General features: G+C 53.3%; 188 protein-coding genes, 3 tRNA genes and 2 pseudogenes. 48 read left to right on the forward strand and 145 right to left on the reverse strand.

Annotated elements, in window-relative coordinates; genetic code table 11:
* From DFO56_RS10920 to DFO56_RS11130, 43 genes are all read right to left on the reverse strand, one after another.
* Window positions 1-985 (reverse strand): type VI secretion system Vgr family protein (locus DFO56_RS10920; protein ID WP_114413864.1); only part of this gene is annotated, 985 nt, incomplete at its 3' end.
* Between the two features lie 100 nt (window positions 986-1,085).
* A complete protein-coding gene (locus DFO56_RS10925; protein WP_016495682.1) occupies window positions 1,086-1,478 on the reverse strand; it encodes a DUF4150 domain-containing protein in 393 nt (130 codons plus the stop codon).
* Window positions 1,479-1,482: 4 nt separating this feature from the next.
* Window positions 1,483-2,088, reverse strand: coding sequence for a DUF3540 domain-containing protein (locus DFO56_RS10930; RefSeq protein WP_045509748.1), 606 nt, complete (start codon window positions 2,086-2,088; stop codon window positions 1,483-1,485).
* Window positions 2,085-3,170: a pentapeptide repeat-containing protein gene (locus DFO56_RS10935; RefSeq protein ID WP_045509751.1), complete on the reverse strand. Its 1,086-nt coding sequence runs from the start codon at window positions 3,168-3,170 to the stop codon at window positions 2,085-2,087. Before DFO56_RS10935 ends, DFO56_RS10930 begins: the two co-directional genes overlap by 4 nt.
* Complete coding sequence (locus DFO56_RS10940) at window positions 3,167-5,707, reverse strand: DUF2169 domain-containing protein (RefSeq protein ID WP_045509754.1); 2,541 nt, start codon at window positions 5,705-5,707, stop codon at window positions 3,167-3,169. Before DFO56_RS10940 ends, DFO56_RS10935 begins: the two co-directional genes overlap by 4 nt.
* An 85-nt stretch (window positions 5,708-5,792) precedes the next feature.
* Window positions 5,793-6,155, reverse strand: coding sequence for a hypothetical protein (locus DFO56_RS10945; protein WP_045509756.1), 363 nt, complete (start codon window positions 6,153-6,155; stop codon window positions 5,793-5,795).
* A 120-nt stretch (window positions 6,156-6,275) separates the two neighbouring features.
* On the reverse strand, window positions 6,276-6,551 hold the full coding sequence (locus tag DFO56_RS10950; protein ID WP_045509759.1) for a hypothetical protein: 276 nt from the start codon (window positions 6,549-6,551) through the stop codon (window positions 6,276-6,278).
* 346 nt (window positions 6,552-6,897) lie between these two features.
* Window positions 6,898-7,206, reverse strand: coding sequence for a hypothetical protein (locus tag DFO56_RS10955; protein ID WP_045509762.1), 309 nt, complete (start codon window positions 7,204-7,206; stop codon window positions 6,898-6,900).
* A gap of 132 nt (window positions 7,207-7,338) precedes the next feature.
* The gene (locus DFO56_RS10960; RefSeq protein ID WP_045509764.1) at window positions 7,339-7,698 is read right to left on the reverse strand and encodes a hypothetical protein; all 360 of its coding nucleotides are present in this window, start codon (window positions 7,696-7,698) and stop codon (window positions 7,339-7,341) included.
* A 149-nt stretch (window positions 7,699-7,847) separates the two neighbouring features.
* Window positions 7,848-8,228, reverse strand: a complete 381-nt coding sequence (locus tag DFO56_RS10965; RefSeq protein WP_045509912.1) for a hypothetical protein — start codon at window positions 8,226-8,228, stop codon at window positions 7,848-7,850.
* Between the two features lie 77 nt (window positions 8,229-8,305).
* Entirely contained in the window at window positions 8,306-8,680 is a 375-nt protein-coding gene (locus DFO56_RS10970) for a DUF3592 domain-containing protein (protein WP_045509767.1), read from the reverse strand.
* Between the two features lie 113 nt (window positions 8,681-8,793).
* On the reverse strand, window positions 8,794-9,165 hold the full coding sequence (locus tag DFO56_RS10975; protein WP_045509770.1) for a hypothetical protein: 372 nt from the start codon (window positions 9,163-9,165) through the stop codon (window positions 8,794-8,796).
* A gap of 237 nt (window positions 9,166-9,402) precedes the next feature.
* Window positions 9,403-9,708, reverse strand: coding sequence for a hypothetical protein (locus DFO56_RS10980; RefSeq protein WP_045509772.1), 306 nt, complete (start codon window positions 9,706-9,708; stop codon window positions 9,403-9,405).
* Window positions 9,709-9,800: 92 nt separating this feature from the next.
* The gene (locus DFO56_RS10985) at window positions 9,801-10,169 is read right to left on the reverse strand and encodes a DUF3592 domain-containing protein (RefSeq protein ID WP_147271672.1); all 369 of its coding nucleotides are present in this window, start codon (window positions 10,167-10,169) and stop codon (window positions 9,801-9,803) included.
* A gap of 107 nt (window positions 10,170-10,276) precedes the next feature.
* Window positions 10,277-10,636 (reverse strand): DUF3592 domain-containing protein, encoded by a 360-nt coding sequence (locus DFO56_RS10990; protein ID WP_072051633.1) that lies wholly within the window; start codon window positions 10,634-10,636, stop codon window positions 10,277-10,279.
* A 157-nt stretch (window positions 10,637-10,793) separates the two neighbouring features.
* Window positions 10,794-11,141, reverse strand: coding sequence for a DUF3592 domain-containing protein (locus DFO56_RS10995; RefSeq protein WP_082071775.1), 348 nt, complete (start codon window positions 11,139-11,141; stop codon window positions 10,794-10,796).
* A 164-nt stretch (window positions 11,142-11,305) separates the two neighbouring features.
* On the reverse strand, window positions 11,306-11,683 hold the full coding sequence (locus DFO56_RS11000; protein WP_045509781.1) for a hypothetical protein: 378 nt from the start codon (window positions 11,681-11,683) through the stop codon (window positions 11,306-11,308).
* Window positions 11,684-11,698: 15 nt separating this feature from the next.
* The gene (locus DFO56_RS11005; protein ID WP_045509784.1) at window positions 11,699-13,930 is read right to left on the reverse strand and encodes a type VI secretion system Vgr family protein; all 2,232 of its coding nucleotides are present in this window, start codon (window positions 13,928-13,930) and stop codon (window positions 11,699-11,701) included.
* Window positions 13,931-13,990: 60 nt separating this feature from the next.
* Window positions 13,991-14,368 (reverse strand): DcrB-related protein, encoded by a 378-nt coding sequence (locus tag DFO56_RS11010; protein ID WP_016495669.1) that lies wholly within the window; start codon window positions 14,366-14,368, stop codon window positions 13,991-13,993.
* Window positions 14,369-14,510: 142 nt separating this feature from the next.
* Entirely contained in the window at window positions 14,511-15,983 is a 1,473-nt protein-coding gene (locus DFO56_RS11015) for a serine/threonine-protein kinase (RefSeq protein ID WP_045509787.1), read from the reverse strand.
* A gap of 26 nt (window positions 15,984-16,009) precedes the next feature.
* Window positions 16,010-18,628 (reverse strand): type VI secretion system ATPase TssH, encoded by a 2,619-nt coding sequence (gene tssH, locus DFO56_RS11020; protein WP_045509918.1) that lies wholly within the window; start codon window positions 18,626-18,628, stop codon window positions 16,010-16,012.
* 113 nt (window positions 18,629-18,741) lie between these two features.
* Window positions 18,742-19,785 (reverse strand): type VI secretion system baseplate subunit TssG, encoded by a 1,044-nt coding sequence (gene tssG, locus DFO56_RS11025; protein WP_045509790.1) that lies wholly within the window; start codon window positions 19,783-19,785, stop codon window positions 18,742-18,744.
* Window positions 19,782-21,653: a type VI secretion system baseplate subunit TssF gene (gene tssF, locus DFO56_RS11030; RefSeq protein ID WP_045509793.1), complete on the reverse strand. Its 1,872-nt coding sequence runs from the start codon at window positions 21,651-21,653 to the stop codon at window positions 19,782-19,784. Before tssF ends, tssG begins: the two co-directional genes overlap by 4 nt.
* A 2-nt stretch (window positions 21,654-21,655) precedes the next feature.
* A complete protein-coding gene (gene tssE, locus DFO56_RS11035) occupies window positions 21,656-22,225 on the reverse strand; it encodes a type VI secretion system baseplate subunit TssE (protein ID WP_045509796.1) in 570 nt (189 codons plus the stop codon).
* Window positions 22,218-23,030: a type VI secretion system accessory protein TagJ gene (locus DFO56_RS11040; protein ID WP_016495663.1), complete on the reverse strand. Its 813-nt coding sequence runs from the start codon at window positions 23,028-23,030 to the stop codon at window positions 22,218-22,220. Before DFO56_RS11040 ends, tssE begins: the two co-directional genes overlap by 8 nt.
* Window positions 23,031-23,039: 9 nt before the next feature.
* Complete coding sequence (locus DFO56_RS11045; protein ID WP_045509799.1) at window positions 23,040-24,029, reverse strand: hypothetical protein; 990 nt, start codon at window positions 24,027-24,029, stop codon at window positions 23,040-23,042.
* A 20-nt stretch (window positions 24,030-24,049) separates the two neighbouring features.
* Complete coding sequence (locus DFO56_RS11050; protein ID WP_016495661.1) at window positions 24,050-24,844, reverse strand: PP2C family serine/threonine-protein phosphatase; 795 nt, start codon at window positions 24,842-24,844, stop codon at window positions 24,050-24,052.
* On the reverse strand, window positions 24,841-26,646 hold the full coding sequence (gene tagH / locus DFO56_RS11055) for a type VI secretion system-associated FHA domain protein TagH (protein WP_045509802.1): 1,806 nt from the start codon (window positions 26,644-26,646) through the stop codon (window positions 24,841-24,843). The genes DFO56_RS11050 and tagH overlap by 4 nt, the downstream gene beginning before the upstream one ends.
* 129 nt (window positions 26,647-26,775) lie before the next feature.
* Entirely contained in the window at window positions 26,776-27,612 is an 837-nt protein-coding gene (locus tag DFO56_RS11060; RefSeq protein ID WP_016495659.1) for a lysozyme inhibitor LprI family protein, read from the reverse strand.
* Between the two features lie 98 nt (window positions 27,613-27,710).
* Window positions 27,711-28,505, reverse strand: coding sequence for a lysozyme inhibitor LprI family protein (locus tag DFO56_RS11065; protein ID WP_045509804.1), 795 nt, complete (start codon window positions 28,503-28,505; stop codon window positions 27,711-27,713).
* A gap of 3 nt (window positions 28,506-28,508) precedes the next feature.
* Window positions 28,509-29,342, reverse strand: coding sequence for a peptidoglycan-binding protein (locus tag DFO56_RS11070; RefSeq protein ID WP_045509807.1), 834 nt, complete (start codon window positions 29,340-29,342; stop codon window positions 28,509-28,511).
* Window positions 29,343-29,545: 203 nt separating this feature from the next.
* Window positions 29,546-30,028 carry a type VI secretion system tube protein Hcp gene (locus DFO56_RS11075; RefSeq protein ID WP_016495656.1) on the reverse strand — a complete coding sequence of 161 codons (483 nt, stop codon included), beginning with the start codon at window positions 30,026-30,028 and terminating at the stop codon, window positions 29,546-29,548.
* Window positions 30,029-30,225: 197 nt separating this feature from the next.
* Entirely contained in the window at window positions 30,226-30,720 is a 495-nt protein-coding gene (locus tag DFO56_RS11080; protein WP_045509810.1) for a T6SS effector amidase Tae4 family protein, read from the reverse strand.
* Window positions 30,717-31,148: a Rap1a/Tai family immunity protein gene (locus DFO56_RS24735; protein WP_045509812.1), complete on the reverse strand. Its 432-nt coding sequence runs from the start codon at window positions 31,146-31,148 to the stop codon at window positions 30,717-30,719. Before DFO56_RS24735 ends, DFO56_RS11080 begins: the two co-directional genes overlap by 4 nt.
* Before the next feature lie 68 nt (window positions 31,149-31,216).
* Window positions 31,217-32,719: a type VI secretion system contractile sheath large subunit gene (tssC, locus tag DFO56_RS11090; RefSeq protein WP_016495654.1), complete on the reverse strand. Its 1,503-nt coding sequence runs from the start codon at window positions 32,717-32,719 to the stop codon at window positions 31,217-31,219.
* A 3-nt stretch (window positions 32,720-32,722) separates the two neighbouring features.
* Entirely contained in the window at window positions 32,723-33,247 is a 525-nt protein-coding gene (gene tssB / locus DFO56_RS11095) for a type VI secretion system contractile sheath small subunit (RefSeq protein WP_016495653.1), read from the reverse strand.
* A 74-nt stretch (window positions 33,248-33,321) separates the two neighbouring features.
* On the reverse strand, window positions 33,322-34,335 hold the full coding sequence (gene tssA / locus DFO56_RS11100; RefSeq protein ID WP_045509815.1) for a type VI secretion system protein TssA: 1,014 nt from the start codon (window positions 34,333-34,335) through the stop codon (window positions 33,322-33,324).
* An 11-nt stretch (window positions 34,336-34,346) separates the two neighbouring features.
* Entirely contained in the window at window positions 34,347-35,057 is a 711-nt protein-coding gene (tagF, locus tag DFO56_RS11105) for a type VI secretion system-associated protein TagF (protein ID WP_016495651.1), read from the reverse strand.
* Window positions 35,058-35,075: 18 nt separating this feature from the next.
* Window positions 35,076-38,687 carry a type VI secretion system membrane subunit TssM gene (gene tssM, locus DFO56_RS11110; protein ID WP_045509818.1) on the reverse strand — a complete coding sequence of 1,204 codons (3,612 nt, stop codon included), beginning with the start codon at window positions 38,685-38,687 and terminating at the stop codon, window positions 35,076-35,078.
* A gap of 3 nt (window positions 38,688-38,690) precedes the next feature.
* Window positions 38,691-39,929 (reverse strand): DotU family type VI secretion system protein, encoded by a 1,239-nt coding sequence (locus DFO56_RS11115; RefSeq protein WP_016495649.1) that lies wholly within the window; start codon window positions 39,927-39,929, stop codon window positions 38,691-38,693.
* 17 nt (window positions 39,930-39,946) lie between these two features.
* Complete coding sequence (gene tssK, locus DFO56_RS11120; protein ID WP_016495648.1) at window positions 39,947-41,290, reverse strand: type VI secretion system baseplate subunit TssK; 1,344 nt, start codon at window positions 41,288-41,290, stop codon at window positions 39,947-39,949.
* Window positions 41,291-41,314: 24 nt separating this feature from the next.
* Window positions 41,315-41,821, reverse strand: coding sequence for a type VI secretion system lipoprotein TssJ (gene tssJ, locus DFO56_RS11125; protein WP_045509821.1), 507 nt, complete (start codon window positions 41,819-41,821; stop codon window positions 41,315-41,317).
* A 23-nt stretch (window positions 41,822-41,844) separates the two neighbouring features.
* Window positions 41,845-42,336, reverse strand: a complete 492-nt coding sequence (locus DFO56_RS11130) for a hypothetical protein (RefSeq protein ID WP_016495646.1) — start codon at window positions 42,334-42,336, stop codon at window positions 41,845-41,847.
* 982 nt (window positions 42,337-43,318) lie between these two features.
* Between DFO56_RS11130 and DFO56_RS11135 the strand changes: the two genes are divergently transcribed.
* Window positions 43,319-45,040: an alpha,alpha-trehalase gene (locus tag DFO56_RS11135; protein WP_045509824.1), complete on the forward strand. Its 1,722-nt coding sequence runs from the start codon at window positions 43,319-43,321 to the stop codon at window positions 45,038-45,040.
* A gap of 69 nt (window positions 45,041-45,109) precedes the next feature.
* Here DFO56_RS11135 and DFO56_RS11140 read toward each other — a convergent pair whose 3' ends face one another.
* Window positions 45,110-45,364: a GlsB/YeaQ/YmgE family stress response membrane protein gene (locus DFO56_RS11140; RefSeq protein WP_045509827.1), complete on the reverse strand. Its 255-nt coding sequence runs from the start codon at window positions 45,362-45,364 to the stop codon at window positions 45,110-45,112.
* 210 nt (window positions 45,365-45,574) lie between these two features.
* Between DFO56_RS11140 and DFO56_RS11145 the strand changes: the two genes are divergently transcribed.
* Window positions 45,575-46,306 carry a flagellar brake protein gene (locus DFO56_RS11145; protein ID WP_016495643.1) on the forward strand — a complete coding sequence of 244 codons (732 nt, stop codon included), beginning with the start codon at window positions 45,575-45,577 and terminating at the stop codon, window positions 46,304-46,306.
* On the opposite strand, the gene emtA is transcribed toward DFO56_RS11145, so the two are convergent.
* On the reverse strand, window positions 46,307-46,918 hold the full coding sequence (emtA, locus tag DFO56_RS11150) for a membrane-bound lytic murein transglycosylase EmtA (protein WP_016495642.1): 612 nt from the start codon (window positions 46,916-46,918) through the stop codon (window positions 46,307-46,309).
* A 100-nt stretch (window positions 46,919-47,018) separates the two neighbouring features.
* Here emtA and ldcA point away from each other — a divergent pair, with 100 nt between their 5' ends.
* Complete coding sequence (gene ldcA / locus DFO56_RS11155) at window positions 47,019-47,930, forward strand: muramoyltetrapeptide carboxypeptidase (RefSeq protein ID WP_045509831.1); 912 nt, start codon at window positions 47,019-47,021, stop codon at window positions 47,928-47,930.
* A 123-nt stretch (window positions 47,931-48,053) separates the two neighbouring features.
* Window positions 48,054-49,787, forward strand: coding sequence for a potassium/proton antiporter (locus DFO56_RS11160; RefSeq protein WP_016495640.1), 1,734 nt, complete (start codon window positions 48,054-48,056; stop codon window positions 49,785-49,787).
* A 15-nt stretch (window positions 49,788-49,802) separates the two neighbouring features.
* On the opposite strand, the gene dadX is transcribed toward DFO56_RS11160, so the two are convergent.
* Entirely contained in the window at window positions 49,803-50,873 is a 1,071-nt protein-coding gene (dadX, locus tag DFO56_RS11165; protein ID WP_045509836.1) for a catabolic alanine racemase DadX, read from the reverse strand.
* An 18-nt stretch (window positions 50,874-50,891) separates the two neighbouring features.
* On the reverse strand, window positions 50,892-52,232 hold the full coding sequence (locus DFO56_RS11170; RefSeq protein WP_327062256.1) for a D-amino acid dehydrogenase: 1,341 nt from the start codon (window positions 52,230-52,232) through the stop codon (window positions 50,892-50,894).
* 277 nt (window positions 52,233-52,509) lie between these two features.
* On the opposite strand from DFO56_RS11170, the gene DFO56_RS11175 reads away from it, so the two are divergent.
* Entirely contained in the window at window positions 52,510-54,042 is a 1,533-nt protein-coding gene (locus tag DFO56_RS11175; RefSeq protein ID WP_016495637.1) for a SpoVR family protein, read from the forward strand.
* Between the two features lie 33 nt (window positions 54,043-54,075).
* On the opposite strand, the gene fadR is transcribed toward DFO56_RS11175, so the two are convergent.
* Window positions 54,076-54,795, reverse strand: coding sequence for a fatty acid metabolism transcriptional regulator FadR (gene fadR, locus DFO56_RS11180; RefSeq protein WP_016495636.1), 720 nt, complete (start codon window positions 54,793-54,795; stop codon window positions 54,076-54,078).
* A 332-nt stretch (window positions 54,796-55,127) separates the two neighbouring features.
* Between fadR and dsbB the strand changes: the two genes are divergently transcribed.
* Window positions 55,128-55,658, forward strand: a complete 531-nt coding sequence (gene dsbB, locus DFO56_RS11185; RefSeq protein ID WP_016495635.1) for a disulfide bond formation protein DsbB — start codon at window positions 55,128-55,130, stop codon at window positions 55,656-55,658.
* Window positions 55,659-56,024: 366 nt separating this feature from the next.
* On the opposite strand, the gene DFO56_RS11195 is transcribed toward dsbB, so the two are convergent.
* The 3 genes from DFO56_RS11195 to DFO56_RS11205 all read right to left on the reverse strand — a co-directional run bounded on the left by DFO56_RS11195 (window position 56,025) and on the right by DFO56_RS11205 (window position 57,645).
* A complete protein-coding gene (locus DFO56_RS11195; RefSeq protein WP_020454068.1) occupies window positions 56,025-56,471 on the reverse strand; it encodes a YcgN family cysteine cluster protein in 447 nt (148 codons plus the stop codon).
* Between the two features lie 92 nt (window positions 56,472-56,563).
* Window positions 56,564-57,223: a fumarylacetoacetate hydrolase family protein gene (locus DFO56_RS11200; RefSeq protein ID WP_045509843.1), complete on the reverse strand. Its 660-nt coding sequence runs from the start codon at window positions 57,221-57,223 to the stop codon at window positions 56,564-56,566.
* 146 nt (window positions 57,224-57,369) lie between these two features.
* Entirely contained in the window at window positions 57,370-57,645 is a 276-nt protein-coding gene (locus DFO56_RS11205) for a YcgL domain-containing protein (protein WP_045509846.1), read from the reverse strand.
* Between the two features lie 122 nt (window positions 57,646-57,767).
* Here DFO56_RS11205 and minC point away from each other — a divergent pair, with 122 nt between their 5' ends.
* From minC to minE, 3 genes are read left to right on the forward strand one after another with little or no spacing between them, the layout of a single operon-like run.
* Complete coding sequence (gene minC / locus DFO56_RS11210; RefSeq protein WP_020454071.1) at window positions 57,768-58,460, forward strand: septum site-determining protein MinC; 693 nt, start codon at window positions 57,768-57,770, stop codon at window positions 58,458-58,460.
* Window positions 58,461-58,482: 22 nt separating this feature from the next.
* Window positions 58,483-59,295, forward strand: a complete 813-nt coding sequence (minD, locus tag DFO56_RS11215) for a septum site-determining protein MinD (protein ID WP_017456991.1) — start codon at window positions 58,483-58,485, stop codon at window positions 59,293-59,295.
* Window positions 59,296-59,298: 3 nt separating this feature from the next.
* On the forward strand, window positions 59,299-59,565 hold the full coding sequence (gene minE / locus DFO56_RS11220) for a cell division topological specificity factor MinE (protein WP_017456990.1): 267 nt from the start codon (window positions 59,299-59,301) through the stop codon (window positions 59,563-59,565).
* 89 nt (window positions 59,566-59,654) lie between these two features.
* Here minE and rnd read toward each other — a convergent pair whose 3' ends face one another.
* From rnd to DFO56_RS11245, 5 genes are all read right to left on the reverse strand, one after another.
* Window positions 59,655-60,782 carry a ribonuclease D gene (gene rnd, locus DFO56_RS11225; protein WP_114413865.1) on the reverse strand — a complete coding sequence of 376 codons (1,128 nt, stop codon included), beginning with the start codon at window positions 60,780-60,782 and terminating at the stop codon, window positions 59,655-59,657.
* 69 nt (window positions 60,783-60,851) lie between these two features.
* A complete protein-coding gene (gene fadD, locus DFO56_RS11230; RefSeq protein WP_020454073.1) occupies window positions 60,852-62,537 on the reverse strand; it encodes a long-chain-fatty-acid--CoA ligase FadD in 1,686 nt (561 codons plus the stop codon).
* 206 nt (window positions 62,538-62,743) lie between these two features.
* Window positions 62,744-63,337 (reverse strand): Slp family lipoprotein, encoded by a 594-nt coding sequence (locus DFO56_RS11235; protein ID WP_045509863.1) that lies wholly within the window; start codon window positions 63,335-63,337, stop codon window positions 62,744-62,746.
* A 36-nt stretch (window positions 63,338-63,373) separates the two neighbouring features.
* Complete coding sequence (gene tsaB / locus DFO56_RS11240) at window positions 63,374-64,069, reverse strand: tRNA (adenosine(37)-N6)-threonylcarbamoyltransferase complex dimerization subunit type 1 TsaB (RefSeq protein ID WP_045509866.1); 696 nt, start codon at window positions 64,067-64,069, stop codon at window positions 63,374-63,376.
* 58 nt (window positions 64,070-64,127) lie between these two features.
* Window positions 64,128-66,038 carry an ATP-dependent DNA helicase gene (locus tag DFO56_RS11245; protein ID WP_045509869.1) on the reverse strand — a complete coding sequence of 637 codons (1,911 nt, stop codon included), beginning with the start codon at window positions 66,036-66,038 and terminating at the stop codon, window positions 64,128-64,130.
* Window positions 66,039-66,151: 113 nt separating this feature from the next.
* Between DFO56_RS11245 and DFO56_RS11250 the strand changes: the two genes are divergently transcribed.
* Window positions 66,152-66,496: a RidA family protein gene (locus DFO56_RS11250; RefSeq protein ID WP_020454077.1), complete on the forward strand. Its 345-nt coding sequence runs from the start codon at window positions 66,152-66,154 to the stop codon at window positions 66,494-66,496.
* On the opposite strand, the gene DFO56_RS11255 is transcribed toward DFO56_RS11250, so the two are convergent.
* Complete coding sequence (locus DFO56_RS11255; protein WP_017456983.1) at window positions 66,497-66,679, reverse strand: YoaH family protein; 183 nt, start codon at window positions 66,677-66,679, stop codon at window positions 66,497-66,499.
* 84 nt (window positions 66,680-66,763) lie between these two features.
* On the opposite strand from DFO56_RS11255, the gene pabB reads away from it, so the two are divergent.
* The 4 genes from pabB (at window position 66,764) to DFO56_RS11275 (ending at window position 71,994) form a co-directional block, all read left to right on the forward strand.
* Complete coding sequence (pabB, locus tag DFO56_RS11260) at window positions 66,764-68,116, forward strand: aminodeoxychorismate synthase component 1 (RefSeq protein WP_045509873.1); 1,353 nt, start codon at window positions 66,764-66,766, stop codon at window positions 68,114-68,116.
* A 3-nt stretch (window positions 68,117-68,119) separates the two neighbouring features.
* The gene (locus DFO56_RS11265) at window positions 68,120-68,698 is read left to right on the forward strand and encodes a CoA pyrophosphatase (RefSeq protein WP_020454079.1); all 579 of its coding nucleotides are present in this window, start codon (window positions 68,120-68,122) and stop codon (window positions 68,696-68,698) included.
* Window positions 68,699-68,872: 174 nt separating this feature from the next.
* Window positions 68,873-70,237, forward strand: a complete 1,365-nt coding sequence (sdaA, locus tag DFO56_RS11270; RefSeq protein ID WP_044489386.1) for an L-serine ammonia-lyase — start codon at window positions 68,873-68,875, stop codon at window positions 70,235-70,237.
* 158 nt (window positions 70,238-70,395) lie between these two features.
* The gene (locus DFO56_RS11275) at window positions 70,396-71,994 is read left to right on the forward strand and encodes an EAL domain-containing protein (RefSeq protein ID WP_045509876.1); all 1,599 of its coding nucleotides are present in this window, start codon (window positions 70,396-70,398) and stop codon (window positions 71,992-71,994) included.
* Window positions 71,995-71,997: 3 nt separating this feature from the next.
* Here DFO56_RS11275 and yoaE read toward each other — a convergent pair whose 3' ends face one another.
* Complete coding sequence (yoaE, locus tag DFO56_RS11280) at window positions 71,998-73,557, reverse strand: CNNM family cation transport protein YoaE (RefSeq protein ID WP_045509879.1); 1,560 nt, start codon at window positions 73,555-73,557, stop codon at window positions 71,998-72,000.
* Between the two features lie 457 nt (window positions 73,558-74,014).
* Here yoaE and manX point away from each other — a divergent pair, with 457 nt between their 5' ends.
* The 5 genes from manX (at window position 74,015) to mntP (ending at window position 78,161) form a co-directional block, all read left to right on the forward strand.
* Window positions 74,015-74,977, forward strand: coding sequence for a PTS mannose transporter subunit IIAB (manX, locus tag DFO56_RS11285; RefSeq protein WP_020454083.1), 963 nt, complete (start codon window positions 74,015-74,017; stop codon window positions 74,975-74,977).
* Window positions 74,978-75,040: 63 nt separating this feature from the next.
* Window positions 75,041-75,841 carry a PTS mannose/fructose/sorbose transporter subunit IIC gene (locus DFO56_RS11290; RefSeq protein ID WP_017456976.1) on the forward strand — a complete coding sequence of 267 codons (801 nt, stop codon included), beginning with the start codon at window positions 75,041-75,043 and terminating at the stop codon, window positions 75,839-75,841.
* Window positions 75,842-75,853: 12 nt separating this feature from the next.
* Window positions 75,854-76,705 carry a PTS mannose transporter subunit IID gene (locus DFO56_RS11295; protein WP_020454084.1) on the forward strand — a complete coding sequence of 284 codons (852 nt, stop codon included), beginning with the start codon at window positions 75,854-75,856 and terminating at the stop codon, window positions 76,703-76,705.
* A gap of 55 nt (window positions 76,706-76,760) precedes the next feature.
* Window positions 76,761-77,219: a DUF986 family protein gene (locus tag DFO56_RS11300; protein WP_045511392.1), complete on the forward strand. Its 459-nt coding sequence runs from the start codon at window positions 76,761-76,763 to the stop codon at window positions 77,217-77,219.
* A gap of 375 nt (window positions 77,220-77,594) precedes the next feature.
* The gene (gene mntP, locus DFO56_RS11305) at window positions 77,595-78,161 is read left to right on the forward strand and encodes a manganese efflux pump MntP (protein ID WP_045511389.1); all 567 of its coding nucleotides are present in this window, start codon (window positions 77,595-77,597) and stop codon (window positions 78,159-78,161) included.
* Here the strand turns inward: mntP and rlmA are convergent.
* From rlmA to mgrB, 6 genes and pseudogenes are all read right to left on the reverse strand, one after another.
* Window positions 78,158-78,973 (reverse strand): 23S rRNA (guanine(745)-N(1))-methyltransferase, encoded by an 816-nt coding sequence (gene rlmA, locus DFO56_RS11310; protein WP_045511386.1) that lies wholly within the window; start codon window positions 78,971-78,973, stop codon window positions 78,158-78,160. The genes mntP and rlmA overlap by 4 nt on opposite strands.
* A gap of 140 nt (window positions 78,974-79,113) precedes the next feature.
* Window positions 79,114-79,323: a transcription antiterminator/RNA stability regulator CspE gene (gene cspE / locus DFO56_RS11315; RefSeq protein WP_001062678.1), complete on the reverse strand. Its 210-nt coding sequence runs from the start codon at window positions 79,321-79,323 to the stop codon at window positions 79,114-79,116.
* A gap of 12 nt (window positions 79,324-79,335) precedes the next feature.
* Window positions 79,336-79,477 (reverse strand): annotated as a pseudogene (locus tag DFO56_RS11320) (DUF2627 domain-containing protein).
* Window positions 79,478-79,988: 511 nt separating this feature from the next.
* Window positions 79,989-80,978, reverse strand: coding sequence for an MBL fold metallo-hydrolase (locus tag DFO56_RS11325; protein ID WP_045511380.1), 990 nt, complete (start codon window positions 80,976-80,978; stop codon window positions 79,989-79,991).
* A gap of 18 nt (window positions 80,979-80,996) precedes the next feature.
* The gene (locus DFO56_RS11330) at window positions 80,997-81,284 is read right to left on the reverse strand and encodes a YebO family protein (protein ID WP_045511378.1); all 288 of its coding nucleotides are present in this window, start codon (window positions 81,282-81,284) and stop codon (window positions 80,997-80,999) included.
* A gap of 74 nt (window positions 81,285-81,358) precedes the next feature.
* Window positions 81,359-81,502, reverse strand: a complete 144-nt coding sequence (mgrB, locus tag DFO56_RS11335) for a PhoP/PhoQ regulator MgrB (RefSeq protein WP_017456969.1) — start codon at window positions 81,500-81,502, stop codon at window positions 81,359-81,361.
* A 161-nt stretch (window positions 81,503-81,663) separates the two neighbouring features.
* Between mgrB and DFO56_RS11340 the strand changes: the two genes are divergently transcribed.
* On the forward strand, window positions 81,664-81,903 hold the full coding sequence (locus DFO56_RS11340; RefSeq protein ID WP_020454091.1) for a YobH family protein: 240 nt from the start codon (window positions 81,664-81,666) through the stop codon (window positions 81,901-81,903).
* Between the two features lie 51 nt (window positions 81,904-81,954).
* On the opposite strand, the gene kdgR is transcribed toward DFO56_RS11340, so the two are convergent.
* The gene (kdgR, locus tag DFO56_RS11345) at window positions 81,955-82,746 is read right to left on the reverse strand and encodes a DNA-binding transcriptional regulator KdgR (protein WP_045511376.1); all 792 of its coding nucleotides are present in this window, start codon (window positions 82,744-82,746) and stop codon (window positions 81,955-81,957) included.
* 177 nt (window positions 82,747-82,923) lie between these two features.
* Between kdgR and DFO56_RS11350 the strand changes: the two genes are divergently transcribed.
* On the forward strand, window positions 82,924-84,297 hold the full coding sequence (locus DFO56_RS11350; RefSeq protein WP_045511374.1) for an MFS transporter: 1,374 nt from the start codon (window positions 82,924-82,926) through the stop codon (window positions 84,295-84,297).
* Between the two features lie 180 nt (window positions 84,298-84,477).
* Here the strand turns inward: DFO56_RS11350 and htpX are convergent, their stop codons facing one another.
* The 4 genes from htpX to DFO56_RS11370 form a co-directional block, all read right to left on the reverse strand.
* The gene (gene htpX / locus DFO56_RS11355; RefSeq protein ID WP_044489388.1) at window positions 84,478-85,359 is read right to left on the reverse strand and encodes a protease HtpX; all 882 of its coding nucleotides are present in this window, start codon (window positions 85,357-85,359) and stop codon (window positions 84,478-84,480) included.
* Between the two features lie 193 nt (window positions 85,360-85,552).
* Window positions 85,553-87,601: a carboxy terminal-processing peptidase gene (gene prc, locus DFO56_RS11360; RefSeq protein ID WP_045511371.1), complete on the reverse strand. Its 2,049-nt coding sequence runs from the start codon at window positions 87,599-87,601 to the stop codon at window positions 85,553-85,555.
* Between the two features lie 19 nt (window positions 87,602-87,620).
* Window positions 87,621-88,307, reverse strand: a complete 687-nt coding sequence (gene proQ / locus DFO56_RS11365; protein WP_020454095.1) for an RNA chaperone ProQ — start codon at window positions 88,305-88,307, stop codon at window positions 87,621-87,623.
* Window positions 88,308-88,403: 96 nt separating this feature from the next.
* Window positions 88,404-88,901 carry a GAF domain-containing protein gene (locus DFO56_RS11370; protein ID WP_045511368.1) on the reverse strand — a complete coding sequence of 166 codons (498 nt, stop codon included), beginning with the start codon at window positions 88,899-88,901 and terminating at the stop codon, window positions 88,404-88,406.
* A 132-nt stretch (window positions 88,902-89,033) separates the two neighbouring features.
* Here DFO56_RS11370 and yebS point away from each other — a divergent pair, with 132 nt between their 5' ends.
* The 5 genes from yebS to DFO56_RS11395 all read left to right on the forward strand — a co-directional run bounded on the left by yebS (window position 89,034) and on the right by DFO56_RS11395 (window position 95,090).
* A complete protein-coding gene (gene yebS, locus DFO56_RS11375; RefSeq protein ID WP_045511365.1) occupies window positions 89,034-90,317 on the forward strand; it encodes a membrane integrity lipid transport subunit YebS in 1,284 nt (427 codons plus the stop codon).
* Window positions 90,286-92,919, forward strand: a complete 2,634-nt coding sequence (locus DFO56_RS11380; RefSeq protein ID WP_045511362.1) for a PqiB family protein — start codon at window positions 90,286-90,288, stop codon at window positions 92,917-92,919. The genes yebS and DFO56_RS11380 overlap by 32 nt, the downstream gene beginning before the upstream one ends.
* A 78-nt stretch (window positions 92,920-92,997) precedes the next feature.
* Window positions 92,998-94,437 (forward strand): 16S rRNA (cytosine(1407)-C(5))-methyltransferase RsmF, encoded by a 1,440-nt coding sequence (gene rsmF / locus DFO56_RS11385; RefSeq protein WP_199496497.1) that lies wholly within the window; start codon window positions 92,998-93,000, stop codon window positions 94,435-94,437.
* A 116-nt stretch (window positions 94,438-94,553) separates the two neighbouring features.
* Window positions 94,554-94,793 carry a DUF1480 family protein gene (locus tag DFO56_RS11390; protein ID WP_045511358.1) on the forward strand — a complete coding sequence of 80 codons (240 nt, stop codon included), beginning with the start codon at window positions 94,554-94,556 and terminating at the stop codon, window positions 94,791-94,793.
* 105 nt (window positions 94,794-94,898) lie between these two features.
* Complete coding sequence (locus DFO56_RS11395; protein WP_017456957.1) at window positions 94,899-95,090, forward strand: YebW family protein; 192 nt, start codon at window positions 94,899-94,901, stop codon at window positions 95,088-95,090.
* On the opposite strand, the gene pphA is transcribed toward DFO56_RS11395, so the two are convergent.
* A complete protein-coding gene (pphA, locus tag DFO56_RS11400) occupies window positions 95,091-95,735 on the reverse strand; it encodes a protein-serine/threonine phosphatase (RefSeq protein WP_045511355.1) in 645 nt (214 codons plus the stop codon). It lies immediately after the preceding gene.
* Between the two features lie 174 nt (window positions 95,736-95,909).
* Between pphA and DFO56_RS11405 the strand changes: the two genes are divergently transcribed.
* Complete coding sequence (locus DFO56_RS11405) at window positions 95,910-96,857, forward strand: VirK/YbjX family protein (protein ID WP_045511352.1); 948 nt, start codon at window positions 95,910-95,912, stop codon at window positions 96,855-96,857.
* Between the two features lie 896 nt (window positions 96,858-97,753).
* Here DFO56_RS11405 and DFO56_RS11410 read toward each other — a convergent pair.
* From DFO56_RS11410 to yobA, 3 genes are read right to left on the reverse strand one after another with little or no spacing between them, the layout of a single operon-like run.
* On the reverse strand, window positions 97,754-98,092 hold the full coding sequence (locus tag DFO56_RS11410) for a YebY family protein (RefSeq protein WP_044489676.1): 339 nt from the start codon (window positions 98,090-98,092) through the stop codon (window positions 97,754-97,756).
* A gap of 18 nt (window positions 98,093-98,110) precedes the next feature.
* Window positions 98,111-98,983, reverse strand: a complete 873-nt coding sequence (gene copD / locus DFO56_RS11415; protein WP_045511349.1) for a copper homeostasis membrane protein CopD — start codon at window positions 98,981-98,983, stop codon at window positions 98,111-98,113.
* Window positions 98,984-99,358: a CopC domain-containing protein YobA gene (yobA, locus tag DFO56_RS11420; RefSeq protein ID WP_045511347.1), complete on the reverse strand. Its 375-nt coding sequence runs from the start codon at window positions 99,356-99,358 to the stop codon at window positions 98,984-98,986. It lies immediately after the preceding gene.
* 137 nt (window positions 99,359-99,495) lie between these two features.
* Between yobA and DFO56_RS11425 the strand changes: the two genes are divergently transcribed.
* Together DFO56_RS11425 and exoX are read left to right on the forward strand one after the other, a co-directional pair.
* Window positions 99,496-99,726: a DNA polymerase III subunit theta gene (locus DFO56_RS11425; protein ID WP_020454106.1), complete on the forward strand. Its 231-nt coding sequence runs from the start codon at window positions 99,496-99,498 to the stop codon at window positions 99,724-99,726.
* Window positions 99,727-99,737: 11 nt separating this feature from the next.
* Window positions 99,738-100,400: an exodeoxyribonuclease X gene (exoX, locus tag DFO56_RS11430; protein ID WP_020454107.1), complete on the forward strand. Its 663-nt coding sequence runs from the start codon at window positions 99,738-99,740 to the stop codon at window positions 100,398-100,400.
* On the opposite strand, the gene ptrB is transcribed toward exoX, so the two are convergent.
* The 4 genes from ptrB to DFO56_RS11450 form a co-directional block, all read right to left on the reverse strand.
* Window positions 100,382-102,457, reverse strand: coding sequence for an oligopeptidase B (gene ptrB / locus DFO56_RS11435; protein WP_045511344.1), 2,076 nt, complete (start codon window positions 102,455-102,457; stop codon window positions 100,382-100,384). The genes exoX and ptrB overlap by 19 nt on opposite strands.
* 78 nt (window positions 102,458-102,535) lie before the next feature.
* A complete protein-coding gene (locus tag DFO56_RS11440; RefSeq protein WP_045511340.1) occupies window positions 102,536-103,195 on the reverse strand; it encodes a tellurite resistance TerB family protein in 660 nt (219 codons plus the stop codon).
* Between the two features lie 94 nt (window positions 103,196-103,289).
* The gene (yebF, locus tag DFO56_RS11445; RefSeq protein WP_020454110.1) at window positions 103,290-103,640 is read right to left on the reverse strand and encodes a protein YebF; all 351 of its coding nucleotides are present in this window, start codon (window positions 103,638-103,640) and stop codon (window positions 103,290-103,292) included.
* Between the two features lie 58 nt (window positions 103,641-103,698).
* On the reverse strand, window positions 103,699-104,037 hold the full coding sequence (locus DFO56_RS11450) for a YebG family protein (RefSeq protein ID WP_020454111.1): 339 nt from the start codon (window positions 104,035-104,037) through the stop codon (window positions 103,699-103,701).
* Between the two features lie 131 nt (window positions 104,038-104,168).
* Here DFO56_RS11450 and purT point away from each other — a divergent pair, with 131 nt between their 5' ends.
* Window positions 104,169-105,347 (forward strand): formate-dependent phosphoribosylglycinamide formyltransferase, encoded by a 1,179-nt coding sequence (gene purT, locus DFO56_RS11455; RefSeq protein ID WP_045511336.1) that lies wholly within the window; start codon window positions 104,169-104,171, stop codon window positions 105,345-105,347.
* Between the two features lie 219 nt (window positions 105,348-105,566).
* Here purT and kdgA read toward each other — a convergent pair whose 3' ends face one another.
* The 3 genes from kdgA to zwf form a co-directional block, all read right to left on the reverse strand.
* Entirely contained in the window at window positions 105,567-106,208 is a 642-nt protein-coding gene (gene kdgA, locus DFO56_RS11460) for a bifunctional 4-hydroxy-2-oxoglutarate aldolase/2-dehydro-3-deoxy-phosphogluconate aldolase (RefSeq protein WP_020454113.1), read from the reverse strand.
* Between the two features lie 38 nt (window positions 106,209-106,246).
* Complete coding sequence (gene edd, locus DFO56_RS11465; RefSeq protein ID WP_020454114.1) at window positions 106,247-108,058, reverse strand: phosphogluconate dehydratase; 1,812 nt, start codon at window positions 108,056-108,058, stop codon at window positions 106,247-106,249.
* 234 nt (window positions 108,059-108,292) lie between these two features.
* A complete protein-coding gene (zwf, locus tag DFO56_RS11470; protein WP_020454115.1) occupies window positions 108,293-109,768 on the reverse strand; it encodes a glucose-6-phosphate dehydrogenase in 1,476 nt (491 codons plus the stop codon).
* A 342-nt stretch (window positions 109,769-110,110) separates the two neighbouring features.
* Between zwf and DFO56_RS11475 the strand changes: the two genes are divergently transcribed.
* Both DFO56_RS11475 and pyk read left to right on the forward strand, forming a co-directional pair.
* Window positions 110,111-110,980 (forward strand): MurR/RpiR family transcriptional regulator, encoded by an 870-nt coding sequence (locus DFO56_RS11475; protein ID WP_017456940.1) that lies wholly within the window; start codon window positions 110,111-110,113, stop codon window positions 110,978-110,980.
* Window positions 110,981-111,106: 126 nt separating this feature from the next.
* Window positions 111,107-112,549, forward strand: coding sequence for a pyruvate kinase (gene pyk, locus DFO56_RS11480; protein ID WP_017456939.1), 1,443 nt, complete (start codon window positions 111,107-111,109; stop codon window positions 112,547-112,549).
* A gap of 50 nt (window positions 112,550-112,599) precedes the next feature.
* On the opposite strand, the gene lpxM is transcribed toward pyk, so the two are convergent.
* The 3 genes from lpxM to znuA all read right to left on the reverse strand — a co-directional run bounded on the left by lpxM (window position 112,600) and on the right by znuA (window position 115,990).
* Complete coding sequence (gene lpxM / locus DFO56_RS11485; protein ID WP_045511332.1) at window positions 112,600-113,571, reverse strand: lauroyl-Kdo(2)-lipid IV(A) myristoyltransferase; 972 nt, start codon at window positions 113,569-113,571, stop codon at window positions 112,600-112,602.
* 130 nt (window positions 113,572-113,701) lie between these two features.
* Window positions 113,702-115,030, reverse strand: a complete 1,329-nt coding sequence (gene mepM / locus DFO56_RS11490; protein WP_044489393.1) for a murein DD-endopeptidase MepM — start codon at window positions 115,028-115,030, stop codon at window positions 113,702-113,704.
* Between the two features lie 15 nt (window positions 115,031-115,045).
* Complete coding sequence (gene znuA / locus DFO56_RS11495) at window positions 115,046-115,990, reverse strand: zinc ABC transporter substrate-binding protein ZnuA (protein ID WP_044489394.1); 945 nt, start codon at window positions 115,988-115,990, stop codon at window positions 115,046-115,048.
* Window positions 115,991-116,068: 78 nt separating this feature from the next.
* Here znuA and znuC point away from each other — a divergent pair, with 78 nt between their 5' ends.
* Both znuC and znuB read left to right on the forward strand, forming a co-directional pair.
* Window positions 116,069-116,824 (forward strand): zinc ABC transporter ATP-binding protein ZnuC, encoded by a 756-nt coding sequence (gene znuC / locus DFO56_RS11500; RefSeq protein ID WP_045511329.1) that lies wholly within the window; start codon window positions 116,069-116,071, stop codon window positions 116,822-116,824.
* Window positions 116,821-117,606 (forward strand): zinc ABC transporter permease subunit ZnuB, encoded by a 786-nt coding sequence (znuB, locus tag DFO56_RS11505; RefSeq protein ID WP_045511326.1) that lies wholly within the window; start codon window positions 116,821-116,823, stop codon window positions 117,604-117,606. The genes znuC and znuB overlap by 4 nt, the downstream gene beginning before the upstream one ends.
* 39 nt (window positions 117,607-117,645) lie before the next feature.
* On the opposite strand, the gene ruvB is transcribed toward znuB, so the two are convergent.
* The 3 genes from ruvB to DFO56_RS11520 all read right to left on the reverse strand — a co-directional run bounded on the left by ruvB (window position 117,646) and on the right by DFO56_RS11520 (window position 120,256).
* Entirely contained in the window at window positions 117,646-118,656 is a 1,011-nt protein-coding gene (gene ruvB, locus DFO56_RS11510) for a Holliday junction branch migration DNA helicase RuvB (protein WP_045511323.1), read from the reverse strand.
* A gap of 8 nt (window positions 118,657-118,664) precedes the next feature.
* Window positions 118,665-119,276 carry a Holliday junction branch migration protein RuvA gene (ruvA, locus tag DFO56_RS11515; protein WP_020454122.1) on the reverse strand — a complete coding sequence of 204 codons (612 nt, stop codon included), beginning with the start codon at window positions 119,274-119,276 and terminating at the stop codon, window positions 118,665-118,667.
* Between the two features lie 98 nt (window positions 119,277-119,374).
* On the reverse strand, window positions 119,375-120,256 hold the full coding sequence (locus DFO56_RS11520; RefSeq protein WP_045511320.1) for an SDR family oxidoreductase: 882 nt from the start codon (window positions 120,254-120,256) through the stop codon (window positions 119,375-119,377).
* Between the two features lie 95 nt (window positions 120,257-120,351).
* Between DFO56_RS11520 and DFO56_RS11525 the strand changes: the two genes are divergently transcribed.
* A complete protein-coding gene (locus DFO56_RS11525) occupies window positions 120,352-121,170 on the forward strand; it encodes a helix-turn-helix transcriptional regulator (RefSeq protein WP_045511317.1) in 819 nt (272 codons plus the stop codon).
* A 26-nt stretch (window positions 121,171-121,196) separates the two neighbouring features.
* Here the strand turns inward: DFO56_RS11525 and ruvC are convergent, their stop codons facing one another.
* The 4 genes from ruvC to aspS form a co-directional block, all read right to left on the reverse strand.
* Window positions 121,197-121,718: a crossover junction endodeoxyribonuclease RuvC gene (gene ruvC, locus DFO56_RS11530; RefSeq protein WP_020454125.1), complete on the reverse strand. Its 522-nt coding sequence runs from the start codon at window positions 121,716-121,718 to the stop codon at window positions 121,197-121,199.
* 37 nt (window positions 121,719-121,755) lie between these two features.
* Window positions 121,756-122,496, reverse strand: coding sequence for a YebC/PmpR family DNA-binding transcriptional regulator (locus tag DFO56_RS11535; RefSeq protein ID WP_045511314.1), 741 nt, complete (start codon window positions 122,494-122,496; stop codon window positions 121,756-121,758).
* 148 nt (window positions 122,497-122,644) lie between these two features.
* Window positions 122,645-123,088, reverse strand: a complete 444-nt coding sequence (nudB, locus tag DFO56_RS11540) for a dihydroneopterin triphosphate diphosphatase (RefSeq protein WP_020454127.1) — start codon at window positions 123,086-123,088, stop codon at window positions 122,645-122,647.
* A gap of 1 nt (window position 123,089) precedes the next feature.
* Window positions 123,090-124,868 (reverse strand): aspartate--tRNA ligase, encoded by a 1,779-nt coding sequence (gene aspS, locus DFO56_RS11545; RefSeq protein WP_045511311.1) that lies wholly within the window; start codon window positions 124,866-124,868, stop codon window positions 123,090-123,092.
* Window positions 124,869-125,134: 266 nt separating this feature from the next.
* On the opposite strand from aspS, the gene DFO56_RS11550 reads away from it, so the two are divergent.
* From DFO56_RS11550 to cmoB, 5 genes are read left to right on the forward strand one after another with little or no spacing between them, the layout of a single operon-like run.
* The gene (locus DFO56_RS11550; protein WP_020454129.1) at window positions 125,135-125,701 is read left to right on the forward strand and encodes a hydrolase; all 567 of its coding nucleotides are present in this window, start codon (window positions 125,135-125,137) and stop codon (window positions 125,699-125,701) included.
* Window positions 125,698-126,516, forward strand: a complete 819-nt coding sequence (locus DFO56_RS11555; protein ID WP_045511308.1) for a DUF72 domain-containing protein — start codon at window positions 125,698-125,700, stop codon at window positions 126,514-126,516. The genes DFO56_RS11550 and DFO56_RS11555 overlap by 4 nt, the downstream gene beginning before the upstream one ends.
* 52 nt (window positions 126,517-126,568) lie before the next feature.
* The gene (locus tag DFO56_RS11560; protein ID WP_017456923.1) at window positions 126,569-126,964 is read left to right on the forward strand and encodes an MAPEG family protein; all 396 of its coding nucleotides are present in this window, start codon (window positions 126,569-126,571) and stop codon (window positions 126,962-126,964) included.
* 39 nt (window positions 126,965-127,003) lie between these two features.
* Window positions 127,004-127,744: a carboxy-S-adenosyl-L-methionine synthase CmoA gene (cmoA, locus tag DFO56_RS11565; protein WP_045511305.1), complete on the forward strand. Its 741-nt coding sequence runs from the start codon at window positions 127,004-127,006 to the stop codon at window positions 127,742-127,744.
* Window positions 127,741-128,712, forward strand: a complete 972-nt coding sequence (gene cmoB, locus DFO56_RS11570; RefSeq protein ID WP_045511301.1) for a tRNA 5-methoxyuridine(34)/uridine 5-oxyacetic acid(34) synthase CmoB — start codon at window positions 127,741-127,743, stop codon at window positions 128,710-128,712. The genes cmoA and cmoB overlap by 4 nt, the downstream gene beginning before the upstream one ends.
* Window positions 128,713-128,794: 82 nt before the next feature.
* On the opposite strand, the gene cutC is transcribed toward cmoB, so the two are convergent.
* Together cutC and DFO56_RS11580 are read right to left on the reverse strand one after the other, a co-directional pair.
* On the reverse strand, window positions 128,795-129,538 hold the full coding sequence (gene cutC / locus DFO56_RS11575) for a copper homeostasis protein CutC (protein ID WP_045511298.1): 744 nt from the start codon (window positions 129,536-129,538) through the stop codon (window positions 128,795-128,797).
* 43 nt (window positions 129,539-129,581) lie between these two features.
* Entirely contained in the window at window positions 129,582-130,145 is a 564-nt protein-coding gene (locus DFO56_RS11580) for a VOC family protein (RefSeq protein WP_020454134.1), read from the reverse strand.
* A 146-nt stretch (window positions 130,146-130,291) separates the two neighbouring features.
* On the opposite strand from DFO56_RS11580, the gene argS reads away from it, so the two are divergent.
* Window positions 130,292-132,025, forward strand: a complete 1,734-nt coding sequence (gene argS, locus DFO56_RS11585) for an arginine--tRNA ligase (protein ID WP_045511294.1) — start codon at window positions 130,292-130,294, stop codon at window positions 132,023-132,025.
* 60 nt (window positions 132,026-132,085) lie between these two features.
* Here the strand turns inward: argS and DFO56_RS11590 are convergent, their stop codons facing one another.
* The 5 genes from DFO56_RS11590 to flhB form a co-directional block, all read right to left on the reverse strand.
* The gene (locus DFO56_RS11590) at window positions 132,086-133,225 is read right to left on the reverse strand and encodes a glycoside hydrolase family 105 protein (protein WP_045511292.1); all 1,140 of its coding nucleotides are present in this window, start codon (window positions 133,223-133,225) and stop codon (window positions 132,086-132,088) included.
* A 10-nt stretch (window positions 133,226-133,235) separates the two neighbouring features.
* A complete protein-coding gene (locus DFO56_RS11595; protein ID WP_020454137.1) occupies window positions 133,236-134,810 on the reverse strand; it encodes an MFS transporter in 1,575 nt (524 codons plus the stop codon).
* A gap of 292 nt (window positions 134,811-135,102) precedes the next feature.
* Entirely contained in the window at window positions 135,103-135,525 is a 423-nt protein-coding gene (locus tag DFO56_RS11600; RefSeq protein ID WP_020454138.1) for a flagellar protein FlhE, read from the reverse strand.
* On the reverse strand, window positions 135,525-137,603 hold the full coding sequence (gene flhA / locus DFO56_RS11605) for a flagellar biosynthesis protein FlhA (RefSeq protein ID WP_045511290.1): 2,079 nt from the start codon (window positions 137,601-137,603) through the stop codon (window positions 135,525-135,527). Before flhA ends, DFO56_RS11600 begins: the two co-directional genes overlap by 1 nt.
* Entirely contained in the window at window positions 137,596-138,747 is a 1,152-nt protein-coding gene (flhB, locus tag DFO56_RS11610; RefSeq protein ID WP_044489677.1) for a flagellar biosynthesis protein FlhB, read from the reverse strand. Before flhB ends, flhA begins: the two co-directional genes overlap by 8 nt.
* A 286-nt stretch (window positions 138,748-139,033) precedes the next feature.
* Between flhB and DFO56_RS11615 the strand changes: the two genes are divergently transcribed.
* Window positions 139,034-139,684 carry a CPBP family intramembrane glutamic endopeptidase gene (locus DFO56_RS11615; RefSeq protein ID WP_020454141.1) on the forward strand — a complete coding sequence of 217 codons (651 nt, stop codon included), beginning with the start codon at window positions 139,034-139,036 and terminating at the stop codon, window positions 139,682-139,684.
* 79 nt (window positions 139,685-139,763) lie between these two features.
* Here the strand turns inward: DFO56_RS11615 and cheZ are convergent, their stop codons facing one another.
* From cheZ to flhD, 17 genes are all read right to left on the reverse strand, one after another.
* A complete protein-coding gene (cheZ, locus tag DFO56_RS11620) occupies window positions 139,764-140,408 on the reverse strand; it encodes a protein phosphatase CheZ (RefSeq protein WP_020454142.1) in 645 nt (214 codons plus the stop codon).
* 10 nt (window positions 140,409-140,418) lie between these two features.
* A complete protein-coding gene (gene cheY, locus DFO56_RS11625; RefSeq protein ID WP_007371559.1) occupies window positions 140,419-140,808 on the reverse strand; it encodes a chemotaxis response regulator CheY in 390 nt (129 codons plus the stop codon).
* 17 nt (window positions 140,809-140,825) lie between these two features.
* Window positions 140,826-141,875: a chemotaxis response regulator protein-glutamate methylesterase gene (locus tag DFO56_RS11630; RefSeq protein ID WP_020454143.1), complete on the reverse strand. Its 1,050-nt coding sequence runs from the start codon at window positions 141,873-141,875 to the stop codon at window positions 140,826-140,828.
* Window positions 141,872-142,741, reverse strand: coding sequence for a protein-glutamate O-methyltransferase CheR (gene cheR, locus DFO56_RS11635; protein ID WP_017458307.1), 870 nt, complete (start codon window positions 142,739-142,741; stop codon window positions 141,872-141,874). The genes DFO56_RS11630 and cheR overlap by 4 nt, the downstream gene beginning before the upstream one ends.
* Window positions 142,742-142,760: 19 nt before the next feature.
* On the reverse strand, window positions 142,761-144,359 hold the full coding sequence (gene tap, locus DFO56_RS11640) for a methyl-accepting chemotaxis protein IV (protein WP_045511287.1): 1,599 nt from the start codon (window positions 144,357-144,359) through the stop codon (window positions 142,761-142,763).
* A 41-nt stretch (window positions 144,360-144,400) separates the two neighbouring features.
* Window positions 144,401-146,065 (reverse strand): methyl-accepting chemotaxis protein II, encoded by a 1,665-nt coding sequence (tar, locus tag DFO56_RS11645; RefSeq protein ID WP_045511285.1) that lies wholly within the window; start codon window positions 146,063-146,065, stop codon window positions 144,401-144,403.
* An 86-nt stretch (window positions 146,066-146,151) separates the two neighbouring features.
* Window positions 146,152-147,114, reverse strand: a complete 963-nt coding sequence (locus DFO56_RS11650; RefSeq protein ID WP_045511282.1) for a spore coat U domain-containing protein — start codon at window positions 147,112-147,114, stop codon at window positions 146,152-146,154.
* The gene (locus DFO56_RS11655) at window positions 147,114-149,507 is read right to left on the reverse strand and encodes a fimbria/pilus outer membrane usher protein (protein WP_045511279.1); all 2,394 of its coding nucleotides are present in this window, start codon (window positions 149,505-149,507) and stop codon (window positions 147,114-147,116) included. The genes DFO56_RS11650 and DFO56_RS11655 overlap by 1 nt, the downstream gene beginning before the upstream one ends.
* Complete coding sequence (locus tag DFO56_RS11660) at window positions 149,483-150,247, reverse strand: molecular chaperone (protein WP_045511276.1); 765 nt, start codon at window positions 150,245-150,247, stop codon at window positions 149,483-149,485. Before DFO56_RS11660 ends, DFO56_RS11655 begins: the two co-directional genes overlap by 25 nt.
* Window positions 150,248-150,261: 14 nt before the next feature.
* A complete protein-coding gene (locus tag DFO56_RS11665) occupies window positions 150,262-150,735 on the reverse strand; it encodes a spore coat U domain-containing protein (RefSeq protein WP_045511400.1) in 474 nt (157 codons plus the stop codon).
* Between the two features lie 91 nt (window positions 150,736-150,826).
* Complete coding sequence (locus tag DFO56_RS11670) at window positions 150,827-151,396, reverse strand: spore coat protein U domain-containing protein (protein WP_045511272.1); 570 nt, start codon at window positions 151,394-151,396, stop codon at window positions 150,827-150,829.
* A 420-nt stretch (window positions 151,397-151,816) separates the two neighbouring features.
* Window positions 151,817-152,320, reverse strand: coding sequence for a chemotaxis protein CheW (gene cheW / locus DFO56_RS11675; protein WP_007371553.1), 504 nt, complete (start codon window positions 152,318-152,320; stop codon window positions 151,817-151,819).
* Window positions 152,321-152,342: 22 nt separating this feature from the next.
* Complete coding sequence (gene cheA / locus DFO56_RS11680) at window positions 152,343-154,394, reverse strand: chemotaxis protein CheA (protein WP_020454152.1); 2,052 nt, start codon at window positions 154,392-154,394, stop codon at window positions 152,343-152,345.
* A 10-nt stretch (window positions 154,395-154,404) separates the two neighbouring features.
* Window positions 154,405-155,364 (reverse strand): flagellar motor protein MotB, encoded by a 960-nt coding sequence (gene motB, locus DFO56_RS11685; RefSeq protein WP_017458317.1) that lies wholly within the window; start codon window positions 155,362-155,364, stop codon window positions 154,405-154,407.
* Window positions 155,361-156,248 carry a flagellar motor stator protein MotA gene (gene motA / locus DFO56_RS11690; RefSeq protein ID WP_017458318.1) on the reverse strand — a complete coding sequence of 296 codons (888 nt, stop codon included), beginning with the start codon at window positions 156,246-156,248 and terminating at the stop codon, window positions 155,361-155,363. Before motA ends, motB begins: the two co-directional genes overlap by 4 nt.
* Window positions 156,249-156,374: 126 nt before the next feature.
* Window positions 156,375-156,953 carry a flagellar transcriptional regulator FlhC gene (flhC, locus tag DFO56_RS11695; RefSeq protein WP_017458319.1) on the reverse strand — a complete coding sequence of 193 codons (579 nt, stop codon included), beginning with the start codon at window positions 156,951-156,953 and terminating at the stop codon, window positions 156,375-156,377.
* 2 nt (window positions 156,954-156,955) lie between these two features.
* Window positions 156,956-157,306 (reverse strand): flagellar transcriptional regulator FlhD, encoded by a 351-nt coding sequence (gene flhD, locus DFO56_RS11700; RefSeq protein ID WP_017458320.1) that lies wholly within the window; start codon window positions 157,304-157,306, stop codon window positions 156,956-156,958.
* A 777-nt stretch (window positions 157,307-158,083) separates the two neighbouring features.
* Between flhD and uspC the strand changes: the two genes are divergently transcribed.
* Entirely contained in the window at window positions 158,084-158,509 is a 426-nt protein-coding gene (gene uspC / locus DFO56_RS11705) for a universal stress protein UspC (protein ID WP_045511268.1), read from the forward strand.
* A gap of 32 nt (window positions 158,510-158,541) precedes the next feature.
* Here the strand turns inward: uspC and otsA are convergent, their stop codons facing one another.
* From otsA to azuC, 8 genes are all read right to left on the reverse strand, one after another.
* Window positions 158,542-159,966, reverse strand: a complete 1,425-nt coding sequence (otsA, locus tag DFO56_RS11710) for an alpha,alpha-trehalose-phosphate synthase (RefSeq protein ID WP_020454154.1) — start codon at window positions 159,964-159,966, stop codon at window positions 158,542-158,544.
* Window positions 159,941-160,747, reverse strand: a complete 807-nt coding sequence (gene otsB, locus DFO56_RS11715) for a trehalose-phosphatase (protein ID WP_045511264.1) — start codon at window positions 160,745-160,747, stop codon at window positions 159,941-159,943. The genes otsA and otsB overlap by 26 nt, the downstream gene beginning before the upstream one ends.
* A gap of 186 nt (window positions 160,748-160,933) precedes the next feature.
* A complete protein-coding gene (gene araH / locus DFO56_RS11720; RefSeq protein ID WP_017458324.1) occupies window positions 160,934-161,914 on the reverse strand; it encodes an L-arabinose ABC transporter permease AraH in 981 nt (326 codons plus the stop codon).
* A 14-nt stretch (window positions 161,915-161,928) separates the two neighbouring features.
* Window positions 161,929-163,443, reverse strand: a complete 1,515-nt coding sequence (gene araG / locus DFO56_RS11725; RefSeq protein WP_020454157.1) for an L-arabinose ABC transporter ATP-binding protein AraG — start codon at window positions 163,441-163,443, stop codon at window positions 161,929-161,931.
* Between the two features lie 70 nt (window positions 163,444-163,513).
* Window positions 163,514-164,494, reverse strand: a complete 981-nt coding sequence (locus DFO56_RS11730) for an arabinose ABC transporter substrate-binding protein (protein WP_020454158.1) — start codon at window positions 164,492-164,494, stop codon at window positions 163,514-163,516.
* 317 nt (window positions 164,495-164,811) lie between these two features.
* Window positions 164,812-165,369 carry a DJ-1 family glyoxalase III gene (locus tag DFO56_RS11740; RefSeq protein ID WP_020454159.1) on the reverse strand — a complete coding sequence of 186 codons (558 nt, stop codon included), beginning with the start codon at window positions 165,367-165,369 and terminating at the stop codon, window positions 164,812-164,814.
* 117 nt (window positions 165,370-165,486) lie between these two features.
* A complete protein-coding gene (locus DFO56_RS11745) occupies window positions 165,487-165,738 on the reverse strand; it encodes a DUF2766 family protein (protein ID WP_020454160.1) in 252 nt (83 codons plus the stop codon).
* A 122-nt stretch (window positions 165,739-165,860) separates the two neighbouring features.
* Window positions 165,861-165,944, reverse strand: a complete 84-nt coding sequence (azuC, locus tag DFO56_RS11750; RefSeq protein ID WP_017458329.1) for a stress response protein AzuC — start codon at window positions 165,942-165,944, stop codon at window positions 165,861-165,863.
* Between the two features lie 213 nt (window positions 165,945-166,157).
* On the opposite strand from azuC, the gene DFO56_RS11755 reads away from it, so the two are divergent.
* Window positions 166,158-167,582, forward strand: coding sequence for an MFS transporter (locus DFO56_RS11755; RefSeq protein WP_045511261.1), 1,425 nt, complete (start codon window positions 166,158-166,160; stop codon window positions 167,580-167,582).
* 52 nt (window positions 167,583-167,634) lie between these two features.
* On the opposite strand, the gene DFO56_RS11760 is transcribed toward DFO56_RS11755, so the two are convergent.
* Entirely contained in the window at window positions 167,635-168,273 is a 639-nt protein-coding gene (locus tag DFO56_RS11760; protein WP_017458331.1) for an RpiB/LacA/LacB family sugar-phosphate isomerase, read from the reverse strand.
* A gap of 237 nt (window positions 168,274-168,510) precedes the next feature.
* On the opposite strand from DFO56_RS11760, the gene yecR reads away from it, so the two are divergent.
* Both yecR and ftnA read left to right on the forward strand, forming a co-directional pair.
* Window positions 168,511-168,843, forward strand: a complete 333-nt coding sequence (yecR, locus tag DFO56_RS11765) for a YecR family lipoprotein (protein WP_044489679.1) — start codon at window positions 168,511-168,513, stop codon at window positions 168,841-168,843.
* A 207-nt stretch (window positions 168,844-169,050) separates the two neighbouring features.
* Window positions 169,051-169,548, forward strand: coding sequence for a non-heme ferritin (gene ftnA / locus DFO56_RS11770; protein ID WP_020454164.1), 498 nt, complete (start codon window positions 169,051-169,053; stop codon window positions 169,546-169,548).
* A 40-nt stretch (window positions 169,549-169,588) separates the two neighbouring features.
* Here ftnA and DFO56_RS11775 read toward each other — a convergent pair whose 3' ends face one another.
* Window positions 169,589-169,828, reverse strand: a complete 240-nt coding sequence (locus DFO56_RS11775; RefSeq protein ID WP_045511257.1) for a YecH family metal-binding protein — start codon at window positions 169,826-169,828, stop codon at window positions 169,589-169,591.
* 66 nt (window positions 169,829-169,894) lie between these two features.
* A pseudogene (locus DFO56_RS11780) lies at window positions 169,895-170,228 on the reverse strand (hypothetical protein).
* A 239-nt stretch (window positions 170,229-170,467) separates the two neighbouring features.
* Between DFO56_RS11780 and tyrP the strand changes: the two are divergent.
* Complete coding sequence (gene tyrP, locus DFO56_RS11785; RefSeq protein ID WP_045511397.1) at window positions 170,468-171,679, forward strand: tyrosine transporter TyrP; 1,212 nt, start codon at window positions 170,468-170,470, stop codon at window positions 171,677-171,679.
* A gap of 393 nt (window positions 171,680-172,072) precedes the next feature.
* Here the strand turns inward: tyrP and DFO56_RS11790 are convergent.
* The 6 genes from DFO56_RS11790 to uvrY form a co-directional block, all read right to left on the reverse strand.
* Window positions 172,073-172,159: transfer RNA gene (locus tag DFO56_RS11790), tRNA-Leu, on the reverse strand.
* 13 nt (window positions 172,160-172,172) lie between these two features.
* Window positions 172,173-172,246, reverse strand: a tRNA-Cys gene (locus DFO56_RS11795).
* A 54-nt stretch (window positions 172,247-172,300) separates the two neighbouring features.
* Window positions 172,301-172,376 (reverse strand) — tRNA-Gly (locus DFO56_RS11800).
* Between the two features lie 149 nt (window positions 172,377-172,525).
* Window positions 172,526-173,074, reverse strand: a complete 549-nt coding sequence (pgsA, locus tag DFO56_RS11805; RefSeq protein ID WP_017458337.1) for a CDP-diacylglycerol--glycerol-3-phosphate 3-phosphatidyltransferase — start codon at window positions 173,072-173,074, stop codon at window positions 172,526-172,528.
* Between the two features lie 56 nt (window positions 173,075-173,130).
* Entirely contained in the window at window positions 173,131-174,963 is a 1,833-nt protein-coding gene (gene uvrC, locus DFO56_RS11810) for an excinuclease ABC subunit UvrC (protein WP_020454167.1), read from the reverse strand.
* Window positions 174,960-175,616: a UvrY/SirA/GacA family response regulator transcription factor gene (gene uvrY, locus DFO56_RS11815; RefSeq protein WP_020454168.1), complete on the reverse strand. Its 657-nt coding sequence runs from the start codon at window positions 175,614-175,616 to the stop codon at window positions 174,960-174,962. The genes uvrC and uvrY overlap by 4 nt, the downstream gene beginning before the upstream one ends.
* A 466-nt stretch (window positions 175,617-176,082) precedes the next feature.
* Between uvrY and DFO56_RS11820 the strand changes: the two genes are divergently transcribed.
* A complete protein-coding gene (locus DFO56_RS11820) occupies window positions 176,083-176,307 on the forward strand; it encodes a DUF2594 family protein (protein WP_045511254.1) in 225 nt (74 codons plus the stop codon).
* A gap of 67 nt (window positions 176,308-176,374) precedes the next feature.
* Here the strand turns inward: DFO56_RS11820 and sdiA are convergent, their stop codons facing one another.
* The 14 genes from sdiA to DFO56_RS11890 all read right to left on the reverse strand — a co-directional run bounded on the left by sdiA (window position 176,375) and on the right by DFO56_RS11890 (window position 195,295).
* Entirely contained in the window at window positions 176,375-177,097 is a 723-nt protein-coding gene (gene sdiA, locus DFO56_RS11825; protein WP_020454170.1) for a transcriptional regulator SdiA, read from the reverse strand.
* Between the two features lie 285 nt (window positions 177,098-177,382).
* A complete protein-coding gene (tcyN, locus tag DFO56_RS11830; RefSeq protein ID WP_020454171.1) occupies window positions 177,383-178,135 on the reverse strand; it encodes an L-cystine ABC transporter ATP-binding protein TcyN in 753 nt (250 codons plus the stop codon).
* Window positions 178,132-178,800, reverse strand: a complete 669-nt coding sequence (gene tcyL, locus DFO56_RS11835; protein WP_020454172.1) for a cystine ABC transporter permease — start codon at window positions 178,798-178,800, stop codon at window positions 178,132-178,134. Before tcyL ends, tcyN begins: the two co-directional genes overlap by 4 nt.
* A 21-nt stretch (window positions 178,801-178,821) precedes the next feature.
* Entirely contained in the window at window positions 178,822-179,808 is a 987-nt protein-coding gene (dcyD, locus tag DFO56_RS11840; RefSeq protein ID WP_045511251.1) for a D-cysteine desulfhydrase, read from the reverse strand.
* A 109-nt stretch (window positions 179,809-179,917) separates the two neighbouring features.
* Window positions 179,918-180,718 (reverse strand): cystine ABC transporter substrate-binding protein, encoded by an 801-nt coding sequence (gene tcyJ, locus DFO56_RS11845; RefSeq protein ID WP_017458346.1) that lies wholly within the window; start codon window positions 180,716-180,718, stop codon window positions 179,918-179,920.
* 83 nt (window positions 180,719-180,801) lie between these two features.
* Window positions 180,802-181,353 (reverse strand): flagella biosynthesis regulatory protein FliZ, encoded by a 552-nt coding sequence (gene fliZ, locus DFO56_RS11850; protein WP_017458347.1) that lies wholly within the window; start codon window positions 181,351-181,353, stop codon window positions 180,802-180,804.
* Window positions 181,354-181,415: 62 nt separating this feature from the next.
* Window positions 181,416-182,135, reverse strand: coding sequence for an RNA polymerase sigma factor FliA (locus DFO56_RS11855; RefSeq protein WP_007371523.1), 720 nt, complete (start codon window positions 182,133-182,135; stop codon window positions 181,416-181,418).
* 99 nt (window positions 182,136-182,234) lie between these two features.
* The gene (locus DFO56_RS11860; protein WP_045511247.1) at window positions 182,235-183,359 is read right to left on the reverse strand and encodes an FkbM family methyltransferase; all 1,125 of its coding nucleotides are present in this window, start codon (window positions 183,357-183,359) and stop codon (window positions 182,235-182,237) included.
* 40 nt (window positions 183,360-183,399) lie between these two features.
* Entirely contained in the window at window positions 183,400-184,509 is a 1,110-nt protein-coding gene (locus DFO56_RS11865; protein WP_045511244.1) for a Gfo/Idh/MocA family protein, read from the reverse strand.
* 10 nt (window positions 184,510-184,519) lie between these two features.
* Window positions 184,520-185,692, reverse strand: coding sequence for an acetyl-CoA carboxylase biotin carboxylase subunit family protein (locus DFO56_RS11870; RefSeq protein WP_045511241.1), 1,173 nt, complete (start codon window positions 185,690-185,692; stop codon window positions 184,520-184,522).
* The gene (locus DFO56_RS11875; RefSeq protein WP_045511238.1) at window positions 185,689-186,843 is read right to left on the reverse strand and encodes a DegT/DnrJ/EryC1/StrS aminotransferase family protein; all 1,155 of its coding nucleotides are present in this window, start codon (window positions 186,841-186,843) and stop codon (window positions 185,689-185,691) included. Before DFO56_RS11875 ends, DFO56_RS11870 begins: the two co-directional genes overlap by 4 nt.
* A gap of 223 nt (window positions 186,844-187,066) precedes the next feature.
* A complete protein-coding gene (locus DFO56_RS11880) occupies window positions 187,067-190,510 on the reverse strand; it encodes a hypothetical protein (RefSeq protein ID WP_045511235.1) in 3,444 nt (1,147 codons plus the stop codon).
* Between the two features lie 47 nt (window positions 190,511-190,557).
* Window positions 190,558-194,205, reverse strand: coding sequence for a glycosyltransferase (locus tag DFO56_RS11885; protein WP_045511232.1), 3,648 nt, complete (start codon window positions 194,203-194,205; stop codon window positions 190,558-190,560).
* A 184-nt stretch (window positions 194,206-194,389) separates the two neighbouring features.
* Complete coding sequence (locus DFO56_RS11890) at window positions 194,390-195,295, reverse strand: flagellin (protein WP_045511229.1); 906 nt, start codon at window positions 195,293-195,295, stop codon at window positions 194,390-194,392.
* Window positions 195,296-195,539 lie beyond the last annotated feature (244 nt).

Raw genomic sequence — 195,539 nt, forward strand, 5'->3', positions numbered from 1 at the left:
CATAGCGGTTTTCCTCGAAAAAGTAGTTCGCTTCGGTGGTCAGGTACTCGCCGTTATCGCTGAAAAACGGCGCGTTATACAGCGCAAAGGTGTTTCCCGGTGCGACACCAACCGCCGTGGCGGTGCCCTGAATCTGCTGGTGCTCCACCTGCCAGCGCTCCTGGCGGATACGCGCGTAATACTCCCCGTGACCGTGCTCGACAAAGCGCCCCGGCCAGTCGTACACGTCAATGCTGCCCGGCTGCGGTGACGCCGGGTTCTGCCGCGCCTGGAACAGCCACGCGTTTGGCTTGCGGAAGTCGTAATCGTCGAGGCTGTAAATGCCCGGCGTCACGCTGTCCTCCAGCGCCCACTGGCTGATACCCTCTTCATCCGTGCTGCCGCCGGACGGCGTCTGGTGATACGGAATGGTTTCGTAGCCGCTGAAGGGCTGATGTTCGGTCGCCGCGTCGGTCAGTACCAGTACATGGCGGTCGGCTTCGTGGCGGAAATGGTAGGCGATGCCCTCAAGCTCCATCAGACGGCTGATGAAATCGAGGCTCGATTCCTGGTACTGCACGCAGTAATCCCAGGTGCGGTAGCTGCCGGTCAGCTTATCTTCCACGTTCACCTGATATTCGCCGAGCAGAGTTTTCACAATCTGCGGCGCAGTCTGGCCCTGGAAGATACGCAGGTTGCGGTCGCGTTTCATCGGCCACAAATCCGGCTCCACGGTGAGCTGATACACCGCGTAACGCGTCCCTGAAAGTTCAACGGCGCTCACCGCCACGCGGGTGATTTTGCCGTTGATATAGCGCGTGCCCGTTCCCTGGGTGGGAATATTGATGGTTGCGGATTGCCCCAGCAGCTTGCTGCGGTCTGCCCGCGCATCGGTGCCCAGTACCGTCAGCGCCAGCGTAAATGACTCCGACAGCGCTTCGCGCCCGGAGAGTTTCCAGAAAAGTAAGTCCCCGACGGGTAACGTCGCCGTGATCCTGTTCGCCATAACCATGATTCCGTAAAAAATCAATCACCGGAAAGCGCACTTGCTGTTGCCTGTGCGTTCGTTTTTTTAGGTGGAAAATTACTGTGCGTTGCGTGTGCCGTTACGGTGCCAGCATTAATACTTTGAACTGGCTTGGCACAATGCGCATACCAATGGCATTCGTGGAGTTTTGCAGGCTGACGCTGGTTAAGCGCGTTGCCGGTGTACCTTTCAGCAACACGGTGAACGCGCCGGTCAGATGGCGCGACGGCCCCATCACCGTACCGGACGCCACCCCCGTTGCCACACCGGGGTTATCGCCATTGGTCAGCGGCGTAATGGTCGCCATATTGTGCGCGGGCATGCCCATAAACAGAATATTGAGCGCGTTCGGTATCGCGGTTGGCCCCAGCGCGATATCCGGGTACGGGATTGGCGTCGGAGCTGGCATCGGCGTCAGACAGACATCCGGAAACGCGAGATCAACGCCCATCAACTGGCAGTTTGCAAACATTGAATTACCCCATATGGATCTGTTCAGAATCGACTTTAGTGATCGCTTTCGAGGTGATCACCGTGTTTTGCGCGTGCATACGCAGATAATCTTCCGCTTTCATATCCAGTTGCCCGGCGCGCACATGCTCGGTCTGGCGGGTGGTGCGAAACAGGTGCTGGCTCATCTGCGTGACCGTCTGCCAGACGGATTCCGCGCGTTTGCCAACAATGCGCGAAAGCGTAACCCATGCGGAAATCTTGTCGCCGCTGTAGTTCATCTCACTGATATGGCAATCGCCTTTCGCCGCACTGACATTCAGCGCATCGCTGCTGAGGATTAACGCGCCCTGGCTTGTGATACGCAAGTCGCCCGGCACACTCAGCTCGGTGGCGTCCTCGTTACCGCGCTCCAGCACGGCGAGTAGCCACATCTGGTTATCGACCGCGCTTATCAGCACCGTATCGCCCGCCTGCGGTGCAATCACGCAACTTACTGCCCGGCGGCAGTGCCAGCCGCGCCCGTCGCATTCGACCATCAGGCTGCCATCGTCAAAACAGTGGGTGACGCGTGCGGAAAACTGGCCGCCGGGCAGCGTGGCGAGAGTCAAAGGTTGATTGAGGTTGTTCATTGCAGGTCTCCGTAAATTCGGCTGTGGCGTTCGGCGGTCCAGGCCTCCGCCGCCAGTAACTCTTCGTCGTACTCAAGAATGCCTTTGCGATCGGCAAACCGCGCGCCCTCTTGCCGCGCGCGATGAAAACGGCTGCGCGAGAAGATCGCGCCGCGAAAATCGGCTTCGCACACCTCCGCGCCGCTGAAATCGGCATAGGTAAAATCACACAGGGTGAAATCGACCTGCCGGGCCGCAACGTGTTGCAGGATGCTCTGGAAAAAACGGCTCTGCTTAAAACTGGCCTGCTGTAATGTCGCGCCGACAAAAATCGCCTGATCGAACAGGCTGCCGTGGGCGTGCGCGCCGCTCAAATCGGCCTGCATAAACAGCGCCTGCGTGGCATTAACGTTGTTCAGTCGCGCTTGTTTGAGCGATGCGCCTTTGAAATTGCACTGGGTGAGCTGCGCCCCGCTAAAATCAGCGCCATCAAGCTGGTTATCGGTAAACTGGCAGCCGGTGAACTGATGTTGCGCATAGTTTTTGCCGCGCTGGTCGCAGTTAAAAAACACCGCCCGTTCAAACTGGCTCCCGCTGAGATCCGTATCGCGCAGATCGATGCCGTAGTACGTGGTCAGCAGGTTATGGCAATGGTTGAGTTTCGCCCCATCAAGCGGGCACTCAAACAGTGTCGAACGTTCTAAACGCGCACCGGTAAAAAGGCTTTTATTCAGCGGGCTGCGCATAAACTGGGTGCTGTCAAAAGCCGACTGCGTGAAGTCGCAGCCGTTTAATGTGCATTCGTTGAATACGCAACGCAGCAGCGAGGTATTGCTGAAATTCGCCGCGGCTACATCACACTGGTTAAACACGGTCTCTTCGAGGTGTGCCGCTGTAAGCACGGCGCCTGCGAGCTGGCATTCGGTAAAAACGCTCTCCTGCAGATTGCAGCCCTGCAGACTGGCCCCTTCGAACGACACCTCCTGAAAAATCCCGCCGGATAAATCACATCCGCGCAGATCGCAGCCATCAAGGTTGAGTTCCATAATGGCCTCGCCGCTTTTCACTTTTTGCTGCAACTCTGCGGCACTTAACTGACTCATATCACCTCCCCGTCGCGCTTCGGCAGGGTTTTCACGCGTTTGTTATAGGCACCCTCAAATTTCGTGGTGCTGTCCGCTATCGACTGGGAAAGATCGGCGCGGAACAGATTGCTGAAACTGAGATCGGCACCTTCAAGACGGCTTTTTTGCATCATCGCGCCCATTAAATTGGCGTCGGTAAAACGCACACGCCGAAAATCAGTTCGCATAAACAGACTGCCGGTTAGCGTCGCGCCGCTAAAATCCGCCCCTTCACATTGCGCCTCGCTGAGATCGCTGTTATCGAGCTTCGCACGAACGAAACGGGCGTCAGTCAGTACCGCCTGGCGTAAATTGCTCTGTTTAAGTTGCGCGCCGCTGAAATCTGCACCGCACAGCGTGCCTCCGGATGCCACCGCACAGGTGATAAGCGTGGCGTCACGAAACAGGGCTCGCTCCAGGCGGCTCTCTACCCAGGAACAGCCTTCCAGATGTGCCCCGGCAAAAGAGGCACTTTGCAGATCACACTGGATAAAACTGCTTTTATTCATTGTTGCCGCGCTAAAGTCAGGTTGCGGCAGCGTAAGTTCCATAAACACACAATTATCCAGCGTCGCGTGACGGAATACGCACTGGCTAAAGCCAGTTTTACGCAGCAGTAGTTTTTCCAGCCGTGCATGGCTGAAATCACAGGCGTCAAACAGCGCATCGGTCATTTCCGATTCTGTAAACTGCGCACCGGTGAAATTGGTCTGGTGGCACTGCGCCAGCGCAAGACTTGCTTCGGTGAAGTTGCATTCGCAAAGCGAGGCACCCTGTAAATCCGTGCGCGCCAGCATCGCATTGCTGAAATCAGCGCCGTCAAGCTGGCACTGGCTGAGGTTGGCACACTCCAGCAGTGCATTGCGGAAATTGGCGCCACGCAGATCCATTCCGGAGAAATCCGCGCCGGTCAGATCCAGCCCGCTGAAATCCCCGCCCTGCGCCATCGTTCTTTCGGCACGCTGGCGAATAATCAGCGCGATATCGCCAGTCAGTTTGATGGCAGGTGGTTGTTCGGCGGCAGACATCAGATAGAGTTTGTGCAGCGCTTCCCGGCTCTGCTTTAGCTTTTTCTCACTCATGCTGTCGGCGTTGCGCTCCAGTAAATCCTGCATGCGCATCATCGATTCCGGCCCGCGCGGCTGGTTTTCCTGCGCATTCATCTGCGGGAAACGCGCCTCCATCTCTGCTTTGCGTGTTTCGGCCTGCGCCTGCATTTGCCGGGCTTTGCGCTCCATCTCTTCGATAAACTCAGGCAAATCCTCCAGCTTCGGAAGTGCGGGCTCCTCCATCTCCTGGAGCAGATCGGCGGTATCCGCGCCCTGTGCTTCCAGCCGCGCACGATGCTGCTCGCGCAGCTGCATGGCGCGGTTTTGCTGGTTATCGCGCATCGGGCTGTGGTTTTCCTGTACCTCGCTGTCGATCCACGGGCCGATAACTTCTTCAGGTATCAAATCTTTTTCACGGAAGGCAAACAACGCGCCTTTCTCTTTATCCAGACGCTGATGGAGCACTTTGCGATAGTGGTTGACCGAGCGGGGAGCACCGATTTTTTCCAGCGCAGGCATCAGTTGCAAAACGTCTGCCGCATCGTCTTCATTGATACGCTGATTGCCCTGCCAGATAAGCACCATCTGCTCAAGATGCGGGAAAAACCACACCGTAGTGGCGCGCAGCGCGATCTCTTCAAACAGGATCTCATCGCCGCGCTGGCGCTGCATAAAGCAGCGCGCCTGCCACGGCGGCAGCGTGCCTTCCTGCAAATGCTGCTCCGGGTGCATATTCCAGATGCGCCATGCGGCCTGCGGTGGTAGCGCATCCCGCTCTTCCCACCACTGATCGGGGCTGGCGGCGTTAAATACCCGCCAGTCAATATCGGGCGCAAAACCGGGGAAATCATGCTGCAACCAGCGGGCATCGTAGTTTTTACCCATCCGGCGAAAGCGGCGAGGCCAGAGAAGATCCAGCGGGCCGAAAGAGGCTGGTTCAGGTTTTGCGCGCGGAGACGTGACACGCTGATTTAAGAGTTCAATATTAGGCAGGCGACGAAATCGGGTGCCGTTGTGGTTTTCTTCCACGGCGCCGATACCGTGCGGGTTTTCCTCAAAACCTTCGCCCCCGAAAGCGCGGCTCCAGTCGAGACGCATCTGTTCAAAAGGTTTGGCGGCGGTCGGGCGCGAACCGGCCCAGTAGCGATCGCCGGTGACGGCCAGCGTTTTACTGAGTTCGCCGATTTCAATGCGCACCGCACACGCGGTTTTATCCTGATGATGGTGCGAATAAGCGAAGCCGATAGCGAGGAATTCGGCGCGCGCTTTCGGCATTGCCATATCCAGCACGCCGCCGCTGGTTTGCAACTCGCTGGCGGCCAACTGCCACAACTCGACTTCAGGACGTAATTTTGGTTGCGCGCTCATATCCAGCAGCGCGAGAACAGAAACACCCAGGTGATTTTGCCCCTGCAGGCGAAATGGGCGATTAAGCACACTCAGCCGCAGCGGTTTAATAATCTTCATATAACATCCTTTGGAAGATTAAGCGTATCGTTGGCGTTTTTTTAACGTCAGGAAAGAGCGCCTTACGATGAAATAATTTATGAATTTAAAATACGCGCGGAAGATTAACCTTATTGAGCGAAGGATCGCTGCGCAAATAAATGACCGGAACGGTTTCGCCCGCTTTATAGTTAAGCATCTCCATCGTTTTCACCACGGTAACCACATTTTGTTGTGTGAAAACCTTGCCGGTATGATCGTTAAATTCATAATCCAGTGTGACATTGACGATGCCATTTGGCGCGGGCGTTCCTGCCACGGCCTGAGTTATTCGCGCATTGACATGCACAGGATCGCTGGCGATGCGCTTTTTTATTCGGTTGTTTTTTATATCGCGAATCGCGATTTTAATAAAAACAACAATTACCAGCGAGGGAAAGAGATAAGCCAGATATTTAAAATAGTCCATTACGTTTCCTGAAATGATTCATCAAAAACAATATCGGCGACAGCGATTTTCTTTGTAAGCAACCCTTGATATTTAATGAGCAACTTAAGGCTCGACTTTAACCTTTCGATATCACTAGCATTAATTAAAGCCGCTGCTTTTTTTTTGCGTTTTCCGGTCAATCACAATGATGAAATGGAATAGAAAATATTCGCCTTTTGGCGTTGATTTTAAGGGTGCCCATGTTTCCAGCACGCCCTCTTTTTCAGAGCCATACCAGTCACGTAACGTTGCACGATACTGGATTAATTTCGCATCGTCGGTAGGCTCACGCAGACCTTTAATGAAAAGGTAAATAAAAATAGCCATTATAGACCATGAAAAGAGCGTGAGGTTTTTTGCAATCAGGTCCGTCATGAATGGCAATACCTTATCTTCGCTAAAACTCAATTTTAATGACCGCTAAGCGGCCTTCGCTTCCTTTCTTCACTCTGATTCGCAGTCCAGGCTGGATCAATGGCATCTGAGAAATGTTCACCAGGGTTTTAGCAGTGTAGAGTTGATTATCGCCCGGCAGGTGAAAGCGAATATTATAAAAGAAGTCATTATCCAGTAGTTAAAAACAGTGTCTCCCCCCTTTAATTTATTAGCACCCAAGCAATACTCTCAAACCATTTCGCAGCAAATGAGCTATTCGACCGTTCCTGAACACCATTACGACTAAACAATAGTGAGCATTAGTCTGTTTTTTATTATACATATTTTATTTTTCAAAAATGAAAACAAAATGTTTATCATCGACATACATGATTTTTATATGCATACCAGGTTGCATCTGTGGAGCGTAGAAGGTATCAATCTTTTCACGACCTTCAATTTTACGCCCTTCCACATTTAAAACATAAGATACAGTTGTATTCCCAGAGTCATCCGTGGAAACGGGCCTGATATTTTCAATCACGGCCATAATCGGGCGACCTTCACGAATTATTTTCTCCGTTTTATTAACAGAAATGAAACACATAATAACAACCACAGCAATTATGCCAATCGCTAATAAAATCCCCATCATATTGCTCATTCCTTTTTTCATAAATACATAGTCAATTGTGCAGACATATTCATCTACTGTGGCCGTGCGCTTCGCACGATAGTGGAATGAGATATCATCGGTGACATCATCGCGACCTAACCATAATTGTCATTACTTTATCCGGCTTTCTGATTCAAGTATTAGCCATATCTTTTTAGGATTTTCTTTCTTGTAGTAAATATCCACTTTGCGTTCTCGCTCGAGAGGCATCATATCTAACACAGTAACGACCTGTGTTTTTTCCAGACTTATATCGTGACCATCTTGGGTAGTAAAAGAAAGCGTAAAGACACATTTTGGCGAACCAGTACCTGAAGTGGATATTTGCTTGATATTATTTATCTTAGCAACTGTCCTTATACCGTTCTTTTTAAAATCATCATGAACCATCCCTGTATGGAATACCAAATAAATGAGGAAGCATGGTGCTACAATGCTTAATATCAGGCCAACATTATCGCCAGTGAACATTATAACCTCTTAAGATTTATATTTATCGATAAGATGGCTTTAAATGAATAACTTCAACTAGCTAAAATGTAATACCAAAGGAAATTATATGCATATGATACCAATTCAAAAGTATCTTTATTCATCTTTTGAAAAAAGCGGTATAGATTTTATTTATAATTGATAGCCATCACTGCTATACGTGGTGGATTATCAGCATTACATTTTATTATTAGAGTTAAACCTTTCTGAATCTTATGTATCTCATTAGGTCTAACCAGACCTTTTGCGACATATTTTTTCCTTGTGTCATTAATAGTAGCCGTAAAAGTAAAATCGTATAAAAAATCATTGCCGTACTTGGTATCTGTTTGATGCCACGATTCAAGTGACGTCTCAATAATTTGACCACTCCACTTTTCTCTGGATGACCAGTCACGCAGAGTGGTAACTTCATCTTTATTCGGCTTTAATGTTGAAAAGGCCAGTATAATCCCCAGGATAGATACGATAACGCCGATTATTAAGGGAGTTTCTGTAAAAACACTCATATTCACTGTTATGTAAATAAAAAATTGGACTAACAACAAAAATTTCGATTCGTGAATGGTATGGTGACAATAGAGATTCACCTGATCAACACACCATCTTTCCCTTCATTCAGAAAATGTTTTTCAGGATTAGTACGTAAATAGACAACCGGAACGGCACTACCGATCTGATATTCGACAAGGTTAATTGTTTTAATTATTGTCAGTACGTTCTTGCGCGAGTAGTTCGCTCCAGTTAAATCTTTAAATTCATAATCGATTGTTAAGTTAACCAATCCGTTTGATGACGGCGTTCCTGGCATAACGGCTGAGATAGTCGCATGGGTATAGACCGGATTTCTAAGAATGATTTTTTTCATCACCCCCCAAACTATGTCCCTGCAGATCAAATAAATAATAAGACCTGCTACCAGCCCAACCAAAATGATATGCAGGACCTTCAAATAATCCATGGAGAGATTTCCTTGATTAATATATATATATCGATCTGACGACACTGAAAACGAATAAACAGCCAAACCTGACTTAATACACCATCAAACACACTACCCTTTAAAGATTTTTGTTAATAGTTTTGATAATCTTCGTAATAAAACTGCTCAGGCATGTTACGATTGACTCTGATTTTGATAATTTGCCCAGGAATAATCTTTTCTTTTTCAGTAATCAAGAAAGAAAAGCCTCTTTTGGAAACAAAAATTTTATCACTGTAATTATATTTGACTGACGCTACCACCACAAAATAATTGTTTATCCTTTGAATCTTATCATAAACTACATCTGATATTTCAGCATCGAGGCTAACGCCATGCTCTTTAATATAAGCATCCTGAGCATCACGCTGCCTGTTCTTATAAACAACATACCCGACAAAAAGCAATATGCACAGTGGTATAAACCAGGCAAGCTTAGGCATAATATACGATAAATAACTCATTGTCCCTCGGTTATAAAAAATGTTGACGCCGTCATTAATTAATGGTTGCAGCCTACTACTCACTATTATTAGGTTTACACATCACCATCGCCACCGATAACAGAATAAGTATTTGTGCATATACCGTTTACCGATATTCAACTTCGACGAATAAAATCGATAACCACTACGACATACATATACAGGCCTGCAATCACCGAGTATTCGGTGCCTCACAGGCCTGGCATATGTTTTTAATTACTTTTTAAAAACAAACATATAATCTTCATCATTGATATACATAATTTTTATCTGCATCCCTGGCTGAAATTGTGGCGAAAAAAACGTGTCAATTTTTTCTTTCCCCTTAACATGCCGACCTTCTATATTGAGCGTATAAACAATTGTTGTATTACCAGCATCATCAGAACTGACGGGCGTGACATTTTCTATAGTCGCCATAACAGGTCGCCCGTCACGCATCAATCTGTCATGCCTGGCGGTACCTTTATAAATGATGATAAGAAATACAGCCGCCATCGCAATTAGCAGTAAGTAATCCATTAGACAGATACCCAAGTTTAGATAATTCAATGCAAGGTTTATTATTTAAAACTCAAGGATTATCAGAAATAGTATTCTTTATTCAAACAGCATTATTTATCCAGTGGAGACGGGATGTTAATCTTTATATTCTCAGGTTCTTTTTTTGAGTAAGTCACTGGCACCTTTACTCCCTTTTGATACTCAGGGATCTTAACTACATCAATAACCGCCTTCCCTTCAGTGTTGACGATTTTATGATCGGCGGTAATAAACCGTACCTGAATGATCACATTAATAAAAGCGGAATTCTCGCCACTTGAGCTACGGATATTAACAATCTCACCCTGCGCCTGTCCCGCATCAGTCGGGTCAATTTTAACCGCCCCTCTACCTGCCATGATGATGTTATAGACAAAGAAAACAAACATGCCAAAGAAGACAACTAGCAAGGGATAAGTAACAAAGTAAGAAATTGCCATTTGGACCTTTTTATTATGCCGTGTAGTTGTTATTAACGCTTTGATTTTTTTTTGAAATGCAACCCGATAGCATAACCAGTCACGCACCACTAAAAAAGCCAGTTAACTTATTTCATTTCGCCCGGCATAAGAAGCACTTGTTGAGGATCCTGAGGGAGATAGTAAAGCACAACAGTGTTGTTCCTCATGATTTTTATTAAATCCTCAGGCGTAAAGTATCTTTTAGTTGTAACGGTTACAGTTTCATTTTTAGTTGTAAACTCGACAACCATGCGAAATCGAGTATTTCCAGTGCCAGAGGCGCCAATTTTTTCTTTGCTTAAAACTTTCGCCTCTGTTCTAACTCCTTCTTTTTTAAATTTATCGTGAACAACACCTGTATAGTAACAGTATAAAAGGATGCCAATGCAAACAATAAAAATAAGTGAGATGATAAAAACAGGAGAGTCAAACACGATAGCCGCCATGGTTTAAATAATTAAAACAATATAATTTGTATTTTTCACAGTCAAAAATGGTTGACTTACTGAAAAACCGTTAGTTTTACAACCTCCAACCTTCAAAAAAAGACAACGAGGATTATCTTTGCAACTGGCCGATTCGAGTCACCATTCACAATGGTGGCTATTCCATATCTTGAGGGACCAAATAAATCTGTTGAGGATTTTCTGGCAGATAAAATAGTTGTACAGTATTTTTCCTCATTACCTTGATCAAGTCCTCAGGTGTAAAATATCTTTTAGCCTGTGCTCTGACGACACCATCTTTTGTTTCAAATTCTACTTTTACTTTAAATTTAACATTACCTGTGCCGGACACGCCGATATTTTTCTTATCAAGAATCTTAGCCTCTACTTTAATGCCCTTAGCTCTAAACCTGTCATCATCATAACCGGCCTTCATAATCCCATAAATAAGCCAAGCTATAATTAACACAACGATTACAATAGACCACATAGTTGAATCTGACATCTATCAACCTTAAACAAGAACTGTTAACTTATTGAATTTATATCTTAGGGCTGACATATTCACGTGTACAAAAAAATGATTGGCAAATATTATATATGGTTATTGATGTTGATTACTTACGCAATCAACATCATATGTTTGATAATTATCACACACTTCTATTCTTAATTATCTTCAAAATTCACTTCAACTACAGCCAGCCTATTTTTACTGCCTTTTTTTACTTTAATTTTCAATCCTTCTTTCATTAAGTGCATTTGGCTAGGACGGACAAGTGTTTGTGCAGTATATAATTTTTCATCATTAAGTCGAAAGCTTATATCGTAAAAAAAATCATTGCCATATCGCGCATTAGTTTGCTGCCAAGATTCAATGCGCGAATCTATAAATTCCCCTTGCCACTGGGAGCTACTTAAATAATTTTTCATACCCGCCACATCCGTTTTATCTCCCCGAAACATAAAATAAAAAACCACACTAAGCAGAAGAGAAAAAGCAATTCCACCATAAAGAAAATACTTTGAGTAATATTCAATTCCCATTTCAACACCTTTTCACTAAGTAAATATATAAAGAGCATTATTGGTGATGTTTAGCGTCCTGTTACTAATATTAGTTACTTCATAGTTTATAACAACACCATTCGCCTCTTTCTTAAACAGGGTCTTAGAAAGATCTTTCAGTTTAAAACCAATAGACATACCATTTGCTGATAAAGCAATCCCCGTTGCACTTGATGTCATTCCTGTTCCGGATGCGCTATGTCCTACAAAACTTTCACTAAATGCCGTCACGCTTAGAGTATGGAATTTAGGCTTAAACACTGCCTCTGGTGCATCCATGACAATTTGCTCTTTGCTGGAAATTCTTATCATGTTAGGGCTACTGATAGTTATCGTCCCACCATTGACATTTTGCGTCCAGTTACCGCTATTAACATCGACAGTCAGCCCCCCTTCAATAGTCGTCATCTGACCACTATCAAATTTCTCCGTCACCAGCCCCGTAACGTGATGTGACTCAGTACCTTCCACCTCAGTGATGCGCCCCTCTTTCACAGTCACAACATCACCGCCGCTGGTGATATTCAGCGTACGCCCATTCTTGATAGTTTCCGTCTGGCTGTTGTTGAAGGTGGTGGTTTCCGCTTCATCTACCGTGGTCGTGCGCTTCGCGCGATAGTAAAACGAGGCGTCGCCGGTGACATCGTCTTTCTGCTCTTTCAGAATGGTCGTCGTGCGATTACCGTCAATGTTGACCGTCTTGTCATTTTCCACCGAGACTTTCATATCTTTTTCGGAATGCAACTCAACAGCTTCACTCCCGGCGCGATCCTCAAAAAACAGGTAGCTGGCGTTGTCTTTGCTGCCGTCTTTACTGCGGGTCATAAAGCCCATGCGCGTTGAATCATCCGGCAGTGTCCACGGCGGCATGCTGGATTCATTATAGACACGCCCGGTAACGATCGGCCGGTCCGGGTCGCCGTTGATAAAGTCGATCACCACTTCGTCGCCCACGCGCGGGATTTGCACCCCGCCGAAGCCCTGCCCCGCCCAGGCACTCGACACACGCACCCAGCAGGAGCTGGTGTCATCGCCTTTTGCCAGACGATCCCAGTGGAATTTCACCTTCACCCGGCCATATTTATCCGTCCAGATGCTTTCGCCCTGCGGGCCGACCACTTTCGCCGTCTGCGGACCGTAGGTTTTCGGCCACGCCGTCACCGCCGCCGGGCGGAACACCACCGACGACGGAATGACGGTGAAATCAATGCGGTGCACCGTTTCGCCGTCGGAGCCGCTGGCGTAGCGGTTTTCCTCGAAAAAGTAGTTCGCTTCGGTGGTCAGGTACTCGCCGTTATCGCTGAAAAACGGCGCGTTATACAGCGCAAAGGTGTTTCCCGGTGCGACACCAACCGCCGTGGCGGTGCCCTGAATCTGCTGGTGCTCCACCTGCCAGCGCTCCTGGCGGATACGCGCGTAATACTCCCCGTGACCGTGCTCGACAAAACGCCCCGGCCAGTCATACACGTCAATGCTGCCCGGCTGCGGTGATGCCGGGTTCTGCCGCGCCTGGAACAGCCACGCGTTCGGCTTGCGGAAGTCGTAATCGTCGAGGCTGTAAATACCCGGCGTCACGCTGTCCTCCAGCGCCCACTGGCTGATACCCTCTTCATCCGTGCTGCCGCCGGACGGCGTCTGGTGATAGGGAATGGTTTCGTAGCCGCTGAAGGGTTGATGTTCGGTCGCCGCGTCGGTCAGCACCAGCACATGGCGGTCGGCTTCGTGGCGGAAATGGTAGGCGATGCCCTCAAGCTCCATCAGACGGCTGATGAAATCGAGGCTCGATTCCTGGTACTGCACGCAGTAATCCCAGGTGCGGTAACTGCCGGTCAGCTTATCTTCCACGTTCACCTGATATTCGCCGAGCAGCGTTTTCACAATCTGCGGCGCAGTCTGGCCCTGGAAGATACGCAGGTTGCGGTCGCGTTTCATCGGCCACAAATCCGGCTCCACGGTGAGCTGGTACACCGCGTAACGCGTCCCCGAAAGTTCAACGGCGCTCACCGCCACGCGGGTGATTTTGCCGTTGATATAGCGCGTACCCGTTCCCTGGGTGGGAATATTGATGGTTGCGGATTGCCCCAGCAGCTTGCTGCGGTCTGCCCGCGCATCGGTGCCCAGCACCGTCAGCGCCAGCGTAAATGACTCGGACAGCGCTTCGCGCCCGGCAAGTTTCCAGAAAAGTAAGCCCCCGACGGGTAACGTCGCCGTGATTCTGTTCTGCATAACGAGAGATCCCTACTCAATGTCTGTCAACGGCAATCAGCGCACGGTAAAACCTGCACGCTATTTTGCGCGATGAAATTTAATACTCTGGATGATTTGTTGATATTGCTTTTGATGTTCTTCGCTGAATTCGCCAGGGCAGGTGCCCACGTAGCTCACCATTTTTTTCCCGGCGGGATCGTCGAGCAAAATTAACGTCTGGCGCTGGAAGATAACGTGGTTGTCATTTTTAAACTGGTAGAAGAGCTCCACGGCGGGATAACCATCAACTTCCAGCATTTCCGACGATTCAAGATGAAAATCGATGAGCGTCATCTCCAGCTCACGCGTTTTTCGGGCAGCGAGGGCGTGAACTTTATCGTCAGCTTTTGCATTACTTCGCGATACGACAAACGTAAATTCACCGCCACCCTGATTGCTGTGTGTTAATAAATTCATAGTTCTGTCTTTTTAATATAACGAGCGAGACGAGCGTTGTTATTGCAACAAGAAGACATTGCATCAACATGCAATGTGAAAAGTGACGCGCGCGGGAATGGCTTCCCGCGCGCTGCCGGGCGCTAGCCCGGAGGAACCACCACTATTGTGCTTGCGGGTTGATAAGCCAGGTGCCTGGCTGCCCAATAGTAATGGTCTGGCTGCGGGTCTGACCGTTGCCCTGCAGTACCAGGTTGTAACGCCCCGGTTGCAGCTTCAACGAGGCAAAACCGTTGGTGGCCGGAGAAACAGACTGCGCTTCGCCGTTCAACGTCAGTTTTTCACCCTCGTTCATACGCACAAAAATCTGCGCTACCGGCTCCTGTACCGCAGGCGCAGTGGTCTGACTTTGTGCCTGCGTCTGCGTGGTTTGCGAAGGCGTTGCCGCAGGCGCAGTGGTTGTCTCCTGCTCGCTCTGGCGCGGCGGTTCAGCGGCCTGCTGCGTGGTCTGCTGCTGATCGCTGTTACTGGCGTTCTGCGTCGCCGCAGTGTCCGACGAGGAATTCCCGCCAAACAGCACCGCCCCTGCAATCACCCCAACGATCACGCCAGCGGCCACCAGCCCCGGCACTTTGTAACGCTTCACGCTACTCAGCGCATCGGTTTTTTCCGTCGTTTCTTCCACCGGCACCAGCATGGTACCCGGCTGTTTTACGCTCATGACGTCGTCGATCCCGGCGACCGGCATTTCAATCAGCGCGGCGAATTCATCCACCGTTTGCGGACGGTCTTCCATTTTCAGCGACAGCGCGCGATCCACCGCCTGCAACAGCGTATGCGAATACCCCGGCAAACCACGCTGCGTCAGCGGAACATAGGTGTCCTGAATGCTGCGCACCACGCTTACCGGCGGCGGTGAGCCAATAATCAGCGTGTGCAGTACCGCGCCAAGGGCGTAAATATCGGTCCACGGCCCCTGCTCGCTTTCATTGTCGTCGGTGTATTGCTCAATCGGCGCATAGCCCGGACGCAGCATGGTTTCGGTTTCATCGGATACCGAACCAATACTGCGACGCGCAGAGCCGAAATCGAGCAACACCGGCAGGCCGTTATCCTGAATCTGGATGTTATCCAGTGAGATATCGCGGTGCAGATAGCCTTCGTCATGAATGGTTTTGATAGCACCCAGCAGCATCGGCAGCATGCGGCGGATCCACGCTTCATTAATCAGCGTCGGGTTCTTTTCACGCAGGCGGGAAAGCGTGGTGCCGCTGTAAAACACCGTTCCCATGTAGGCGGTGTCGTTCTGCACCCAGAAGCGCAGCACATGCAGCAGATTCGGGTGGTTGAAGCGCGCCAGCAGACGCGCCTCCTGAATAAAACTGTTCAGCCCGGCGGTAAATGCTTTACTGAAGCGCTCGCTACGCAGCACCAGCGTCATGTCATCATTACGTACCGCCAGCGACGACGGCATAAACTCTTTAATCGCGATGGTTCGCTCAAGCTGGTGATCCTTGGCGCGATAGACGATGCCAAAACCACCGCCGCCGATCACTTCTAAAATTTCAAACTCGTTGAAGCGATATCCCGGTGGCAGTGCATTCGGTACACTCCGGTTGTTATCGTGATCCGTCATATTGGAAAACTCTCTTGATAATGGCTTTACGCCGCAAACTGACAGTGAAACTCACCCTGCTCAAACGTGACCCGTAAGCGCTTATATTGCTCGTCGCGCGCGCTGGCGTCGAGTAATAGCTGGCTCATCAGCGGCAGCAGTGTATTAGTAAGGATGGCGTCCACCATACGGCCGCCTGATTCGACTTCCGTGCAGCGGGCAACAATTTGTTCCACCACGCTGTCGTCCACTTCCGACACAATCCCGTGGTTGTCCGCCAGACGGCGCTGAATGCGTTTAAGCTGCAGGCGCACAATCATCGCCAGCATCTCGTCGCTGAGCGGGTAGTACGGCACCACCAGCAAACGGCCCAGCAGCGCGGGCGGGAAAACCTGCAACAGCGGCGGGCGCAGCGCGTCGCGCAGGGCGTCCGGTTCCGGCATCAGTTCCGGATCGGCGCACATGCCGGTAATCAGCTCAGTCCCGACGTTGGAGGTGAGAATAATAATGGTGTTACGGAAATCAATATGGCGGCCTTCGCCATCTTCCATCCAGCCTTTATCGAACACCTGGAAGAAGATTTCATGCACATCCGGGTGAGCTTTTTCGATCTCATCGAGCAGCACCACGCTGTAAGGACGGCGGCGCACCGCTTCGGTTAACACACCGCCTTCGCCGTAACCCACATAGCCCGGAGGCGCACCTTTCAGCGTGGAAACCGTATGTGCTTCCTGGAACTCACTCATGTTGATGGTGATAACGTTCTGCTCGCCGCCGTACAGCGACTCCGCCAGCGCCAGCGCGGTTTCGGTTTTACCGACACCGGACGGGCCGCACAGCATAAAGACGCCCACCGGTTTGTTCGGATCGTCCAGGCGCGCACGCGAGGTCTGTACCCGTTTGGCAATCAGTTCCAGGCCGTGGCGCTGTCCAATTACGCGTTCGTTCAGGGTATCGGCCAGTTTTAACACCGCGTCGATTTCGTTTTTCACCATCCGGCCCAGCGGGATGCCGGTCCAGTCGGAAACCACGGCGGCGACCACGTTGGCATCCACCGAGGTAAACAGCAGTGGCGCGTCGCCCTGTAGCGCACGCAGTTCGGCCTGCTGTTGCGTCAGCGTGGCGCGTATATCGGCCTGCGCCTCTTCCGGCGAAGTATGCAGCTGCGCGCGCAGCGCAATAATCGCGTCAACCAGCGCTTGCTCCTGCTCCCAGCGCGCCGTCAGTTCGTCGCGTTGTTGCGCCAGTTTTTCCAGCTCGACCTGCAATTTTTCCACGCGATCGCTTTCACCGGTCGCCATTTTCGCTTCACGGTTGGCTATCTCAACTTCCACGTCCAGCGCGGCGATGCGGTGCAGGCAATCTTCCAGCTGCGGCGGCGGAGAACTTTGGCTTACCGCGACGCGCGCACAGGCGGTATCGAGCAGCGCAACGGCTTTATCCGGTAACTGGCGCGCCGGAATGTAGCGGTGCGAGAGTTTCACCGCCGCGACAACCGCTTCATCGAGCAGCAGCACGCGGTGGTGTTTTTCCAGGGCGGAAACGGTGCTGCGCAGCATCAGAACGGCTTTTTCTTCGTCTGGTTCCGCGACTTGTACGGTCTGGAAACGGCGGGTCAGCGCCGGATCTTTCTCAATGTATTTTTTGTATTCCGCCCAGGTGGTCGCGCCGATGGTGCGAAGCTGACCACGCGCCAGCGCCGGTTTCAGCAGGTTGGCGGCATCGCCCGTGCCCTGCTGGCCGCCGGCGCCAATCAGCGTGTGAATTTCGTCGATAAACAGAATGATCGGCGTCGGGCTGGATTGCACTTCGTTAATCAGCGACTGTAAACGCGCTTCAAATTCGCCCTTCATTCCCGCGCCCGCCTGCAACATGCCAATATCCAGCAGCCACAGTTGCACATCCACCAGCGGTTCCGGCACATCACCTGCGGCAATGCGCAGCGCCAGTCCTTCAACCACCGCGGTTTTACCGACGCCCGCTTCACCGGTCAGCAACGGGTTGTTCTGGCGGCGACGCATCAGGATATCGACCATCTGGCGGATCTCTTCATCGCGCCCCACTACCGGGTCGATTTTGCCGTCGCGCGCCCGGGCGGTCAGATCCTGACCATACTGCGCCAGCGTGCCCTGCTGCTGCGGTACGCCCGCTCCTGCGTCATCGTTCAGCGCCACGGTGACCTGCTGGCTCTCTTTGCTGTTAGCGAAAATGGCGTCGAAGTTATCCAGCAACGCATCGGCGCTGATACGCTCAAACTGCGGCGAAATGCCTTTCAGCACGTTCGCCAGACTCCAGGTTTTCAGGATCCCGGCCAGCAGATGGCCGCCACGAATGCGCGTCACGCCATATTTTAACGAGCCATATACCCACGCGCGTTCAACGGCGGTATCAATGTGTTCTGACAAGTCGGAAACCGAACTTGCGCCGCGCGGCAGTTTGTCCAGCGCCGCGACGATATCGCGCGTCAGCGCCTCTTCATCCAGCGAAAAGTGGCGAATAACCTGTTGCAGATCGCCGTCCGTCTGTTGCATCAGTTGATGCAGCCAGTGAACCAGCTCCACATACGGGTTGCCACGCAGCTTGCAAAAGGCGGTGGCGCTTTCCAGCGAGGTAAATAACAGCGTATCGAGTTTGCCGAACAGAACGGCGCGGCTGATTTCTGACATGAGTTCATCCATTATTCATAATTAGTGTGCAGTCATCCTTACAAGCCAGCTCGTCGCGCGATACGACATGCAGGATGTGTGCGTACGTCAGACCAGGAAACTAACAACGGAGGTTACCCCTCCGGGCTGAAAACCAAATCTCCTCGCGCTTGTGGCCTGGGCTGTGTACCAAGCCAGGCGCTGTAACCCAGACGCCCGGCTCCACCAAGCGTGGCACCAGCGACATCTTCACTGCGCAAAATCACTTTCACCGCCCACTGGTACTCAATGCCCAGATACTGGCGCACCCAGTCGCGTAGCGCGGTAACCCACTTTTCACCCGGCATAAAGCGCCGGTAGGTATCGACGTTAAGCGGGCCAATTTCGATGCGAAACTTATGGCACACATCGCGTACAGCTTCGCCAAGAAACGCCGATTGCCCGAGGCGCGGCGCGTGTCGCCCGCCCTGTAAGCGCGCGCGTTCACGTTCACTGAGCGGCATCCACTGCGGCACGTTTTCGACAATGGTGACCGGCACGTTGAAATAGCTGCGCAGGATCTTCGCCAGCCCTTCCGGGTCGCGCCCGTTGCGGGTCAGATGCCCGGCAAGGGCAAAACGCGCGTGCGGGCTTAAGCTGCCTTTTTCCAGTTGTCCTGGCTGCCCCATGCCGATCAGCGAGGCGATGTACTGCTCAAAACGTTTGTTATCCTGGCGATCCAGCGAAACAGTCGGCTGCGCATCGGCCCAGGCGCGGTAAAACAGCAGCGCCAGGCGGTGATGAAAAAGATCGGCGAAGGCGCTCAGGCTGTCATCCTGGTGGTGCGCGATACGTTCGCTGGCGTATTCAGTCAGGTGAACCGGCAGCGGGCCGTTGGGGCCAAACAGGCCAAAACTGAGAATCGAGACGTCATACAGCGACGAGTTTTCGCGTTGGCGCACGCTTGACAGCGTCGACGGCGCAAAGCCAAGTGAGGGGGTTTGACCAATGCGCAACGGCTCAAAACGCGGCAGCGGCGCGCGACCCAGCGGGTAACGCTCACCGCCACGCGCATCGACGCGGCGCAGCAGCGTAAACAGATCGTAGCGCCACGGCGTCGCCATTACGTTTTGCCAGAATGCCTCCGGCAGCGCACTGGCGCGCGTAATGACCGGCGCGCTGCTCAACGTTTCGGTCATATCAGCGCCCTCTTGCCCATGCGCGGCGGCCAGTAACCCACTTCCCCGCGCTGCTGGCTCTTAAGCGTGAACTCGGTAAAGCTGTTCATGCCCACCAGACGGGCAAAAACGCGCTCCAGCACGCTGCCAAACAGGTACGGACTGAAGCCGGAGAACGCCTGCTCATCGACCGTCAGGGTAATGCCAATACCGCGCGCGAAAACAATCGGTCCCGGTTCCGGCACGCGGCGATGTACCGGTTCGAGCACGCAGTGACGTACGCCTTCAATCTGACGCGCGACCGGCGCTTCCGCCAGCCGGGTATAAAGCCCCAGCAACTGGCGCAGCGCCGCAGCGCCTTCGCCGTCTTCGCCATCCATCAGGCTTAAATAGTTCATCTGCAACTGGCTGATCAGCCGCCAGGTGCTCAACCCTTCTGCCAGCGCCGGACGCGGCGGTGTCGGGCCTTTGCGCAGTTGTAATGTTTTAACCGGCAGCGAATCCGGCAGCACAAACTGACCAATCTCCTGCTGCAACATCAGCGGCAGATCGCGGCTGGTGCACAGCACTTCGGCGGTGATGTAGCGTAACTCTTCCCGCCACGGCGCATGCTGTTCATCCACCAGCGAGGCGAACACTTCCGAACCGATGTAGCCGGTACGCGTGCCGTAACGCTGCGCATGTTCCGATAACGCACGCTGTTCGCGACGCAGCGAAAAGTAAGCGCCATAATTGCCCTCGTCCTGACTCCAACTGCTCCAGAACGGGCGAAAAGTTTCCTCATCACGCTGACCATCAATGCTGGCGTGAATTTTGGTAACGGCGTAAATCTCGTAATCCAGCGGACGAATGTTATCGACCACCAGATGGTACTCATGCAGGCTGTCGCTCAGCTTCTGACGTTCCGCCACTTTCGGGAACAGGTTAATCACCGGCGTGCAGTGCAGCGCGAGGTGGCTTTTATCCACCACCCGTTCAAGCTGCGCATCGGCTTTGTCGAGCAGAATGATGATATCGAAGGACTTCGCTTCGCCGCTTTGCGCCAGCATTGTGCGCAAGCCATGCAGGCTGATAAACAGGAAACGCGACGGAAAAGCAAAATACTCCTGTAACAGACGGTAGCCGTCAAAGTTGCGCAGATCGTCCGGCAGCAGAGCCTGGTCTGCGCTGAACCCTTCCTGGCGCAACGCATCGTCGGCCAGCACCAGCGGCGGGGTTTTCTGCCCGTTCGCCTGGCACAGAATACCGACCTGATGCTCCATCACCAGCTCGAGGAGCTTCAGCGCCTGCATATCCGGGCCGCTTAAGAAGAACTCCAGACGGTCGAAATCAAGATGGCTGAGGTTTACCGGGCCGTCGCAACTCAGGCGAATACGCAGTGCGCTTTGCGCCCCGCGCTGGCTTAAACCGACCTGCGCCAGCGGCAGATCGGCGGGCACACCGCCCAGTTCCACCTGGCTGATTTTCAGCGGCAGCAGCGTGACATCATGCGCGGTGGTGTAACTACAGGTGACGCCGTTCTTTTTCATCACCTGGCTGTCCATCATGGTGCCGCGCGGCACCACAAAACCGTTGCTCAAATCGCCTTTCGCGCTGTCCGGTTGCAGTTCGGCAATCGCCATGGACGGCGTGGGCGCAAGGTAATTCGGCGCGACCATTTCCAGCAAACGCTGGGAGAAACGCGGGAACTCGGCGTCCATTTTTAACTGCACGCGCGAGGTCAGAAAGGCAAAACCTTCCATCAGGCGTTCGACATACGGGTCAGAGACGTCCATGCCGCGCATACCCAGACGCCCAGCAACTTTCGGGTAGCGTGCGGCGAATTCCTGACCCATTTCGCGCAGCCAGGCCAGTTCGCGGTTGTAATATTCGAGTAATTTGCTGTCCATCGTTACCCCGCGTCTTTCAGCTCGAAATGCCCGTTTTCCAGATCCACATCGGTACGAAACAGGAACTCCAGCGGATAAGGCACGCACCACAGGCGGCCTTTGATCTCAATCGACAGGACGTTATGCAGATCCAGCGACTTAGTATCGGAGATGCAGCGCACCTGCAATCCTTGCGGAAGAATGCGCGGTTCAAAATGCAAAATCGCGTCGGTCAGTTTGCGCTGGATATCCTGCCATTCGATATCCGACATGCGCTTGCCCGCCAGCGGCGACACGCCAAAGTTCACCACCGAACGCCGCACCTGGTCAAAACCGGAGAGATCCTGTTGCGCTTCGTTATTAATGGTGTTGAACAGCCACTGCAAATCGCGCAGCACATGGCGGCGCAGCGCGGAGTGCGAAACCAGATTGTTGTTCACCGGCTCCTGCACTTTATCCGGCGCGTCATCCGTCAGGCGATCGAGCAGCGAAGGCTGCATTTTATCGCGCGCGCCAACGGTATCTTTCCCGCGCCGCGAGCGCCAGCCGCTACGCAGCAGGTCGCTCTCTTCATCATGCGCAGAGTTACTCATCTGCGGCTTCCACGTTAAAGCTGACGGTGGCGAGATCCAGCAGCGAATATTCGGCGCTGTCGTTAAGCCACACTTTTTGCCCCTGCCCGATATAGTGCGGCGCATCGCCTGGCAACGGCTGCCATTCGGTGACGCGACACAGCTTAAAGCGGTCATCGGCATTCGCATCCAGCGGGTAGCGCGCAGGGATCTGGCACACCTGTTCGCTGCCATCCTGCAAGCGCACCAGCGTGTGACGCCATACTAAATCGGTGACGCTGGCCGGGGGCTGGAACTGCATGGCGGAAATGGCGCTGAACGGCAGCCAGAAATAACGGCCATTGACGATAGCTTCGCAGACCGGGCCAAAGCGGCAATCGCCATCCATCAGCCAGTCAAAGTTCAGCGTTTGACCGTCCTGCGTCGTCAACTGCCCGGGGTTAGCGTCGGCCATTTCCAGCGCGGCTTCACGATCTGCGCTGGCATTCGCCGCTTCCGGCTCCAGCGCGCTGACCATTGATGCCAGCCACGGCCATTGTTGATCCGGCGTAACCGGACGCGCGCGACCGGCCATCACGTCCGCACGCTGGCGTTCGCCTTCAATGGCTTGTTCCAGCAGCGTAACGGTTGGCTGTGCCTGCGGTTTTAACGCCTGCCAGCTTTTTAACTGCGCCAGCGCGCGCGACCAGTTGCCATCAAGGCACAACAGTTGGGCGAACGCGGCGCGCAGATCGGCGTCGCCCGGCTGCGTGCGGATACGGCTTTCGAGCTGCGCCAGGCTTTCCCGCAACGATTCGCCCGCCAGTTGTTGAAACAACGTGTTCATCGCCGCTCCTTAATTAACCGTTTTATAGGTGCCAACCGCCGGGTTGCGCAGCTGCGGATGCAGCGAGTCAATCAGCAAAATATTCAGGTGCGTACCCGGTTCAAACCACGGCATCCACGCTTTGCGCACTTCTTCAATACGCGCCTGTAAACGCGCCGGATCATTTGCCACGTCGCGGGAGATTTCCACCGCCACGGTGCCATTCGCCTGCCAGCCATTCAGGCTGTCAATATACGGCAGGATCATCCAGCTCTGCGCCAGCGTACCTTCGCTGACCACCATACGTTCGTTGTTGACGGTGGTAATCAACAGGCGATCCGCATCCACACTGGCATTCAGGCCACTGACCGGGAAACCGTGTACGAAGGTCATGGTGATTTTCTTTTCCACGCCGTTGCTGAGTTGCGTCACCACGCTGCGACCGTTCAGCCAGCCGCCCTTCTCACACTTGCCATCTTCTTTGGCGGGAATAAACAGCGCAGGCGTACCGGCGCCGCCCTGCCAGAAGGTGCGCAGGTGGCAGCCATCCTGCAAGGTGAACTCCTGCCACGGCGCACGGCTGGCGGGTGGAGAGAGATCTTCGGCGCGTCCGGTAGGGGCAACCAGCCCGGCGCTCGGGGTTGCGGCAGGCGCGGTAGTCGCACCGGTTGAGGTGACTACCGGATCCCACTCTTTGGCTTTATCGGCGGTGCCTTCAGCCAGCGTCGTGCCTTGTGGGTCGGTCAGTTTCCAGCGCACCTGCGTCAGCGTGCCGCACTGGTTTTCCAGCAGCGCGCCAAGACGCGGTAAAAAGCTATTCAGTACCGAGGGTTTTTTATCGCCGCTGGCGACAATGCGCAGCGGCAGCGTCTTCGCACACCAGCTTTTTGGCGTGTTATCGGCGACGTTATCGATCCAGACATCCAGTTTTTGCGAAGGCGATTGCACGATGCGGTAGTTTTCTGCCTGCACGCTGCCACACACTGCCAGCAGGGCCAAACCCGGTAGCCAAAGTTTCATAAAAGTCCTTGTAAGCTGTATCAATCACGAAGAGGGAAAAACTGCGCGGCTTCAGAGAGCGTATGCAAAAGCGTCGTCTCCTGAGGCGTGCCCATCCACACCGCTACGGCGCTATAGTTGTCCTGCTGGGTCTGCGCCCCGACACCGTTTTTCAGCAGGATTTGATTCATCAACGTCAGCCACTCATCCGGCGTGTTTACCATGTGCAGCGACTGTTGCATCTGCTCCTCGGTGACGCCGTGCCAGAAACCATCCGTGCACAGCAAAAAAGCATCGCCATCTTCAATCGGCACCACATCACTGTAGCTCGGTTCACGCTCATCCTCGCCCAACCCCAGCGCGAAATAGAGCAAGTTACCGTTGATACCTTCGGTCTGGTGCCCGGCGTCTTTCATCTGCTGGACGAGGCTGTGATCGGTGGTGACGTGGTAAAGCCAGCCGCGACGAAACAGATATAACCGGCTGTCACCCGCGTGCGCCCAGTAGGCGAGCTGGTAATCGCGATCGATAAACAGGCTCACCATGGTGGTGCCCATGCGGTGATAATCCTGCACCGCTTTTTGCTCTTCGCGGATGGCGCGGTTCGCGCCATTCACGTACTGACGAATGTACTGGGCATTGAGGTGCTCGTCACCGTCGAACCGGGTGATAATGGCGTTTCGCGCCAGTTTCGCCGCCACGTCACCGCCGGGTAAACCGGCGATGCCGTCGCAGACCACAAAGCAGGCGGCGCGCTCGCCGATGGTTTCCCCGGTCTGATCCTGATTACTGGCACGTTCGCCCTGTCGCGAAATAGAGGCCGTGCTGATATTCATTCTTCCGATCCGCTTTGTGAGTCTTTGTACTGGTTGACTTCCATGTCGTAAGCGTGGAGGAACGCTTCGCCAAACAGAGTGTGGAAGTCATCGTCAATCTCACCGGCCGTCTGGGCGTAAGTACGAACGTAGTAATCCCATAACGCGGCTTTACGGTTGGAGAGCACGCCAAGCCGCGCGGTTGCGCCGTCGCGTTTGGCGTCATCTTCCAGTTGCTCCGGATTAAACTGCTGCAACATGGCGGCGATAATGGCGCGAATACCGGAGATCATCCCCAGCTGGTGCGCCTGTAAATCGATCAGTGCGTCACGCACCGATTTTTTCGGCGGCATAAAACCAGGCATACGCGTGCCGAACATCTGCATTAATACGGTTTTACCCGACGGCAGCAGTTTGAACGGGTTGTTGGCGTCATCCAGCACCATGGTCATGTCCGCTTTTACACCGCGTTTCAGAATAGAACGCGACGACAACAGCGCAACCGTGCCCTGCGAGAACATGCTCAGCATCTGACCGAACTGGCGCATGTTTTCTTTATCGAACTGCGGCACCGGCTGCATGTCGCTCAGTCCCATGCCTTCAAGCAGCGCATCAAGCAGCTCCCCCTTCAGCACATCACCGCTGTCGCCGGTGCTGACTGATGGCGTGCTCTTCGTGCCATTGCTCTGGACCGGATCGATACGCAGACGCCCTTTCGGCGTTTGCGCCGCGCTGCGCTGCACCGCCTGCGGTGTTGGCAGCGTGATACCAGCGTAATCCTGCTGCTCCTGCACCTCTTCCGGCGCGGAGAGCGGCGCGTCGTCGGCAAATAGCGGCGTCGAACTTAAATCTTCCGGGCGCAGCTCGGTAATAATCGGCTGAGCGGTTGGCGGCGGTTCCGGCGTGTTGAGATCGGTAATGATCGGCTGCGGTTCAGCCGGTTTCTGCGCCGCCAGTTCATCGGCATGCGCCAGCGGCACCGCGCCGCTCAGCAGGCCAAGCGGATCGTCGCTGCGGGTTTGCTTCGTGCTACCGCTACCGCCAAACAGCGCCAGCGGATCGAGCTCGTCGCTATCCGGCGCGTGCGATTTTTGTGTCGGTTCAACCGGCGGCACCAGCGCAGAAGGCGTGGAATCGTTGAAGATGCTGTCGTTTTTAAACAACTGTTCGTCATTAAACAGCTGATCCGAGGCCAGCGATTTCGGCGTCACCAGCGGTTCATTGTTATTGAGCAGCGACAGCGGATCTTCCGGGTTGCGCTCCGGCCCTTTCGGCGCGGCGAACGGGTTAAGATTTTGCGCTTCCTGCGGTTTCGCACGGCTGCTGGAGATGCTGTCGGAGATGGAAAACTCCTGCATCAGGCTGTCCCAGATTTCCGTCGGCACGGACGCCGGTGCGCCTTCTGGCGCGTTTTTCTGCGCCGGAGCAGGTGCCGGTTTCGCCACCTGCGGCTGCGCTGGCTTCGGATACATCTCTTCCGCCATACGGGTGACAGGACGGGTATCCTGGATCAGATCGGTGACTTCAATACGGTATTCATCGATGCCAAGAATATCGCCATCCTGCAGCTCAACCTGACGCCCACGTTCAAGGGGGATGTCATTCAGTACGACGCGGGTCACGTTGCCACGGTTGGTGACGCGGCACTCGCCATTGCCGGCGATATGGACAATCGCCTGCAAACGTGAAATGGAACGGTCGTTGTCCGGCAGCACCAGATTGTTGTCCGTGCCGCGGCCAATGGTGCCGCCCGGGGGATAAAAGTCGCAGCTACTTTGTGGCGGCTGATGACCGGGTTTACTGGTAATAATAGTGAATCGCATCGCGTATTCCTGCTGGAGTTATGTGCACTCAAACGGTGCCGCTTTAGCTAAAACGGCTGCGTTTGAAGACAAGCGAAAAGAAGGTCGACGTTCGCGAACCCGGCGCAGCCACCGGATAAGTCTCTTGTTTTACTGGATTTTACTGACCAATTCAAAGGTCCGTTCTTGCATCGATTTTGTTAAGCAGGCGGCGTCTGTCTGGCACTGGTTGCGTTTTTTAAGCCAGTCGCGCTGCGCCGCTTTCATGCCCGCCAACGTGGCTTTATCCGCCGGGTCAATTTCTTGCTGTTGCTGCAACTGAATAGTGTAGGCATCGGTCACGCTGCGATCCCAGGCCGCCAGTTCATTGTCACCACAAATCGCTTGCTCGGTGGCGCTTAGCTTAGCGTTACAGGAAAAACGGGGCGTAATTTTTTCATCAGCCGTCACGCGTTTCAGCACAAAATAGCTGTTGTCATTCCCGTACATCAGCAGCTTATCGGCAGATAACAACGCTACCCAGTTACCAATGGATTCGCCATCCGGCCCCAGGTGCCCTTGCTGGCATTGCAACACAATTGGGGTGATTTTCTGCATGCCTTGCCCGTTCAAACCGAAATCTTCTGCAACAGGAATTTTGGGCGGAAAACGGCGCTCGCCGGAGGTTTTTACTATCGCTTCATTAAGCGTCATCGGCGATTGCTGAAGGTATGCGGGTTGCTGGCAATCAATGTTCAGCGCCGCGTCGCCACTTACCGCGTGGTTATCAAAACGAACCACGCGGCCAACATAGCTGGGATCGTTGACTTTCGTATAGAAGGAGATGGTGGCTTGCGTATCCGTTGAATTGGCAATAATACGCCAGGGCCCCGAAATAGAGGCTGGCGCTTCTGCTGCGCTGGCAGCGCAGTGACTCAACGAAACCAGTGCGGCTAAGGCGACACACTTTACGCGCGCCGGGGTGAACCGAATGATGCTTCCTGTCATGTTTTTCCCTGCCATCTCATCCAGTGGCGTACATGCAATACCGACAACGTCTTACTGCTTAGCAGGGATGGCAGCCCGCCATCCCCTTATGACACGACTCAGACCCCATCCAGGCTGTGCGCCAGCGTTTCCAGACGATCGTTCATCGATTTTTTCAGGCATTGCACATCGCCATTGCAGCTATTGCGCTGGCTTAGCCAGGCTTTCTGTTGCGATTGCAGTTTGTTTTCCAGATCGTTATTGCCAAGCGAGGCGGCTTCTTTACGAAACGCTTTGTACGAACGGGCAACGCTGTTATCCAGTGCCGCCAGCTCGCGATCGCCGCAAATCGCTTTTTCCGGCGCGGAAGCGGCTTTTGCACAATCAAACGATGCCTGCGGTTTGCTGTTTTTATCCACCGGCTTGAGCAAAAGGATGGTGCCATCCGTCCAGTTCAGCAGTAAGCGCTGGTTGACGAACGCCAGGCTGGCATCGCTGCCCGCATCACCGTTGGCAAAGTGACCGGATGCGCAGGTAATGTTCTCGACCTGCGTTTTCGCGCTCCCGTCTAATCCCAGCTCATAGGTTTTCGCCGCGTCTTTCTCCGGGATGGACTGCGTGGCAGCAACCCAGGCATCCAGCGTGCTGCTGCTTTCTTTCATCGCGGGTGACTGGCAATTCGAGCCGCCCGGCAGCGTAGTGCTGATGCCTTGCGGTGTCACGCTCAGAAAGCGCCCGACAAGGCGATCATCATTGAACTGATAGTTCAGGGTGCGTTCTGTTTCGGTATTAATAAACGCTTTCTCAACCTGCCACTCGCCCTGTACCGGTGAATTGCCCGCCTGCACCGCCGAAGAGAACAACGCCAGGCAAGTCATGGTTGCCGCTACGATCTGTTTAGTGTGAGTCGTCATGGATCAATTTGTCCCGTAGTCGCCGTTTAAGAAAAGATTCACTTCAAAATTACGACGATTAATCAAACCCTTCATAACTTTGTGTTTACTGGTATTCGCGCGTTTAATTTCCGTCATCGCATCAGAGATCTGCCCGCGATTGATAAAACCAAACACGTTGTTCAGCCGCCCACCAGGGTTATACGCAAAGGAGACCAGCGCGTCGAATTCATACTGCTTCAGCGGCACAAAAATACCATTTCTCACCGCGTTAACGTACGGCGGAACGGTGGCACGCAGTAAATTTGTCTCCTGATCGGCGGTAAGACGCACCAGTTTCGCGTTATCGGCGACAAACTGGCTGGCCTGGTCATCATGCAATCTGGCGGCTTTACTGATTTTTTCCGCGGTTATCGCATCAATGCCGATTTCAATCATTTTCGCTTTGATAGATTGCTCTGAGCGCTCTTTCATGTCGTAGCCCGGCCCGAGCGTCACGCCGCTTGCGCCGCCTGGCCAGTGCAGGTAACAACTTTTGTTTGCCCAGGCTTCGCGATGAAAAATAAATGTCATGCCACTGGCGGAGATATCCATCGCACCGACAGCCTGTCGCCCGGCGCTGCCGGAAATCGGCGGCTGTGGCGCGCGGGTGGTGACCGGTTTTCCCAGTGCAGCAAGGGTGCGTCGCCCGACAATTCCATCGACGTGTAAATTCTGTTTCGCCTGGAATTGTTTGACAGCCATTTCGGTTTTTAAGCCGAAAATACCATCTTCACCGACTTTCGCTCCCGATTTATTCAGCAGCTGCTGTAGCTCTTTAACATTCGTACCACGATCACCCTTGCGCATAACACTCATTCGTTCATCCTCAAATCATTCTTTAATTTTTATACGCACTCAAAAGAAACAGCTTTCATAAAAGCGGCTGCGTTTGAGTAGCAAATTATTTTGTTGGGGATAACGCGACTAACCCGATATAAAAAAGAGAGAAAAAATTAATAATTAAATCGTCATTTGCCAGAAAAAAAACAAGGTGAGCCCTTGCGGGCTCACCACAGCGATTACGCTTCTTTGTTTTCTTTGATGTTCCAGCCAGCGGTGGTTTCAGCACCTTTACCGCCGGAGGAGGACTGCTCCCAGTACTGCTGTTTCACTTTCGCAGCCTGGAATGCATAGGTCACACCTACGGTGTCGCCGTTGTCAGCACCGGTGTACTGAACGGAAGTCACCAGCACATCTTCCAGCGTGATGCGCGCATACTCAACCTGCTGGCCGCCTGCTTTGCAGACAGACAGCTCAACTTTGGTCAAGTGTTTGCCGCTGGCGCAATGTTTCAGGATAGCCGTCGTGGATTTATCAATGAGTGCGTTAACATGCAGGTCATTAAAATTGACTTTACCGGCACCGCCGCCACCGCCAACGCTCATGTTCCCAGGTTGTGAAGCACCCCAGGAAAAAGATGTGATATCAGTCCAGCCGGTGTGGTTAGAGTCTTTAGATTCACCCGTAACTCCATCGACCTTCAGAAACATATCAATAGCCATAATATTTACTCTTCGTTAATGATAAATATTGCTTTCGAAAAAGCGCTTATATGGCAAACGGGTAAGCATGGGGCCGAATAAAACCGTCCATATTTTACCTCTGCCTCTTTACATCCTGGAAAGATATATTTCTTTCCAGAAGTTCCTTTTCTACCCAGGCGGGTAGAAATTAAATCATTTAATTAATTACGCATGGGCTACTTTAATTCCCAGAACCACACTTCTTTGGAGTCGGTATGGCATCCACTGTTGCACTGAAACATATTATTACTCAGTGGTTCAAGCAGGTCGATATGACCGCCTCCATAACCTGCGATTCTGTGAAAATAAACGACACCTTTACGGTTACGCAATTTTCTGCCCGCTTCGTGAATATCAGTGTAGACTTCAGCTTTTCCAAACACGCTGTCTTTATAAAGTTGATCGGCAAGAAGCTTCGCGCCTGGTTCTATCTTTTTACCTTTACAAGGGCCGTCTTTAATAATAAATCGGCCAGTAAAATCAATATTATTTTTAAGCAAGGCTAAACTCATTCGTACACCACAAGTATTCTCATAATTCGGATTACTTGCTTTAAGTGCCTGATAGTCATAGCCAATCTCTTTAAATAGTTCTTCCGGTGATAAAAAGCCAGGCTGATACTTCAGAGAGGAACGATGGTAACGTTTTAACTGCTCGTATAATGGCCTCATTTATTGTTCCCCTTTTTGCATGGCATCAACTCTGTCATCGCATCGCTTATTACTTTGGATGCACGCAGTTTTCCTTTTTCCGCCGTTAGATTTTCAAAGTAGGAATATAAATTTTCATGAATAGATGACGGCAGAAGACGGTTATAACCGCACCATGTTTTTCCTTCTGTCGTATCAAGTACGCCTAACAGATACATATCTGCTTTAATCCGCTCACGCTCATTCGTTTTAGAGAACCAGGCGTCAGCAAAACGTTGGGCGCTCATATTTACATCGAAGCCATTTAGCAAAGCAGGATCCCGCATAAGATTTAAAACAGAATCTTCGGGTAACGGAGACGCTTGTGGGTATGAATAGGTCTTCGTCTCCGCACTTATCATTGTGGAGAACATGACCAAAAAGCCCGCAAGTCCAATACGCATTTTCATCACATATCCTTCTGTTTGCGAAAATGTTTCCAGGGCCGCAAACCTCTAAAGCTTGCGGCCTGTCTGGCTTACGCCTCTTTGGTTTTCAGCGACGGCAGTTTGGATACCAGACGCAGAGAAACGGTCAGACCTTCCAGCTGGTAGTGCGGACGCAGGAAGAATTTCGCCGCGTAGTAACCAGGGTTATCTTCGATTTCCTGCACCTGCACTTCTGCCGCAGCCAGCGGTTTACGCGCTTTGGTTTCCTGCGAGGAGTTCGCCGGGTCGCCGTCGACGTAGTTCATCACCCAGTCGTTCAGCCAGCGTTCCATTTCGTCACGCTCGCGGAATGAGCCGATTTTGTCGCGCACAATGCACTTCAGGTAGTGCGCAAAACGGCAGCAGGCGAACAGATACGGCAGACGCGAGGCGAGACGTGCGTTAGCGGTCGCGTCGGCGTCGTGGTACTCCATCGGTTTTTGCAGCGACTGTGCGCCAATAAAGGCGGCGAAGTCGGAGTTTTTACGGTGGATAAGCGGCATAAAGCCGTTTTTCGCCAGTTCTGCTTCGCGACGGTCGCTGATGGCGATCTCGGTCGGGCACTTCATGTCCACGCCGCCGTCATCGCTCGGGAAGGTATGGCATGGCAGGTTTTCTACCGCACCACCGGATTCCACACCGCGAATCGAGGTACACCAGCCGTACTCTTTGAAGGAACGGTTGATGTTGGTCGCCATCGCGTAGGCCGCGTTCGCCCACGAATAGTTGTTGTGGTTCGCGCCATCGGTCTCTTCTTCGAAATCGAAGCTGTCAACCGGGTTGGTGCGGATACCGTACGGCAGACGCGACAGGAAGCGCGGCATGACCAGGCCAAGGTAACGGGCATCTTCAGATTCACGCAGTGAACGCCAGGCGGCATATTCGGTGTTCTGGAAGATTTTTGTCAGATCGCGCGGGTTCGCCAGCTCCTGCCAGGACTCCATCTGCATCACGCTTGGTGCAGTACCGGTAATGAACGGGCAGTGTGCCGCCGCGCCGATGCGCGCCATTTCGCCCAGCAGTTCGACATCCTGCGGGCTGTGGTCGAAGTAGTAGTCGCCAACCAGGCAGCCAAACGGTTCGCCGCCGAACTGGCCATACTCTTCTTCATAGATTTTTTTGAACAGCGGGCTCTGGTCCCAGCCCACGCCTTTGTAGCGTTTCAGGTTACGGCCCAGTTCCTGCTTGGAGATGCTCATAAAGCGAATTTTCAGCATCTCGTCGGTTTCGGTGTTGTTCACCAGATGGCTCAGACCGCGCCACGCGCTTTCCAGTTTCTGGAAATCTTCGTGGTGGATGATCTGGTTAATCTGCTGCGACAGCTTTTCATCAATCCCGGCAATCAGGTTCTGAATGGTGCGATAGGTATCGCTGGAGAAGGTGACGGTGTTTTCCAGCGCCTGTTGCGCCAGCGTTTTCACCGCGCTTTCTACCGCTGAACGCGCCTGATCCGTTTTCGGACGGAACTCTTTGCTGAGCAGCGCGCTGAATTCATCCTGGCTGAAGGCCTGTGCGCCCTGCTGCAGTTCTTGCTGTTGAGAAGGGTTGCTCATGGTTTACTCCTCTTTACCTTGCGCACTGTCTTCACTGTTCGGTAACTGGCTGAGCGATTTCAGCAGGGTTGGATCCTGCAACACTTTGGCAATCAACTCTTCCGCGCCGTTTTTGCCGTCCATGTAGGTCAGCAGGTTGGAGAGCTGAGTACGCGCTTCCAGCAGCTTGTTCAGCGGCTCAACTTTGCGCGCCACCGCGTCCGGCAGGAAGTCATCCATGCTGTCGAAAGTTAAATCGACGTTCAGACGGCCTTCGCCGGTCAGGGTGTTGTCGACGTTGAACGCCACGCGCGGTTTCAGCGCTTTCATGCGTTCGTCGAAGTTGTCGACGTCGATTTCGAGGAATTTACGATCCTCAATAGAAGGTAAGTTCTCCACCGGTTTCCCTACCAGATCCGCCATTACGCCCATCACAAACGGAAGCTGGATTTTGCGCTCCGCGCCGTACACTTCCACGTCGTACTCAATCTGAACGCGGGGGGCACGGTTGCGGGCGATAAATTTCTGACCACTGTTACTTATTGCCATGATGTTCTCCATCGAATATGCGCGGTGAAGGTTTGACGACCGGCAACGCGCCTGCCGTCATAACTCGGTACGCGTCAGTCCTGACGCCCAAAGATGTTTTGCAGTTGATTCACGCCATCGGGCGCCAGATCGCGAATAATCTCCATAAAGTCCAGTTCGATTAGCCGCTGTACGCGGTCAATCATCAACGGCGCGGGGTGGCTCGGCTCGTGCTGGGTGAAATACTGCTTCACTTTTTCCAGCATCAGTTGCGCATCGGCACGCGTGGTGACCTGTGCGGTTCGCCAGTCGGTATGCGCCGCAAGCGGTGTCGCGACAACCGGTTGCGGTGCGCTATCCGCAGGTGCCGTTTGTTCTGTCGCCTGTTGCTCTTCCGTGCGGTTAGCGCGGCTGACGCCGGCGATTAACCCGACCGTTTTGAGTAACTGTTCCATTTCCGGCACCCCGCTTTCGCCCAGTTGTTCGAGCAACCATGTACGGATCGTTTGCAGACGCCCTTCGATTTGGCAGATAGCCTCAATGCCAGGCTGACCGCCGCGCGTGAGTTCATCAATCAGACGCACCCGACCGCCAGGATAGCCTGCACATTCCGTTTTGCTGCCGTCAAGCAACGCCTGCGCGTCGCGCACGTTTAGCTCATCACCGTTGCTGCGCAGCAGCGTCGACTGGCGCAGCGTGGTGGTCAGCGAAGATTTATCGCTTAACCCCGCCAGCGCATTAATGCGATAAAACGGGTCGAATTCACCGCCGTCAGTCAGCGAAGGCCAGAGTTGATCCCAGTACAGCGCCAGCGCCTGACCTAACAGCATTAAACCATCAGCATAGCCTTCAAGCCCGCGACGTCGAGTCCACGCATGGGTTAACGCCATCATCACGCGGATATCTTTGGTGCGCGCCAGCAGCCCGGTGGCCAGTTTTTCCACCCGCGTCCAGTCTGCCGGTTCGGCGGGAATAATGGTGCTGCCAAACTGCTGCTCGGCTTTGCCGAGGCTCGCCTGCTCCATCGCCTGGAAATCGGCGTCGTACTCCAGATTCTCACCGCAAGGCTGCTCCGGGCTGACCGGAGCGAGTAACGATTCTATAGTCATCCGCAACCTGCTTATTCTTCAAACATCGGTGGGTAGAGGCCATGGCGACCGGGTCTTGCGCCACCCGCCGGCTCAAACAACAGCGTGAATAACTGGCCGGTAAAATTGCCGCTGTGCACATGGGTGTAGAGCGGGTAGCCATCGCTGCGGTTGGTCCACCAGAAACTGATCTGGCGCAGCGGATCAAAACATTCGGCGGCCTGTCGCCAGCCGATGGTGGATTCGCCGTCGCCGTCATAACCAATCACATCCAGAATTTCCGAGCGCGTTTCCGGCTCCACCAGTTGTACGGGTGGAATGGAGAGCAGCGCTTGGTCGAGCTGTTCGGGTGAAAACCCATTGCGCACGGCATGCAGCATGGTGCGCCCGAGTTGTTCATACCAGTCGCCCGCCTTCGCTAAATGGCGTGGCGACCACTCCAGCGGGTTGATCGCCATCAACGCACACAGTGGATACTGACGACCAACGCTGTCGCGCCCTGGCAGCAGACACCCCATTTGCACCTGCTGCCCGCCGAGCATCGGCGGCACAACAAAATTCCAGATCGGCGCATTGCTGAACTGCCGGTCGTTTGTACGCTGTTCTTCTTTCTGCCAGTTCATCAGCCCCACCTGAAACCAGTGGGACCACTGACGCTGAAGCGCATCAGGAAAGCGGCGTTGTAAAAAATCGCCCGCACTGGGCAGTTTGCCATACCAGCTAATTGCAGAAGTCGTAGTCATTAGGCGTTCCTTTGCAGTTCAAGGACATGCGAAACGTGGAAGCTGGAACGGGTTGCGGATGCTGTTCGGCGCGAATTCCAGCGTCACCTGATGTCCGTCAACCGTGAATGTCGCCTGGCGGCTCAGGCTACTGCTGCCGGGGCTGACGCGCGCTTTATCGAAAAAGCGGTTCAGCGCCCAGGCGCCGTTGGTCACCAGCGTAGCGGTTGTACCGTTGGCCAGCCCTAACTGCATCCGCACCTGGTTGGTGCCGCCGGAACCCGGCCAGCTAACGATTTGCACCGCCTGCGGGCCGTGGCTGTAGCGAAGGATTTGTCCGTCTACATCCAGCGTCATATTCAGGATGGTGTTATCCATGCGCACCGTACGCACCGTGGTGCGAAACGACGGTGTTGCGCTGCCGTTGGCAAAGAACGCGTCACGAATCGATTGCGCTTGCTGAAACGGCACCAGCACCCCTTCGCTGCCCGGCAGGGTTTTGCCATCGATGCCCGGCATAAAACGCCATGTCGCCTGAGTGGTATCGACTTTGTTGGTCAGGTTGTCGCGAAAAAAGACATCCATCAGGCCAGTACCAGGGGCAAACATGCGTGCCAGATCGTCGGGGGTAACTTCGCTGCTGGCGGAACGCACTAACGGGTAGCGTCCGGCAATCGCCTGGCGGCAAAAGCTGCCCACTTCCACGCTGATGCGCTTGCGCACGTTTTCCATATCCCGGCGCTGGGTATCACTGCTCGCGCCAACCGCCATGTTGCTGAACATGGTTTGCAGCCCGCCAGGTAAACGCCCGGCACTGGCCTGCAAACGGCTGATTGCTTCGCCGCCCGGCGGTGGCATACCGCTGTTGGCGGCATCCTGCACGGCAGTCAGGTAACGATATAGCTCATCAACCTGTTTGAGAAAATCATCAAACACAATGGTCTTGCCGCCCTTTTCCAGCGGCTGCGCCAGTTCGATGATCGGCGCGAAATGTTCGGTGACACGCTGTTCCGGCGTCTGGCTGGCGGCGGCGTTTGCCGTCGCTGACGCGCCGTCATGGTTGCTGAACAGCGTTTCGAGCATCTGCGTACCACGGTTGCTGCTCTCCGGCGCTTTCTCTTTACCATCCGCCACGTCATCACGGCTGAGTTTCAACTGCTGGCTGAGATTGATAACCAGCCGGCGCAGCGGTGAGTTGTTTCCGGAAAGCAGACGCGCGGTATTGATGCGCTGGTTCAGATCCGCGCTGTTATTAAGCTGAATGTCACTTAAGAAGTTATCCCAGATGGCGATAAAATCCCGTGCATACAACTGGCGCACCGCGTTATCGGTTTGCTGTTTGTCTTCCGCTTGCGTGGTGGAGCCAAGCACCCAGACATCATCTTCATGCAGCGAGGCGGTGACCGGCGCGATTTGCGCATTGAAACTGTTCCAGTACCCATCCGGGGTATACAACCCCGGCAGCCCTTCACCGACCGGCTTACCGCTTTTGCGGGAAAAAACCAGTTCACTCTGCGGGCCGCCAAGCGACGCCAGCGAAACCTGCTTCAGGTTTTCATCGCGCTCCAGCAGGCGTTTCAGCCGTCCGTAAACGCGGGTGGAGAGCGGTTGCTGGTTAATTAACGCCTGTTCGCGGCTAATCAGCGCCTCGTCTTTGGCATACGGCGACGACTGAATTTGCGGCTCCAGCAGTTGCGTCAGGTGCCACTCAAGCTGGCTTAACTGCGCTTTGGTAACGTTCTGCGGCAGGTTACGTTGCAGATTGAGCATCACCCACGAGTGCAGGAACTTACCGTCGTAATGCTTCGGCTGATACAGCATCTGATAGGCTTTCAGCGCTTCATAGCTGTATTCCACATCGCTGCCGTTGTCGTTACGCAACCAGGTAGTGATGCGCATCGCCACTTCCGGCAGCAGCATCTGTTGCAGCGCTTTCTGGTACAGGGTTTGCGAGGCGTCCGCCACATCGTTACCGCGATAGAGCCCCATACGGCGGGTGATCGGCGGGTTATTGACGTCAAACTTCTCGCTTTCCGGCAGCGCAGAGAGGCCATTAAGCAGCGGCAGCAAGGCAAAGAGATCGCCCTGCTGGCGGTTACGCAGCGCTTTGATCTGCTGGTCAAGGGCCGGTACTTTGGTCTGCACTTCATCCAGATAATCACGGTTGTTGCCGTAGCTGGTAAACCACAAGGCGCTGATAATAATCAGCAGCGCCAGCAGCGCCGCATAACCGGACCAGATCACCGCCCGGCTGCGCAGTTCCCACCAGCGGTTTTGCCCGGCGATACCGGCTTCCTGGAAGATCACGTTTTGCAGCAGATGCTTGATAAAGAAGCTCTGCCCTTTCCCGCCCGGCACCGGTTCCTCTTTGCTGACCGAATCCCAGTTATCGCCTGATTTGCCCTGCGGCAGCGACAGCGCGCGGTTCAGTTCACCCATCACGCGGTCAAACGGCAGGCCTTCCTGCGTACCGCTGGCAAAATAGATGCCGCGCGGGGAGAACTCGGTTTCAAAGTTAGAGCGGGCAAAAATGGTGTTCAGGTAATCTGCCAGCAGCGGACGCAGCGCGGCGAACTCCTGCGGGAACAGGAAACATTCCGCGCGGGCTTGCGCATCGCTTTCACGCAGTAGCGTATCCGGCAGGGCCGCGTCCAGACGCTGTTGCAGCAGCGCGAATTCCTGAATAAAACTGCCCTGCAGGTCGAAATCCGCCAGTTTGGCTTTTTCCCACGGGAAGGTGAAACCCCAGATTTGATCGCGCTGCGCTTTATCAAAGCCAGCAAAATACGCGCGAAAACCTTTCAGCAAGTCCGCTTTGGTCACCAGCACATACACCGGGAAACGGATCCCCAGTTGTTCATGCAACTCGGTCAAACGCTGGCGCAGGTTAAGCGCCTGTTCGCGCGATGCCTCGGCTGACTGGGTGAGCAGATCGGCAATGCTGACCGTCACAATCACGCCGTTGATCGGCTGACGGCGGCGATACTTTTGCAGCAGGCCAAGAAACTTCAGCCATTCGCTCGCATCCTGAACCTGCTCGCTCTCCTGCGTGGTATAACGCCCGGCGGTATCGAGCAGCACAGCCTCGTTGGTAAACCACCAGTCACAGTTACGCGTACCGCCAATACCGCGCAGCGCGGTTTTACCGAAGCGATCCGCCAGGGGGAATTGCAGGCCAGAGTTGACCAGCGCAGTGGTTTTACCGGAACCCGGCGCACCGATAATCACATACCATGGCAGTTGATACAGATACTGGGTGCTGAAGCGCTGCGCCCACTGTCCGCGCTGACCTGGCTGGTTGAAGTGCGCTTTTTTCAGTACCTGCGCGGCTTCTTCGAAACGCTCGTTCAGCACCTGATCTTCGTTATTGAGGCGTTTGCGCTCAACCGGATCTTTTGCCTCTTCGCTTTTCAGGTTGTCCATCAGCTTGCGGTTGAGCCAGGCGTTGTAAAGACGCGGCACAATGTGGCTGTGAACCCAAATCAGGTACATCACCGCAATGGTGATCATGCGGTTTTGCTCAGACTCAAGCGGGCGGGAATCCACGACGGAGAGCAGCGGGCCAATCATCCAGATAACCGCGGCCAGCCCCGTTACGCCAAGGAAACCCCACAAAATGCGGTTGGTCAGCAATGAAAGCAACATATTCATCCTTTAGTTTCCTTGCGGCAATCCGTTCAGCTCGGCGGCCGTATTTCCCGGCGACACCAGCAAAGTAATCTCTACGCGGCGGTTACGGGCGCGGTTTTCAGCCGAGTTGTTCGGCGCTATCGGGTTCATCTCCCCTCGCCCTTCCGCTTTCACACGCGCCGGTTGCGACAGGTGTTTTTGCAGCAGCGACTGCACAGAACGCGCGCGCTCAAGCGACAGCTCGTAGTTCGAGGCGAAACGCGCACTGCGGATCGGCACGTTGTCACTGAAACCCACCACCAGAATTTTGCCGCTGACGTTATTCATCGCCTGCGCAACACGATCGATAACCGGTTCATAGCTTTCGCGTGCCACCGTCGATCCCGAGGCAAACAGCCCATCGCCTTTGAGTGTTACCACGCTGCGATCGGCTTCATCGCGCACCGCCACCAGGCCTGCCTGAATTTCCGGGCGCAGAAACGCGCGCAGGTTAAGTACCGGCTGCACGTTTTGTACCGGCTGCTCAATGGCCGCTTCCGGCAACTGGGTTTGGTAAATTTTCGCCAGCACCGGGTTGGTGCTGTCACCCAGACGCCAGTTGAGCACGATATAGAACAGGCAGGCGAGAAATCCCGCCAGCCCGACACACGCCCACAGCGGAATAACCGGCCGCCACAATTTGCGCATGACCGGTTGATCTTCCGGGTGCGGCGACAGCGGCGGCGGATAGTTGCCACGCACACCGCGAATCATCTGCCACAAGCGCTGTTTGATGGTTTCCAGTTGCGTGCGGCCGTTGTCCATCACCCGGTAACGTCCTTCAAAACCGAGTAACAGGCAGAAGTTGATCAGTTCCAGCAGCGCGATATGTTCGCGCGGGTTTTGCGACAAGCGTGCCAGCAGCTGGAAGAATTTCTCCCCGCCCCAGGTTTCGTTGTGGAACGTCACCAGCAGACCGCTACCGGACCAGACGCCACGGCTTCCCCACGGCGTGAGCGCCGCCGCTTCATCCAGCGCGGTGCATAAACAGTAACGGGCGCCGACGATCACTTCGTAGGCCAGCCCGGATTGCTGGCAGCGCACTTCAAAACGGCGAATTTCATCAATCAGGTGCTGGCGCAGACCGCTTTGATCATCATGAGAAACGGAATAGCGGATCTGCGGTATCGCGTTAAGTAGCGGGTTGGCGGCCGCGACCAAAGGATTGTTGCCACTTGCTCCTGCCAGAGCGGCATCGCTGCCGGAGGCTTGTTGTTCCTGCATATTGTGCGCTCGCTGTATTATTCAGTCGGGCTACGGATGGCCCAAAACTCCATATCAAGACCCGGGAATTCACCTGCCAGATGCAGCGCGAAAGCCCCCGATTTTTCCATTTCGTTCCACAGCTCGCCGCCCTTTTCCAGTTCGAAATAGTTGTAACCGGCATGCCACGGAATTTGCGGCGGCGCGACCGGCATGGTGCGCAGCTTCATACCCGGCAGTTGCAACTGCACCAGGTCGCGGATTTTGGTGACCGGCGCGACTTTCATCTGGGCCGGGAAATGGGTTTGCAGGATTTCGCCAGGGACGCTGGCTTTCACTGCCAGCACGAAACCAAACTCGCGCGCCATGGTGGTGGTCGGCAAGGTGGCGATATTCAACCCGTGCGTGCGTTCGGTGAGCGGCAACTGGATGGCGTGCTCTTCCATCACCAGAGACAACCCATTGCGCAGCATCAGTTGTAACTTGCCAAAACACCCGGCCAGATCGTCATGGTCGTAAACCGGCAGCGTCTCTTCCGGCGAGCGTGACGCGGTCCAGGTGGTCAGCTCGGTGGCAAACGCCAGCCAGCTGCGCCACAACTCTTCCGGGTGGATCATCGGCAGCGTTTTCAGATGGGAAACCTGGCCGACATGGTGGTTAATCAAGGCCAGCAGCGTGAATTCCACCATTTCAGAGGTATTAAAACGCCCCGGCTGGCGCAGACGCTGGCCAATCTGCTGGCTACGCTGCATCAGCAAACTTTGCAGATCGTTGATAATGGCGTAAATCGCCGGGTTGTTAACCGCATTCAGCATCGGCGGAATATAACGGCTATCAATTCGAACGTGGTTATCGTTACGTTTTTCTACGACATGCGCGACACCGATCGCCGTCCACTCTGCCGAGAGATCTTTTTCCAGCATCAGTTTCAGACGCAGACGGCCAAACTGCACCGCCGCCGGCCCGACGGACATGGCGTTATCGTCATCGACTTCGCTTTCCCAGGTGACATAACGCGCCAGCGAATCTTTCTCTTCGCTAAAGATCACCTCATCACGCCCGCCGCGACGGGCAGGCAGCGCCAGCACCACGCGCTCATTGTTGATGTTGTCAGGGATAGCCAGCGGTGTGGGCGCCTGGCGAGCATCGTGGAATGAGAAGAACGTGCCATCCGGCAGTAAACCGCTGGCATAACTCAGGGCAATACAGCCCTGGCGCAGCATGGCATCGTCGAGCTCGATATCAAGGTAGCCCCAAAGATACGGGCGCTGCAGTGTCCCCCACTCGCGAATATGGTGTTGCAGATAGCTTTCCGCTCGCTGAAAGTGATGAGGGCGCAGAAACATACCTTCGGTCCACACGACCTTTTCTGCTTTGTTCATACGGTTTTCCTGTTAAGACTGGCGCTATTTGGAAACCACACGGATGCCATTGACGTCGAGGAAGATGTTGGCTTCCAGTTCGTCTGACGACGATTTCCAGAATTCGTAGAAGTGCGTCTCTCCCTGCACCGGGAGCGGTAAGGACATCCGCCATTTTTTGCCATCCAGCGCCTGATACTCCGCCATCACGCCGATGTAACGCGCGTCGGGCGCGCTTTTACCGCTCAGCGTTTTCGACAACTGGCCGGGCATCAGGAAAAATTCATCACTGTTCAGCAGGTTGGCGCCAAGTACGCTATCTGCGTTGTTTTGCAGCGACCAGAAATCGGCGGACATAAATGTCGCGTCCGATTTCAACAGCAACACCCTGACTTTAAGGGGAGCGGACTCATTGATTTGCGGATGAGCCCTGAACTGAAGGTTATAGCTGGTAGGTACGCTGTGTGAAGAGGAGCCACAACCGCTGGCCAGGGTGGCCAGCACAAAGAAAAACACCAGGCTAATCTGGCGTACAACCGAATTATTATTCATACCAGGTACTCGTCACGGCTGGATTAATTGATGATCCACGTTCCGGAGTTGGCGTTTTTGCAAGCCTTACCGCTGCCATCGACAGTCACGCAGGTCTGTTTTTTACGTTTCAGTTTGCGTGCGTCATCACGCAGGGTTTTTTCGTACAGCTCGCTTTTCACGACGGCACGCATCGGTACATAACCAATCAGCTCTTCCTGACCTTCATCGGCCAGCGCCATCCAGAAGTGTTCAACCTGCCCCAGAACCACATAGGTTTTACCGGCTTGCAGCTGGCGAATCACTTTGCCGCCGAAATCCGGTGTGCTCATCACCGACGCCGGGTAAAGCGCGCGATAGTCTTGTTTGATAGGCTGGAATTCCTTCGGCGGAATAACCGCGTAGCGGTGTGTCAGCGTGACACCGTTCACTTCGCTGGTGACGATGGTGTCATCGGTTGGGGCGGGTTTAGGTGGCGCTTTACAAGCCGAAACGCCAAAGACAAAAAGAAGAGCCAATACCATTCGCATGTTCATAACGTTTTTTTCCATTGCAAATATATTACTGTGTTGACCTGGAGCGTTTTGGAAAGGGTATTTAAATCGCTCTAAATGACGCAAATCCATGTCCAGTTAAACGCTCAGATAATGAATAAAAGGCATAGCTACCGCACGAGTCTGTCGCAGGGACAGGCCGCAATAATATTACTTTTCATTGACTATCGTGACACAATTTTACAGATCAGATTATTCAATTCAATATGATCTCCGACCTGTTGAAATACTATTATTTAATTTTTTTGCAAATTAGGACAATTCTCAAGAAAGAATTTCACTTTAGATGATAATCCGTAAAGATGCCAACCCACCCATTTTGTAACGGTGCGCAATCTTTGCATAAATCGCTGATTATTAATCAATATTAGTGACAACAAGGCAATAGCATATATTTTAAAATGCGAGATAGGATGAATCCTAAAAACTAATTTAATGTGATAAACCCTACAATATTTAGTAGTGAAATTACCTGAATAAAAGTGCGGATTAACGTACAAGATAAGCAACGGCGTTATTTTGGCTTTGATAGGCAAAATATATTGAACAAATAAACATTATTTCCACAGCACGATAGTCAAGTGTGTAACAGTCCCTGGCAGGAAACATTCTTTACTTTCATATGAAATTTCAACCCACCTTAAATTGTGTAGTCAGACTTAATTTTTGTGAATCGACAATAAACGAACCCATTCAGCAAAATTGATACAGCGCACTATTTACCCATTTCGGGCCCTGTCGCAAATAAATAAAAAGCCCCTGACGGACAGGTATGCAGCCGGTGCTGATTATTCGTGCAGCGAGAGCATAAAATCCGTCCCCTGCTCTACCAGCCAGACGGGGAAATTGTCTGGAATCGTGCAAAATGCCAAACGCGACACACGATTTGTTTCAGATTCGACTATGGTTTTGTGCAAGGTTGATTGCGGCAGCACCGCTGTGCACCCGCTAAGGAGAATAATCGATGACAAGACCTGTTCTACACCGACCGCGCGCTCTGCTGCTGGTCATGCAAATCGCGTTAGGCGGCGCGTTACTCGCCACAGCTACCCACTCTTTCGCCGCTGAGGCGCAAAATACGCCGCAGCCACCGGATGTTCTGCTCGGTCCGCTGTTCAGCGATGTGCAAACCGCTAAGCTCTTTCCCGATCAAAAAACCTTTGCCGATGCCGTGCCGAAAGGCGACCCGCTGATGATCCTCGCGGATTACCGCATGCAGCGCACGCAAACCAGTTTCGATTTACGCCACTTTGTCGATGTGAACTTTACGTTGCCCAAAGAGGGGGAAAAGTATGTTCCGCCTGAAGGACAAAACCTGCGTGAGCATATTGACGGGCTGTGGCCGGTGTTAACACGCACCACCGACAGCGCAGGGAAATGGGATTCGCTGCTGCCGCTGCCAAAACCTTATGTCGTGCCGGGTGGACGTTTTCGCGAAGTCTATTACTGGGATAGTTATTTCACGATGCTCGGCCTCGCCGAGAGCGGCCACTGGGACAAGATTGAAGACATGATCAGCAACTTTGGCCATGAAATCGATACGTGGGGCCATATTCCTAACGGCAACCGCAGCTACTACCTGAGCCGCTCGCAGCCGCCCTTCTTCTCATTGATGGTGGAATTGCTGGCCACGCACGACGGTGACGAAGCGCTGAAAACCTGGCTGCCGCAAATGGAAAAAGAGTACCAGTACTGGATGGAAGGTGCAGATACGCTGCAGCCAGGCCAGGCCAATAAGCGCGTGGTTAAGCTCAGCGATGGCAGCATCCTGAACCGCTACTGGGACGAGCGCGATACGCCGCGCCCGGAGTCGTGGCTGGATGATGTAACAACGGCCAAAAATAACCCCAATCGTCCGGCAACCGAGATTTACCGCGATTTGCGTTCTGCCGCCGCGTCGGGCTGGGATTTTAGCTCCCGCTGGATGGACGATCCCAATCAGCTTGGCACCATTCGTACCACCAGCATTGTGCCGGTTGATCTGAATGCGCTGATGTTCAAGATGGAAAAAATGCTCGCCCGTGGTTATCAGGCAGCTGGCGATAGCGCGAAAGCAAGTCAGTACGATGCGCTGGCGAACGCGCGTCAGAAAGGTATCGAGGCCAATCTGTGGAATGAAAAAGAGGGCTGGTACGCGGATTACGATCTGAAGACGAAGAAGGTGCGTAATCAGCTGACAGCCGCAGCGCTTTACCCGTTGTTTGTTAATGCCGCCGCCAAAGATCGCGCCGATAAAGTGGCCAGCGCGGCCAAAGAACGGTTGCTGAAGCCGGGGGGTATCGCTACCACTACGGTGAAGAGCGGTCAGCAATGGGATGCGCCGAACGGTTGGGCACCGCTGCAATGGGTGGCAACAGCGGGCCTGCAAAATTACGATCAGCAGAAACTGGCAATGGAAGTGAGCTGGCGTTTTCTGACTAATGTGCAGCACACTTACGATCGTGAGAAAAAACTGGTCGAGAAATATGATGTCAGTACCACCGGCACCGGTGGCGGCGGTGGCGAATATCCGCTGCAGGACGGTTTCGGCTGGACCAACGGTGTGACGCTGAAAATGCTCGATCTGATCTGCCCGAAAGAGAAACCGTGCGACAGCGTACCGCAAACGCAGCCCGCACAGCAGGCTGCCGCGAAGGTTGAACCAACGACTCAGCCACAAAAACAGCAGCAAGCCGTCGCGCAGTAACGCGCACAGTAAAAAGCCGCAACAATCATGTTGCGGCTTTTTTGTCTCAAAAAACGGATGAACTGGCGGTTAATTCCGTCTGAACAACCGGAAAATGGCCAGCACGACAATCGAACCCAGCACCGCGATCAGGAAACTGTGCCAGTTGAAGCCGGTAATATCTCCGCCATAACCAAATTGTGTCGCGAGCCAGCCGCCGACAACGGCCCCGACGATCCCAAGTATACAAGTCAGAATGAAACCGCCTCCATCCCGTCCTGGCATAATCAACTTAGCAATAACGCCAGCAATCAGGCCAAAAACGATCCACGCGAGAATGCCCATGTTTCTCTCTCCTTCTGTTAGTCTTGTTGACGCGCACATACCACTTCGGCGACGCGTTAGCTACAGTATAGATGTCGGTGATAAAACATTTTCATCTCACAGACTTAATTCAAACGGATTACGAAAATAATTACGTTATTTGTATTAAGTTCTTGCCGGGAATGCCGATAAAGCAACGAAGGTGTGTCAGCCATCAAGGAGCCATTCGGCGTGAGCAATTACAGTGAGCAGTTCCTGAAACAAAATCCTCTGGCCGTGCTGGGCGTTTTACGCGACCTGCAAAAGAACCAGGTGCCCGTTTGCATCACCTGGGGCAGCGGTCAGTTCATCAGCAAGATACTGGAAGTGAATCCAGAAGAGCTGGTCATGGATTTTGGCAGCCAGGAGTACGAGAACAACGCAGTACAGCGTGCGGGAAAGGTTACCGTGACCGCTGAAACACATGGCGCCAAAGTCGAATTCACACTGACAAAGCTTTCTGCAGGCGATTTTCAGGCTTTACCTGCTTTTATTACTCCGCTTCCGGAAACGCTGTGGTTTATTCAGCGCCGTGAATATTTTCGCATCAGCGCCCCGCTCCACCCGGCCTATTTTTGTAAGGCATTTATGCCGGATAAAAGCGAGATTCGCTTTCGTCTGTTCGACCTGTCATTAGGCGGCATGGGCGCGCTGCTGGATGGCGAAGCGCCTGCCGCGTTGCAACCGGGCATGCGTTTTTCCAAAGTGGAACTGGATATGGCGTCGTGGGGGCAGTTCTATTTTGACGCGCAGCTGATCGCGATTGGCGAGCGTAAAGTCGTTGATGGCAAGAATGAAACCATTGTCACGCCGCGTCTGAGTTTTCGCTTTTTGAATGTCAGCCCGGGCGTGGAACGCGAGCTCCAGCGCATTATTTTTGCCCTGGAGCGCGAGGCGCGCGAACGCGCCAGCCGGGTACGCTAATTACATCGCATCCATCGCTTTTTGCACTTTCCAGATATAGCGCGGCGCCTGCGGCGCGGGGTGGTTTTCCGCCACATGCTTCATAAACGCGTCTGCGCTTAACTCGTTTATCTCTTCAATGGCTTCGCTTCTGTCGGACGAGAAAGTCCGCAGTAGCGCGCCTGCGCCATTCACATACGAGACCACCAGCGCGTACTGCATCACTTTCGGATCGCGGATGCCTGCCAGCGCCCCGTGCTCAAGAATACTCAAATAAGCCGCCCCCATGGAGATGTTGCGCTCCGGGTTTTTGAGTTCGCTGGTGGACGGTTGCCCGCTCCAGCCCATATGACGGTAAACTTCGCGCCCGGCGGTGGAGGCTTTAAGCTGCATCAGGCCAACGGCGTTGGATTTGCTGACCAGATTCGGGTTACCGCCGGATTCCACGGCGATCATCGCGGTGATCAATTGCGGGCTGACGCCCCAGGCTGCACCGGCTTTTTCGGTGATGGGCATCCACTGCATTGCGCGTTTTACCGGCACTTCCGGGTTCCAGTCCGGGTTACGATAATCCTGTTTTGAACTACATCCGGCGAGCAGTACCACTAAAAAAGCAAACCATCTCAATTTCACGCAAGCTAATCCTTCTATAAGTGTCATCGGCTACGGATGACAACGACACAGGTTAGCGGCATGATAACTGTTTCCCTATAGATGTCAGCAAGGAATTGCCATGTCCACCTTCCATCTGATTGCCCCTTCCGGCTATTGCATTAACCAGCACGCCGCAGCGCTTGGCGTCGAACGTCTCACTTCGCAAGGCCATCAGGTTAACAATCAGCACGTCATCACCCGCCGTCATGAGCGTTTCGCAGGACATGACGAAGAGCGCCTGGCGGATATCAACGCACTGGCGCAATTGCCGGGCGACAACATTATCGTGATGCCGGTGCGCGGGGGGTACGGCGTCAGCCGTCTGCTCGCGGATATTGACTGGCAGGCGCTGGTGGCGCGCCAGCAGCATCAACCGTTGCTGATCTGCGGCCATAGCGATTTCACCGCCATTCAACTGGGGTTGCTGGCATACGGAAAAGTCATCACGTTTAGCGGGCCAATGCTGGCGGGTAATTTCGGTGCCGAAACGCTGGACACCTTTACGGCAGAGCACTTCTGGCGCGCCATCAGCAATGAAACCTTTACCATTGAGTGGGACGGTGAAGGCCCGCAATGTGACGTGGCAGGCACGGTGTGGGGTGGAAACCTGGCGATGTTAACCTCGCTGATTGGTACGCCCTGGCTGCCGTCCATACCCGGCGGCATTCTGGTGGTGGAAGACATTAATGAACATCCCTACCGCGTGGAACGCATGCTGTTGCAGCTGTTGCACTCAGGTATTCTGGCGCAGCAGCGGGCGCTGATCCTCGGCAGTTTCTCGCTGGCGCAACCCAACGACTACGATGCGGGCTACAATCTTAATAAGATGATCGACTATCTGCGCGCGCAATTGACGATCCCGGTGGTCAGCGGGCTGGCGTTTGGTCATGAACCGCAGACCGTCACACTGCCGCTCGGTGCGCATGCCCGGTTGCAACATGCTGAAAAGACGCAACTGACCTTAACGGGTCATCCCACGATCTTGAGGTAAAAAAAGCGCTTTATGCTCTTATTAAAGCCTTGTTTCTGCCGTTATTATATGACGCACTAATCAACCCGGCCGGTTACTGCCGCCCGGGATCCCCCACGGTGAGGATTAAGGAGAAGCACACCATTGGACGCTGAGGCGATAATCAGTCTGTTTATTCTGGGTTCAGTTCTTGTAACCTGCAGTATTTTATTAAGTTCTTTCTCCTCCCGCCTTGGTATTCCCATTCTGGTTATCTTTCTGGCAATCGGTATGTTGGCCGGTGTTGACGGTATCGGCGGTATTCCGTTCGATAACTACCCTTTTGCTTACATGGTCAGTAACCTCGCGCTGGCGATCATTTTACTCGATGGCGGCATGCGTACCCGCGCCAGCTCGTTTCGCGTCGCGCTTGGCCCCGCGCTTTCCCTGGCGACTATTGGTGTGCTGGTCACTTCCGGTTTAACCGGGATGATGGCCGCCTGGCTGTTCAAGCTCAACATTATGGAAGGCTTTTTGATCGGCGCGATTGTTGGCTCCACCGATGCCGCCGCGGTGTTCTCGCTGCTCGGCGGTAAAGGGCTGAACGAGCGTGTCGGTTCTACCCTTGAAATCGAATCCGGCAGCAACGATCCGATGGCGGTGTTTCTTACCATCACGCTGATTGAGATGATCCAGAAGCACACGGCCGACATCGACATCATGTTCCTCGTGCATATTGTGCGGGAGTTTGGCCTCGGTATTCTGCTCGGCGGCCTGGGCGGCTATCTGTTGCAGCAGATGATTAACCGCATCTCTCTGCCGCCGGGCCTTTATCCGCTGCTGGCACTGAGCGGCGGGATTCTGGTTTTCGCCTTAACCACAGCCCTGCACGGGAGCGGCATTCTGGCGGTCTATCTGTGTGGTTTTGTGCTGGGCAACCGCCCTATCCGCAACCGTTACGGTATCCTGCAAAATTTCGATGGCCTGGCCTGGCTGGCACAAATCGCCATGTTCCTAGTGCTGGGTCTGTTAGTCACACCGTCTGATCTGTTGCCGATTGCGGTTTCCGCACTCATCCTCTCGGCGTGGATGATTTTTGTTGCTCGTCCTCTGTCCGTGTTTGCCAGCCTGTTACCGTTTCGCGGTTTTAACCTGCGCGAACGCATTTTTATCAGTTGGGTGGGGTTGCGCGGCGCGGTGCCGATTATTCTCGCCACCTTCCCGATGATGGCCGGGCTTGATCACGCGCGCCTGTTCTTTAATGTCGCCTTCTTCGTGGTGTTAATCTCGCTGCTTTTTCAGGGAACGTCGCTCTCGTGGGCGGCGAAAAAAGCCAAAGTTGTCGTGCCACCGGTTGGCTGGCCGGTCTCCCGCGTCGGTCTGGATATTCACCCGGACAATCCGTTTGAGCAGTTTGTTTATCAACTCAGTGCGGATAAATGGTGCGTGGGGGCTGCGCTGCGTGATTTACACATGCCTGCGGATACGCGTATTGCCGCACTGTTTCGTGACAACAGCCTTCTGCACCCGACCGGCAGTACCCGGCTGCGTGAAGGCGATGTGTTATGCGTGATTGGTCGCGAAAGCGATCTCCCCGCGCTCGGGAAACTGTTTAGCCAGTCTCCGCCGGTGGCGCTGGATCAGCGCTTCTTCGGTGATTTTATTCTTGAAGCGGATGCTAAATTTGCCGATGTGGCGCTGATTTACGGTCTGGAAGAGGGGCTGGAGTATCGTGAAAGCCAGCAAACGCTGGGCGATATTGTGCAGCAACTGCTGGGTGCCGCGCCGGTCGTGGGGGATCAGGTAGAGTTCGCCGGGATGATCTGGACGGTGGCGGAAAAAGCCGATAATGCGGTACTGAAAGTCGGCGTTCGCGTGGCGGAAGACGAGGCGGAATAACCGCCTCGCGTTAAGTTACACCGTCACAACAGGCACGCGCGGCGCCAGGGCGCACATCAATTCGTACCCTACTGTTCCGGCCGCCGCCGCCACTTCATCGATTTTTATCTCGTTACCCCATAGCTCAACCGGCGTACCAATCCCGGCCTGCGGGCACGGGGTTAAATCCACCGTCAGCATATCCATTGAGATCGCGCCAACAATGCCGGTACGAATGCCATCCACCAGCACTGGCGTGCCGGAAGGCGCGATGCGCGGATAGCCGTCGGCATACCCGCAGGCGACAACACCGATACGCTGCTCGCTCTGCGCGCGGTAACGACAACCGTAGCCCACCGTTTCACCGGCTTTCAGCGTCTGCACGGCAATGATCTCACTGCTCAGCGTCATTACCGGGCGGATCCCGCTGTTGGCGACATCCTGCCACGCGCCCGATGGCGAAGCGCCATACAGCACCACGCCGGGGCGCACCCAGTCATAGTGCGTTTCCGGATGCCACAACGTGGCGGCGGAGTTAGCCAGTGAGCGCGGCGCGTTAATGCCTTCCGCCGCCTGCTCAATACGCGCCAGCGGCGCGGCGATACCGTCTGCCCGCTCCGCTTCAGCAAAATGGGACATCAGCGTCACGGTTGCCACATTGGTTAAGGCATTGAGTTGCTGGTACACGGTGTGCACGCGTTCAGGCATAAAGCCGAGACGATTCATCCCGCTGTTGATCTTCAGATAAACGTCGAGCGGCGCTTGCAGACGCGCGTCCTGCAAGGCTTTGATCTGCCAGTTGCTGTGCAGGCTGGTCGTCAGGCGATATTTATCAAACAGCGGCAGTTCGTCGGCATGGAAAAACCCTTCCAGCATCAGAATCGGCCCTTTCCAGCCGCGTTCGCGTAGCAAAATGGCTTCTTCAAGATTGAGCATCGCGAAGCCATCTGTGCTGTTGAGCGCGCGCCAGATGCGATCCAGACCGTGACCATAGGCGTTCGCCTTTACAACCGACCAGACTTTTGCGGCAGGTGCCGCGCGGCGCATAACCTGTAAATTATTGCTCAGCGCCGTTAAATCAAGCGTGGCGAGAACCGGACGAGACATTCCTATTCCTTCTTCGAATCAGTTATGAGCACCGTGTAAATGGTGCGCGCGCACAGGGGTAAAGCCAGGCGAATAACGCGCCACGCTTAAATCATCAGCAGCAATCGCAGGAGTACTGCCGGACATCAGGTCGCTTAACAGCTGGCCGGAACCGCAAGCCATCGTCCAGCCAAGGGTACCGTGCCCGGTGTTCAGCCACAGGTTTTTATACGGCGTGCGTCCGACAACGGGCGTACCGTCTGGTGTCATGGGGCGCAGGCCGGTCCAGAAAGTTGCTTGCTCGACAAATCCGCCACGCGGGAAGAGATCGCGCACCACCATCTCCAGCGTTTCGCGGCGTGGTTTCAGCAGTTCCGTATTAAAGCCAACGATTTCCGCCATGCCGCCGACGCGAATACGCTGATCAAAGCGGGTAATGGCAATTTTGTAGGTTTCATCCAGGATCGTTGAAACCGGTGCGCCGTCTTCTTCGGCAATCGGGATCGTTAATGAATAACCTTTCAGCGGGTATACCGGGATATCGACGATGTTTTTCAGTAAGCCGGTAGACCACGAGCCAAATGCCATCACGTACGCGTCGGCTTTGACCACCTCTTCTCCGCACTTCACACCGTAGATGTTTTCGCCTTCGTACAGCAGGCGATCCACCGGGGTGTTAAAACGAAACTCCACGCCCGCCTGCGCCGCCATTTGCGCCAGTTGCTGGGTGAAAAGCTGACAGTCGCCGGTTTCATCATTTGGCAGACGCAAACCGCCGGTCAGTTTGTGTGCAACTTCCGCCAGCGCGGGTTCGACTTCCGCCAGCCGCGCAGACTCCAGCAGCTGATAAGGCACGCCGGCATCCTGTAATACGGCAATATCACGCGTGGCGTTTTCGTACTGCTCGGCGGTGCGAAACAGCTGCAATGTACCGCCTTGCCGCCCTTCATACTGAATACCGGTAGTTTCGCGCAGCAGTTTCAGGCAATCACGGCTGTATTCCGCCAGACGCACCATGCGGCCTTTATTTTCCATATAGTGGCGCGTGTCGCAGTTGCGCAGCATCTGCCACATCCATTTCAGTTGCGATGAGGTGCCGTCGAGGCTGATTGCGAGCGGCGCATGGCGCTGGAACATCCATTTAATGGCTTTTAACGGCACACCTGGCGCCGCCCAGGGCGCAGCGTAGCCTGGTGAGATCTGCCCGGCGTTACCGGCGCTGGTTTCCTGCGCGGGACCCGGCTGGCGATCAATCACCGTGACGTCATGCCCGGCCTGGCGTAAATACCAGGCGCTGGTGACACCCACCACGCCACTTCCTAACACAACAACTCGCATATCCCTCTCCTGTGAGTAAAGCACGATCATCTGATTACAAATTGATAACCCAGATGAAAATATTATTCAACATATGGCTTTTTTATGGTGAGCTTCCTCACAGCTTCGCCGTATGACAAGGGTTTCTGTTATTTAGCATCTCCTGCTGCGCGACTTTTCGCCGCAGCATAATATTTCGAAACACTTGCTATTTACGCCGTTGATATGATGAAAAATCGCGAAGAAAAATTTATGGCTTAGGTACAGATTTAATTGCGTGTTCTATGCTTGAAATGAGACGCTCCATACAGAGAGTGTCGTTAACAACGAGGGCGCGCTAATGGCTACGATTGACTCAATGAATAAGGATTCTATTCGTCTGAGCGATGGACCCGACTGGACTTTCGAACTGCTGGATGATTACCTGGCGGAGATTGACCGGGTGGCGAAACTTTATCGGCTGGATACCTATCCGCACCAAATCGAAGTGATCACCTCAGAGCAGATGATGGACGCTTACTCCAGCGTCGGCATGCCGATCAATTACCCTCACTGGTCGTTCGGGAAGAAATTTATCGAAACCGAGCGGCTTTATAAGCATGGGCAACAAGGGCTGGCCTACGAGATAGTCATCAACTCTAACCCCTGCATCGCTTATCTGATGGAAGAGAACACCATTACCATGCAGGCGCTGGTGATGGCGCACGCCTGCTATGGACATAACTCTTTCTTTAAAAACAATTATTTATTCAAAAGCTGGACCGATGCCAGCTCAATCGTCGACTACCTGATTTTCGCGCGTAAATACATCACCGATTGCGAAGAACGCTACGGTGTGGACGAAGTGGAAAAGTTACTCGACTCGTGCCACGCGCTGATGAACTACGGCGTCGATCGCTACAAACGTCCGCAGAAAATCTCGTTGCAGGAGGAGAAAGCACGGCAGAAAAGCCGTGAAGAGTATCTGCAAAGCCAGGTGAATATGCTGTGGCGTACGCTGCCCAAACGCGAAGAAGAAATAACCATCGCGCAGGCGCGTCGCTACCCGGCGGAGCCGCAGGAAAACTTGCTCTACTTTATGGAAAAAAATGCGCCGTTACTGGAGTCGTGGCAACGCGAGATCCTGCGCATCGTGCGTAAAGTGAGCCAGTACTTCTATCCGCAAAAACAGACGCAGGTGATGAACGAAGGATGGGCGACGTTCTGGCACTACACCATCCTTAACCACCTGTATGACGAGGGCAAAGTGACCGACCGCTTTATGCTGGAATTTTTGCACAGCCACACCAACGTGGTGTTCCAGCCGCCCTATAACAGCCCGTGGTACAGCGGCATTAACCCGTATGCGCTGGGCTTTGCGATGTTCCAGGATATTAAGCGTATTTGCCAGTCGCCAACGGATGAAGACCGTTACTGGTTCCCGGATATTGCCGGTTCGGACTGGCTGGAAACGCTGCATTTCGCGATGCGCGATTTCAAAGATGAGAGTTTTATCAGCCAGTTTATGTCGCCGAAGATCATGCGTGATTTCCGCTTCTTTACCGTGCTGGATGATGACCGTAACAATTATCTTGAGATTGCCGCTATCCATAATGAAGAGGGTTACCGGGAGATCCGCTCGAAACTCTCCTCGCAATACAATCTCAGCAACCTTGAGCCAAACATCCAGGTGTGGAATGTGGATCTGCGCGGCGACCGTTCACTGACGCTGCGCTATATTCCGCACAACCGTGCGCCGCTGGATAAGGGGCGCCGCGAAGTGCTGAAACATGTGCATCGTTTATGGGGTTTTGATGTGTTGCTGGAACAGCAAAACGAAGATGGCAGTGTGGAGTTACTGGAGCGTTGTCCGCCGCGCGCCAACAGCCTGTAATGAAAAACCCCTCTGCTGAGGGGTTTTCTTTGCTTATCGGCTTTGTAAGGCTAAATCACCCGGCATCGTTTTCTGCATCCGATGCCAGATCTCACCACTATCATGACCATAGCGGCGCACAACTTCGTAGACTTTGTCATGCTGCGCCTGTTCGCACACTTGCGCCAGCTGGTGGTAGAAACCGAGCGCCAGGCTGCGGGCTTCCGGGCTTGAGAAATAGTGGCGACCAATTCGCGTATACAACCCTTTCATGCCGTTAAGGATCAAACCATAAATTGGGTTACCGGACGCAAATGCCAGACCGCGGAAAATGTTGTAATCGAGGTCAGCGAAGGCATCAGCATGATCTTCAACTTCACGCGCGCTGGCCAGTACTTTCAGCGCGTCTTCCGGATGCTGACGAAACGCGGTGCGAATAAAAATCGTGGAAATGTTGGTACGCACTGAAAGCAGATTATCGATCAGTTGCGGAACACTCTCGTGATCCAGACGCGCCAGCGTTTCCAGAATATTCAGCCCGGAGGTTTCCCAGAAGTTGTTCACTTTCGTCGGCTTGCCGTGCTGAATTGTCAGCCAGCCATCACGGGCGAGGCGCTGTAAAACTTCACGCAATGTGGTACGAGTGACGCCAATCAGTTCAGAGAGTTCGCGTTCAGCCGGAAGAATCGACCCCGGAGGGAAGCGACTATTCCAGATACTTTCAATGATGTACTCTTCCGCGAAACCCGCCGGGCTCTGCGCCTTAATGACCATAGAGAGATTTCCATTACACAGCTAAGCAAAGGACATTCATCATACCAGACCGCACCCGGTGCAGGTAGCGTACCTCATGAAGAAAAAAGGGGATCGGGGATCCATTTTGGCGATTTAACAACACTTATCCGTAAAAGTAACAGGGCTTTGATGCGCAATATTTACCCCGCAGCACGGAGGATATTTTGTTGCGTAAATGGCAGCACTTTGTTGCCAGGTTTGACTTTTCGCATGATAAACATTCGATTACGCATTATTTTCTTGCCCGCTAGTGGCCTGCGCAATGATTTCGTTTACACTGCTTTGTCTACGCATCTCCCAGGGAAATGATTATGTTGCGATATTTAAACGGGTGCTCACGCGGGCGCGGCGCCTGGCTTTTGATGGCGCTAACAGCGTTTGCGCTGGAAATGGTCGCATTGTGGTTCCAGCATGTCATGCTGCTTAAACCTTGCGTCCTGTGCATTTATGAACGCAGTGCGCTCTTTGGCGTAATGGGCGCGGGTATTGTCGGAGCCATTGCGCCGAAAACACCATTACGTTATGTCGCTCTGGCTATCTGGATCTACAGCGCGTGGCGTGGCATCCAGCTGGCCTGGGAACATACCATGATCCAGTTACATCCTTCGCCGTTTATGACCTGCGATTTTGCCGCTCGTTTTCCGGGCTGGCTGCCGCTGGATAAATGGCTGCCGCAGGTGTTTGTTGCTTCTGGTGACTGTGCCGAGCGCCAGTGGTCATTCCTGACGCTGGAAATGCCACAATGGTTGCTGGGCATTTTTGTCGCCTATCTGGTTGTTGCACTGCTGGTGCTGATTGCCCAGCCGTTCAAACCAAAAAAACGCGACCTGTTTGGTCGCTAACAGAACGCTCCTTCGGGAGCGTTTTTTTGACTGATTCAGGATCAAGGCAACATCCGCAAAGATGAATACTGGCAGGGAAAAGGACGATTCGGGTGGCTGGAGTTATCGCACTTATTGACTTCGCTTCAGGTACGCTCTTTTTTACGCAAAAGATAAGGCTGTTCGCCATTGTCTCTTCTTTTATTCTCTATATTGCTCTGCTTATCGCGGCCGCCAGTACGCTTCTTAGCGGGCTGTTGCTGGCCTCTTTGCTCATCACGTTCGTCATCTTACTGACCCTGAAGCGCCCGCGTGACAAGAAGGCGGTTCTTCACTTTTCCCTGCCCTGCTGGCTCCTGACTGTACCGGTTATGCATGACGTTTTTGTTAGTCAGCCCATTCCGGTTTATTTAGAATATGCTCCTGCCAGTCGCGGACTTCTGACTCTTTCACCGCAATGTGGCGCACCGAAATACGCTCGGCATGCATGGCGGCTTTCGAGCCTGTACGCAACGGGTGCCACAGCGGCAACGCCTTTCCTTCCGCCAGCAGGCGATAAGCGCAGCTTGGCGGCAGCCATTCGAAAGTGGGGAGATTTTCACGGGTCAGCTTGATGCAGTCCGGCTCATACTCGAAGCGGCGTTCGTAGTTGCGGCACTGGCAGGTTTTTATGTTTAGCTGGCGACAGGCAACGTTGGTGAAATAGATTTCGTCAGTGTCTTCATCCATTAACTTATGCAGGCAGCACTGCCCGCAGCCATCGCACAGCGACTCCCACTCCGCGTCCGTCATTTGCTCAAGGGTTTTGCTTTGCCAGAAAGGAGTGTCGCTCATGATGAAATCCGCCGTTGAAATCCAGGGTGCACCTTATAACCAGTCTGGCATGCGGATGCAAGTTTTGCCGCCAGGAAAGGCGGCAAACTGCTTTAAAGGACGCGAGTCGTCAACGAAAGCCCGTCGAAACTCACTTCCAGCTCATCACCACTGTTCAATGGCCCTACCCCTTCTGGCGTGCCGGTCAGAATGACATCGCCGGCTTTTAAGGTAAAGAAGCGGCTCATATAGGCAATCAGCGGAATAATTTTATGGATCATATCCGCCGTGGTGCCTTGCTGGCGCACTTCGCCGTTGATTTTCAGCCCAAGCGTGGTGTTTTGCGGATCGCTCTGGAATTCCGCCGCCGGGATAAAACCTGAAATGGGGCAGGAATTATCAAACCCTTTCGCTTTTTCCCATGGTTGCCCGGCTTTTTTCATTTTGCCTTGCAGATCGCGCAGCGTCAGATCGAGCGCGACACCATAACCGGCAATCGCTTTTTTCACATGCTCTTCCGTCGCCTGACGCAGCGTTGCACCAATCAGCACCGCCAGCTCAACTTCATGGTGAACCGACCCAAAATCCTGCGGCAACGCCAGCGGCTGGCGAAGATCGCACAACGCCGTTTCGGGCTTAATAAACAGTACCGGCTCTTCCGGGGTAGCGCTCCCCATCTCTTTAATATGTTTCGCATAGTTGCTGCCAACGCAAACCACTTTACTCACCGGGAAATCCAGCAGAGCGCCCTGCCAGTTATGATGTTGATACATGGTGTACGACCTCCGGTAACACATTGAACATGAGCGAAAAATGACTATCCGCGCCACCCGGCGGTTTGTCAAATGCCAATATGTTACGGCGATACAATAGCCATAATTAAGAAACGGCGGAGCGATCCGCCGTTATTGTCGTAGGATTATTCTTTACCCTGAGCGGCGAGATGCTGCTTCAATAAATTTTCCTGCGGCGGAGGAAGTTGCAAATAATAGCCCTGCGAAATTAACGCCTCTTTTACTTTTTCTAAATCTGCGCCGACTAATTTTTTACGGCCATCGAGCGGCAGAATCATTGCCAACTGAGGCTGACCGAAACTTTGCATTAATGCTTCCGGCACGCGGGAAAAATCGTCTCTTTTTTCGACGTACAGATAAGTCTGATCGCGTCGGGCACTTCGGTAGATCACACAAAACATACTTTTACTCGGAATTATCGGGAGGTTACTTGCCTGAAAATAATAGTGACTATAACATGCCTGATAGTCTTCGGAATATCACTCAAGATGCGGGTGATAATAGCAAAATGAGTAAGGTCAGGATGTCAAATACGCCCATCGAGCTAAAAGGCAGTAGTTTTACCTTATCAGTGGTTCACTTGCATGATGCAAAACCCGAGGTTATTCGTCAGGCGTTAGAAGACAAAATCGCTCAGGCTCCCGCTTTTTTGCTGCACGCTCCTATTGTTGTCAATGTTTCCGCGCTGGAAGGCGCTGTTAACTGGCCCGCGCTGTTGCAGGCTATTACCACGACAGATTTACATGTGGTTGGCATTAGCGGTTGCAAAGATCCAGAACTGAAGGCTGAAGTTGAACGCGCCGGTCTTCCGCTGCTGACGGAAGGAAAAGAGAAAGCAGCGCGTAACGAGCGCGCACCGGAACCGACGCCGGTTGCGGCGCCGATCACAAAAACACGCTTAATTGACGCGCCGGTGCGTTCCGGCCAGCGCATTTATGCGCCAAATTGTGATTTGATTGTGACCAGCCACGTCAGCGCGGGTGCAGAGCTTATCGCCGATGGCAATATTCATGTCTATGGCATGATGCGCGGCCGGGCGCTGGCAGGCGCCAGTGGCGATAAAGACGCCCAAATATTCTGTTCTCATCTCACGCCGGAGCTGGTCTCCATTGCGGGGGAATACTGGCTGAGCGATCAGATCCCGGCCGAATTTTATGGCAAAGCGGCGCGTTTGCAGTTGGCCAACGACGCTTTGACAATTCAACCCTTAAATTAAGCCCTTTTAACAAGGAACTCCTATGGCACGCATTATTGTTGTTACTTCGGGTAAAGGGGGCGTTGGCAAGACCACCTCCAGCGCGGCCATCGCTACTGGTTTAGCCCAGAAGGGCAAAAAGACCGTCGTTATCGACTTCGATATCGGCCTGCGTAACCTCGACCTGATTATGGGCTGTGAGCGCCGCGTGGTTTATGATTTCGTTAACGTTATTCAGGGCGATGCCACACTCAATCAGGCGTTAATCAAAGATAAACGCACTGAAAACCTCTACATTCTCCCGGCATCGCAAACGCGTGATAAAGACGCTCTGACTCGCGAAGGCGTCGATAAAGTGCTGGAAGACCTGAAGAAAATGGACTTCGATTTTATCGTCTGCGACTCCCCGGCAGGCATTGAGACAGGCGCATTGATGGCGCTCTACTTCGCTGATGAAGCGATTATTACCACCAACCCGGAAGTCTCTTCCGTGCGCGACTCTGACCGAATTCTCGGTATTCTGGCGTCGAAATCCCGCCGCGCGGAAAATGGCGAAGAGCCGATTAAAGAGCACCTGCTGCTCACCCGTTATAACCCGGGTCGCGTAAACCGTGGTGACATGCTCAGTATGGAAGATGTACTGGAAATCCTGCGTATCAAACTGATTGGCGTGATCCCGGAAGATCAGTCGGTGTTACGTGCGTCGAACCAGGGTGAGCCGGTTATTTTGGATACCAATGCTGACGCCGGCAAAGCTTATGCCGATGCCGTGGAACGTCTGCTGGGAGAAGATCGTCCTTTCCGCTTCATTGAAGAAGAGAAGAAAGGTTTCCTCAAACGCCTGTTCGGAGGATAAGTTATGGCATTACTCGACTTTTTTCTCTCCAGAAAAAAGAACACCGCTAGCATTGCGAAAGAGCGTCTGCAGATAATTGTTGCTGAACGCCGCCGCAGCGATGCTGAACCGCATTATTTACCGCAGTTGAAGCGGGACATTCTGGAAGTGATCTGCAAATACGTGCAAATCGATCCGGAAATGGTGTCGGTGCAACTGGAGCAAAAAGGGGATGATATTTCCATTCTGGAACTGAACGTCACCCTACCGGAAACCGAAGAGACAAAATAGATTTCCCAGGTACCGGGATAAAAAAAGGCAGAATATTTTCTGCCTTTTTTATTTTATTTCCGCAAATAAGCTGTATTTATTTACAGTATTTAACGCGGGTATTCCGCAAGTAATATTTTCAGCTGATCGGCCATCAATTCCCCACGCCAGCCGCTAATTAATTCCGGCAACGAATTTTGCGGTTTCAATTTCCAGTGCCAGTTGAGTAATTGATTAATCTGCCGGCGTGATGCCAGCAGCTCAGCGCTAATACCCTGACTCTCGCTGATGGTCTGCACCAGCGCTTTGATAGCTTTGAACGCTTTACGATAACCCGGCATATCCATCAGATTAAGCAGCGGCTCTGGCAGCGCCTCTTCCGGCAATGCCTGCGCCTGCGCAACCAGCGCCAGCAGCGTTTTGCCATGGAAGCGGATTTCGCTCCCGGAAAGACCAATACTGTCCAGTTCGCCCATACTGCCAGGCATATAACGCGCCACGGCCCACAGGTTCTCTTCACGCACCACAAAGTTAACGGCTAAATCGCGCTCACGCGCTTTGCGCAGCCGCCAGTCGGCAAGTAAGCGCAGACAGGCAAGCTGGCGCGTACGTAATTGCCATGCGTTGGTAATCTCGCGCCACGCCTCTTCCGGGGCTAACACTTCCTGGCGGCGTTGCATCATCAGGCGGCACTCATCCAGCGCGGCATCGAGTCTTCCCGCTTGATCGGTTTCCGCCAGCAATTTACCGGCGATAGGCAGCAGGTACCACACATCGGCGGCGGCGTAATCGCACTGGCGTTCGGTCAGCGGACGCGCCAGCCAGTCAGTACGGGATTCGCTCTTATCAATCACCAGCCCGGTAAACTCTTCCACCATCGCTGCAAAGCCCCACGACAGCGGGCGGCCGCAGAACGCGGCGAGGATCTGCGTGTCAATCATCGGCTGTGGCTGTACGCCAAACGCATTGAGGAACACTTCCAGATCTTCACTTCCCGCATGCAAATATTTGGTCACGGCGGTGTTGATGAGCAAATCGCGAAACGGCGTCCAGTCGGTGATGGTCAGCGGATCAATCAGCGCCACATGTTCACCGTCATACAACTGGATCAACCCCAGTTGCGGATAATAGGTGCGGGTGCGGACAAACTCGGTGTCCAGGGCAATCGCTGGAAATGCGCGGGCGGCTTCACATACTGCTGCCAGCGCATCGTTCGTCGTTATCATCTGGTAATTCACGTCATTTTCTCTTTAGTTGCGCCCATAAAAAACGCCGGCTTAACCGGCGTTAGGGGACTCACGCATAGCTCAGGCTTTATTGTCCACTTTGCCACGCGCTTCGTCACGCAATTCTCGCCTTAAAATCTTACCGACATTCGATTTTGGCAGTTCATTGCGAAATTCAACCAGCTTCGGCACTTTATATCCGGTCAGTTGACGGCGACAGAAAGCGATCAACGCCTCTTCGCTCAGCGAGGCGTCCTTTTTCACCACGAAAATCTTCACCGCTTCGCCGCTGTTTTCCGACGGTACGCCGACAGCCGCCACTTCCTGCACGCCGGCATGTTGCATCACCACATCCTCGATTTCATTCGGATAGACATTAAAACCGGAAACCAGAATCATATCTTTTTTGCGATCGACGATGCGCAGGAAGCCTTCGTCATCCATCACCGCAATATCGCCAGTGTGCAGCCAGCCGTCACGCAGGATCTCATCCGTGGCGTCCGGGCGCTGCCAGTATCCCAGCATCACCTGCGGCCCTTTCACGCACAACTCGCCCGGTTCGCCAGGTGAGACTTCATTGTTGTCGTCATCGACCAGTTTGGCTTCCGTTGAGGGAACCGGCAGGCCAATGCTGCCGCTGTGGTAGTCAATATCATGCGGGTTCACACTGACCAGCGGCGCACATTCGGTCAGACCGTAACCTTCCAGCAGATACTGCCCGGTTAATTTCACCCACCGATCGGCAACCGCCTGCTGAACAGGCATCCCGCCACCGGCGGACAGGTGCAGCGAGGAGAAGTCCAGCTTGCGGAAATCGTCGTTATTGAGCAAGGCATTGAACAGCGTATTCACGCCGGTCATGGCCGTAAACGGATATTTGCCAAGCTCCTTCACCAGCCCCGGAATATCGCGCGGGTTGGTGATCAATAAGTTTTGCCCGCCGAGCTCAATAAACAGCAGGCAGTTCATGGTCAGGGCGAAAATGTGGTACAGCGGCAGCGCAGTGACCACCAGCTCTTTCCCGCGATGCAGCAACGGCCCGTAAGTCGCGTTCACCTGTTCAAGGTTTGCCAGCATATTGCGGTGCGTCAGCATTGCCCCTTTTGCCACGCCGGTTGTGCCGCCAGTGTATTGCAGAAAGGCGAGATCGTCGGCGACCACTTCCGGTTTGATGTACTGCATGCGGTAACCGGTCTGCAGCGCCCGACGGAAGGAGATGGCGTCCGGCAGATGATACTTGGGCACCAGCCGTTTCACGTATTTCACCACGAAGTTCACCAGCGTCCCTTTTGCCGGGGAAAGCTGGTCGCCCATGCGCGTCAAAATGACATGCCGCACCTGCGTTTTATCAACGATCTTTTCCAGCGTATGGGCGAAATTCGACACAATAACAATCGCGGCAGCCCCGCTGTCATTAAGCTGGTGTTCCAGTTCACGCGGCGTATAAAGCGGGTTGACGTTCACCACGATCATCCCGGCGCGCAAGATACCAAACAGCGCCACCGGGTATTGCAACAGGTTCGGCATCATCAACGCGACGCGATCGCCTTTTTGCAGCCCCAGCCCCTGCTGTAAGTAAGCCGCAAACGCCCGGCTGCGCTCTTCAAGTTTACGGAACGTCATGACCTCGCCCATGTTGATAAACGCAGGCTGGTCGGCGTAACGCGCCGTGGAGTGTTCAAATAATTCAACCAGGGATTGATAACGGTCAGGATTGATCTCCGCCGGAACATCGGCGGGATACCGGTTTAGCCAAACCTTCTTCAATGCATCACCTCTAAAATGAGTATTCTTGGTCATCACAACCCCAGTTAATAAACAAGTCGTTAACATAATATTAACTCAGCGTACCAGTTTATTAATTAAGCGGATTGAAGGTTGCGAAGCGCGTCACTAAATATTTTTCTTATACAAAGCCCAATATAAAAAACAGCGGCTTAGCCGCTGTTTCGTTTTCCTGATAAAACAAGAAATTACTCTGTTACGACCGTCTCAACTCGTGCAGGTTCAGGGGGGAACCAGCCCCATCCACCGTACCCGCCGTGCCACGCACGCGGATGCGGCCCCGGCCCCCAGTACCACGGGTCGATTGGCTGCGGCGGTAACATCACCTGCTGGGTTAACCGCCAGCGTTTGTAACCATTTGCCTGCATCACCATAAATTTATACGGCGCGTTGCCAATTTTGCCGTCTGCCGTGCCGGTTATCGGGCCAACCACGGTGACCAGCTGATTGCGGAAATCGACCGGATCGAGAAAACCGTTCACATCAGCAAAAATTCGCCCAACGGATGGCTCGCCCAGAACCGGACGCGCGCCGCTGTCGAGCGGTACGGCAGCGATCTCAAGCCGGGTTTTGCCCTGCTGATTCTGAATATCCACCACTTTGCCACCGAAACGGGCTTCCTGGCCGACATACAGCGACGGCGCACTCATCACGCGCACTAAATCATCCTGCGGCGTGGGACTGGTTCCTTTAATCGCGTCAGGCACAGAAACACAACCGCTTAATACCGCAATTGCCAGCCCTGCCAGCAACCTGCGCACAACCTTTTTTTGACCCGCCATGATGCGACTCCTTACCCCAGTGGATACTACTGAGATTCATTCCCGGCCAGGAAGTTTCTTCCATGCCACTTCGTTACGCAAATAAACCGGCTCGGCATGCTCGACGGCGACGGTTTTCTGCGCAGCCAACAGTTGACGAGAGATGGGCAGCATATCTTCCGCGGCGGGCAATAAGATCTCACCATCACGCAGGGTTGCCGTACTGTTGTTGCCCATCTCAGGCCATGCGGGCCAGCCAGTGCCGACCATCGCCCACTCGCCATCCAGCTGCTGCAAACGTTCAGTGACGGCTTGCGGTTTTAATACCGCTTCCGTCTCTTCGCCGTGCCAGACGCCATTTTCATCGCGCTGATATTCTGCCCAATAGACTTCGCCCATGCGTGCGTCAATCGCCGCCAGCACGCGGGACGAGCCCGTTTTGCGCCACGCGCCCTGCGCCATCGTCGCCAGCGTTGAAACGCCAATCATCGGCAGGTCAGCGCCGAGCGCCAGCCCCTGCGCAATGCCAATGCCGATGCGCACGCCGGTAAAACTTCCCGGACCACGACCAAACGCCAGTGCGTCCAGTTGCGTCAGGTTAAGTTCAGCGTCGCCAAGCACATCCCTGACCAGTGGCAGGATGCGTTGCGTGTGTTCGCGTGGGCAAAGTTCGAAGTGAGCGAAGGTGGTTCCATCGTTCCATAAGGCGACAGAACAAGCCTCTGTGGCAGTATCAATAGCCAGAATGCGCATGGGTATAGCGGTCCATGAAAAACAAAATGGCGCGCATCTTAACACAGTCCACAGAAAATTACTGCGCCGGGGGAGAGGCGAGGAATTCAACCGCGCGGCGAATATCACGGGTTCGCGGCGCAGGCGGCAAACTGGCGAGAAACACCGCGCCATAGGGGCGCATCACCAGACGGTTATCGCAAATGACCAGCACGCCGCGATCGTCAATATCACGTATCAGGCGCCCGACGCCTTGTTTCAGGGTAATAACCGCGTCCGGCAGTTGAACTTCATCAAACGGATCGCCTCCACGAAGACGGCAATCTTCCATCCGCGCTTTTAACAACGGATCTTCCGGAGACGTAAACGGCAGCTTATCAATAATGACCAGCGATAACGTGTCACCACGCACGTCCACCCCTTCCCAGAAACTGCTGGTTGCCACCAGTAACGCGTTACCGGCATTCACAAATTGCTGCAACAGTTGCCCTTTGCTGGTTTCTCCCTGCAGCAAGACCGGCAGGCTCATGGTGGCGCGAAATTGCTCGGCGAGGTCACGCATCATGGCGTGCGAGGTGCACAGCATAAAGCAGCGGCCATTGTTGGCTTCGATCATCGGTCTGAGCATCGCTGCCAGCTGGCGTGCAGCGCCTGGCTGATTGGTCTGCGGAAGATTGCGCGGTACGCACAGCAATGCCTGGCGCTCATAATCAAAGGGGCTGGGCAGCAACAGCGATTGCGCCCCTTCAATGCCAAGCCGCGCGGTAAAGTGGTGCAGATCGTCATTCACGGAAAGCGTTGCAGAGGTGAAAATCCAGCTGCCCTTTTTCTGCGCCATTACCTCGGTAAACTTATCCGCTACGGTCAGCGGCGTTAACGCCAGCGTGAAGTTACGTGAAGTACATTCATACCAGTAGCTGTAACCTGGCTGGTTGATCTCTTTGAGCCGTTTCAGCCTGGCACGATATGTCGTCGCGCGTTCGAACGCGGCATCCAGCAGTGCGGAGCGGCCCAGCGACAGCTTCGCCACGTCGTAACAGAGTTCCAGCGCATCATCGAGCAGCAACAGCGCACGTTGAATATGCGCATCTGCCAGTAGCTCGCGCAGGTTACCGCGATAACCCGGCTCACCTAACTGCAAGCGAAAATCCTGCGTGCTCTGCGCCAGACGATCGGCGCACTTCTGTAACTGCGCGGTATCTTTCAGTTCGGTGCGGTAGGCAATGGTGAAATCTTTAGCGAGATCAAGAAGCTGGCGGCTGGAGAGTGACTGACCAAAATACTGGCTGGCAATATCAGGAAGCTGATGCGCTTCGTCAAAGATCATCACTTCGGCTTCCGGGATCAGCTCCCCGAAGCCGCTCTCTTTCACCACCATATCGGCAAGAAACAGGTGATGGTTGACCACCACCACGTCGGCATCCATCGCTTTTTTGCGCGCTTTGACCACGAAACAGTCTTTATACATCGGGCAATCGCTACCCAGACAGTTATCGTTGGTACTGGTCACCAGCGGCCACGCCTGCGAATCCTCCGCCACACTGACGCAGGTACTGATGTCACCATCGGTGGTTTGATTCGACCAGGAGCGCAGCAAAATCACATCGCTTAACGTTTGTACCGGCAGATCGCCACCGGCCAGCGCTTGCTGCTCCAGACGTTCAATACAGAGGTAGTTGGAGCGCCCTTTCAGCAGCGCCGTGCGCCCGGTGAACTCAAGCGCCTTGGCGACGGTAGGTAAATCGCGGCTGTAAAGCTGATCCTGCAAGGCTTTCGAACCGGTGGAGATGATCACTTTTTTCCCGGCGCGCAGCGCAGGCGCGAGGTAGGCGTAGGTTTTACCGGTACCGGTGCCCGCTTCCACCACCAGCGGCTGCGTATTCTCAATCGCCTGTGTGACGGCTTGCGCCATCTGGCGCTGCGGTTCACGCGGTTTGAATCCCGCAATGGCTTTGGCTAACTGGCCGTCTGTTGCAAAATCGTCCGTCACACTACCCCCTGGTTAAATCGCCAGTGATTATGTCAGGGTGAGCGGATTTACGCCAGCCAGGTTTTTATGGCACTCTTGCCCACGAATTCATGGCCAATAAGAAGGAAAAGACAATGACAATTGTGCGTATTGATGCGGCAGACCGCTGGTCTGATGTGGTTATCCACAATCAGACGCTTTACTACACTGGCGTGCCGGAAAACCTCGATGCCGATGCGTTTGAACAGACGGCCAACACGCTGGCGCAAATTGATGCGGTTCTGCTCAAGCAAGGCAGCGATAAAACGCGCATTCTTGATGCCACCATTTTTCTGGCCGATGGCGACGACTTCGCCGCCATGAATAGAGCGTGGGATGCCTGGGTTGTTGCGGGCCATGCACCGGTGCGTTGCACCGTGCAGGCAAAACTGATGAACCCGCGTTATAAAGTGGAAATCAAAATCATCGCCGCGGTGTAATTACTCGTCATCGTCATCTTCAAAGCGCGCCACGATCCGTTCGCCGGTATGGCTGGCGCGTAACTCTTCAGCAACCTGCGCAATCGCCTGCCCGCTGCTCATGCCACCGGACATTAATTCCTGGATACGCTCTACCGCTTTTTGCTGCTGCTCGTGGCTGAGGGAAGGTAAACCTGCAAACATTGTCAACTCCTGCTAAATTGTTGGCGCTAATTATTCCATGCGTCGGCCCGCTTCACCAGCGCAGACGCACATGAGTCAGGATCAATGAAGACGTTATCCCCCGCCGTTATTTCGCTGCCGTGGCGCCAGGACGCCGCCGAACACTACTTTGCGCCACTCAGCCACCAGCCCTGGGCCATGCTGTTGCATTCTGGCCATGCTGAACATCCGCATAATCGTTTTGATATTGTGGTTGCCGATCCGCTGGAGACACTAACGACACATGGCGAGGCCACTACCCTTAATGGTAGCGAGATATCGCAGGAAGATCCGCTACACCTGCTGCAACAACGTCTGGATGCTTACCCGTTTCGATGCGAACCTCATGCCGATCAGCCGTTTCAGGGCGGTGCACTGGGGCTGTTTGGCTATGATTTAGGCCGTCGTTTCGAAAAGCTGCCCGCGATTGCCGAACAGGACATTCGCATCGCGGATATGGCGGTCGGAATTTATGACTGGGCGCTGATTGTCGATCATCAGTTGCAGCGTGTGACATTGCTCAGCCATAGCGATGTTAACGCCAGGCTGGCATGGTTACAGGCGCAAAGTGAACCGCAGCGCCAACCGTTTCGGCTGACTTCCGCCTGGCAGGCCAATATGACGCGTGGCGAATATGGCGAAAAATTCCGCCAGGTTCAGGCATGGTTACACAGCGGCGACTGCTACCAGGTCAATCTGGCGCAACGTTTTGCTGCCGACTATTGCGGGGATGAGTGGCTGGCGTTTAGCCAACTCAATCGCGAAAACCGCGCGCCGTTCAGCGCTTTTCTACGCCTTGAACACGGCGTGATCCTGAGCCTGTCGCCGGAGCGTTTTATTCGCCTTGAACGCGACAATATCGAAACACGGCCGATTAAAGGCACGTTGCCAAGGCTTGCCGACCCGCAGGCCGATGCGCAGCAGGCACAGAAACTCGCCGCCTCACCGAAAGATCAGGCCGAAAACCTGATGATTGTTGATTTGATGCGCAACGATATCGGTCGCGTGGCGACACCGGGGTCGGTGCGCGTGCCGGAACTGTTCGTGGTCGAACCTTTTCCTGCCGTGCACCATCTGGTCAGCACTGTAACGGCGAAATTGCCCGCCGGACGCCATGCCAGCGATCTGCTGCGCGCGGCGTTTCCGGGCGGCTCGATCACCGGCGCACCGAAAGTGCGGGCGATGGAAATTATCGATGAGCTTGAACCGCAGCGGCGTAACGCCTGGTGCGGTTCGATTGGTTATCTCAGTTTCTGCGGGAACATGGATACCAGCATCACCATTCGCACGCTCAGCGCCTGTGCGGGGAAAATTTACTGTTCCGCAGGCGGCGGTATTGTGGCCGACAGCCAGGAAGAGGCGGAGTATCAGGAAACTTTTGATAAAGTTAACCGTATCCTGCGGCAACTGGAGAGATGATTCGTGGAGCAACCGGCTTTAACTCTGGATGATTTTTTATCGCGCTTTCAGCTTTTACGCCCGCAACTCAACCCGGCGGTGGCAAATACACGTCAGGCGGCGGTACTGGTGCCGGTAGTGCGCCGTGAGCAGCCCGGCTTATTACTGACGCAACGCTCGCCTCTGCTTCGCAAGCATGCCGGTCAGGTAGCGTTCCCCGGGGGCGCGGTTGACAGCACGGATGCGTCGCTAATCGCTGCGGCACTGCGCGAAGCGCAGGAAGAGGTCGCCATTCCGCCTGAGGCCGTCGAGGTGATTGGCGTTTTGCCGCCGGTTGATAGCGTGACCGGTTTTCAGGTTACGCCGGTGGTCGGCATTATCCCGCCGGATTTGCCCTATCACGCCAGTGAAGATGAAGTGGCGGCGGTGTTTGAAATGCCGCTCGCCGAAGCGCTGCGTCTTGGCCGCTATCATCCGCTGGATATCCACCGCCACGGCAATGCGCATCGGGTGTGGTTATCCTGGTATCAGCATTATTTTGTCTGGGGCATGACGGCAGGAATTATTCGCTCGCTGGCGCTGCAGATTGGGCGCAGACCTTGACTATACTTTACATATAGCACTTTTGTGACAGCGTACGCGCTATTAGTAAAATCAGGGTTAGCCATTAGTTTAATTCATGTGAATAGTTAAGCTGATGATGCCCTTCCCTCTTACACTATGCGCAGTTATTACATCGTTACTGGAACCGCCGGTAACCCTGTCAGGAGCGTTAATGTGATTAGTCTATTCGACATGTTTAAGGTGGGGATTGGTCCCTCATCTTCCCACACTGTAGGCCCGATGAAGGCCGGTAAGCAGTTCGTCGATGATCTGGTCGAAAAAGGATTGCTGGATGACGTCACCCGCGTGGTAGTGGATGTGTACGGCTCGCTCTCCCTTACCGGGAAAGGCCACCATACCGATATCGCGATCATTATGGGACTGGCGGGTAACGAGCCGGCCACAGTCGATATCGATGCAATTCCGGGTTTTATCCGTGATGTGGAAAATCGCGGTCGTCTGTTGCTGGCGCAGGGGCGTCATGAAGTCGATTTCCCGAAAGATGACGGGATGCGTTTTCACAGCGATAACCTGTCGTTGCATGAGAATGGCATGCGTATCACCGCGCTGAATGGCGAAAGCGTCATTTACAGCAAAACCTATTATTCCATCGGCGGGGGCTTTATCGTCGATGAAGAGCATTTTGGTAAAGAGACCACCAGCTCGGTCGATGTCCCTTATCCGTTCAATTCCGCTACCCAGATGCTGGAGTATTGCAAAGAAACCGGCTTGTCGCTTTCTGGCATGGTTATGCAGAACGAACTGGCATTGCACTCGAAAAAAGAGATTGAAGAGTACTTCGGTAATGTCTGGTCCACCATGCGCGCCTGTATCGATCGCGGCATGAATACGGAAGGCGTATTACCGGGGCCGCTGCGCGTTCCGCGCCGTGCTTCCGCACTGCGCCGCATGTTGGTTGCCAGCGATAAGCTCTCCAGCGATCCAATGAACGTTATCGACTGGGTGAACATGTTTGCGCTGGCGGTTAACGAAGAAAACGCCGCCGGTGGCCGCGTGGTAACCGCACCAACTAACGGTGCCTGCGGTATCGTTCCGGCGGTGCTGGCCTATTACGACCACTTTATCGAATCCGTCAGCCCGGATATTTATATCCGCTATTTTCTCGCCGCTGGCGCTATCGGCGCTTTGTATAAAATGAACGCTTCCATTTCTGGTGCCGAAGTTGGCTGCCAGGGCGAGGTGGGCGTTGCCTGTTCGATGGCTGCGGCGGGTCTGGCAGAACTGCTGGGCGCCAGCCCGGAGCAGGTCTGCGTGGCGGCGGAAATTGGCATGGAACACAACCTTGGCCTGACCTGCGACCCGGTGGCCGGGCAAGTCCAGGTGCCGTGCATTGAGCGTAACGCTATTGCTTCAGTGAAAGCGATTAACGCCTCACGCATGGCAATGCGCCGAACCAGCGCGCCGCGCGTTTCGCTCGATAAAGTGATCGAAACGATGTATGAGACCGGTAAAGATATGAACGCCAAATACCGTGAAACATCGCGTGGCGGGCTGGCCATCAAAGTACAGTGTGATTAATTCTTGCTTATCAACGCCGTTCAGCCGAACGGCGTTTTTTCATGTTTACTGCAGTAAAGTGAGCTTTCACCGATTTATCGTCGCTCCGGTAATTCCCCACTACACTTTGAGTGTTCTGGCATGGAAATCAGGCCAGGGATTTTACAGGCGGCAGCGGCATGCAGACGGCTCAACGGATCATTAAAAGTTACCGACGACGGCGCGCCATTGTTTGCGTGCTGGTTGGCGCTGTCGCACTATTTTTAACCCTCACGTTTCGCTTTATTTCGGAGCGTAATTTAAATCATCAGCGTATTTACGCCTTTACCAACCACGCGGTTAAAACCCTTGAGCGATTGATGCTGCCGCTGGAGGCGGGTCGCAGTGTGCTGGTGCCGCTGGTTGGCATTCCCTGTAGCGATATTCACCTGCAGCTTCGCAAGCTGGCAGCAAGCCTGCAAACCGTGCGCTCTATTGGCCTGATTCAGAACGGAACGCTCTACTGTTCGAGTATCTTTGGCCAGCGCGATGTTGCCATTCACCAGCTTCAGCCCTCGCTGCCTTCACGTTCGCAAAAGCTGGTGCTCACCACCGATCAGTCACTGCTAAAAGATCGCCCTATCTTGATCATGTGGTATCCCACCAGTGAGGACGGACAAAGTGGCGTGATGGAGGCGGTAAATATTGAGCTGCTGAGTAATTTAATGCTGGAGCCGCAAGCGCCATTGATTACCAGCGTCAGCCTCAGCGTCGGCGGCAAACATCTGGTTGAGGGCAAAGGTGTGCTGGATAACTTGCCGCCGCTGGAAAACGAAAAGCGCTACCAGCGTACTTCTGCCCATTTTCCTTTTACCATTAGCGTAACCGGGCCGGGTTCTACGCGACTGGCGCTGTGGCATTTGCCTTCGCAGTTACCGCTGGCGCTGATGATGAGTTTATTGACCGGTTTTATTGCCTGGTTTGCCACCGCCAGCCGGATGAGTTTTTCCCGCGAGATAAACCTCGGGCTTGCCGGGCATGAGTTTGAGCTGTTTTGCCAGCCATTACTCAATGCACACAATATGCAGTGTGCGGGCGTCGAAATTTTGTTGCGCTGGCACAATCCGCGTCAGGGCTGGATCCCGCCGGAGATATTTATCCCGATTGCCGAAGAGCAGCATCTGATTGCCCCACTGACACGTTATGTGCTGGCTGAAACCCAGCGTCAACTGGCGCTCTTTCCTGATGATCCTCACTTTCATATCGGCATCAACGCCGCACCAAGCCATTTGCGCCACGGTGAGTTGTTAAAAGATCTCGTCCAGCTCTGGTTTAACAAAAATCCTGCCCAGCAGTTAACCATTGAACTCACGGAGCGCGATGCGTTGCTGGATGTCGAATCACGCATGCTGCGCGAGCTTCATCGCCATGGCGCGAAGATTGCCATTGATGATTTCGGTACGGGTAATAGTTCGCTTTCGTGGCTGGAGAAATTACACCCGGACATCCTGAAAATTGATAAGTCTTATACCGCGGCTATTGGTACGGATGCGGTGAACTCGACGGTGACCGATATGATTATCGCGCTCGGCCAACGGCTGAATATTGAGCTGGTCGCGGAAGGAGTGGAGACAACGCAACAAGCGCTGTATTTACGTCAACAGGGTGTACATATGTTGCAGGGTTTTCTTTTTGCAGCACCGATGCCGGTGAAGGATTTTCCGGCCTGGCTGGCGGGGAATATCTCCCCGCCGCCGGAACGGCATAACGGCCATGTCGCGCCGTTAATGCCGGGGTAAAGATTACTCTTCTTCGTCGTGAGCAGGTTGCTCTTTAACAATACGGACCAGATCAACACGGTAATCGTTGGCTTCCATCACGGTGATATGCAACGGTGCCATTTCGAAGGTTTCGCCCACTGGCGGGATTTGCCCTCGCGCGGCAATCACCAGACCCGCCACGGTGGCAATGTCTTCATCTTCATCGATGAAGTTGTCCAGGCCCAGCGTGTGTTGCAGCGCATGCAAGTCTGTGGTGCCTTTCACCAGCCAGCCGTCACCATCGGCAACGATTTCTGGCGTTTCATCCGCGTCCGGGAATTCACCGGCGATAGCTTCCAGCACGTCCAGCGGCGTAACCAGGCCTTGCACGACCCCAAACTCATTGGTGACGATAACAAAACTCCCGCGTGCCCGGCGCAATACGGCCAGCAGCTTAATCGGATCCAGCGTCTCCGGCACCACAATCGCCGGTGTTGCCGAAGCGATCGCCGCAACATCCACGCCCTCTTCCAGCGCCACCAGTATCTCTTTCGCGCGCACAATGCCAATGACTTCATCCAGCTCACCACGGCAAACCGGGAACAAGCTGTGCGGCGAGGACAGCAGTTGCTGGCGGATCTGTTCAACACCGAGGTTGGCATCCACCCAACTGATATCACCGCGCGGCGTCATAATGCTGCGAAGCGAGCGTGAGGCCAGCGTTAATACGCCGTTAATCATATAACGCTCTTCTTCCGCAAACGCCCCTTCCGGCACCGGTACAGAAGCCTGGCTATCAGCTTCAATTTGCGGGTTCGACTGACGGCGACCGCCCATTAAACGCAGAATGGCATCAGCCGTACGGGCGCGCAGCGGCAGATGCGACTGATGGCGAATAAAGTTGCGGCGCGCAATCTGGTTAAAGAACTCAATGATGATGGAGAAACCAATCGCCGCGTACAGGTAACCTTTTGGAATATGGAAGCCAAAACCTTCAGCCACCAGGCTCAAACCAATCATCAGCAGGAAGCTCAGACAGAGCACGACCACCGTGGGATGTTGGTTCACAAAACGCGTCAGCGGTTTTGACGCCAGTAACATCATTGCCATCGCAATAACGACAGCCGCCATCATTACCGGCAGGTGATTGACCATGCCTACTGCGGTGATGACCGCATCGAGTGAGAAGACGGCGTCAAGAATAACGATCTGCACGACCACTACCCAGAAACTGGCGTAGCCTTTGCCATGCCCGCTGTCATGCTCGCGGTTTTCCAGCCGTTCGTGCAGCTCCGTCGTCGCCTTAAATAACAGGAACACACCGCCGAATAACATAATCAGATCGCGCCCGGAGAAGGTGAAATCCCAGACGGAAAAAAGCGGTTGTGTCAGCGTGACCATCCACGAGATCAGCGATAACAGCCCCAGTCGCATCACCAACGCGAGCGACAGACCAATGAGACGCGCTTTATCACGCTGTTTCGGCGGCAGTTTGTCGGCAAGGATGGCAATAAACACCAGGTTGTCGATACCGAGAACAATTTCCAGAACAACCAGCGTCAATAATCCCGCCCAAATCGAGGGATCCATTAAGAATTCCATGACAGGCTCCTGAGAAGAGATGCGTTATTCAGTGTGCACAAACGCACAAATGTGACATTGAACGTCGATGGGAAATGGCGGAAAACGCCGGGCTGCGTGGCACGAGAAGGCCAAAAAATGAACTGACGTCGGTGACGATCCATACGGTGGGCTGCTGCCCTATACTCCTGACTCATTAAACGGAGGATAAACATATCAGAGAGACTTTGGCATTTGCAAAGATTTACCGGAATTTGCAATTTGTGTGGATATTTTGCGCTTCGAAATTTCACGAAGAGGAAACCTAAATTACGGATCTTCATCACATAAATTATTTTTTCGCTATCTAAAATAATTCCCGAAAGTCATAGGTGTTCTCTTTAACCCTTATCTGAATCGATTCGGTTTACCGTTACCGGGACAGATTCACAATACATCAATTAATGGTGTGTTAACGACAAGAAGAAGGAGGTAGCAAGTGACCATTGCTATTGTTATAGGCACACATGGTTGGGCTGCGGAACAGTTGCTCAAAACCGCCGAGATGCTGCTGGGCGAGCAGGAGAACGTCGGTTGGATTGATTTTGTTCCCGGTGAAAATGCGGAAACGTTGATCGAAAAGTACAACGCACAGCTGGCGAAGCTGGATACCGGCAAAGGTGTGCTGTTTCTCGTTGATACATGGGGCGGCAGTCCGTTTAACGCTGCCAGCCGTATTGTCGTCGATAAAGAGCATTATGAAGTTATTGCTGGCGTCAATATTCCGATGCTGGTGGAAACACTGATGGCCCGGGATGACAACCCAACCTTTGACGAACTGGTGGCGCTGGCGGTGGAGACCGGACGCGAAGGCGTGAAAGCGCTGAAAGCACAACCGGTGGCAAAACCCACACCGGCTCCTGTGGCACCGAAAGCGGCAGCACCGGCCAAACCTATGGGGCCTAATGATTATATGGTTATCGGCCTTGCCCGTATCGATGACCGTCTGATCCATGGCCAGGTTGCTACCCGCTGGACAAAAGAGACTAACGTTACGCGTATTATCGTCGTGAGCGACGAAGTGGCAGCAGATAATGTCCGTAAAACCCTGCTGACTCAGGTTGCGCCTCCAGGTGTGACGGCGCATGTCGTTGATGTCGCCAAAATGGTGCGTGTGTACAACAACCCTAAATACGCGGGCGAGCGCGTGATGCTGTTGTTCACCAATCCGACTGACGTGCTGCGCGTCGTTGAAGAAGGGGTAAAAATCACCTCCGTCAACATTGGCGGTATGGCTTATCGTCAGGGTAAAACCCAGGTGAATAACGCAGTTTCGGTGGACGAGAAAGATATTGCCGCCTTCAGGAAATTGAACGAACGCAATATTGAGCTGGAAGTCCGCAAAGTTTCAAACGATCCGAAACTGAAAATGATGGATTTAATCAGCAAAGTGGCGAAATAACCGCGGCGGCCTGATTGACTCAGTTTTCACACTTACGTCTGATTTAGCTATAGGAGAAGTACAATGGAGATTACCACTCTTCAGATTGTGCTGGTGTTCGTCGTCGCGTGTATTGCCGGTATGGAGTCGATACTCGATGAATTCCAGTTCCACCGTCCGTTGGTGGCATGTACGCTGGTGGGCATCGTTCTGGGTGATATGAAAACCGGTATTATTATCGGCGGTACGCTGGAAATGATTGCTCTGGGCTGGATGAACATCGGTGCGGCGGTCGCTCCCGATGCGGCGCTGGCGTCGATTATCTCGACCATTCTGGTCATTGGCGGTCATCAGAGCATCGGTGCTGGTATCGCGCTGGCCATTCCGCTGGCGGCAGCAGGCCAGGTTCTGACCATTATTGTTCGTACCATTACGGTCGGCTTCCAGCATGCCGCGGATAAGGCAGCCGAAACCGGCAACCTGACGGCACTTTCCTGGATCCACGTCTCTTCCCTGTTCCTGCAAGCTATGCGTATCGCTATCCCGGCGGTCATTGTCGCTATCTCTGTCGGTACCAGTGAAGTTCAGAGCATGCTGAACGCCATTCCTGAAGTCGTGACCAGCGGTCTGAATATCGCCGGTGGTATGATCGTGGTGGTAGGTTATGCGATGGTCATCAATATGATGCGCGCAGGCTACCTGATGCCGTTCTTCTATCTCGGCTTCGTGACGGCGGCATTCACCAATTTCAACCTCGTCTCGCTGGGTGTTATCGGTGCAGTCATGGCGATCCTCTACATTCAGCTCAGCCCGAAATATAACCGTTCAGCAGGCGGCGCTGCTCCGGCTGCGGGTTCCAACGATCTTGATAACGAACTGGATTAACAGGTGAACGACATGGTTGATATGACAAAAACTCCGACTGAGAAAAAACTCACCCAGAGTGACATTCGTGGCGTGTTCCTGCGTTCTAACCTGTTCCAGGGGTCATGGAACTTCGAACGCATGCAGGCATTGGGCTTCTGCTTCTCAATGGTGCCGGCGATTAAACGCCTGTACCCGGAAAATAACGAAGCGCGCCGTCAGGCCATTAAACGTCATCTGGAGTTCTTCAACACCCATCCATACGTGGCAGCGCCGGTACTGGGCGTTACGCTGGCAATGGAAGAGCAGCGTGCGAATGGTGCAGAGATCGATGATGGCGCGATTAACGGTATTAAAGTTGGTCTGATGGGGCCGCTGGCCGGTGTCGGTGACCCGATTTTCTGGGGTACGGTGCGCCCGGTATTTGCAGCGCTCGGAGCAGGGATTGCCATGAGCGGTAGCCTGCTCGGGCCACTGCTGTTCTTCGTCTTGTTCAATATCGTCCGTCTGGCAACACGTTATTACGGCGTGGCGTACGGCTACCGTAAAGGTATCGATATTGTTAAAGATATGGGCGGTGGTTTCCTGCAAAAACTGACCGAGGGGGCGTCAATTCTCGGCCTGTTTGTTATGGGGGCGTTGGTTAACAAGTGGACGCATGTGAACATTCCACTGGTAGTATCAGAAATTACCGATCAGACCGGTAAAACCAACGTTACTACAGTACAAACCATTCTCGATCAATTGATGCCGGGCCTGGTACCGCTGCTGCTGACTTTCGCTTGTATGTGGCTGCTGCGTAAGAAAGTTAACCCGCTGTGGATCATCGTTGGCTTCTTCGTCATCGGGATTGTGGGTTACGCTATCGGTCTTCTGGGTCTTTAATATGTGATGTGATAACCGGGGGCTTGCCCCCGGTTTTTTTATGTAAGGAGAAACAATGACGATTACGGATATCGTATTGGTACTGTTTATCGCCGCCCTGCTGGCTTTCGCCATCTATGATGAATTCATCATGCCACGCCGCAATGGTGCCACGCTCCTGGCGGTTCCCCTGTTACGCAGAAGCCGTACCGATGGCGCTATTTTTGTCGGCCTGCTGGTGATCCTTATCTATAACAACACAGCCAATGGCGGTTCATCATTAACCATGTGGTTATTATTTGCCCTGGCTTTGCTGGGCATTTATCTATTCTGGATCCGCGCCCCCAAAATCATCTTTAAAATGCGTGGTTTTTTCTTTGCGAATGCCTGGATTGAATATAGACGTATAAAAGAGATGAATTTATCGGAAGATGGTGTGTTAGTGATGCAATTAGAGCAACGACGTTTACTTATTCGCGTACGAAATATCGACGACCTGGAAAAGATCTCAACAATTTTACTTAAAACTCAGTAAGTTATCATTTGACAGGGCGAAAATCGCTCCGCGTAAATAATCAGCAGAGTTATAGCCGTTGCTATATTGATGGGAGATTTACTTATATTTATTAACGTAACTTTCACCAATAAATCTAAATGCTAATCGTTATCATACGGCAAGCAACATTATATATTGCCGTTGTTGTTTTATATTCTCAAAATATGTTAAGGTGCGTCCGTCGTTGGGGAGTAGCCGATTTCCACCACCTGGAAATGTACGTGTCAACATACTCGTTGCAAAACGTGGCGCGTACGGACTGAAATCATCAGTCAGGCGAGACCATTGGCACATCAACTGCTGTTTACTGGGGGCAGAGGTGTGTTATATGGAATTCCCGGTCAGGACGCTCACATGAATTTATCTGCCACTCTTCTCCTCGCTTTTGGCATGTCGATGGATGCTTTCGCGGCTTCTATCGGTAAGGGCGCCACCTTACATAAACCGAAGTTTTCCGAAGCATTGCGCACTGGCCTTATCTTTGGCGTGATTGAAACCCTGACGCCGCTGATTGGCTGGGGGCTGGGCCTGCTGGCCACAAAATTCGTCCTGGAATGGAATCACTGGATAGCGTTTGTGCTGCTGGTGTTTCTCGGTGGTCGAATGGTGCTTGAGGGAATACGTGGCGATGACGACTGTGAAGCGGAAACGCCGCATCGTCATGGTTTCTGGTTGCTGGTCACCACCGCAATTGCTACCAGTCTCGACGCGATGGCTGTTGGCGTTGGCCTCGCGTTCCTGCAAGTCAATATTCTCGCAACTGCGCTGGCGATTGGCTGCGCCACTTTTATTATGTCCACGCTAGGAATAATGATTGGTCGCTTTATTGGCCCCTTGCTTGGAAAGCGCGCCGAGATCCTCGGTGGGATCGTACTCATTGGCATAGGCGCGCAGATCTTGTGGAGCCACTTCGCAGCCTAACTTTCCCGCTGTAAACAGTGGATTGTAAAATCGGTCTGGCAGTGGAACTGCTCCATTGCCGCTAACTTTTCCCACACCTCCGGTTTTGCCCGCCAGGCAAAAGGCGTCATCTGCAATAACGCCACGGCTTGCTGGCCCGTCAATGTCATCTCATAAGAGAGCGATTGCTGTTCCAGCAGTTTGAATCCCGCAATATCGCCGCTTTTTTCCGCATGTAAATGCACCTCATCATAGATAAGCCCCTTAAGTTCCATCAGATGGCGTGGCCCAGGTGATGCAGTGATAACAATACCGTCTGGTTTCATTACGCGTGCCAGTTCTTGCGCCTTACAGGGCGCATAAATACGCACCAGCCCGTCAATGCAACCATCCTCAAAAGGCAAGCGGTGGCTGGATGCAACACAAAACATGATCGCCGAATAGCGTTTTGCCGCCGCACGGATCGCCGCTTTTGAAACATCCAGACCTAACATTTGTGCACCATGTCGCTGAGCAATCGCGGCAAAAGCCTGGGTGTAATACCCTTCTCCACAGCCAATATCCAGCACCGCATCGGCTAACGACGGTAGCCGCGCATGCAAAATGTCGCCAATCGCATCACGCAGTGGCTGGTAATGCCCCGCATCCAGAAAAGCACGGCGTGCCTGCATCATCTCCGCACTGTCACCAGGATCTTTCGAGCGTTTATGCTGAACGGGCAAAAGATTGACATACCCCTCTTTCGCAATATCAAACTGATGTCGCTGTGCGCAAAAGAAGGATTTATCTCGACGGTGCAAAGGTTCGTGGCAGAACGGACAACTGAAAGCCATAAAAACTCCGGGGCGTTCTTAAAGGGCGAAAGTGTACCGCCATTTGTTATGCCGTGGAAATTAAAAAGCCCCGCACGAAGGCGAGGCTTTATGTCTGACATTGATGCGCTACATGCGCTTCAAGCTCAGGGGTGTCGAAATCAGATAGCAGTTACGTTAACTGCAGCCGGGCCTTTCTGGCCGTCCTGAATTTCAAACTCAACGTTCTGGCCTTCGGCCAGAGTTTTGAAGCCGTTACCCTGGATTGCAGAGAAGTGTACGAATACATCTTTGCTGCCGTCAGCCGGAGTAATGAAACCAAAACCTTTAGACTCGTTGAACCACTTAACTTGACCTTTAATCTTTGCCATTTGCAAAATTCCTTAATGTATATACTTCGCCCGCAGGCATTGACTGAGAAAACTGAGACATTACTGCTTGAGGCACTAATATAAGGTTCGGCAGAGAAGCTGTATTCAACGAAACGTGTTTACTCAGGACTTCTTTACTGAAAATGCCACACATAAACAGAACTGTACCTCGATTGACCCAAAACGTGTTATCACATAATACGTAAATTATGGCAAGCCATTTTTAAACATGTCTGGATCCGTCGCACAAATTCAACAGGAACCGAGACTTGTTGTGCACGTTTATGCATAACATTGAACGCTATAACAGACGCTCTGAACACCAATACCAATACTCAAAGCAGCCAATTTATTACTATAGCTCAATAAGTTCCGTTGCTCCATGTCAGCTCCCTCCCCGCTATGCATATAGCGTATATCGTAAGAACTTTTTGCGCATACTTATGCTTTTTTCTAAGACTAGGAAGATTCTTAAACAAATATACGCATCGGAGAAACTATTACCTTAAACCGGTATGGATATTTCTTGTGCAAATAAGCAAAGTTGTGCACCAAAATAATGAAATTATGATGACACTGCCTCATAAAAAGGCAAAGAAAACGTTTCGATATAAATAAAACAACATGATTATAAAAGAACTCATCTTTTTGGAGGAGAGGCTGAATTAACAAAAGGGCAAATACTGCCCAATTTTTAAGATCCGAAAGTTATCATTCTCTGCTGCCGTTTCGGTTAATGCTCGCTGTAACTCTGTTACAGGCTCATCAAGCGATTCGTCCGCCAGCTCAAATACACCCCAATGAATGGGAATCGCAAGTGGTGCCCCCAGTTGTTGCCAAAGCGCGACAGCGCTTTGTGGATCCATATGATTCATTGCCATAAACCAGCGTGGCGCATAAGCCCCAATCGGCAGCGCGATAGTATCCAGTTGACCTAATCGTTGAGGAATGGTGAGCAATTCTGGCGTGTAACCTGTATCACCAGCAAACCAAAAACGCTGCGTTAATGATTCAATGACCCAGCCGCACCACAGCGAGCGATTGCGATCCCACAAAGTGCGCATGCTCCAATGTTGTGCAGGCACCGCGGTGTAGGTCATTCCCTGAAATGTAAAACTTTGCCACCAGTCTAACTCAGTAACATGCTGCGCACCGCGACGACGAAGCCAATCGCCCACCCCCAGAGGCACAAAGAAATGCACATCCGGAAAGCGACGCAGCAGCGCACACACCGTCCACGCGTCCAGGTGATCGTAGTGGTTGTGGGAAATAAGGATCGCGTCCAGTTGCGGAATGTCGGCAATCGCGAGTGCTGGCGGTGTACGCCGCTGAGGACCCGCAAAACTAACAGGTGAAGCACGGTGGGAAAAGACGGGATCGGTGAGGAGATATTGGCCCTGCAGGCGCAAGAGCATACTGGCATGGCCTAACCACCAGAGGCCATCAGCATCACCAGTAATATTGGCTTTTTGCCACCACTGTTCGATAAACCCCGGGTAACCACTGGAGGGTGGTCTGGGAAGCCCGGCGGCTTTGCGCTCTTTCCGCCAGCGCTTAACATCTCCGGCTTGATGGGCGACAGAGGCCGAATTGTTAAAACCTTCCGGCGTGTGGTGCGAGATTGCAGGGTTATACCAGGGGTTTCTCCACGCCATCTCGCACTCCCGGTCTGGCTAGCGCTCTGCGACCAGGCGAATGAAATCATCATCGCCTTTTTGTTGCGCTTTTACTGGCTCAACCGTTTCTTCTTTTTCAGGTTCATTTGACTCGCACAGCCGGCGCAGCAAAGCATTTTGTCGTTTTTGCTGATCCAGCAGAGCTTCGAGTAACTCGATTTGTTCATTCGTACGTGAACTGGCACGATTGATAAAGAACCACAAAACCAGACCGACAACCAGAACCACCAAAGAAAGGACTATGGACGCAAGGTTGATCGCGCCTGAATTTAATACTTCGTTCATTTCACCACCTCTATATAGACGCGGCATTCTACCACTGACGTCAAGGAAGGAAATCTCTCACTGAAAAAATGCCATTACCAGGGGATGAATTTATTGATGACGCAGATGCCGCTGAAGAATTGTACATCTTGATCACACATTACGTTAAGCATTTGAGTCCAGAGCAGCAGGCAGACTACCAATACGGCAGCCAGAATCAGCCATCTATATTTTCTCACTCCACTCTCCGATACGTTGCAAGGTGTAACCAGGTTATCATGGCTTCCTTAAACCGCGACTAACTGTATCTCCTTTCGGTATTTTTAGGAATGCTGGACTTGTTTCACCAGGTAAATACCGTAGCCTTGTGATACAGTCTACCGATGTGCAAGGAGCAAATATGCGTACACTCATACGAAGCGTTATTATTCTGGCGCTGCTGTGGATTGGGCTCTTGCTGAGCGGTTACGGGGTGTTGATTAACAGTACGGAAAACGCTGCTGGACTGGGCTTGCAATGTAAATATGCTACTGCACGAGGCACCAGTACCGCACAATATGTGCATTCCAGTAATGGTTTTTTGGGTCTGGCAAACTGCCCGCTGTTGCGTAAAAGCGATACCGTAGTCGATAACGGCTAATCCTTTACACAAAAAAAAGCCGCCTCTTCAGGCGGCTTTTTTTATCTTCATTCAGAACGGATAGTCGTTATAACCCATCTGTTCGGAAATTTTACGCGCGGCATTGTGCAGCATTTCTACGTACTCATGCAGGCGTTCTTCCGAAAAGCGCAATGTCGGGAAAGAAATACTTAAACCAGCAATCACAACGCCGAAACGGTCAAAAACCGGTACGCCAATACACCGTAAGCCTTCTTCCTGTTCTTCGTTGTCTTCGCCATACCCCTGCTGACGCACAATATCCAGCATCGGCAACAGATCTTCGGTGCTGGTGATAGTGCGCTCAGTGCTGCGCTTATATTCAACACCTTCAAGAATCTGCTGCACTTCTTCACGATCGCGCCATGCCAGCAGGACTTTACCAATCGCGGTACTGTACAGCGGATTACGGCGACCAATGCGCGAATACATGCGCAGATTGTACATTGAATCAATTTTATGAATGTAGACGATGCTATCTTCATCCAGCGCACCCAGGTGGATGGTCTCTTTCGTCAGACGAGAAAGCTCACGCATTTGGATATCCGCGCTGCGGATCAAATCAACGTTTTGCAATGCGCGCGCGCCAAGCTCAAAAAGCTTCAGCGTCAGGGAATATTTTTCAGACTCCCCTTCCTGCGCGACATAACCTAACGATTTCATGGTTTGCAAAAAGCGATAAACGGTGCTTTTCGACATCATGACACGTTGCGAAAGCTCGGTGATGCCGATTTCACGCTCTTCTCCGAGCGCCTGCAGAATGCCAAATACCTTCAATACAGAAGAGACAGAATCTGGCTGCTTGTCCAAATCTGCGATTGCCATTAATCACCTCATCGCCTGTGTTTTATAAAATTCAGAATCGGTTTTTATTATAAATTCGTCATCCGGTCACCGCAATGCGCGTTTGTCAACTTCGTTACAAATCTGCGACATAAAACCGGAATGCCAATGATAGAATTATTATACAAATAACTTTGTGACATTAGCCCTGAAATTTCCATGGATAAAACTTCCCTTGATGGCTTGCCCATTCCACAGCGTTACGGCGCAATTCTGACAATTATTATTGGCATCGCCATGGCCGTGCTGGACGGTGCAATTGCAAATGTTGCTCTGCCAACCATTGCCCGGGATCTCAATGCTTCCGCTGCCAGTTCAATCTGGATTGTGAATGCCTATCAAATTGCGATCGTCGTTTCACTACTGACCCTTTCATTCCTTGGCGATATGTTTGGTTATCGCCGGGTTTATCAATGCGGCCTGGTGCTCTTTACGCTTACCTCACTATTTTGCGCGCTTTCCGACTCGTTATTGACCTTAACGCTGGCGCGTGTTGCGCAGGGCTTGGGCGGTGCCGCACTGATGAGCGTTAATACTGCGCTCATTCGGCTGATTTACCCCTATCGAAGCCTGGGACGCGGCATGGGCATTAACTCGTTCGTTGTCGCCGTATCATCCGCAGCAGGGCCGACCATTGCAGCAGCCATTCTTTCTGTTGCTTCCTGGCAATGGTTATTCCTGATCAATGTACCGCTGGGTATTCTCGCCTTGCTGCTGGCAATAAAATATTTACCTCCCAATGCGACACGCAGTGCAAAACCTCGATTCGACCTGCCCAGCGCAGTGATGAACGCGCTGACATTCGGCCTGTTAATCACTGCTCTTAGCAGCTTCGCACAGGGGCAATCCACGGTGTTAGTGTTGGTGGAGTTGGCCGCATTGTTGCTGATTGGCTCACTTTTTATTCGCCGGCAGTTGAAATTACCGGTGCCCTTATTACCAGTAGATTTGCTGCGGATCCCGCTTTTTTCTTTGTCGATTGGCACTTCGGTCTGTTCATTTTGCGCACAGATGCTGGCACTGGTTTCCCTGCCCTTCTTTTTGCAGACGGTGCTTGGGCGCAGTGAGGTGGAAACAGGTTTGCTGTTAACGCCCTGGCCGCTGGCGACAATGGTAATGGCTCCGCTGGCAGGATATCTGATTGAGCGCGTTCATGCCGGGCTTCTGGGTGGGTTAGGAATGATCATGATGGCGGGCGGGTTATTTGCACTGGCGTTGCTACCATCGGCACCGGCTGATACTGATATCATCTGGCGAATGGCATTATGCGGTGCAGGTTTCGGCCTGTTTCAGTCGCCCAACAACCACACTATCATCACTGCAGCGCCACGCCAGCGCAGCGGAGGTGCCAGCGGCATGCTGGGTACGGCGAGGTTACTGGGACAAAGCGCCGGAGCCGCGCTGGTAGCGTTGATGTTTAATCTTTTTGAAACACATGGGACGCATATCTCGTTGCTACTGGCAGGAACACTCGCCACGATCGCTGCCGTAATCAGCAGTCTACGTATTACACAGCCGCGCGCCAGTGAGTAGAAAATCGCTTGTATAGTACATCGTCGAAGGAATTAACGCCCTGTCCGTTCGGTAAGCTTTAAATCCAGATGCTGTAGGGCAAAACAAATCTGTTGCTTACCGCATCCACAGAACGTGGTTTTAGCTGGGCAATAAAAAAACGCGTCATTCGACGCGTTTTTTTATTGCCCAGCTAACCTGTTATTTCAGATATTCGCCAGAACGCAATGCTTCAATACGTTTATCCAGCGGCGGGTGAGTCATGAACAGTTCACTCAGCGATTTTGACTTACCGTTGATACAGAAAGCCATCATGCTGCTTGCTTCCTGCGGTTCATAACTGGTTTTCAAACGCTGGAGGGCAGCAATCATCTTCTCACGACCAACCAATTTTGCAGATCCGGCATCGGCATGGAATTCGCGGTAACGCGAGAACCACATGGTGATAATGCTCGCCAGAATACCAAACACCAGCTCCAGCACGGTTGCAACAGCGAAGTAGATCAGCGGGTTGCCGTTAGTTTCTTCGCCATCATCACGGTTGCCACTGAGGAAACCTGACGCAATTTGCGCAATGATACGTGAAATGAAGATAACAAAGGTGTTCACGATACCCTGAATCAGCGTCATGGTAACCATGTCGCCATTTGCGATGTGGCTGATTTCATGGGCGATAACGGCTTCGGCCTCATCGCGGCTCATGTTTTGCAGCAGCCCGGTGCTGACAGCTACCAGCGAAGCATCACGGCGCGCACCGGTTGCGAAGGCATTGATATCCGGCGCATGGTAAATAGCCACCTGCGGCATCGCGATACCCGCCTGGCGAGACTGCCGGGCAACGGTGTCAATCAGCCAGCGCTCCATATCGTTACGTGGCTGTTCAATCACTTCACCACCGACAGATTTCAGCGCCATCCATTTCGACATCAACAGCGAAATGAACGAGCCGCCAAAACCAAACAGCAGCGCCATAATTAACAAGCCCTGAACGCTGCTCGACTGAATGCCCGTCAGGCTAAGTACCAGACCGAACACCAACATGACGGCCAGGTTAGTCAACAGGAAGAGCGCGATTCGCATCATAATTTTCTTTTAACCTCGACTTAACAAAACGCACTATGCGATTACCCACATCGTATGGGCATAGCGGTTATTTTCAAGCATCCGAGCGGCGTAAGTCACGAGAAAAACACAACTTTACATTTTGTAGTACATTGCTTACGCCAGAGAGGAGTTGTTAAAAAAAACAGGCACAATTTCTTGTGCCTGTTTTATTTTACTTGGCGGGAGCGGGCTGTTCCGCTGGTTGATCTTTTTCCAGATGCGCCAGATCCAGGGCAATATGAACCGTTTCATCGAGATACGGATCGGGCTCCTGATAGTCCTTTGGCAAATCATCCAGTTTTTTCAGTAACGGTTTGCCTTCGCGTTTGAAGCGATCGTTGAGACGAGAGAGACGAATGGCATCATCTTCCGCATTCTCTTTCTCACGCTGCGCCAGGTTAAGAGAAACGATATTACGTTTATCTTTCAACGCATCGAAACGCGCAATGTCTTTCATGATGTACTGGAACTCAGGATCTTTGGCGATCCGTTCCTCATGATCTTTGAGCAGCTCCGCGCCAAACGGTTTTAAATCGCCAGACTTGACGAACGTAGCCGCGTTAATGCTGTCCCACGGCAGTGCGTTGTCTTCAAATTTTTCACCGGTTTCAGTAACCTGCGTGCCCGTTGGCATAATAATGTCCGGCGTTACACCTTTACGCTGCGTGCTCCCACCGTTAACACGATAGAATTTCTGGATGGTGTATTGCACCGATCCCAGCGCTGGCCACTCAGGACGAAGCATCTGATCGTAAATACGGTTGAGCGAGCGATATTGCTGAACAGTACCTTTACCAAACGTCGGTTCGCCGACGATCAGCGCGCGACCATAGTCCTGCATTGCAGCTGCAAAGATTTCTGATGCAGAGGCGCTAAAGCGGTCAACCAGCACCACCAGCGGGCCTTTATAATAGACCACGCCGTCGGTATCGCTGTCTTCACGCACTTTACCGTTATTATCACGAACCTGTACTACCGGGCCGGACGGAATAAACAGACCGGAGAGCGATACCGCTTCCGTCAGCGCGCCGCCGCCGTTCGTACGCAGGTCGATAACCACGCTGCTAACGTTTTGTTTTTCAAGTTTTTGCAACTGGACTTTGACATCGTCAGTCAGACCAACGTAGAAGCCCGGGATGTCGAGAACGCCAACTTTTTCTTTGCCGACGCTCTTCACTGACATTTTCACGGCGCGATCTTCGAGACGAATCCGTTCACGCGTCAGGGTAACAATACGCGTTTTGGTGCCCTTACCCGCCGGCAGGATTTCGAGGCGCACTTTACTGCCTTTTGGTCCTTTAATCAGCGCAACTACATCGTCAAGACGCCAGCCGATAACATCAACCATGTTCTGGCCAGTTTGACCTACGCCTACGATGCGATCGCCAACGCTGATAGCTTTGCTTTTCGCCGCCGGGCCGCCCGCGACCATAGAGTTGATCACGGTATAGTCGTCATCTCCCTGCAACACCGCGCCAATCCCCTCAAGAGACAGGCTCATCTCGGTGTTAAATTGCTCGGTATTACGTGGAGAAAGGTAGTTGGTATGCGGGTCAATTTCACGCGCAAAAGAGGTCATGGCTAACGAGAACACGTCTTCGCTATTGGTTTGCGCCAAACGGCGAATCGCAAACTTATAACGACGCGTCAGCGTGTCGCGGATCTCTTTCTCGTCTTTCCCGGTCAGCTTCAGGCTAAGCTCATCGTACTTAACTTTGCCGTCCCACAGCGCATTCAGTTCCGCTTCATCTTTTGGCCATGGCGCTTTGCTACGGTCAAGGTTAAAGGTGTCATTGCCGGAAAAATCCATTGGGCGCTCAAGCACCTTCAGCGCGTACTGGTAGCGCTCAAAACGACGTTTCTGCGCCAGGTTGTACAGGTCGTAAAATACGTCCAGTTTACCGCTGCGCAGTTCGTCGCCAATCAGGCTTTTTTTCTGGGAGAACTGTTCAACATCGCTCGCCAACAGCACATTGTGGCTGTAGTCGAGCAGATTGAGATAACGATTGAAAATCTTCGCCGAAAAAGCGGCGTCTAAATCAAACTGACGGTAGTGAGAGCGGGTGAAACGCGAGGTAACGCGTTCGCTCACCGTCGCGTGCTGGGTCTCTTCCTTTAATACCGGAATTTGATCGGCACGGGTAATATCTTCCACAGCCAGAGCGTGGCCTGTTACGAATAACAGACCAGCCAATGCTGTGCGCTTAAACAAAGTGTTCATGCCAGGCCAGGCCTCCGTTTCAGAACATTAAATGTTCTGCGCGTACAATCATCGACATACCCGAGCTAAGCTGTACGCGAACGCCATCTTTAGTGATTTCCAGCACCGTGGCGTCCATCGCATTATTCCCTGCTTTCACCTTCAGGTTTTGCCCAACGCTCAGCACAGATAAATCTGAAACTGGTGTATGGCGCTCTTCCTGCTGAGGTGCACGCTGGGTTTTCGCGACAGGTTTGTCAGTACGAGGTTTGCGTTCAGCGCCCTCTTTACGACGCGGAGCCGGGCGAGCTTTGCGCTCACGGCGCGGCGTCTCTTCTTGACCTGCGGCAGCAGCGGCTTCTCGTTTTTTAGCTTGCTGTTCAGCACGTTGTGCCTGAACGCGCGCTTTGGCTTCTTCAAGCTGTTTGCGGGCATGTTCTACGTGTTGCTCATCCAGCACGCCACACGCGTTGCCATCGAGATCCACACGCGCCGCACCCGCTTTGATACCGTAGAGGTAACGCCAGCTTGAAGTATAAAGACGTAAAGCGGAACGAAGTTGGGTTTTGCTGAGATTCATCTCACCCTCAACACGCTCGACGAGATCCTGAAAAATACCGATTTTCAGGGGGCGTGCTTCGCCTTCAGCACTGAAACAGTGTGGGAAACGTTCGGCCAAAAAAGCGATAACTTCTTTACTGCTATTCAACTTAGGTTGATTTTCCATGAAATTTCCTGATTACAACGGACGTTGCCAACAAGCGCAGGCATGAACAGGCGTCATTATAATGACGCTATCGGTAAATGCTACGTTATCCGTTGATTATCCTGCGACGGGTGCAAAGATTTTTTGATAATCGGTCGCCGCAAGAACGTTTTCAAGATGCGAAACCAGTTCGCGCAGCCCCTGTTCATCCTCGGCGGTGAAGCGAGAAAAGACGACGCTGTCGATATCCAGCACGCCAATAATCTGATTATTTACCGTTACCGGCAGTACGATTTCAGAATTACTTGCCGCATCACAGGCAATATGACCATCGAACTGATGCACATCTTCCACACGCTGTACGCGATTTTGCGCAACCGCAGTGCCGCAAACTCCTCGCCCAACCGGAATGCGCACACAGGCAATTTTGCCCTGGAACGGCCCTAACACCAGCGTATCCGCTTCCAGAAGATAAAAACCGGCCCAGTTCACCCCATTAAGGCGTTCAAATAACAGCGCACTGGTATTCGCGAGCGTCGCTAAAAAACTGGTTTCACCTGCCATTAACGCCTGAAAATCGCGGTTTAAATCCGCGTAAAATTCTGTTTTGTTCATTATCCAACCACTTTGGTGTCTTACTTCGAAAAACTGCTTAGCCTATTAAAATAAGCATTAAATGCGTTGATGCTCAAGATGTTCCATTCATGAGTTAAGATAGAAGCATCTAAACATTTTCTGATACCCGCAATGGCACTAAAGATACAACAAATTACGCCGGGGAAAAAAATCGCCGTTCATCGCGTGGGTGAAGCACTGCCACGCGCACATTACCAGCGCTGCCCCCAGTGCGATACGCTTTTTGCGTTACCGGTTATGAAATCGCACCAAAGTGCATTTTGCCCCAGTTGTGATGCGAAAGTTCGTGACGGACGGGACTGGTCATTAACGCGCCTCGGTGCGATGGCGGTGACTATGATCCTCTTGATGCCCTTCGCCTGGGGTGAACCGCTGCTACATCTCTATTTACTCGGTGTACGTATTGACGCCAATTTGTTGCAGGGTATCTGGCAAATGACCGCCCAAGGCTCGCCGATCACCGGCGCGATGGTGCTGTTTTGCACCGTTGGCGCGCCGCTGGTGCTGATTACAGCTATCGCCTATTTATGGCTTGGCAACATCCTCGGCATGAACCTGCGCCCGGTGTTGTTAATGCTGGAAAAACTGAAAGAGTGGGTGATGCTGGATATCTATCTGGTTGGCGTTGGCGTCGCCTCGATTAAAGTGCAGGACTATGCCTACATCCAACCGGGTATCGGGTTGTTTGCGTTTGTCGCGCTCGTGATTTTAAGCGTAATGACGCTCATCCATTTGAACGTTGAACAGCTGTGGGAGCGCTTTTATCCGCAACGCCCGGCGAGACGCCCCGATCCCAAATTACTGATCTGTCTGGGTTGCCATTTTACCGGTTATCCGGACGTTCGCGGTCGCTGCCCTCGCTGCCACATTCCATTAACGCATCGTCGTAAACAGAGTTTGCAGAAATGCTGGGCATCACTTCTCGCATCATTGATCTTTCTGTTTCCGGCAAACCTGCTCCCAATCTCCGTTATTTACGTCAACGGCACACGACAAGAAGATACGATTATGTCGGGGATAATTTCGCTGGCGCACAGCAATGTTGCCGTGGCGGGTGTGGTGTTTATCGCCAGTATTCTGGTGCCGTTTACCAAAGTGATCGTGCTGTTTACACTGCTTCTTAGCATCCATTTCAAATTTGAACAGGGGTTACGCACTCGTATTTTACTTTTGCGCTTTGTGACCTGGATTGGGCGTTGGTCGATGCTCGATCTGTTTGTCATTTCATTAATGATGTCACTGATTAACCGCGACCAACTCCTCGCTTTTACTATGGGACCCGCTGCGTTTTATTTCGGTGCAGCGGTAATTTTGACTATTCTTGCTGTGGAATGGCTGGACAGCCGCTTACTTTGGGATGCACATGAGTCAGGAAACCCCCGCTTCGCCGACTGAAGCGCGTATTAAAACAAAACGGCGCATTTCGCCTTTCTGGTTGCTCCCGGTCATCGCCCTGCTCATTGCGGGCTGGCTTATCTGGAGCAGTTATGAAGATCGCGGCAACACCATCACGATTGATTTTATGTCCGCCGATGGCATTGTTGCAGGGCGTACCCCTGTCCGCTATCAGGGCGTTGAAGTCGGCACGGTGCAGGACATTCGCCTGAGCGAAGATCTGAAGAAAATCGAAGTCCGCGTCAGCATCAAATCCAACATGAAAGACGCCTTGCGCAGTGAAACTCAGTTCTGGCTGGTTACGCCGAAAGCGTCGCTGGCTGGCGTTTCAGGGCTCGATGCGCTGGTAGGCGGTAACTATATTGGCATGATGCCAGGCAAAGGCGAACCGCAGGAGCACTTCACCGCGCTGGATACGCAACCGAAATATCGCCTGAACAACGGCGAATTAATGATCCATCTTCATGCTCCGGACTTAGGGGCGCTGAACAGCGGTTCACTGGTCTACTTCCGTAAAATCCCGGTCGGGCGCGTGTATGACTATTCGATCAACACCAATAAACAGGGCGTCACCATTGATGTACTGATCGAGCGCCGTTTCACCAATCTGGTGAAAAAAGGCAGCCGTTTCTGGAACGTTTCCGGTGTGAAAGCCGATGTCGGCTTGAGCGGTGCAAAAGTCGAGCTTGAAAGTCTGGCGGCACTGGTCAACGGTGCAATCGCTTTTGACTCACCTGAAGCCTCGCAACCCGCCGCCCAGGACGACGAATATGGCTTATACGAAGACCTGGCGCACAGCCAGCGCGGCGTACTGGTGAAACTCGATTTGCCGGGCGGCCAGGGATTAAAAGCCGGTTCAACACCGCTGATGTATCAGGGGCTGGAAGTGGGCCAACTGACTAAAATTAACCTCAACCCTGGCGGCGCTGTCAGCGGCGAATTAACGGTTGATCCGAGTGTGGTGAACCTGTTGCGCGATAACACGCGCATCGAAATGCACAATCCCAAAATTTCACTGAGCAATACCAATCTCAGCTCCCTGCTGACCGGCAGCACGCTGGAGCTGGTGCCGGGTGAAGGTCAACCGCGTAATCAGTTTGTTGTCCTGCCGGCGGACAAAAACCTGTTGCAGGAACCCGGTGTGGTAACCCTGACACTCACCGCACCGGAAAGCTACGGTATTGACGCCGGACAACCGCTGGTACTCCATGGCGTGCAGGTCGGCCAGGTGCTGGAGCGCAACCTGACGAACCAGGGCGTTACGTTTGCCGTCGCTATTGATCCGCAGTATCGCGATTTAGTGCACGGCGACAGTAAGTTCGTCGTCAACAGCCGTGTTGATGTCAAAGTAGGACTGGATGGCGTTGAGTTCCTCGCCGCCAGCGCTAATGAGTGGCTCAGCGGCGGCATCCGCATTCTGCCTGGTGCCAAAGGCGAGATGAAAAACAGTTACCCTCTGTTCGCCAATCTCGATAAGGCTCTCGAAAACAGCCTGAGCGACCTGCCAACCACCACGCTGACGCTGACGGCGGACACGCTACCGGACGTTCAGGCCGGTTCAGTGGTGCTGTACCGCAAGTTTGAAGTCGGCGAAGTGATTACCGTGCGTCCGCGCGCGAATGCGTTTGATATTGAACTGCATATCAAACCGGAATACCGCAACTTACTGACCAGCAATAGTGTTTTCTGGGCTGAAGGTGGCGCGAAAGTACAACTGAACGGTAGCGGCCTCACCGTGCAGGCCGCCCCGCTCTCGCGCGCCATCAAGGGCGCTATCAGTTTCGATAACCTTAGCGGTGCCAGTGGACGTGTGCGCAAAGGCGATAAACGCGTACTTTATGCTTCAGAAACCGCGGCTCGCGCGGTCGGTGGGCAGATTACATTACATGCATTTGACGCCGGAAAAATGGCGGCGGGCATGCCTATTCGTTATCTGGGAATCGATATCGGCCAGATTCAGGACCTGCAACTGATTACCGATAAGAACGAAGTCCAGGCGAGCGCCGTGCTGTATCCGGAATATGTCCAGACATTTGCCCGCGCCGGGTCACGCTTCTCGGTGATCACCCCGCAAATCTCCGCTGCGGGTGTCGAACACCTCGATACCTTGTTGCAGCCCTATATCAATGTGGAGCCGGGCCGCGGCGACGCGCGGCGCGACTTTGAAATTTCAGAAGCCACCATTACCGATTCCCGCTACCTCGATGGTCTGAATATCGTTGTCGAAGCGCCGGAAGCGGGTTCGATCAACATCGGCACCCCGGTGTTATTCCGCGGTATCGAAGTTGGCACCGTTACCGGCATGATGCTGGGAACGCTTTCCGATCGCGTGATGATTGGCATGCGGATCAGTAAACGCTATCAGCACCTGGTACGGAATAACTCGGTGTTCTGGCTCGCTTCCGGTTACTCGCTGGACTTTGGTCTGGTTGGCGGTGTGGTGAAAACAGGGACTTTCAACCAGTTTATTCGCGGTGGTATCGCCTTCGCTACGCCGCCGGAAACACCGCTGGCGCCGAAAGCGCAACCGGGTAAACACTTCCTGCTGCTCGAAAGCGAACCCAAAGAGTGGCGCCAGTGGGGCACCGCCCTGCCGCGTTAAGCCAGCAGGCTCCGGCGTGCTTGCGCCGGAGCCTTTGTGTTACACTGCGTGCCTGTTTTTACTCCTGTGGTACGCCCCGTGGCTCAAAACGCTGTCTATCTTCCGGATGAATTTCTGGCGCAAATGCGTCAAGCCATGCCGGAACATCTCTCATTCGATGAATTTATTGCTGCCTGTCAACGCCCACTGCGGCGCAGTATCCGCGTCAATACGCTGAAAATTGCCGTTAACGACTTTCTGGAACTGGTCGCGCCTTATGGCTGGCAATTAACACCGGTACCGTGGTGTGCGGAAGGTTTCTGGATCGAGCGCGATGATGAAGACACATTGCCACTGGGCAGCACCGCAGAGCACCTGAGCGGCCTGTTTTATATTCAGGAAGCCAGTTCAATGTTGCCCGTAGCAGCGCTGTTTGCCGACGGGGAAATGCCGCAGCGGGTGATAGATGTCGCCGCAGCCCCCGGTTCTAAAACCACGCAGATTGCCGCACGGATGGGCAACAAGGGCGCGATCCTCGCAAATGAGTTTTCCGCCAGCCGCGTAAAAGTATTGCATGCCAACATCAGTCGCAACGGCATCAGCAACGTGGCGCTGACCCATTTTGACGGACGCGTATTCGGTCCGGCATTACCAGAAATGTTCGATGCTGTTTTGCTTGATGCGCCCTGCTCAGGCGAAGGCGTGGTACGTAAAGATGCTGACGCGCTAAAAAACTGGTCTGTTTCCAGTAACCTTGAGATTGCCGCCACCCAACGCGAGTTGATCGACAGCGCATTCCACGCCTTAAAACCCGGGGGAACCCTGGTTTACTCAACCTGCACCCTTAATCGTGACGAAAACGAAGCGATCTGCCACTGGCTGCAGGCTAAGTACCCGCATGCTGTCCAATTTTTGCCGCTCGGTGAACTGTTCCCGCAAGCCAGCCAGGCGCTCACCGCAGAAGGTTTTCTGCATGTCTTCCCGCAGATTTACGACTGTGAAGGTTTTTTTGTCGCCCGCCTGCGCAAAACCGCCGCGATAGCGCCGTTGCCCGCGCCAACTTACAAGGTCGGTAATTTTCCCTTTACCCCGCTGAAACCCAAAGACGCCGCGCAGGTGGCAGCAGCTGCTGCGCAGGTTGGTCTTCAATGGAGCGACGAGCTGCATTTATGGCAGCGGGATAAAGAGATTTGGCTGTTCCCGGCGCAGATCGAGCCACTGATTGGCAAAGTCCGTTTTTCGCGTATTGGTATTCGTCTTGCTGAGACCTATAACAAAGGGTATCGCTGGCAGCATGAGGCCGTTATTGCTCTCGCCGGTCTTAATAATCCGCTGGCGTTTGCGCTGACGCTCGCGGAGGCGGAAGAGTGGTATCGCGGGCGCGATATTTACCCGCAAAATCCTCCCAAAAATGATGAAGTGATTGTCACTTTCCAGGGCCAGCCTCTGGGGCTTGCCAAAAAAATTGGTTCACGTCTGAAAAACAGTTATCCCCGTGAACTGGTACGTGATGGGCGATTGTTCGCCGGTAGTGCGTGACAGTGCGCTAAAAAAACGCATTTTTTGACTGGCGACTTGCTCATTGTTGTACCAGGCTGAAATGTGGGTGACCTTACTGGTCATACCACATTTTTTGACGATCAACGGAGAGCATTATGACGAAAACCAGCGTGCGTATTGGCGCATTTGAAATCGATGATGCCGAGTTGCAGGGAGATAATCAGGGCGAGCGAACGTTACGCATTCCCTGCAGTTCTGACCCGGATTTATGTATGCAGCTTGATGCCTGGGACGCGGATACCAGCATTCCCGCGAGCCTGAATGGCGAACACTCGGTGCTTTATCGCGAACATTACGATCAGAAATCTGATACCTGGGTTATGCGTCTTGCCTGACCCAAAGGGAACCCGTCCGCAAGACGGGTTATTTACCTGCCTGATTTCCCCTGCCCTCATTCATCCCCTACACTTATCGTTACGTTGTACAGCGCTGAGGATGGAATGTTCGCTCTGGTTTTATTTGTTTGCTACCTGGACGGTGGATGCGATGACATCGTGGTCGATGTCTATAACACGGAACAGCAGTGTCTCATCGCAATGAACGATCAGCGAATGCGCCACGGCGGCTGTTTTCCGGTAGAAGAGTTTATCGATGGTTTCTGGCACCCGGCTAACGAGTTCAGCGATTTCTGATCACTGAAGCTGTACCAGCGTCAGTTCGCCGCCAAAAACCGCCCCGGTATCAATATAGTGCTGATTGTGCCCGTCAAAACGCTGCTTAAGCGGAGTATGGCCAAACCAGAAATGATCGGCCCCCGCGATGCGATTGCCTTTACCGGCTAAAAGCTGGTTAAGCCGGTCGCGCCGCCAGAGCACGGATTCACTGTCCACCTCCTGTTCCCACAGATACTCCTCTGCCGGATAGTCTGCATGGGCAATCACATTCACCTCCTCCCTGCAGCGCAACTCCATAATGTATGGCAATTCAGCGCAGGTACGCAGTGCTTCGAGCGCCTGTTGCTGCTGCGCTTCATCAAGCGTGCTAAACCAGGTGCCGCCATTAAGCTGCCACATCGCCATCTCGCCGTAACGCAGCGCGTCGATAGCCATCTGTTCATGATTGCCACGCACGGTACGAAACCAGGGTTTATTGAGTAATTCAAGGCATTGCAGGCTCTGCGGACCACGATCGATTAGATCCCCGACACAGATGAGTAAATCCTGATAGGGATCAAAGTGGCGTTCCCGTAAGGCTTGCATTAAACGCTGGTGGCAACCGTGTAGATCGCCGACAATCCAAATATGTCGCCAGTGAATGCCCTCAATACGTTGATACATATTCATTCCCCCTGTCTCACCAGTATAGGAAAATCCTGCCCGAAGAAGAGAGAATCGGTTTTGTCTCTATTTCTAAATAGAACTTAAACAGAACGGAAATAAAGCTGGCAGCAAGGTTAATTTGTCTTTCCCTCACCTCTAAACTAAGCGCTGAACTTTTAGAGGTCTTTCTCCGTGTCAAATCCCAGCCTGCAAACAGAACTTAACTCAAATCATAATGCGCATATTATTTCCGACCTGGTAAGCGGACGTCTTGTGCCAGGCCCCATCTGGAAAAAACGTAATTACCGCATTAAGTTTTTGTTGCGTTCGCTGCTGTTCTGGTCGTCCACGAACCGGATGCTTACCGCACTTTCGCAGCGCCCGGATTTTAGCCGCTTACTTGATGCGCAAATAACGCTGCCGAGTAAATCGCATCGCCAATATTTAACGCTCGGGTTAAATGCTTCGCAACGTGCGAATGCCATTATTAGCCACTACGCCTGGCTTGATGAAAAAGTATCGCCAAAACTGGCTGAAGCGCTGAGCTCACCCGTACCGGTGCAGGTTATTGAATTTACTGGCAAAGATGATGCGCGTTTTAGCGTTTACGCCTCTTGTGCCAGCAAAGCTGAGCGCGAGGGAGAAACCACCCTGTGGATGTATGATGGCGAGCAAACCTTGCTTGCAAGCGTGACCTTTAGTGTGGTGGGTGAAGAAGGCCATCGCGCGCTGGTGATTGGTGGTTTGCAAGGCCCGCGCCGAAACGTCAGCCATGAAGTGATTAAAATCGCAACCCGCGCCTGCCACGGCATCTTCCCGAAAAAGATGCTGCTTGAAGTCATCAGCCAGATTTCCCTGCTTTCCGGCGTTTCGGCAATTTATGGCGTCAGTGATAACGGGCACGTCTTCCGTGCGTTGCGTTATCGTCTGAGCAAAGGCCGCCATTTCCATGCCAGCTATGATGAGTTTTGGGCGTCAATTGAAGGCGAAAAAGAGAGTGCATGGCGCTGGCGTTTACCGCTGCAATTCGCGCGTAAACCGTTGGAGGCGATCGCCAGTAAAAAACGTGCTGAATACCGCCGCCGTTTCGAATTACTGGACGATGTGATTGCAAAAATTAACGACTTATTTTCGGCATAACAGCATTTGTCTGTAACCGTCCAGCTAACCTGATTTGCAGACCGGGCTGGACGGTTGAAATTCGTTAGCGCCAGTTCTGGTGCTTTTTTACATCCCTCTCCGGGCACCCGAAGCGCTTTTCTGATACTTTGCGCTACTGACCTCCCCGGAGAAGCCCACCCAAATGTCGCTGTTTAATATTGACGCTCGCACCAAGGACTATTTCTGAGCCGTGACACATCGCCGTGCCCGGATGCAAGATCCGCGCAGAATATCTGGCAATTATCGAGCGCTAATACCTGCAAGCCTAAAGGCAAATATCGCTATTAAGTTTATTAAAGGAACCAATCTCCCGACGGTATTCTGCAATCGTAAACGGTTTTTAACGGCTCCCTTGTTCAGAACCTCTGCTGAGTAGGCGATTTATCTTCTGTGCCTCGGAAAACCGTAAGCCCGAGGCACGTGACGGTTTACCCTGGCTTACTGGCAGGCTATGTGATGCAGCGCATGGAGGACACATTATTCTGGTCATAAAAACTTCGTAATGACAAAAAAAATACCTGGACGTACGCGGTGCAGAATATGTTATGGTTTGTGGCGATGTACGGTTTTGGGAATTTTCATGACGAGATTAAGAAACCTGCATGACGTAGAGATAAAAAAAGACCGAACACGATTCCTGTATTCGGTCCAGGGAAATGGCTCTTGGGAGAGAGCCGTGCGCTAAAAGTTGGCATTAATGCAGGCTAAGTCGCCTTGCACTTTAAGAATAGATGACGGCGTCAGGTTTTCCAGTCCGCGACAAAAGTGGTCAGAAAAATTGGGTTACCGTCACGCTTATGAAAAGTAAAAACCGCAAAGCTTGTGTATTCAGGCTTGCGGTTTTTTATTGTGGATCAGCGGATTAACGCAGGCTTTTAACAAAGCGTCTCAGCTCGCGTAATAAAAGGCGCAAGGCTCATCTTTTCACCAGGTTTGGCGGGATTATCGATCTGAATAATGCTAATCGGCTGAGCAATAGTCTTACCGCTGGCCACCTCTTTTTCAGCAACGTCATTCAACGGGTATTGCACCAGCGTGCTGGGGTTGATGGCATACAATGCATGACCTGGCCGGCAGGTCAGCATGACTTCCTCACGGTTAAATGCCCATTTGTCTTTGCCAATCTCAAAGCGGCTTACGGTAATGACCTGCGGCGAAGCCAGTGCCGTACCTGAACATGCCAGCATTACCAGAACTAATAAACTCTTCTTCATTTTTCCCGCCAGGTTCATTCAAAAAGGTTCCCATGTTGCAAACAAACTTACCGCTGCCAGCACCAGTGCGCCCAGCCCGACTTCAACCCAGGTCAACGCGATAAAACGTTGCCGCGCGGTGTCGCTTTGCTGATTCAGCCGCGGCACCAGAACATACCGATTCATCACAGCAATTACTACCATCAGCGCCACAAGCGCACATTTCAACAATAACCCCTGCCCCCAGTGGCTCTGCCATGGCCAGACCAAACCCTGGATTAAGAGTGTATTGATAACGCCAGTGAGGATCACCCCTGCGACGGCGAAATGACCGTACCAGGAAAAGCGCATCATGGTGGCAATTGCCGCCGCACGCCAGCGACCATGGGCCAGTTTCATGCAGAATAATACGGGCAATAACCCGCCCAGCCACATTGCGGCACATAATAAATGCAAGGCATGATTACCCCGCTGCACCACGCCCATCGCGCCTTCCCGCATCGCGGCATGCCCAGTGCCAGCGGCCAGGACAAACTGCAGGATCACCAGTAGCAGTATTTTACGTTGCTGTAGCGGTTGCATAAGCACGACAACAAGCGCCAGACACGCAGCAACAACTTGCCACGCCAGCACGGCTCCGGTTTGCGTGCCAGCGACTGCCAGCCAGATTTCAGTACGCACTACATCAGGCCAGCCATCGCCCATTACACCGCCCTGCGCGGCGAACATCGCAGTTGCACTTACTGCGGCAAGCCATAAACAGCCCCGCTGCCAAAAAAGAAAGCGTTGCGCGAGAAGGCGTTGCAGACTGCCCGGCGCGAACCACACGCTAAATAACGTGCAGCCAAATACCAACATCAGGGCCGCAAAATGCACAAAGCGCAATCCGACCAACACGGCTGCTAACATCATTCACTTCACGGAAAATGCGTATTGGCCACTGGTTTTGTGGCCGTCAACCGAAACGACATGCCAGTTAACGGTATAGTTGCCCGGCGGCAGCGACTCCTCCAGCGGAACAATCATCTGCTTGTTGTCATTCTCATTGCGCTTTACTGCGCCAGTCTTGATAATTTGCTGCTGTGCATTGGTCACCGCGATGCCGCTAAATTTAGGCTCAATGCCTTCAGAGAAATTCAGCGTTAATGCTTGTGGTGCGGCGGTAACAGCGGCGTTGGCGGCAGGATACTGCCCTTTAAGATGGGCATGCGCCAGAACAGCAGGCGTAGCGAACAGGCTGACTATTAATGCGATGGCTCGCCAGTGGCGACAGGATGCAACAGGCATATTGTTCATTCCTTTTAGTTATGCATATGGCACAAAGAATAACGCTGTACAATAATCGCGTCGAGTATCATCGTCGGCGCGCTTGTCTTTCTGAAACAGGCTTAGTAACTTTTGCCGCGTGAACCCAGGAGAACATCATGATTACCAATCTTGCGCAGCTCGAACAACAAGAGATGGACAAGATCAACGTCGACCTTGCTGCGGCTGGTGTCGCGTTTAAAGAGCGTTACAACATGCCGGTAATTGCCGAAGCCGTTGAACGCGAGCAGCCGGAACATTTGCGGAACTGGTTTAGAGAGCGGTTGATAGCCCACCGTCTGGCCTCCGTGTCGCTCTCCCGCCTGCCTTACGAGCCCAAAGTGAAATAATGGAGCCGGGCATGTTACGCGTTATCGATACCGAAACCTGCGATTTACAGGGGGGCATTGTTGAAATTGCCTCCGTTGATGTCGTCGACGGGCAGATCGTCAACCCGATGAGCCATCTGGTACGCCCCGACAGGCCAATCAGTCCGCAGGCCATGGCGATACACCATATCACCGAAGCGATGGTCGCTCATCAGCCGTGGATTGAGGAGATCGTACCGCACTATTACGGGAGCGACTGGTATGTGGCGCACAACGCCAGTTTTGATCGCCGGGTGCTGCCTGAAATGCCAGGGGAGTGGATTTGTACCATGAAGCTGGCGCGCCGTCTGTGGCCCGGCATCAAATACAGCAATATGGCGCTGTATAAATCCCGCAAGCTGAGTGTTCAGACCCCTGCCGGATTGCATCACCACCGGGCGTTATATGATTGCTACATCACCGCTGCGCTGTTGATCGACATTATGCAGGTGTCTGGCTGGACACCCGATCAGATGGCCACAGTAACCGGACGCCCTGCTTTGCTGACAACATTTACGTTTGGTAAATACCGGGGGAAAGCCGTCTCTGAAATTGCCGATCGCGATCCGGGCTACCTGCGCTGGCTGTTTAACAACCTGGAGCGCATGAGCCCGGAACTACGCTTAACCTTAAAACACTACCTGGGCGAAGAGTAACCGTTCCCTTTTCCGGGCAATGTTCCCTGCGCCAGGGCGATTAAGAACGCATATTCCAGCGCAACACCTTCGTAGGATTTAAACCGGCCTGATTTCCCACCGTGCCCGGAATCCATATCCGTGCACAGCAACAGCAAATTATCATCTGTTTTATATTCACGCAGTTTCGCGACCCATTTTGCGGGTTCCCAGTATTGCACCTGCGAATCGTGAAGTCCGGTCGTTACCAGCATATGCGGATAGGCGTGCGCGGCAATATTGTCGTACGGGCTATAACTTTTAATGTAGTGATAATAGGTTTCATCCTGCGGATTACCCCACTCTTCAAATTCCCCGGTGGTCAACGGGATCGACTCATCAAGCATGGTGGTCAGGGCATCGACAAACGGCACCTGGGCAATGACACCATGGAATAGCGTTGGACGTTGATTAATCACCGCGCCCATCAGTAATCCACCTGCACTCCCCCCCATGCCGTAGCAGAACAGAGGCGAGCCATAGCCCTGCGCCAGCAGGCTGTCAGTGACATCGATAAAATCATTAAAGCTGTTTTTCTTGTTGAGGAACTTCCCGTCCTCATACCATGAATGGCCCAATTCACCGCCACCGCGAATATGCGCGATAGCGCAGACAAATCCACGATCCAGCAAGCTGAGCCGGCTGCTGCTAAAATCTGCGTCCATACTGGCGCCGTAAGAACCATAACCATACACCAGTAACGGATTCTCACCTTTGCGGAAATGTTTATGGTTATAAACCAGCGACACCGGTACTTCGACACCATCTCTGGCATGGATCCACAGATGCTCGCTGCGATAATCGCTGGCATCAAACCCTGCCACTTCCATTTGTTTCAGAACACGCCGTTCTCCGGTATCCATATCCAGTTCAAACAGCGTGTCTGGCATGGTCATTGATGAATAGCCATAACGCAGACGTGACGTTTCCGGTTCCGGGTTGTAAGCAAGCCAGGTGACATAGGCGGGATCATCAAACGCGATGCCGATAACTTCCCGGGTTTTGCGGTTAATCTGGCGCAAACTGGTCAGGCCGCGCTGGCGCTCTTCCACAACCAGCCAATCAGTAAACAGCGTAAACCCTTCAAGCATCACATGCTCGCGCGCCGGGATCAGCACTTCCCAGCGCCGTTCATCACGCACTTTGGTGCGATACAGACCAAAGTTTTTACCATCACGATTGGATCGCAAATAAAAGGTGTGCTGGTAGTGATCAAGGCTATATTCGTGATCTTTGCGCCTTGGCAGAAAACGCAGCGGTTGCGCGTCCGGCAGTTCGGCATCCAGCAGGAGCACTTCACTGGTGGTCGCGCTGGCGAGATGAATAGTAATGTAGTGCTGGGAGGTGGTTTTACTCAGGCCAACATAAAAGGTCTCGTCCTGCTCTTCATACACCAGTTCATCCTGTTGCGAAGGCGTGCCAACGGTGTGTCGCCAGACCTGGTACGGCAGTAATGTTGTGGCATGTTTGCGCACATAGTAGAGCGTTTCTGAATCGTTAACCCAGACAAATTCCGGCGAGACATTATCCAGCATTTCCGGATACCAGTTGCCCGTCTCAAGATTGCGAAAACGCAGACCATACTGTCTGCGGGAAAGATAATCTTCAGCAATCGCCATAATGGTGTTGTCGGGTGAGACTTCCATGCCCCCAAGGGTATAGAACTCACTGTGTGAGGCACGCTGGTTGGCGTCCAGTAACACCGACCACTCATCCCACTCGGAACTGAGAACCGACTGACGTTGATAAATCGCATATTCGCTTCCCGGCTCGTAGATGTGCCGGTAACGATAGCCATTTTTGATATAAGGCGCGGAGACTTCGCGCTGCGGTATTCGCGAGATAATTTCTGCCAGCACGTCGTCCTGCAACGCTTGCTGGGAAGCCATCACTTCTCGTCCGTAATCATTTTCCTGATGGAGGTAATCCAGAACATCTGGCTGTGAGCGCGTATCGTCCCGCAGCCAGTAATAGTTGTCGATACGCGTATCACCATGCATTGTCATGGCGTGCGGGATTTTTTTTGCTTTTGGCGACATAGCACAATTCTTATTTGGTTTTACATACCTATAAGGGTGGCAAAACCCACGCGCGATGCAAGCGAAACGTAATTTAAATCATGAGCTAAGCGCTAATTTCTGCTTTTTGAGATCCGCCTCGATATCTACTCGCACATCTTGCGGAATTTTTAACGCATCGCCCAGCGCGTTCAGATAGCTGCGTTCCATAAAATGATCGATATCGATAACGGCGCAGCTCAGGAAGTAAACTTCCAGCGCTTCTTCTTCGTTTTGCACTCCCTGCGCCAGACGCGCGGGGTCCAGCGGTTGGTCTATAGCATTCGCTACCAGTTGCTGCCCTTGCGCTTCCACACCTGCTTCACGCAACTGCTGTTCTATCGCCGCACGTTCTTTATCATCAATGTGTCCGTCGCTTTTAGCGGCGAACACCAGCGCCAGGATAAGCCGCTCAGTGCGGACATCCAGAGGCGTATTGTGCTGACCAAATTGCGGCTCACCTTGATGCGCATCCCGGATGCGATCCTTGTACTTATTCCACAACACGCTGCCCGCAACGGCTCCCCCACCCACCAGCAAAGCACCGGTGCCATATTTCGCAAGCAGTTTGCGCGATGATTTACTGGCGACCAGCAGACCCGCCAGGCCACCTAATGCACCCGGCACCAACAAATTGTTGAGCCCCTGGCCACCGGGAGACGGCGTCTGCGTATCACCTTTTTGACCAAGCAATGACTGCAGTTGATTTAACCAGCTCATAGAACCCTCGCTTATCATGACAGTTGTGCGCACAGAGTAAGCGGGGGGGATGTCAGGAAGTGTCTATATCTGAAAAGAATGGGAAAATGCGGTGTTACGATCGCGGCTGATACTCTGCGGTTCCGCCTTTACAATCGATAGTCACTCGATAGTGAAGATCCGCGCTTTTCCCGCGTACGGTTAAAGGCACAACCCATTTATCATTCTTGCCGGTAATTTCCTTCGGATTGACCCAGGCGACTGGATCGGCCTGACCCAGTTTCTTTTGATCATCAGCCCATCGGACAATGCGATTCTGCAGATAATCCCGCTTAACACTGGCGGCAATGCCGTCTGCCTTGAGTCCCTCGCACGAGGGAAATTTCACCGACTTATCCGTAACGGCATGCGCCGCCATACTGCCTGCCAGCAAAAGCAACCCGGCGAAAACTCCTGCTATTTTCATGCTTATCTCCTGGTTTTTACCCCTTCAAAGCATGGTACAAATTGCTGGCAGTGCAAGGTCAGGCGACTTTCACGCGCTTCGCTGCAGTTTTGATATCCACAGCGTCAGTCGCTTCCGAATCAGAAGAGTCGACCGGCGCTACCGCTTCTTCAGCTTCCGTGCCCGGTAATTTGCCTGATTTCAGGATGCCGTTAAGCGCCTCTTTTTGCTCAGCAAGCCACAGCGCCATCTGATCGCGCGCGTTGTCTTCCAGATCTACCGGCCCTGTTGCAAGCCAGTCACCGAGGACTTCGGCCAGATCGAGCATCTTATCGTAAGCATCGGCTTCCTTTTTACTGGCAAAAGACATTTTTTCCTCACCTTCACGAATGACTACGTATTTAACTTCTACCGCCATGATGCAGCCTCATTTAACTGTGTATTTATACAGTATAGTAGCGCGATGAAAAAACCATCGCAAGTGATAAAAGACAGACGCAAACGTTTTCGTTTATACTGCGCGCAAATTTTTTCTAACGGTACAATGCTATGACTCTTTTAGGAACTGCGCTGCGCCCCGCAGCAACACGCGTGATGTTATTAGGCTCTGGTGAACTGGGCAAGGAAGTTGCCATCGAATGTCAGCGTCTGGGCATTGAAGTGATTGCCGTGGATCGCTATCCCGATGCACCTGCGATGCATGTTGCGCATCGTTCGCATGTGATCAATATGCTTGATGGCGCGACGTTGAAGGCACTGGTTGAACAGGAAAGACCTCACTTTATCGTGCCGGAAATCGAAGCTATCGCCACCGATACGCTGATTGAGCTGGAAGCGCAAGGTCAGCATGTCGTCCCCTGCGCACGCGCCACCAAGCTAACGATGAACCGTGAAGGCATCCGCCGCCTGGCGGCTGAAGAGTTACAACTACCCACCTCCAGTTACCGCTTTGCCGATAGTGAAGCTGCATTTCAGCAAGCCGTCGCGGAGATAGGTTTACCTTGTATTGTAAAACCGGTGATGAGCTCCTCCGGTAAAGGGCAGAGCTTTATTAAAAGCGCCGATCAATTAGCAAGCGCCTGGGAATATGCCCAACAAGGCGGCCGCGCCGGTGCCGGGCGTGTCATTGTTGAAGGTGTGGTCAATTTTGATTTTGAAATCACATTACTGACCATCAGCGCCGTCGACGGCGTTCATTTCTGCGCGCCGGTCGGGCATCGCCAGGAAGATGGCGACTACCGCGAATCCTGGCAACCGCAGCAAATGTCGCCCCTGGCGCTGGAGCGCGCGCAAGCTATCGCCAGCAAAGTGGTGCTGGCGCTTGGCGGCTACGGCCTGTTTGGCGTTGAGCTTTTTGTTTGCGGCGATGACGTTATCTTTAGTGAAGTTTCGCCGCGCCCGCACGATACCGGCATGGTGACCTTGATTTCGCAGGATCTTTCCGAGTTTGCCCTGCATGTCCGCGCGTTTCTCGGCATGCCCATTGGCGCTATTCGTCAGTATGGTCCTTCCGCTTCGGCGGTGATCCTGCCGCGCCTGACCAGTCAGAATGTCACCTTTGATAAGGTGGACAGCGCCGTAGGTGCTGGCGTGCAGTTGCGCCTGTTTGGTAAGCCGGAAATTGCGGGCTCCCGTCGTATGGGCGTCGCGCTGGCCGTGGCAGATAACGTTGAAAAAGCGGTGGAATATGCCATTGCGGCGGCGGCGGCGGTGAAGGTCAGCGGGTAAACAGACTTCCCGACAGGTTGCATTGATTGCTTCCTGAAGGCGAACAAATCCCTCACAGCCGCATCTGCATCTGCCGGCCCCCTGAGAGTTAAATCGGGGGGCAATAAAGCAGAATCAGTCACTTGGTGGCCGTCACCCTGGACGAGTGAGAGAAAAAAAAGCCCGGTCGGCATTTATGCGACCGGGCTTTTATCAGGCGGGCTTTAACCCCGCCGAAAATTACAGCTTCGCGCCTTCAACGGCTTCGCGAGCCAGTTTAGTGATGCGATCGTAATCACCTGCTTCCAGCGCATCAGCCGGCACCAGCCAGGAACCACCGATGCACAGCACGCTTTTCAGCGCCAGATAATCACGGTAGTTAGCCGGAGAAATGCCGCCAGTCGGGCAGAAACGAACCTGCGAGAACGGACCCGCAATCGCCTGCAGCGCTTTGGTGCCGCCATTAGCTTCCGCCGGGAAGAATTTAAACTCTTTCAGACCGTAGTCCATACCCAGCATCAGTTCAGAAACGGTGCTGATCCCCGGGATCAACGGGATAGTGCCTTCGGTCGCGGCTTTCAGCAGCGGCTCAGTCAGGCCTGGGCTGATGGCGAACTGTGCGCCAGCGGCGGTCACTTCTGCCAGTTGCTGCGGATTCAGCACGGTACCAGCACCGATAATCGCGTCCGGCACTTCCTTCGCGATAGCGCGAATAGCGTCGATAGCGCAAGCCGTACGCAGAGTCACTTCCAGAACGCGAACACCACCTGCCACCAGCGCTTTCGCCATCGGTACGGCGTGCTCCAGTTTGTTCACTACGATTACCGGCACTACCGGCCCCGTTTTCAGGATTGCTTCTGCACTCGTTTTCCAGTTTTTCATCAGTGTTTTTCTCTCGCCAGAACTAAAATCTTGTCGTCTTAAAAAGTGATACAGGTCGCGCCCTGTTCCGCGCCGGAAAGTTTTTCCCGCAGCGCACCAAACATTTCGCGCCCTGTGCCCACGCGCATCGCGCTAAGGTCAGGAATATGTGGCTGACGTGCGGCAAGAACGTTGTCATCAACCAGCAACGTTAATTCTCCAGTCTGCCCGTTAACCCGAATCATGTCGCCATCATGCACTTTTGCCAGCAACCCACCATCATATGCTTCTGGTGTAACGTGGATTGCCGAAGGCACTTTACCTGATGCCCCTGACAGCCGTCCATCAGTAACTAATGCAATTTTGAAACGGCGGTCCAATAATACACCAAGTGGCGGCATGAGTTTATGTAATTCTGGCATACCGTTCGCTTTTGGCCCCTGATGACGAACAACGACCACACAATCGCGATCCAGCAGCCCAGCCTCAAATGCGGGCAGCACGTCATGCTGGCTTTCAAAAACCACTGCCGGCGCTTCAATGACCTGGTTTTCTACCGGAACGGCGGAGGTTTTCATTACCGCACGCCCGAGGTTACCGCTCAGCACTTTGGTGCCGCCATGTTGAGAGAACGGTTTATCAATGCTGGCGATCACGTTGTCATCCAGCGACGCGGCCGCGCCTTCGCGCCAGTCCAGTTCGCCATTATTGAGCCACGGCTCGTGGGTATAACGCGCCAGACCAAAGCCTGCGACAGTATTAACATCTTCATGCAGCAAACCGCCTTTCAGCAGCTCACGCAGTAATACCGGCACACCGCCCGCCGCCTGGAAGTGGTTAATATCCGCCGGGCCATTCGGGTAGAGACGCGCCAGTAAAGGAACAACATCAGAGAGATCGGAGAAATCATCCCAGTTAATGATGATGCCCGCTGCACGCGCCATCGCCACCAGATGCATCGTGTGGTTTGTGGAACCACCGGTCGCCAGCAGCGAAACGATACCGTTAACCACCACTTTTTCATCGATCATTTTGCCAAGCGGCATCCATTCGTTGCCGTTGCCCGTCAGACGAGTGACCTGGCGAGCCGCCGCTTCTGTCAACGCTTTGCGCAGCGGCGCATCCGGGTGTACAAACGAGGAACCCGGCAACTGCATGCCCATAAACTCAATCACCATCTGGTTGGTGTTGGCGGTACCGTAGAACGTACAGGTGCCTGGTGCGTGATAGGACGCGGCTTCAGATTCCAGCAGTGCCATCCGATCGACTTTGCCCTCAGCATAAAGCTGGCGGATACGCACTTTCTCTTTGTTGGCCAGACCGCTCGCCATCGGGCCTGATGGTACAAACACTGCCGGCAGGTGGCCAAACGACAATGCTGCCATTGCCAGCCCCGGGACGATTTTATCGCACACACCCAGATACAGCGCGCCATCGAACATGTTATGCGACAGGCCGACCGCAGCAGACATGGCAATCACTTCGCGGCTCAGTAAGGATAACTCCATCCCGTCCTGACCTTGCGTTACGCCATCGCACATGGCCGGAACACCACCAGCCACCTGCCCCACTGCATTCACGGTATGCAGCGCTTTACGGATGATATCCGGATAGACCTCGTAAGGCTGGTGCGCAGAGAGCATGTCGTTATAAGAGGTGATGATCGCGATGTTGTTGCGCAACATGCTTTTGAGGGAAGCTTTATCGTCGGGCTGGCAAGCAGCAAAACCGTGCGCCAGGTTACCGCAAGCGAGTGTTGAGCGGCGTACGGTATCGCTTTTCGCTTGTTCAATACGCGCCAGATAGGCTGAGCGGGTTTCGCGCGAACGTTCGATAATACGATTTGTTACGCGTAACATTGTCGGGTTCATAGAGGCTCCTGAAATTTATCTGTCCGGGGAAGCCGCGTTAACAGTGCGATTAGCTTTACGTAACAAGCTGAAAACACCAGAGCGCCGCGCCCCAAAGGCAAAATCGCTTCAGCCAGTGTAATAAAAAAAGCCCCGCTGGTGAATCCAGTCGGGGCCTGAAAGATGAAAAATTGTTCGGATAGCTGAGTTAGATCATGTTACCGGTAAAATTGCGCAACATAAACCTGCAGCGAATCACTCAAACTCGTTCCAGGAACGGCCGTCACGGGTGATCATCGCTACCGAGGCCACTGGCCCCCAGGTTCCCGCCTGGTAAGGTTTCGGCGAGTCGTTATCCGCCGCCCAGGCTTCCGTAATGGAATCCACCCATTTCCAGGCTTCTTCCACTTCGTCACGGCGCACAAACAGCGCCTGAATGCCGCGCATCGTTTCCAGCAACAGACGCTCATAGGCATCGGCCAGATGCGTCTGATTGAACGTTTCGGAATAACTCAGATCGAGCTTGGTGATTTGCAGATTGTGTTTGTGATCGAGACCCGGCACTTTGTTCAGCACCTGGATATCCACCCCTTCGTCCGGCTGCAGGCGAATGGTCAATTTGTTCTGCGGCAGATCCTGCCAGGACTCTTTGAACAGATTCAGTTCCGGTGTTTTAAAGTAAACAACCACTTCAGAGCACTTGGTCGGCAGACGCTTACCGGTGCGCAGGTAGAACGGCACGCCAGCCCAACGCCAGTTATCAATGTCGACACGGATCGCAACGAACGTTTCGGTGTTGCTGGTCTTATTCGCGCCCTCTTCTTCCAGGTAACCCGGCACTTTTTTGCCCTGGGCAAAACCGGCGCTGTACTGGCCGCGGACGGTTTTTTCACGCACGTTGGTGCGATCAATACGGCGCAGCGACTTCAGTACTTTTACTTTCTCGTCACGAATGCTGTCGGCGCTCAGATCGGACGGCGGCGACATGGCAATCATGCACAGAATTTGCAGCAGGTGGTTCTGGATCATATCGCGCATCTGCCCGGCCTGGTCGAAATAGCCCCAGCGCCCTTCAATGCCTACCTCTTCCGCCACGGTGATTTCCACGTGGTCGATGGTGCGATTGTCCCAGTTATTGACGAAAAGAGAGTTCGCAAAACGCAGCGCCAGCAGGTTGAGTACCGTTTCTTTACCGAGGTAGTGGTCGATACGATACACCTGGCACTCTTCGAAAAACTCACCCACCTGGTCATTGATTTCCCGCGACGTGGCAAGCGAGGTGCCCAGCGGTTTTTCCATTACCACGCGCGCCGGTTTAGCGTTCAGCTTCGCTTCACCCAGACCTTTGCAGATTGCGCCAAAGGTGCTCGGCGGCATGGCGAAGTAATTGATGGTGGTGCGATTTTTTTGATCCAGCATCTCGCCGAGACGTTTGAATGCCGACGTATCGTTGACGTCCAGATTGCAAAAATCCAGACGACCACTCAGCTTGTCCCACAGGCTCTCGTCGATCTTCTCCTTCATAAAGGTTTCAAGCGCTTCGCGAACAACCTTGGTATACGCTTCCTTATCCCAATCAGCGCGGCCCACGCCCAGGATTCGTGTCTCCGGGTGAATCTGGCCCGCTTTTTCCAGTTGGTACAGGGAAGGCAGCAATTTCCGGCGGGCGAGGTCGCCCTTGGCGCCGAAAATGACCAGGTCACACGCCTGGGCTGTTTGTATTACCGCCATGTCTTTCTCCTCAGTTGGCTATCCTGGAGCTTCAGCCAGGCCTCAGTTGTAATTTTATTACAGTGCACTGTACTGCTTTTACGTAATTCCCGAAACTGTTAAGCCTTGTCAGGACGTGCGTTATTCTGTTGTGACGAAAAAACTGTTCTTTCGCCCTGATAAAGCGGGATATTTGCCCAATACGCGTTGGGTAAAATCCGACTCTGATCATGTAATGAAAAAAAACAACAACATTTCTCATCACGACTTACCTTTCTGCGCGCCGCAGGGGTAATATCTAATTAAATTGCATCACGATTCCATCTATCGGTGTAATCGTTTTACCATGAGCGTTTATCACCCATGAATATGCTGGAAAAAATCCAGTCACGGCTGGAACACCTTAGCAAATCCGAGCGTAAAGTGGCGGAAGTGATCCTCGCCGCGCCGGACCAGGCCATCCACTCAAGCATTGCCGCACTTGCGCAAGAAGCGGATGTCAGCGAACCCACAGTGAACCGCTTCTGCCGCAGCCTCGATACCCGGGGCTTTCCCGATTTCAAACTGCATCTGGCGCAAAGCCTCGCCAATGGCACGCCCTATGTTAATCGAAATGTTGATGAAGATGACAGTGTTGAAGCCTATACCGGCAAAATCTTCGAATCCGCGATGGCCAGTCTCGACCATGTGCGCCAGTCACTGGATATGGCCGCGGTAAACCGCGCCGTAGATTTACTGACGCAGGCGAAAAAAATTGCCTTCTTTGGCCTTGGTTCCTCTGCCGCCGTTGCACACGATGCCATGAACAAATTTTTCCGCTTCAATGTGCCGGTGGTCTACTCCGACGACATTGTCTTGCAACGCATGAGTTGTATGAATTGTAGCGACGATGACGTGGTTGTGTTGATTTCGCATACCGGAAGAACCAAGAATTTAGTGGAACTTGCGCAACTGGCGCGTGAAAACGATGCCATGGTGATAGCCCTTACGTCCGCAGGCACGCCGCTGGCACGTGAGGCAACACTTGCTATCACCCTGGATGTTCCGGAAGATACAGATATTTATATGCCAATGGTTTCTCGTCTTGCGCAACTCACGGTGATTGATGTGCTGGCAACAGGGTTCACATTGCGTCGGGGAGCAAAATTCAGGGATAACTTGAAGCGAGTCAAAGAAGCACTGAAAGAATCGCGCTTTGATAAAGAGCTGCTTATTAAAAGCGATAACCACTAATAGTAAATATAAAAGCGGTAACCTCTTACGCTGTCCGATCTGACGCATCGCCCTTCACAGCAGGGCGCCAAATGACCGGATTTATGTTCACGCAACACCAAGTTGTTTCAGTCAACGGAGTATTACATGTCCAGAAGGCTTCGCAGAACCAAAATCGTAACCACCTTAGGCCCGGCTACTGACCGCGATAACAACCTTGAGAAGGTGATCGCTGCCGGTGCTAACGTGGTACGTATGAACTTCTCACACGGAACACCTGAAGATCATAAATTACGTGCGGATAAAGTGCGTGAGATTGCGGCAAAACTGGGACGTCATGTTGCTATCCTTGGCGATTTACAGGGGCCAAAAATTCGTGTTTCCACCTTTAAGGAAGGCAAAGTTTTCCTGAACATCGGGGATAAATTCCTGCTCGACGCCAACCTCGGTAAAGGTGAAGGCGACAAAGAAAAAGTGGGCATCGATTATAAAGGTTTGCCTGCCGATGTGGTTCCGGGTGATATCCTGCTGCTGGACGACGGTCGCGTACAGCTAAAAGTGCTGGAAGTTCAGGGCATGAAAGTGTTTACCGAAGTGACCGTCGGCGGCCCGCTGTCGAACAATAAAGGCATCAACAAGCTGGGCGGCGGCCTCTCTGCTGAAGCGCTGACTGAAAAAGACAAAGCGGACATCGTAACAGCAGCATTGATCGGCGTTGACTACCTGGCCGTCTCCTTCCCGCGCTGCGGCGAAGATCTTAACTACGCTCGCCGTCTGGCGCGCGATGCCGGTTGCGATGCCAAAATCGTGGCAAAAGTTGAGCGTGCAGAAGCGGTATGCAATCAGGATGCGATGGATGATGTGATCCTCGCCTCCGACGTGGTAATGGTCGCACGCGGCGATCTCGGTGTTGAAATCGGTGACCCGGAGCTGGTTGGTATCCAGAAAGCGCTGATCCGCCGTGCGCGCCAGCTGAACCGGGCAGTAATAACTGCGACGCAGATGATGGAGTCGATGATCACCAACCCAATGCCAACGCGTGCGGAAGTGATGGACGTAGCCAACGCCGTGCTCGATGGCACCGATGCGGTCATGCTCTCTGCCGAAACGGCCGCTGGCCAGTATCCGTCCGAAACCGTTGCTGCAATGGCGCGTGTATGTCTGGGTGCTGAGAAGATTCCAAGCATCAACGTCTCCAAACACCGCCTGGATATCCAATTCGATAACGTGGAAGAAGCGATTGCCATGTCGGCGATGTATGCGGCAAACCACCTGAAAGGTGTAACCGCTATCATTTCGATGACAGAATCGGGTCGCACCGCGCTGATGACCTCGCGCATCAGTTCCGGGCTGCCGATTTTCGCTCTCTCTCGTCATGAGCGTACCCTCAACCTGACAGCTCTGTATCGCGGCGTCACCCCGGTCTATTTCGACAGCGTAAATGACGGCGTGACGGCAGCTCACGACGCAGTAAATCTGCTGCGCGATAAAGGCTATTTGCTCTCCGGTGACCTGGTCATCGTGACTCAGGGTGATGTGATGAGCACCATCGGCACCACCAACACCACGCGCATTCTCACCGTTGAATAAGCGGTAACAGGAAGCAAAAAGGCCTCTCAGTGAGAGGCCTTTTTTATGGGCTATTTTTTCGGAAATAAATCTTTGCGCTGGTAAGGCTCGGTTTCACCTGGTTTTCGCGTTTTTAGCAATTTGAGGATCCAGGTGTATTGCTCAGGACGCGGACCGACAAACTGTTCAACTTCTTCGTTCATACGGCGGGCAATCGTGTTGTCATCGGCTGTGAGCAGGTCGTCCATCGGCGGACGCACCTGAATAATCAGCCGGTGTGTTTTCGCATCATAAACCGGGAACAGCGGCACCACGCGCGCACGGCACACTTTCATCAGACGGCCAATCGCCGGCAGGGTCGCTTTATAGGTTGCAAAGAAATCAACAAATTCGCTGTGCTCCGCACCGTGATCCTGGTCCGGAAGGTAGTACCCCCAGTAGCCCTGGCGAACCGACTGGATAAAGGGTTTGATCCCATCATTACGCGCATGTAAACGCCCGCCAAAACGACGACGCACGGTGTTCCATACATAATCGAACACTTTGTTGCCCTGATTGTGGAACATCGCCGCCATTTTTTGGCCTTGCGATGCCATTAACATCGCCGGGATATCAACGCCCCAACCGTGCGGAACAAGGAAAATCACCTTCTCTTCGTTGCGGTGCATTTCATCAATAATTTCCCGGCCCTGCCATTCCACACGCGGAAGAACCTTTTCCGGGCCACGTAACGCCAGTTCCGCCATCAGAACCATGGCTTGTGGCGCAGTGGCGAACATCTCATCAATAATGGCCTCTCTTTCCGCATCGCTTTTTTCAGGGAAGCAATAGTAGAGATTGATCTGCGCACGGCGGCGCGCGCTTTTGCCGAACTTTCCGGCCAGACGCCCAAGTTTGCCGAGTACAGGATCGCGCACCGACGGCGGGATCAATGCAACGCCCGCAAAAGCCAGCACTCCCAGCCACGCGCCCCAGTTACGCGGGTGGCGAAATTCGTTTTCAAACTCAGGAATGTATTCAGCGGTATTTTTTTTCGTTTCCATGCATCTTCCGCAGGCGAGAAATCAGTTCACATAAAATAATGAGATAGTGTAGCGAGGCGCCATCCATCGCACAAAAGAAAAAGCCGATGCGGTTTGGACATCGGCTTCGGACGCACATTTGTTAAACGAATCAGTCTACTTTTAACTGAGGCAGAATCTCTTTAACCTGTGCCAGATAATCTTTGCGATCCGACCCGCTTAATCCTTCGGTTCTCGGCAGCTTCGCCGTTAACGGATTAACCGCTTGCTGGTTGATCCACACTTCATAGTGCAAATGCGGCCCGGTAGAACGCCCGGTGTTCCCGGAGAGCGCAATACGATCGCCGCGTTTCACTTTCTGCCCTGGTTTTACCAACAGTTTGCGCAGGTGCATATATCGCGTGGTATAGGTGCGCCCGTGACGGATAGCGACATAGTTACCTGCCGCTCCGCTGCGTTTCGCCACGACGACTTCACCATCCCCTACCGCCAGCACAGGCGTTCCCTGCGGCAACGCGAAATCAACGCCTTTATGCGGCGCAACCCGACCAGTAACCGGGTTCAGACGACGGGGGTCAAAATTTGAAGATACGCGGAACTGCTTGGATGTCGGGAAACGCAAAAATCCTTTTGCCAGACCAGTACCGTTGCGATCGTAAAATTTGCCGTCTTCTGCGCGGATTGCATAATAATCTTTGCCGTCGGAACGCAAACGCACACCAAGCAACTGGCTTTGCTCTTGCTTGCCTTCCAGCATTTCGCGGGACATGAGTACGGAGAATTCATCGCCTTTTTTCAGTTTGCGGAAATCCATCTGCCACTGCATGGCTTTGATCACCGCGCTGATTTCACCGCTGGTTAACCCGGCGTCGCGCGCGCTGGAAACAAAACTCCCGCCGACAGTCCCTTTCATCACCGAGTTTACCCAATCGCCCTGCTGCGTTTCGCTACTCATTTTGAAGCCGCCATCAATGCGGTCATAAGTACGAGTCTCGCGGCGGGACATCTCCCAGGTCAATCGCTGCAAATCGCCATCCGCGGTCAGAGTCCAGGAGATCTGTTGGCCAATTTTCAGGTTACGCAGTTCTTTATCCGCAGCGGCAAGCTGGCTGATATCACCCATATCGATGCCGTACTGATTAAGAATGCTGCTCAGCGTATCGCCCGTCGATACGACATATTCATGTACGCCGGCTTCACTGGATGTTTTCTCATCGAGTTCATCCTGCGGAATAGCGTCAACATCGTCATCCGAGGCAGTCTGGTCGATAGGTTCGCTGGCTTCCGGCAACAAAGAACGAATTTCGCTCTTCGGCAGTTCGATAGCTTTAACAATGGGGGTAACGGATTCGGGGTGGTAAACGTACGGACGCCAAACGGCGACCGTGAGAGTGAGAACTGTAAGCGACCCCAGCATAACGCGGTGGGGTCGGGGCAGATTATTAAATGCCAGGGCGACAGAGCGGGCTATCTGTTGCACGTATTCACTTCCTCGTTATTCTCCTTTCAGGCAGCTCGCATACTGATGTGAAAGTTGGGCAAGGAACTGCGGATAGCTCTCTTTGCCTAACTTGATGCCGATACCGAGCGGATCCAACGTTCCCATTCGAACGGATGTCCCTCTGGCAACAGCTTCTACGACCGCTGGCCTGAACTGTGGCTCAGCAAAAACGCAGGTTGCTTTTTGCTCAACCAACTGTGTTCTGATTTCATGTAAACGCTGCGCACCAGGCTGAATTTCGGGGTTGACGGTAAAGTGACCCAGCGGAGTCAGTCCGTAGTGTTTTTCAAAGTAGCCATAGGCGTCATGAAAAACGAAATACCCTTTCCCTTTCAGCGGTGCCAGCTCGTTACCGACCTGCTTATCGGACTGGGCTAATGATGCCTCAAATGCTTGCAGGTTGGCGTCCAGCTTGGCTCGACTTTGCGGCATAACTTCCACTAATTTATCGTGGATTGCAACCGCTGACAGCCGCGCAATCTCCGGGGAAAGCCACAGATGCATGTTGTACTCACCGTGATGGTGATGTTCATCACTTTTTTCGTCCTGATGATGTCCATCATCATGGTCGTGCTCATCGTCATCCGACCCTTTCATGAGTAGCGTTTTCACGCCATCCAGATCCGCCATCGTCACTAATTTTTTCGCCGGGATTTGCTGCGCGGAACGCACCATAAATGCTTCCATTTCAGGCCCAACCCAAAATACTAAGTCCGCGTTCTGTAAGCGTTTTACATCCGAAGGACGCAGGGAATAATCGTGCTCTGATGCACCGTCCGGCAGTAATACTTCCGTCGGTGTCACCCCATCGGCTATTGCTGACGCGATAAACCCCAGCGGCTTTAATGACGTTACAACGGCGGCGTTAGCAGTTTGTGCTGCTCCACCGAGAAGCGCAGCGGATAACGCTGCGCAAAGAAGCGTATTTTTATGTAACATAATGCGACTATTAATCGTAATGAATGAGTGGAATGTGATATTATAACATTCGACAACTTGTGCAACCCCATAAATGCTATGACGAATCTTGTAACGCTCGAAAAAATCACCGTCGCATTCGGCCAACGTCGCGTCCTGTCTGATATTTCGCTGAATTTACGTGCTGGTAAAATTTTAACCCTGCTGGGCCCTAATGGCGCGGGCAAATCAACGCTGGTGCGCGTTGTGCTTGGGCTGGTAGCACCCGACTCCGGGTTAATCAAGCGTGACAAAACACTGCGCATCGGATACGTGCCGCAGAAATTACACCTTGACGCAACTCTGCCGCTCACCGTTGGCCGCTTTATGCGCCTGCGTCCTGGCACCAGAAAAGATGATATTGTTCCGGCACTGAAACGTGTTCAGGCCGCACACCTGGTCGATGCGCCAATGCAAAAACTTTCTGGTGGCGAAACCCAGCGTGTATTGCTCGCGCGAGCGCTGCTTAATCGCCCCCAATTGCTGGTTCTTGATGAGCCAACCCAGGGCGTTGATGTGAATGGCCAGGTAGCGCTGTACAACCTGATTGACCAGTTGCGTAAAGAGCTGGACTGCGCTGTATTGATGGTTTCTCACGATCTGCATCTGGTTATGGCAAAAACCGATGAAGTGCTCTGCCTGAATCACCATATTTGCTGTTCTGGCACGCCGGAAGTGGTTTCGATGCACCCGGAATTTATCTCCATGTTCGGCCAGCGTGGCGCGGAACAGCTGGGAATTTATCGCCACAATCACAACCACCGCCACGATTTACAGGGCCGCATTGTGCTGCGCCAGGGTAATGGACACTCATGATTGAATTATTACTACCCGGCTGGCTTGCCGGGGTTATGCTCGCCTGCGCGGCAGGTCCGTTGGGCTCATTTGTTGTCTGGCGCAGAATGTCCTATTTCGGCGATACGCTCGCGCATGCTTCTCTTTTGGGTGTCGCTTTCGGTTTGTTACTGGACGTCAATCCCTTTTATGCGGTGATCGCGGTTACGCTGCTGCTGGCCGCCGGGCTGGTATGGCTGGAAAAACGGCCTCATCTGGCCATTGATACCCTGCTGGGGATCATGGCGCACAGCGCACTGTCGCTGGGTCTGGTTGTTGTCAGCCTGATGTCAAATATCCGTGTCGATTTAATGGCCTATCTGTTCGGGGATTTGCTGGCAGTGACACCAGGCGATCTGCTGGCGATCGCTCTGGGTGTTGTCGTGGTGCTGGGGATTTTGTTCTGGCAATGGCGCAATCTGCTGTCGATGACCATCAGCCCCGAGCTGGCCTTTGTCGATGGCGTGAAGCTGCAGCGTGTGAAGCTGTTACTGATGCTGGTTACTGCATTAACGATTGGCGTTGCCATGAAATTCGTCGGCGCACTGATCATTACCTCCCTGTTGATTATCCCTGCCGCGACATCGCGACGCTTCGCACGTACGCCGGAGCAAATGGCGGGCATCGCGGTCGGGATCGGGATGATCGCCGTCACCGGCGGGCTGACATTTTCGGCCTTTTATGACACGCCCGCGGGCCCATCCGTGGTGTTGTGCGCGGCGCTGCTGTTTATCTTCAGCATGATGAAGAAACCCGCCAGCTAAAGCGAAAGGCCGGAAGCAAATGTTCTCCGGCCTTTAATGTTATGGCATTTGCGGTGGCGTAATGCCGAAGTGGTTCCACGCTCTGACTGTTGCCATCCGACCACGCGGCGTACGCTGCAAAAAACCCTGCTGGATAAGATATGGCTCCAGCACATCCTCAATCGTTTCGCGCTCTTCGCCAATGGCTGCCGCCAGGTTGTCCAGCCCGACCGGGCCACCGAAGAACTTATCGATAACGGCTAACAGCAGCTTACGATCCATATAGTCGAAGCCTTCGGCATCGACATTCAGCATGTCGAGCGCCTGGGCCGCGATATCAGCGGTAATATCGCCATCGTGTTTTACTTCGGCGAAATCGCGCACACGCCGCAGCAGTCGATTCGCAATACGTGGCGTACCGCGTGAGCGGCGCGCCACTTCCAGCGCACCCTCGTCGCTCATCGCCAGTCCCATATAGCGCGCGCTGCGCCCGACAATGTGCTGTAAATCCGCAACCTGATAGAACTCCAGACGCTGCACGATACCGAAACGATCGCGCAACGGCGACGTAAGCGAACCCGCACGCGTCGTCGCGCCGATCAAGGTAAACGGCGGTAAATCGATTTTTATCGAGCGCGCCGCAGGCCCTTCACCGATCATGATATCCAGCTGGTAATCTTCCATCGCCGGATAAAGCACCTCTTCAACAACCGGCGAAAGGCGGTGAATTTCATCGATAAACAGCACATCGTGCGGCTCGAGGTTAGTGAGCATCGCGGCAAGATCGCCCGCTTTTTCCAGCACTGGCCCTGAGGTCGTGCGCAGATTGACACCCATCTCGTTTGCCACGATATTCGCCAGCGTCGTTTTACCTAAGCCCGGTGGGCCGAAGATAAGCAGATGGTCCAGCGCGTCGCCGCGCAGCTTTGCCGCCTGGATAAAGATCTCCATTTGCGAGCGCACCTGCGGCTGACCGATATACTCGTCGAGCATTTTCGGACGAATAGCGCGGTCTGCAACTTCCTCTATATTGGTGCTGGCGGGCGTTACCAGACGGTCTGCTTCAATCATCCTCTACCTCACAACGCCGCGCGCAGTGCTTCGCGGATCAGGGTTTCACTGTTGGCGTCCGGACGCGCAATCTTACTTACCATCCGGCTGGCTTCCTGAGGTTTATAGCCCAACGCCACCAGCGCAGCAACGGCTTCTTGTTCCGCATCATCCGTCGCCGGGCTCGCCGGAGAGGCCAGCACCAAATCTGCCGCTGGGGTGAAGAGATCGCCATGCAGACCTTTAAAGCGATCTTTCATCTCGACAATCAAACGCTCGGCGGTTTTCTTCCCTATTCCCGGCAACTTGACCAGCGCCGCAGGATCTTCGCGTTCTACGGCGTTAACAAACTGCTGCGCCGACATACCGGACAAAATCGCCAGCGCCAGCTTCGGCCCAACGCCATTGGTTTTGATGAGCTCACGAAACAGCGTCCGTTCCTGCTTGTTATTAAAGCCGTACAACAGCTGAGCGTCTTCGCGAACCACAAACTGTGTAAAAACAACCGCCTCTTTTCCGGCGTCCGGGAGCTCATAAAAGCAGGTCATCGGCATATGGACTTCATATCCCACGCCCCCCACTTCCAGCAGAACCAACGGGGGTTGTTTTTCTACAATAATGCCTCTGAGTCTGCCTATCACGTGACGCTCCTGCGTTAACGGCTGAAAGTGTAATGCCGTATGATAAAAAAAGGCTGGATAGATATCCAGCCGAATATACAGGAAAACGCGAGCGCGGTTCAGGAATTCGCGTAATAGGCCGCATCCGCAAGATCGGTGAGCAAATCGCGTTGCTCAGGGTGCCAGCCTAAGACCTCGCGGGTTCGCTCGCTGGACGCTGACATATCCGCTGCGGCAAAGGTGGCAAACCAGCCAAAATGGTCAGCACCGCGTGATTCAGCGGGCAGGCCCAGCATGTTGCCGATGGCGATAGCAATCTCCCGCATCGCGATCCCCTGCTCCGCTACCGCATGGTATACCGTTTCCGTTACGCCACTTTCCAGCGCCAGCCGGTAGAGCTTCGCCGCATCAAGGCGATGCACCGCCGCCCAGCGATTATTGCCCTCGCCCGGCCAGGCGGATACACCGGTTTTCTTCGCCAGCGCGATCAAAATCGGGATAAAACCGTGATCGCCTACACCATGAACAGTTGGAGCCAGACGCACACTGGCAGCCCGGACACCTTTTTCGACCAGAGCCTGTGCCGCCTGTTCGGAACGGCGTAGATAGTCCGGCGCGCTGACAGGATGATCCTTTTCTGTTGCTGGCCGTCCCTGAACCAACCTTGCCAGCCCCGAGGTCACCAGCAACGGACGGTCACTACCGATCAGCGCCTCCCCCATCACTTCAATGGCGCGACGGTCCTGTTCGCTATTTTCCGCAAAGCGGGAAAAGTCGTGATTAAAGGCGGTATGGATCACCGCATCCGCACGCGAGGCCGCGTCAAACAAGAGAGAATGATCATCCAGCGTTCCGGAAACAACCTGCCCTCCCGCAGCCAGCAACGTCTGTGCTTTATCCGCGTTTCTTGCCAGGCCGCTCACCTGGTGCCCGGCAGCAATCAGCTCTGCCGCCACTTTTGCGCCGACCCAACCGGTCGCGCCCGTTAGAAAAACATGCATGTGTGTGTCTCCTGATGTTGACTCGCGCCGTTATCCTTATAAATATCCTCTGTAGTGAAAAGTAGTGACGTTATCGGGGTATAAGGACTAACAGGATGCAAAGCGTTACTCAGCCTAAAGATCTGGGCAGTTACCTGAAGTCGCGCCGGGCGCAGCTTGACCCTGTGGCGCTGGGTTTTCATACCGCACGGCGGCGTACGCCGGGGCTACGCCGTGAAGAGGTGGCGCATCTGGCCTGTATTAGTGCTACCTGGTACACCTGGCTTGAGCAAGGTCGCGGGGGAACGCCTTCGGCGGAAGTACTGGAGCGCATTTGTCAGGCGCTGCGCCTTTCTGAGCGCGAACGCGAACACGTTTTTCATCTGGCATTAGGCCGTGCTCCGGGCATGCATTACCCGGCCAGAGGAACCGTGACAGAAAGGCTGCAAAAGGTGCTGGACTGTATGCACCTGAGCCCGGCGATGATCCGCAATGCAACCTGGGATGTGCTCGCCTGGAACAAAGCCGCCACGGTGGTGTTATCCGATTACGCCAGCCAGCCTGCACATGAACGTAACATTCTGCGGCGTATTTTCCTTAATCCCCAGGCACGCGCCGCGCAGGTGGACTGGCACTCGCTCGCCCGCTTTCTGGTGGCCGCTTTTCGTGCTGATGCAACCCGCGCGGGTGCGTCGGTTGAAATTCGTCCGCTGGTGGAAGAACTCAGTGCAGCTTCTGCGGAGTTCGCCGAGCTCTGGCAGAATAACGATATTGCGGTCATGGAAGAAGGCACCAAAATCCTGCTGCATGGTGCGGTCGGTCGGTTATCGCTGGAGTATTCGAGTTTTTCGGTGGAAGGGCAACCGGACTTAACAATGGTGGTCTATAACCCGTCGACCGACGAGGACGCACGCAAGATAAGTTCGCTGTTATAAAAAAAGCGCCGGTAAACCGGCGCTTTTTAGCGTAATCGTCCGCGAGCCAGATTGAGCCTTGTGCTGCTCACCTGCAACGCATTCTGGCTGACATGGCAATGCGTGATGGCGATAGCCAGCGCATCTGCCGCATCCGCCTGCGGGTTAGCGGGCAGTTTCAGCAGCGTGCGCACCATATGCTGCACCTGGCTTTTTTCCGCGCTGCCAATCCCCACCACCGTCTGCTTTACCTGCCGTGCGGCATATTCAAACACTGGCAAGTCCTGATTGACGGCGGCGACAATCGCCACACCGCGCGCCTGCCCCAGCTTGAGTGCCGAATCGGCGTTTTTCGCCATAAACACTTGCTCGATAGCGAAAAAATCCGGTTGGAACTGGGTAATGATCTCCGTCACGCCCGCATAAATCAGCTTCAGACGCGACGGTAAATCATCCACTTTGGTACGGATACAACCGCTGCCGAGATAGGTCAGTTGTCGTCCCGTCTGGCGGATCACGCCGTAACCGGTGACGCGCGAACCCGGATCGATACCGAGAATGATCGCCATTATGCGTCTCCGGTGACAGGCGAGTTAATCAGCGACATTAGAGTGTCGCCGCAACCTCATCAGAGATCTCACCGTTGTGGTAAACCTCCTGCACGTCGTCGCAATCTTCCAGCATATCGATCAGACGCAGCAGTTTCGGCGCGGTTTCCGCGTCCATGTCGGCTTTGGTCGACGGAATCATGGAGACTTCAGCGTTGTCCGCTTTCAGACCCGCGGCTTCCAGTGCGTCACGCACGGCGCCCATCTCTTCCCACGCGGTATAAACGTCAATTGCGCCATCATCAAACGTCACTACGTCTTCAGCACCGGCTTCCAGCGCCGCTTCCATAATGGTGTCTTCGTCGCCTGCGTCGAAGGAGATAACCCCTTTTTTGCTGAACAGATAGGCGACAGAACCGTCAGTACCGAGGTTGCCACCGCATTTGCTAAAAGCATGACGCACTTCCGCCACGGTACGGTTGCGGTTGTCACTCAGACACTCCACCATCACCGCCGTGCCGCCAGGACCATAACCTTCATAAATGATGGTTTCCATGTTCGCGTCATCATCACCACCCACACCACGCGCGATAGCACGGTTTAAGGTGTCGCGGGTCATGTTGTTAGACAGCGCTTTATCAACCGCCGCACGCAGGCGCGGGTTAGAACCGATATCACCGCCGCCCAGACGCGCAGCCGTTACCAGTTCACGGATGATTTTGGTAAAGATCTTACCGCGTTTAGCATCCTGTGCCGCTTTGCGGTGTTTGGTGTTGGCCCATTTACTATGACCTGCCATAAAAAAACTCTCCAATAAAGCCTTTTCCCGGCGGCTTTCAGTCCTCTGGCGCGTTAGCTGCCCCCGTTCGCACCCGTTGCTTACCACGGTAAACACCTGGCGACGCCGGGGATTGCCACCTTCCTGAGAACTGAAATTCCAGGGGAAATTAGTCGGCGTTAATAACAAATTCTTCAATCGCCTGCCGGTTGCTCCACGACTTGGTTAATGCCGCCGCTGCCGGGGCATCAAGCCAGCGGTACGCCAGATGTTCACTAAAAACGATCTGGCGTTCATGGGGCAGCGCAAGACAAAACCAGGATTCGGTATTGTGCGTGACGCCCGGCGCATAGCGATGACGTAAATGACTAAATATTTCAAATTCCACCGTGCGCTGACAGTCGACTAAGGTCAGTTGCTCGCAAGCAATATCGATGTCGACCTCTTCCTTTACTTCACGCATGGCGGCTTGCGACGCTACCTCTCCTGCTTCAAGACTGCCGGTAACCGACTGCCAGAAATCAGGATCGTCGCGCCGCTGCAACATCAGCACCCGTTTCGTGTCCTCGGCGTAAATCACCACCAGCACAGAAACAGGGTGCTTAAAGGCCATCTTATTTATTCTCCGGCGTCTCTTTTTTGACGACGGAAATACCCAGCTCAGCCAGCGATGCCGGGTTGGCGAAACTTGGCGCTTCGGTCAGCAGACAGGCCGCCGCCGTGGTTTTCGGGAACGCAATCACGTCACGGATGTTATCAGTGCCGGTCAGTAACATGGTCAGACGATCCAGACCAAACGCCAGACCCGCGTGCGGCGGCGTACCATACTTCAGCGCATCCAGCAGGAAGCCGAACTTCTCACGCTGTTCCTGCTCATTGATGCCCAGAATGCCGAATACAGTCTGCTGCATTTCGCCGTTATGGATACGCACCGAACCGCCGCCCACTTCATAACCGTTGATAACCATATCGTAAGCATTCGCTACGGCCTCTTCCGGTGCCGCTTTCAGCTCAGCCGCGGTCATATCTTTCGGTGAGGTGAACGGATGGTGCATCGCGGTCAGGCCGCCTTCGCCGTCATCTTCAAACATCGGGAAGTCGATCACCCACAGCGGCGCCCATTTGGTTTCGTCGGTCAGATTCAGGTCTTTACCCAGCTTCAGACGCAGCGCGCCCAGCGCATCAGCCACCACTTTTTTGTGGTCCGCGCCGAAGAAAATCATGTCGCCATCTTGTGCGCCAGTGCGCTCAAGGATCGCGCTAACGATTTCAGCGTTCAGGAACTTCGCGACCGGGCTGGTGATCCCCTCCAGTCCTTTTGCCGCTTCGTTGACCTTAATGTAAGCAAGGCCTTTCGCCCCGTAGATTTCGATAAACTTGCCGTAGTCGTCAATCTGTTTACGGCTAAGTTGTGCGCCACCTGGCACACGCAGCGCGGCAACGCGGCCTTTCGGATCGTTTGCCGGGCCGGAGAAGACTTTAAACTCGACCGCTTTCAGCAAGTCGGCCACGTCCACCAGCTCCATCGGGTTACGCAAATCGGGTTTATCGGAACCGTAACGGCGCTCGGCTTCAGCAAAGGTCATAATCGGGAACTCGCCCAGATCCACACCACGAATTTCCTGCCACAGCTCGCGAACCAGCGCTTCCATCACTTCACGCACCTGCGGCGCGGTCATAAAGGAGGTTTCCACATCGATCTGGGTGAATTCCGGCTGGCGGTCAGCACGCAGGTCTTCATCACGGAAACATTTGACGATCTGATAGTAACGGTCGAAGCCGGACATCATCAGCAGCTGTTTAAACAGCTGTGGGGATTGCGGCAGCGCGTAGAATTTGCCTTTATGCACGCGCGACGGCACGAGATAGTCACGCGCGCCTTCCGGCGTCGCTTTGGTCAGCATCGGGGTTTCAATATCGAGGAAACCGTGGTCATCCATAAAGCGACGCACGAAGCTGGTGATCCGGGCGCGGGTTTTCAGGCGCTGAGCCATTTCCGGGCGGCGCAGATCGAGGTAGCGGTATTTCAGACGCGCTTCTTCGGTATTAACGTGGTTGGAGTCCAGCGGCAGCACGTCAGAACGGTTGATAATATTCAGCCCGGTGGCGAACACTTCCACTTCACCGGTTGCCATATCTTTGTTGACGTTTTTGCCGTCGCGCGCACGCACGGTACCGGTAACCTGAATGCAGAACTCATTACGCAGTTCAGAGGCGAGCTGGAACGCATCCTGACGGTCCGGGTCGAAAAACACCTGCACGATGCCTTCGCGATCGCGCATATCAATAAAGATAAGGCTACCGAGGTCACGACGACGATTGACCCACCCACAAAGCGTTACTTGCTGTCCCACATGGGACTGATTGAGCTGCCCGCAATATACTGTACGCATGAGATATCCCTTAATTAGCTGCGCGCGACCCGCCGCCTGCGGGGCAGGCACTCTGGTGGCAGCTATTTTCGTATGTCACAACTGGATGAAAAAAGGGGGCTATTATACTGGAAATTCTGACTGACGATAAGCCCGCGACCGACTGTACGCGCGTTTGCTGCGCGCTTATTGCGCATTCTCACAAAATTTAACAAAATTTGTAAACCGTCCGCACCTGCATAACGCGTAAGGTATCCGCCGACGTCATTCATTTTTCAGGAGTTATTATGCTGGAACTCAATGCTGAGAAAACCGCACTGGTGGTGATCGATTTACAGGAGGGTATTTTACCTTTCGCCGGTGGCCCGCACACAGCGCAGGACGTGGTTCAACGTGCCGCAACGCTCGCGGAAAAATTCCGTGCCAACGGTTCGCCGGTCGTATTAGTGCGCGTTGGCTGGTCAGCGGATTTCGCCGAAGCGCTGAAACAGCCGGTTGACGCGCCAACAGGTGGTCATACACTACCGGAAAACTGGTGGGTTTACCCGCAGGCCCTGGGTAAAAAAGAGAGCGATATTGAAGTGACCAAACGCCAGTGGGGCGCGTTTTACGGCACCGATCTTGAGCTGCAACTGCGCCGCCGTGGCATCGACACCATTGTGCTGTGCGGTATTTCCACCAATATTGGCGTGGAATCCACCGCGCGCAACGCGTGGGAATTAGGTTTTTCGCTGGTGATTGCAGAAGATGCTTGCAGCGCAGGCAGCAACGAGCAACATCAGGGCAGCCTGAAGTATATCTTCCCGCGCATTAGCCGTGTTCGCAGCACGGACGAGATCCTCAGCGCGTTATGATGTATGTCGGCCTGCCGCAATGGTCGCACCCCAAATGGGTGCGCCTTGGCATCACCAGCCTCGAAGAGTACGCCCGTCACTTTAACTGCGTCGAAGGCAACACCACGCTTTACGCGCTGCCAAAAGCTGAGATCGTGGCGCGCTGGCGCGAACAAACCACCGATGATTTCCGCTTTTGCTTTAAATTCCCCGCCACCATTTCGCACCAGGCGGCGCTGCGTAACTGCCGCGATCTAACAGACGAGTTTTTTCAACGAATGTCGCCGCTTGCCAACCGGATAGGCCAGTACTGGTTACAGCTTCCGGCAACCTTTGGCCCGCGCGATCTCCCCGCGTTGTGGGCATTTCTGGATGCGTTGCCGGCTGATTTCACCTATGGCGTTGAAGTGCGTCATCCAGGCTTTTTCGCCAAAGGCGAAGAGGAAAAAGCGCTCAATCAGGGCTTACATGCGCGCGGGGTGAATCGCGTGATCCTTGATAGCCGACCGGTGCACAGCGCTATTCCGCACAGTGAAGCGATCATCGAAGCGCAGCGCAAAAAGCCGAAAGTCCCGGTGCATGCGCTGATAACCGCCAGCCATCCGATGGTGCGTTTTATCGGCAGCGATAATATGGAGCAAAATCGCCAGCTGTTTGCCGTATGGCTGCAAAAACTCCCGTTGTGGGAACAGACCACCACCCCCTATTTGTTTTTGCATACGCCCGATATCGCACAAGCCCCGGAACTGGTGGAAACCCTGTGGCAGCAGTTGCAGGCCGCCGTCCCGAGCGTTGGCGACGCCCCTTCTCTTCCGCTGCAATCTTCTCTTTTCTGAACGAACCACCTATCATTGTCTAGCGGTCACCAGAGCCTTAAAGGGAGTTAGTATGGTTAGCGCGCTTTACGCCGTGCTGGGTGCATTGTTACTCATAAAATTTTCTTTTGACGTTATTCGCCTGCGCACGCAATACCGTGTTAGCTATGGCGACGGCGGGTTTAGCGAGCTGCAAAGTGCGATACGCATTCATGGCAATGCGGTGGAATACATTCCCGTCGCCCTGATCCTGCTTCTTTTTATGGAGATGGACGGTGCGCAAACCTGGTTAGTGCATGTTTGTGGGCTGCTGCTGATCGCCGGTCGCCTGATGCATTATTACGGCTTTCACCACCGCCTGATCCGCTGGCGTCGTTCCGGCATGGGCGCAACCTTTTGCTCGCTGCTGTTGATGGTGCTGGCAAATCTGTGGTACATGCCTTGGGAGTTGGTTTTCTCCCTGCATTAGCGCACAATACGCCCCTTTGTTTTCCCGGATATTTACACTATGTCTCACCGCGACACGCTTTTTTCTGCGCCTATCGCCAGCCTGGGCGACTGGACTTTTGACGAACGGGTAGCCGAAGTCTTCCCGGACATGATCCAGCGTTCCGTACCGGGTTACTCCAATATTATCTCGATGATCGGCATGCTGGCGGAGCGCTTTGTCCAGCCTGCCACGCAGGTTTACGATCTCGGCTGCTCACTGGGCGCGGCCACGCTCTCAGTGCGTCGCAACATTCACCATGCTGATTGCAAAATTATCGCCGTCGACAATTCACCCGCCATGGTGGAGCGCTGCCGTCGTCATATCGATGCCTATAAAGCGCCAACGCCGGTTGAAGTGATTGAAGGCGATATTCGCGATATTCAGATTGAAAACGCCTCGATGGTGGTACTCAACTTCACCTTGCAATTTCTGCAGCCGGACGACCGCCTGAAACTGCTGCAGAAAGTTTACCAGGGGCTGAACCCTGGCGGCGCGTTAGTGTTATCGGAAAAATTCAGTTTTGAAGACCACACCGTCGGCGAACTGTTGTTCAATATGCACCACGATTTTAAACGTGCTAACGGCTACAGCGAACTGGAGATCAGCCAGAAGCGCAGCATGCTGGAGAATGTCATGCTGACGGATTCTGTTGAAGCGCATAAAACCCGCCTGCGCACTGCCGGGTTTGAGCACAGCGAACTGTGGTTCCAGTGTTTTAACTTTGGTTCGCTGGTAGCACTGAAGGCGGTTGCAGCATGATTGAGTTTGGCCGTTTTTATCAGCAAATAGCCACCGGTACGCTCGCGCACTGGCTGGAAACGTTACCCGCCCAGATCGCCGCCTGGCAGCGTGAAGCATTGCACGGGCAGTTTAAGCAGTGGAACAACGCGGTAGAATTTCTGCCGACCATCACCCCCGCAAAGCTGGATCTGCTGCACAGCGTCAGCGCGCAAAGCGCCGAACCGCTCAGCGCCGGGCAGCTTAAAGGTATGGAAACGCTGCTGCGTAATCTGATGCCGTGGCGCAAAGGGCCATTTTCACTGTATGGCATTGATATCGACACCGAATGGCGTTCCGACTGGAAATGGGAGCGCGTCCTGCCGCACCTCTCTGACCTGAAAGGCCGCACCATTCTGGATGTCGGCTGCGGCAGCGGTTACCACCTGTGGCGCATGGTCGGCGCGGGTGCGCAGCTTGCCGTTGGTATCGACCCAACGCAGTTGTTTTTATGCCAGTTTGAAGCCGTGCGTAAGCTGTTGGGCGACGATCGTCGCGCGCATCTTTTGCCGCTTGGCATTGAGCAGCTTCCGGCGCTGAACGCTTTCGATACCGTGTTTTCCATGGGCGTGCTCTATCACCGCCGTTCACCGCTTGAACATCTGTGGCAGTTGAAAGATCAACTGGTGAAAGATGGCGAGCTGGTACTGGAAACACTGGTGGTGGAAGGCGATGAAAATACCGTGCTGGTGCCCGGTGACCGCTATGCGCAAATGCGAAATGTCTATTTTATCCCTTCCGCGCTGGCGCTGAAAAACTGGCTGGAGAAGTGTGGTTTTGTTGATGTACGGATTGCGGATACCAGCGTTACCAGTACCGAGGAGCAACGTCGTACGCCGTGGATGGTCACGGAATCACTGGCCGATTTTCTGAACCCGGCGGATAACAGTAAAACCGTTGAAGGCTACCCGGCCCCGGTTCGCGCGGTGTTGATTGCCCGCAAACCGTAAGATAAAAAAAGGCCCCTGTTAATGGCAGGGGCCTGGTACAAGCAAGCATCATATTGGGCGACATGATGCGCGGTAAAAACTGTTACGGGCGATGGTGCAAAATAATCTCTTTCATTACCGCCACCGCATCGCCATCCACACCGTAGCGGGCATATTCATCCGCACTGGCATCTGACGACATCGATAATCCTGGATTGCGATAGCGCATCGGCGATGCTGTCCAGCGGCCTGCCGAGCTATGCACCTCTTTAATACCCGCATGGAGAAAGGTTTCGAGGTTATCCGGACGCACACCTGCGCCGGCCATAATGATTGGAACACCAGACCTGGCATTTAGTTCCCTGATTAATGAAAGTCCTTTTACTGCCGAGGGCTGCTGACCAGACGTGAGAATACGCGCAATGCCTAATTCGGCTAAGTTATCAAACACCTGAAGCGGATTAGCACACATATCGAACGCGCGATGAAAAGTTACCGCCATCCCCTGTGCGGCCTGCATAATTTCCCGCATGCGCACAATATCGACATCTCCCTCTTCCGTCAGCACACCGGTGACCAGGCCAGGAAAACCCAGTTCACGGAGCATCGCAATATCGCTCAGCATGGAGGCAAACTCATCGGCCCGGTAGCAAAAATCCCCACCGCGCGGGCGCACGATCGGATGTACGGGAATGGTCACCGCCTGTCGAATCGCTTTTAACGCGCCAAAGGAAGGGGTTAAACCGCCCTCTTTCGGCGCGGCGCAAAATTCAATGCGATCGGCGCCACGTTGCTCAGCAATCACCGCGTCATCGACGCCATAACAACAGATTTCCAGTAAGGTCATTTCCTCTCCCCCGGTTCAGCATGGCTCGCTTTCGTAAGCGCTTTCACCCCTGCTCGCTCGCGACAATCTCTTCAATGGTCCACGGATGAAATTTCACGGTGACTTTGCCATCCGTCACCGCCAGCGTTGGATTGGGCAGCCGTTCGCGCTCGCCTTTTGGTGAACTGGTTTTCACCGAAATACCCGGCTGGCTTAAGCCCTCATCAGCCAGCAGCGCCAGCGCACGCGCGTTGAGCGTGGCGATATCGCCCGGCAGCACGATTTCTACATGCTCCCACCCTTCGTGCGGGTAGCGCTTTTCACCCGGCCACGGCAACTCAATCACCGTAAACTGCCAGTGGGCGACACACACGGGTTCACGCAGTTTGAACAGGCAAATCGGCCGACCATTAATGATGTTTTCCGACAGCAGTTCGCCACAGTGTTCAAAACCACGCCGCCAGCGCTCCGCCGTGGTGTTCTGGTGGCAGCGCAACGAGATGTGATCGGCATTTAAGGGTGCGATATCCAACCCCAGACGGGTAGCTAAATTTTGCAAATCTTGGGTAAACCGTGGCAAATCTTCCACGATATCCTGCAACTCTTCGACAGTTTGCCAGGTACGCATAACAGTGCTCGCAAGTCATAACAAAGCGCATAATCTACCGTGTTATGCAGTGCTGACGCCACCGGGCATTTGCAGTATACTCCCGCCTTTATTAAACACCCGGACGCCGCCTCAGCGACGCGGTGTCCTAAAAGTAAGGTATCCCGGTGAATATTCAGGCTCTTCTCTCAGAAAAAGTTAGTCAGGCCATGATTGCAGCAGGCGCGCCAGTCGATTGTGAAGCGCAGGTTCGTCAGTCAGCAAAAATTCAGTTTGGCGACTATCAGGCTAATGGCGTGATGGCAGTAGCGAAAAAACTGGGCATGGCACCGCGACAACTGGCCGAGCAGGTTCTGTCTCACCTTTCTCTCGACGGGATTGCCAATAAAGTTGAAATCGCCGGTCCTGGCTTTATCAATATTTTCCTCGCGCCTGAGTTTCTCGCCTCGCAGGTAGATGCGGCGCTGAAATCCGATCGCCTGGGCGTAACAAAACCGCAGCCGCAAACCGTGGTTATCGATTACTCCGCGCCGAACGTGGCGAAAGAGATGCATGTCGGCCATCTGCGTTCCACCATCATTGGCGATGCATCAGTCCGTACGCTGGAATTCCTCGGCCATAACGTGATTCGCGCCAACCACGTCGGCGACTGGGGTACCCAGTTCGGTATGTTGATTGCTTACCTTGAGCTGCAACAGCAGGAGAACGCCGGTGAAATGGCGCTGGCGGATCTGGAAGGTTTTTACCGTGAAGCCAAAAAACATTATGACGAAGACGCGGCATTCGCTGAACGCGCACGCGCTTACGTGGTGAAACTGCAAGGCGGCGATGAATATTGCCGCGAGATGTGGCGCAAGCTGGTCGATATCACCATGAGTCAGAACCAGAAAACCTACGAACGCCTGAACGTGACGCTGACCCGCAAAGATGTAATGGGTGAAAGCCTGTATAACCCGATGTTACCGGGCATCGTTGCGGATCTGAAAGCCAAAGGTCTGGCGGTCGAGAGCGAAGGCGCGACCGTGGTATTCCTGGATGAGTACAAAAACAAAGAAGGCGAACCGATGGGCGTCATCATCCAGAAAAAGGATGGCGGCTATCTGTACACCACCACGGACATCGCCTGCGCGAAATACCGTTATGAAACGCTGCATGCCGATCGCGTGCTCTACTACATCGATTCCCGTCAGCATCAGCACCTGATGCAGGCCTGGACCATCGTGCGTAAAGCCGGTTATGTGCCGGATTCCGTGCCGCTGGAACACCACATGTTCGGCATGATGCTCGGCAAAGACGGCAAGCCGTTCAAAACCCGCGCGGGCGGTACGGTGAAACTTTCCGATCTGCTGGATGAAGCGCTGGAACGCGCGCGCCGTCTGGTGGCAGAAAAGAACCCGGATATGCCTGCCGACGAGCTGGAAAAACTGGCCAACGCAGTCGGTATCGGCGCGGTGAAATATGCGGATCTGTCGAAAAACCGCACCACCGATTACGTTTTCGACTGGGACAACATGCTGGCCTTTGAAGGCAACACCGCACCGTACATGCAGTACGCTTACACCCGCGTGCTCTCCGTATTCCGTAAAGCGGGTATTGAAGAGAGCGTACTGGAAAACGCACCGGTGGTGATTGGCGAAGAGCGTGAATCCCAGCTGGCAGCGCGTCTGTTGCAGTTCGAAGAAACCCTGTCCGTCGTTGCCCGTGAAGGTACGCCGCATGTGATGTGCGCCTATCTGTACGATCTGGCGGGTCTGTTCTCCGGCTTCTACGAGCACTGCCCGATCCTCAGCGCGGAAAACGACGAAACCCGTTTAAGCCGCCTGAAACTGGCTCTGCTGACGGCAAAAACGCTGAAACTCGGTCTTGATACGCTGGGTATCGAAACTGTAGAGCGTATGTAATCCCTTCCGTTTTTAGCCATAAAAAACCCCGGCCAGCCGGGGTTTTTCATGTATTGCCTTTCAGAAATATTTGCGCAGATACTCCGTCAAACAGAGCATCGCCATCGCCTGGCCGTATGGCATTGAGGTCAGCGGGATCTGGCGATAAAACGCCAGATTACTGCCCATCCCGGTGCCGAACGACACCTGTAACAACTCTCCTTCCGGCGATATATTTCCCACAATCGCTTTCACCGCTTTTTCCGCCACCTCCGTGTAATCGGTGCTGATATAACGCTTACGCAGCGCTTTCAGAATGCCATAGGCAAATCCGGCGGTTGCCGAGGCTTCCAGATAAGAATCTGGATCGTCGAGCAGCGTATGCCACAACCCACTTTCATGCTGGCACTTCGCCAGCGCGGCGATTTGCGCATTCAGCACCTGAACCAGATAACGGCGCACCGCATTGTTTTCCGGCAGTTCGACAAGCTCAAGGAAATCCGGGATAACGATGGTCAGCCAGCTATTCCCGCGCGCCCAGCGGGCGTTGGCAAAATTGTGGTGACCGTCGTAATTCCAGCCGTGGAACCACAGCCCGGTTTCCCTATCCATCAGGTTCTGCACATGCAACAGAAACTGATACACCGCCTCTTCCACATAGTCTGGCCGGTTGAGCAATTTGCCGATTTTCGCCAGCGGCAGCACGGTCATCATCAGCGTGTCGTCCCACATCTGCTGGTGGTTCTCCTCCGCCAGCGTAATGTGCTGCATCCCGCCGCAGTCGGTGCGCGGCATCTCGTTCATCGCCCATTCGGCCCAACTTTCCAGCCACGGGAGATAAGTCGGGTTACCGGTCTCTTCATAGCGGTACGCCAGCGTCAGGAACGGCGCCATGGTGTTGACGTTTTTAGTGGTTGCGCCTTCTGCAAAACGGTCGGCGAACCAGTTATCAATCACCTCGCGCACACCCTCTTCGCCGGTCTGACGGTAATACTGATACATCCCGTACAGACCCACGCCGTGCGTCCACTCCCAGCCAGCCCAGCCTTTGGTATCAATCACGCGCCCATCGTCGAGACGGAGTAAAAACTCACCGGTGTTGTCGTGAATATTGACCAGGTTATGCGTCACCTTGCGGATCAACGCTTTCAGTTCATCACGGGCGATAAAACGCTCTGGCTGACGCAGTAACGGGCTGTGTTTGACAGGCCAAACCTTCATATTCTTAACCTCAGTTATAAGTCGATTTCAGTGACGCGTCTTTCAGCGATGGCGCGGCAGGTTTATTGCGATTCAGATAGCCAATGTTGTTGTTGCCCCACAAGGATTCGTAAGGCATGCCCGCCAGCATTTCGACGGTTTCGCGCGCTTGCGGAGTGATACTTTCTGGCATCGCGCGGCCGCTCTGGCGCATTTTGGCCGTTTCTTCACGCAGCACGCTGTGGGTTTTCAGGTTCAGCTTGAAGCGTAAGGAGACGAGGAAGCCGCAGCACAGTACCGCAATGGTGCCAAAGCACATGATCATCAAAATGGTGTGGCTCACTTCTGGCACCTGGGTTTTCTGCCCGGAGACAAAGCCAGACGCCTGCATCACAATCCCCACCAGCATCACCGCACCGGCCTGCGAGGCTTTACGGGTCAGCGTCATGATCCCGGCGAAGATCCCTTCACGGCGCTGGCCGGTGACCACTTCGTCAATATCCGCAATGTAGGTGTAGGTGTTCCACGGTACGTAGTTGATACCACCGCGTCCCAGACCGGCAACGGCGGACACCAGCAACAGCAGCGAATAAACATCGCTTAAACCGGCGTAGTAGAGCACGGCATAAGAGGCGGCGCTCAGACCGAACAGCACCACCACCATGCGGTATGACGGCGCAGGTCCGAAGCGGATGCACAGCGGTATCATGGCAATCACCGCGATGAACTGGAAAATCGCCATCGTGCCCAGCAAGTTGGAGGCCAGCGATGCTTCCTGCATCAGCACGAACACCACGTAATAGGTGAACACCGCGTTAAATACGTCCTGCGCGATATAACCGCCGAGGTACATCCCCAGGTGCTGGCGGAAAATCTTGATACGCAGCGTGGAGCTGAGTTCAACAAACAGGCGGCGCAAACTTTGCCCAAGCGTGAGGCTCTTTTTCTCTTCTTCCGCGCGCAGCGCCGCTTCGGTCCACTCTTCGCGCGGTCGTTCCCAGGTAAAGCACCAGACAAACGTCAGCATCAGCGCACAGAGCACCGAGAACACCAGACTTGCGTAGAAAAAGGAGACCGGGTTGTCTTTACCAAAGTGTGACAGCAGGACGCCCGGCAGGAACGAGGCCAGAATCGCCGACATCTGTGCCATGGAGATACGCGCGCCGGAGAATTTGGTTTTCTGTTTAAAGTCGTCAGTCATTTCCGGCACCAGCGTTTCGTACGGCACCAGAATCATGGTGTAGACCACATCGAACAGCAGATACGTCAGCAGGTAATACCAGAAACTCATGTCCCCTACCCACATTATTGAGTAGCTGAACACGCAAGGGATACCTAACAAAATAAAGAACTTACGTCGACCGAAGCGTTTACCAAGCCAGGTCGAACCGAAATTATCGGTTAAAAAGCCCATCAGCGGACTGACCACCGCATCCAGCACCCTTGCTGTCGCGAAGATAAATGTCGCTTCAATCGGCGTCAGGCCGCAAAAGGTCGTATAGAAATAGAGTAACCATGCTGCGGTTAACGCGGTTGTGCCCGCACCCAGAAAATCGCCCGAGCCATAGGCGAGATAATTAGCCAATCCAATTTTTCGTGTTTTCATTGCCGTCAACCCTGTTTATTTTGGGGGACCTTTGACGATCCGGCTTAGCCAAAGGAATTTCTTACACGGCTAAAGTAAGAGGATGTGCAACGGGAAACCTTTCTGTTTCTGCCATCAAAATTACGTGGCTGGCAAAATTGCAAAGAGTGCCGATACGCGCTTCACTGATTTATAAAACAGCGTTTCTGTTGCATCAAAAGGAGCGGTCAAAAATGCGGGGCGGATAGCAAAATCCCGCCAGTGCGGCGAGATTTTCGGGCAAAAAACAAGCTAACTCATTGAAGCGAAGCGGTTAGTTTTGCTGAGTGGGTTGACGGTAATTGACCAGCACTTTGTTACTACGAACGTCCAGCGGCGGCCATAACCGTCCACCGCCGGGCACTTCCCAGACAAAACGCAGCGATTCGAGTGCCGGAACATCGGTAAAGCCGCGCGTGGTGCCACTCTGCCCATCCAGCTCGACACAACGCGCCTGAGAACAGAGCCGAACCACTAACCCGGCAGGCGTCGGACCATTTAATTCATAGCGCCACGAGACATCCGTCATCAGCCCGTTTACCGGCTGCGACGGGCCCAGCGGTCGTGATGAAGAGACCACGCCGCGGTTATCCAGCCGGATACCGATACTGCTGGCCTGCCACATGCCTTCGCCAATGCCGTTTCCGGCCGCGTGGGCAAACAGCGGCAAAGCCACCAACCAGGCAAGATAACGCATTATTTGCCTCCGATAGTCGCAGTCATACGGATGCTGCGGTTATCCGACATTTCCATGTTCGACAACACCACCAGTTGCGGCAGGCTGCGGCGCAGGAAGCGCGCCAGCAGTGGACGCAGCGCATGGTTCACCAGCAACACCGGCGGCGCACCCAACATTTCCTGCCGCGTTAACGCTTCCTGAGTTTGTTCCAGTAAGCGATCGGCAAGACCCGGCTCCAGACCGCCACCGCCCTGCAATGCCTGCAACAGCAAACGTTCAAGCGGCGTATCAAGACCAATCACCTGCACTTCATCATTACCCGGGAACCACTGCTGGGTAATGGCGCGGCCCAATGCCACGCGCACCACCGCCGTGAGTTCGTGCGGATCGGTTTGCAGCGGCGCATGCTCGGCCAGCGTTTCCAGAATGGTGCGCATATCGCGGATTGGCACTTTTTCGGCCAGCAGGTTTTGCAGCACTTTGTGCAGCGTGGTCAGCGTGACGACGCCCGGCACCAAATCTTCGGTCAGCTTCGGCATCTCCTGGCTCACCCGGTCAAGCAGTTGCTGCGCTTCCTGGCGACCAAACAGCTCCGCCGAGAATTGACCAATCAGGTGGTTAAGGTGTGTTGCCACTACGGTACTGGCTTCCACAACGGTGTAGCCCTGGATCTGCGCCTGTTCTTTCAACGCGCTCTCAATCCAGATAGCGGCCAGGCCAAAAGCCGGGTCCACGGTTTGCTCACCCGGCAGCGTGCCCGCCGCCGTGCCTGGGTTAATCGCCAGCCAGCGCCCCGGGTAAGCCTCGCCGCTACCAATTTCCACCCCTTTCATCAGGATGCGGTAACGGGCTGGTGGCAGATCCATATTGTCGCGGATGTGGACAACAGGCGGCAGGAAGCCCATATCCTGCGCGAATTTCTTACGAATACTGCGGATACGGCCTAACAGTTCGCCATCCTGCTGGAAGTCCACCATTGGGATCAGGCGATAGCCCACTTCCATACCGAGGGAATCTTCAAGCTGCACATCGTTCCAGGTGGCTTCCACCGCCTGGGTGTTTTCCGGCAGCTTCATCGGCGCGGCTTCAGCAGGCGCGGCCTGGTCTTTACCACGCAGCCACCAGGCAAGACCGAGCAGCGCGGCGGTAAACAGCAGGAACACAAAGTTCGGCATCCCCGGCACCAGCCCCAGCAGGCCGAGTACGCCGGCGCTGAGCATCATCACGCGCGGATTGCTGAACAACTGGCCAACCATCTGCTGACCAACATCCTGATCGGTGCTGACGCGGGTGACGATAACACCCGCCGCGGTAGAGATAACCAGCGCCGGGATCTGCGCAACCAGACCGTCACCGATGGTCAGCAAGGTGTAACTTGAGGCCGCATCGCCCATCGACAGACCATGTTGCAAAACGCCCACCAGCAAACCGCCGATGACGTTAATAACCATGATCAGAATACCGGCGATGGCGTCGCCGCGAACGAACTTACTCGCACCGTCCATCGAACCGTAGAAGTCCGCTTCTTGCGTCACTTCAGAACGGCGGCGTTTCGCTTCATCTTCACCGATAATCCCGGCGTTGAGATCGGCGTCAATCGCCATCTGTTTACCGGGCATCCCATCGAGTACGAAACGCGCGCCCACTTCGGCGATACGCCCCGCACCTTTGGTGATAACCATAAAGTTGATGATAACGAGGATGACGAACACCACGATACCGATGGCGAAGTTACCGCCAACGAGGAAGTGACCGAAGGCTTCAACCACCCGCCCTGCCGCCGCCGATCCCGTATGCCCTTCCATCAGGATAATACGCGTCGAAGCGACGTTCAGTGCCAGGCGCAACAAGGTGGTAAACAGCAGAATGGTCGGGAATGCGGCGAATTCCAGCGTGCGCTGGGTGAACATTGCCACCAACAGCACCATGATGGAAAGTGCGATGTTAAAGGTAAACAACAGGTCGAGGATAAACGCCGGTAGCGGCAGCACCATCATCGACAAAATAAGCAAAATGAGCACCGGCCCGGCGAGAACCTGCCATTGGGTCGATTTCAGATTGCTGGGTAGACGCAGCATTGCTACCAGATTAGCCATCAGTGTCCTTCTCGTTCAAAAAGTCCAGCGCCTCAGGCACCGGGAGATTCTCAGGTTTAACAGGTCGTTGCCCGCCGGACAGACGCCAGCGTTTCAACTGCCATACCCACGCCAGCACTTCGGCAACTGCCGCATACAGCTGGCCCGGGATTTGCTGACCAATTTCAGAATGGCGATAGAGCGCACGCGCCAGCGGTGGCGCTTCGAGGATCGGCACACGGTTCTCCGTCCCCAGCTCACGAATACGCAGCGCAATCATTCCCGCGCCTTTGGCCACCACTTTCGGCGCACTCATCTTATTCTCGTCGTATTGCAGTGCGACGGAGTAGTGCGTCGGGTTGGTGACAATGACATCTGCTTTTGGCACATCGGCCATCATGCGACGGCGCGCCGCTGCACGCTGCATCTGACGGATGCGGCCTTTAATGTGCGGGTCGCCTTCGCTCTGTTTAAATTCGTCACGGATGTCCTGGCGGGACATGCGCAGTTTTTTCAGATGGCTGTAGATCTGCCAGAAAACGTCAAACCCCACCATCGGGATAATGCTCAGCGCCACCAGCATCGCGCACAGCCCGGCCAGATTGAGGGCGCTCGCCATAGCGGTCAGCGGCGATTCGCTCATCAGGCGCATCATATCCGGCCAGTGGTGCCATAAAAAAAAGCCCGCGACGCTGCCCATCAGCAGCGCTTTCATCAACGCTTTCACCAGCTCCGCACCCACTTGCGCGGAGAACAAACGCCCCAACCCGCTGAGCGGGTTGAGCTTGGAAAACTTAAACTCCAGCGATTTGGTGCTGAACACCAGCCCGCCCAGCATCACCGGCGCGACCAGCGCGATGATCACCACGCCCGTCAGCAGCGGCAACATACCGAGCAGCACGTTTTTTAACATCACGATGATCTGCCCGAGGATCAGGTTCTGGTCACTGATAATCTTGTGGTCAAAACGCAGCCCGGATGAAAGCGCCATCGATAACCTGCGACCAAACGCTTCACCGCCAAACCACAGAATGCCGATACCGACCAACATGATCAGTAGCGATGTCAGTTCTTTGGATCGGGGGACTTGCCCTTCTTCGCGCGCCTTCTCTAGTCGGTGCGCTGTGGGGGCTTCTGTTTTGTCGTCGTTGTCTTCAGAGGCCACGGCCAACACATCCACGGGTTACAGGTTTGATGACATATTGCCAGAGTCAAGCCTGTCCAATGGGCAGAGTAAGGCATAAAAACAGAGGGTTTTCGCCATTTGAGGTGTCGCCTGATGTTCAACCCCGCCGGCTGAAACGCAGACCAAACGGCAACACTAGTGGTAAAATCCTGCCTAAAGCCCATTTTTTATCGACATATCCTGATTATTAACCGCAGAACAGAAATGCCAGCGCTCTCCTTTATAATGGTCAGCTTCGCGTATTTATCGGCACGGACGTTTTTTTATGCCACGACATCTGGACAGAATTTCGCATACGGCAATTTGCATCGCGGCGTTTGTTAGCTATTACAGCCTCTTTTATCTGGCTTTTTTCATCCCCGGTTTTATGACGCTTTATCGAAATGGCCTTGCCGTGCCGTTTCTCTGCACCGCGCTGTTATTGCCTTGTTCACTGCTACTCTGGCGCTATTACGCGCGCCATTTTGAGGGGCTATTACCCGTTGGCACACTGGCACTGCGTAACCTAACGGTGCCACTGCTGGCGCTGGCGGTGATGCTGGTGATGGAGAAATTGTTTCAGCAGCCCGAACCCTGGCTTGATTCGCTGCGTGATTACACCGGGTTGACCCGCTGGGCGTGGATTTTAACGGCGTGCCTGGTGGCACCCGTAAGTGAAGAGATTATCTTCCGCGGCTTTTTACTCAATGCCAGCCTGGGATGGGGAAAAGCGCCGCAGCAAGTGGGGATTGTGCTGACCTCACTGCTGTTCGCCGTCATCCATATGCAATATCACGCGCCCATCACCTTTATTCAGCTCTTTATTTTTTCTGCGGTGTTATGTGTGGTCAGGCTCGGTACGGGCGGCTTGATTGTCCCGATGGTGTTGCATGCGCTGGCGAACACCTTCTCAATGGGGGATATTTTCCTGCAATAAAAAAAGGGAGGGTTTCCCCTTCCCTTTTCCTTGTCAGACACGCGCCTTCAGGCTGGCTGAAAGCGCGTGTACTGAGACATCAGAAGCCCAGACTGTCGAGCAAGTCGTCGACCTGATCCTGGCTTGCCACCACGCCCGCTTTGGTCGCGTCGAGTTGTGGACCATTGAGCAGGCTGTCGTTTTCACGCTTCGGCCGTGCGGACTGTTCCGGGATGTTCTCCAGCAGCACCATCAACAGCTGACGTTCGATCTCCTGGATAACATCCATCATGCGTTTGATAACCTGACCGGTGAGGTCCTGGAAATCCTGCGCCATCATGATGTCCAGCAACTGGGCGTTGGTGAAGCTGGTGTGCCCCGGAATTTCGCCAAGGAATTTGCGCGTATCGGTCACCAGTTCACGCGCATCCGCCAGTTCGATCGGGTTTTCAAACCACTCGTCCCAACGTTTGCTGAGCGCTTTCGAGCCTTTTTCCATCTCATCCTGGTGCGGCTGAGAGGCTTCAACGCTGTTAAGCGCGCGTTCTGCCGCTTGCGCGGTCATCTGCACAACATAATCCAGACGGTCACGCGCGTCCGGAATCGCTTCCGCAGCTTCGGCAATCGCCTGGTCGAGACCTAATTCGCGCAGGCTATCACGCAACATACGCGTCAGGCTGCCAATCCGGGCAATGATGTCGCTGGGTGAATGTTCGTCCGCTGGTTTAATTGAAGGTTGAATCATTAGCCAGTCCTCACATGCCAAGTTTCTCGAAGATCTTACCGAGTTTCTCTTCCAGGGTTGCAGCGGTAAACGGTTTCACCACGTAGCCGCTCGCGCCGGCCTGCGCCGCCGCGATGATGTTCTCTTTTTTCGCTTCTGCTGTAACCATCAGCACCGGCATGGAAGCCATATTGCTGTCGGCACGAATCGTTTTCAGCAGTTCCAGACCGTCCATGTTTGGCATGTTCCAGTCAGAGATAACAAAACCGAAGCCACCCGTCTGCAATTTGTTTAACGCATCAACACCGTCTTCTGCTTCTTCAACGTTGTTAAATCCCAGCTCTTTTAGCAGGTTACGTACAATTCGACGCATGGTGGAAAAGTCATCCACGACCAAAAACTTAAGCTCTTTATCCGCCATAAAAAATTACTCCTGGTTCAAATACGTATCGCCTGTCCGGCACTGATTTTCGCCAGCATCTGCTGGCTTACCTGGCTAAGATCGACCACTTCGCTGACGCCACCCATATTGATGGCCTCACGCGGCATGCCGAACACCACACAACTTGCTTCATTTTGCGCAATCGTCCAGGCGCCCGCCTGGTGCATTGCTAACATTCCGGCCGCGCCATCGTTGCCCATCCCCGTGAGAATCACTCCCACGGCGTTACGCCCCGCGTGTTTCGCCACCGAATTAAACAGCACGTCCACCGACGGTCGGTGCCGGTTAACCGGCGGGCCGTCATGGATCTTAATTTGATAGTTCGCCCCGCTACGCGCCAGCTCCATATGCCGATCGCCAGGTGCAATATACGCGTGTCCGGGTAATACGCGCTCACCATCTTCCGCTTCTTTGACGCTGATCTGACAGAGCTTATTCAAACGCTCAGCAAATGAGCGGGTAAAGCCCGGTGGCATATGCTGAGTGATAAGAATACCCGGACTTGAGAGCGGCAATGGCTGGAGTACATGCCTAATTGCCTCTGTTCCTCCGGTTGACGCGCCAATTACCAGCAGTTTTTCCGAGCTGAGTAACGGCCCGGCTTTCAGCATGGTCGGCGCTTCCATCGGTTTATGCGCCGCGATACGCGCGCGTGACGCGGTGCGTACCTTGTCGGCAATCATCTCGCTGTAAGCCAGCATGCCTTCGCGAATGCCAATCTGCGGTTTGGTGACAAAATCAATTGCCCCCAGTTCCAGCGCCCGCAGCGTCACTTCCGAGCCTTTTCCGGTCAGTGAAGAGACCATTACCACCGGCATTGGACGCAAACGCATTAATTTTTCAAGGAAATCCAGCCCGTCCATGCGCGGCATTTCCACATCCAGCGTTAACACGTCCGGGTTGAATTTTTTAATTAAATCCCGGGCAACCAATGGGTCTGGCGCCGTCGCCACCATTTCCATATCGCTGTGGCTATTGATAATTTCTGTCATGATCTGGCGCATCAATGCGGAATCATCGACGGACAACACCCTGATTTTACTCATGCTTTATCCTTACTCAGCGCATAAACTGTTTGCCCACGAAGGGTAAACTCACGCACGAGGTTGCTGAAGTTCTCCGAATGCCCGGCAAACAATAATCCGTCCGGCTTAAGCAGCGGAGCGAAACGATGCAGAATGTCCTGTTGCGTCGTTTTATCAAAATAAATCATTACGTTACGGCAAAAAATTGCGTCGAAAGGCCCCGGAACGTTGTACTGCTTATCCAGCAGATTGACGGTGGTGAAATCGACGTAGTTCGCCAGTTCCTGCCGTACGCGCACCAGCCCGGCATGCGGGCCTGTGCCGCGCATAAAGTAGCGTTGCATCTGCTGGGGCGAGAGGGTTTTCAACTCGTCCTGGCGGTAGATGCCGCTACGCGCTTTTTCCAGCACTTCTGTATCAATATCGCTGGCGAAAACTTTCCAGCGACCCGGTGCCATACCCAGCGCATCAGCGAGGGTAATGGCAAGCGAGTACGGCTCTTCGCCTGTCGACGCCGCCGCGCTCCAGACCCGGTATTCCCCCGTGCGTTTGCGCGCATGGTCCGCGAGAACCGGGAAGTGATGAGCCTCCCGGAAAAACGCGGTGAGATTGGTGGTCAGCGAGTTAATAAACGCTTGCCACTCGGCGCTGTTCTGGTTCGCTTCCAGCATGCTCAGATAGCGGCCAAAATCATCTAGCCCAAGCGTGCGTAAACGGCGGACAAGGCGGTTGTAAACCATGTCGCGTTTATGATCCGCGAGGACAATCCCCGCACGCTGGTAGATCAATTGACATATCCGACGGAAGTGCGCGTCGGACAGCGCCAGGCGCTGTGTCATCTGTTGCAATATTGATGACGTTTGCCCGTTAGGCATGGATGATGTCATAGCGCCTTCTCAACTAGGTTCAGGATGCAACGGGCACTGCCTTAGGCGGTGCCACTTCGGGTATTGCGACATGCTCTTCAATCTTAAATACGGCCACCAGCGCGGTAAGGTTATCTGCCTGGTTAGCCAGTTGGTCGGTGGCGGAAGCTGCCTCTTCAACCAGCGCAGCGTTCTGTTGTGTCACCTGATCCATCTGTGTTACTGCCTGAGCCACCTGCTCTATCCCGCGCCGTTGTTCATCGGACGCGGAGGCGATCTCGCCCATGATGTCGTTGACCTGAGTGACAGAACGGACGATTTCCGTCATCGTCTGCGCGGCGGTATCCACCAGGGTGGATCCCTGCTGAACGCGGGAAACCGACTCTTCAATCAGGCCTTTAATCTCTTTTGCCGCCTGCGCGCTGCGGCTTGCCAGGTTACGCACCTCACCGGCGACCACCGCGAACCCCCGCCCTTGTTCACCGGCGCGGGCCGCTTCCACAGCGGCGTTCAGCGCCAGAATATTGGTCTGAAACGCGATGCCATCAATCACACTGATGATGTCGCCAATTTTCTGCGAGCTGCCGGCAATCTGCTGCATGGTACTTGCCACGCTCGATGTCTGCTGCCCACCTTTTCTCGCCGTTTCCGCCGCGCTCTGCGCAAGTACGGAAGCCTGACGTGCGTTATCGGCGTTCTGGCTTACCGTCGACGTTAACTGCTCCATGCTGGACGCGGTTTGCGCCAGCGACGCCGCCTGCTGCTCCGTTCGCGACGATAAATCATTGTTGCCCGCCGCGATTTCCGAGATACCGGTATGCATCGCGTAGCTGCCCTGACGGACATCGCTCACCGTGGTACGTAACGCAGTTTGCATCTTTTTCAGGCTGGTAAAAATCGCCGAGATCTCGTTACGCCCCTCAACGGCAATCGGTCGTGCCAGATTGCCTTCAGCGATGCTGTCAAAGTGGCTGCTAACCACCGCCAGCGGCTGGACAATCATCTTGCGCGACCAGAACAACGCGGCGCTGGTCAATAACGCGGCAAGAATAACCACCACGACAAAAATCACCGCCGAGCGATGATAATTACTTTCACCATCCGCTCTCGCCTGTTCAGTAAAGTGGTTAATGTGTTTCTCCCACGCACTGAAACTGGCATCAAACTTATCCTGCGACTCCTGCACCGGCGCGGTCATAAAGTCCGACAGCTGGTTGTTTTCAAGCCAGGTCGCCTGGTGCTCCAGGTCACCGCGCCAGGCGGTGTAACTGGCCTGCGTGATTTCCTGTAATTTTTTGCCTTCCGGTGTCATCACCTTCAGGCCAAGAAACTCTTTTTCTACCTCTGCCGACTGCTTGAGGCTGGCTTTCGCCTGGGTCATCAGCGCCTTGATGTCATCCGGCGGATAACTCAGCGCCGTTAACGTCCCGGCTTTGTTCAACGCGGTGCTGGCCTGAAGCAGCGTGGCCCGCATCTGCATTAATGCGCTGCGCTGGTGATTACTGTTTTCTACTTCTTGTAAGTGTGAAGTGCTCTCTTTAAATGCCCAGAAAGACAACCCGTTACTGCCAACCTGTAAAATGCCACACACGATCAAAATCAAAAAAAGTGTTGTCGAGATGCGAATACGATTTAACATTAACGCCCCATCTGGCGGAAAAAGTCCGCGGTTAAGAACTGCTAAAATGTTTCCCAGTTATCCTCTTGTCCGGTTACAAGTTGGCGACTCCGCGCCGGGGTCTGAGCGCTGCCTGCTGCCGGAGTTGTAGCACGCGACGCCAGTTTGCCGGATACAGAAGAAAGGCGGAAAGCAGATACCGCCTGCGTCAACAAACTGGCTTGTTCTTCTAAGGCGGCCGCTGCGGCTGCCGATTGTTGTACCAGTGACGCGTTTTGCTGCGTGACGCGATCCATTTCGGATACCGCCAGCGCAACCTGATCGATGCCGCGGCTCTGTTCATCAGAAGCCGAGGCGATCTCACCCATAATGTCGTTCACCCGGGTTACCGCGTTAACGATGTCCGACATCGTCTCCCCTGCGCTCTCCACCAGCACAGAACCGGTATCGACACGGGAGACAGAATCTTCAATTAAGCCTTTAATTTCTTTCGCCGCCTGCGCACTGCGGCTGGCAAGATTGCGCACTTCTCCGGCGACCACGGCGAAACCACGCCCTTGTTCACCGGCGCGGGCCGCTTCCACCGCGGCGTTCAGCGCCAGGATATTGGTCTGGAAAGCAATGCCGTCAATCACACTAATAATATCGGCAATTTTTTGCGAACTGCCCGCAATGTCGTGCATGGTTTTTACCACGCTGTTGACTACTTTACCGCCGCGCTCTGCCGTTTCCGACGCACTCTGCGCCAGCAGTGCAGCCTGACGGGCGTTATCGGCGTTCTGTTTCACCGTGGCGGTCAACTCTTCCATACTGGCGGCGGTCTGCTCGAGCGCGGACGCCTGCTCTTCGGTACGGGACGAGAGATCGTTGTTGCCGGCGGCGATTTCGCTGGTACCGGCGTAAATGGCATCTGAACCCTGGCGAACGTTGGTCACCGTTTCGATCAGCGCGTTCTGCATATGGTCAACGCTCTGCGCCAGCTCGGTCATTTCACTGCGACCAGCAATGGTCAGCGAATGTGTCAGGTTGCCACCGGCGATTTCACGGATGTGGGCAATGACCGACGACAACGGCGACAGCAGAATACGGCGAATGCCAGACCAGACCCCGGCCAGCACGATCACCAGCGCCAGCGCCAGGATCGCCATCTGCCATTTGGCAAAATTGTAATCACTGACACTCTGTTCCCAGGCATTGCGATACAAGCCTTCACTCAAATCCGCGTATTTCTTCATCGCATCGCCAAGGGCGTTTTGCATCCCCTGCGTCGGCTGCGCCATAAAGCCGTTAATATTGCCAGCTTCAAGGAACTGCACCAGTTCCGCCAGCGCGGCATTGTAGGTGCGGTATTTCTCATCCAGTGTCTGGCGCGCGGCGTCAGTTTCCGGCAGCGATGGCAGCGCGCGGAAGGCATCGTAATGTTTTGCCGCATCGGCAAGCGAGGCTTTCGCGCTGTTCAGCAAATCGGTTTTCGCACTGCTCTGCTGGTTGCTCGGATCCAGCAACATCCGCGCCGAGGAACGGCTCAGGTTGATACGCGTTTGCAGCATCAACTCCCAGGCTTTACCTAATTCCGTCTGTTGCATGCGCAGGTCATTGGAGACCGCAAAACTTTGCTGGTTTTGCTTAAGCGACGAAAAAAACAGGCCACCAGAGACAAGCTGCAACAAGGCAAAGACCACCAGCACGCTCATAAGCAGAGTAACGACGCGGATACGGTTCAACATGCAACACCTTCTTGATAAGTTCTTAACGGTGTTATCGGCATGCGGCCACGGAACTTTACATTTGCGAAAGGGAATTAAATTATGACTTAAAACGCGATATCCACAGTTAAGGTATCACTATATGTTCCCCCCGGCGGCGTGGTCTGCGACGTCAAAATTTGCGCGGTGTAATTGTAGGTTCGCAGCAGGCCATCGGTGCTCACCTGCGATGAGACGCCGCTTGACCAGCGCTCCGCACCGGCGCTGCCCCAGCGGTTGGTGGTTGCCCCTTTGTAAATCTCATAACTGAGCCGGTTGCTGCCACTGGCCATATTCCGCGCGCTGCCGTTGTAGTAGCCGCCGTTGTTGATGCCGACGGTGTAAACCATGCCTTTCGTACAGGTGATGGCAATAGATTGCGAAATGGTCGGGAAGTTGCGCACCAGCGGCGCACTGCCAAAATTGACGTTCGGTGCGCTGATGGTGGTGCAGTCGTTGGTGATGGTGCCGTTGACCTGCAGGCTGGTGGTCGCCGTGCCCGTTTGTGCTGTCGAACAGAACCCTAAAATCCCCACCGAGCAGACGTTATACGCGACGCTAAAATTGAGCGTCACCGTATAAGGCCCGGCGCTGACGTTTTGCCCCGGTACGGTGAGGAAATAGAGCGGCAAGGTGTAGGTTCGGGTGCCCAATAACGCCAGCAAGGCTGAGCCGTTCCAGGTGTAGCTGTTGCCGCTGATAGTCGCTTCGCTATTATTTGCGCAGTTGGCCTGGCCGCAGACGCGGAGCGGGATCGCATCCGTCACGGCGGCATTATCAGACCGTTTCATGACGCCCCGGTTCGAGGCGGTAGCGCTCGCCCCGGTCAGCGTCAGGGTAATCGAGTCGTTGGTGAGCAGGTTGAGCGCCGCGTCGCAGCGCACAATCAGGCTGGCGGTGGTGTTTTGCGCCGAGGCGTTAAGCACAAACGAGGTCACCGTGCCGAACGCCCCACTGGTCGTGCTAACCGTACAGGCCGACCATGCTGACCCGCTGCACAGGAGTAATAACAGAAGAAGTAGCCGACGCATCAGGGGTTCCTCCGGCAGGTCAGTGGCCCGTAGGTTTGCAATTTATGGTCAGGATTGGCGAGCAGCGTGAAGCGGGCGTCGCAGGTTTTGCCATCCGGCAAACGGACATGCAGCGCATTGGCTTCATCCAGGTTTTCCAGCCACGCAATGCCGTCATAGCCGACAATGGCCGTGGCTTTCCCCGCCCGGTCAACTTCGCTGGCAAGCGGAATGGCTTCGCCGTTTTCATCATGCAGGATCACGCTGGCGACGCGCTCCTGCACCATCGGAAATTCCACCAGATAGCCACTGCGCCGACGCAGCGAAATTTTGCGCTCGGTATCTTTCAGTTGCGTATCCGCCGGTAAGTTCAGCGTATTAATGCTGTAACTGGCCGGGTAATAGGCAGATACCCCGCTCACCAGCAGATAGCCATCACGGTTGGTTTCACCCACCGGCTGATTTTCATAGTTCACCGGCACACCGCCATGACCGCCGGTGCTGATCACCGCAAACGCGTCATTGATGCGGTTGGCGGCAAATAGCTGGCCATCCATCAACACCAGCGACCCCAGCGCTTCGCCCCACCATGTCAGCATGTCGCTTTCGCCGTAACCGCCGCCCTGCAACTCGACATTGTTATTGCGCCAGCCCAGCGTGCCCTGCTGGTAATTTTTCGCCTGCGACTGGTGCGCAAAAGCCATGTTCCAGCTAAAACCGCCATCGGTCGGCATGGCGTGGTTATAGTTGATACGCTCGGTGGAGCCGCTATCGGGGGTTCGCTCCATACTCACCGCTGCGCTATCCATGTCGCCAATCGGTATTTGCAGCGACAATGCAAATGTCCAGTCGCCCTGCTGGTTATCACGGCTCGCCGCCAGATAAAGGCTACTGCCGCCCCACATATTGCGGCTCCAGGAGAGGTTAAGCAGTTCCGTTTTTTTATTATCAAAGCTGCGTACACCGATCCATGCCGCGCCTACGTTGCCGAAATCGCCCATATTAACTGTCAGCGCATATTGATCCGTGTTGCGGCTCAGGCTGGCGACAGGCCGCTGCCCGTTGCTTTGCTCGTTGTTGTAGAGGTTGCGCTGGTCGTAGAGCGCCAGATTGCCAAAGCCGCGATCGCGTCGGCTGTGCTGCGTATTAACGCTAAACAGGCGGGTATTGTACTGATACCCCCAGGCAAGCTGGCTGCCGTTATCGCCAGACATGCGGCTTTGCGTCCATGCCCCGTTCACCACGCCAAGCCGCCCGAGTTTCAGCACCGCGCCCGCGCCGCCCAGCGTCAGAGACTGCGCCGCTTCGCCATGCCCTTCGAGGGTGAAATAATCGCTCACTCCATAGCGATACGATCCGCTGCCCACCAGCGTCCCGTAATCAATATTCTCGACGCCGTAATTGCGCCGCAGCGCCCCCACGGTAATCGCTCCGTCGCTCAAGCCGGGTTTGAGCAAATCGCTGGCGACATAAAAAGGTAAGGTGGTGCTGACCTGGCGCCCCAGCGCATCCGTGGTAACCAGCACGGCATCCCCCGCGCCGTTGATATAGGGCATATTGGTCAGCGTGAAGGGACCCGGTTGTAACTGCGTGTTCCCGGCGCGATAGCCGTTAATAAACACATCCACCGAGGTCGGCACTGCCGCTTCGCCGGAAAACGCGGGCAGTGGCCAGGTGACCAGATCCGGGCGCAGGGAGAAGTCGCGCCCGTAAGTGACGCCGCCGATACGCACACTGCTGCTCCAGGTTAATGCATCGGAAATAACATCGCCCACGCTCCATTGCGTGGCGTCATCTTCATCGGTAAACGTGAGGGTGGTGTCATAACGCATATACCCTTCCTGCTGCCTGAGGCTGCCGGAAAGTGTCTTACGCAGTGCACCGGTTGAGGAGAGCACGCCGTTGCCGTTGAAGTAGCGAAACTCATGCCACAGCGCCGCCTGACCGCCGATGTGTTCGGTGGTGCTGGTGTAGACATCGTAATTGAGTAACGCGCCCTGGCCATATTTCGGTGTCGTGCGCCGCAGACCCGAGTTAAACGCCGTAGCACGCTCCGGCACCCACTCACCGGGCACCGAGAGCAGCAGACGCTGACCCGCGCTGTCATAATCGGCGCGCACATTCGCCAGTGCCGACACATTGACCTCCCCTTGCGGTAGATGCTTAGCAGGCAGCCCGGCCTGCAGGAGATCGGCGCTGGAGACAAAAAAGGCGTTCTGCCGCCGGGTCACGGGCACCACCCGCCGGGTATCGTAATGGTTAATCACCAGGCTTAAATGGAATACCGCGTGCTCATTGATGGCGTGCGCATCGGGCGGCGGCGGGAGCATATCATCGCCCTGTTGTGCCCGTGCTGAACTCGCCAGCAGCATAAAAGTGACCGTTAAAATCAGTTGCCGACGGACGACTGCCATTCGCTTTCCCTGGCATTGATCGTCGCCTTCATTTCCACTGGATTACTGATACCCGCGGGTAGCGGCCAGCTACGCACACTGTGCGGCAGCACATAACCGAGTAGTCCCTCGGCAACCTGCCGCGTTTGCCCGCCTTGCCGCACGCTGACTTTGCTTAAGCGGACATGGACATCACCATTGTTACGCACTTCCAGGGCCGGTTTGCCGTTGTCCCGGCTCACCCGCCAGCGTAAATCTTTGGTATCTACCAGCGCATGATGCGCGCCGCTGGTGTGAGTTTCGATGCCGGTGCCATAGACAAAGAGCGGAATCGAGTAGCGCATTTGCAGCTTGAGGCCAAGCTGCGGCTTGTCGCTGTTTTCCGGCTGCGGGATCTCATCGACGATGATGCGATAAGCCTGTTCGACACCCGCCGGGATTGACGCCTGCTTGATCAGGCGAATCAGCTGTTTGCTCTCTTTTTCGATTCTCACAATCGGTGGGCTGGCAACGATCTCGTTTTGTTGCTGGTAGCGTTCAAGCCCCCTTTCCTGCTGCCAGCGGACAATGCGCACCTGCATGGTGGTGGGCGCTTCACCCTGGTTCTGGATCCATAATTCGGTCGCGTTGCTGGTGGCGCTGAGCCACGGATCGATGGGCCAGAGCAGAATAGTGGCCGCCGCAAAAACGTTGCCCGCGCTAAGCGTCAGCGCACAGGTACACAGCACGCCCGCCGCGCGACCCGTCGAAATGACCTTCATCGCCTTCTCCCTTGTTACCATGACAATGTCACAGTGAGTTGATCGGTATAGGTTCCCGCCGGGCTGAACCCGGTTAGCTGCGCCGCACCGAAAATCGCCAGCGAGATAGTGTTGCTATTGTTGTAAGCGACAGAGACGGCCTGGTTAACGCCGATCTCGGTATTTGCCGCCAGCGTGCTGCTGGTAAAGAGGCGATAAGGCACGCGATCTGTACCGCCGCTGCGTTGCATGTTGCGCACGTTTGCGTAGTTCTGCCCGCCGTTGATACTCATACTCAGCGCCACGCCGGGCGTGCAGCCCAGCGAGAACGACGCGCCAGGCACGAAACTGGCGATGACCTGCCCGCTCTGCACGCCGCTGCGGGTGCCAAAATTGAGTGAGCCGAGTGCCCCGCCGCTGCCGCTCACCACTGAACAGCCAGGCGCGATGGTTGCGCCCACAGTGAAGGTTTGCGTCGTCACCGCAAAGGCACCCTGCGGGGCCATCATCGCGAACAAGAGCAGCCCAGAAATGACGCGCAGAGATCCCCGGTTCCCCCGCAGGGAAACGCGCATGCCGCCTGGCATCATCTGGGGAGGTTTAGTACGTCACGCTCACATTGATCGTATCGGTATAGGTACCCGGTACGACGCTAACGCTGTTGCCACCGCCGGAGATCCGCCCATAGAGCGTGTAGTTATCGACACCACCGGTCGTTGAAGCGCGAGGAATGTTGGTGTTGTTAGTGATGACGTTGCTGAAGCCGCTATCGCTATAAAGGCTGTAGGCAACGCCTTGCGTGGTATTGGCCGCATTGACCAAATAACGGGCAGGCGTTCCCGGTGTGCCGACCACGGTGCCCGGCGCGGTAGAGTTGGTGTTGCCGGTTACCTGCACGGTGTAATCGGTTGTCGTACATTGAATACCGAAACTGTTACCGCCGCTTGCGTTGGTGAGCTGGGTGGTGAGCTGTGAAAACGTTGCCGGATGCGTACCAAAATCAAGCGTACCAAAGTTGATCCCGTTCTGGCTTGGCGAGCCATTAATCAGGCAGCCGTTAGTCAACGTCAGGGTCGCGCCAATCGTCCCGCTACTGGTGACCGCACGCGCGCTTTGCGCGGCCATTACCAGAACACCACTTACCAGCACATAAAGTAATTTTCTGTTCATGTTTCCACCTCCGAAAATACCGCGTGCTGTTTATTTCACCGCGCAATTAATTAGCCACCGAAATAAGAAAAACACGCAAACAATTAAAGCAGGAATAACAGAAATTTAGTTTACGCTGCGCGCTTCAACCACTTAAACGCAACGGCGTAAGCACCATAAAACGGTGATGATTTTATGATTTTAAATCATTGAGTTAGAGAATGATTAATGCCTAATTCATTAATTTCCCGAAAGATATATACCTTGAATTGTGATAAACATCACAATATATGACCAGCCGTAACGAGAAGTAAGAGAACTTTATGAAATAGAAATTAAGCGGGGATGAAGGATATATATTATAGCGGCAGAAAAAGAACAAAAATAAAGGCGGATGAAGCAGCTTCATCCACCTTTATTATTACGCGGCTGGCGTGATTATTACGCTACGTGCGTGGCAGCGATATCCAGCAGCGCCATTTCTTCGCTGTTGAGCAGTTTCTCAATGTTTACCAGAATCAGCATACGGTCGCCGAGCGCGCCGAGGCCGGTCAGGTATTCGGTCGACAGCGTGACCGCGAATTCCGGTGCCGGGCGGATTTGGTCAGATGCCAGCGACAGGACGTCGGAAACACCATCAACCACAATCCCCACCACGCGCTGACCGAGATTCAGCACGATAACAACCGTGTTGTCATCATACTCGACATCGCCCTGGCTGAACTTCACGCGCAGGTCGACAATCGGCACAATCACACCGCGAAGGTTGGTGACGCCTTTGATAAAGTCGGGGGTATTGGCGATTCGGGTCACCTGATCATAGCCACGAATTTCCTGCACTTTGAGAATATCGATTCCGTATTCTTCATCGCCCAGAGTGAAAACCAGGAACTCCTGACCTGATGGCTCGCCCGCCAGTTTTGCTACATTACTCATACCGGTCATGTTTTATACCTTCTTAACTAAATCAGGCGGCTGTGTGCGCCATACGATGTTCACGATTCAATCCCTGCAACGCTGATACGTCAACAATCAGCGCGACGCTACCATCCCCAAGGATAGTGGCAGCAGAAATGCCCGGCACTTTGCGATAGTTGCTTTCCAGGTTTTTCACCACCACTTGATGCTGACCAATCAGTTGATCAACCAGCAATGCATAGCGACGACCCGCGCTTTGCAGAATAACGACAATCCCCTGCGTAGCCTCGGTTTTCGCGCCCATAACATCAAAGACTTTCCACAGTTCAACCAGCGGCAGATATTCGCCGCGCACTTCCAGCACGCGCTCACCACCGGCCAGCGGATGCAGATCCTCTTCACGCGGTTGCAGCGATTCCATTACCGCGTTCAACGGCAGGATAAAGACTTCGTTGTTCACTTTTACTGACATGCCGTCGAGGATCGCCAGCGTCAGCGGCAGCAGGATACGAATGGTCGTCCCGGTGCCCTGTTTCGATTTGATTTCAACGTGGCCGCCCATCTCCTGGATGTTACGTTTCACCACGTCCATGCCCACGCCGCGTCCGGAAACGTCAGTTACCTGTTCAGCGGTGGAGAAGCCCGGCGCGAAAATCAGCATGCCCACTTCTTCATCGGTCATGTTCTCGTGTACGGCCATCCCCTGCGAAATCGCTTTCGCCAGGATACGTTCACGGTTCAGACCTGCGCCATCGTCGGTCACTTCAATACAGATGTTCCCGCCCTGGTGTTCCGCCGAAAGGATCAAGTTGCCGATAGGCGACTTCCCTGCTTCCACACGTTTTTGCGGCGTTTCAATACCGTGGTCGAGGCTGTTACGCACCAGGTGCGTTAACGGGTCAATAATGCGTTCGATCAAGCTCTTATCAAGTTCAGTTGAGCTGCCCTGCAGCGTCAGTTCCACTTGTTTATCAAGCTTGCTCGCCAGATCGCGAACCAGGCGCGGGAAGCGGCTGAAGACGTATTCCATCGGCATCATACGGATGGACATCACCGATTCCTGCAGGTCGCGGGCGTTGCGTTGCAACTGGCTCATGCTGGTGATCAAATCACCGTGCGTCACCGGGTCCAGCTCGTTCGAACGCTGTGCCAGCATGGACTGGGTAATAACCAGTTCGCCTACCAGGTTGATCAACTGGTCAACTTTTTCGACCGCAACACGGATACTGGTCGATTCACTGGCGCGGGCTGCCGGTTTTTCACGGCCTGCCGGTTGCTCTTTCGCTACCGCTTTCAGCGCAGGTGCCGCAGCCGGAGCCGCCTGCACCGCCGGAACAGCCGCTGCTGCCGGCGCTTCGGCCACTTCAGCCGGGGCTTCAACAGCCGTTTCTGCTGCCGCGGGCGCGGGTGCCGCTTTTTCGAAAGCGATTTGATCCGCTTCGATAACAAAGCACAGCACCGCGATAATGTCGTCTTCGCCCACGCCGCCGTCGATAGTCACGCTCAGGGTATCTTTCCCCTTCACCACATCGCTCAGCGTGCCGAGGTTGCCCAACTCCTCTTCGAGTAAGTCAACTTCATTCTCTTTCAGGCGAGAAAGAACGATTCGTAATTTACCGTCGTTTTCAGCGGCGGGCGCTGTCGCATCAGATGCCAGTGCGGTCTCTACAACCGAGAGTTTTGCACCATTCGCAGCGGCAGGAACGACCTCTCCTTTTGCCTCCAGCGCCAGCTGGCGCAGGGCATTGCAGATGTATTCGAAGCTTGCGGCATCTGGCTCTGACGAGCTTTTATAGGCATCGAGCTGTTCCTGCATAATATCTTTGGTTTCCAAAAACAGGTTGATAATGTCGGTGTTGAGCTGCATCTCGCCACGCCGAGCCTCATCAAGCAGGTTCTCCATCAGGTGAGTTGTTTCCTGCAAGATGGTAAAGCCAAATGTACCCGCACCGCCTTTAATAGAGTGAGCAGCACGGAAGATGGCGTTGAGCTGTTCTGAATCCGGCGCTTCCGGCACCAGGTCCAATAAATGTTGTTCCATATCGGCCAACAGTTCGTCGGCCTCATCAAAGAATGTTTGGTAAAAATCACTAATATCCATGCTCACGCTATCACCTCGGATTGGCTTGTGGCGACGTAGGAACTGCTGCCGGAGACGAGGCTGCTGGCGCGGGTGCTGCCGCTGCCGCTGGCTCTGGCTGTGTAATCGCGCTTATTGGCGCACTCTGACTTTCGGCGTTCTCATGCAGAATGGCCGCTTCTGCTTGTTTATTCAGCACCAAAAGACTAATTCGGCGGTTGATTGCTTCATCCGGGCCGCGGTTGACCAGGCGCATGGTTGCCGCCATGCCAACAACGCGCATCACTTTGCCATCATCCAGGCCACCGGCAACCAGCTCACGGCGCGACGCGTTAGCGCGATCGGCGGAAAGCTCCCAGTTGCTGTACCCTTTATCGCCGTTAGCGTAAGGGGCATCGTCGGTGTGACCGGAGAGGCTCACTTTGTTCGGGATCCCATTCAGTACTGGCGCAATCGCCCGTAAAATATCGCGCATATAAGGTTCGACTTCCGCGCTGCCGGTTTTAAACATCGGCCGGTTCTGGCTATCGATAATCTGTATACGCAACCCTTCCTGTACCAGGTCGATTTTCAAATGCGGACGCAATGCGCGCAGTTTGGGATCGGCTTCAATTAACTGGTCCAGATCGCCGCGCAATTTACTCAAACGCGACTGCTCCATGCGTTTTTTCAGGTCGTCAATATTGGGCTGTTTTTGTACTTCGCCCTGTTGCTGTGTGTAGTCATCGCCACCGCCCGGGATCGGGCTGTCGCTGTTCGAAATTCTCGGCCCACCCGTGACCGCAGTTGCCAGCGGCGTGCGGAAATACTCCGCAATCTGGATAAGCTCTTTCGGGCTGGAGATGGAGATAAGCCACATCACCAGGAAAAACGCCATCATCGCCGTCATAAAGTCGGCATAGGCAATTTTCCAGGAGCCGTGTCCGCCGCCACCGTGGCCTTTATGTTTTTTTCGTCTAACTACGACGATCGGATGGGACTGGTTTTTCATGCGTCCTCAGTCGTCGTCTGTTGGTTAGGGTTTCTGACCGCACGAACATGTTCGTCCAGTTCGATAAACGACGGGCGCTCGCTGGAGTAAAGTGTTTTACGACCAAACTCAACCGCGATCGGCGGCGCATAACCGTTCAGGTTCGACAGCAGGGTTATCTTCACGCATTGCATCATTTTGGCGGTTTCCGCACTCTTCTGGCGAAGTACGCTTGCCAGCGGAGAGATAAAACCGTATGCCAACAAAATACCGAGGAAAGTTCCCACCATCGCATGCGCAATCAGCGCCCCCAACTCCGCCGCCGGACGATCCGCCGAGGCCAGCGCATGTACCACCCCCATTACCGCCGCCACGATACCGAACGCCGGGAGTGAGTCACCGACCATCGCCAGCGCGTTCGCCGGGACTTCGGCTTCGCTTTCATGGGTCTCAATCTCTTCGTCCATCAGCGCTTCAATTTCGAAGGTATTCATATTGCCGCTGATGATAAGTCGCAGATAATCCACGATAAATTCAAGCATCGTCGCATCCGCGAGAATGCGCGGGTAGCTGGCGAAAATCTCGCTCTCTTTCGGGTTTTCAATATCCCGTTCCAGCGAGAACATCCCTTGCTGACGTGATTTCGCCATCAGGCGATACAGCAGCGCCAGCAAGTCCATATACATACTTTTGGTGTACTTCGAACGGCGAAACAGCAAAGGCATCGCTTTCAGCGTTCCTTTGATGGCTTTACCGTTGTTGCCAACAATGAATGCACCTACCCCCGCGCCCCCGATGATGATCAGTTCAGACGGTTGATAAAGTGCCCCAAGTTCTCCGCCGGTCATCATATAACCGCCAAAGACTGCACCAAGAACAACCAGGTAACCTAATACGATAAGCACGACATCATCCTTCTGCTAATGACTAAGGCTCGGGATAAACATTTCAAAGGGTTAACGCGAGTAGCAGGTAAAAAAAAAGCAGCGGCATAACTGCACCGCTGCTGGAGTGTTTCCACCTGTATTCGGTTAAACAGCCTGATCGATCTGTTCATCCAGCAGTTGTGGAATAATATCGGCAGCATCCTGGGAAAGTTTACGTCTTTTTACCGCGCGGGACGGCGGCTGGCATAAACTGCAGGCAAAGCTACCAACAGGCTGATGCGCGTGAGTAATAAAATTACCACCACAGCAATTGCAGCGAGACAACTCCAGCATTCCGCTTTCCACGAAACGAACCAGCGTCCAGGCGCGGGTCAGCGCCAGCAGCGGTCCTTCCTCAGCATGAGGGCATTGTTCGAGGTAAAGTCGGTATGCTTTGATGACTGCGTCAACGCCGCTGCAAAGGCCTGTTTTTAACAAAAATTGCCATGCGTTACAGAACATAGACGCGTGGATGTTTTGTTCCCAGGTCATAAACCAGTCGGTGGAGAATGGCAGCATACCTTTTGGCGGCGGGCTACCACGCAACTCTTTGTAGAGTTTGATAAGACGACCGCGGCTAAGCTGCGTCTCACTCTCCAACATTTGTAAACGCGCACCCAGCGTAATCAGTTCCATTGCTAACTGAATATCGCGTGCTTCCTGAACAATGCTTTTTTCGCTCATCGTTATGCCCTTTTCTTCCGGGCCGCGTCGCCAGTCTGTGAAGACTCATTCAGCAGGCGGGTTGAAAGTAAAATCCCGGTGTGAACTTGCTGTAAATCGTCCACACGTGACTCTTGGGTCAGACGAGTGATGGTCTGATGATTGTCAAAACGGAACTGGCAAATCAGCTGATTGGTTTCAGCCAACTTCACCATTTGCGGAAGGGTTAACTCAACCAGTGTGGTCGCCATCTCTTCATTAATACCAAGACGGAACATGGCGGACGCTTTGTCCTGGCTGATCAAACGCTGAGCAAGAAGTAAATACGACAAATTAATGTCATAAACATGTTTCAGCAACTCGGATGTATGCATTTTTCCCATCCCGAATAACCAACTTGTATCTTATGCGGCTAAGCCGCACCCCGTGATGTCGCCGGGAAAAAACCCGGTATAAAAAAGAAAGGCTAAATGCATAACTGACTAGGATCTTGCGATAAGGCGCTTCGCTCAAATGTTAATTGCCTTACAACGTTCTTAATCATTTCTTACAAAGAACTAAGATTTTTCCTAATTCGACGCAACTGTACTCGTAGGTGCTGCCACATACAATCTGACCAGTGCGGAAATTTGAAATTTTTGTGATCCACGTCACATAATTTACGTGAATATGGACAAGAAATCTATCAGTCTCGCTTGTGAATTGATGTTTTTTTGCGCGATCAGCCCCCTTTTCTATTCCAATTGTCCGAATAGGCATGCAAAACGCTCTCTTACCAACGCTAACTGGTCGGAGGATTAGGATGCTGCCCTATTTACATTTGACAATATGTGTCTACTTAAGAAACAAAAATAAAAAGTTATATAAAACAATACATTATGTTTTAAGCGATCTTAATTAATCACCCGAAGTAACCATTGCATTTTTGTTAATCTTTATGATTGATAATTTAACAATTCGATCTTAAATTCTCTTAATTTTAGTTAAGCTTTTAAAATCGGTTAAGGTGATTAAAGCGCGACCATACCGTTACGTAAGAATAATTAATGAATATTTATGATAACCTTCACATCCCTGCCATATTCACAGGTTGCGCTGGTTTAAGAATCGGAGTAATGGTGAGAAAAATTTGATTCAATCGGGGAGTAAAAATGGCTTATGCACATCTTTTGGTCGCCGTAGCCGTTACGCCAGAAAGCCAACAATTGCTGGCAAAAGCGGTCGATATTGCCCGCCCTTCCGGTGCCCGTATCACACTGATTACCTTAGCCGCTGACCCGGAACTGTATAACCAGCTTGCAGCCCCGATGATGGAAAACGTCCGTGAGGTGTTGCAGGAAGAGACGCAGCAGTTTCTGGATAAGCTGGTGCGCAACGCGAATTATCCTATCGAACAGGCGCTGATTGCCTCCGGCGAGCTGAGCAAGCACATTCTGCATACTTGTCGCACCCAGGATGTCGATTTAGTGGTGTGTGGTAATCACAATCAGACGTTCTTCTCGCGCGCCGTCTGCTCGGCGAAAAGCATTGTCCAGGCCAGTGAAGTTGATGTGCTGTTAGTACCGTTAAGCGCGTAGAACGCCCCCGCATAAGCGGGAGCGTTGTTACCTCAGGCTAGCTTTTGGAAGGTCGCCACTTTGCTTTGTAGCTGGCTTTGTGCGCTACGTGGCGTGATGCGCTTTAAATCGCTGATAAACCTCTGCTGCCAGTGATGGATATCATTCTCCTTGATGACTTTGAGCATCTCCGCATGACGCGAAATACGCTCCGCCAGCGGCATCCTTAATGCCTTGTCCATCGCCGCCGCGACATCATCACGATCGTAAGGGTTAACGATCAGCGCCGACGTCAGCTCGTTCGCCGCACCGGCAAACTGCGAAAGAATTAACACCCCCGGATTTTCAGGATCCTGAGCCGCCACATACTCCTTCGCTACCAGGTTCATCCCGTCACGCAGCGGCGTCACCAGCCCGACTTCCGCATAGCGGAATACCTTCATCAACACTTTGCGATCAAAATGCTGGTTGAGGTAATAGAGCGGCGTCCAGCCAAGCTGACCGTATTTCCCGTTGATGCGCCCGGCTTCGGTTTCCAGTTGATGACGAATATCCTGATAGGCCTGCACTTCGCCACGCGAGGTGGGCGCTATCTGCGTATAACGGATCTTACCGTGGTGCTGAGGGAACTTCTCCAGCAGTGTTTCATACGCCAGGAAGCGTTCCGGCAAGCCTTTGGAATAATCCAGACGCTCTACCGAGAAGATGTTTTTCACATTCTTCAGTTCATTTTTCAGTTGTGCCAGTTTGGGCGGCAGCGGCCCTGCGGCTTGTTGCGCGATTTCTTGCGGCTCAATACCGATGGGGTAGACTTCGGTGCGGAAGTTTTTGCCCCAGGCAACATGCTCTTTACCACCACGCGTGGTAAGCCTTGTTTGCATCGACAAGCTGTCGAGGAAAGCCAGGCGATCGCTTTCGGTCTGGAAGCCCAGCAGATCATAATCACACAGCTGCTCAAGCAACTCGGCATGCGGTGGCAAGGCGTTGAAAATTTCCGGGGTCGGGAACGGAATATGCAGGAAGAAGCCGATCTGGTTGTTGACGCCGCGCTTACGCAGCTCGCTGGCGAACGGCAACAGGTGGTAATCATGGATCCACAGAATGTCGTCGTCTTTAATCAGCGGCAGCAGCTTGTCAGCCAGCAGCGCGTTGACATCCTGGTAGCCTTCCCACGCTTCGCGCTGGAACTTAACCAAATCCAGACGATAGTGAAAAGCGGGCCACAGCACCGCGTTGGAAAATTGCGAATAATACTGCTCGTAATGATCTTCGCTGAGGTTAAAAGAGGCCCAGGTAATATTCCCTTTCGTGACCTTTTTTAGCGGTTGATCCTCGTCACCGATCTCCCCGCTCCAGCCAAACCACAGCCCACCGGTCGCTTTTAGCGCCCCAAGGATCCCCACAGCCAGCCCGCCAGCGCTGGATTTTCTATCGTCAGGCGGAGCAATACGATTAGATACTACGACTAAGCGACTCATAGCCATCTCTCCTGTTTGTTAGCGCCCGTTGTTCTTGTTGTTGATGGTCGACAAGTTGTTCAAGCCATTTATAGACATCATTCACGCCAGCCAGACGCCACATTGCCTGTGTTGCGCCCGGGCCGACTTTTATCGATATGCCGCCAAGTTTGTTAACGGCTTTAAACCCATGTTCGTCAGTCAGATCGTCGCCAAGAAACACCGGTTTCTTGCCGAGAAAGGGTGGCGTTTGCATAAACGCGTCAATAGCGGCGCCTTTATGAATGCCAGAGGGTTTCAGCTCGACCACACATTTTCCCGGCTGCATTGCCAGCTGCGGGTAGTGCGCGATGAGTGTTTTTGCCAGGGCAAAGACCGCCTCTTCATGCTGCGGTGCCTGGCGATAATGCAGTGCAAATGCCATCCCTTTAGTTTCAAGTTCAACGCCGGTTAACGGCGCAATGCCATGCCGTAATTCACGTTCCAGCGGCTGCAAAACCGTTTCCGGTAAGGTCATTCGTTCGGTTCGACCATTGATATCGCGGCGCTCCGCCCCATGTACCCCGGCCAGCGGGAAACGATACGGTTTGGCGAGCTGTTCCAGCTCAGCAATTGAACGCCCTGAAATCAATGCCAACGCCCTGTCATTTAGCTCAGCAAGCAATGAAAGTCTGGTCAGCACATCTTCAGGGATAAAAACATCATCCGGGTGCGGTTTGATATCCGCAAGGGTGCCATCCAAATCGAAAAAAAAGGCAAAATTTCCGGAAATGAGAGGCGGTATAGCTAGTGCGTCTTCCACCCTGGTTTCCTCCTTACAGTGTCAGATGAGAGCCGTTTTTCATTAACGTCTCATTATCATTAGCCATGTAAGTATAGACAGTGTGACGCTGCTCGCCATTTTAAACATGACTTACCAGCCGGATTAGCGGCTGGTAAGGTCTGGAGTTACACTATAAGGTTGTGTGCAAAATTTAAGCAAAAAGCATCAAACCGTGCGTTTGGCCTTTTGTTTGTAGCGGTCGAAAATCACCGCCGCCAGCAGGATCAAGCCGCGCACAACGTATTGCGAGAAGGGAGAGATATTCAGCAGGTTCATGGCATTTTCCACGGTCCCCAGAATCAAGATCCCGGCCACAACGTAGGAAATTTTACCGATGCCACCTTTCAGCGATACGCCACCCAGCACGCAGGCTGAAATGACAATCAGCTCATAACCGATCGAGGTCATTGGCTGTCCGCTGGTCATACGTGAAGCAAGAATAATCCCCGCCGCCGCTGACACAAGGCCTGAGAGCACAAAGATAATAATCTTGGTTCTGACTACCGGCACACCCGCCAGCCGCGCCGCCTCTTCGTTACCACCAATCGCCAGCGTATTGCGACCAAAGGTGGTTTTATTGAGCAGGAAGCCAAAAATAATCAGGCAGCCGACCGTCAGCCAGATAGGCGCAGGCAGGCCAAGCCAGTTCGCATAACCGAGCGTAAAGAAGCGCTCATCTTCAATCCCGACCGCTTTACCATCAGAGATGATATAGGCCAAACCGCGCACAATCTGCATTGTCGCAAGTGTGGTTATCAGGGCGTTGATTTTCAAACGTGCAATGACAAAGCCGTTAATAAAGCCGCTCACCACACCGAGCAGCAACCCGGCAAATACCCCAATCCACAGGCTTTCGCTTAGGTTGATCACCACCGCCGTGGTCACCCCGGCGCAGGCAATCACAGACGCGACGGAAAGGTCGAAATCACCGGAGGCCAGGCAAAAAAGCATGCCGCAGGCCACCATGCCGGACATGGAAATCGCCAGCCCCAGCCCTTTCATATTGACGAAAGAGGCAAAGTTCGGCACGAAAACAGCGCAACCAATGAACAGTACGGCGAACACCACCAGCATGCCGAACTGATCCCAGATGCGCCCGAAGCTGAACGCCGACTTCGGCGCGCGGGACGTAGTTAAAGATGACATTGTATTCTCCTCACTCAGGCGACAGCCTGACTCACTTTCGGCATCGCAAGGCTCAGCGCCTGCTGTTCATCGCCCTGGCCGTGTAACAACTCACCGGCTATTTCGCCTTCACGCATGACCACAATACGGTCGGCGACGCCGAGGACTTCCGGCAAATCACTGGAAGCAAACAGCACCGCCACGCCACGTGCCGCCAGCGCATAAATCACGTTGTAAATTTCATGTTTCGCCCCGACGTCAATCCCACGCGTAGGCTCATCAAGCAGGATCACCTTCATCTCTTCCGACAACCAGCGGCCAAGAATGGCTTTCTGCTGGTTGCCACCAGACAGATTCATAATCAGCTGATCCGCACTCGGGGTTTTGATATTGAGCGAGCGAATATGGTGCTCGGCGTTTTCGCTCTCCCAGCCACTGTTGATGAGACACCCTGCGCGAATGTATTTGCGCCGGGCGCTGATATTGATGTTCTCCTGTACCGAGTGCACCGGAATAATGCCTTCGGCTTTGCGATCCTCCGGGCACAACATCATGCCGGCACGGATGGCGTGAGCAGGTTTGTGAATATTGACCTGCTCGCCGTCAATAAACACCTGCCCTTCGGTGATCTGCGTTCCGCCAAACAGCCCTTTCATCAATTCGCTGCGCCCGGCACCGACCAGCCCAAACAGGCCGACGATTTCTCCGCTGCGCACACTCAGGCTAATCGGCGTGCGTACGCCCGGCGCTTTCACCTGCTCCAGGCGCAGGCGCTGCTCGCCATATTCTCGCGGCTGCCAGCCGTAAATATCGCCCAGCTCGCGCCCAACCATCGCCTGTACGAGCTGGTCATGATTGACCTGCTGCATATCGGTAAAGGTGCGCACATAGCGGCCATCTTTAAACACAGTGATGGCGTCGCTCAGGGCAAATATCTCCTCCATGCGATGCGAGACATAAAGGATGACACGCCCCTCTTTACGCAGCTCACGGATCACGCGAAACAGGTTGTCGATCTCACGCGCAGAAAGGGAACTGGTTGGCTCATCAAAGGCGATTATTTTGGCGTTACGCGCCAGCGCCTTGGCAATTTCCACCATCTGCCACTGGCCGATGGAGAGGTATTTCAGCGGCGTTTGTGGGTCGATATCCAGCCCCAGATGCTGAAGCTGCAAACCCGCTTCATAGTTGAGCAGGGAGCGGTTCACAATGCCGCTTTTATGCGGCAACTGGCCCAGATAGATGTTCTCGGCGACGGTCATTTCCGGCACCAGATGCAGCTCCTGGTAAATAATGGCCACCCCGGCGTTGAGCGCGGCGGTGGTATCGGCAAAGGAGACTTCTTCTCCTTTTATTACCAGCGTACCGGTCGTCGGCGCGTAGTTGCCGCTGAGGATTTTAAGTAGCGTTGATTTACCGGCGCCGTTTTCGCCCATCAAGGCGTGAACCTGCCCGGCATAACAATCAAAACTGATCTCGCTGAGCGCTTTCACACCGGGGAATGTCTTACCGATGCCGCGAAACGAGAGGTAAGGAGTAGACTGTTGCATAACGTCTCCGCAAAACAGTTCATTGTACGTCTGGCTCCCCGCGTATGCGGGGAGCGCAACCAACAGAGAATTACAGTCCTTTTTTCGCCAGCTCTTCTTTGAAGTTATCGCGGGTGATCAATACCACATCCGTAACGGCGGTGAATTTTGGCGGTTCCACGCCTTTGGTCACCCAGTTGTACAGAAGCTCACTGGTTTTGTAGCCGTGAACGTCCGGGCTTGGCAGCAGGGAACCAAAGAAGCCCGTCGCCTGCGCTTTGGACAGCTCGCTCACCGCATCCACGCCGTTAATGCCGATACCGATAACGTCAGCCGCTTTAAAGCCCTGCCCTTCCGTAGCACGCACGCCACCAAGCACGGTGTTGTCATTCATACCCAGCACCAGCCAGTGTTTCACTTCCGGATGCTGTACCAGCAGGGAGTTACCGGCATCAAATGCACCGGGGATATCGTTCGATTTTGTCGGCACCTGGTAGATCTGTTTTTCCGGGAAACCGGCTTTTTTCAGCGCATCCATGGAGCCAGTGGTACGGCGGCGAGCGGTATCCAGTTCATTAGCCGTAATCGCCATCACGCCGGTCTGTTTCACATCCCAGCCGCGTTTTTGCATCTCTTTGTACAACTCATCGCCCTGACGTGCGCCAATTTCACTCGCCGCCATCATCACTAACGGCACCGATTTCATCGGCTCACCTTTGGCGTTGACGAACTGGTCATCGACGGTAATGACTTTCATGTCGTAACCGCGCGCTTTGGCAACAATTGCGGAGCCCAGTTTCGGATCGGGAGTACAGATAACAAACCCTTTCGCGCCGCTGGCCGCCAGGCTATCAATGGCGTTCAGGGTTTTTTCACCATCGGGGACGGCGATTTTGATCACTTCGAAACCTAAATCTTTGCCTGCCTTGTCGGCGAATCTCCACTCCGTCTGGAACCATGGCTCTTCCGGTTGTTTAACCAGAAATCCGAGCTTCATGGTTTCAGCGATAGCGGATTGTGACATAACGGCAGCCAGGCCGATGGCCGCCAACGCTTTAGTGAATTTGTGCATGGTAAACTCCAGCTTTAGCATTCTTTTATGTAGGGAAAACAACTCATCAGGTCTTTTAAAAGTTCATAAAACAAGGCATTAGAGTCCATACGTCACTGGAGCTCTGTGCTGGAAATAGTTTTAGCGGGAAATTGATTCTCCATAGGAGAGCGGCATCACACGGCTGAATTACAGTAATTCCGTACATAAATTCAGCGATTTATCACATAAAATCAGCCGTTTTTGTCTGACAAATAAGAAGGGTAAAAGCAGGATAATCCATAACATCAGCCAGCTTATCCTTGTGCCCGGATACAGGACGCATCCGGGCGGAAAAATCACCAGCTATAGTAGATATGCTCGGCATGATCTCGCGCCGCGATTTCGTTCCCTTGCAGGCGCGCGGCTATCGTTAAGGCAAAATCAAAAGCCCGTCCCAGACCTTTGCCGCTGATCAGGTTGCCATCTTCGACCACTGGCGCATCAACATATTCGCCGTCGCGCACGTTTTCATATAAATCACCGGAGCAAACATAGCGGCGACCTTTCAGTAAGCCGTTTGCCCCCAGCACGCGCGCGGCGGCCGAACAAATTGGGCAAATAAATTTGCCCGCCGCGTCATGATGTTCAATAAATTGCAGCACCGCCGGGTTGGCGGCGAGGTTGACACTGCCCTGCGGACCGCCGGGCAGCACGATGGCGTCATACAGCGTCTGCGAGCGCTCGGCCAGCGTGCTGTCTGCCACCATGGGAATATTGTGATAACTGACCACCGCGCGGGACCCCGCACAGGCCAGCGTTTCGACCTCAATCTGCAAGCGGCGCAAAATATCAATGGTGATAATCGCTTCCGCTTCTTCAAAACCGGGCGCCAACAACACCGCCACTTTTTTCATTCCCGACTCCTTTTGTACAAGGTTGGTTGAATTCAGTGGCGTTATTGTTGATCAAAACAACGTTTCAAAATCCCCGCTGTGTCACAGACCGACAGGCGTAACACAGCAAGAATAAAATCAGTGCGCTTCACCCTGCGGGGTGAATTTCAGTTCGATCAACGCAATGGCTTTCTGGATAGCGCGGCGGGTCACCGGATCGGCGGCTGCCGGATGGGTAGTAAAATCGATGCTTTTTAACTGGTTCGCCATTTTCTCGCGCACTTCAACCGGCGCGATGACGTCAATAACATCAAGGATTTGTTTAATGACCAGCTGGCAGGCGACGACATCAGAGACCAGTTCCTGGTCAGCAGAAAGATTTTGCGACATATGAGGCTCCTTTACTAAAGGGCGTCATAGTAGCGGGAAATGCCTGGCAAGAGTAGTTTTGTCCCCTTCAGCCGTCGAATGGCGGGCATAAAAAAACCTGCTCGCAGCAGGTTTTTTTATCATCAGAACATAGCGCCTGGCGGTACGTCTTTGAAAGTTTTGCAATAGGTTTCAAACATATGCTTCAGGATTTTACGCAGTTTCATTTGTTACTCCGGCGATGTGTTATGCAGGTGTTACGTCTCAATGCGCATATAATATGACCTGCATCACAAAAAGCAAGTTCAATGTGATGGAAATCACGTTTCAAAAATCAAAAGTGCAGTAACTTTGTTAAAAATTCAATTATAAATCCTGCGGTTAGCACGCTAAAAAAATTTTTAGCATCTTCAATTATTTTTGCAAATGGCATCCCAACAATGAGTGAAAGCACCCTTTCGCGAAAGACAGGAGGTCTTTCTCCCGCTGCGCTACTGGTAGCCGGCGCTTTCTTTATGGAGTTTATCGACGGCACAGTGATCGCCACGGCGTTGCCGGATATGGCGAAAACCTTCGGGGTGGAAGCCGTCGCGCTCAATATTGGCATCAGTGCCTATTTGATCACACTTGCAGTGCTGATCCCCGCCAGTGGCTGGATTGCTGATCGCTTTGGTGCGCGCAATGTTTTCTCGCTGGCACTGGCGATCTTTACCCTCGCCTCGGTGCTTTGCGGGTTTTCGACCAGCGTTGATATGTTTGTTTCGATGCGAATTTTACAAGGCATCGGCGGTGCGTTAATGGTGCCGGTCGGCCGTCTTGCGGTGTTGCGCACCACGCCGAAACACCAGCTCATTACCGCTATCGCCACGCTGACCTGGCCCGCGCTGGTCGCGCCCATTATTGGCCCGCCGCTCGGTGGTTTTATTACCCACTATGCCAACTGGCGCTGGATCTTCTTTATTAATGTGCCGCTGGGCCTGCTGGCGATTGCACTGGCGTTACGCATTATCCCCAATATCCGCGAGGAGGAGCGCCGTCCATTCGACTTGCCGGGTTTTATTGCCACTTCTGTGGCGATGGTCAGCCTGGTGTACGCTATGGAGGCGTTAGGTTCTGAGCATCCGCAAGGTACGCTAACGTTGGGTTTGCTGGCACTCGGCGCGTTAACACTTGCTGTTACCCTGCGCCATTTTCAGCGCGCAAAATGGCCGATGATCCGCCTCGACGCCATGAAAGTGCCGACATTTCGCGTAACCATGTACGGCGGTTCACTGTTTCGCGCCTCTATTAGCGCCGTGCCGTTTCTGTTGCCGCTGCTGTTTCAGGTCGGATTCGGCATGGATCCGTTCCACGCCGGGTTGTTAGTGCTGGGGGTGTTTGCCGGTAATCTTTCCATCAAGCCTGCCACTACGCCGCTTATCCGCTGGCTGGGTTTCAAAAAGCTACTGCTAATCAATGGCGCGCTCAATGTGCTGGCGCTGCTGGCCTGCGCATTACTGACTGCGCATACTCCGGAGTGGCTGACATTTGTGATCCTCTATCTCGGCGGCGTGTTCCGTTCGGTGCAGTTCACCGGCGTCAGTACGCTGGCATTTGCCGATGTACCGTCGCCGCAAATGAGTTATGCCAACACGTTATTCAGCACGGCGACACAATTGGCGGTGGGCTTAGGCATTACACTGGGGGCGATTGGTATTCGCATTGGTGAGCATGTCAGTACGTGGTTACAAATAACCGCCATTGAGGGGATCAGCTTTCGGCTGGCGTTTGTGTTTATTGCGCTGATTTGTCTGGTGGGCATGATTGATACGCTGCGGCTAACAAAGGATGCGGGTAGCGCCGTGTCACGTAAACAGAAAGCCTGATGCAGGAAAGGAAAAAGATAAAAGCCGCAACATCTGTTGCGGCTTTTTATTATCAGGCGAGGACTTCGCGAACGAAGGCTTCAATCTCTTTATTCTGGCAGTTTTCAAAGAAGCATTTCTGGAAACGTTCACCAGAAACGGCGGTTTTCACCAGCTCACGGTCGATAGCGCGCAGCGTATCGAGATAGTTCTCTTTTACCACCGCCGCTTTCACCTGGTTCAGAATTCCCGCGTTGCGCACCTGCGGTTCTTTGCGCTCCGGCGGGTAACCTTCCCCTTTACGACCAGTAAAGGCTTTCTCAAAGATAAAGCGCACGTTCAGTTCTGCGCCCCAGCCAAAACCTTTGGCGAACGGCAGTGCCAGTGCGTTACCGTTGTTGATCTGTGCGAACAGGAAAGCATCCGCTGGGTCGATACAGTAACCGCACACCACACCCGGATGAATATTCAGTGACATCAGCGCGCCCTGGCCAGTGCCACAGCCGGTTACCACGAAATCCACTGCTTTGGCATTCAACAAAATACTGGCCATAATACCAAGGTGGATATAAGTCAGATGGTGGTCGTTCTCATCGCTCATCCCGACGTTAAATACCGGGAAATCTTTCTCATCGGCAACCGTCTTCAGCTCTTTGAGGATGATGGCGTTTTTCGCCGCCTGGCTGTTTTCCATCATCAGTGCAATTTTCATTTTTGATCTCCTGTAACATGCTTCAGATAGCAAAGGTTGGGTAAACCTTACTACCTGACAAACATACTTTCAAATTTAATGAAAAATGGTTTTAAAAATCAGAAGCAGGCTCACAGTTTTTGCTCTTCGCGCATTGCCGTCGCGATTAGTAGAGGCTGTTCGGCGGGTTATTCTGTCGATTGCCTGCAAATCAACGCGATAAGATGAGATCATGCCAAAATGAAACAGAGTGATTTCATGAAGAGAATAGTTGTAGCCGCCTCGCTGCTCCTGCTCGCGGGATGCACGATGACGAAAGAAGCGGAAGTCAGTAGCGTGGATACCATTAGCGGTCTGGTACGCCTGAGCTATAACCAGTCGATGATGCAAACTGCAAAATACGACACCTACACCGCGCAGGGGACTGCTAATAAACAGTGCCAACAGATGGGGTATGCCACCGCAGTGCCTTACGGTCAGCCGGTGCAAACCTGTAGCCTGATTAGCGGCTCGGTCTGTATGAATACGAAAGTAACTATTCAGTACCAGTGCCGTGGTGTGGCTTTTACACAAACCAAACCGACCTGGTAAATTCTTAAGCCAGTATAATTCTACTGGCTTATCTTTTTATTAAAAATAAAAACAATTCTCATTCATTTAATTAATTGCCGGCAATGCGTGTTATTCTCATTATCTTCTCAATGCATTTATTTTTTATTTTACCTTTTGCAAATAATTAAATAACAAATTATAGTGAGCGCTCCTTTCGCCTGATAATTATATTTATGGAGCCGCGCCATGTTAAAAGCAGAGATGATCGAAAAATTAAATGAACAAATGAATCTGGAACTGTTTTCTTCCCTGCTCTATCAGCAGATGAGCGCATGGTGCAGCTACCATAGTTTTGAGGGTGCGGCCGCGTTCCTGCGCCGCCACGCGCAGGAAGAGATGACGCATATGCAGCGCCTGTTTGATTACCTGACTGATACCGGCAGCCTGCCACGTATCAATGCCATTGAATCGCCGGTTGCTGAGTATGCTTCACTCGATGTTCTGTTTCGCGCAACGTACGAACATGAACAACTGATCACGCAGAAAATTAACGAGCTGGCGCATGTTGCGATGACCACTCAGGATTATCCAACATTTAATTTCCTGCAATGGTATGTGGCGGAACAGCATGAAGAAGAAAAACTGTTTAAATCAGTGATTGATAAATTAACACTGGCAGGTAAAAGCGGCGAGGGTCTTTATTTCATCGATAAAGAACTGGCGACGTTGGACACACAAAACTAATATTACCGGCGGTAAAGAATATTCTTTACCGCCTTTTTTATTAATGCCTGCAGATTTTACTTTCGTGAGTAGAAAACCCCTCTTCCACCGGAATAAACTTTCCGCGTGATTCCAGAAATGCGACCAGTTCAGCCGCCGTCATTCCTTCCGCTGAGCAGGTATGAAAACGCGCCGTTTCGCCAAACCGCTGAATAATTGCCGCCGTCAGACTCTCGTTTGAATAACGCTCGCCTGTTTCAATCATCATATTCAACACTTCATGACCGTGAATGGATGTCATAGCTCCTCCCCGAAAAAGATGCATCATAAACTCAACATTTACTGTGGATGTTGCGCTAAAACAGGTTTACATGCATCCGGCACAGCTGGTGCAGCGCCAGTCCTGCTTATTCACGGTAGGTTTAAAGTAGCGATAATTGCCGTTTCGAGCGGGACGCCATTTTCAAAAAACAACCCGGTCAGCCAGTCGACATTGTCAATAATCCACTCATCTTCCGGCAAGCCTTGAGCAAAGGCCGGGTCAATGATCGGACAGATTTCCCTCGTCCCCCTATCCTTTTGCTGGCGAGATTCTGGCAATGCTATCTCTGGCCTCCAAACCAGTGAATTTGCCAGTGACCATGAGCAAGCAGGTTTCCGCTGCGCGGCCATCGCGTTGTAAAGGGATTATTACCCGGCATTGCCCGCCCTCAATATGTTGAGGGTTAAGAATATTTTTTAGGTTACGCCGGATTGCCGCGTAAAAACGTCTTCCTTATGAAGTAGGCAAATCTGGCAATTTTTCTTCGCTGGTGTCCGAAAGAAGGTTGTCGTAAAGAAATGAATACAGCTCATGTAACGGTTGTTTGACGAAATCACTGAATTGCCTTACTCTGCGCCGCATCTTGAGCTGGCAGTGCGTTTTATTACAGAGGAAAGCGTGAAGAATCGAACACTGGGTAGTGTTTTTATCGTGGCCGGAACCACCATCGGCGCGGGAATGCTGGCAATGCCGCTGGCAGCGGCAGGCGTAGGTTTTGCAACCACTTTTGTTTTACTTTTCACTTTATGGGCCGTGATGTGTTACACCGCCCTTCTTCTACTGGAGGTTTATCAGCATGTCCCGGCAGATACCGGACTTGGATCGCTGGCCCGTCGTTATCTGGGGAAATATGGTCAGTGGGTGACAGGCTTTAGCATGATGTTTTTGATGTATGCGCTGACGGCGGCATATATCAGTGGCGCAGGTGAATTGCTGGCCGCAAGCATCAGCGCGTGGCTTAACATTTCGCTTTCGCCCACGGCTGGTGTGTTACTGTTCACTTTTGTTGCCGGCGGCGTTGTGTGCGCAGGAACCTCACTGGTCGATCTGTTTAACCGTTTTCTGTTCAGCGCCAAACTGTTGTTCCTGGTAGTGATGCTGGCGCTGCTGATGCCGCATATTCATAAGGCTAATTTGCTGACCATGCCGCTGGAAAAAGGTCTGGCGCTGTCGGCCATACCGGTCATTTTCACCTCATTTGGTTTTCACGGCAGCGTCCCCAGCATCGTCAGTTATATGGGCGGCAATATTCGTAAACTGCGCGGGGTGTTTATTACCGGCAGCGCCATCCCGCTGGTAGCCTATATTTTCTGGCAACTGGCGACGCTTGGCAGTATTGATTCCCAGACCTTCACCGGCCTGCTGGCCAGCCAGGCCGGGCTTAATGGTCTGTTGCAGGCATTACGCGAAGTGGTGGCATCACCACACGTTGAGTTAGCGGTACATCTGTTTGCAGACCTGGCGCTTGCAACCTCTTTCCTTGGTGTATCGCTCGGTCTCTTTGATTACCTTGCCGATTTGTTCCAGCGCCGCAACAATGTCGCAGGGCGTTTACAGACAGGCGCTATCACGTTTCTGCCACCGCTGGCGTTTGCGCTGTTTTACCCGCGTGGCTTTGTAATGGCGTTGGGCTATGCCGGCGTTGCTCTTTCCGTGCTGGCGCTGTTGTTGCCTTCAATGCTGGCATGGCAAAGCCGTAAGCATCATTCGCAAAGCGGTTATCGCGTACTCGGCGGCAAACCGGCGCTGTGTCTGATTTTTGCCTGCGGTGTCGCGATTATTGTTATTCAGTTCTCTATCGTCGCCGGGTTGCTCCCGGAAGTGGGTTAATCACCGCCATCAGGTGTGAGTGCTGGCATGTTCAATGTACATGCTCACACCGCTCTTCCCTTCGTTAAGGGGTCAGCATTTTGTTCACTCTCTACAACGTTCCAGGCAGATGATTGCCAGCGCACTAGCACAGGTAAGCTTATACGCGTCAGCAAATGCATGAGTTATGACACCGCTCTGTAAGGAAAGCGAAATGAAAAAAGGAAATTTCAGGACATAGATGAGTTGTACAAACTGCGCATTATGGCCGCAAGGTTGCTGTCGCTCCCACCGTTGAACGGGTAAAAATATTACGAAACGATATTATGGAACATGAAATACAGGCATAAAAAAACCGCCTTTAGGGGCGGTTTCACGACACTGCTTATCATTGATTTTATTCTAGTTTTCCCATGGTACCCGGAGCGGGACTTGAACCCGCACAGCGCGAACGCCGAGGGATTTTAAATCCCTTGTGTCTACCGATTCCACCATCCGGGCTCGGGAAGGAAATTGGAGGCGCGTTCCGGAGTCGAACCGGACTAGACGGATTTGCAATCCGCTACATAACCGCTTTGCTAACGCGCCTGAATACTACAGGTTTTGCAACCCACACCCGCTAATATAGCCGATGCGTTAAACTGGAGCGGGAAACGAGACTCGAACTCGCGACCCCGACCTTGGCAAGGTCGTGCTCTACCAACTGAGCTATTCCCGCATTATCAAGATTTCTTGTAATCTCTTGATTTTACAATCATCTGGCGAGCTACGCTGCCTTCCGATGCGTTGCATTCTACTTACCTGACGCACTGAGTCAACGATATTTTTCAAAACCCGGATCGTTTGCTGAAAATTGCGACGAAACGATCACGGTTCAAGCAGATCGCCACGCGCAGCATTGAGGTATTGCAGCATTGACCACAGCGTTAATACTGCGGCAACGAAAAACAGCGCAATGCCGGCATATTCAACCCAGATATTCGGACGCCAGAGGAGCCATACCAGCGCGACCATCTGCGACGTGGTTTTGACTTTACCAATCCACGAAACGGCCACACGGCTGCGCTTACCCATTTCCGCCATCCATTCACGCAACGCAGAGATAATGATCTCACGCGCGATCATCGTTGCCGCCGGCAGCGTTACCCACCAGCTGTGGTAGTGTTCTGCGACCAGCACCATCGCAATCGCAACCAGCACTTTGTCAGCAACAGGATCGAGGAAGGCACCAAAACGGGTACTTTGATTCCAGCGACGCGCCAGAAAACCGTCAAACCAGTCGGTTACCGCAGCACAACAGAAAATTAGTGCACAAACAAACGGCGCCCACGGAAAGGGAAGATAAAACGCCAGCACGAAAAACGGGATCAGGATGACGCGAAATAGGGTAAGCAACGTAGGGATATTAAATCGCATAGTGGCGTTAACTGTCTGTTGTCCGTAAATATTCGCTCTATGGTGCTACAGAGCCCTTAATGTTTCAACGAGTAGTAGATCTTTTCTGCCAGTCCTTGCGAGATCCCCGGCACTTTTGAGATTTCATCAATACTTGCATTGAGTAAACCTTGTAAACCGCCCATATATTTTAACAACATCTGACGTCGCTTCGGTCCGACACCTTCAATGGTCTCCAGTGAACTGGTGTTTTTCACTTTCGCGCGTTTTTTGCGGTGTCCACTGATGGCGTGATCGTGTGACTCATCGCGAATATGCTGGATAACGTGCAGTGCTGGTGAATCCGGCGGCAGGCTAAAGCCCTCACCTTCCGGCTCAAAGAACAACGTTTCCAGACCGGCTTTGCGATCGGCCCCTTTTGCTACGCCCAACAGCAACGGTTTATTTTTATCCCACGCCACATCCAGTTCGGCAAAAACGGCTTTCGCCTGCCCTAATTGCCCTTTACCACCATCGATAAGGATCACATCGGGGATTTTGCTCTCTTCGATCGCTTTACCGTAGCGGCGACGCAGCACCTGATTCATCGCCGCGTAGTCATCACCCGGCGTGATACCACTGATGTTGTAGCGTCGATACTCCGCACGCAACGGCCCATTGGCATCAAATACGACGCATGAGGCCACGGTTTGCTCCCCCATCGTATGGCTGATGTCGAAACACTCCATGCGCTTCACTTCCGGCAGCTTAAGCACGCTGGCCAGCGCAGCAAGCCGCTGGTGAACCGTGGATTGCTGAGAAAGTTTGGTTGTCAGCGCCGTAGCGGCGTTGGTACGCGCCAGTTTAAGGTAACGCGCACGGTCACCGCGCGGTTTGGTTTGCACATTCACCCGCCTGCCAGCGAGTTCGGAAAGCGAGTCGCTCAGCAGCGTTTTATCGCTCAAATTGAAATCGAGCAAAATTTCACCCGGCAGGGTACGCATCTGGCTCCCCTGCAAGTAGAACTGGCCAACAAATGTCTCCACTACTTCGCCAAGCTCAGTCCCGCCTGGCACTTTCGGGAAATAGCTGCGGCTGCCAAGCACTTTTCCCTGCCGGATAAACAGCACATGCACGCAGGCCATTCCGGCATCAAAAGCCACGCCAATAACGTCTAAATCATCGCCAGTATTAGAAACAAACTGTTTTTCGGTCACACGGCGTACGGCCTGAATCTGGTCGCGGATACGCGCCGCTTCTTCAAACTCCAGCGCCTGGCTGGCTTTTTCCATACGCGCGATAAGCTGAGTCAGTACCTGATCATCTTTACCGGCAAGAAAGAGGCGCACATAGTCAACCTGCTGCGCATACTCCTCTTCGCTGACCAACCCGGCGACACACGGCCCAAGGCAGCGACCAATCTGGTATTGCAGGCAGGGGCGTGAGCGGTTGCGATAGACGCTGTTCTCACACTGGCGAACAGGGAAAATTTTCTGCAGCAGCGCCAGCGTCTCGCGCACAGCATAACCGTTCGGGAAAGGCCCAAAGTACTCCCCTTTGGCATGCTTCGCACCGCGATGCATGGAAAGACGAGGATGCGTATCACCGCTGAGAAAAATAAACGGGTAGGATTTATCGTCACGCAGCAGCACGTTATACCGAGGCTGGTAGAGCTTGATGTAGTTATGCTCAAGCAACAGCGCTTCGGTTTCCGTATGGGTAACGGTGACATCAATCTGTTTGATCTGTGCAACCAGCGCTTCCGTTTTGCGCGAGGCAAGGTTGCTGCGAAAATAGCTGGAAAGCCGTTTTTTCAGGTCTTTCGCTTTACCGACATAGATAACAGTGCCGCCGGCATCATACATACGATAGACGCCGGGTTTACTGGTAACCGTTTTGAGAAATGCTTTCGAATCAAAAACTTCAGTCACTGACTTATTAACGTCTCCGCATTGCACAACCCGTGGCGAATAGCGAGGTGCGTCAGTTCGACGTCGCCGTGAATGTTCAATTTGCTGAACATACGATAGCGGTAGCTATTCACCGTTTTTGGGCTCAGATGTAGCTGTTCTGAGATCTCATTGACCTTCTGGCCTTTGGTGATCATCAGCATAATCTGCAATTCACGTTCAGACAAACTGTCGAACGGCGAGTCCGTTTTTTCGGGTTCGATTTGGCTAAGCGCCATTTGCTGAGCAATGTCGGAAGCGATATAGCGCTGACCAGACTGCACAGAGCGGATAGCGTTCACCATTTCCTGCGGCGCAGCGCCTTTGCTGAGGTAGCCTGCTGCTCCTGCCTGCATCACTTTCGCGGGCAGTGGGTTTTCAGTGTGGACAGTAAGCATAATCACTTTGGTATCAGCATTACCACGCGCGATTTTCCGCGTCGCTTCAAGGCCGCCGATACCGGGCATGTTCATATCCATCAGAACGACATCAACCGTATTGGCGCGACACCATTTAATGGCATCTTCCCCACAGTTGACCTCACCGATAACTTTTATGCCCTTAATGTCTTCAAGAATGCGTCGTATCCCTGCGCGCACCAGTTCATGGTCATCAACAAGTAGTACGTTGATCAATGGAGTATCTCCGGAATAGGGATAACGCGACAAAAGCCTAATTCAAGGTATATTAACTTTTTTTCATCTAACAGTGAAAGGTTAAAAAACCAGTAACTTTCGATTTTGTTCGCGTTTTTGGAAATTAAGTTATACAGCGTGTGGAAAGTCCCGCGATCTTTTAAAGCGCAGCGCTAAAAAAGTTTTAGCCCTGCTTTTCAAAAAGTTACTCGAAAATTGTCTTTGCATGTATGATTATGAGCACGCTTTGCATGTAACAACAATTAACTGCCTCTAAACCTTGCTTAAACATATATTCTTCGACAATTAAACGCAGTACCGTTAATTACCGTCAGGTTTAATTTAATAAACTGAAAACAATGATCAAAAAACAACCACTGCTTTCTTTTGCCATCATTATGGTATACTCCGCCGCTTTGACAGTGTCCGTCGCGCACCTGCGCGACACCGTAACGAGGAAAATAAATTGAGCACACCTGATTTTTCCACTGCTGATAATGCAAAGGAACTGGCGCTGGAAGTCTCCTGCCTGAAATCAATGATTACGCTGATGCTGCAGGCCATGGGCCAGGCAGACGCCGGACGCGTTATCCTTAAAATGGAAAAGCAAATCGAACAAATGGAAGACGAAGCTCAGGCGACGGTATTTTCCGATACTGTTAAGCAAATTAAACAAGCCTATCGCCAGTAAATAATAACCGGCTGCCAAAATAAGTTTGTCAGCTGGCTATCGTTGCCGGGCAAAACATAAGGGATATTTAAATCATCCCTGTCGCCGCTGCGTAGCACGCGATCTGTGTTTTGTTCGGCGCGTTAAATTTCTTCTGCATATTTTTTTGATGAAAATTAACGGTGTTTTCGGAGATGGATAAAATCATCGCGATCTCTGCAGATGTTTTACCTTCCGCCGTCCACTTGAGAATTTCACGTTCACGCTTACTGAATTTCATTTCAGGCGCCAGCACCATCTGATCTTCCAGACGCGTTAATGCCAGCAGGCTTAACTGCACCAACGTCTGCAGGCGCAATTCAATTTCATCATCCGACATCATTTTGCCAAACAGACTGGTACGCGACACGGACAAAAAACCCATCGCATGATTGGGCAACATCAGGCACTGCGAAATACCTTTACGCAATCCGTGATCCCGTGCGGCATCCCACAATACCGTGGCATCGCGAAAGAGTTTGTCATTCCAGGGAAGATGTCCCTGAATGAAGTTTTCAGCCTTCAGCACCGGGTCAATAGCAAAGTAATTCTCTGCCTGATAATGCTGCATCCACGCTTGTGGATAAGAGGTTTCAACGCTCAACTTCGGCCGGGTAAAAGGCACCGGGTGACGAACGCAAAGCGAAAAATAATCAAATTCCAGCAGCTGTGTCTGCCGCTGTAATTCGGAATAAACATCCTGGGATGTTGTCATCTCCTGGAACCGCGACATCATGTCACGACGCCAGGTAAAGAATTCTGTATCCTGCATACCGACCGGTAATACCCCTGGTTTTAATAATCATTATTTTGTATACAATAAACTAACACATAAAACTTAATTATAAATATAAAATATCGATACCGCCGGAAATAAGTTGCGTTTAACGCCAACGTTAACGGTATCTTCAGGAGGGAATAACGGCCTGGCGTTTCAGGCGCACAACAGAAAGCCGGGAAATATCCCTGCAAAATTTGTACGTAATAAAACCAGTGAACTTTAACTTAAGTGAAATTAACGCGATTCAGCCGCAATGGGCGCTGAACCGCGAGGGCATTACTGCATGAGGAATTTTTCCAGAAACTGGCGCGTACGCGGTTGCTGCGGGTTGGCAAACAGCGCTTTCGCGGGTCCTTGTTCCACAATGCGCCCCTGATCCATAAATATTGCCCTGTCCGCCACGTCACGCGCAAAGCTCATCTCATGCGTGACAATCACCATCGTGCGTTTTTCCTGCGCCAGCTGGCGAATGGCATTAAGCACTTCACCCACCAGCTCAGGATCGAGCGCGGACGTCGGCTCGTCGAAGAGGATCACATCCGGACGCATCGCCAGCGCGCGGGCTATCGCCACACGCTGCTGCTGCCCGCCCGACAAGCGCCGCGGGTAGCGATTCTCTTTGCCACTCAGCCCCACTTTTACCAGCAGTTCGCGCGCCCGCGCGGCCGCCTCGTCTTTGGGCTCGCCTTTCACGATCACCGGCCCTTCAATAATGTTCTCCAGCACTGTCCGGTGCGGGAACAGATTGAAGTTCTGAAAGACAAACCCGACATGCTGGCGTAACTGGCGGATAGCACTTTTCTGCTGGCTCAGCGATCGCGCGGTATCAATGGTGATATCACCCACGCGGATTGTGCCGTTCTCCGGCTGTTCAAGCAGGTTAATACTGCGCAACAAGGTGGTTTTACCGGAGCCGCTCGGGCCAATAATCGCCACCACTTCGCCCTGTTGCACCTCAAGATCGATACCGTGCAACACCGTCTGGCCGTGGAATTTTTTCACCAGGTTTTTCACGTCGATAGCACTCATTTCGGATCACGCTCCTGACGATTAAGCTGGTTTTCGAAATAGTTTTGCAGCGAAGAAAGCACCGTCGCCATTACCCAGTAAATCAGCGACGCCGCAAGGTACATAGTGAACACTTCCAGCGTACGGGAGGTGATTAACTGCGCCTGACGGAACAGTTCCGGCACCTGGATAGTGGCTGCCAGGGACGTATCTTTCACCAGGCTAATAAAACTGTTGCTCAACGGTGGCAGCGCGACACGCGCGGCCTGCGGCAGAATCGCGCGACGCAGTGTTTGCCACGGCGTCATGCCTATACTGGCCGCCGCTTCCCACTGCCCTTTATCGATGGACGAAATCGCCGCGCGCAGCGTCTCCGCTGCGTAGGCCGCCGTATTAAGTGACAGACCAATCATCGCCGACGGAATAGGATCCAGCTCAATACCAAACTGCGGCAGACCGTAGTAGATCATAAATAACTGGGCGATAAGCGGCGTACCGCGAAAAATCGAAATGTAAAAACGCGCCAGCCAGCGCACAGGTAAGAACGACGACATGCGCATCAGCGCCAGCAGAAAGCCCAGCAGTAAACCAAAAAACATCCCGCCAATACTGAGTTGCAGTGTAAATACCGCGCCCTTTAACAGGTAAGGCGCGGAGTCGATAACCAGTTGTAGACTCTCTTGCATTATTTTTGCTCTGCCTGGGAATTAAATATGGGGGTGATAGGCAAACAGCGCCGGTGCGCCGCCCGTATGGATAAACAGGATTGGCCCGTTATCTTTAAAGCGATTCTGTTCAATACCATCCAGTAACCCGGCCATCGCTTTGCCGGTATAAACCGGATCGAGCAAAATGCCTTCCAGACGGGCAAGCAATTTGACCGCTTCCATTCCTTCATCATTCGGCGTGCCGTAGCCTGGCGCGAAGTAATCATCCCACAACAGAATATCGGCATTGGCCTGCAATTCGAGTTCTCGCGCAATCGCCTGTTGCAGCGTCACCACTTTCGGTTTCTGATCCGCAACGCTACGCGAAACCGTCACGCCAATCAGCTCCACCTCCGGCATCAGTTGCTCAAGCCCGACCGCCAGCCCGGCGTGCGTACCGGCACTGCCGGAAGCCACCACCACCGACGAAAGGGCCACCGCATCTTCGCATTGCCGGGCGATTTCCAGCGCACTTTCCACATACCCCATTGCGCCCAGCGCGTTTGAGCCACCAACCGGGATCACATAAGGGCGAAAACCCTGTGCTTCAACACGCGTCGCCAGTTCCTCCAGTTGCGCAGTGGGATCCGTCAGCGCATCGCACATTTCGATCTGCGCATTAAACAGATCCAGCAGCAAGCGGTTGCCATTGGTGAGGTAGTTTTCTGCTGTGGTACCAATCGGGTTTTCTAATAGCGCAACGCAGTGCAGACCTAATTTGGCCGCCACGGCCGCCGTCTGACGAACGTGATTGGACTGAATCGCCCCGGCGGTAATCAGCGTATCAGCGCCCTCGCGCAGCGCATCCGCCGCCAGAAACTCGAGTTTGCGCAGCTTATTGCCACCCATCGCCACCGGCGTGACATCATCGCGTTTAATAAAAATTTCGCGTCCCAGGTAATCGGAAAGCCGCGGCAAATATTCCAGCGGCGTGGGCGCGCCAATCAACTCAAGGCGCGGAAAGCGGGTCACATTGTGCAAGGGCATAAAACCTCCGAAGACCGGGTAACGTTAGCAACTGCTTTTTATTATGCACACTAAAAGCGATCAAATAAAAAAGGCGCTTGATTAAGCGCCTTTTTTTAGCGGGCAACGATTACTTCGTCACATCCGCGCCAAACCATTTTTCCGACAGCGTTTTCATGGTGCCGTCTTTTTGCATCTCGGCAATGGCTGCGTCGATAGCTTTCAGCAAATCGTCATTACCTTTACGCAGCGCAACGCCGGATTCCTGACGTGAAAACGCATCCCCCGCTACCGCCAGCGTATCTTTGGTTTTCTTCACCAGATCCAGCGCGGCCAGACGATCGACCAGGATGGCATCAATACGGCCAACGCGCAGATCCTGATATTTTGTCGGGTCATCATCATAGGTGCGAATATCAACGCCCTGCACGTTCTTACGCAGCCACTCTTCATAGTTAGTGCCGAGACCCACGCCCACTTTCTTGCCTTTCAGGTCCGCGGCGGATTTGATGCCCGCTTCGTTCCCTTTTTTCACCAGCGCCTGGATACCAGAAACGGTATAGGGCGTGGAGAAATCATACTTTTTCTTGCGCTCATCGGAGATGGTGACCTGGTTAATCACCACGTCGATGCGTTTAGAATCCAGCGATGCCAGCATGCCGTCCCATTTGGTGGGTTTCAGGGATGCTTTTACGCCAAGATGCTGCGCCAACGCTTCGGCGAATTCCACTTCAAAACCAGTAAGCTTGCCGTCGTCGCCCTGGAAACTAAACGGCGGATACGTGCCTTCCAGACCCACCAACAGCGTGCCACGCTCTTTGACTTTATTGAGCAGGTTTTCCGCCGCGAATGTTTTCACGCTCATACCTGCTACCAGCGCGACGGCCATCACACCCATCAGCGCCTGACGTCCCAAAAGTGCTAGTTTCATAGTTACCCCGATAAAGAAATTGGCTGTAGTGTAAGGTGCCTGACGCTAAGTACAAGCACAACTCGGCTACATCTTATTCCTTTTTAATATAAATCAGATGTTGCACCTACAGCGATTTTTTGCACGGAGGCAAAACGCATCTGGGTTTTAAACTGAGCATATTTGCGCAAGGCAATCCGATAATTATTGGTGCTGGTCGCAGGTAACCACGGTTCCAGATTTTCGTCGAGGAACCCTTCTTCAAGCAGCTGTCGGGAAATATTAAGTTCAGTGAGATGGTTGCCGAGGCGGCGCAAACGCACGACATACTCGCGCACCGTACCGTGGCTCATTTCGGTTTGTTCGAAGAGATATTGTTTAAAACCGATGATATCGAAGAAATCGCTCTGCTCTTTGCAGTGCAGATCGCCGCAAAAACGACAGAGTGCGACCCACTCTTTTTGCTCTTGTTGCCAGGCCGCTTCATCCAACAGCATATCCAGACGCGAAATCGCGATTTTATTCACGATTTCGCCCCGGCGTACCAGCGTGATGCGATCAAGCAGCTTGTGGCAGTGTGCGCAATGCGTCTGGCTGTGTTTAAAGTCTTTAAGGTAGCGGCTTAGAGGCCGTCTTTTAGGTTGCTGCACCGTCATGATAACTCCTGGTTGTCAATGCGTTGTACGGCATTTACCAGGAGTGATGCAGAATCACCGACCTATAACTTACCCAGCTTGGTACGTAAGCGCTTAATGGCCTGGCTATGGAGCTGGCTTACTCGCGATTCCCCGACTTCCAGAACGGCGCCAATCTCTTTCAGATTGAGTTCTTCCTGGTAGTACAGTGTCAGGACAAGTTGTTCACGTTCCGGCAGCGATTCAATCGCTTCCATGACCCGGTGACGTAAATTACTTTCCATTAACTGGAATAACGGGTTTTCCTGTTGATGATCGTCAGTGACCAGCTCGATACTGTCGCCATGCTCTTCCCGCCATTCATCATAGGAGAAAAGCTGGCTGTTATTGGTATCGAGCAGCATCTGACGGTATTCCTCTACAGGAATTCCAAGACGCTGCGACACTTCTGTTTCCGTCGCGTTACGTCCCAGTTCTTGCTCAAGTTGCCCCATTGCCTGCGCCACTTCGCGGGCATTACGCCGAACGCTGCGCGGCACCCAATCGCGGCTGCGCAATTCGTCCAGCATCGCCCCACGAATACGCTGTACTGCGTAAGTGGTAAATGCCGTTCCTTGCAGAGCGTCATATCGGTCTACTGCATTCAGTAAACCGATACCGCCCGCCTGTAGCAGGTCGTCCAGTTCCACACTCGCCGGCAAACGCACCTGCAGGCGCAATGCTTCGTGACGCACAAGAGGTACATAACGCTGCCACAGCGAGTGTTTATCCATTACACCTTCAGCGGTATAGAGTGAATTCACGATAAACAGCCCTGCGTTAATTGAGTTATCGGCACGATTATCCGATTCTGGAGTGGTTTTAATCGGATGAATAGTGGGCGAAATGGGGGTTATTTGACTTTATTGAACCGTTCTCCCGGCCGGTAATGCATATAACACCAGCTCAAAAGCCAGCGCCGGATGATGTCCGCGCAAATAAAAACGATAATTATCCGACAGTTCACGAATGTATTGCGGGATCGTCAGCAAATCTTCCGGCTTGTGATACAAGCTAATAGTCAGAACAGGCAAAGATGCACGAATGGTATGTTGCGCACCTTTTAGCGCTTCCAGTTCTGCCCCCTCAATATCCATTTTAATAAATGTAGCGTAATTCGTGCCTTCAAGGGCATTATCAATGCTGACCACATCAATGGACGTGTTACCTTCCCCTTCGCTTAAACGAGACGAGGTATCCATTCCGGAATCAAAGCGTAATGTGGTATTTTCCGACCAGACACCTTTATTGATGGCTTTCAGTTCAACATCGCCAATATCAGCGCGTTGTAATAAAGCGAAGTTTTTCTCTTCTGGTTCAAAAGCGAGGATTTTTGCGGGTTTCTTCACGCCCTGCTTCTGCGCAGCTTTCAGGAATGCAACCACGCTGTCACCATCGTAAGCACCGCAATCGACATACACTTCGTTATCCTGCAAACGCACCAGGTCTTCTGCAAGATAGTGGTTAGGATCGAAATATTTACCGTAGTACAAGCTGCGCGCGCAAATACGTTGATTAATAAACGCCACCAGCGTTTCTTTTGAGCGCTCATCGCCTAAGGAGTTATAAAACTCCGTCAAAGCAGCCTCATTTTCCTGACAAAATTCGGCGGTATAAAGCGTATCGGTATTCACGCCAATAAAAGAGTGATCGAAGATCAATATGCTTTCAGCATTGTTTGCGAGCATCGCTTCTAATTCAGCGCTCACATACTGGATAGCCAGAATGTAATTATAGGTGCCTTCTTGTCGGGCCAGTTGGTCTAAATTGATGATATCGTAACCGTAAAAGGTTGAACCTTCGGTAAAATATTTCTCATTGACCGCGACATAATCAACTTTCACATTCTGGCTGGTCAAAAATTCCCATGTTTTTTGCCCTAAATAACCGGCACCGCATAATACCAACGGACGACCATTGTTCTGCATTTCGTCGATCGTATCGAGAAAATGGTTTCTGGACTCGCTAATTTTTTCAAGAATAGACATATCTACCTCAGAGACTCATTCAGTACACAATAAGTGGCTATCACAGTATGATTTTTTGTTGCGCTAATGCGCTTTTGTTGGCGCTTTCAAGGAAAGCTAATCCTTTTAAAGCCACCTGCGAGCCAATAGCATAACCATTCGCTTCGCCGCGTAATGCTGCTGCGATATCACAGTAATAGTTCGCAAAGGCTTCAATAAACCCGGCGGGATGGCCAGCTTTAAAGCGGCAGTACCGCTCCTGGTTCGCCACCGTGTTGTCACTCGCCGTGCGGTCAATAATGCTAACGTTGCCGTGAATATCCGCGGTACGTAAATACTCGGGCTCCATTTGCAGCCATTCCGCGCTGCCTTCTGTGCCATACACCCTGATCCGCAAACCGTTGCGATAACCCAGCGCCGCCTTGCCATACCAGTAGTTGCACACCACATCATCGCTATAACGTGAGACGATATTCACCGTGTCAACGACGCCCGGCACACGGGCAAAGGTACTGTTAACGGCATAGACATCCAGCGCATGTTTCTCGGTGAGGAATTCCACCAGCTGATGGACATGTACGCCAAGATCCAGCGATACCGTCGGGATCGCGTTATCCGTGCGCCGCCAGGTTTGCGGCAACGCGATGCTACCGTCACTGCGACAGCGGCTGAAACCCTCTTGTGGCATCTCAACCATCACGTGCTGAATTCGGCCCAGCGCGCCGCTTTGCAAACGCTGGCGTAATTCGCGCACCATCGGATAACCGGTATAGTTGAACGTCACGTAGAGCTGGCTATTCACCTCGTCAACGCGCTGCTGAATGTCTTCAGCATCCTTGACACTCGCCACTAACGCTTTTTCACAAATGATCGGCAGCGGATATTCCAGACACGCCATCAGAATTTCGCGATGCGCGGGCGTGGGCGTTAGCACCACCACCGCATCCAGATGCGCGTGCTCTTTCTCAAGCAGTGTCAACGCATCCTGGTAAATCTTGCTCTCATCAAGCCCCCAGGCCATGCCGGTTTGCCGATTCAGGGCGTCATCCCGGCTGAAACAGCCGGCGGATAACTGGAAATGTCCATCCATCTGGCTGGCGATTTTATGGGTCATACCGATGGCGGAATTAAGGCCGCCGCCGATAAATGCCAGGGATAAGGGCTTAGCCATAATCCGGTCCTTACGTCGTTTTAAAGGAAAAATAGTTTTTAAGCTGCGGCGTCAGACGCGCCAGTTCAGCAACATCATCAAATTCGGCGAATACCAACCCTGCCCTGTCACGCGGCGCGGGCTCCAGCCGATCGCCTGGCAATTTCAGCGGAATAGTTTCGATAATGCGTGCTGCCAGCGGCGCAAAAAGGTAGCCGGTAAAATGGGTATCGACATCGCTGGAAATAGTGTGCCGCGCAATAGCGCGAAGATGCGCAGGTCGCCGCGCTGAAAACGCCGTGGCGTGCTGGCAACCCAGGAACGGGGCAACAAACTCGCTGGAGTAATCAACGCCGGTTGAAAGCTCAATCAAACGGGAATAGAGATCGCCCGGGCAGCGCCGGGTAAGTTCGATAAGCCAGAAATCATCGTCATTGGCTATAAACTGGGTGTGCAGCAAACCGTCGACCAGTTGAAGCTGGCGCACCAGGGTTTGCATACATTCGCTAACGCGGTCTCGCATGCTTTCCGTCAGGGAAAGACTCAAGCTGCTACTGTTGACCTGCCAGGGGTAGACAGTGCAGAACTCATCGACGAAAAATTCGCAGACAATCTCCCCGCCACGGATAAACGCAGAGTGGCTGTACAGCGCGCCCTGGCAAAAGGTTTCAATCACGCACTCGCCGTTTTGCGAAGCGCTACGTGCTTTTGCCACGGCATCGTTGAGTTCTGCGGCCTGCTGCACCAGGGTAATGCCGATGCCGCTATAAGCATCAATCGGTTTTACCAGCAACGGAAACGGGAGATGGCGCGCATCTTCAGCACGTCTTACCGCTCGCGGGATCGGATAGCCCTGTTGCTCTGCCCAGGCGCGGAAGCGATCTTTAAGAAAAAGCGTGTCGCTGACATCCGGCGTGTCAAAACCAGGCAAGCCCAGTTCGGCGGCAACACGACTCCCCGTCAGGTACGAGACATCGGTCACGCCAGGCGTAATGGCCGCAATATTGTGTTCGCGGGCAATCGCTAACACCGCATCGCAATCGGCGTAATTCTGTACTTTGGCAATATCCGCCGATTTCATTCCCGCATCGTGCGGCTTACCGCTACACACCAGCGTGGTAAAGCCCGCCGTTTTGATCGCCCGTTGTAAAGGCAACGAGGCAAATCCCGCATCGAGGATCATCGCAGTGCGCATAGCCGTCATGCGCCCTCCAGCGAAATCACCGCCGCACCGGGTGTCACGGTTGCGGCGACACCGCGAATGATGTCAGTGATACGCTGTTGATCTTCGCGCGCCAGCCCCGGATAAATCGGTAAGCACAGCACTTTGTCAGCGATAGCATTTGCGCACGGCAAATTCTCTTTCTGCGAGGAAGCAAACCCGCGATACATACTGAAGGAGCTAATCAGCGGGTAGAAATAGCGACGCGTTAAAATGCCGGCATTTTTCAGCACGTCATAAAGCGAATCGCGATCGATGCCGAACTCCGGTTCAATCAAAACCGGGAAGTAAGCATGGTTCCAGGTCACATCAGCAGGCACATCCAGCAGACGAACGCCGTCGATCCCCTGCAATAATTCCACATAATGCTGGTAAAGCGCCTGGCGATCGGCCAGCGCCTGATCGATATGTTTAAGCTGTAACAAGCCAAATGCCGCTTCAACTTCGTTCATTTTGGCATTGATACCAGGGGCGACAACGCGCGTTTCCCCGGCAATACCGAAGTTCTTCAAATAATCGATGCGCTGCTTGGTACGCGCATCGTGACAAATAATCGCGCCGCCTTCGAAGGTGTTAAACACTTTCGTTGCGTGGAAACTCAGAACCGACAAATCCCCGTGGTTCAAAATACTGATGCCGTTTTTCCTCACGCCAAACGCATGCGCCGCGTCATAAATCACTTTCAGACCGTAGATATCCGCGACCTGCTGGATTTTGTCCACATCGCAGGGAATGCCGTAGCAGTGAACCGGCATGATCGCCGTGGTCTGTGGGGTGATCAGCTCTTCAACATGCTCAGGATTGATATTGTAAGTTTGCGGATCGATGTCGGCGAAAACCGGCGTCAGACCATTCCATAACAGGGTATGAGAGGTGGCAACAAAGGAGTAAGGCGTGGTGATGACCTCGCCGGTAACGCGGAGCGCCTGCAGTGCGGTGAGCAGCGCCAGCGTGCCGTTTGCGAACAGGCAGACATGTTTCACGCCAAGGTAACTTGCCAGCGCCTCTTCAAGTTCCTGATGGAAAACACCGCCATTAGTAAGGATCCGGTTGTTCCAGATCTTCTCAAGGTAAGGAATAAACTCTTCCAGCGGTGGCAAAAGGGGGCTGGTAACAAAGATATTATTGTCCATAGACACAAACCTGCGCGCGTAGGAATTATCTGTTCATCATAACGACGCGCCTGGCGAGCTATCGGTGAAACAGGGGGCATTTTGTTATGCTTTTCCCCCCGGTGCTAAAGGTAAACTGGCCGGGTCTGCGCAGGCGGCGGAAAAATGGCAGGGCTTACGTAATCCCCTGTCAGCAAAAAACCCGGTAATGCCGCACTACCGGGTTTCATTGCCGTAAAATGACCTATTGTTTCAGCATGGCGAGCAGCGCTTGTTGGCGCGGTTCATCAAAGAGATAGCGATCTGTTGGCAAGTTGTTGATTTGCTCTTGATTCTCGCAGAGCGGATTGCCTTTGGCGGCAAAATCGTCGATGGCCTGCGTCCACAGCGCCATTTTAGGTTTCAGTTTCGTCACGAAGTCATACTCGCTGAAACAAGGGAAATCACTGCAAATAACGGTGATATTTCGTGCGGCGTACTGCAACACGGCATAACTATCCGCAAACCGATGCTCATGGTTATTATCGCGGAACAAAATCACCACATCCGGGCTCAGCGCATCCAGCGTCTCCACCGAGACAGGATTAGCATGGTATCTGAAGGTGCCCTTCACCAGCGGGTACCAGCTGGCTGGACACTCGCCAAAAATATACCAGTCAACAATGTGATGCGTTTTTTCTATCAGCTGAAAGATAAAGTCCCGCTCTTTCCCGGTGAGAGAAAAGACAGGGCATAACACGCGCCGCGGAGCATTCACCGCAACGGCTTTACCCTGTGAAAACCATTCCTGCGGGAGGTAATCAGGGATTCGCAAAACGTCCAGCCCTTTGCCGCGCCCCCATTTTTCCAGCGCGGGATTTAATACCAGCCAGCGATCAAACGGCAGAGGTTGGCTATTCTGGCGTGCAATCAGCGGCTCGGCATTTTCATCGAAAAGACAATGCACAACCTGCCCCGTCATCGCGCGAAACTGCGTAACGGTGTTGATATCACTTTCACTAAATTGAGCATCCAAAATGGTGATGGCGGGACGCGTTCTGAGTAACGCGGGTAGCGCAGGCAACGCATCGTTGATAACAAGCGCGATCTCGCCGGCTTCTTCCATCACGCGGAAATAGTGCGTTAAGCGTTTTGTATAAATGGTCTGCGATCGCAAAACCAGCAATACCACCGGCGTATGCGCCGGGCTTGCACAACAGCGGTTTTGTATAACGCTGGCGTCCAGCGTAAAGAGTGGCGAACTCAGCGACAAAAAGTTGCTATACGCGGGATCGCCTGCAAATACCTCGCTGAAGTCTTCCATCAGCGCGGTCATTTGCGGTAGCAGTGATTGACGGTACTCACTCTGCATAAAGTGATAATTGTCCGAGGCAATGATGCTGTACGGCGTCCAGACAGAGACGTAACCCATTTTTTGCACAGCCAGACAAAACGCCGCCGAACTCACTTCAAGCGACGTGTATTTTTCATCCAGCCCGCCAGCCTGTGTGAAACACTCTTTTTTGACAAGCAAACACAGGCTATTGAGCACGGAGTAATTTTGTTCACACTGATAGCGAGCCTGGTAACCGAAAGATTGCCAGTCTTCTCCGGCGCCGACATTCGCGATGCCGTTATCCGCACCAACAATCATCCCTGCGCTGATGAGCTTTTTATCAAAGCTAATGATCTTCGGCCCGCTACACGCCACTTCCGGGCGCACCATCGGATTGAGTAAGGTGTTTAACCAGCTTTTTAAGACGAAAACCGATCTTACGTCTAATAACAATAAAGACGCGCCCGCCGCGTGTGACGCAGCAATATTTACCGCCTGCACTTCACTGCAGTTATTCAGCTCAAGCACCTGAACCTTGCCGGGTAATAGTTTTTCAACTTCCCGCGCGGTCTGCAAAACAATCGGGTCGGTGGTGTTTATCACGGGGATAATAATGTCGTAATCATGCCAGTCGGTGTTATCCACCAGCGACGCGATACAGCGCGTCATTAAATTAGCATCATGATTATGGGTTAAGACAATACTCACCCGCCCCGTATTATTCAGTGGGTAATGGATCCGCCACGCGACACCGTCACAATACTCCACATGATCTACCGGCAAATTACGCTGCGCAGCGAAAGCCCCGACAATGCCGCCCTCTGTCTCAATGCTTGCCGGAGTGAGCATTTTCTCGTCAACAATATTGACGATATCCGCATAATGACCAATCGCGGCGATGTCATAACGGGCAATCAATTTTGTGATGAGATCGAATTCAAAAGCCAGCCCGGCGTGAGTGTCCCAGCCACCGCATTCCAGCCATGCCGATGCGCGAAAGAAAACCCGTTGCAAATAACGGGATGGCGCACTGACAAAGAGATCAAGATTAAATTCTGGCTTGAAAAAATGCGTCACCGAATCCGCATGCTTCACGGCTTCATCAGCATAAATAGCCTGTGCAGCGGAGCGCTCTTGCAGTGTTCGGACTAAACGATACACGCTGTCATGCCTGTAGGTCACACCGGCAGGAACCACCTGTAACCAGTCGACAGAAGTGGTCTGAACCAGGCTGGCAAAATTGTGCTGGTAATGCTGAAAATCGACAACCGAGAGGGTGTTATCCGTTGCGTCGTGATGCGCGCCATCCTGCACGAGAAGAATGCGGGCATTCGGCAAATTGCCTAATTGTCCACGTAAAGAATCCACGGTGAGATTAACAGCGGCGCTGTCGCCGTGCGGATTGAGAATAACGAACAGCAACGCCAGTGAAGAGCGCGTATCACTGCGTTTTCCCACCACGCTATTTTCAAGCCAACCCTGAAACGTATTGCGGTAATGTTGTTGTGCTTTTTCTTGCGCTTTACGTTGTGTTTTTTCTATGAAGTCCCTGAATTGCACCAGCGATCGTTCGCGTCTCAGTAATAATTGCTCGCGCGACTTATACAGGTTTTCGCGTGCGTGTTCGATAGCTTCCGGGGTATTCATCAGCGTATAACCTGCATTACCGTTTTCGCGTATCGTTTTTTCACTTAATGCATAGCTTTCGTAACCTGGGGCAATCAGCCCAACGACCGGACAACCACACAAATTCGCCAGCAGACAGGTACCGGAAGATTCATAGGTATATAACACGCGCCCGCGCTTGAGAACTTTTGCCAGTTCTTCGAGCGGCAGCGGGTTTTGCATACTCAATACCGTCAGATTTTTCGGCAATTTGTCATATTCAATAACGCTGGCGGGTAGGCGGTTAATATAGAGTAAGTCCAGATCCTTATGAGGATAATCATCCTGGAACAGCTCGAGGTCGTAATTCTCAATATTTAACAGCGCCGGTTGAAACTCTTTTTCGGCGAATTCCACGCGATACCAGAAAAACAGATCGTCAGGCGAAAAATCGAGGCGATTGCCATTCATCACCCCTTCTCTGTTGAGCATATAGCGCACTACCACCGGCGCGCGCAGCGGGTTGCCGCTCGTCACTTCCGGGTAGACCGCAATCCACGGCTCACCTGAGCTCTGTAATTGCGCATAATCGTCTTCCGTAAGACGCGGCGTATTCCATTTTGGGTTAACCGTCCCGCCCACAATCCACGCTTTTCCGCCTGAATTATTGATTGTCTGGCAAAAATAGTGCAGCACTTGTATCCCGGCCGACGCTTCCGAGTAATCGGGCGCCACAATCAGATAGGGGTATTGAGCGAGGTTATTCATCGATATTCCTTGAACGTTTGCCAGGCCCGCCGGCCTGGCAGAGAAAATTATGCTTTCGGTAACCAGCCCTGCTGCCAATCATCCAGGCCTGCGCCGCGCAAATACCAGTTATTCAGCACCGCTTCACGCAGCGCATCGCCCTGCCGGTGACGTAAATCGGCATCGTTGATATAGGCCTGAACCGCGTTCATCCAGTCTTTGAAGCGGTTTTCCACCAGCGTCACCGGCAGATCGCAACGGTAAGGTACGATGTCGGTGGCAATGATCGGTACACCGCAGGTGCCGATCTCCAGCAGACGCAGGTTGCTCTTACATTCGTTGAACTGATTAATTTCCAGCGGCACTAATGCCAGGTCGAGATTGAGGCTGGCCAGTTTTTCCGGGTACATTTCAAACGGCACACCAGGATGGAATTCACAGCGGATATTGCGTGGTTTCATGCCCATAAAGACCCATTCCACCTTCCCTTCCAGCGCTTTAATCAGCGGCAATAAGATCTCCAGATCGCCGGTATGAGAACTGCCGCCAGCCCAGCCAACGCGCACTTTTTTGCCCGTGCCACGCTCGCTCAACAGATGTTCCCACTGGTTCGGCGCAAGACGGTTTTGCGCAATACGGATGTCGCTATGGAAACGGCTGTAGGCGTCCGCCAGCGGCGCGGTGGAAACCACCAGCCAGTCGGCGCTGTCGACGACTTTGCGAAAATTCTTCACCATTTGCTGCGGGAAGTGCTGACGAGAACCATTTTTAATCGGCACATTAAGCAGGTAGTCATCATACTCCAGCACGATTTTGGCATTACTGGTGCTGCGTAACTGCTGAATAATCTGCGGAAAACGGCTGCCGGTAATCAGCTCCAGCAAAATCACATCCGGCTGCTGCGCGGCAGCTTCCATCACGCCAGGTATGGTATTGGTCAGCCCGCCTTCAATCATCAAGTGACGTTCCAGCGCTTTGAAGGGTTGCATCACCCGGTGGTGTCCACCGCCGACCCAGTTAACATGGTGCGCCAGCACCACCGGCAGCGGCCGCCCCGGCAACGGCTGATGCAGGCGCGCCAGGCTCGCGCTGAGCGTGAACGCCTGCCCTGCTTTTTGCATTAACGGATGGTATGACGGTTCTGCCAGCAGCCCTTGCCGCCATTCATTACGCAGCGTGGCAAAATCCGTCAGTAACGGGCGCTCCTGCACATGGAACTTATCGCCCAATAAACGAGTGGCACCGCCCATATGTTTCACGCGGGCATATGGTGTCCAGACATTGAGATAGCCTTGCTGCTGCGCGCGTAACCCCAGATCGACATCGGCAAAATAGAGCGGATAGGTTTCCTGGTTAAAACCGTTGAGGGCGAAAAAGACCTCTTTGCGCACCATCATGCAGGAAGCGCTTACCGCCGCCAGGTTACGCGGCGTTTTCAGATAGTGCTGGAAGCCGTTGCTTTCGCCGTCGACACCGTCAAACGCCACCTCAACACCATGCTGCACGCCGAGCAAAAAGCCGCCGTGCTGAATACGACCATCCTGATACTCCAGACGCGCGCCAACCAGCCCCACTTCCGGGCGTAGCGTCTGCTCCAGCAAGGCATCAAGCCAGCCGCCATCAATAATTTCACAATCATTATTGAGGAAAACCAGCACCTCACCGCGCGCCTGTTGCGCCGCAGCGTTGTTGATTTCAGCAAAATTAAACGGCGCGTCGTAGCGCAAAATGCGCACCTGATCGATACCCAGCGCCGCCAGATCATTGAGAAAACGGCAGGCATCCTCTTCCACCGACTGGTTATCAACAATTAACAGCTCATAGTGCTGATAACGCGTTTTCTCCATCAAACTTTCAATACAGCGTTTGAGCAGGGCAACGCGATCGCGGGTTGGAATAATGATCGACACCAGCGGCTTTGCGTCCCAGTGGTAGCGCAGGCGTTTGATGTTCGCCGCTAACCCCTCTTCCAGCGAGGCCTGAATGCCAAGCCGTTGCAGGTGCGCCAGTAAAATCTGTTCGCATTCGGCCACCACCGCCGGATTTTCGCTCCAGCACGACGCCGCTTCCGGGCTCTCTACCAGTACTTCGGCAACGCGGCCCAGCGCCGGTGTTCCCTGCCCTTCAACAAAGCGCCACAGCAAGTCGATCATTGCCGCCTGCGGATAGTGGCTGTTCAGGCCACCGAGCTGGCGGGCAATATCACGCGAAAAAAGCAGAACGCGCCCGACATACGGCACGCCGCGCAGCAGGTCAATATTGACATCAGGACGCAGCGTCAGGAGTGGTTCGCCGTTTTCCGCGCGCGTCATTTCATCGCAATAAAACAGCCATGCATTTTGTTGCTGCATCCGTTGTTCGGCAAAGCGTAACAACGCATCATCCCGCAATGTAAAACCAGCGGGGATCAGTAACAGCGCATCGGCATCTCGCGTGCTCAGCAGCGCATTTACTGCCGCAGGCCAGGCGTTATCGTCGGCAATGACATCAATGCTGGCGGCAGCCAGCGACTGGCTTTCCACGGAGCTTCTGGTCTGCGCGCTGCGGTCGTTATCGCCAAGGATAACCACGCCGATACTGGCTTTGTCAGGGTTTGCGCCAGCGAAAGAGAGCAGCGCTTCGCGTCGCGCATCGCTAATCTGGCGATCTTCGAGCCAGCGGCTGAAGGAGTACTCGCTGGTCTGCTGCTGCGCCAGCACCGCTTTACTGTGGAAGTTCAGCGTATAGCGTGCTTTGTTATCAAGCTGGCGGGATTTTTCCACCAACGGCAGCGAAAAAATTGCCTCCAGTGCGGTATCCAGCATCCATTTACTGACAAAAGTCGCACGCTGCGCCAGCGCCCACTCGCGTGCGCTGGCATAACCGCTTTGCAGCAATTCCACCCATTCATTGGCGTCCGGGCAGTTGTGCAGCGTCACCGCGCAGAAATGATCGGCTTCATGACGCGCCAGGTTATCGGCATTCAGATAACCTTCAACGTAACCTTCGTTAACCAGGAACAGCGGGATCCCAAGCGTCAGCGCCTTCGCCACGCTTTCGTCATTACCGATGATCACGTCATACTGTTCCAGCCAGGCCGGTTCGAGGCGTTGTACCTGCTGGCTAAGATCGAACCACTCGATCTGGATGCCCGCCTCCCTCGCCTGCTGCTGAACTTCATACATTTCCGCCGACATTTTGCCCGCCATATAAAGTACGCGGGACAAGGTTTGCGCGTCGCGCGTGCGGGTAAATGCGCCAAAACTGGCCGGTACTGACCACGGCAGATGTTTGAGCTGCGCGCTCTCCACACCAGTTTGTAGCAAGATGGCCGAAGTGCGGGCGGAGAGATCCAGCGTCAGCGCGGCAAACTGGTTTTCCAGCGCCACGCCCCACGGCAAGTAGAGATCGTTGTAATCGCTGAAATGGCGGAAAATCATCGCGCCGTCGAGTTTCCCGGCTTCGATGGCATCAAGTAACTTTTCGCTAAAGAAGCCGCGATAGATCCAGATGGCGTTGTAATAGGTTTCCAGCGCCCCCTGCTTTTCGGTGATGACAGTAAAACGCCCTGTCGCGCTCAGGCGTGCGATTTCACTCGCTAACTTCTGCCCGGCGGTTGAGCTAATGACATCCACGCGCCAGCCTTTGGCCAGCAAGGCGTCCGCAATATCGATAAGTTCAGAGGTATGGGGGGTAAACGCGTCAAATTGATCAACGCTGATTAGTATGCTTTGCATCTGTCATCCTCATATCACCGCGCAAGCCACCGGGGTGATAGCAAAAGGCGTTCCTGTCGTTATGCAATATTCTGGAGGACGAAAGAAAGATCGAGAGGCAAAACAGCTAACAGAAAAGGCGTTATATCTGGCGATTGCAGATAAAAAAAGGCATCCGAAGATGCCTTTTTTAAGCGGTTGCGAATTAACGCAGCAGGGACAGCATGGTCTGCGGAACCTGGTTGGCCTGAGCCAGCACGGAAGAACCAGCCTGCTGCAGGATCTGCGCGCGGGACATGTTCGACACTTCAGTCGCGTAGTCAGAATCCTGAATACGGCTGCGTGCGGAAGACAGGTTGTTCACGGTGTTGTTCAGGTTAGTGATGGTGGATTCGAAACGGTTCTGGGACGCACCCAGCAGGCTGCGCTGAGAGTCAACCGCTTTGATTGCCGCATCGATATCCGCCAGCGGGTTACCATCGGTGGTGCCACCGCTGTTCACTGTACCGCTCAGAACGTCGAAGCCTTCAGCAGCGGTAGTACGTGCAGTACCGTTGATGGTCTGGCCGGTGGTCTGAGAGGTCGCACCGGTCGCGTTGTACAGGTTGTACGCGTTGGAAGAGGTCAGGCTGATGGAGATCTGCTCACCATCTTTCGCGCCAACCTGGAAGTTGTAGCTGCTGGTGCCGGAACCGGTGTTCAGCACTTTGATGCCGTTGAAGTCGGTCTGGGTGGTAACACGGTTCACTTCTTCCATACGCTGGTTAACTTCAGCCTGGATGGAGTCGATATCAGAGGCAGAGTTGGAGCTGTTCTGTGCCTGAACAGTCAGGTCACGGATACGCTGCAGGTTGTTGTTGATTTCGCCCAGCGCGCCTTCAGCGGTCTGCGCCAGAGAGATACCGTCGTTCGCGTTACGTGCAGCAACGGTCAGGCCGTTGATGTTAGAAGTAAAACGGTTAGCAATTGCCTGGCCAGCCGCATCATCTTTTGCACTGTTGATACGCAGACCGGAAGAGAGACGCTCGATCGAGGTGCCCAGAGAAGACTGAGATTTAGTCAGGTTGTTCTGGGTCATCAGCGACAGGGTGTTAGTATTAATAACAGCCATGATAATTATCCTTCAGTGAGAAATTTATATTCCGGTATGGGCCAGCGGCTTCATCACCGTCATAATTGTTATCGACGACCTTGTAGAACTCTTTAGTAATTTTTCTATTTTTTGAGCAATTTTCGTCGAAAATATGCGCAAATCACAAAATAAAAAAGCGCCGACAAGCGGCGCTTTCTGATACTGCATAATTTGCGATTAACGCAGCAGGGACAGCATGGTCTGCGGAACCTGGTTGGCCTGG

This window comes from Kosakonia sp. AG348 (assembly GCF_003337365.1).
GTDB lineage: Bacteria > Pseudomonadota > Gammaproteobacteria > Enterobacterales > Enterobacteriaceae > Kosakonia.

What these genes read in the sequence shown, in the direction of transcription:
- yebS (WP_045511365.1), top strand. Translation starts at nt 89,034, where the DNA reads ATGGCACTAAAGATACAACAAATTACGCCGGGGAAAAAAATCGCCGTT.
- DFO56_RS11520 (WP_045511320.1), bottom strand. Translation starts at nt 120,256, where the DNA reads ATGCATGTTTTTCTAACGGGCGCGACCGGTTGGGTCGGCGCAAAAGTG.
- DFO56_RS11615 (WP_020454141.1), top strand. Translation starts at nt 139,034, where the DNA reads ATGCCACGACATCTGGACAGAATTTCGCATACGGCAATTTGCATCGCG.
- DFO56_RS10945 (WP_045509756.1), bottom strand. Translation starts at nt 6,155, where the DNA reads ATGGACTATTTTAAATATCTGGCTTATCTCTTTCCCTCGCTGGTAATT.
- DFO56_RS11650 (WP_045511282.1), bottom strand. Translation starts at nt 147,114, where the DNA reads ATGCGTCGGCTACTTCTTCTGTTATTACTCCTGTGCAGCGGGTCAGCA.
- DFO56_RS11135 (WP_045509824.1), top strand. Translation starts at nt 43,319, where the DNA reads ATGACAAGACCTGTTCTACACCGACCGCGCGCTCTGCTGCTGGTCATG.
- DFO56_RS11065 (WP_045509804.1), bottom strand. Translation starts at nt 28,505, where the DNA reads ATGACGACTCACACTAAACAGATCGTAGCGGCAACCATGACTTGCCTG.
- tssJ (WP_045509821.1), bottom strand. Translation starts at nt 41,821, where the DNA reads ATGAATAATAATTCGGTTGTACGCCAGATTAGCCTGGTGTTTTTCTTT.
- htpX (WP_044489388.1), bottom strand. Translation starts at nt 85,359, where the DNA reads ATGATGCGAATCGCGCTCTTCCTGTTGACTAACCTGGCCGTCATGTTG.
- DFO56_RS11670 (WP_045511272.1), bottom strand. Translation starts at nt 151,396, where the DNA reads ATGAACAGAAAATTACTTTATGTGCTGGTAAGTGGTGTTCTGGTAATG.
- DFO56_RS11235 (WP_045509863.1), bottom strand. Translation starts at nt 63,337, where the DNA reads ATGGCGGGTCAAAAAAAGGTTGTGCGCAGGTTGCTGGCAGGGCTGGCA.
- mntP (WP_045511389.1), top strand. Translation starts at nt 77,595, where the DNA reads ATGAATTTATCTGCCACTCTTCTCCTCGCTTTTGGCATGTCGATGGAT.
- pgsA (WP_017458337.1), bottom strand. Translation starts at nt 173,074, where the DNA reads ATGCGATTTAATATCCCTACGTTGCTTACCCTATTTCGCGTCATCCTG.
- DFO56_RS11175 (WP_016495637.1), top strand. Translation starts at nt 52,510, where the DNA reads ATGGCTACGATTGACTCAATGAATAAGGATTCTATTCGTCTGAGCGAT.
- dcyD (WP_045511251.1), bottom strand. Translation starts at nt 179,808, where the DNA reads ATGCCCTTGCACAATGTGACCCGCTTTCCGCGCCTTGAGTTGATTGGC.
- DFO56_RS11440 (WP_045511340.1), bottom strand. Translation starts at nt 103,195, where the DNA reads ATGAGCTGGTTAAATCAACTGCAGTCATTGCTTGGTCAAAAAGGTGAT.
- DFO56_RS10955 (WP_045509762.1), bottom strand. Translation starts at nt 7,206, where the DNA reads ATGATGGGGATTTTATTAGCGATTGGCATAATTGCTGTGGTTGTTATT.
- DFO56_RS11350 (WP_045511374.1), top strand. Translation starts at nt 82,924, where the DNA reads ATGGATAAAACTTCCCTTGATGGCTTGCCCATTCCACAGCGTTACGGC.
- DFO56_RS11630 (WP_020454143.1), bottom strand. Translation starts at nt 141,875, where the DNA reads ATGAGTAAAATCAGGGTGTTGTCCGTCGATGATTCCGCATTGATGCGC.
- edd (WP_020454114.1), bottom strand. Translation starts at nt 108,058, where the DNA reads ATGAACCCGACAATGTTACGCGTAACAAATCGTATTATCGAACGTTCG.
- ldcA (WP_045509831.1), top strand. Translation starts at nt 47,019, where the DNA reads ATGTCCACCTTCCATCTGATTGCCCCTTCCGGCTATTGCATTAACCAG.
- tar (WP_045511285.1), bottom strand. Translation starts at nt 146,065, where the DNA reads ATGTTGAACCGTATCCGCGTCGTTACTCTGCTTATGAGCGTGCTGGTG.
- aspS (WP_045511311.1), bottom strand. Translation starts at nt 124,868, where the DNA reads ATGCGTACAGTATATTGCGGGCAGCTCAATCAGTCCCATGTGGGACAG.
- DFO56_RS10930 (WP_045509748.1), bottom strand. Translation starts at nt 2,088, where the DNA reads ATGAACAACCTCAATCAACCTTTGACTCTCGCCACGCTGCCCGGCGGC.
- cheW (WP_007371553.1), bottom strand. Translation starts at nt 152,320, where the DNA reads ATGACCGGTATGAGTAATGTAGCAAAACTGGCGGGCGAGCCATCAGGT.
- DFO56_RS11875 (WP_045511238.1), bottom strand. Translation starts at nt 186,843, where the DNA reads ATGGACAATAATATCTTTGTTACCAGCCCCCTTTTGCCACCGCTGGAA.
- DFO56_RS11300 (WP_045511392.1), top strand. Translation starts at nt 76,761, where the DNA reads ATGACGATTACGGATATCGTATTGGTACTGTTTATCGCCGCCCTGCTG.
- DFO56_RS10975 (WP_045509770.1), bottom strand. Translation starts at nt 9,165, where the DNA reads ATGAGTTATTTATCGTATATTATGCCTAAGCTTGCCTGGTTTATACCA.
- zwf (WP_020454115.1), bottom strand. Translation starts at nt 109,768, where the DNA reads ATGGCGGTAATACAAACAGCCCAGGCGTGTGACCTGGTCATTTTCGGC.
- DFO56_RS11580 (WP_020454134.1), bottom strand. Translation starts at nt 130,145, where the DNA reads ATGCGTACCTGGCAAACTGTCGAAGAGTTGCAGGATATCGTGGAAGAT.
- DFO56_RS11330 (WP_045511378.1), bottom strand. Translation starts at nt 81,284, where the DNA reads ATGAACGAAGTATTAAATTCAGGCGCGATCAACCTTGCGTCCATAGTC.
- DFO56_RS10970 (WP_045509767.1), bottom strand. Translation starts at nt 8,680, where the DNA reads ATGGATTATTTGAAGGTCCTGCATATCATTTTGGTTGGGCTGGTAGCA.
- tssB (WP_016495653.1), bottom strand. Translation starts at nt 33,247, where the DNA reads ATGGCAATAAGTAACAGTGGTCAGAAATTTATCGCCCGCAACCGTGCC.
- tssH (WP_045509918.1), bottom strand. Translation starts at nt 18,628, where the DNA reads ATGTCAGAAATCAGCCGCGCCGTTCTGTTCGGCAAACTCGATACGCTG.
- azuC (WP_017458329.1), bottom strand. Translation starts at nt 165,944, where the DNA reads ATGAAACTGCGTAAAATCCTGAAGCATATGTTTGAAACCTATTGCAAA.
- DFO56_RS10980 (WP_045509772.1), bottom strand. Translation starts at nt 9,708, where the DNA reads ATGGATTACTTACTGCTAATTGCGATGGCGGCTGTATTTCTTATCATC.
- motB (WP_017458317.1), bottom strand. Translation starts at nt 155,364, where the DNA reads ATGAAAAACCAGTCCCATCCGATCGTCGTAGTTAGACGAAAAAAACAT.
- cutC (WP_045511298.1), bottom strand. Translation starts at nt 129,538, where the DNA reads ATGACCTTACTGGAAATCTGTTGTTATGGCGTCGATGACGCGGTGATT.
- DFO56_RS11380 (WP_045511362.1), top strand. Translation starts at nt 90,286, where the DNA reads ATGAGTCAGGAAACCCCCGCTTCGCCGACTGAAGCGCGTATTAAAACA.
- znuA (WP_044489394.1), bottom strand. Translation starts at nt 115,990, where the DNA reads ATGTTACATAAAAATACGCTTCTTTGCGCAGCGTTATCCGCTGCGCTT.
- DFO56_RS10985 (WP_147271672.1), bottom strand. Translation starts at nt 10,169, where the DNA reads ATGGCAATTTCTTACTTTGTTACTTATCCCTTGCTAGTTGTCTTCTTT.
- DFO56_RS10925 (WP_016495682.1), bottom strand. Translation starts at nt 1,478, where the DNA reads ATGTTTGCAAACTGCCAGTTGATGGGCGTTGATCTCGCGTTTCCGGAT.
- nudB (WP_020454127.1), bottom strand. Translation starts at nt 123,088, where the DNA reads ATGGCCTTTAAGCACCCTGTTTCTGTGCTGGTGGTGATTTACGCCGAG.
- DFO56_RS24735 (WP_045509812.1), bottom strand. Translation starts at nt 31,148, where the DNA reads ATGAAAATGCGTATTGGACTTGCGGGCTTTTTGGTCATGTTCTCCACA.
- DFO56_RS11015 (WP_045509787.1), bottom strand. Translation starts at nt 15,983, where the DNA reads ATGACGGATCACGATAACAACCGGAGTGTACCGAATGCACTGCCACCG.
- tcyL (WP_020454172.1), bottom strand. Translation starts at nt 178,800, where the DNA reads ATGCAAGAGAGTCTACAACTGGTTATCGACTCCGCGCCTTACCTGTTA.
- kdgR (WP_045511376.1), bottom strand. Translation starts at nt 82,746, where the DNA reads ATGGCAATCGCAGATTTGGACAAGCAGCCAGATTCTGTCTCTTCTGTA.
- DFO56_RS11255 (WP_017456983.1), bottom strand. Translation starts at nt 66,679, where the DNA reads ATGTTTGCAGGTTTACCTTCCCTCAGCCACGAGCAGCAGCAAAAAGCG.
- cmoB (WP_045511301.1), top strand. Translation starts at nt 127,741, where the DNA reads ATGATTGAGTTTGGCCGTTTTTATCAGCAAATAGCCACCGGTACGCTC.
- DFO56_RS11555 (WP_045511308.1), top strand. Translation starts at nt 125,698, where the DNA reads ATGATGTATGTCGGCCTGCCGCAATGGTCGCACCCCAAATGGGTGCGC.
- DFO56_RS11140 (WP_045509827.1), bottom strand. Translation starts at nt 45,364, where the DNA reads ATGGGCATTCTCGCGTGGATCGTTTTTGGCCTGATTGCTGGCGTTATT.
- DFO56_RS11740 (WP_020454159.1), bottom strand. Translation starts at nt 165,369, where the DNA reads ATGAAAAAAGTGGCGGTGTTGTTGGCGCCCGGTTTTGAAGAAGCGGAA.
- DFO56_RS11010 (WP_016495669.1), bottom strand. Translation starts at nt 14,368, where the DNA reads ATGAATTTATTAACACACAGCAATCAGGGTGGCGGTGAATTTACGTTT.
- DFO56_RS10990 (WP_072051633.1), bottom strand. Translation starts at nt 10,636, where the DNA reads ATGGCGGCTATCGTGTTTGACTCTCCTGTTTTTATCATCTCACTTATT.
- tssA (WP_045509815.1), bottom strand. Translation starts at nt 34,335, where the DNA reads ATGACTATAGAATCGTTACTCGCTCCGGTCAGCCCGGAGCAGCCTTGC.
- uspC (WP_045511268.1), top strand. Translation starts at nt 158,084, where the DNA reads ATGGCTTATGCACATCTTTTGGTCGCCGTAGCCGTTACGCCAGAAAGC.
- DFO56_RS11050 (WP_016495661.1), bottom strand. Translation starts at nt 24,844, where the DNA reads ATGAATATCAGCACGGCCTCTATTTCGCGACAGGGCGAACGTGCCAGT.
- DFO56_RS11040 (WP_016495663.1), bottom strand. Translation starts at nt 23,030, where the DNA reads ATGAACACGTTGTTTCAACAACTGGCGGGCGAATCGTTGCGGGAAAGC.
- DFO56_RS11130 (WP_016495646.1), bottom strand. Translation starts at nt 42,336, where the DNA reads ATGAACATGCGAATGGTATTGGCTCTTCTTTTTGTCTTTGGCGTTTCG.
- DFO56_RS11340 (WP_020454091.1), top strand. Translation starts at nt 81,664, where the DNA reads ATGCGTACACTCATACGAAGCGTTATTATTCTGGCGCTGCTGTGGATT.
- DFO56_RS11860 (WP_045511247.1), bottom strand. Translation starts at nt 183,359, where the DNA reads ATGTCTATTCTTGAAAAAATTAGCGAGTCCAGAAACCATTTTCTCGAT.
- DFO56_RS11410 (WP_044489676.1), bottom strand. Translation starts at nt 98,092, where the DNA reads ATGAAGAAGAGTTTATTAGTTCTGGTAATGCTGGCATGTTCAGGTACG.
- ruvC (WP_020454125.1), bottom strand. Translation starts at nt 121,718, where the DNA reads ATGGCGATCATTCTCGGTATCGATCCGGGTTCGCGCGTCACCGGTTAC.
- DFO56_RS11775 (WP_045511257.1), bottom strand. Translation starts at nt 169,828, where the DNA reads ATGACATCCATTCACGGTCATGAAGTGTTGAATATGATGATTGAAACA.
- flhC (WP_017458319.1), bottom strand. Translation starts at nt 156,953, where the DNA reads ATGAGCGAAAAAAGCATTGTTCAGGAAGCACGCGATATTCAGTTAGCA.
- purT (WP_045511336.1), top strand. Translation starts at nt 104,169, where the DNA reads ATGACTCTTTTAGGAACTGCGCTGCGCCCCGCAGCAACACGCGTGATG.
- tap (WP_045511287.1), bottom strand. Translation starts at nt 144,359, where the DNA reads ATGTTAAATCGTATTCGCATCTCGACAACACTTTTTTTGATTTTGATC.
- DFO56_RS11890 (WP_045511229.1), bottom strand. Translation starts at nt 195,295, where the DNA reads ATGGCTGTTATTAATACTAACACCCTGTCGCTGATGACCCAGAACAAC.
- DFO56_RS11205 (WP_045509846.1), bottom strand. Translation starts at nt 57,645, where the DNA reads ATGTTTTGTGTGATCTACCGAAGTGCCCGACGCGATCAGACTTATCTG.
- tssK (WP_016495648.1), bottom strand. Translation starts at nt 41,290, where the DNA reads ATGAACAAAGCAGAAAAGGTCGTGTGGACCGAAGGTATGTTTCTGCGC.
- DFO56_RS11760 (WP_017458331.1), bottom strand. Translation starts at nt 168,273, where the DNA reads ATGAAAATTGCACTGATGATGGAAAACAGCCAGGCGGCGAAAAACGCC.
- DFO56_RS11595 (WP_020454137.1), bottom strand. Translation starts at nt 134,810, where the DNA reads ATGAAAACACGAAAAATTGGATTGGCTAATTATCTCGCCTATGGCTCG.
- DFO56_RS11295 (WP_020454084.1), top strand. Translation starts at nt 75,854, where the DNA reads ATGGTTGATATGACAAAAACTCCGACTGAGAAAAAACTCACCCAGAGT.
- DFO56_RS11070 (WP_045509807.1), bottom strand. Translation starts at nt 29,342, where the DNA reads ATGAGTGTTATGCGCAAGGGTGATCGTGGTACGAATGTTAAAGAGCTA.
- ruvB (WP_045511323.1), bottom strand. Translation starts at nt 118,656, where the DNA reads ATGATTGAAGCAGACCGTCTGGTAACGCCCGCCAGCACCAATATAGAG.
- DFO56_RS11655 (WP_045511279.1), bottom strand. Translation starts at nt 149,507, where the DNA reads ATGGCAGTCGTCCGTCGGCAACTGATTTTAACGGTCACTTTTATGCTG.
- tssE (WP_045509796.1), bottom strand. Translation starts at nt 22,225, where the DNA reads ATGAGTAACTCTGCGCATGATGAAGAGAGCGACCTGCTGCGTAGCGGC.
- lpxM (WP_045511332.1), bottom strand. Translation starts at nt 113,571, where the DNA reads ATGGAAACGAAAAAAAATACCGCTGAATACATTCCTGAGTTTGAAAAC.
- minC (WP_020454071.1), top strand. Translation starts at nt 57,768, where the DNA reads ATGTCAAATACGCCCATCGAGCTAAAAGGCAGTAGTTTTACCTTATCA.
- DFO56_RS11075 (WP_016495656.1), bottom strand. Translation starts at nt 30,028, where the DNA reads ATGGCTATTGATATGTTTCTGAAGGTCGATGGAGTTACGGGTGAATCT.
- flhA (WP_045511290.1), bottom strand. Translation starts at nt 137,603, where the DNA reads ATGGCTAATCTGGTAGCAATGCTGCGTCTACCCAGCAATCTGAAATCG.
- tssG (WP_045509790.1), bottom strand. Translation starts at nt 19,785, where the DNA reads ATGACCGAAACGTTGAGCAGCGCGCCGGTCATTACGCGCGCCAGTGCG.
- tssF (WP_045509793.1), bottom strand. Translation starts at nt 21,653, where the DNA reads ATGGACAGCAAATTACTCGAATATTACAACCGCGAACTGGCCTGGCTG.
- DFO56_RS11290 (WP_017456976.1), top strand. Translation starts at nt 75,041, where the DNA reads ATGGAGATTACCACTCTTCAGATTGTGCTGGTGTTCGTCGTCGCGTGT.
- DFO56_RS11275 (WP_045509876.1), top strand. Translation starts at nt 70,396, where the DNA reads ATGCAGACGGCTCAACGGATCATTAAAAGTTACCGACGACGGCGCGCC.
- tagH (WP_045509802.1), bottom strand. Translation starts at nt 26,646, where the DNA reads ATGCGATTCACTATTATTACCAGTAAACCCGGTCATCAGCCGCCACAA.
- otsA (WP_020454154.1), bottom strand. Translation starts at nt 159,966, where the DNA reads ATGAGTCGCTTAGTCGTAGTATCTAATCGTATTGCTCCGCCTGACGAT.
- tssC (WP_016495654.1), bottom strand. Translation starts at nt 32,719, where the DNA reads ATGAGCAACCCTTCTCAACAGCAAGAACTGCAGCAGGGCGCACAGGCC.
- flhD (WP_017458320.1), bottom strand. Translation starts at nt 157,306, where the DNA reads ATGCATACATCCGAGTTGCTGAAACATGTTTATGACATTAATTTGTCG.
- DFO56_RS11600 (WP_020454138.1), bottom strand. Translation starts at nt 135,525, where the DNA reads ATGCGTTATCTTGCCTGGTTGGTGGCTTTGCCGCTGTTTGCCCACGCG.
- DFO56_RS11535 (WP_045511314.1), bottom strand. Translation starts at nt 122,496, where the DNA reads ATGGCAGGTCATAGTAAATGGGCCAACACCAAACACCGCAAAGCGGCA.
- DFO56_RS11000 (WP_045509781.1), bottom strand. Translation starts at nt 11,683, where the DNA reads ATGGGAATTGAATATTACTCAAAGTATTTTCTTTATGGTGGAATTGCT.
- araH (WP_017458324.1), bottom strand. Translation starts at nt 161,914, where the DNA reads ATGTCATCTTTAACTACGTCCCGCGCGCCGAAGTCGGCGTTCAGCTTC.
- DFO56_RS10935 (WP_045509751.1), bottom strand. Translation starts at nt 3,170, where the DNA reads ATGAGTCAGTTAAGTGCCGCAGAGTTGCAGCAAAAAGTGAAAAGCGGC.
- DFO56_RS11005 (WP_045509784.1), bottom strand. Translation starts at nt 13,930, where the DNA reads ATGCAGAACAGAATCACGGCGACGTTACCCGTCGGGGGCTTACTTTTC.
- pphA (WP_045511355.1), bottom strand. Translation starts at nt 95,735, where the DNA reads ATGTATCAACGTATTGAGGGCATTCACTGGCGACATATTTGGATTGTC.
- DFO56_RS11425 (WP_020454106.1), top strand. Translation starts at nt 99,496, where the DNA reads ATGATTACCAATCTTGCGCAGCTCGAACAACAAGAGATGGACAAGATC.
- DFO56_RS11450 (WP_020454111.1), bottom strand. Translation starts at nt 104,037, where the DNA reads ATGGCGGTAGAAGTTAAATACGTAGTCATTCGTGAAGGTGAGGAAAAA.
- DFO56_RS11745 (WP_020454160.1), bottom strand. Translation starts at nt 165,738, where the DNA reads ATGTCGCAAAATCTTTCTGCTGACCAGGAACTGGTCTCTGATGTCGTC.
- exoX (WP_020454107.1), top strand. Translation starts at nt 99,738, where the DNA reads ATGTTACGCGTTATCGATACCGAAACCTGCGATTTACAGGGGGGCATT.
- sdiA (WP_020454170.1), bottom strand. Translation starts at nt 177,097, where the DNA reads ATGCAGGATACAGAATTCTTTACCTGGCGTCGTGACATGATGTCGCGG.
- DFO56_RS10960 (WP_045509764.1), bottom strand. Translation starts at nt 7,698, where the DNA reads ATGTTCACTGGCGATAATGTTGGCCTGATATTAAGCATTGTAGCACCA.
- rlmA (WP_045511386.1), bottom strand. Translation starts at nt 78,973, where the DNA reads ATGGCTTTCAGTTGTCCGTTCTGCCACGAACCTTTGCACCGTCGAGAT.
- kdgA (WP_020454113.1), bottom strand. Translation starts at nt 106,208, where the DNA reads ATGAAAAACTGGAAAACGAGTGCAGAAGCAATCCTGAAAACGGGGCCG.
- tsaB (WP_045509866.1), bottom strand. Translation starts at nt 64,069, where the DNA reads ATGCGCATTCTGGCTATTGATACTGCCACAGAGGCTTGTTCTGTCGCC.
- cheR (WP_017458307.1), bottom strand. Translation starts at nt 142,741, where the DNA reads ATGACATCATCCATGCCTAACGGGCAAACGTCATCAATATTGCAACAG.
- DFO56_RS11200 (WP_045509843.1), bottom strand. Translation starts at nt 57,223, where the DNA reads ATGTATCAACATCATAACTGGCAGGGCGCTCTGCTGGATTTCCCGGTG.
- yoaE (WP_045509879.1), bottom strand. Translation starts at nt 73,557, where the DNA reads ATGGAATTCTTAATGGATCCCTCGATTTGGGCGGGATTATTGACGCTG.
- ftnA (WP_020454164.1), top strand. Translation starts at nt 169,051, where the DNA reads ATGTTAAAAGCAGAGATGATCGAAAAATTAAATGAACAAATGAATCTG.
- pabB (WP_045509873.1), top strand. Translation starts at nt 66,764, where the DNA reads ATGAAGACGTTATCCCCCGCCGTTATTTCGCTGCCGTGGCGCCAGGAC.
- cheA (WP_020454152.1), bottom strand. Translation starts at nt 154,394, where the DNA reads ATGGATATTAGTGATTTTTACCAAACATTCTTTGATGAGGCCGACGAA.
- tssM (WP_045509818.1), bottom strand. Translation starts at nt 38,687, where the DNA reads ATGAATATGTTGCTTTCATTGCTGACCAACCGCATTTTGTGGGGTTTC.
- DFO56_RS11475 (WP_017456940.1), top strand. Translation starts at nt 110,111, where the DNA reads ATGAATATGCTGGAAAAAATCCAGTCACGGCTGGAACACCTTAGCAAA.
- minE (WP_017456990.1), top strand. Translation starts at nt 59,299, where the DNA reads ATGGCATTACTCGACTTTTTTCTCTCCAGAAAAAAGAACACCGCTAGC.
- cmoA (WP_045511305.1), top strand. Translation starts at nt 127,004, where the DNA reads ATGTCTCACCGCGACACGCTTTTTTCTGCGCCTATCGCCAGCCTGGGC.
- tcyN (WP_020454171.1), bottom strand. Translation starts at nt 178,135, where the DNA reads ATGAGTGCTATCGACGTGAAAAACCTGGTGAAAAAATTCCACGGCCAG.
- pyk (WP_017456939.1), top strand. Translation starts at nt 111,107, where the DNA reads ATGTCCAGAAGGCTTCGCAGAACCAAAATCGTAACCACCTTAGGCCCG.
- DFO56_RS11870 (WP_045511241.1), bottom strand. Translation starts at nt 185,692, where the DNA reads ATGACGGCTATGCGCACTGCGATGATCCTCGATGCGGGATTTGCCTCG.
- DFO56_RS11665 (WP_045511400.1), bottom strand. Translation starts at nt 150,735, where the DNA reads ATGATGGCCCCGCAGGGTGCCTTTGCGGTGACGACGCAAACCTTCACT.
- araG (WP_020454157.1), bottom strand. Translation starts at nt 163,443, where the DNA reads ATGCAACAGTCTACTCCTTACCTCTCGTTTCGCGGCATCGGTAAGACA.
- DFO56_RS11885 (WP_045511232.1), bottom strand. Translation starts at nt 194,205, where the DNA reads ATGCAAAGCATACTAATCAGCGTTGATCAATTTGACGCGTTTACCCCC.
- fadR (WP_016495636.1), bottom strand. Translation starts at nt 54,795, where the DNA reads ATGGTCATTAAGGCGCAGAGCCCGGCGGGTTTCGCGGAAGAGTACATC.
- DFO56_RS10940 (WP_045509754.1), bottom strand. Translation starts at nt 5,707, where the DNA reads ATGAAGATTATTAAACCGCTGCGGCTGAGTGTGCTTAATCGCCCATTT.
- copD (WP_045511349.1), bottom strand. Translation starts at nt 98,983, where the DNA reads ATGATGTTAGCAGCCGTGTTGGTCGGATTGCGCTTTGTGCATTTTGCG.
- DFO56_RS11195 (WP_020454068.1), bottom strand. Translation starts at nt 56,471, where the DNA reads ATGAGCGACACTCCTTTCTGGCAAAGCAAAACCCTTGAGCAAATGACG.
- yebF (WP_020454110.1), bottom strand. Translation starts at nt 103,640, where the DNA reads ATGAAAATAGCAGGAGTTTTCGCCGGGTTGCTTTTGCTGGCAGGCAGT.
- DFO56_RS11045 (WP_045509799.1), bottom strand. Translation starts at nt 24,029, where the DNA reads ATGAAACTTTGGCTACCGGGTTTGGCCCTGCTGGCAGTGTGTGGCAGC.
- DFO56_RS11660 (WP_045511276.1), bottom strand. Translation starts at nt 150,247, where the DNA reads ATGAAGGTCATTTCGACGGGTCGCGCGGCGGGCGTGCTGTGTACCTGT.
- yobA (WP_045511347.1), bottom strand. Translation starts at nt 99,358, where the DNA reads ATGCCTGTTGCATCCTGTCGCCACTGGCGAGCCATCGCATTAATAGTC.
- znuC (WP_045511329.1), top strand. Translation starts at nt 116,069, where the DNA reads ATGACGAATCTTGTAACGCTCGAAAAAATCACCGTCGCATTCGGCCAA.
- DFO56_RS11370 (WP_045511368.1), bottom strand. Translation starts at nt 88,901, where the DNA reads ATGAACAAAACAGAATTTTACGCGGATTTAAACCGCGATTTTCAGGCG.
- fliZ (WP_017458347.1), bottom strand. Translation starts at nt 181,353, where the DNA reads ATGACGGTGCAGCAACCTAAAAGACGGCCTCTAAGCCGCTACCTTAAA.
- tcyJ (WP_017458346.1), bottom strand. Translation starts at nt 180,718, where the DNA reads ATGAAACTAGCACTTTTGGGACGTCAGGCGCTGATGGGTGTGATGGCC.
- DFO56_RS11550 (WP_020454129.1), top strand. Translation starts at nt 125,135, where the DNA reads ATGCTGGAACTCAATGCTGAGAAAACCGCACTGGTGGTGATCGATTTA.
- DFO56_RS11865 (WP_045511244.1), bottom strand. Translation starts at nt 184,509, where the DNA reads ATGGCTAAGCCCTTATCCCTGGCATTTATCGGCGGCGGCCTTAATTCC.
- cspE (WP_001062678.1), bottom strand. Translation starts at nt 79,323, where the DNA reads ATGGCAAAGATTAAAGGTCAAGTTAAGTGGTTCAACGAGTCTAAAGGT.
- DFO56_RS11880 (WP_045511235.1), bottom strand. Translation starts at nt 190,510, where the DNA reads ATGAATAACCTCGCTCAATACCCCTATCTGATTGTGGCGCCCGATTAC.
- DFO56_RS10965 (WP_045509912.1), bottom strand. Translation starts at nt 8,228, where the DNA reads ATGAGTGTTTTTACAGAAACTCCCTTAATAATCGGCGTTATCGTATCT.
- dsbB (WP_016495635.1), top strand. Translation starts at nt 55,128, where the DNA reads ATGTTGCGATATTTAAACGGGTGCTCACGCGGGCGCGGCGCCTGGCTT.
- yecR (WP_044489679.1), top strand. Translation starts at nt 168,511, where the DNA reads ATGAAGAGAATAGTTGTAGCCGCCTCGCTGCTCCTGCTCGCGGGATGC.
- DFO56_RS11325 (WP_045511380.1), bottom strand. Translation starts at nt 80,978, where the DNA reads ATGGCGTGGAGAAACCCCTGGTATAACCCTGCAATCTCGCACCACACG.
- ptrB (WP_045511344.1), bottom strand. Translation starts at nt 102,457, where the DNA reads ATGTCGCCAAAAGCAAAAAAAATCCCGCACGCCATGACAATGCATGGT.
- DFO56_RS11525 (WP_045511317.1), top strand. Translation starts at nt 120,352, where the DNA reads ATGCAAAGCGTTACTCAGCCTAAAGATCTGGGCAGTTACCTGAAGTCG.
- minD (WP_017456991.1), top strand. Translation starts at nt 58,483, where the DNA reads ATGGCACGCATTATTGTTGTTACTTCGGGTAAAGGGGGCGTTGGCAAG.
- prc (WP_045511371.1), bottom strand. Translation starts at nt 87,601, where the DNA reads ATGAACACTTTGTTTAAGCGCACAGCATTGGCTGGTCTGTTATTCGTA.
- DFO56_RS11755 (WP_045511261.1), top strand. Translation starts at nt 166,158, where the DNA reads ATGAGTGAAAGCACCCTTTCGCGAAAGACAGGAGGTCTTTCTCCCGCT.
- cheZ (WP_020454142.1), bottom strand. Translation starts at nt 140,408, where the DNA reads ATGATTCAACCTTCAATTAAACCAGCGGACGAACATTCACCCAGCGAC.
- DFO56_RS11115 (WP_016495649.1), bottom strand. Translation starts at nt 39,929, where the DNA reads ATGCAGGAACAACAAGCCTCCGGCAGCGATGCCGCTCTGGCAGGAGCA.
- DFO56_RS10950 (WP_045509759.1), bottom strand. Translation starts at nt 6,551, where the DNA reads ATGACGGACCTGATTGCAAAAAACCTCACGCTCTTTTCATGGTCTATA.
- DFO56_RS11080 (WP_045509810.1), bottom strand. Translation starts at nt 30,720, where the DNA reads ATGAGGCCATTATACGAGCAGTTAAAACGTTACCATCGTTCCTCTCTG.
- znuB (WP_045511326.1), top strand. Translation starts at nt 116,821, where the DNA reads ATGATTGAATTATTACTACCCGGCTGGCTTGCCGGGGTTATGCTCGCC.
- DFO56_RS11590 (WP_045511292.1), bottom strand. Translation starts at nt 133,225, where the DNA reads ATGAAGGTTTGGCCTGTCAAACACAGCCCGTTACTGCGTCAGCCAGAG.
- cheY (WP_007371559.1), bottom strand. Translation starts at nt 140,808, where the DNA reads ATGGCGGATAAAGAGCTTAAGTTTTTGGTCGTGGATGACTTTTCCACC.
- DFO56_RS11060 (WP_016495659.1), bottom strand. Translation starts at nt 27,612, where the DNA reads ATGACAGGAAGCATCATTCGGTTCACCCCGGCGCGCGTAAAGTGTGTC.
- DFO56_RS11395 (WP_017456957.1), top strand. Translation starts at nt 94,899, where the DNA reads ATGTTCGCTCTGGTTTTATTTGTTTGCTACCTGGACGGTGGATGCGAT.
- DFO56_RS11390 (WP_045511358.1), top strand. Translation starts at nt 94,554, where the DNA reads ATGACGAAAACCAGCGTGCGTATTGGCGCATTTGAAATCGATGATGCC.
- DFO56_RS11730 (WP_020454158.1), bottom strand. Translation starts at nt 164,494, where the DNA reads ATGCACAAATTCACTAAAGCGTTGGCGGCCATCGGCCTGGCTGCCGTT.
- DFO56_RS10995 (WP_082071775.1), bottom strand. Translation starts at nt 11,141, where the DNA reads ATGTCAGATTCAACTATGTGGTCTATTGTAATCGTTGTGTTAATTATA.
- tagF (WP_016495651.1), bottom strand. Translation starts at nt 35,057, where the DNA reads ATGACTACGACTTCTGCAATTAGCTGGTATGGCAAACTGCCCAGTGCG.
- DFO56_RS11250 (WP_020454077.1), top strand. Translation starts at nt 66,152, where the DNA reads ATGACAATTGTGCGTATTGATGCGGCAGACCGCTGGTCTGATGTGGTT.
- proQ (WP_020454095.1), bottom strand. Translation starts at nt 88,307, where the DNA reads ATGGAAAATCAACCTAAGTTGAATAGCAGTAAAGAAGTTATCGCTTTT.
- DFO56_RS11560 (WP_017456923.1), top strand. Translation starts at nt 126,569, where the DNA reads ATGGTTAGCGCGCTTTACGCCGTGCTGGGTGCATTGTTACTCATAAAA.
- dadX (WP_045509836.1), bottom strand. Translation starts at nt 50,873, where the DNA reads ATGTCTCGTCCGGTTCTCGCCACGCTTGATTTAACGGCGCTGAGCAAT.